Origin of the sequence: Paenibacillus sp. FSL P4-0113 (assembly GCF_038009305.1) — a bacterium.
GTDB classification, from domain to species: Bacteria; Bacillota; Bacilli; order Paenibacillales; family Paenibacillaceae; genus Paenibacillus; species Paenibacillus polymyxa_D.
This window is the reverse complement of sequence record NZ_JBBPAZ010000001.1, coordinates 3,353,871-3,584,556: the sequence shown is the minus strand read 5'-3', so window position 1 is coordinate 3,584,556 and position 230,686 is coordinate 3,353,871. Positions and strand designations below refer to the sequence as shown.

The window sequence follows — 230,686 nt, the reverse complement described above, 5'->3', positions numbered from 1 at the left end:
TATGTTAAAGGGGAATATGGGGGATTCATTACAGCATAAGCAGCCGGTAACGAAGGTCATTGGCAATTATGTATGGAACTCATTTATTATCGCTTTTTTTAGTCTTATTTTTAGCTGGTTGATTGCGGTTATTGCAGGGGTATTTTCAGCCAAGTTCCAATATTCGTTATTCGATAAGTTTGTCACATTATTCATTTTCTTGTGTATGTCGCTGCCTTCATTTTTTATTGGTCTATTGGTCATCAAAATATTTGCCCTGGAGTGGGGGGTTCTCCCGGTTGGGGGCATGACCACAGCAGGGATGGAGCCAGGCTCATGGGCTTATATGGTGGATGTTCTCAAGCATATGTTCCTGCCGACACTCGTACTTACGATGCTGAGCACAGGAAGTCTGACCCGGTATTTCCGTACAGGCATGTTGGAGGTCATTCGTCAGGATTATATTCGTACCGCACGCGCCAAAGGCTTGAAGGAACGGACAGTTATTTTCAAGCACGCACTGCGCAATGCACTGATCCCAGCCATCACACTACTCGGCTTCGAGCTTCCGGCCTTATTTGGTGGAGCGATGATTCTGGAGAAGGTATTTGTGTGGCCAGGTGTGGGTCAGGTTTATCTGGAGTCGATTAGTATGCGGGATTATCCGTTTATGTTGGGCTTCACGATTTTCTTAGCGTTACTTACGCTTATCGGTAATTTGCTCTCTGATGTATTGTATGGCATGGCAGATCCAAGAATTCGCTTGAAGTAGGAGGGATACTATTGTCCGCAGAAACAGTCACGATTGAAACGAATCAAAAGGCGGCGATCCGTCCTGAAGCGTCTCCATGGAGAATCGCCGTTCGCCGTTTTAACCAAAACCGTCTGGCTTTGGCTGGTCTCGTTATATTAATTCTGATGGTTGTCATTTGTAGTTTTGGACCGATGATTTCACCTTATCATTTAGATGATTACAGGCTAGCTGACAAAAACTTATCGCCTAATGCTAAGTACTGGCTCGGTACGGATAAGTTTGGTAGAGATATTTTGCTGCGAACAATGCTGGCTGGCCGTATTTCCTTGACGGTAGGGCTGGTCGCCACGTTTATTTCGGTCATGATCGGCGCAACGCTGGGTGCGCTGGCAGGGTTTTATCGTAAAGGCGTGGATACGGTTATTATGCGGATTGCCGATATTTTCATGGCACTCCCTACATTACCGCTACTTATTATTTTAGGTGCTGTTCTGTCGGATTTGAAGGTCGATCCGTCGAATCGCATTTATTTTCTGATGCTCATTATCGGGGTCCTGAGCTGGACTAGCTTGTCCCGTCTGGTCAGAGGGCAGATTCTTACGCTGCGTGAACAGGAGTTCATGCAGGCGACGGAAGCGCTAGGCTTGAGAGACCGTCGCAAAATATTCCGGCATTTGCTGCCGAACACGATTCCTACCATTATTGTTACGGCTACGCTTGGAGTAGCGGGTGCGATTATTACAGAATCTGCGCTCAGCTACTTGGGAATCGGTGTTGTGCCGCCCACACCTTCGTGGGGGAATATGATATCGGCTGCGAATAACCTAATTGACTTCCGCAAACGGCCTTGGATATGGGTTCCACCGGGAATGTGTATTCTCATTACAGTTGTAGCGATTAACCTGATTGGCGACGGTTTGCGTGACGCACTGGACCCTAAAATGAAGAAGTAGGAGACGAACGTTTATGAAAAATGCTTTGATTGAATTTCGTAACCTGAAAACCCACTTTCATACCTCTAGCGGAACTGTCAAAGCGGTCAATGACGTCAGTTTTAAAATTCGTGAGGGTGAAACGCTCTGTGTGGTAGGGGAATCTGGCTGCGGTAAGAGTGTAACAGCGATGACGATGATGCGGCTGATTGATTCTCCCCACACCTCAGACGGTGAAATCTGGTTTGAGGGCAAAAACCTCTTAACGCTTAATAAAGGTCAAATGCAGCAGATTCGCGGCAATGACATTTCGATTATTTTTCAGGAGCCCATGTCTTCTCTGAATCCCGTGCTTACGATTGGGGAACAGATCACGGAGCCATTGCTGATGCATACATTAATGAGTAAAAGAGAAGCACATGCTCGGGCAATTGAGCTGATTAATTTGGTGGGGATTTCACGATCGGAAGAAATATTTCATTCCTATCCTCATGAATTGAGTGGCGGTATGCGCCAGCGGATCATGATTGCCATCGCATTAAGCTGTAATCCGAAGCTATTGATTGCGGATGAACCAACAACGGCACTGGATGTTACGATTCAGGCGCAGATTCTGGATTTAATGCGGGATTTGAAGGATAAGCTTAAAACCTCCATTATGCTCATCACGCACGACTTAGGCGTTGTGGCAGAAATGGCTGACTATGTGGTCGTTATGTATGCTGGAAACGTCATTGAAGAGGCGCCTGTCATTGAGCTGTTTAAAAATCCGCAGCATCCATATACTCAAGGCTTACTAAAGGCGAAGCCCGTCATTAATCAGAAAATGGATCGACTGTATTCCATCCCAGGACAGGTTCCAAACCCGATTGAGTTGGGGGAAAATTGTCATTTTCATGATCGGTGCTCCCATTGTATGCAAATTTGCAAGGATCAGGCTCCTCCCTTGAATGAAAAGGAGAATGGTCATAAGGTTGCCTGCTGGCTATATGAGAAAGAAGGAGGGCAACGGATATGAGCGAGCCTTTGATTCAAGTGGAAGGGCTGAAAAAGTATTTCCCGATCACAGGCGGGATTTTTCAGCGTACTGTCGGACATGTGAAAGCAGTCGATGATGTATCCTTTAACATTCATAAGGGTGAATCCTTCGGTCTGGTAGGAGAATCGGGTTGCGGCAAAAGTACGATTGGACGAACAATTCTCAGATTGATGGATAAGACAGAGGGATCGGTACGATATAAAGGAGAAGACTTGCATGCGTTAAACAAAGAGCAGATTCGTGCGCTTCGTCCGAAGTTGCAAATCGTCTTTCAGGACCCTTTTAGCTCACTGAATCCGAGAATTAAGGTCGGTGAAGCCATTGGAGAGGCGTTGCTGGATCACGGGTTGATTGATCGTAGTGAGCTGCGGAAGAAGGTCAATGAAACGCTGAATATTTGCGGCCTGTCCTCGTATCATTATGATCGGTATCCGCATGAGTTCTCTGGCGGTCAGCGTCAGCGGATCGGGATTGCACGGGCTTTGATTTTGAATCCTGATTTTATTGTGGCTGACGAGCCGGTATCTGCTCTGGATGTGTCTATTCAGGCCCAGATCATTAACTTGTTAAGTGATTTGCAGCAGGAACGCCAATTGACCTATCTGTTCATCTCGCATGATCTAAGTGTAGTCGAGCATCTTTGTAGCCGGATTGGTGTGATGTATCTGGGTTCAATGGTAGAACTTTCCTCCAAGGAGGAACTGTTCAGTAATCCACTTCATCCGTACACGAAGGCGCTGCTATCGGCAGTACCGATTCCCGATCCCACGATTAAGAGACAACGGATTGTGTTGAAAGGAGACATCCCATCTCCGGCCAATCCGCCTTCAGGATGCAAGTTTCATACACGTTGTCCTATGGCAGAAGCACGTTGTAAAACAGAGATTCCGGTATACCGCGATGCGGGCGATCAGCATTTTGTAGCCTGTCACTTTGCCTAAAATATAATAATTAGGACAGCAAAATATCCGTCATCCTGAAGCAGAATTGACGGATATTTTGGCGTGGAATAAAAAAGGTAAAAAAATTGTATCTTTTTTTCGAAAAATTGCAGACAAAATGGATTTTTCATCGTCTAATAGAGTATGGAGGTTATTACGATGATGAAAAAACACTGGATACGTTGGGCTATTGTCGTCCCGTTACTTATTATATTGATTTTTATTACACTTGGACCCCGCCTGTTGATCGGAAAGCCGAATGTGGATGCAGAGGCAGCGGTGCTGATGGACATGCATACTGGGGAATTGCTGATGGATGTGAACGGTGATACACCTATGCCTTCCGCAAATATGTCCAAGCTCATGACCGAGCTATTGGTGCTGGAGGATATTCGGGCCGGACGGTTAGGTTGGAATGATGAAGTGCGAATTAGCCGTTACGCGAGTACGGTGGGTGGTGTAAATCTGTCTCTTCGGTATGGTGAAAGGATGACCGTATCCGAGTTGTTCCAGAGTATGGTTGTGTATTCAGCGAATGATGCCGCTGTCGCGTTAGCCGAGCGTTCAGCAGGGAATGAATCAGCTTTTGTGAAGCGTATGAATGGAAAAGCTGCTCAAATTGGGTTGTCATCCGATAGTCGCTTCAGCAATGCCTCTGGTGCAGGTCAGAGTGAATTGGGGCCGAATCACCCTGAGGATATTCAGGGAGAGACGAAAATGACAGCAAGCGACACGGCGAAGTTGGCCTCCTATTTGATTACGTCACACCCGGAGATTTTGAGAACGTCCAGTCGTACGCAGATGGAGTTGAAGGATAAAGGCATCTACATTAGTAATACGAACTGGATGCTGCCTTCCTTGGCTGGACCGTACTCTTATGCAGGAACAGACGGACTGAAAGCAGGGTACACAAGCGATGCTGGATACTGCTTCACGGGTACCGCTGAGCAGCATGGAAGACGGCTAGTTGCTGTGGTGCTGGGTGCTCCGAGCAAGGAAGAGCGTTTTGAGCAGACCCGGAGGTTGTTCGATTATGGTTTTGCCCTGTCGACTTCTTTTCCGGTGCGACTACAAAATTTGGCGAAACTGGCTCCACATTAAGGGAAAAATGACTTTGAAAGCTACATAGGATACGAATAAAAACATGAATTGGGGCTTTGACCGTGAGGTCGAGGCCCTTTTTGGTATGAATTCGAGGAGCTGACCACGCCATGACACTTTTGACAACAAGGTAGCAGACCTTTTATGCTTTGAGGGGAAGTTTTCGCTTCATGAGGGATCAATTCGGTTTAATGAAGAGATGGGATTTGTGACGGAAAGAAGGAAGGTACCGGTTATGGAGAGAAGACATAGGAGAAGGACCCGTGGAAAGACCAAAAAGAAAAAGAGGTTTACCGCTCTATATATTTCATGTATTGTTTTATTTTTGATTGCATTGGGAGGCTACCTGTTCCGCAAACAGCTGACACTGGTGGCTTTTGACTGGTTTGTATCACCGACGTTGGAAAGCAAGCTGGAGAAATCCTATCAGCCCCGACAATCCGGGGAACAGCAGCAGCAAGAGACAGTAGCTTACCGTAAGGAACCTTTTTCGGTACTGTTATTGGGTACGGATCAAAGACCCAATGAAAAGGCGCGTGGTCGCTCGGATACGGTTATGTATGCGGTAGTACGGCCCGCGGAATCGCGTGTGCTTCTGGTTTCTATTCCAAGGGATACGTACGTACAGATTGCCGGACATGATCCGAATCGCGATGGCGAGGATGATTTTGATAAGTTGGGGCATGCTTATGCGTTCGGAGGCGAAGATATGTCCATGGCTACAGTAGAGAAGTTGATGGAGCATAAGCCCGATTATTATGCTACGATTAATTTCCAGGGTATTCAGGATGCGGTGAATGCGGTGGGTGGAGTTGTGCTTCCAATCGACAAGCCCATTGAGAATAAGAATCCGCTGCATATCAAGTTCCGTATTGAGGCGGGCAAGCCGCTTTATAATGGTGAGGAAGCCATGTATTATGTTAGATATCGGGAAGATAGCGACTTCAACCGTACCAAACGGCAGCAAATTTTCCTGAACGCTATGGCGGATAAGCTGCTGAATATCAACGGAATTACCAAGATTCCAGAGTTGCTCGATATTATGGGAGCCAATTTCAAAACCGACATGGAACCTACTTTTATTACTGGGCTTGGCAAGCAGGCTATTTCACAGGGGAATCCGCAAATTTCAAGTTTTACGATTACGGGGGAAGGGTTCAAGAAGAAGGGCCTGTATTATGACCGGGCTAATGAACAGGAACTTGAATATGCCAGACTCATAATTGCCAACTGGCTAGATTCCGATACAACCCCGCAGACGCTGAGGCTTCCCGACAAGCAGGACATTCAGTGAATAATCAATTGATTTATATTTGATTTTGAGGGGGATTCGTTTCTCATGAATATCGCTTTTTTCTTGCTTCCCAAACAGGAAGTTGCTTGTGTAACGGCGGATGCTACTTTACGGCAAACGTTGGAACGGATGGAATATCACCGTTTTACAGCGGTTCCTATTTTAGATAAGGAAGGTAGATATACAGGTACGGTTACAGAAGGTGATCTGTTGTGGCATATGAAAGAGTCCGAGGGAAAAATCACCTTTGAAAACGCTTCTAAGTTTATGCTTAAGGACGTTCCGTTGCGGGTTACGATGAAGCCCGTGTCCATTGATGCTAACATGGAGGATTTAATCAATTTGGCTAAGGTACAGAACTTTGTGCCCGTTGTAGATGATATGGAACGGTTTATTGGCATTGTACGTCGGAGCCAGATTATTGAGTATTGTGAAAAATTTGTATCCAGGGAATCGCTTAATACTTCAAGCTAAAATAAGCAACAAAGCTGCTCCGAAAATAACAATTTACCCTATGGGGTAACAGTTATTTTCAGAATAGGATATGCTATAATGGAGAATAAAGCTTTTTCAGAGGGGTGTGACTCTTCATCATATGCCTAAAGAAATGGATGTAGTTAAACGAGCCAAGGTTATTGAATGGCTTAAAACAGAGGTGCTGGACCAAGTCTCCCGTTTGTTTAAGGCAATGTGGGAAGGCAGTACAGCCCGCATTGGTGATTGCTTGGCGAGCTTAGTGATGAGCAGTTATATTTTGGGGAGGCGCCTTGGAGTGTCTTACCGTGAATTGGATGATCTACTCATCGACAAGCTAAGAAAGCACAGAAAAGAAGGACACCAGCTGGAGGATTGGTATCAGGACATTTCCGCACTGGAAGAACATATGCGTAAGAGGTGAAAACGTTGAAATTCCGCTTGGCAACTGTAGCATGGAGCGTCATTTATTTGCTTCTGCTGCTGACTCTATTGACACCATTAAGAATCATTACCGTATTTTTGCTGATTGTGCCTGGCGCTGTATTGTTTTCATCGCTGCCTTTCAAAGGATTTCTGGTCCACGTCATACCGGTGCTGCTCATTATAGCGCTACTCGATGTGTATTCGCTGCTCCCTGCGATTTATTTTCTGATTCCTTCAATCATGATGGGACGGATATATAAAAAGGGAGGACCTGCTTTTCAGGCGTTGATGACCGGAATGGGCATTATTTTAGCCGAGTTGTTGGTTGTTCTGTTTATCGCCACGTATTCCTTTGGGTTTGATCTTGCACAGTATCTTCGTGATCAGGCTGCGATATCGGCAAGTATTGTACAGCAGGTTTTGAGTGCTAATCCGATGTTTTCAAACATGAATTGGACGGCAGAGGATACGCAGAAACTCGGCACAATGCTGATTGGAAAAATTCCGTATGTGCTGATCGTGACCTCGTTCATATTGGCAGTGATTACGCATGCTTTGGCACGTCCGGCATTGAGCAGTCTCGATGTACCAGTACGCAAAATGAAGCCTGCCCGCGAGTGGAGGCTACCGCGCGCGCTGATCTGGTATTATCTGCTGGCAATTGTAATTGAATGGATAGCAGGGTCTTCCGATAGCGGCTGGATTCAAATGGTCTCCATTAGTATGCTGCCGCTGATTCATGCATGTTTTATTATCCAGACAATTGGTTTTGTATACTTCTGGACGCATAGCCGTAAAATGAGCCCGGTGATTGCGTTGCTGCTGTCGCTCATCGTTCTGGTGTTCCAGCCGCTCCGCATTATAGGTATTATTGATTTGGCCTTTCCGCTGCGTGAAGCTATTACAAGATCAAAGAAATAGGGTGAACAGTCATGCCTAAATTTCTACAAAAACGCTGGCACGGCTATCAGACGGTCTGGGCGTTTTTGCTGCTGCTGGTCCTTGTCATATGTATTTCCATGTACAACTGGGAACTGGGTGTGATAGGACTGTTGCTGTCATTCTTGCTCGGCGGGCTGATGCTGAAGACGGAATTGGATTTTCGTCGGGAACTGAATCAATATATCAGCGGTCTTTCCTTCCGGATCAAGCGGGTGGAAGGGGAAGCGATTAGCACATTGCCGTTCGGCATCATTTTATACAGTGAAAATCGAACGGTAGAATGGCACAATCGGTTTGCCGGGGAGATGTTTGAGGAGCAATCGCTGATTGGTGAGTCTCTTCATGATTTGTTTCCTCAACTCGCAGGTGCCCTAAGCACCAAAAAGGAAACAAAGGAGCCTGCTCGTGAGCTGAAGGTGGAGCTACAGCATGATGAGCGTCATTATCAGTTTCTGATCGTGCCCGATGAGCGTCTGATATATTTGTATGAAGTAACGGATTTGGCGGTGCTACGCAAGCAGTATGAAAACGAGCGATTGGCGCTCGGTATCGTCATGCTCGATAATATGGACGAGGCTGCTCAGGGGATGGACGATCAGCAACGCACCGCGCTTATTGCGAAGGTGTCAAGCGAGATTACATCTTGGGCTAATCAGTACAATATTTATTTGCGCCGATTATCTTCTGAGCGTTATCTCATTATGCTGAATCATAAAGCGCTCCAGGAGCTGGAGCAAAGTCGATTCGTCATTCTGGATACCGTAAGGGAAATGACGGCGGATTTGAAAGTACCGATGACACTGAGTATTGGCTTGTCCTTCGGTGCAGAGAGCATCAAGGAGCTAGGCGAGCTGGCCCAATCCAGTCTGGATATGGCGCTTGGACGTGGGGGCGATCAGGCAGCAGTGAAGGCGGGACAACGCCTGTCCTTCTACGGAGGCAAGTCCAATGCTGTCGAGAAGCGTACCAGAGTGCGTGCCCGAGTGATTGCACATGCGTTGCGTGATCTGATGCAGGAGAGTGACCGCGTCCTGATCATGGGACACAAAATACCGGACATGGATGCGGTGGGAGCCGCCATCGGTGTGTGGAAGGCTGCGGCACTTTACAATGTAGAGGCACATATCGTACTCGATAAATCCAATCCGTCTATCGACCGAATGATGGAGCAGGTAAACAAGGATGAGAATCTATCGCAAGCGCTCTTGACGCCAGAGCAGTCGCTCCAGCTGATGACTGAGCACAGTCTGCTGGTCGTGGTGGACACGCACAAGGCCTCCATGACGATTGAGCCGCGTCTGGTGCAAACGGCCAGTCGGGTGGTGGTTGTCGACCATCATCGTCGGGGCGAGGAATTTATTAATGATTCGGTTCTGATCTACTTGGAGCCCTATGCGTCATCGGCCTGTGAGCTGGTGACCGAGCTGCTGCAATATATTCATGAGAAGGTCCAACTGACACCGCTGGAGGCAACATCACTGCTGGCAGGGATTACGGTGGATACCAAGCATTTTTCCCTGCATACAGGCTCGCGTACATTCGAGGCAGCCGGCTTTTTACGCCGTAGCGGAGCAGATACTGTTATGATCCAGCGCATGTTAAAAGAGGACCTGGATGAATATATTGCTAAGGCGGAAATTATTAAGCATGCTAAAATGATATATGGGCATATCGCAATTGCGGTAACTGAGCCCGGACAGAAAATACCGCAGCTCCTGATTGCTCAGGTGGCGGATTCATTACTCAATATGACGGATGTACTGGCCTCCTTTGTGGTCAGTGAACGTCCTGACGGCCTGGTGGGGATCAGCGCCCGTTCACTCGGACGCATGAACGTACAGGTCGTCATGGAACGGCTAGGCGGCGGAGGACATCTGACGAATGCAGCGGTTCAGCTGGATTGCCCGCTGGAGGAAGCTAAGCGCAGAGTGGTCGACGTGCTGGCCGAAATTGATGGGGAAGAGGGGTTATTTGAATGAGAGTGATATTCATTAAAGATATGAAGGGCCAAGGCAAGAAGGGGCAAATTAAGGAAGTGTCGGACGGTTATGCAGCGAATTTCCTGTTGCCGCGTGGTGTTGCCCGTCCAGCGACAGAAGGAAATATGAAGACGCTGGAAAACCAGAATGCTGCTGAGGAAAAGCGCAAGCAAGAGGAGAAGGAAGAGGCGCAAGCGCTCGGCAAAAAGCTGGAAGAGACAACAGTTCAGCTCAAGGCGAAGGCTGGTGAAGGTGGACGGCTGTTCGGCGCGATTACAAGCAAGCAAATCGCGGAGGCAGTAGCTAAAACTGGTATCAAGCTGGACAAACGCAAAATTGAGCTGGAAGAACCGATTCGTACGTTGGGCGTGACTCAAATGACCGTTAAGCTTCATCCTGAGGTCAAAGCTACGCTGAAAGTACAGGTGACTGAAGAATAATTATGGGCGGCGAATTTTTTGATCGGATTCCTCCGCAAAATCTGGAGGCTGAACAGGCGGTTATCGGGTCTATTTTGCTCCAGTCTGAAGCACTGATTACCGCAATGGAGCGGGTGCAGACCGAGGACTTTTATGATAAGGCTCATCAGATGATTTACGAAGCAATGATTGAGCTGGGTGAATCCGGACAGCCGATTGACTTGGTTACGCTGACCTCGAAAATTCAGGACAAGGGACAGCTAGAGGATATCGGTGGTGTCAGTTATCTGGCGAAGCTGGCTCACGGGGTGCCAACAGCGGCTAACGTAGATTACTATGCCCAGATCATTGAAGAAAAAGCGATGCTTCGTCGCTTGATTCGTGCAGCTACGCAGATTGTGAGCGAAGGCTATAGCAGTGGCGAGGATGTCGCTGGTATGCTGAGCGATGCTGAGCGCAAGATTATGGAGATATCTAACGGGCGCTCAGGTAGTGGTTTTATTGCCATCCGCGATGTCGTTATGGAAGTGTTTGACCGCGTTGAATTGCTGCATCAGAACAAGGGCAATACGACTGGGATTCCGTCCGGGTTTGTTGATTTGGACAAGATGACGGCGGGGTTCCAGCGCAATGACTTGATCATTGTGGCCGCCCGTCCATCCGTAGGTAAAACAGCGTTTGCTCTGAATATTGCGCAAAACGTTGCGGTTCGGGCAAAGGAGACAGTAGCCATCTTCAGTCTGGAGATGTCGGCCGCTCAGCTCGTGCAGCGGATGATTTGTGCCGAGGCCAATCTGGACGCGAACGTCATGCGGACAGGTGAGTTTAAAGGCGACGACGATTGGGCGAAGCTGACGATGGGCATTGCAGCCTTGTCAGAGGCGGAAATCTATATCGATGATACACCCGGCATCACTGTGGCGGATATCCGTGCCAAATGCCGCCGTCTCAAGGCGGAAAAGGGACTGGGTATGATCGTAATCGACTACTTGCAGCTTATTCACGGACGAGGCAAAGCAGGCGAGAACCGGCAGCAGGAGGTATCGGAAATTTCACGGACATTGAAACAAATCGCTCGTGAGCTTGAAGTGCCTGTAATTGCCCTCTCCCAGCTGAGCCGGGGTGTGGAGCAGCGTCAAGACAAGCGACCGATGATGAGTGACTTGCGGGAATCAGGTTCTATCGAGCAGGATGCTGATATCGTGGCGTTTCTGTACCGGGATGATTACTATAATCAGGAAACAGAAAAGAAGAATATTATTGAGATTATCATTGCCAAGCAGCGTAACGGCCCGGTCGGTACGGTAGAGTTGGTCTTTCTCAAAAATTATAATAAATTCGCTAATTACGAGCGTGCCCATTCGGATGCGTTCGCCGGATAACATATTAGTATCATTAAAAAAGGCTCTTTCGACGCGGATTTCGCGATCTCGAAAGGGTCCTTTTTTATAGAATTCACATATTTTCATATAAGGAATGAAACTCTCAATTACGAACAATACTATTTTCATGTAATATAATGTTCGCTTTTTATTTGACTTTAAAAAATGGTGCTGTTACACTTATAGTGCTGCTTCAACGCAGTGGGGAGAACATTACGCCCGGGGCTTTCCGAACCTACGGAATGTCTGCGACGGACGTTTTTTCCTGCTGTCCGAGAGCGCTCCATATCTGCTCGCTCAGGCGGTTGAAGTCGGATATGCGTAGTGTGTCAGCTCAAAATCAGAGTGTCTGTGGGCACTCCACGGAGGAATGAAACATGTCAACTGTAGTCGTTGTGGGAACACAATGGGGAGACGAAGGCAAAGGTAAAATCACGGACTATCTGGCGGAAAGCGCTGAAGTAGTGGCCCGTTACCAAGGCGGAAACAATGCTGGTCATACGATTCTCATTGACGGTAAAAAGTACAAGCTGAGCCTGATTCCATCCGGCGTTTTTTATGAAGATAAAAAGTGTGTTATTGGCAACGGCATGGTCGTAAATCCAGCCGCTCTTATTGAAGAAATTACTTACATTCATGATAATGGTTTTTCCACAAAAAATCTGGTTATTAGCGACCGTGCACATGTGATTATGCCGTACCATATGACGCTGGATGTGCTGGAAGAAGACCGCAAGGGTCCTAACAAAATTGGTACTACCCGTAAAGGGATCGGCCCTGCTTATATGGATAAAGCTGCACGTAACGGTATTCGTATTGCTGATTTGCTGGATGCAGAGGAATTCGAAAAGAAGCTGCGCCATCAAACGAAAGAAAAAAATCAAGTGATTGAGCAAGTATATGGCGGCGAGCCATTGGATGTAGAAGCAATACTAAAACAGTATCTGGAATATGCTGAATTTATCCGTCCTTATGTAGGAGATACATCTGTCGTGTTGAATGATGCAATTGACGCAAATCAAAAGGTACTGTTTGAAGGTGCGCAAGGCGTTATGCTTGATATCGACCAAGGTACGTATCCTTACGTTACGTCCTCCAACCCGTCGGCTGGCGGCGTATGTATTGGTTCCGGTGTGGGTCCATCCAAGATTCAACAAGTCATCGGTGTAGCTAAATCGTATACAACTCGTGTTGGCGATGGACCCTTCCCAACTGAGCTGAACGATGAAGTCGGCGATTACATTCGTGAAACAGGTCATGAGTACGGTACGGTTACAGGTCGTGCTCGTCGTGTAGGCTGGTTTGACAGCGTCGTTGTGCGCCATGCCCGTCGTGTCAGTGGATTAACGGGTCTTTCCCTGAACTCGCTGGACGTATTGACTGGCCTGAAAACGGTGAAAATTTGCACAGGTTACAAGTACCGCGGTGAGGTGATTACGCATTATCCGGCTAGCCTGAAAATGCTGGCGGAGTGCGAAGCGGTATATGAAGAAATGCCAGGTTGGAGCGAAGACATCACTGGCGTGAAAACGCTGGAGGAACTGCCTGAGACTACACGCAATTACGTACAACGCGTGTCTGATCTGACAGGTATCCCAATTGCTATTTTCTCGGTTGGGCGTAATCGTGATCAAACGAATCAGGTGCTTCCGATTTATTTGTAGGACAAGAATGATATAGCTATTAATACATGTTCAAAGAGAGAGGCTGTTAGCAGCCTCTCTCTTTTTTTATTCTGTGAAGTGTTAAATGGTATCTTTCCCTTTACATAATCTTATCTTCCTTGTCGATTTGTGATAACAAACCCTCTCTATAATCCAAATAGAAAAGAGATTTGGACGTCTAGACGTCTTGAGAGGGATGAATTATGAACTGGTATCTTCGCTCACTCGGCACACGCAAAATTGTTGAATTCATCGTGCTTATCATTTTCGTCATCTTTTTCCTGGGGCCTCTGACCAATCTCCTCCTCTTGGCGGTTTCAGGAAAATGGCAGTATCCTGCACCGCTCCCGCAGAGCTTGTCACTGGAATGGTGGAAGTTTGTACTTACCCAGGATGATGTAGTCAGCTCGATTTCCCTATCCTTCCTGATTGCGATTACCGTTACGGTCTGCTCCATTATCGTATGTATTCCTGCTGCTTATGCCTTTGCACGAATTTCTTTCCCGCTCAGTAAGTGGTTCCTTTTCTCATTCCTGCTTACGCATGCTTTTCCGAAAATGGGTTTGTATGTGTCCATTGCCGTGCTATTCTACCAATTCGGTTTGATGAACACTTTTGCAGGCATTGTGCTCATCCATATGGTAAACACACTCATGTATATGACCTGGATTCCATCCTCTGCCTTCCGCAGCGTACATCGCGCACAGGAGGAGTCGGCGCGGGATGCTGGAGCCGGACCCTTTCGGGTGTTTTGGAAAATCACCTTTCCTATGGCGCTGCCCGGCATTGTGGTCGCCTCCATCTTTACTTTTCTTGCTTCACTGGATGAAGCACAAGGGACACTCCTTGTCGGAACGCCGGACTATAAAACAATGCCAGTCATCATGTATTCCATCATTGCTGATTATCCGAGCACAACAGGTGCTGTTTTCTCAGTCATTCTAACCCTGCCAACGATCATTCTGCTATTGGCAGCCAAGCGTTTTGTAAGTGCCGATGTACTGGCAGGCGGATTTCAGGTGAAATAACGTAATTGGTCAAAAGAGGAGTTTGCAAAATCCTGAAAAAGGAGCCTAAGCTAATGCCCATTCAATTATCCATTCAAGAGTTAACCAAGCGCTTCAAGACAGGAGACGGAGTCAAAGGCATTTCACTTGACGTGATGAAGGGAGAGCTGGTGACACTGCTGGGACCTTCCGGCTGTGGTAAAACAACCGTGCTTCGCTCCATTGGCGGTTTTTTGGACCCGGACAGTGGCGACATTCAGATTCAGGGTAAAAGCGTACTCAAGCTGCCGCCCGAAAAACGTCCGACGGCTATGGTGTTCCAAAGCTATAATTTGTGGCCGCATATGACCGTGTATGACAACCTGGCTTTCGGGTTGAAGATTCGAAAGGTGAAGAAGACAGAAATTGACCGTCAGGTGAAGGAAGCGCTAGCGCTGGTTCGGCTAGAGAGCGCAGAGCGTAAAACGCCGGGACAGCTCTCGGGAGGTCAGCAGCAGCGGGTAGCACTCGCTCGGGCTTTGCTGCTAAAGCCTGATGTATTGCTGCTGGACGAGCCTTTTTCCGCGCTTGATGCCAAATTGCGCATGGAGATGAGAGAGGAGCTGCGTGATATTCAGACCCAGACAGGAATGACGATGGTGTTCGTCACCCATGATCAGGAGGAGGCGCTGTCCATTTCCGACCGAATCGTCGTTATGAATGCGGGCCGGATTGAGCAACTTTCTTCGCCGCAGGAGATTTATGACAAGCCACAGTCCCTTTTTGTAGCGGGTTTTATTGGCCGTATCAATTTATTAAAGGGGGTGAGCACAGGTCGCAGTGTCTCTGTGAGCGGAATACCGTTTGCACAAGAGCATGAATACACAGGTGAATCCATGGTTGGTGTAAGACCAGAGGATATTGTTCTGACGACGGAAGAAAATGGTTCTCTAGCCGGAACAATCAGACAAGTGATGATTCTAGGGCATTATGCGGAAGTTTCGCTGGATAGCGGTACCCATCATCTGAAAATGTTTGTGCCGCGTGAACGAGCGGCCGAGCTGCGCAGTGGAGAGCACATCAGATTCAGCTTCAGTAAAATAGTTACTTTTCCAGCAGCACAGTGAAGATTCACGATCAACCTCTATATCGCATCAATGTCCGTCACGAACGCATCATCTGATGATGCTGCGAACTTGTGCAACTATCTAAAGGAGGCAACAACGTGTTTGGGAAAAAGAATATGGGTCTGGTTTTGGCAGGGGTACTTAGTTTATCGTTGTTGGCTGGTTGTGGTAACGGCGGTAATGCCGCCACGGCTACAGGGGAAGCCAAGTCTACAAAAGCGGGGGCCGCTACGGGAACGACGGAAATTTCCTTGTACACTGGAGGGTCTCTGAACGTCAAAGAGCTGTGGGAAACGTTAATCAAGGACTTTGAAGCTAAAAATGATCACGTTAAGGTCAAACTGGTGTATTTGCCAGCAGGGACCGGAGGCGCATCTACACTGGATCGCCTGATTGCAGCCAAGAAAAGCGGGCAAACCGATACAGATATCGACCTGTACGAAGGCAGTCTGGATGACATCACCAAGGGGGTAGGCGAGAAACTGTGGGAAACGGTTGACGCTGCCAAGGTTCCAAATTTGAAGAATGTTGATGAAACATATCTCAAGCAAGTCAACAATCAGGCCATTCCATATCGTGCCTCTTCGGTTGTCCTTGCCTATAACAGTGCAAAAGTAGCGACGCCTCCGAAAACAGCCGACGAGCTGTACACGTGGATTCGCCAGCATCCAGGCAAGTTTGCTTATAACGATCCGTCTACGGGTGGGTCAGGCAGCTCGTTTGTGAACACGGTGATCTATAATTTCCTTCCGCCAGAGGCGATGAACAGTGATGATCCGGCAAATATGAAGAAATGGGATCAAGGCTTCTCACTGCTTAAGGAGCTGGGCCCTTCAATGTACCAAAAAGGAGTCTATCCTAAGAAGAACCAAGGCACGCTTGATATTTTGGCGAGTGGAGAGGTTGATATGGTTCCAGCCTGGTCTGATATGGCACTCGAGCAGCTGGCTAAAGGGCTGCTTCCGGACACGGTGAAGCTGACACAGATCGATCCTGCTTTTACAGGGGGACCCTCTTATCTGATGGTTCCTTCGCTCTCCTCCAAAAAAGAAGCCACTCAGGAATTCTTGAATTATATACTGACGCCTGAAGCGCAAACGGTGGTTATTAATAAAATGTACGGCTACCCGGGGATTAAGTGGAATCTGATGCCAACGGAGCTGCAGGAGAAATTCAACAGTGTATCTTCTGGATACCGCAGCTTTAACAGCGGAGAGCTTCAGCAGGAAATTTACAAACGCTGGCAAAGTGAAGTAGCGGGCGGTTGATCATGAGTTCATTGTCCAAAAGGGGGATGCTGGGGCTTGCCCTGGTCATCCCGTCTTTTCTCATTTTGCTGGTCGTCGTTATTATTCCGATTCTTTATGCCGTGAAGGAAAGCTTGATTGATCAATATGGAACGGGCTACGGGCTGGCCAACTATATTCGGCTGTTCACGGAACCTGCCATGCGTAGAAATATCATGTATACCATTAGTGTCACGCTAGTCTCGACGGCCCTTACTCTGGTCATCAGCTATGCTTTGGCGATTTATCTGAGATTCGGCAAAGGGGTTGTCGTGAAGTGGATAGGCCGGTTGTATTTTATTCCGATGTTTGTTCCCGGTGTAATTGCAACGTATGCGATCATTACCATGTATGGCAATCACGGTTGGGCTGCACGTCTTTTGCTGCCGCTTGGAATTGAAACGATCCCGAGGATTATTTATGACTACAAGGGTCTGGTGCTGGCTAATTTGTGGTTCAACATTCCGTTCGCAACCATGCTGCTCAGCTCGGCACTTGCCAGCATTCCAAACGCTGTCGTCGAAAGTGCCAGAGATGCTGGAGCCAGCACGATGCAGCTGTTTGGTCGCTTTATTTTACCCCTTTCCTATAAAACGATGTGGGTTGCGGTGACCTTCATTTTCATGGGAATCATGGGCAGCTTTACGGCTCCCTTCCTGATCGGTGCCAACTCACCACAAGTGTTGGGTGTTGCGATGCAGCAGGTGTTTTCCAGCTATCAGGAGACGCATACGGCCAGCGCAATGGCAGTATTTATGTTTTTACTGTGTTCTTTTATGGGCTACTTTTATATTCGGACAATGGTGAAGGATGCGGATGCCAGCTAGACTGCCGTCATACACTAAGGAGGTTACAGGGATGAATAGCCAAGCAGAGGTACAAATTACCGGGTTTAGTGGGCGAGTGTGGGAAAAGGATTTGCTGGATTGCGGTTATCGGATTGCCTTACACAAAGCGGAGGTTGAGCTCAGCCCGGGAAACGGGTTCCGGTTTAGGTTCTCCATGCCAGAAGACGGATACGCGGAGCTTGATCTGTTCGCCAGATCAGACAGTGACTGGGCTGCGACAGATCGAGAATCTGCCTTCGTACGCCTCTACCTGAATGAAGCCTATAATCAGGATGTCATTTTGTACTATGGCAGCAGTCAGGGAGTGTATACCCGTTTGTTGGGATACCTAAAAGAAGGCGATTACGAGGTCTATGCTGAATTCCGCGAACTGGAATCGGCTCCGCTTGTATCTCGAGCATGGATTGACGGGGTTGAACTGCGCTGCGTGGCTGATTCCTCTCCAAGATCACTGATTTATCGCCATACCCCGCTTTTATATGGCCGCAATCTGTCACATCCCTATGAGAATCGCTTTACGGATACACCACTTGTTTTGTTCTATTCCATAGAAGTGAACGAGGGGAAGACGGTCATCGAATACCAGATGATGTTCAGCCATGAAGATGAGGGAACGCCCGCGCCGCTGCTTATGAGCAAATGGGGAAGAACCACCGATATCGAATGGATGTACCGCGTCGAGCTAGATGCAGGGGGCAATGTTCTGGAAGCTGTTTTCCAGGGGGCACATCATATTACGACTGCGTTTAATGGCAGTTATGATCTGGGTGGCCATCCTGTTCTCCAATCCGCAACAACCAATGGAAACTTTAAGGATGACATTTCATCGGACTATCGTTTTATGCTGCCGCCTGCTTTCCAGTGGAAACCAGAGGAAGAGCCGCGTGAGGCGGTCATGAGCCGTTTTCCTTTTGCCTATCAGGTCACTGGGTGGGAGATGGAACGTCAGCAGGAGCTGGAAATGCCGTCACAAGCGTCTTCCATTGCACTTGCACACCAGCGTAGCTATGTGTTTATCCAGACTTCCAAACGTCCCTTACGGGATTCAGGCAGAGAATCGTCTCCAGGATTCAGGCCGGGCTTCAATCGGCGCGAGGAAGATGCATGCGTCGATATCCAGCTTCGTCTTCACGGCTCGGAGCAGTGGTATTCATCATGCCACCATGATCTGAGACTCGGGGAGTTTAGAGCCGCTTATGAGGGGGCAGAGTCACATTTTTCTACCACGGTCAAGCTATCTGGAGAGGCTGTGCTTGAGGATATAGCTGAAATTAGAGCCGTATTGCTGGAAGGCGGTGCGGACAGCATGGAAGTGGCTGGACTGTGTGCCTTTACGTTAAACGAGGATAATCTCCCGCAGTTTCCAGGTATTCATACAGACCGGGTGATTGAGCTGACGCGGCTTCAACCCGTAGGTGTTTTATGGACAGCCGACAAAGACGTGTCGGGTGATGAAGGACATCCTGTGAATGATATGGTGAAGCAAGTTGTGGATGAACCGTCCAGCCAGGATGGGCAGTCATGAGCAGGCTGCTGTATGTGGAGGGAACGGTCGATAGAACCTGCACCCAGAGCCATATTACGTACTCCTTCCATATTCCGCAGCCGACTGAAACGATTCGTATTCACTTCTCTTACACGCCCAAGTTATTGGAGGATCAAGAGCAAGCACGAGGAATCATTGAGGAAAGCATGTGCAAATACGGATACGACGAGTCGGGGCATTCATCCGATCTATGGAAGAAGTATATACCGCTACAAAATTTATTAACGCTGTCTGTCGATGATCCTGTCCGTCACCGGGGAAATGCGCACCGTCCCGAGATGCAGCAGGAGCATTGGCTCGGTTCGTCTGCGGCTTCGCCGGGGTTCCTTGCAGGAGATCATCCGGCGGGCATGTGGCGGATTACGGTCAGTCTGCATGCCGTTGTGACCGAGACGCTTGCCTACCAAATTCATGTATTGGGGGAGGAAGCAGCATATGCTTAAATGGATTCCAGCTGAGCTTCACACCCATACGCTTCACAGCGACGGCAAGCACACGCTGGAGGAGCTTGTTCAAAGCGCAGTGGATCTGGGACTTGAATGCATCGCTATGACGGATCACAACACGCAATCGGCACTTGCGGATCAGGAAGGGGTTCAGCGGCAGTTCGGTCTCCCGATCATTTCAGGGATGGAGTGGACGACCTTTTACGGGCATATGCTGACGCTTGGGGTTGACCGCTTTATCGACTGGCGTGTGCTGGGGCCAGATGACATTCATGAGGGGATTCGGCAGGTGCATGAGCAGGGAGGCATTGCAGGGATTGCCCATCCGTTCAGGATCGGAAGTCCGATCTGTACGGGGTGCTTTTGGGAGTACACGATTCAGGATTGGCACGAGGTGGATTATATAGAGGTCTGGTCAACGCTGATGCCATCTATTAAGCGGGATAGCCAGCGGGCGTTTGCCATGTGGACCGATTTGTTGAATCAGGGGTATCGCATCACTGCCGTAAGCGGTCGGGACTGGCATGTATCTAAACCGGATGATTCACTTCCGGCTGTTACATATCTGGGGGTTCATGATGAAGCAGAAGAGCGAGAAGGTTTAGAAGGCCGGGCAGTTGAGGCGATTCGCCACGGTTCAGTGTCAGTTACGATGGGACCGCTACTGACGATGTGGGCGCAGATTAAGGGCAGAGAACATCGTTATCACATCGGCGAATGTATAGAGCTGACTGTAGAGGATACACTATCTGTGACGGTTCAATTGAATGTAGAAGCAAGAGCAGCCCATTATAATCTCAAGCCTCAGAATCTTCGTCTTCTGCTGACAAGTAGTCAAGGCATATGCTCGGAGATTCAGATCCCTGCCCAAACAGGAGAATATACGCTGTCATTGCAAGACCCGCTAGGAAAGGGCTGGATACGAGCGGAGCTTTACGGCTGCATGGAAGACTGCGTGATGATGATTGCTTTTACGAATCCGATTTATATGGCTTAACACAATAGAAAGGCTGGGCTTCGGACGGTGTCAACAAAACAAGAGAACATAAAGCGGCGTATAGAAGAATATATGAAGGTTAATCAAATGGGTCCGGGGGATCGGCTGCCGTCGGAAACTGCACTTTCCCAATCGTTTCGTGTCTCGCGTACGACGCTACGGGGAGCTATTCGCCAACTGGAATCGGAAGGTAAGTTACTAGTAAAACACGGGAGTGGCACGTTTGCGACTTGCCCGCTACCAAGTATTCCAAGCTCGCTGGACCGCCTGTACAGCATCGGGGACATGATTCGTTCGGCAGGGCTACGGGAAGACGAGCAGCTGGAATCCATTCAGAGAATTTCGGTTTGTCCTCCTGATATTGCCGAACAGATGAGATTTTCCGAGCATGAGCCCATGATTGCTCTAGAGCGTACACGTACTGCCAACGGAGAGGCTGTAGCCCACTCTATAAACTGGATGCCAGAGAAATTAGCCGCTCCCATTTTGGAAGATGACTCTTTTTCAGGCTCGCTTTTTCAGAGTCTTGAGTTCAAGGCGGGGGTACGAATTGTTGGAGCCTATTCCGAGCTTACCGTTCCAAACTATGACGACGCACATATGACACGTCTGCTGAAGCATCCGCAGGCTACGGTATTACTATTGAAGCAGCTTCACTATGATGAAATGAACAGGCAGGTGCTGTATTCCCTGGATTATGTCCGCAGTGACATTTTTCGTTTCTGGGTGCGTCGTACACGCTAATTCAATTAGAATGTGGCATCTCCTATTGAATGGTGCTAGTTTTACATATTTCATGGGTTAAAAATCGTCATATCTCGTCAATACTGATCTATATGCACTTCATGATGATACACACATGGCAGGATGCGTATAAGGAGGTAACGGGATATGAGGTGGCTTGGATGGCTGCTTAAAAAAGGAATGACGGTCGTGTTGGTTAGCGCACTAACGCTGGCAGTGACAGGTGTAGTCGTTAATGCTTATGTTCAATCGCTGCTACGGCAGTTTAACATTCAGCTTGATCAACAGCCCATATGGGGATTGGGTTGGCTAAAAGGCAGCGCGGGCACTGACCAAAGCACAGACACGGGGAAGAACAAGACGACAGGAAGTGGCTCGGGAAGTGTAACACCGCCTGATGATGCGTTGCCTGTCATGGGACAGGGCTTAGAAGAAAGCGGAAGTGAGGCAGGTGGCGCAGCCAATGGCAAGGTATCTCAGAAGGGGGCTGTGTCGGCCGGAACATCAGGCAACGAGTCACGGAAGCAGGCAGAAGGTACAACTACACCCGAAACGAGTATTGAAGGCCATGATTTAGTGATTACGCCCGACCATTTGACAGAGAAGAAGAACAACTTACCGGCTGCACAGAAACAGGAAATTTTTGCAATTCTGATGAATAAGCTGCCGCCGGAGGAGATGCAGAAAATATCAGCCGCGATGGAAGGCGGTCTCACTGAGCAGGAGCTTCAGGATATTCAGCAGGTGCTTGCGAAGTATTTAACCAAAGAGGAATATAACAAGCTGATGGCTTTGCTTAAATAAGTATTTTACAAAAATCCAATAAGCGACTTCCAATGAACAAGATATAGAGCGAAATGGGTTAGTTTGTCTAGATGAATTCATGGGCAATGCTTATGCTCAAAATAGGACTGTAGAATCCGCGCCATGCGCGGATTTTTTTGCGTGTCAGGAAGTAATTGGGGTGTAGTTGAATTCTTTGTAAAGGCTATGTTAAAGTAAACAGTGTTGTGAAAAGGTTAAATTTTTGAAACCTTTTACGCAACTATGCAATGGTAGATAGCGACTAATATCATAGATGCTTGTGAATACAGGCTAGATTCATAGTGTGAAAGACCAATAATGAACGCATTTATATAGAGATAAGATATGCTGAAAAGGAGAGAGTCATGAAGGTTTTGAAGGAGCAGGATTCACCAGACAGCAGGAATGCAGCTTCCAACGTTGCAGACAAGTCTGCTGTAGAAACGGGGAAATTAGCAAAGTGGTGGAACGGTCGAAGAAAATGGCTGAGCTGGACGGCAGGCGGTGTGGTGATTGCAGGCAGTCTTATTTTTGCAAGTAATCAGTATGTCGGGGCTAACACAGTTCCTTATTATAAAGTGTATGTAAAGGGCGTCGAGGTCGGAAATATCTTGAATGAGCAACAACTTAAACAGCTATACGCAACGAAGAGCAAACAGTATAAGGATAAGTATCCCGGCGTGGATATGGTGCTCAATACGAACGCGGTAACGACAGATATTGAGAAGGCATATAAAGCGGATATTGACAGCGCAGCTACGCTGAAGAAGCTGGATGGTATGCTGACAGCGTATGCCAAAGGGGTAGAAGTGAAGGTCAACGGACAGACGGTTGGCATTGTAAAGGACAAGGCGACTGCACAGGCGGCTTTAAAGCAAGTGCAGAAGAAGTACACACCTGTGGGTGAGGGTACATCTTCAGGCATCAAGGGGCTGGTTCGCAAAACATCCGTGGGCAGCAGCCATGCGAGTGCTAGTACTAAAACCCCCAAAGCATGGCTGGAGTCTGCCAGTATCCGTGAGAAAATCGCGTACGAGCCTGTGAAAGCAGACCCGAACAAGGTGCTGACGGAGGCAGAAGCAGTCAAAGTGTTGACTGAGGGGCGTGAGGCTCCTATCACGTATACAGTGCAAGAAGGCGATTCTCTGTCGTCGATTGCAACTAAATTTAATATGACCGCTTGGGAGATTAAGCAGAACAATCCCGGCTTGCGTGAGCTGTATTTGCAAATTGGGGACGAATTGAAGCTTACTGCTCCGAAGGTTCCGGTTACGGTGCGAACAGTAGAGAAGGTCGTCGAACAGATTGCCATCGAGCCTGAGGTTGAGATTCGTCAGAGCGATGAACTGAAGGCAGGAGTTACCAAAGTGGTCAGACCGGGACAAGCAGGTCTTAAAGAGATGGACTATCGTTTGACCAAGGAGAACGGTGAGGTCGTGCAAGAGGAATGGCTCGGTCAAAAGGTGCTGCAGCCGTCTATTACTGAGGTGGTTCTTAGAGGAACGAAGGTTGTAGGAGAAGGCTCAGGACAGTTTGCTTGGCCGGTGTCCGGCGCATCGATGTCGAGTAGCTTTGGCGCACGTTGGGGACGTATGCATGAGGGTGTCGACTTGGTCGGTAGTGCTGACATTCACGCATCAGATGAAGGCGTGGTATCATTTGCAGGTCAGCAGAATGGATACGGCAATGTCATTATGATCGATCATGGCAACGGCTACCAAACCGTGTACGGGCATTTGAGCAGTATTGGCGTTCATGTAGGACAGGTGGTTCAGCAAGGCGAGTCGATCGGGGTCATGGGGAACACAGGGCGCTCGACCGGGACGCATCTGCATTTTGAAATTCGTAAAGATAATACGCCACGCAACCCAATGACGTATTTAAGATAGGTTGGATGTTTATAACGAGAGTTACATGATTTATGAGGATCAATGAGAAAGGCCATGTTTTTCTGCATGCTTAACAGTAGGTGCAGGCATGGTTTTTTTCTGCGTAAAGAAAAGGGTCTGAAGAAGTAATGGAATGACGCACGGGTATGATAGAATAGAATAAGCATCTTATAGGTACTGACAAACGAAAGTTATTATAGATGATGATCCGTGAAAAGAGGTGAACGCTGTATGCAAGGAACGATTCTGGTAGTGGATGATGAGCAGCCCATCGCTGATATTTTGAAATTTAATTTAGAAAAAGAGGGCTATCAGGTGATTTGCGCCTTCGATGGAATCAGCGCGGTGGATATTGCGGTCAAGCAGCAGCCTGATCTGATCCTGCTGGACCTGATGTTGCCGGGCATGGACGGCATGGACGTATGCCGCGAGGTGCGCGGACATCAGCTCCAGACGCCGATTATTATGCTGACCGCTAAGGACGGCGAAATCGACAAAGTGCTGGGGCTGGAGCTGGGCGCGGACGATTATGTAACAAAGCCGTTCAGCACGCGGGAATTGCTGGCACGAGTGAAGGCACAGATGCGCAGACAGCAACGCGGCGGGGCAGGCGCGTCGGAAAGCCGACCGCAGGAAGATAAGCAGGGGCTGCGTGTGGGCGACCTCTTTTTTGATACGGATATGTATACAGCTTACAAAAACGGAACACCGCTTGACCTGACGCACCGCGAATATGAGCTATTGCACTATATGGCGAAGAATGCTGGAAAGGTCATGACGCGAGAGCATTTACTCCAGGCGGTGTGGGGCTTCGAATACTACGGGGATGTGCGGACAGTGGATGTGACCATTCGGAGGTTGCGCGAGAAGATTGAGGAGAATCCGAGCAAGCCGGAGACCATCCTGACACGCCGTGGCCTTGGATATATCGTGAGCGGGGGCAAAGGTGGCCTGCGGGCATGAAATGGCTGTCTTTCTTTCGTACCATTCATGCAAAGCTGATTATTATTTATGTGCTACTTATCTTGGTGGCTATGCAGCTGATAGGGGTTTATTTTGTCAGCTCGATGAAGAACTCCCTCACGAGTAATTTTACGCAGGATTTGCAAGCACGGGCGGAGATGCTGTCCGTGCTGGCGGAGCAGGATCTGAGTGGCAGTGACGGCAAAATGGAAGAAGACAGCGTGGAAAGTCTGCGTGCACGCGTGAATAATTTATTTGATTTCAGCGGCGCGGAAATTCAGGTGCTGGATGCCAGCGGGAAAGTATTAATTACTTCTCAGGGTTCACACGCCGATTATGTTGGACGCAAAAATACGCAGACAGTGGTCAGCCGTGCACTCCAAGGTATCCGTGATAACGAGGAATACATGGTGGACGAAGATAATGTCCGCAAGAAGGTCGTCGCCAAACCTGTTATCAGCCAAGGTAAGATTGTCGGCGCGGTGTACATCGCCGCTTCGATGACCGAGCTGTACGATACGATGAAACGCATTAACAATGTGTTTCTCTCAGGTATGCTCATTGCGCTTGCGTTGACGGCTGTGCTGGGCGTGGTATTGGCCCATACGATTACGCACCCGATCAAGGTGATGACACGCCATGCAACAGAGGTTGCCGAGGGCAAATTTGACCAGCAGATGCCGGTATTTGGTGAAGATGAGATCGGCAGGCTCAGCGTGGCCTTTAACTATATGACAGGCCGTCTGCGTGAGGCGCTGTCCCAAAATGAAGAGGAGAAGGAGAAGCTCTCCTCCATCTTGACCAATATGAGCGACGGTGTGGTCGCTACTGATGACAATGGCCGGGTCATTCTGGTCAACCGTCGGGCCAGCGCCATGCTGGGCGTGAACGAGAACGAAATGACCGGCAGGCATATCGCGGTACTGCTGGGGATCGACCCGGAGGAAACCGAGGCCCTGTATAGCGGTTCTTCGGCCTCCACGCTCTTGCAGCTGGAGCCAGCTGGTCAGGATGAGCCCATCGTCATCCGTGTGACATTCACGCCGATTCATCGGCGGGAAATCGGCATTACGGGGACGATTGCCGTGCTCCAGGACGTGACGGAGCAGGAGGAGATGGAGACGACACGGCGGGAATTCGTAGCGAATGTATCCCATGAGCTGCGCACTCCGTTGACGACCATCCGCAGCTACGCTGAAGCGCTGGATGACGGCGCGATGGCTGAACCGCAGCTCGCAGAACGGTTCGTGGGCGTGATCCGCAACGAGACAGAGCGTATGATCCGGTTGGTTACGGATTTGCTGCATCTGTCACGACTTGATTCCAATGAGGCGCCTTTGCGGATGCAACCTGCGGATGTGATGGAGATGCTGGACGAAGTCGCAGATCGGTTTTCTTTTCAAATGAAGCAAAAACACATTCGCTCAGGGATGTTCGTAGAGCAGGGAATCGGTAAAGTCGTGATCGACCGGGACCAAATTGAGCAGGTGCTGGACAACCTGATGTCCAATGCGCTGAAATATACGCCAGATGGCGGAAGTATTCGGATCGAAGCTCGCCGCAACAGTGAGGGAATGCTGTCCATTTCGGTACAAGACACCGGAATTGGTATTCCCAAAAAAGACTTGGACCGGATTTTTGAACGGTTTTATCGTGTAGACAAGGCGAGATCGCGCAATATGGGCGGCACGGGACTGGGACTGTCGATTGCCCGGGAAATTGTAAAGGCACATGGGGGCCAGATTTTTCTGGAGTCGGAATACGGTCAGGGAACCTGCACGACCTTTACGCTACCCATGTCGAGTGAAGGGAGGGAAGCACAGTGAAGGAACGTTTGAAGTCCTGGACGCTTATTTTGCTGGTTGCTTCCAGCCTGGTACAGACTTATTTTTTGATTTACCGCCTTCCAGGCAGTGATTCTGTACTCACTTCAGAAACGAACTATGTCAAAACCGAAAGCATGGGGCAGGAGAAAAAGATTGAGAACCTCGTGTTTCCTGATAAAATGCTAATTCACCAAGGTGAGAAGAAACATACCGTTTTTTATCCGGGTGTTACTTTTTACGATTTAATTTATACACGGCTGGAAAGCCGAAGCTTTAACAACTTTCAACGTCGAAGTATTCAATCGGCGGACTGGGCACAGATTCGCAGCGAAAATGAAGGCATCGAATTATCCTTTTCAGGCGGAGTCCCGGTTTCATTACTGGAGCGGGTTATGCGTCTGACGCCGGATTCGGTGTTTCAGGGAGAGACGATTAACCGCATTTGGATCTATATAGACGAAAAGAATGCCAAGCCACATGCGCTCTTTTTCAGTGCAAGAGGCGATGTGGTGTATGAGGCGAACCAGTTCGATATGACGGTAGAGGACATCCGGCAGCATGTGAATTTCGGTAAAAATGCCCCGTTGTACGAGCTGGTGAATAATCAGTACTACATTCCCGTGGATGATCTGGAAACTACGCAGCCTGTAGTGTATGCTGGATTGTTTACGACAGAGCAAATGCAGCGGAATTTGTTTTTCGATCCGGGGATTACGCGTAATATTCAGGAGAAGGACGGCTCCCAAATTTATACGGATAGCAAACGTAGTCTGCAAATCAAGCAGGAGCAACGTTGGATGAGCTATACCGATCCGAGTGCGCCAGGAGCGGGTGGAAGCAGCCCGATTAGGGATGTGCTGGCCGCAGTTGATTTCGTGAATCAGCATGGCGGTTGGGATGCTTCGTATCAGCTGAAATTGAGAAGCAGTGATGAAAATCGTACATCTGTGATGTTTCAGCAGTATTATGGTGCTTATCCAGTGCTCGACACACCATCGTTCCGCTTTGGTACGATTTCGCTGCAAATCCAGCAGGAAACGGCTTCTGTCTATGAACGTTCGTTGCTGTATCTCAAGGGAGGAGAGCAATCCTCGAAGAAGGTTATGCTGCCGGGCGGCGAGCCCTTGAAGAAGCGACTGGAGACTGTAGGCAAAGGGAAGACGATTCGAGATCTGACTCCCGTATATCAACCGGAGCTGACCAATGATGGATTGAAGCTTGCTCCTGAATGGCGCGTTACGTTCGGTGACGGTTCTGTTGCAGAAATTCTTGCTGTTCCTGTAACGACAGCATCCAACACAACACAAACGAAGCCAGACCGGGAGACAAAGAGGTGACAGGAAGGGGGAACGGGAATGGATTGGAGCCGCGCCAAGAACGTATTGATCTGTACATTTTTGCTGCTCAATGTGGTATTGGGTTACCAATTGTGGCATGATGCGCAGGAAACGGCAGGACCGAGTCTGGATTTTACTTCATTGGATGAAAATACGCAGCGTTTAATGGAAGAGAAAAGTATTCAGGTGCTGGCTCCGATTCCCGGCGATACCCCGCAGCTGCCTAAACTTTCTTACACATACGTTCATAGTGGAGAAAAGGATGATCGTGTGCAGCTGGTGAAGCCAGTGGATAGCAAACTGGTATTCACCCATGATGCGCTAGTGGAGGCATTGGAGCCACAAATCAAGGATATCGATAACTTTCAGTACGATCCGCTGGATGTTCAGGAGGAATTGGCATCCGGACAAGCAGATGCTTTTGTACTTCATCCGCTGGTTCAGGGCAAATGGCCGCTATTTAATGTGAAGCTGGCCCTGTTTTATAGCAATCAAAAGATTACAGGGTATCGCAAAATTAAGGTCGAGCTCCAGCCTTCGGATGAGGCAAAGAAAATGCTGCCTGCGTCCAAAGCACTGGCAAGGCTGATCGACGGCTATTTGCCGCGTGATACGATTGTGAAGGATATCCGGCTCGGTTATTACGGACAGACCTTTAACTCCGATAGTCAGGTGGCTGCCCCCGTGTGGCGGTTTATGCTGGACAACGGAAAAGGTGTGTATTATGTGCAGATGAACGGAGACGTCATTAGTCCAAAGACAGAACATACAGAAGGGTCTTGAACAGATATGGGGATTTCATTTACCGTGCTGTCGAGCGGTTCGACCGGCAACGCTACCGTTGTGCGGAACGAAGACACGACATTGCTCATCGATGCGGGTCTCAGCGCGAAGCGTATTGACGAATTGCTGAAAGAACGCGATCTGAGCGGAGAAGAGTTGGATGGTATTTTGGTCACGCATGAGCATTCCGATCATGTTAAAGGACTAGGCGCCATGGCGCGTAAATATAATTTACCTATATATGCTAACGAGAAGACATGGTTTGCCATCAGCAATGCTGTTGGGCAAATTGCAGATGATAACCGTAGAATATTGGAGACAGGCGCAACGCGGGAATTTGAATCATTACGCGTGGAGTCTTTTGGTATATCCCATGATGCGGCCGAGCCTGTAGGATATAGCTTTTATGATGGGGCGGAGAAGCTGAGTGTAGCGACCGATCTTGGCTATGTCAGCGACAAAGTGAAACAGGCGATATCAGATGCGGATGTATTGGTGCTGGAGTCTAATCATGATGTGGAAATGCTGCGTATGGGTCGTTATCCGTGGAACATCAAGCGCCGTATTCTCAGCGATATCGGTCATTTATCTAATGAGATGGCGGGCGCGATTCTTAGCGAGCTGCTGACAGGACGGACGAAGCGAACGTATTTGGCACATTTGAGCCGCGACCACAATATGATGGAACTTGCGAAGCTGACTGTGCGTGGGGCGATGGAAGACCGCGGCTGTTTTTACAAGGACAGTGAGTTTCGATTGTGTGATACGTACTATGATCGTCCTACACCTTGGGATAAGGTAAGTGAGCCATAAAGCTGTCCAGCTCGGCGGCTTTGCGTTCTACCTCTTCACGGGTCACTACGCCTTTGTCCACCAGTAGTTCAATCAATGTACTTAGCGCCAGTGTATTGCGGTAATGCTCGTCTTTCAAATCCGCCAGCTTGGCAGCCATGCGAACTTCATCCATAGCCGAACGATGTGAATTCATCATATATTCCTCCTAAAAAATATTTTAGAAATGGCGTGCAATGAGCTTGGTTCTGCCTGTGGTTTTGCTAAGTGCTGTGATACAATAAAGCTAACAACGGAAAGCTTTCTGAAGGAAGGCTCTCATCGAAAGTATAGGCAGCTTTAAGCGGACGGGAACAGGCCAGAACGTCTCTATGAGACGATCATTTTGTAATAGAATAGAAGACTTGTTACTATTGTAGTCCATTGGTTTGGAAATCATTCCTCTTTTTTCCTCTATTCGGAGTCAGATTCGGCGTGTATGCTAATTTATGAGATTCGGTTGCTTAGGAAGGCACCATTTGTGGTGATTAATAAGTAGGCCGGAACGATTGGTTGCTGGATTCCGATGATAAGGGATATTCAATCCATTTGAGATGTTCAACGGAGCAGGTTCTCTGTAGCATAGGTTGGCGCAAGCCCGAATAGCCCTAATTTTTTAGTGAGTGTCGGTGCATGACAACGAAGGGGAGAGGATTAGCATGGGCTTGTTTGAGGACGATTTTTATTCAACGAAGGTATCCACACGTGCGGCTAAAAAAATGGCATTTAAGGCGCGCCGTGGAGGACGGGGACGTTGGCCACACAGGAAGCGTGGAGTAAGTCCGGTGCAAGCTGCTGTCATTAGCGGTGCAGTCAGTGCAGTGATTGCCGTGCTTCTGTTCAGCTTTATTACAGGTCTGCCCTCCACTACAGCGGTAACCGGAGCCAGTCACTATCCCTTGCGGCAAGCAGCGGGTGACCCGTATGACCGGATTGTGCAGGCGGCAGCCAAAGTGCGCCCAGCCGTCGTTAGCATCGTGAATCTGAAAGAGGAAGAGGGTAAAAGTACGGAACAATCCGCGCTTGGATCGGGTGTCATTTTCCGAGTGAGTTCGGGCAAAGCCTTCATTATGACGAATAACCATGTGGTCGAAGGATCAGATGATCTGGATATTGTAACGGTAGACGGTGTCAGAAAAGAGGCAAAGCTGATCGGCAAGGATCGCATTAGTGATATCGCGGTACTGGCAGTTGACGATAAAGGCATTAGCACAGTAGCGGATATCGGCGACTCCAGCAAACTTCGTCTGGGTGAAACGGTCATTGCTATTGGCAACCCGCTTGGCTTGGGAGATACGCTTACCTCCGGTATAGTAAGCTATACGAATCGCATCATTCCGATTTCCATTAATCAGGATGGGGTATATGACTGGGAGCAGCATGTCATCCAGACCGATGCGGCGATTAATGAGGGAAACAGCGGCGGCGCGCTGGTCGATCTGGACGGACGTGTGATTGGCATCAATACGATGAAAATCGCTGATACTGGTGTTGAGGGACTTGGTTTCGCTATTCCCGCCAATGAGGTAATGAAAACGGTGAATGAACTGGTTGAGGACGGCAAGATCACCCGCCCTTATCTGGGGGTATACACGGTCGATCTCAATAATGAATATGCACCGCTGGATGAAAATCAGCGCAAGGAGCTCAAGCTGCCGGACAGCGTGAAGAATGGAGCAGTCGTTCTGGAAGCCCACGGTCCTGCCAAAGAGGCTGGCTTGAAGCTGAACGATGTCATTACAGCGTTTGATAGCGAACCGATTAACTCTACGCTTGATTTGCGTCGCTACTTGTACGATAACAAGAAAATTGGCGATGAGCTGAAAGTTACTTTTTACCGGGCAGGCAAGGAAGAAACGATGACGTTAAAATTAACAGATAAGCCGGAAGGCTAAGGTATGATTATAGGCTTAACTATAAAAAGGCGTTCACCGGCTTAGTTCCGGGAACGCCTTTTTCGATCTTCTGCTGCGCCTTAGATTAAGATGTCGTTCCCGTTACACGGGTTCCGCTCTTAGTGATCTTGTATGTCACCACATCGCCGCTCCAGAAGTGGAACTTCAGCGTAACTTCACCATCTTTTACACTATTAAAAAATTCAGGCAATAGCTTGATCCCATTGGCATCATAGGCAGGGGAAAAGGTATTGCCAAATTCTTTATAAGGTGTCCAATCCTGTGGACCGGCATTACCACCATTCGTATACACGGCTTCCATCGTGGCAAGCTGGCTACCACGGAAGTCTGTTGGAATGGTAAAGGCTTGAGTAGTCCCTTCGACAGCACTTAATTTTGGGGTATCATACACGACGACTCTAAAATTCCAGTCTGCCCCCTTGTTAAACTTAGCGGTAATGGCGGCATTCTCCCCATATTTACCGGAAGTGGTCAGGCTGGTGAGCAAGCTGGCTTTGAAGGTTAATATGTCTCCGCTCAGCGTATAGTCGGTGCCCTGTGTTAGTTGCTTGCTGTTAGCACTGAGTGTGTTCAGCTGATTGCCGTTCAGGTTTAAGGTGACCTTGGTGTCCTGAGCAGAGGTGCCTTTCTTCAAGTGAATGAGGTCACAGTCTGCATTGGAGGAGCGTCCTTTTAGGCTGGACTTAATGACATTAAAGAGTTCAGGGTCAGACCATTTGTACGTTGTGCGATTAAAATGCTGGCCGTTATCCCAGAGTATGCCTGTTATTTTCTTCTCCTTCATATAATAGGTCAGGAACTCGAAGAATTTTAGCTTTTCGCCCTGTTCAATCACGCCTGTATGTTTATCGAAGCCGAGCAGGCCATATTCACCGACAATGACCGGAATCCCCTTGGCTACAAAGGTGTTATAGACGTTATCAAAGGTTTGGATGATATCGTTTTTAGTATCTTTATCAAAAGTAGTATGGCCTGCAATATTTACACTGAAAGGCCAATAACCATAATAGTGGACGGTGGCAATCAGGTTGGGATCGTTCAGCTTGGTTATCGTGTTGTACAGCTCATTGATTTTGGTCTGAGCAGGTGCGGTGTCCAAACCAGGCAGAACAAGGGGACGAGTGGCATTTTTACCGCCAGAAGCACGGACAATTTTGTGGAAGGATATATTCAGTTCCTGGAGCATCTGGTTCATTTTCGCTTCATCCGTAGTCCCTCCTTCGGAGAAACGAGGTTCGTTAATGCTTTCAAACATTAGCTTGTTAGGCTGATCTTTAAAGCGCGGGGCAATTTGTGTCCATAATGCGTTATAGCGAGCCAGCACCTCATCATGTTTGGGTTCCATACTGCTTACCCACGTCCATGAATCATGATGGACATTGATCATGACGTACAGATTGGCGTCCAGTGCCCAGCGAACAACCTCTTCCACACGGTTCATGTAGGCGGACTCAACGGTATAGGTTGGTGCGGCTCCAATGTGCTTATCCCAGGTGACGGGGATGCGTATGCTTTTGTACCCTTGGGCAGCAATTTGCTGAATCAACGCCTGAGTAATGCGCGGATTACCCCAGGCTGTCTCATCTGCCCCGACAGCATCCAGAGAATTTCCCAAATTCCATCCAGGCTGCATGGCTTCCACATACGATTGCAGGCTGCTCGCAGCCGCAGCTTGCGGTGCTTGTCCGTCAGATTCGGCAGCAGCGGCAACGGATGCGAACGTAGATAATAATAGGGTGATGGCAAGCGTCAACGACAGTAATGAAACGGGTCTTCGTTTTAACATAACAGGCCCCTTTACAAAGTTATTTTTGAAAGCGCTTTCCAATAAACACTACCACACTATTTGAATATGGAATACCTGTATAATTTATATAAAAATCATGTGTTAATTAGATATTTTAAATTTGTAAGCGTTATTATTGAAAAAATACAGAAATGAGTGTAGAATCTATGGCCCTACGTGGATTGTAGTATAGCATCGGATTTGTAAATACAAAAGAAAGAAGGAGATGAATATGAATAAGTGGGACACGGAAGAGGCCATTCGACGCTGGGATATGCATGCAGAAAACTTTACGGCCAAGTACACGGAGGAAGGGGATCGGTCTCGCGAAGTCCTGCTGAATCCGGCATTGCAAGCTTGTATGGAACCCCTTGAGGGCAAAAAAGTGCTGGATGCCGGCTGTGGCGAAGGCTATCTAAGCCGGAAAATGGCCAGGGCGGGTGCTTGGGTAGAGGCTGTCGATTACTCGACAGAGATGCTGAGGCTAGCCAAAGAGCGAACGCCGTCAACGTTGGGAATTACATATCACCATGGCAATCTGGAAAAGCTGGAGATGTTCGGGGACCAGAGCTTTGATCTGATCGTGTCCAATATGGTCATTCAGGACTTGGCTCATTATGAGCGGGCGATTGCCGAAATGCGGCGGTTATTAGTTCCGGGAGGCAGCTTTATTTTTTCTATTCTGCATCCGTGCTTTCTGACGCCGCAGAGTGGATGGGTGAAGGATGAGACAGGGAAAAAGCTGTATTGGAAAGTGGGTCAATATTTCAATGAAGGCCCATTGGAGCAAGCCATTCCTTATGATCAGGAAGAAAAGCTTTTGTATTTTCACCGTACGCTGGGCAGCTATGTACAAACCATTGTTGAGGCGGGCTTGTTGTTGGATGGGATGGTCGAACCGAAGCCGTCTGCTGACATGCTGGAGAAATTTCCCCATTTCCGTGAAGACCTGAACGTCAGTAATTTCCTCATTTTTAAGACCAAACGATAGGGATAGCGGGCAAGCCCTTTCCTTTCCGCGTCAAGTGTGGTAGAACAAAAGAAGGCAGTTTTGACACACCTACAACACGGAAAGCTTCAAACGGAAAGGGATGCAACTGGAATGTACGTGGTATGTAAAGAGCATGTGGAACTGGCAATTGATATGTTCGTCGATGAATACGAGGATGCACCGGATGTCGTCGATCTCAAGGAAACGAAATTTTCGGATTGGGACCCTCCAGTGAAGTGCAAGGAATGTGAGAAGAAAGCCGAGTTTTTGGTCGTCTAAAAAACAAGCACGGGCGTTTCGGGCAGAAACGTCCTTTTTGTATACCAGGACTTATTGCAAAAACACTCATACATAGAGCTATATTTATCCCTACCACGTACTGAGACAGGAGTGAACGATGGATGGACCCTTTACTGCATTCTTTATTTCGTCCGCTTCAAGTCAATGGAAGTGATTTGTCCACGTATTATATCGAACAAAAGCCGTCTGCCGCGCTGAAAGCTTACGTGGCCTGTTATTGGGAGTCCGGTCCGGCTAATAGGGTGGTAGAGGGGAATCTAGCAGCTTCGTACGAAGACACCGCTTTGTTAAGCCTGCCGCAGGAAGAAACCATGGAGCGGGTATTACCTGACGGCTGTACGGATATTCTATTAGAATACGATTCGGTGAATAAGCGTCAGGAACTCTCGTACTGCGGGACATTTACGCAACCATTTGTGTCTGCCAGACAAGCAGGGTCCGAGACACGTATTTTTGCGGTGCGATTTTTTCCGGGCGGGGCACATTATTTTCACGGGATGCCGACTCACTTGTTTACAGGCGGTAATTATCGCTTGGAAGATCTCTGGCCCGAAAGCATAGGGGTTATGAGTGAACGTATTTTTGAGGCGCAGGACTTTAATGAACGGGTGCGCATAATGGATAAGTATCTTAACCAGCTTCTGCTGCGCCAATGCACGAACGATTGTGACCTGATGAAAAACCTGCTGCATCGCATCTTCATGAGCGGTGGGAGTGTGGGGGTTAAGGAGCTTGCGGAGCGTGAGGCGATCAGTGAAAGGCAGCTTAACCGTAAGTTTGGGCAATGGATCGGAATCAGCCCCAAAAAGTTCAGCGAAGTCGTCCGCTTCCAGAGCGTTCTGCACAGTATCCAAAGCGGCGGGAGTCTGGATTGGACGGAGCTGGCATTGAAGCACAGCTTTTTCGATCAGGCGCATTTAATCCGCGATTTTCGCAGGTTTTATGGAGATTCTCCGCTTACTGCGGCTAAGGATTTACGGAAGTTGTCCGATTTTTACAATACACGCCCAGAGGCTTCGGCTATACTCAAAATATGAATAAGAATGGTAAAGGAGAGATGAGAATATGAGTGGAACGCTGCAAGTTCGAGGTCATTTACTGAATGAGCTGGAGACCGGAGTACGGACGGGGGAAGCCTTGATCCGTAAAATACGTCCAGAGGATTGGAGCTTTCGTCCACAGGACAATTTCCGCTCGCTGCTGGAGTTAGTACATCACTTTGTTCTTATTCCTGCTTCGGATCTTGCGATAATGCAGGAGAAGTCCGAGGGTGAAGTAGGAGAGATTGAAACCAGCCTGTCCGGGGTGGAAAATCCCGAGCGCTTGGCTGCGGCTTTCAGGGAAAACTTCGAGGCTTATAAGACTTACATTCTTTCGCTTAGCGAAGAAGATTATCTGAACCGTTCGACGAAGGCCTTTTATATGGAGCATGGACATTTGCAGGTTCAATGGCAGATTGAGATCTTGACCCATTTGTTCCATCATCGTTCGCAGATTTATAATTATCTGAAGCAACTGGGACATGAAGTGAGCTTTTTTATGTTGTATGCTTGAGTATCTTTTATAAAACGTTTGGAGGGCACCTGTGAGGTGCTCTTTTTTTGTTTTATTCAAGGCTTTTTAGGGTGGAATGGCTTAGTCGAACGCGCGTGAAACTTCTTTACTAACTCGTCTGAGAATGCCGATTTGCTCCTCATTCAATCTGCTGGTCAACGCAACAAACTCATCTATTGCCTCTTGCCGAATCGTTTCGTCTTTAGTCATATGTTCTTTGGAAAACATTAATTCACTGATAGACACGTTTAAGGCAGTTAACACTTTCTCCAAGGTATCAATCGAAAATTTTCTTTCGCCACGCTCTACTGATCCGATATATGCATCATCTAATCCTGAAAGTTCCGCAAGTTGTTGCTGTGTTAATCCCTTAGCCTTCCGAATTGCTCTAATTCTTTCTCCAACCGAATTCCGTAATTTTGTCATATTAACCACCTCATAACAAGCTTATGGAAGATGAAGTGTAGAAGTCAGGTAGAAAAAATTGTTCAATTCTTTTTTTGTTGTAACTCAACTAAACCAACAATATTTTTAGTTATAGTAGTAAGAATTTCGAGCTCTGTTGTTTCTCTTGAATTTATGAGTAACATAAGTTCATTTATGATCTGTTTTCGATCCGTATTTTCATCGAATTGAAAAAGTTCAAAGGCTGGAACGTTTAATGCTAGAATTATTTTTTCCAACGTCTCCAATGAAATATTTCGATCTCCACGTTCTACTCCACCAATATAACTGTAATGAAGTCCTGCGGCTTCTGCCAGTTGTTCCTGTGTCCATCCTTTAGCCTTTCTTAGCTCCCGTATCCGATTTCCAACACTTTTTGGTAAACTCATGTAATCACCTCCACTTAAGGTTAGAAGAGGAGAGAATATCGTTACAGACCATTTTATACAAAATAAATACAAACAAAACTGTACTTTTAAGTGCTTTTTATATTGACCTCCTTTTTTACTTTCTATACAATTGGTTATAAATGGAAATATAAGGAGGGGCTACTCTTGAGAACTTCTATCCTGAAATCACTCAAACCGGACATCATTGTTGAAATGTTAGAGATGGCTGTGGCTTTTGAAAATTGGAAAAAGGTGATGGAGACGGCGGATATTTTGTACCAGTGTGTACAGCGTATCTATGAAGAACGGCAGTATCATAAAGCAATGAAATTACCCATTCCGCATGTCAATTTAGAACGTCCGTTGGTATATTATTTTGGGCTTAGTCACCTGATGTGTGGAATGGCTCACCAGAACCAAGGTACATATGAGCAGGCAAGGGAGTGTATCTATAAGTATGCTGAGCTGGAGTGGATGGAGGATTTAAGGGAAGAAGACATTCAGGTTGTCGAGGAGTTCAGGTTTTTAGCCAAGACTAATTTATATGCAGTAGATATTCTGTCTGGAAATACAGAGCTTGTGGAGGAATATGTAGCCTTTTTGCAGGGGAATCCAGAGGAAATATTACCGGGGCTCAATACCATATTACAGGCAGCGCTTATATATCATTTGGATGTAGGAGATATTTTACATACGTTTGCAGAGCAGATTGATGAATTCGGGAGTTATGAAGACGCAGAGAACGTATCTTACTATTATAGCTATTGCTATAACTTGGCTTTGTACTATCGGAAGTACGATAGATTGCAGGATGCAGTAGGGCTTACTTTGCAGGCGATGCATTTAGCCAATCAGTCGGGTAACGACGGTCATTTTAAGAGATGTACGGCATTATTCGAATCACTGCGCGAGTTTGCGACAGCTAAACAAATCGGGGAATATCGACAGATTCTAATGCAGTGTCTTGATGAATACGAAACTGAGAGCATCTCATTGTGAAGAGCGTAAATGAATGATCGGCTATAAACTAAACAGGGAATAGGCTCGTAGTGGAGAGGAAATAGATAGGTAAGAGACGTTGCAGGTGCTAAAATAACTATGTAACAGGTATGTTTTTAAGTTAAGGATTGTAAATACGATTTTACATTATCATTCGACATAGATAGGGGTATGGAATTTGTTTATTCAGCTTATAGGTGTTGGCAAGTTAAAAGAGAAGTATTTGGTCATGGGAATTCAGGAATACGCCAAACGGCTAGGGCCATACATCAAGTTTCAAATGATCGAGGTAGCGGACGAAAAGGCTCCTGATACACTGAGCGGGGCGGAGGTTCGACAGGTCAAGGAGCGAGAGGGAGAGCGCATCCTTGCTCATGTGAAAAGCGAAGCACACGTCATTGTACTCGCCATCGACGGCAAACTGTGGAGCTCGGAAGAACTCGCAGAAGAATTGGACAAGCTCGGCACCTACGGTACAAGCCATGTTGTCTTCGTCATTGGAGGCAGTCATGGTCTCTCTGACGAAGTCCTCCGACGTGCCCAGCAGAAGCTGAGCTTTGGAAGGATGACCTTGCCACATCAGCTGATGCGATTGGTGCTTGTGGAGCAGATTTATCGGGCGGTGAAGATTAATCGGGGTGAACCTTACCACAAGTAGGGCAAGTTGTTTAGTTAATAAAATATATAACAAATTTGCAAGAGGTGTTTATACTATTATGTTGAATTAATATTTATATTACATTTTGGGGGTTAGCTCATTGTCATTTAATGCTACTGTATATCATGTTTTGGTTGCCTCGCCTTCTGATGTTTCAGAAGAGAGAAAACTCATTTCGGAAGTAATTCATACTTGGAATGAAAACAATGCTGCACATTATCAAGCCGTGTTACTTCCAGTTAAATGGGAAACGCATTCAATTCCGGAGCTTGGAAATAGACCCCAAGCAATCATTAATAAACAGTTGGTAGATCATTGCGACATCCTAGTAGGGGCATTTTGGACAAGACTTGGAACACATACTGGAGTATCAGAGTCAGGTTCTGCAGAAGAAATTGAAGAGTTTAGGGCTAAGGGAAGACCTGTAATGCTATATTTTTCTTCTGTACCAGTTATTCCAGATAGCTTGAATATTGATCAGTATGGAAAACTACAGACATATAAAAAGAAACTGCTACAAGAAGGTTTATTGGAAAGTTATTCATCACTCGAGGAATTTAGAGGAAAGCTAGAGCGTCAAATTACTGCATTAATAAGACACATTCATAAGGTTACAGATAGCAAGGAAGGACAGGAGAAATTAGCTATTGATACATCAAGGGATAAATTAAATAACTTTATTCGGCAAGTGGAACTTGAATGGGAAAGTGAAAGGGATATTTTCTCACATTCGACTAGTAATGGGAAGTACATATTGCAGTCATTGGCGGGGGGGTTAATCGATACATTAGCTGAACTCGAAGGGCAATTAGAAACAAATGCTGTGTTAAAAGTTAAAGAAATCATTAGAACATGTAAAATCCTTCAAAACCACCAAACCTTATTGGATGGTGGAAAATCATTCAAACAATTTTGGGATATTGGTGATTCTGTATTTGTAGAACTAAAGAATATTTTAAAATAAAACAAGATTTTTAATAGGCAAGGTGGGTAAATAGACCATTAAAGTAACTGTAAGAATTTAAGGGGTATCCATTAAATCAGGATACCCCCTTTATCATGTTTAAGTCATAGTCATGCTTAATTTACCAACTGGGATAGATTAAGAAGAAAAGTTAGCCCTGAATGACCTGCATTTGAACGGGGAATAACATTATGGTAATCCATGCCTGTTTCCAATGAAATCCCAGCTTTTATAAGTTCTAACTGTGTCGAACCAGGATTACCAATCGATAGATGAATTTTATCCTTAGGGTTTGGTGAAATTAAGTTTTTGAAGCGAGTCTCCCTATCCTTTACCATTTTGTGATTTATTTCAATTATTATCGGTCTTATGTGAACGTCTACAAAATCGTTCGATTCGATAATTACATCATCAATTGAAGTGCCAGGGGTTAGAGAATGTTTAAATTTTTGGGAGAATCTTAACATCTCTGCCCAAAATAAGGGTAAGTATTCCCTAAGGTTATATCTTGCTTGAAGTATTATTTCAGGCTCTACTGATTTGATGGGCGGTAAAACTAAATCAATAGATTTCATAGCTAGTAGTGAAGTAAGAAATTTACTAGGGTATTTGTCCGCCTGCATTTGCTGACGGATGTGATGTTTTCCAAAGATGGGTATCGCACCAGATTCTAATATATTTGTCGTTCTTTCTTGGTTTTCAAGAGTGACAGTCATAGAGTTTACGCTAACATTATATGTGTTTTTTTCCCCTGGGGCACCCTTTTTCACTAATTCAGCTTTTAAAACCTCATCATCAGGAAAGAAGTCTGATTTAATAATCTCACCAAATAACTTATAGTGGTGAATTGAAAATTTCATGACGGCTTGAAGATATTGATTAGCGGTATTTCGTTGTGTTGTTGATAAATGAGCAAATGGGTCGGTCGTATCATCGTGCATTGGCTCTATTACTATTTTATCATTGAAGTCGCGGGAATCAATAAATTTATATTTTTTTGAAAATTCAATAACATATTCAAGATGATTAGGAAGATAAACTTGATCGAAGAGTAAACACATAACTGTGAGAAGTCTCGGATTGTTAATGTAAAAACCCGACATATAAATTCCAGTAAATTTGGCGAACTGAGGCTTTACGTTGTTAATTTGATCCAAATGAATCACCTTTTTTATCCCTAATTATATCACAAATGAAAGAGTATTTAGCATTGAACTATCTTAAAAACTCACCGTTACAGACAGCGCGGTGAACCGTATCACAAGTAGGGCGAAATTTACTCTACTTTATTTAGACTTTATCAATGATACATATGGAGGGATGACCTTGAGATACAGCGAGTACATTCGCCTGAAAACAGGTAGATACCAATCTGTAGGGTATGAATAGGATAAAATGAGACGAGTCCTGCGGATGCGGCGCTTTTTGGTGTGAGTGAAGAAGAAGATTGGTCAGCGACTTATCACATATTAGGGAATAAGTGGGCGTGTTATACTTGACATTAACTTTGCTTAACATAGTACCGGAAGAGGTGGAAACATGTAAGTCTTAGCCGCAGAATACAATATTCGAATTATCCCAATAAAATATAACGCAGCCTGCTATACGTTCGATATGGCCGGTTGCCGGGATACGTATAGCATCGCTTGTGTTTACGATAAGGAGATTAACGGCGATGAACTTAACATGGGACTTGAAGAGCCTGTATTCCTCATTCCAGTCGGAGAAATATCAAAAGGATTATAAACATGCAGCAGAGCTTGCAGATGAACTTGGTGCGATGGCAAAGCTTCATTTACACACTCAAGAGAAGGCTAAGATTCTAACGGAAGATTTTCTTAGGCAATATAATGCATTCAGGAGCGTGTATCTGTGCTTATTCAGCTATGCAGAACTGGTATTCAGCATTGACAACGGGAATACAGAAGCAGCAAATCAGATGGATGTATTGGAAGAAATGGCCGCGGGTTCCGAAGAAGCTCTAGCAAGTTTCAGCAAATGGCTGGCAAGCATGAGTGGGGAAGAGCTTGATACTATTATTGGCTCGGGTGAGTATGTGGGTCGGCATGCTTTTTATTTGCGTCAGCTGCAGCAGCAGTCAAGGTATTTGCTCAGTGAAGAAGCCGAGGCAGTCATTGCCCGGATGCAGCTTACCGGCGCCAAAGCGTGGGAGAGGCTGTACATGAAGATACAGTCTACCTTGCGTGTAGAGGTGGAGATGAAAGGGGCAGCGCATCAGCTGTCTTTGACGGAGCTGCGCAATCTGGTGTACGACCATGATTCTCAGGTTAGGCAGGCGGCATATGAAGCGGAAGCCAAGGCTTGCCGCAGTGTTGCCGAACAGAGTGCAGCTTGTCTTAATGCGGTGTGTGGAGAGGCGATAGGAATCTATGAGCTAAGAGGGTACAAATCGCCGCTGCATAAAGTACTGGAGACCTCACGTATGGATCAGGAGACGCTGGAAGCAATGCTGCAAGCGATTAAGGAGAGCCTGCCTGCCTTTCATCAGTATTATCTTCACAAAGCAAAGCTTCTGGGCCACGCAGGACCGCTCCCTTTCCATGATATCTTTGCTCCGGTTGGCGAGGATTCTTCCGTCAAAATTAGCTACCCGGAGGCACAAGAGCTTATTGTTGCCGGGTTTAACTCGTTCAGTACAGAACTGGGTGCGTTCGCCCGCAAGGTGTTCATCTCCAGATGGATCGATGCGGAGTCACGGGCAGGAAAAGGGAACTTTGGCATGTGCATTGATATCGCACCAATCCAAGAGAGCCGGATTATAACCAGCTTCACCGGGAGCTATATGGATGTTGGTATACTGGCGCATGAGATTGGTCATGCCTACCATAGCAGCTGTCTTGCCGGAAAGACTATGGTCAATATAGATTATCCGATTCCGATTGCCGAGACGGCGTCGATCTTTTGTGAGGGTCTGATTAATCAAGAGTTACTGCTGAGTGCATCGGAAGGAGAAGTCTTGCCGATCCTGGAGCGGAGCCTCTCGGATGCCGGTTATTATATCATTGATTTCTATGCCCGTTATCTGTTTGAAAGCCAGCTTTATGAGCATAGGAAATCAGGCTCGCTAACGGTGGAAGAACTGAACAGCCTGATGCAGGATGCCATGTCTGCGGCCTATGGAAGCAGTATTGACCCCGATTCTATTCATTCTTACCAGTGGGTTAGCAAGGCTGGTTATTATATGACAGGCAATGAGTTTCTGAATTTCCCGTATTCGTTCGGGCTGTTGTTCTCTAAAGGGCTATTCGCGCAGTATAAGAAACGTGAAGGCGGATTCGCCGAGCAATTTCAAGCCTTCCTGGCCGCCAGCAGCACCACCATGGTTGCAGATGCCGGGCAGTTAATGGGTATCGATGTGCGTTCACCAGAGTTCTGGAGAGATGCGCTGGCCTTGATTGGGGAAGATATTCAGCGCTTCGTTGGGCGTTCTGAAAAATAATAACAACAGGAAATGACAAGCATTTAGTAAACCTGCACATGCACAATGTCATTAAGATTAACTCAAAGACAGAGCTGGAATAAGAGTGGAATACAATACACTGTTAAAAGCAGTGAAATCTTATATAATTGAATGGTACATTGATAAGCTCTCTAAGTTGGGGAGCTTTTCTTTTTGTCTTTAGATGACAGGGTGAGAGCTTTATAATAGTAATTACAGATGATAATGGGGGGAGACTCATGAATAAACGGCAAGATATCTTAAATGCTTGGATTACGATCGAGCAGTTATCCGAAGGTTCTATTAATAAAAAAGACAAATCGCTAAAGCTCATACATACAATGGAAGAGGATTGGAATCAGTTTTTTTCAGACTTTTTAATGAAGCAAAAAAAACAACAAGATGTATCAGATAAGTTCTTTAAGAAATCGGGCTTAGCATTATATTTCGATATTATCGATTTTCAAGAAGTTGTTGAACTATTGAGGGAGAAATACAAGATTGCTAAAACCTACGAGGAAGTTAGTAAATCTGACAAATTCACCTTCTCTATCTATTTTGATAACGAATTGAATTTTCTAGCAGACAAATTGTTTTATACAATGAGTGGTTATATCCGCCAACATGGTGAATTACCGAAAGATTTTTTGAAAGTTGAAAACATATTTAGAGAAGATTTGAACAGCAAATTTGAAGAAGGTTTTCATACCACCATCTCTGAGCTTTTTCATAAATATCAAATTTCCGCAGAAAATTTCCGCTATGCATTTGTGAAAAACCTGGATAACGGAGATGTAAATCTACATTCGTTCTTTATTGAAGATCTGAACAAAGCAAAGACAATCACTAATAAAAATTTGGATCGATATTTTAATGGCTTTCCGGGACATAGGCACAATCTGGATGGCAATAAAGAGTCCGTTCATTTTAACCCCCGAATTTTCGAGACAACTATTTTACAACCTAAGTTCTATCCGCTCGGGCGGTTCCCAAGTAATCCCGGTTTCGCGCTTTCCTTTATGCAGCAGGTTGCGGTGAATCTAGCTTTAAATGATAAAAATGATATTCGTAGTGTCAATGGCCCGCCAGGAACAGGGAAAACAACACTGTTAAAAGATATTTTTGCTGATTTAGTCGTACAACAGACAGCGGAAATTGTGCAGCTTTCTGATAAAAGGATTAAAGGGAGTCTGGTTTATTGGAAAGATTTTAAGCTTGGTGTTTTACCACATTCCATTTCAGATAAAAACATTGTTGTTGCAAGTTCAAACAATGGGGCGGTCCAAAATATTGTTAGGGAGTTACCAAAGAAAGAAACGATTGCGGGCGATTTTCAAAAGCTACTAGATGAAGCAGATTATTTTAAAGAGGTTTCCAATTCTAAATTAACCGGTGAAGGTTTTGGACAGAATCGCGAGATTAAAAGTGAGTTTTTACATGAGGAAAATTGGGGTGTGTTCTCGTTAGAGGGCGGCGCGTCAACAAACATGAACAAGTTACTTTTAACTATTGAAGCAATCGAAAAAGATTTAGAGGATCATGATCAAGCGAATACAGGTGAAAGTGTATATCAAGAATTCTCCCGTCTGTATGCTGAATTAAAAATCGAAAGAGATAAAATGCAAGACTATAGCGAGAATATGTATGCTCTTCGAAAATTAAAAACCAAGCATAAAGAGCAAATGTTTGCATTTGAACAAGAAGAAAAAAAGAAACGAACAGATTTAATCTCACAGGAAGAAGAAGCGAGACGTGAACTAGAAAGACTGGGACAAGAAATTGAAAATCTCCAAGAGGATTGGTCAAATGCTTCTGTTGAAATAGAAAACCTAATTGATCTACAAGCTCAAGCTAAAAGGAATTATGACGTAGTTACTTCTCAAAAGCCAAGTTTTTTGTGGCTTCAGAAAATATTTAATAAGGCAAAAGTTGAGCAGTACTTCAAAGATCTGAATAATGTGAACGATCATTTAAATGATCTATCTAAACAAAAAACGAAATGGTTAAATGACCGTAGGCGACTCGAAAATAGGTTAAGGGAAAATGTTGCGAAAAGTGAGTATGTCCAAAAACAAACTCAGGACACAAGAGCTAACTTCGATCGATGGATGGTCAAACAACAAAATGGTTTTAAAAAAGTGGAACAAGAAATTGTATTGTTAGAAAAACTCAAGTATCAAAGTGGCATTAAGGAACCAGATTTTTCACAATCGTATGATGAGCTGCAAAAGTCTAATCCATGGTTTACAGTGAAATTCCGTAAATTACAATCAGAGCTATTTATTCTAGCCTTAAAAGTTAGAAAGCAATTCCTGTATGAAAACAAAAGCAATTTAAAAGCCGCGATAAATATTTGGAATAAGCAGTCTGAATACTTGAGAAAAGAGAATGGACAGCAGCTAATTTCAGAATCATGGAGTTGGTTGAATTTCGCGATCCCCGTTGTCAGCACTACTTTTGCTAGTTTTGGTCGAATGTTTAAAAATCTTAATGAAGATTCAATAGGTAATCTGTTTATAGACGAGGCGGGCCAAGCACTGCCACAAGCTAGTGTTGGTGCCATTTTTAGAAGTAAAAAGGTTATGGTCGTTGGGGATCCATCACAAATAAAACCCGTAATGACGCTAGGTTCAAATGTTTTAACCTTAATTGGAAGACACTATGAAGTCGATGAGAAATTTGTTTCTGCTGATGCTTCTACTCAAACCATTGTGGATGCCACAAGTCAGTATGGTTTCCAAAAAAATGAGGATGAATGGATTGGCATACCCCTTTGGGTACACAGACGCTCGAACTATCCGATGTTTACGATTTCAAATGAAATTTCGTATGAGGGGTTGATGGTACAAGGTAAATCAGCAGATGAGGCACGAGGGAAATCACAATGGTATGATTCAACCGGTAAAGCAAATGACAAATTTGTTAAGGAACAAGCTGACTTATTGAAAAGAATGATTGATAAACGTTTGCAGGAAGATCCGGATTTAGCGGATGAAATCTATGTGATCACCCCATTTAGAAATGTGGCTTATAAGCTTGCCCAGGTTTTAGATGAAATTAAATTCACAAAACGAGAAAACGGGAAGACAACGAATATTGGTACAGTTCATACTTTTCAAGGGAAAGAAGCCAAAGTCGTCTACTTTGTTCTTGGAGCGGACTCTGATAGCAGTGGGGCAGCAAGATGGGCTGTCTCTGATCCCAATATGATGAATGTTGCAGCGACGCGAGCTAAAGAAGAATTTTATGTGATTGGCGATAAGAAATTGTATGCCTCACTCGGTAGTGAAGTGGCAAGTAAAACGATGTCAATTATTGACGACTATAACAATAATGAGGTCGGGAATGATGGTTAGGCGAAGTTCTCCAAGTTGGAGTAGATTCGAAGGGGAGATTTAATAGTATATTAATTATATTTTAATCTGGAGAAATCACTCAATATAAATGTAACTCGTTAAATTTATCCTCTGTTTATAAAAAAGACCCTCACTCAAAACCAACTCCTACCCACTCTCCCGATTTCTATGCTTTAATAAAATGAGCAGTATTAACAAGAAGCGTTGAAAGTGGGATTCTATGAAGCGACTAACGATTGGCCTGTTCGCCCATGTGGATGCAGGTAAGACAACTTTTGCGGAACAGCTGCTGTACCATACGAACAGTATCCGGTCGCGGGGGCGGGTGGATCATCAGGATGCGTTTCTGGACAGCCACGACATCGAGCGGGCAAGGGGCATTACGGTGTTCGCAGATCAGGCGGTAATAGAATATAAGGGAGATAGCTATTACATAATAGACACGCCCGGACACGTCGATTTCTCCCCGGAGATGGAGCGGGCGATTCAGGTCATTGATTATGCCATCCTGATTGTAAGCGCAGTTGAAGGTGTCCAGGGCCATACGGAAACGGTCTGGCAGCTGCTGCGTAAGCATCGGATTCCGACGTTCTTCTTTATCAACAAGACGGATCGGATCGGTGCGGATGCAGGCAGAACCGAGGCGGATATCCGTCAGCAGTTGACGGGGGAAGTATGCTGCATTACACAGAGCTTCGCTGACGGCATAGTTGGCGAGCCGCTGCGGGAGTGCATGGCGGAGCGGGACGAAGCCTTGCTGGAAGCGTTCCTAGAGGGGAGAGAGGATTCCGGCTTCTGGCTGGAGGCCCTGCAGAGGATGATAGCGGCGGGTCTTCTCTTCCCCTGTGCTTACGGCTCTGCGCTTCAGGATACAGGCGTCATTGAATTTCTGAATCAGCTGCATCTGCTGACGACAACCACTTATGACGAGAATGCTTCGTTCCAGGGGCGGGTTTATAAAATTCGGCACGATGCAGGCGGAGCGAGACTCACGTTCATTAAGGCGTTGGGTGGTCGGCTGAAGGTGAGAGAACAGCTTAGTTACGAGAGCGGCGGGGTTCAATATGACGAAAAAGTTACGCGGCTCTTCTTGTTTAACGGCCTTAAATCGCAGCCGGTGGAACAAGTGGAAGCTGGCGATTTGTTTGCGGTTGCCGGCTTGTCCGCCGCCGAGGCCGGACAAGGCCTGGGGTCGATATCAGACAAGTTAGCTTACGATTCGGAGCCGACGTTACAATCGAGGGTAGTATTCGACAATTCGATACATGTACAAAAAGTGCTCGGTGCTTTTCGCACGCTGGAGGCGGAGGAGCCGTCTCTGAACGTCGTTTGGGATGAGAAATTGCAGGAGATTTCTATCCGCGTCATGGGATTGATTCAGCTGGAAGTGCTGGAGCAGCTTGTTAGAGAGCGCTTTGGCTTTGCTATCTCTTTTGGACAACCGGAAATCTTGTATAAGGAAACGATTCAATCGGCTGTGAAAGGGTACGGCCACTTCGAACCGCTCAGGCATTATGCAGAAGTGCATTTGCTGATTGAACCGGGAGCAAGGGGCAACGGCATCATGTTCGATAGCAGATGTCATGCCGATGATCTGAATGTCAGCTATCAGAATTTGATTCGGAATCACCTCTATGAACGGGAGCATCACGGACTGCTGACCGGCATGCCGGTCACCGACGTGAACATTACGCTGCTGAGGGGCCGCGCGCACAAAGAACATACCCATGGCGGCGATTTTCGTGAGGCTGCCTTTCGAGCACTACGGCAGGGTCTGGAGAAGGCGGACAACGTGCTGCTGGAGCCCTTTTACGATTTTAAAATCAAGGTCGCTATCGATGAAATGGGCAGGGTGCTGTCCGATATTCAGCGTGCTTCAGGTACTTTTAATCCGCCGCAGACAACCGGAACGCAAGCGGTGGTCACGGGCAGGGTGCCTGTATCGACTTTCATGAACTACAGTGCCGAATTCGCATCCTTTACGCATGGACGAGGCAGTATCCGCTGCGTGTTCAGCGGCTACGACCGCTGCCATAATACGGAGGAAGTCATAGAGCGGATGGGCTACCGCAAAGAGGCAGACCCACTGTATACATCCTCCTCTATCTTTTGCGCCAAAGGGGCGGGTTACTCGGTGCCATGGGATGAGGCGGAAGCCAAGATGCACCTTGAATTAGAACCCTAATCGCACATATTTCCAGGATTCAGGTGAATAGTAGGAAGATTTAGGACGAACAATCCTTGTAATGGAAACAAGATGTATATTTTATAGGGCTAAGGGGCGATTGTCGTGAAACTGACGCAAGGAATAGAGGCGCTGGCGGCAGAAATTGCCGATGTGGCTAGGACATCCTTTCGCACTCTTTTTGAAAACGGCGAACGTTACTATTACTGCGCGCTATTTACTACTGGAGAGGGACATGCGCCAAGCATTTCCGCCTGGTCATGGGAGGCCTTGGAGAGGGAAGCGGCCAGGCAAGGAGACGAAAGCGACACGCCGGGATCAACGATTGCGGAACTCATCAAATGGTCCTATGCCGATTCACCCTATTGTTGTTTCAGGGATGAGGAGTTCGATGATGTTAAACAATTGTTTATGGAGCGTCCTTCCATTGCGGAGCTTGAAGCTGACGAATGGAATTGTGAATTTGATTCGAGGCTGAAGGCCATGGAGCTGGCGATGAAAATGCTCGATGATGAAGGCGTGTTTGCCTTGAATCAACCGCGAGAGGCTGTATGCGTCCTTGTCGAGGTCATGCCGCCGGATGAGATCAATACCGAAATCGCCCTGCGTTTGAACCGGGCGGAGTCTCCGGCTATGCAAGCATGGCTGGCGGAGGCAGCGGAGTAAGAGTATTCGCGTTTCTTGAGGGAGAGTTGTAAAATGCCTAATGAAAATCAAATGAATATTTTAGTTGAGAGAGCAAATTGTATTCTTTATTATGCCGAATCTGACCTATCGAAAGAGCATAGTGCAGGCTGGATCGGCGGGAATGCACCTAAATTCTTTGATGATCAATCAGACCTCATCCACAAAGGTAACCCAAAATATGTTTTTTACTTGAGCCTCGTCCATCCCTTTAAACCGGAGTGCATGATTTCGATCTTCATCCCTGAAAACTGTGAGGAGTATTTGGAAAACAACATTTATCCTAATTGCTCGATTAAGGTGATGGAGCATCCCATCTCGACTGAAAGCGTCAAAGATATGTTTACTAACCCGAGTCTTATAAAGCATGCAATCTCAGACGGAAAACTAAGCCGTGACGAAAAGTCGATGGATCAACCTTTTTTGATCAAAGTAGGCGGAAACCCGAGACTTATTCAAAATGAAGACTATTATTTTACGAAGCTGAAAGAGGAGTCATTCTCTTTTTTATTTCAGGTAGATGAAGATGGTTATCCCGAAACGTTGCTGCAAGAGGATTACAATTATCCTTTTGGTTTTGGGTCACTATATATTTTCGCCAAAATAGGGACGACTGAGATACAACATCCAGCAGCAGGTTTTTGGCAATTCTCTTGATTTAGCGTGGGAATCTTGGGCGGACTTGAACGGCGGTGAGCCCGCCAAACGATTTTTGGCGTGCGTATGTCCTATTCGCACAAGCAGGCAGCCCGCCCCTGGCGTAAACTGAATTATAATCAGTGAGCGAGGTGAACTTCCATGGCACAATCGAAGGAGATGCGTGCACGGGCTAAGAAATTTCAAGGCCGTCCGGTCTGTGTCACCCTGCACAGCGGAGAGACCTACGTCGGCTACATCACCGACGTTAATCGCGGCGGGTTGATACTTGCCAGTGCTGGGGCTCCTCCACGCGCTTCTTCCGGGAGGCAAAATTCCCAATCTCTCAAACGCAGAGCCAGTTCGCATGCCCCGGGCGTCCGTCTCGGCAACCGGAAAAGCGGCGCACGTAAACCGTCTGGCCGTTCGCGCTCCCGCAAGCCGGACGCCAAGGTGTCGGCATTCCTGCCGATGATGGGCTCGCTGTTAGGCGGCCTTGGCGGCTCCACTGCAGGCGCAGGAGGACTTGGCGGTATGCTCGGCGGCGGCTTGCGGCTGTTCGGCATGATCCAGAAATTTCTCCCGGTCGTGAAGATGGGCTACGGCATGATCAAGTCCATTCGCCCGTTTCTCGGCGCCGTTAAAGGCTTGATGCCCCCGGCCAGTCCGGCTACGCCGGATAACGAATAATCGTATATCTGTGAACTTTAAGCTCCCTTTGAGTGGTCAAAGGGGGCTAGTCCACAAACCATTATCACTACCACTGTCTAATCCAAATCGGTTTTAACTCGGAATAGCCCATTTCCTTTAGTAAATCCCAGGCATGATCCAGAACGTGAGGCTTCCCCTGGACCCAGAGTTCTTGTCGTTTTGCCATCAAGTATGAGATGATTTCAGCAATATGTTTGGGTTTACCTAGATGGATGACAGTTTCTATTTCATTATTTTGGGCTGAAATGTCATAAAAGGACCAAAAAGTATGAGGCTCTTCTTCAGGAGGATTCGCCTGAAAGATGAGCGTGATTTTGATGTTTTTATTCTCTTTCGGAGATAGGTTTAGGATGAAGCGAGACCCGCCTGAGTACCAATAAACGAAGGCATAACCGTCGACCGTAATATTTCTTAATTGGCTTTTCATTACTTTCTCCCTCACGATATGTTGTTTAAAATGAGCTGCGTTTGATGAGTCTCTAGATACATAACACTTTAAAGAGGTACGTCCCATAGAAAAAATAATAAAATTGCTGGATAAGCAAACAAAGGAAACCTGGCTATGGTCAACAGGAGGGTTCAAATATGTGGTTTGGCAAGAAAGAAACGCAACTGGATCGAATAAAAAACAAACTGAGCCAAGCTATGCGCAAAGACGCGGATTTCTCAGTGTTTGGATCATCCTCACATCAATATAGGGTTAAAGAGAAGCTTACAGCAAAAGAGCTGGCGGACTGGCAAGCCCACAATCAGGTCACACTTCCTGAGCCTTATGCGCTGTTTTTAACGAACATCGGCAATGGAGGCGCCGGACCCTATTATGGAATATATTCAATTGGAAAGGCAACTTCCTACACCGAGCGCCAAGCGCTCCTTGCAAAATCCGTTCTGCATCCCGGGATGACCAAAGAGGAATGGAACCATCTAATTGAGCCCCTGACCAAGGACGAGGATATTCCCGATGAGGAATACGACGACACCTGTAATAAGGTGTTGGGCGGCATGTTGTGCATAGGCACCCAAGGCTGCGAATACGACATGTATCTCGTACTTGAAGGGAAATATAGGGGGAGAATTGTGTACACCTCCGGTTTCCATCCCGATCATCCTTTTTTCTTTGTCTATGAAGACAGCTTTCTGGACTGGTACGAGCGCTGGCTGGATGAAATTATTCTGGATTATGATATCGGGTGGTTTGGCAGTCGAATGCCGGGTGATGAGAATGCGCTGATCCAGATTTATCAGAGCGCTCCAAACGAAGAAATCCAAGCCAAAGCGCTTGATGGAATGTTCAAGTTTAAGAAAGTCTCTCAGCTAACCCTTGCTTTTTTGAAAAAAATTGCGGAGCAAAGCCCCAAAAATCGGACCACAGCCATTTGGCTCATCTGCAAAGCTTCTTTTGACACGGGTAGAAAGTATACTCTGGAGCTGTTGCAATCGGATGAACATGAGGATTTTCTGCAAGCTTTACAGATTCTGCACGCTTCCAGTAAAACTGAGGATTTAACGGAGTTTATTCCAGTGATCTTGCAAAGGCTTGACCGGATTCACGACCCAGAAACGTTGCGTTATGCAGGGTATATCTTGGAAGATTACGGTGCGATTACGCTCCAGAACTTTGCGCCTTTCTTGTGTCACGCCGACCCGAAAATGCAAACCACTGCCATCTATGCCGCGCGCAGTTGCGAAAATAAGCTGGGAAGCTGGCAGATCATTGAACAGATGTTGATGGGGGGCGGCCCGCAGGTTCTGAATAACTTGATTTTATACTGGGGCATTATTCCACATGAGAAGCTGCTGTCTTACTATAAGGAGGTATGGCCGAAATACAAAAGCAATCCGAATTTCAGAGAAAAATTTATCGGTTGTTTGCGAGAACTGCATTTGCCAGATGATTATTTCGACAAAGACGAATCGTAATGAAGGCGTACATGAATTATCCATAAAATGTAAACTAAATCGGATTTACGAGGAAGCCGAAAAAATGCTAAAACGCTACTGACATCCCGTTGTCAGTAGCGTTTTTGTATATTAGGGGTATGCGAATATCGCAGTGCTTTGAGAGGGGCGACCTTTCTCAAAATCTTATTATAGAGGTGGAATTTATTTATGAAAGATATCAATTGGGAAGTGGATCCGGACCACAGCTCCGTCGAGTTTTCGGTGACGCATTTAATGATTAGTAGAATTAAAGGAGTATTCGAGCATTTCCAAGCGATCTTGAGTTTTGACCCCAACAATTTAAAAACCATGGGTATTCAGGCTTCCATAGATGCAAATAGTATTACAACTCGCCAATCGCAACGAGATGAACACCTGAAGAGTGACGACTTCCTTCATGCAGCCAAGTATCCAACCATTACGTTTCAAAGCACCAGCTGCGTCCTTGCTGGCGAAAGGCAATATGAACTTACGGGCAATCTAACTCTGCATGGAGTAACCAAACCCATCACTTTTCATACCTTTTTTGAAGGACTAAACAAAGACCCTCGTGGCCGGGAACGTGTAGGATTTCATTCAACAGCCAGTATTGACCGCAATGAATTTGGCTTGACATTCAACTCGCCTCTGGAAAAAGGCGGGGTTATCGTCGGAAATGAAGTGAGAATCGAGCTTTATATCGAGGCAATTAGAATAGAATAGCAGTCCTAAAGGCCATCCTTTTAGCGGGGTGGTCTTTAAACTTGCCGTTACAGGTAGGGCGGTGAACCGTATCACAAATAAGGGCGGAAATTTTGAAGCAAAACAGTTTTGTTTTCCATAAGCATGAATTAGAATGTGGACTAAATGCAAATGCTTCGATAGAATATCATTCTATATTGTTGTGTTTTTTATTAAGGCGGATTGGGGAGGTAATCATGGGAAATACGGATAAGTTTGAAATGATAGCTAATGTATATGACACTTCTGAAAGAATTCAAATTGCAAAGGCATCATCTGATGCCATTCGTGAGTATGTAGTTGACGCTAATAGTAAGAATGCTATTGATTTTGGGTGTGGAACAGGTCTTGTCGGAATGAGCTTGTTAAATGATTTTAATTCTATGCTTTTTCTGGATACTTCACAAAACATGATTAATCAAATAAAGCAAAAAATTACTGATCTTCACATTCAGAATGCAGATACATTATGTTTTGACTTTGAAAAGGAAGGTCTAACGGATTTACATGCGGACTATATTTTTATGGCTCAGGTTCTACTCCATATTCATGATGTTGAAATCGTTTTATCAAGGCTATTTGATGTTCTAAATGAAGGAGGACATTTACTAATCGTAGATTTTAATAAAAATGAAAAAGTAGTTTCAGATATAGTTCATAACGGATTTCATCAAGAAGAGCTGACTGACATTATGACTAAAATAGGATATAGAGATATTCAGTCCAAAACTTTTTTTAACGGAAGTAAAATATTCATGGGACAAGATGCATCTATGTTTATTCTTGATTCTCGAAAATAAACTTTTAGGCAGAAATCAGCTCTCCTTATAGTTAGCAGTTCTAAGGTACAACGAAATAAAAGGCCGTCCCTTATGAGACAGCCCATGCTTCTTGTACGGTTTTAAACTTATGATTCAATCTGTGCCTAGTAATGAATTAATTATGTTCAGGTGGCTTTTTTATAAACCAACCCAGCGCCAGAATAAGTATTGCCAGAATAAATTCAATCCAAAAAACCGTTTGTAGACCGGAAACCATGCTTTGTGTCTTCTCATGCATCGCAGTGGGATTGAGCGAATGGTGAAGATAACGATTGGCTCCAGACGACATGATGCCGACGAACAATGCGATGCCAATTCCCCCTGCAATCTGTTGGAGCGTATTATATATGGCTGTGCCATGAGGAACCAGGTGACGTGGAAGTTGATTCAATCCTGTCGTCTGAGCCGGCATGACGACGAATGACATGCCTAAGAATAAGAGGATATGATTGAACAGAACGGAGCCTTGTGTTGTATCACTGTCGATGCCGGTAAACAGCCACAACGATATGGCGAACGATCAGGAATAGCCCGGGCACAATGACGAGTCTCGGCCCGAATTTATCGAGTAATTTCCCCGATACCGGCATCAGCATTCCGTTCAAAATGCTACCCGGCATTAGAAGTAAGCCTGTCGCGAATGCTGTCAACTTCATCACATCCTGCATATAGAACGGCAGCAAAGTTGTTGTGGCGAATAGAACCATCGTCAGAATTACAATCAATACCGCAACCAGAGAAAAAGTGGAATGCCGGAATACGGAAAGATTGATCAACGGCTCTTTGATCTTAAGCTGGCGCCATACAAGCAAGAGCAAGAAAAGGCTACCTATTGCAATCGATCCGTAACCTTCTGGCTCAAGAGAGACACTTGTTTGGCTGAAGCCATAGGTGACGCAGCCGAAACCGACGGTTGACATCACAATGGATACAAGATCGACCCTTGGCTTGGTCAGTTCTGTCACGTTCTTTAAGTACACGAATGCATAAATCATCGAAAACAGTGCGACAGGAATCACCATGTAGAACAGCCATCGCCATTGAAAGGTATCGATAATTAAGCCAGACAAAGCCGGCCCGATGACAGGGGCGACCATGATGACCAGCCCCATGAGACCCATGGCGGCACCCCGACGTTCTGGAGGATAGAGAGCGAGAATCGTATTCATCATCGACGGGATCAATAATCCTGTCCCGCAAGCCTGAACAACCCTGCCCATCAGCAAGATTCCGAATCCCGGGGATACTGCACACAAGCAGGTACCGGCCAAAAATAACGCCATCGCAGACATAAACATCTGGCGAGTCGTGAACCATTGCTGTAGTAATGCGGTCACCGGCACCAGTACGCCGATCACGAGCATATATCCCGTCGATAACCATTGTATGGTCGAAGCAGCAACGCTAAATTCTCTCATCAACGCAGGAAACGCATGGGTAAGTAAATTTTCGTTAAGAAACGCGACAAATGTACCGATGAGTAGAGCGGTTAATATTGCCCCTCTCTTCATTCCTCTTGCATCTTGATCCTGATTGTCCATCTTCTACCTCCCGATTGTTCATTACGTTCCGTCCATTGTTTGTATATCGCTTAACCCGCAACGCCTTGAAGATCATTTTACGTGAAGTGGGATTAATTGGAAAAAGTGAAATTGCCCATCATACTCGGAAATTCATTCATATTTCGAAAGCATAAGGGGGGCTCCACCACGGTGTCGCTCATTCGCGCATTATTTCTTGACAAGATGAGGTTAGGGGATTATGATAACGTGCCGGTCAACTCTATAAGGCAAATAAAATCAAAAAGGCTGACTTTTCGTAGTGCCTTGGCACTGGAATCGTCAGCCTATCGTGCAGATTATCCTACACCATCACTTTCTAACAAAGAATAAAAATTATCACGGTCTTGGTCATCAAATTTGCCAAGTGTCCTTACCCTAACAAATTCATGTCCGCCATACATGTCTATTTCCTCACCGTACCTATTGTAGAGCGCGATCATATTGCCATCCTGATTCAACTCCAAGTACCCATAAATTTTGCTTCAGGAACTTCACCGTAAAAGAGCGTAAATTTGATTTTGATCACTCTGTGCGTGCAGATCCTCCCTTCCTGTCTTTCGTATTGGCTTTGAATATATATAGTATTCTCCATAAAATGTCAAGAGATAAGGTTTCTACGTATCTCTAAATGTTATTCAATTTATAATGACAAGCTCAATATATGGATAGTGTAAATTTCAAGCTTCTAAGTTTTTGGTGGGCAGTTTTTGTTTAGCCGTGCGATCGAAAATTGCCGTACACACAGTAACTACTGTTGTTTTTCCCCATTAGGTTCGCAGACCGCTTTCGCTTTGTGTCATATGACATTATGGCACTGGCGGATTTGACATCAAGAGCCGTAGGATACGATGACTACTTGTAAAGGATGTGGGCTCTTTGATGACAAGAACCGTCGTCAGCTTTATTCAAAATGGCTATTTCCTACTGCTTACTTTCGCTACCGGATTGTTTTACTTTTGCTTTTATCTGGTCGCTCTTACATTAGGCTTGAGTCTTTCGTTTACCGTCGCGGGCGTTCCTCTGATTACTCGCATTTTGCGAACTACAAACACCTTCCTGCAATTTGAACGCACACAGACCAAGATCTATACGGATATTACCACAGAGCTTTACGTTAAACCAATAAACACCGATGACTCTATCTGGCTTCAAGCAAGGAAGGAGCTGCTAAATCGGCGCAACTGGATCGCTATCGGCTGGCTGATGCTGAAGCTTCCGGTGGGGATTTTAAGCCTCATTAGTGCAGCCTTGCTTTATATAACTCCACTCGCAATGATTGCGGCCCCGCTCCTCTTTCCACTATTTAATTATTATTTTATGGGTGTACCTATAGATACTGTGATAAAATCCGTACTGGTTTCGGCCTCAGGAGTCATATTCACTATGGTGAGCTACAGGCTTGCGAACAGCTTCACGCGTATGCTAGGAGGCTACACCCGTCGTATGATCAAGAGTGTGAACCGGTAGCCGGAATGTCCCGGTCTGGATTTAAAAGTATTGTTGGATAATGATCTGCTCTATAATAGTTACGTAATGTCATACTGATAGTTCTTAGGGGTTGATGGTTTTGTTCGATATGGTAAAGCAGTGGTTCTGGTACGACTGGTTCATGCTTATGATCCGCTTGATTTGCAGTACTTCTCTCCTGCTCACTATCATAGAGCGGCAAGCTCATTTCACGCTGCCGCTTTGGGTTCTTGTGTTTTGGCAGCTTATTGCTTTTTCCGTTCCCTGGCTGTGCTTGCAGCTCAATTATAGATACTACCTGCTTACCGAGATTGTGATCCCGGGCGGGCTCTGCTTGTATTTAGTTTTGTTCTTTCCAGAAGCCTACCTCACATTCCTGGTATATGCATTTTTGATTGCCTCTAATAGCAAACAAAGAACATATCTTTGGTCAGGTCCTTTATCGATATTGCTCCTACCCGCTATAATTAAGCTGCTTGCAGAGCAGATTGATTTTTGGATTATGACCATTCAATTCGGGACGGCTTATGCATTCGGATTTTCCTTCCATTTATTGATGGTCAATCATCGTCAAAGTGAAATTATACGCGAGCAAAATGCGGTGCTGGAGCAGTACTTGTCCCAAATCGAGCGCATCACGCTGGCCGAAGAGCGGAATCGGCTCTCCAAAGAGCTCCATGATACCGTCGGTCATGCGTACACTTCCCTCATTATGGGGTTGGAAACCTTGCGCCCTGAGCTAGAGACGGATACAGGAACGAAACGGCTCGATTCCCTATTGAACCTGGCCCGGGAAAATATGGATGAAGTGAGAGGCTATGTGCATCAAATCGAATCGCCGCATGAAGAACTCCCACTGCTTCAGTCTTTGCGGAAGCTGGCAGAGGAGTTTCAGGAGCATGCTAAGGTGTCGGTTCGTTTCCAGGCCTTCGGGGAGGAATACCCTGTAACGAAGCAAGCGAAGATAGCGCTGTATCGCTGCTTGCAAGAATCATTGACGAATGCCGTGCGTCATGGACACTCGACGGAGATTACGGTTTCAGTGCAATTCGAGCCTCAGCAGACGAGGCTGGAAATTCAAGATAACGGCCGTGGGATGGAACATGGACGGGATGGTTTCGGCTTGAACGCCATGAAAGAGCGAGCGATGAATTTGCAAGGTCATGTTGGCGTCTATACCCAACCGGGCGAAGGCACCCTCGTTACCTGCACCCTGCCACGACAAACGGAGCTTAAGGATGATGTCATCCGTCTGTTGGTCGTCGATGACCAGCCTTTTATCCGTGAAAGTCTACGGATTCTTCTCGAGGAGCAGCAAGATTTGCAAGTCGTAGGGGTGGCAGAAGATGGCGAGCAAGCCATCGAACTGTGCAGACAGGTTCAGCCTCAGCTGGTGCTCATGGATTTGGACATGCCGAACCTGGACGGAATCTCCGCATCCCGTACCATAAAACAAACGTGGCCCCACATCCGCATCTTGATTCTCACCACGTTCGAAGATACTGGACAGGCTCTGGAAGCGCTGCGAAGCGGAGCGGACGGATACCTATTGAAGTCGATGAAGCCGGTAGAGCTTGCCGAAACAATACGTACGGTCTATCGCGGAGGCACGCTGATCGATCAGGAGATGTCGCACAAATTGTTTGCTCAGCTGGAAGCCGCCAAGAGCGGAGACGTTCCGTCGACAACCAAAGTGGCTGCGACCTATGATTTAACTTCACGGGAGCTTGAAATTTTACAGTTCGTGTCGAAAGGACTGCGATATAAAACCATTGCTTCCAAATTGTATTTATCCGATGGTACGGTTAGAAACTATGCGTCATCGGTCTATCTGAAGCTGGGGGTTCGCAACCGAGAGGAAGCAGTGCAAAAGGCCCGGGAGGCAGGGCTTTTGGAATAAACCTTACGGTTCGATGCGGATTTCCGTTGGATATGGAGGAAACTAAAAACAAGCGGCAGCATCAGCAGCCGCTTGTTTCTTATTGTACAAGAAAATCCCCAGTTTTGACGGGGGTTCAGGAAATCTTATATAAAGTACCATTATAGGAATTGGCAATTACAAAAAGGCAGATACCCCCCTTGTGAGGGAAGCCTGAGACCAATCGCGGTCGGCAGACTTTCGGTACGCCTCCTTAGGTGCCTGCTAGTACCGTGCCCTTATCGGTTGGCTTTTGCTTGCCCATAACATCCTCGAATGGGCGAGATGAGCCAAAAAGCGCGAGTCATGGGGAAATCCCCCCTGCACTCGCGCTTTTTTTCGTTAATCCCGAAGTAAGCACTGTCCTTTACGGTAGAAAATTTACTTAATCCTTTTGAATTAGTGACTGATTGGCAACGTATAGTAATTAAATGCTTGATCCAACAAGGCACTGGCTTCTTGACGCTTCAAAAGCTGTTTGGAGCGGAAGTCTATGGAGCCGTCTAAATTGATCTTGGTATTCGGGTCCATGATACCTTGGGAAACAAGAGCTGTGATGGCTTTAACTGCCCAAGCATCCGTTTCGCCACCCAATTTAACCTTAATTCCAGGCTCAACCTGTTTCAGGTTCTGGATCATTACCGCCGCCATTTGTCTAGTGATAGGAGAATTAGGCTGATAATTACGTAGTCCGGCCATCATCTGTTTTGTATTCGGTTCAATCATGAAAGGTTGTTTATACCACCCGTGGGCGCGCAGCAGCACTTCTGAGAATTCTCTCTGAGTCATCGTTCCTTTCGGATCGAAGAGGTGGGCTGATTTTCCGCTCATGACTTTCAAAGCATTAAGGTTGTTTATATATGGAATATATTTACTATCCGCAGGTACATCAGAAAATGGTGAATCAATGTTTATTTTTTGCGCATAAGCAACGAGGTCTGGGAGTTGCATGTAATACAAATATGCAATATGGCCTGCTTGATTTTTATTAAACGTCAATTTATTACCTGATTCATCTTCAAATAATAAAGGGTGGATCATTTTTAGTGTATGTTTGCCTGATGTTCCTGTCTCCATTATTAATTTCCCGTCCGAATACGAAACCTTCGTCCTTAAGGCAGCGATACGCGTGTTTTGGTATAATCCCACGTAGTCTTGGGCCTGCTGCTCACTTATTGTCGCGTAGGTTGACTTTGGAAGTTCTGATTTTCTCGGATAATAATGATTCATAAATTCTTCATACACGTCAAGACTCATCATGGAGTCGTTATTGTAGGACATGTACATTGCTGTATTCTTCTCAGGCAGAATAACAATCAAGGAAGAATGCCCTGTAACATTTCCTCCCTTTAGAATCACATGCTGATTATTCATCTTCTCTTTGAAGTAGCCTTCGAATCCAATTGTTGTGACCGGGAACTCCTTATCAGGGAATAATTGGTATGTGTGCATTTGCTCTATGCTCTTTGGACTCACTACTTCTTTACCTTTGTACTTGCCTTTGTTCAGGTGCATAATAAGGTACTTCGCCATGTCATCTGCTGTTGAGACGATACCGCCTTCAGGTTTTTCCGTTGGTTTAAACCCGTCCAAGGGTATCAGTTCGCCTGTTGGTCCATAGTGAGCAGCCATTCTGCTTAACAATTGGGGGGTAAACCGCACATTCGTCGAATTCATGCCTAACGGTTTGAAAATATTCTTTTCCATATATTTGGAATATGACATACCCGTTACGTTTGCTACAGCATATCCCGCTAGCATGAAACCAAAATTGTCATAAGTGTACGCTTCTCCTGGAGTCCTGACAACAGTTGGCATATTTGATGCAATGAACTTCTTCATCGGAAAATATTTGTCCGCGTATTCTGGATGCATTTCCATGGAAATATCTGGTTCATCAAATCCACTTGAATATGTAAGTAGATCAAACATCGTCAGTTTTTTTCCTGTTTTATTCGGAACCTTTATTCCTCCTAAATACTCTTGGATATCGCGTTTTAAATCCATTTTCCCCTTATCGACCAACTGCATAGCTGCCAATGCAGTGAATGACTTTGTAACAGAGCCGATTTGGAAAACGGTATTTTTATCAACAGGAATTTTTTTGCCCTTGTCGGCATACCCGTAACCTTTGCTTAGCATCACTTTCCCACCTGCAACGACCACAAAATTAGAACCAACTGTATTATACTTCTTCATCTTGTCCGCAAAAACGCCATCTGCAAAAGCTTCTAGTTCCTTAGCATCTCGCGGTCCCTCCAAGCTAGCCTTCTCAGATGCAACTGGTACGTTAACGGGTGCGGCAACTGATGCGCCGTTGGGTGCCATACACGCGGTAGTTACCGTAGCAGATAATAGTAGAACCGCGAGACTGGTGTGAATCATTTTTTTCATGAATGATTTCTCCTTGAAATGTATTTTTGCCTTATAGCGTCCGGCAAAACCAAGTATGGCAAAGGACTTGTCATACCAACAAGTTACATTTCGCCACCCACCATACCAAGTCACTCCAAAGTGTCATATGACAATTAGGCACTAGGTTTAAAGGGCGATGGGTCATTCAGAAAAAACGGAAATTCACCACAGTTACATATCCTTTTTTACCTCAGTTCTTCTTAACCGTCTCTCCTTCAATTAACACAGGCTGATAATAGGTGTGGTTACGTAGATCCTTTTTCCCTTGAAGTTTCTTAATAACCCAATCGGCGGCATCACGTCCCATTTGTTCCTGGGGGTGCGTTAATGTCGTTAGTTTGATGTTTGCATTCTTGGAAATATAGGAATTATCTTGACCAATAATGGATAAGTCTTCGGGCACAGATATCCCAAGTTGTCTGCATACATGTACAACTTCTAGTCCGACCTCGTCGTTATAGCAGACAATTGCGGTTAAATCGTCTCTTTGTTCGGTCAGGAATTTCTTCAAGTTGGTGGATAGGTCCTGCTTTGTCTCTGTATAGAATGAGAGCACTTGCTCTGGGTGAAACCGTAATTTGGCTTCTCCAAGCGCTTTGATATAGCCCTTCATTCGATACTTTCCTTGTAAATCGTCCATTTTGGCAATGATGCCAATCTGTGTGTGTCCGTTAGCGATCAATTCTTTGGTCGCCAGATAGCTGGATTGTACGTCATCGAGGCAGAAGTAAGGAACTTCCAACTCTTCATAATAGGCATTAATCATGATGAAGGGAACATCCTGTTCCTTGAACGTCAGATAATAAGCGATATTGGGATTATATAGATTGCTCTTCGTAGGCTCAATGATCAAACCATCCACACCAAAGGACAGCATCATCTCCAAGGCTTTCTTTTCCTGGGCGACATCATTATTGGTACTCGCTAATAGTAATGAATAATTATCTTCATTTAATCTGGCTTCAATCCCGCGAATTATCGAGGGGAAGATGTAATCAGAGATGTAGGTCGTGATGACTCCGATGGTTTTATTACTGGAGTTCCCACCAGTCTTTGAGCGAAATTGGTTACTGACATAGGTGCCAGATCCTTTTTCACTTCTTAAGAAACCTTCGTTGGATAGTTCCAAAATAGCCTTCCGAACCGTCTGGCGACTAACTTTATACTTATCCTGCAAAGCGAATTCCGTTGGAATTTGTTCTCCTACGCTGTATGCCCCTGAAAGAATATTGCTTTTTATATCCTCAAGGATGACCTGATACTTTGGTTTCACTTTATTCCTTCTTTCCAAGTTGTTCTAATACTAATTAATGCATCTATAATATTTGTATGTACATATTTTAGCATAATTATGAGTTTATTATAATCTATTGTCCTATCTGTATAAATACTAAAGTTAAAACTAGAAAAACACTCGGTTTGTCAAAGTATTTGTAAGTATAACTATGGTTTTGTGTTGACAAATGTACGCACAAAAAATATACTAAGGCTGTAAACAAAAGAAAGCGCCTTCTTTCAATTAATGCGATTATAACAGTTGTTCAGAGAGAGGAGTAACGTGAGCATGGATCAAGACACTAAACAAGCGATTACTAAGGGAGAAACCTCACTTGGTATTGAATTTGGATCCACACGTATCAAGGCAGTGCTGATTGATCATCGTTTTGAAACCATCGCATCTGGAAGCTATGAGTGGGAAAACCTCCTGGTAGATGGATATTGGACGTACAACTTAGAGAGTATTATTATGGGCCTGCAAGAGGCTTATCGTGAAATGAAGCAAGAGGTTGAGCAAAAATATGGAGTCACCCTTCGTACGGTTGGTTCTATAGGATTCTCTGCAATGATGCACGGCTATATGGCTTTTGACAGCAAGGGTGAGTTGCTTGTTCCGTTCCGGACTTGGCGGAATGCGACAACCGGGGCTGCAGCAAAAGCTTTAACTGATAAATTTCAATTCAACATTCCTGAGCGATGGAGTATTGCTCACTTGTATCAAGCGATATTGAACGAAGAGCAACATGTCCCTCATATTGATTTTATGACGACGTTGGCTGGATATATCCACTGGCTGCTGACTGGCGATAAGGCAATTGGTATCGGAGACGCTTCGGGGATTTTCCCAATTGATGAGACTACACATGATTATAACGAGTCGATGGTTAAGCAGTTTGATGAACTCATTGCAGCCAAAGGCTACGATTGGAAGTTACAAGACATTATTCCTAAAGTTCATATCTCAGGCGAGCAGGCAGGTGTACTAACCGCAGCGGGAGCGAAAATCTTAGATAAATCCGGAGACTTACAACCTGGTATTCCGCTTTGTCCTCCAGAAGGTGATGCGGGAACAGGAATGGTCGCTACGAATAGTGTGAGAAAACGTACTGGCAACGTGTCTGTGGGAACCTCGGTTTTTGCCATGATTGTATTAGAGAAGGACCTTTCAGCGGTATATCCGGAAATTGATCTGGTGACCACACCGAATGGTAATCCGGTCGGGATGGTTCATGCCAACAACTGTTCAAGTGATCTCAATGCTTGGCTGGGCTTGTTCCGTGAATTCTATGAGGCCATGGGGCACAAGGCGGATCCGAATCAATTGTTCAGTGTGTTGCTGAATAAGGCTTTGGAAGCGGATCCAGATGGCGGTGGTTTACTCAGCTATGGCTATTTGTCAGGGGAGAATATCACCGGAATAGAGAAAGGCAGACCGTTGTTTGTCCGCTCTCCTGAGAGCCGTTTCAATTTGGCCAATTTCATGCGGACTCATCTGTTCACTGCATTTGCTGCTTTGAAAATCGGAATGGATATTTTGACGAAGAAAGAATACGTCGCAATTGACAGCATTCTGGCTCACGGTGGTTTATTTAAAACCCCTATCGTCGGACAAAAGATTGTTGCGGCTGCTATGAATGTCCCGGTATCCGTGATGTCAACAGCTGGAGAAGGCGGAGCGTGGGGTATGGCTATTCTGGCTTCTTACATGATGAACAAGGATCAACAAGAAAGTCTGGAAGACTTCCTCGACCAAAAAGTATTTAGAGATGTTGAGGGACAAGAAATTCATCCTGACGGTTCCGATGTTAAGGGGTTCGAAACATTCTTAGAACGCTACACACAAGGCCTGGCGATTGAGCAGGCTGCTGTAGATAATCTAGTGGAAAACTGGAGGAATTGACGTGTTAGAGCAGCTGAAAGAAGAAGTATTTCAAGCCAATCTGGATTTGCCTAAACATGGACTCGTGAAATACACCTGGGGTAACGTAAGCGCTGTTGATCGTGAGCGTGGCTTATTCGTTATCAAACCGAGTGGTGTTAGTTATGACACGATGAAACCTAGCGATATGGTGGTTGTTGATTTTGACGGCAATGTTGTTGAAGGAGAGATGAGACCTTCATCGGATACACCGACTCATGCCGTACTTTACAAGCACTACGCAGAGATCGGCGGTATTGTGCATACGCATTCGACTTGGGCGACGATTTGGGCTCAAGCAGGCCTGGATGTACCTGTAATGGGGACTACTCATGCAGACACCTTCTATGGTTCTGTTCCCTGTGCTCGTTTCCTGACACAAGAGGAGATCGACCGTGGTTACGAAGCGGAAACCGGCCGTGTCATCATCGAAACTTTTGAGCAGCGCGGGCTGGATATTTTAGCAGTGCCAGGTGTCCTGCTTAAGGGTCACGCTCCCTTCACTTGGGGGAAAGATGCGAAATCCGCAGTTATGAATAGCGTCGTGTTGGAAGAAGTTTCGAAAATGAATTTATTCGCACGGGAATTGAATCATTTTGCTGAAGAATTGCCGCAGCGGATTCTAGATAAACACTATTTGCGCAAACATGGGAAAGACGCCTACTACGGGCAAAAGTAAGACCAACTAAACTAAAAATGAAGAAAAGAGGATGAATGATGTCAACAGTAGGTACAAAACAGTTCTGGTTTGTCGTAGGTTCACAACATCTGTATGGAGAAGAAGCATTAGCAGAAGTCAAAGCACACGCACAAGAAATGACCGATGCCCTAAATAAGAGCGGCGTTCTGCCTTATCCGCTTGTATTGCAAGATCTGGCGGTTAGTGCAGACAAAATCACCAGCCTTATGAAAGAAGTCAACTATCGTGATGAGGTTGCTGGTGTCATCACTTGGATGCATACCTTCTCACCTGCAAAAATGTGGATTCGCGGTACTAAATTGCTGCAAAAGCCGCTACTTCATTTGGCCACACAGTACAATGAAAGCATTCCTTGGGCTACAATTGACATGGACTTCATGAACCTCAATCAGGCAGCTCATGGTGACCGTGAATATGGGTTTATCAACGCCCGCTTGAAGAAACAGAATAAAGTGGTTGTAGGTTACTGGGAACGTGCAGAAGTGCAAAAACAAATCGCAGAGTGGATGGATGTAGCGGTTGCTTATAACGAAAGCTTCAATATCAAAGTCGCCCGCTTTGGCGACAACATGCGTAATGTTGGCGTTACGGAAGGTGATAAGGTCGAAGCCCAAATTCAATTTGGATGGACCGTTGACTACTTCGGAATTGGCGACCTCGTTCAGTACGTCAATGCTGTGAAAGAAGAAGAGATTGATGCTTTGTTTGCGGAATACTCTGAACTTTATGAATTCGATTATGGTACTTATAGCAAGGAAGCTTGGGAAGCCAGTGTAAGAGTGCAAGCAAGCTATGAAATTGCTATTAAACGATTCCTGGATCATGGCGGCTATACTGCCTTCACTACGAACTTCGAAGACCTCTATGGTATGAAACAGCTCCCTGGTCTTGCCGTTCAACGTTTGATGGCACAAGGATACGGATTTGCTGGTGAAGGAGATTGGAAGACTGCAGCGCTCGATCGCCTGCTTAAAGTCATGAGCCATAACCAATCCACTGGCTTTATGGAAGACTACACCTATGAATTAGCGGCTGGTCAGGAATCGATCCTTCAATCCCATATGCTTGAAGTTGACCCAACGTTGGCGAGCAACAAGCCTAAAGTCATCGTTTCTCCGTTAGGTATCGGCGATCGTGAAGATCCAGCCCGTCTGGTATTTGACGGCAAGGCAGGAGACGGTGTGGTTGTTTCTATGGCTGACTTTGGCACTCATTATAAACTGCTGATCAATGAGGTTACGGCATTTGAACCGACAGTTCCTGCTCCAAATCTTCCGGTAGCCCGTGTACTGTGGAACGTGAAGCCTAACTTCCAGGATGGAGTTAAGGCATGGATTGAGAACGGTGGCGGTCACCATACTGTGGTTTCCTTGAATCTAACCACAGACCAAATTGTGACTTATGCAAAACTGGTTAACCTGGAATACGTAATTATTAAATAACTAGAAGATAGCCATCTATAAAAGCATTGGGTCAGTCCTTAGGATCCAATGCTTTTTATTGGTTTTCTAAGGATGTCGAGATAAAGGAAAGGTTCCTAAGCTATCTGGCGATATAACGAGATAATTGGATTCTCCTTAAGGTAATCATTTAATTCATAAGGATGTGATACTATGGCGAATGTACCAGCTACGAAAACGAAATTGGTTATCGTCGAAGGCATACCTGGCTCTGGCAAATCCACATTATCTAGATACATACATGACATGTTAAATACACATCAAATAGAATCGGAACTATTTTTAGAAGGAAATTTACGGCATCCCGCTGATTATGAATCGGTTGCATGTATGCCGAACGAAGAACTTGATCGGCTCCGATCAATCTATTCCGAGGTGTTTCATTACATTGATCCGTTCGTATCTTTGAATGGCAACGACTCTTTAATCGCATATGCGCTTGCGCAGCAATCAGCCCAAAATAAAATTCCTTCTAGTTTGTATGAGGAAATCCAGCGTTATGAAATCTGCGATGGAGTACCCGTGGAAAAGTACTGCGAATTGATGATCCAACGTTGGAAGTCTTTTGTTAAAGATCAGCGAGAAAAGGAAAAGCTAATCATACTCGAATGCTGTTTTTTACAGAACCCAGGGTGTGCATTACTCGCCCGGCATGATGCTGGAAATGATCGATTTGTTCGGCATGTATTACAGATTGCGGAGCAAATTCAGGAGTTAAATCCAATTTTGTTCTATTTGAAGCAACCTGATGTGCGTGAGACGATTGAGCGAGTAAAAACGATGAGATCTCAAGAATGGTTAGATTTCACGATTTGGTACCATACAGAGCAAGATTATGGAAGGAAGAAGGGGCTTCATGGGTACGAGGGATATATTCAGTTCCTTGAATATCGACGAGAGCTAGAATTACAAATTATTGAGCAACTTCCTTTTCAATCGTTTGTTATGGATAACTCCGATTATGATTGGGTGAATCAACAACAGACTGTTTCGAATATCATGATGAAGTATTTATAAACCATGAAGCTCATTCGAGGAAACGTTAGTGCAATTAGAAAGGGCCTGTCCCGTAAAGATTGGCCCAAAAACTTGCCGTTACAGGCAGCCCTGTGACTCTCATGTTTTAAAAGTTCAGTAGAGAGAAGGTTATAAGCTATGAGTGATTATGGTCCAGATCTATTTAAAGGTACCGCTTGGTACTACTCTAGGTATCGACCTCCTTATCCTTCGTCGCTTATTCGGTTTTTAGTTAACAAGTTTTCTCTGAATGGGGAAGGTCGCTTGCTTGACTTAGGATGTGGAACGGGTCAGCTATCTCTAAGATTTAGTGATTGGTTTGAAGAAATAGTAGGTGTAGATACTGAATCAGAAATGCTAGATGAAGCAAACCGTTTGTCCAGTGATAAAAGGTTGGACAATGTTAAATGGGTACAAGGAAGGGCGGAAGAGCGCGTATGTGACTGGAGTGTCTTTCGCCTCGTTATAATTGCGAAAGCATTTCATTGGATGGATAGAGAGTCCATTCTTGACATTCTGTATAACAGTTCTGATACTAATGGTGGCGTAGCTATTATTGATAATACTGGGAAGCAGGAACCCTTACTTTGGCAACTCAAGGTCAACGAAGTAGTGAGACGTTGGCTAGGAGACGCAAGAAGAGCTGGTAATAGCACTTACACTCCCCCAAAGGAGAGGTATGAGGATATTGTAAGAAAATCTGGATTCAAAAATGTCCAAAGACATATTTTACCGAGTTATTCATATACATGGACTGTTGATTCGATCATTGGAAATCTGTACTCTACATCATTTGCTTCAAGACGCCTTTTTGGTGATAATTTAGTACGATTTGAAAATGATTTAACATCTGTTCTACTAGATATGGACTCCACGGGTGTGTTTACCGAAGAATTGTCAGTGTCTGTTATTACTGCTAGTAAGTGAAGCCCCCATAATACAGCGTGTTGAGATCCATTCTTATTATTTTGCAAAGAAAATTCTCACTTTTTAGCAGAAATGATTTATAATTATCAGATAATAGACAATATAATTTTTAAAAGATTATATTTTAGTTATAATAGAGACAGAAAAGATATGTTCCTGAGTGGAGCCTTGCTTCTTGTATCACCTAAGCAGGAGGGCCTGCTCTTTTTTGCAAATATAAGAGATAAGGAAGGTTTTTATGAATAGCATTCAGAAAAATACAGACGTTATCTTAATTGGTGCCGGAGTCATGAGCGCGACTCTGGGATCATTGCTAAAAGAGTTAGCACCAGAATGGGAAATTAAAGTGTTTGAGAAACTCGCAAACGCAGGAGAAGAAAGCTCTAACGAATGGAATAATGCAGGTACAGGCCATGCTGCACTGTGCGAACTGAACTATACATCCGAAAAAGCTGATGGATCTATAGATATTCGTAAAGCTGTAGACATTAATGAGCAGTTTCAGCTTTCAAGACAGTTTTGGTCTTTTCTTGTAAACAGCCATTTGATTCGTAATCCTCAGGACTTTATCAAGCCAATACCTCATATGAGTTTGGTAACAGGAGAGAAAAATGTATCTTTTTTGAAAAAAAGGTTTAAAGCGCTTTCAACTATTTCTCTATTTCAAGGCATGGAATTTTCCGACGACCCTGAAAAGCTGAAGGAATGGATTCCGCTAATTATGGAAGGCCGTACATTGAATGAACCAATCGCGGCAACCAAAATCGACTCTGGAACAGATGTCAACTTTGGTGCTTTAACACGCATGTTGTTTGAGCATTTAAAAAGTAAAAACGTTGAGATCAATTACAAGCATAGTGTAAAGGATATTAAACGTGCGAGCGACGGCTCGTGGAAAGTCAAAGTCCATAATCTGGATAACGGTAAAATCGAATACCATACTGCCAAATTTGTCTTTATCGGTGGTGGGGGTGGAAGTCTACCTTTGCTACAAAGAACCGGTATTCCTGAGTCCAAATATATCGGGGGATTCCCGGTAAGTGGACTATTTATGGTATGTAACAATCCTAAGGTTGTCGCCCAGCATCATGCGAAAGTATACGGTAAAGCTAAGGTTGGTGCTCCTCCCATGTCTGTTCCGCATCTGGATACAAGATATATCGGTAACCAAAAAGCACTGCTATTTGGACCGTTTGCCGGCTTCTCACCGAAGTTCTTGAAAACGGGCTCAAATTTGGATTTGATCGGATCTGTAAAACCCAATAATCTCATCACGATGTTGGCGGCAGGCGCAAAAGAGATGGCATTGACCAAATACCTGATTCAGCAAGTGATGTTATCGAATGAAAAGCGTCTGGAAGAATTACGCGAGTTTATTCCGAACGCCAAAATCGAGGACTGGGGGATCGTGGTAGCGGGTCAACGTGTGCAGGTGATCAAAGATACGGAGGGCGGTAAAGGAACACTTCAATTTGGTACAGAAGTGGTTAGTGCTGCTGATGGTTCGATAGCTGCACTGCTCGGCGCCTCTCCGGGTGCTTCTACTGCTGTTCACGTTATGCTGGAAGTATTGGAAAAATGCTTCCCACAACATATGGAAGAGTGGGAACCAAAAATAAAAGAAATGATTCCTTCTTATGGGGTGTCACTAGCGGAAAACCCAGAGCTTTACCAAGAAATTTATGACTCCACAACGGAGGTGCTCGGTCTGGGCGAAAGGGAACCGCTTCATCGTTAATTTTTACATGGCTAGTAACTCGATCATCCAAATATTTTTAATAAAAAGCACAGTAATCTTACGATATATTTTAGAGTCCAATAAGCAACAACACCAAGCGGTGGGAAGAAAATCCCCACCGCTAAAAATGTTTGTTTAACAAAACAAAGTTTTGCAATCCTTCTGCATTTTCGATGTCACATGGATGAACAGCTTCCATGGTAAAGCTTTATGTATGAATAGATAGGGGCGCACTCACAAGAGGAGGTGCCCCTATCTATTTATGTTATATTTGTGCGGTTGGACGGATCACGATTTCGTTCACATCAATGTCAGCCGGTTGTTCAATTGCGAATCCAATTGCGCGGGCTACCGCGTCTGGTGTCATGGCTAGTTTATCCCGGATGACGGCGAGTTGATCTCTTATAGCCGGGTCTGTTAAACTTTCGGTGAAATTTGTCTGCACAATACCTGGCGAAATGATGGTTACGCGCAGTTTATCACCAGCCTCCTGGCGCAACCCCTCTGAGATGGCGCGTACGGCAAACTTCGTACCAGAGTAGACCGACTGGTTCGGAACGGTCTTGTGTCCTGCAGTAGAAGCAGTGTTCACGAAATGTCCGAAACCCTGTTTGCGAAAGACAGGCAACGCTGCAGCAATGCCATACAAAACGCCTTTAATGTTGACGTCAATCATGTGCTCCCAATCTTCCACGCGCAGATCATCGAGAGGGGATATAGGCATAACGCCAGCGTTGCTGACGAGAACATCCAGCTTCCCGTATCGTTCGCAAGCCAAAGTAACGAGGTTGCATAGATCCTCGCGCCGTCTCACGTCAGTGCGTGCATAGACAGCTTCGCCACCCCTATTCGTAATACGTGTCGCCAGTGCTTCAAGGCGGTCCACCCCGCGCGCGCCAAGCACGACTTTTGCTCCACGCTCGGCAAGCAACAGTGCTGTTGCTTCTCCAATTCCGCTGCTTGCACCTGTAATCACGACGACTTTGTTCTCTATTCTTCCTTCCAAACTCATAGCCCCATCCTTCTTTCTTTGATCTATTTGCCTTAGGCCCTTTGTTGGCCTTGCAAGTAAATTTTAAGTAGAATTCAATTGAGACAGGTAGACCGATCAAGTCCAATTCTTGCCTAATCCTATTCGGCGTGCATATAATTAGCACATCAATATTAGCGTTCAACGGAAAGGAAGGTGAAGCATGAATGGTTTCGTCTCCTCCCCCCTCTGATATTTCTACGAATCTACAAGAACTGATTCGTCTGATTGATCAACGCGCGTCTTCGGACGGTACGTTTGTTTCGTCTGTGCCAGGACTTTATTTCAGACGTGCAAGCCATGTGTCCGAGCTGAATCATACGGTCCATATGCCCTCCCTGTACGTGGTTGCGCAAGGCTCAAAGACAGCAATGCTGGCTGGAGAAAACTATGTGTACGATCCAACAACCTACATGGTCACATCAGTTCAACTTCCCGTAACTGGTAAAATAACTCAAGCCTCGTCGGAGCTTCCTTATCTCAGTCTTCAATTATCCATTAGTCCAGACGCCATCCTGGACATTATCAAGAAGAGTCCTCCTCCATGTAACGTTAAGACTGGACGCGGCATACTGGTGAGCCAATTTGACCCTCTGCTGCTTGATGCGCTGCTTCGGCTTGTCAGACTTTCGGATACGCCTGCGGATATTCAGTTTCTTGCGCCGCTTATCACGCACGAGATCCTTTATCGTGTATTACAAGGTGAGCAGGGAGCTTTAATCAGGCAATTTGCCGTAGTTGGCAGCTATGCACATAGCATCTCCAAAGCGATCCATCTGATTACCCGCGATTACTCTAAGCCTCTTGTGATCGAGGAATTGGCGAAGGAAGTAAACATGAGCCCTTCTTCCTTACACAAGCACTTTAAAAAGGTAACGGCTATAAGTCCTCTGCAGTATCAGAAGGCCATTCGACTGCAGGCTGCACGCCGCTTACTGCTCTCGGAGGGATTGGAGGCCGCCACTGTAGGCTTTCGCGTTGGCTATGAGAGTCCTTCGCAGTTCAGCCGAGAATATGGACGCATGTTTGGACGGCCACCGATGAGTGATGTTAAACATTTGCGTAATTCTCTTAGTGTCTCAGTTGATTGAGAAGTTTATCGGGTGATCCGTGGAGGTTAATATGAAAACTTTCATTTACATGGTGAGACATGGCGAATCACCAAAGACGGAAGGAAATGAAAGAACAAGAGGTTTGACTGATAAAGGTAAGTCAGATGCTTTTCAAATAACTGAGTTATTGAGAGGAGAGGGGATCGAGGTTTTCGTTTCAAGTCCATATCAACGGGCAATCCTAACCATTCAAGAATTAGCTCAATGCTCAGGACAAGAAGTTTTAATACTCGAGGATTTTAAAGAAAGAATTTTTTTGAATGAAGACAACCGAATGCCTGATGATGAATTATTCCCTTTGTTAGATAAGTCATTTTCTGATCCCAACTTTGCTTTAACGGGAGGAGAGTCTAATGCAGTTTGTCAGAATCGAAGTATAACAGTCTTAAAGGAATTGCTAAAAATCTACCGAGGACGGAAAGTCGCATTAGGCACTCATGGAGCTGTAATGACTTTAATGATGGGGTATTATGACAAGCAGTACGATTTGGATTTTTTACTACACACATCCAAGCCAGACGTATACAGAATGGAATTCAATGATCAGGAATTAGTTGAGGTGAAAAGATTGTGGAACATGCCGTAATAGTTTGTGAGGAAAAGGTATAAGGACTATTCTCCAAAAAGAGACCACCCCTAAAAAAGGATGGTCTCTCTTCAAAGCTTTTCTTTTATAGCTATTGCGGTGAACCGTTAAGCAAATCCTCGGCTATTTTTACCAGGTCTTCCTTGGTCAGTGGACTGTCCTGGTTATCAGATATGTTGAAGTGTAACCGTCTTTTTTCATCAAGCCAGCCCAGTCGGTTTTTTCCGGCCTCCAAGGGATTGCTTGTTTTGCTTGCCCTGATGTAATAGGCCTTGGTTCCTTTAATTGTCAGTTGCTCAGCCGAATCCTGTTCATTTTGCATGATGGTTGTCTTTGTGACTTCAGGAGTGTATTTGGTGACGGTAATGTTTACATAGTCGTTTCCTCTCGCATACCGGGCAAAGGAGGTGTCTGACTTGTCCCAGCTCAGCTTTTGAATAAACAGATGTTCACCCTCCGGTGCAGCTTTGGCCTGTTGCATCAGTTTATCGGTTAAAGCTCGATATTCCTTTTTATCCATCATCCTAGGATATGCAGCGCCTGGATAGACGTATCCGAATTCAAACTGATAGCCATCTGGTAGATGAGTGGGGTTGCTGAATAATGGAGCCTCAGTTCGCTTGATTTCATCTTGTAAGCTGTTGAAACTTGAAAGTTCAGCTGGCTTGTACGCAAACAGGGCCGGATTAGATAGGTTGTTCTGATTCATAGAATCGTCCTTGACGTAATAGGCAGCATACTCTCCGGGCTGCAAGCGATCTTTCACTTTTTCGTTCCACTGTGCGTAGGTGGAGGTATACGTTTTCGAGGCGTCCGTTTCGGCAGGTGTTTTGGCGGTATTTAATACAACGTCGCCCTTACTGTTGCGGAATTCAAGATATTGCGAAGCGGCGTATCCGGTCACAGAAGCCCCTAACACAAAAAGTAAGACCATAATGGGAGCGGTAATGCGCGGTTGAAGACGCATTTTTACAATGAACCCCTTTTTGGGCGTCACCTTTTGGTAGACCTGTTCCATCACTTTGTCAGAAACGTCAAAAGCTTGGATTTTTAGGACACTTTCTGGTTCTGTCAGCTTGTCCATGTTTTTTAAGTCTTTGTCTTTTGGATCGGTGTATTTCAGATTTTGTTCCTGATTTCTGCCTTGTAATTCACGCATTTCGGGTCCTCCTTTATGGGTTCCATCATTTTTTTGAGCTTTGTTTTTGTTCTGCCGTATTTTTTCTTGATAGCTTCCTCGCTCTTGTTCATAATTTCCCCGATTTCTCCAAACGTTTTTTCTTCAAAAATGCGCAGCACCAATAGGTTTCGTTCTTCTGCATTCAGTTGGTCTAATGCCCGGCTCAGCGGTTCACTGAAAAGCTGACGTTCCAAAACCTGCGCAGCACTGTCTGAAGTCATATTAGTTGAGGTGAACAGGGTAATCTTAAATTTGCGCTGTAGATTCTTCCTGCGAATCAAGTTCAGGCAGTGATGATAGGCCATTTTATACAGCCAGGAGGAGAAGCCCATTGTCAGTTTGTACATGTTAATTTTTTCAAAAGCTTTGACCAAAATATCCTGTACGGCTTCTTCTGCCTCATGCTCACTTCCTAATAGCCGCCAGCAATACACAAATATCTGACGCTGATACTCCTTCACAATGTAGGCGTAATCCTGGATTTCGCCAGCTTGAACTCGTTTGATTTTGTATTCGATTTCCTCATTCAAAAATTTAGGCACCTCCTCTGATCAAAAAGAAAACTATACCTGTATAACAAATGAAGATGACCGAAAGGGACACCTTTTCTAAATTTTTTTAGTATTAAATCTACTCTCTAAGAGAGTACGATAAAGCAGAACAATTATCACCAACGGTGTTGATTTCATAGGGCTTGGATTTTTATTGTGGAAATAAATAGAATGATGAAGTATACCTATCAAAAATTTGAAAAGAGATTGTAAAAATATAAAAAGGAGATAAGAAATGAGGGTTTATGATAATAGGGGAGTCCAGATGGTGGTTGCACTTTTATATCCTGTTATAGCATTTGTTATATTAAGTAATAGTCATAGGATAGGTTCATGGACTATCCCGGCCATTATTGCAATTTTGTTTTGTCTGTTATGGAAAAATACTCTTTATGTAATCATCTCTAATGCCTTGATGTGGATTGTATCAGTACCTATGTGGTGGCTGCTAGTTGAACGTGTGAAAACAGACCAGGGCGCTGAAATTTTCATTTCGTCATTACCATTCATTATATTGTTATACATATTTGCTGTATTGCTACCCGAAATTTCAATTGTTCTATTTAGACATTACATTTTTAATAAGTTTAGACGTCGTAATAGTAAGTAATCTCTGAAACGATTCAGGAGTGCTTTTCCAAAACAACCTATGGATTAGGTAAAGTGGAAGGAATGAGAGATAAAATAAAATTAAGTTAAGTTAAGTCATTGATAAGGTGAAGATGACTATTGGTTTTATCCAAGAGAGCACACAATTTTCTTGCAAATTCAAAATGGAAAGATGAATTAAACGATCAAGAGGTAAACTCGGCAATCCCGCCCGTTAGCTAACGAAAACTATCGGCTGTACGGGCGGGGTTGCCTCACCTTCTTTTATGCAGCATACATCTACTTATTATTCCCTTTGCGTACCTTTAACAGCTTACCCTTTACGGTTGTATTCTTCATAATCTCAAGCACCAATGGACCCTTGCCATTCAGAATCTCGACATCTGTCACATTATCTAGAATCGTAATGATCCCGATATCATCTGCGTTGACTCCGTCAAGCTTAGCGATGGTCCCCACGAAGTCGACAGCTCTAAGTTTTTTCTTCTTACCGCCGTTAAAGTTCAGCTTCATAATCTGTTGGTTTAATTGCTCGCGCTTATCTTTTTTGAGTGCGGTTTTTACATGCAGTTTTTGCTCAAAATCTTCTCTACGGAGGTCAACAGCCTCTTCTGAGGGAGCCTTTACCTGCGGAATCGCGAATCCAATATATGCTTCGATATCAGCTAATCTTCGGCCATCCTTAGGAGTGATGAGGGAAATGGCCTTCCCCGTTTTGCCAGCACGTCCCGTACGTCCTGTGCGGTGAACATAGCTTTCCTTCTCAAGGGGAATATCGTAGTTAATGACATGGGTGATATTCGTGATATCAATTCCTCGTGCGGCAACATCTGTTGCAATCAAGTAACGAAATTGACCCCTTCTGAATGCATTCATTACCTCAAATCGCTCGTCTTGCTCCATGCCACCATGAATGCGATCACATGGATATTCAAGATCAGCCAATGCCCTGAATAATGTATCTACATTCTCCTGCGTACGACAGAAAATAATGCAGCTGTCAGGATTCTCAACAATGAGCAGATCTTGCAGTAGTGCCAGCTTGTCTGACTCCTTCACCTGAATAAGAGAGTGATCAATTGTAGCGGTCGTTATACCAGTCGCTTTAATCTCAATTCTAACAGGATCTTTCATATATTTACGTGACAGTGTGGCTACGTCCTCAGGGAAGGTAGCGGAGAATAACATGGTAACCCGATCACTAGGCAGCGCTTGAATAATCGACTGAACTTGCTCGATAAAGCCCATATTCAGCATCTCATCAGCTTCATCAATCACGAGATAGGCAATCCGATCTAACGGTAACGTCCCTCGTTCAATATGATCCAGTACACGTCCTGGCGTACCTACAGCCACATGCGTCCTTTGTTTTAACTCAGCCTTTTGGATATGAAAAGGATGTTTCCCATAAAGGGGTGTTGCTTTGATCCGCTTAAAGCGTCCAATATTCGTGATGTCTTCGGTGACCTGTAACGCGAGTTCACGGGTTGGCGTCAGGATTAAAGCTTGGGGCTTATTCTCATTCCAATCTACTAGCTCACAGATTGGAATGCCGTATGCTGCTGTTTTGCCGCTACCTGTTTGCGATTTGGCGACAAGATCCTTCTTTTCAAGCGCCACAGGAATGACTTCCGTCTGAATCTCTGTTGGCGTCTCATAGCCCAGGCTATTCAGCGCTCTTACAATTTCTTCACTTAATGCGTAATCTGTAAAATGCTTCTGACTCATTTTCAACCTCTTCTGCGCTGTATTTGAATACCATTACATATATAATGTCATCGTGTATCGAACTTATACTCATCTAGTATACTCTATATCCAGACAGCAAAGGGAGGCCATGAAGGCATGGGTATCAGCATGTTTCCATATCCGCATGCGTGAAAACATGTGTTACGAACAAAGGGCACCCAATCGGGTGCCCTTTGAACTGCCGTTAGCGCGGAAAATCGTATCAAAAGTATTGTTACGATGAAAAGTGAACCCAATCTCTCCCTTGGACAGCATCCATCTTTTTAAAGAAAATTTGAGCGCGTTTATTCTCGGTAGAAGTTATCCAGGCCATATGAGCATAGCCTTGATTTCGTGAGTATTTTTGACATTCTAAAAAAAGCTGTGTTTCTACTTCTGTATCTCTAAATGGTTCCAATACAAATAGATCGTTCATAACAGTGACTTTGTCTGCTTTCATCGTGCTAAAGGTAAAGAATAATGTAGCAAAGCCGATTAATTCTCCATTTTGTTCCGCCACAAATTGTATACCGCTTTGCTGCTCAAAAAGGGTGTGTATCAAATTATGGATTTTTTCGATAGGTGGCCTAGGGTTTTGATAAAAACCAACGATGTATTCATACATTAACTCGGTTAAACTGTTTAAATCATCAGGCTTAGCGTTCCTTATTAAAAATGACATTAGATGCACTCCCTTTTTTATTAGTTTTGAATTATTATACATAATAAAGCATATATATTCAAAACTGAATTCATTCCGAATTACTTAAGAAGTGTAAGTGTCACCTCTATCGTGTTATCAATAAATGATCGTTCTGGACGAGACTTTATCATTACGGTCAGTCCAATTAACGATACGACTAGCGCCTGTGATACAGCCTTCGCATTGAGCCCGATCTCAAGCTCACCTGATTGTATACCTCTTTCAATGGTTTCTTGAAATATAACCGCTAGGTACATTTGATGCTCCCTTGTAAGAATTTCAAACTTCTCATCATGGGGCGCAAGTTCAACCATTGTATTAATGCAAAAGCATCCTTTTCTAGGATTTTCCGCATATTCCTCATCGACCACACCTTCAAAGAAAGTCCGAAATGCTTCTTTTACAGATGGATTGCTTTGAAGTTTGGTTCGGATCAGAGAAGCACGGGACATCATGTATTTGCGCAGCGCAGCTTCGAACAATTCTTTTTTGCCTCCAAAAGTGGAATATATACTGGGTCGTTGAATTTCCATTCTGGAAGTTAAATCACTCAATGAGGTAGCTTCATATCCCTTCTCCCAAAATATTTGCATAGCTGCATCTAATACTTTATCTTCGTCAAATTCGCGGATTCGTCCCATAATCAATACCTCTCATTGTTCGTAATTTTATTCTTAATTCCATGACTCTGATCATAATTGTTAGGGGTCTTTATTTGCGTACCAGTTAGTATGTTATTATCTTATAATTAGCCCGTTATATTGTCAAATGCAGATTGGTTTATCGCACCAAGGAGATATCAGTATGAGGATAAATCAAAGATTTTTACTATATTTATTGACAGTACTCTTTTTAATGAGTTATATTTACTGGGAAAAATATTTTACCGATCGGTATGATATTTTACCGATATTTAATTAACATACAAAGAAAGCTATTAGAATAGGAGAGATGGACGATGGAGATAGGTATTACTTCGTTTGTAGAAACAAAGCCCGACGTTCAGACAGGTGAAGTGATAAGTCACGCACAGCGATTGCGCGAAGTTGTCGAGGAAATTATCCTTGCTGATCAAGTGGGGCTTGATGTGTTTGGTGTAGGTGAGCATCATCGGAAGGATTATTCTGCATCTTCACCAGCAGTTGTGCTGTCAGCGGCTGCAGCGCAGACGAAACGGATTCGGCTGACCAGTGCAGTGACAGTGCTTTCTTCAGCTGATCCCGTTCGCGTTTTTCAGGATTTTGCTACGCTGGATGGTATTTCGAATGGACGTGCGGAGATTATGGCGGGTCGAGGTTCCTTTATTGAATCTTTTCCACTGTTCGGCTATGACTTGGAAGACTATGATGAGCTGTTTGAACAACATTTGGAATTGCTCCTTAAAATACGGGAGTCCGAAAAAGTAACCTGGAAAGGCGGACATCGGCCAGCAATTAACAATTTGGGTGTGTATCCACGGCCGGTTCAGAATCCTTTACCCATATGGGTTGGCAGCGGGGGCAGGCAGGATTCTGCTATCCGGGCAGGTCTGTTAGGACTGCCCTTGATACTCGCGATCATTGGCGGGAATCCGGTAAATTTTGCACCACTTGTCCAGCTTTATAAGAAGGCAGCAGCGCACGCCGGTCATGAGGAATCAAAGCTTAGGGTTGGGTCGCACTCGATAGGATTTGTCGGAGAGAATAATGAGCAAGCTGCAGATACATATTTCCCTTCTACGATGGCAGGTATGAATAGATTGGGCAGGGAGCGGGGCTGGGCACATTATGATCGTTCTAGCTACGATGCCGCGCGCAGCTTTGAAGGTGCGCTGTATGTCGGCGATCCAGAGACTGTTGCCCAGAAGATCATTCACCTTCGCAAACATGTAGGTGTTACTCGCTTTATGTTGTATGTTCCGTTAAGCACGATGCCGCATGCCGAAGTGATGAGAGCCATTGAGCTGCTAGGAACAGAGGTAGCACCCCGAGTTCGGAAGGAAATAGCCAAGTGGGAAGCGGAGACGGAGAAAAGATTGTAAAAACCAAACATAGGAGTGATTTGCATGGATTTTGAAAATCGTTTATTACCAGAATTAAGGGCAGTAATCGCACAATTTCCTGGTTTTCAACTGGAAGAGAATTTAGAGCTGAGCAGAAGCTATTTGTCTAGTCCTCCTATTGAGCAGTCGGAGCACGTACGCACGACAAGCCGGATGATTCCGAGTGTAGCAGGCGAGATATTAGTCAAAATCTACGAACCTGCTCAGCGAACTGACGTTAGGCTTCCGGCCATGCTGTGGATTCACGGGGGAGGCTATGTGATGGGCCATCCTGATATGGACGATGCTTTGTGCGAACGCTTCGTGCAGGCGGCCAAATGCGTCGTCGTATCGGTCGATTACCGACTTGCTCCTGAGCATCCCTACCCGGCTGCCATCGATGACTGTTATGCCGCTTTGACGTGGATGACCGACGAAGCGGAGCTGCTGGGCATTGACTTAGATCGGGTCGCCATTGCAGGAGCAAGTGGGGGCGGCGGGCTGACCGCAGCACTTGCTTTAATGGCTCGTGACAAAGGTGGGCCAGCCCTCATTTTCCAAATGCCGCTGTATCCGATGATCGATGACCGCAGTATTACGGCGTCAAGTCATGAAATTACGGCCGATAACGCACCATGGAACCGGAAGAACAACTTGGCGGCCTGGAACATGTACTTAGGCAATCGTACCGAAGATAGCGAGGTGTCCCCATATGCGGTGCCGTCGAGAGCAGAAAGCTTGGCTGGCCTGCCGCCGGCTTATACGTGCGTAGGCCAGCTCGATCTATTCCGAGATGAGACGATCGAATATGTGGGACGCCTTGCCCAAGCGGGGGTGGACGTCGAATTCCATCTGTATCCCGGCACATTCCACAATTTTGAGGGAATAGTTCCACAAGCAGAAGTAAGCCAACGTGCTAGCCAAAGTTATGTAGACGCAATTGCAAGAGCCCTTAATCCTTAAACTATTAAATAGGCAGTCTCCAAAGTGATATGTTCCCAAAAGAGTAGGCAGGTTAAAACTTGCTACTGTAAGGGGAGCATATCACTTTTTGCATCAACCTTTTTTTGTCATTTCGGAGTTGTTTGGGATAAAGGAGCACCAGGTTTTCAGTCGCCCCGCAATGATGTAAAGTTTTTCGGGTAAAATCTTTACTTTTACATGTAGCAGATAATAACCTTACATTCTTATAATTGGAAATGTAAGCGATTTATTTAAGAGTAGGAATATTAAAAAACTATACGTATGAGGAGGAGATTGTATGTCGAAATTTAAAGTGGGCAAGTTGGTAAGCGGCTTGGCGTTGGCGGGTGTGTTGTTATCATCAGTTCTGATAAACCCGGCTAGTGCCAGTATGGCGAACGGTAGCAAATTCCTGGGGAATGTCATTGCGGGCAGTGTCCCTCCTAGTTACGGGACATACTGGAATCAAGTGACGCCGGAAAACTCGACTAAGTGGGAATCGGTTGAAGGCAACCGTAACAACATGAACTGGTCACAGGCCGATACCGCCTACAATTATGCCCGTAGCAATGGCTTCCCGTTCAAGTTCCATACGTTGGTATGGGGTGCCCAGGAGCCAGGTTGGGTTAGGGGGCTGTCGGCTGCTGATCAGAAAGCGGAAGTGACTCAGTGGATTAAAGCAGCAGGTCAACGCTATCCGAATGCGGAGTTTGTAGATGTGGTGAATGAGCCGCTGCATCAGAAGCCGTCCTATCGCAATGCCATTGGTGGTGACGGGTCGACCGGATGGGATTGGGTCATATGGTCGTTCCAACAGGCCAGACAAGCCTTCCCCAATGCTAAGCTGCTGATCAATGAATATGGAATTATCAATGATCCTTCGTTAACCGACCAATATGTCAATATTATTAATCAGCTCAAGAGCAGAGGCCTGATTGACGGAATTGGTATCCAATGCCACCAGTTTAGCATGGACACTGTTTCAGTTAACACGATGAACACTGTACTGAACAAGCTGGCGGCAACAGGATTGCCAATCTATGTGTCGGAGCTGGATATAACTGGCGACGACAACACCCAGCTTGCCAGATACAAGGAGAAATTTCCGGTATTATGGAAGCATTCTGCGGTGAAGGGAGTTACGCTCTGGGGGTATATCCAGGGACAAACTTGGAAGCCGAACACACATCTGCTGAACTCTAACGGCACGGAACGTCCCGCGCTCCAATGGCTGAGACAATATCTGCAAAGATAAGCTATGGGTGGCACTTAAACCCCAACAGATGCAAACTTTTGCCAAATGTCTGGGCTGGGTAGATGTTTATTTGAAGAAGTCTTGGCTGAAATGTTATACGCCCAAGGCTTCTTTTTATTTAGCTTAAACGAGGAGTGCCCTAATGAAGGGAAGGAACCACTTCATTAGGGCACTGGAGATTTACTACCACTATCGATCACTGCCAGTTTGTATGAAAGGACCCTGCTGCATCACTTCGTTCATAAGTATGGGCACCAAAATAATCCCTTTGTGCTTGCAAAAGGTTAGCATTTGAAATGCCTGTCCGGTAACTATCGAAATAAGTAAGTGAAGCACTTAAACATGGAAACGAAATACCAGAATTAATACCCTCACAGACTACTTTTCGCAATCCCAATTGATACTCTTTAACCTTTTCAGCAAAATACGGGGCGATTAAGAGATTAGCCAAATTCGGCTGTTCTTGATATGTTTCGCTTATTACATTTAAGAATTTGGCACGAATGATGCAACCACCACGGAAAATAAGGGCAATATCCTGTAAAGGTAAATTCCATCCGTAAAGCTCAGAAGTCATTTTATATTGTATAAATCCTTGCGCGTAGGCACAAATTTTACCCATATAAAAAGCTTGTCTAATGTACTCAATCCACACATTTTTATCTAAACTTCGCTGATCAATCTCTGGGCCTGTCAGGATATTTTCTGCATAAACTCGTTCTTCTTTTAAAGAGGAGATGTAACGGGCAAACAATGACTCTGTAATAATGGATGATGGGATTCCATGATCAATTGCTTGAATACTTGTCCATTTACCTGTGCCCTTTTGCCCTGTTTTATCCAGAATCACATCGATCAGAGGTAAGCCTGTTATTTCATCTTTTTTTCGTAAAATCTCTGCGGTAATTTCGATTAAATAACTTTTCAGTTCCCCTTGATTCCATGTTTCAAAGATGTCGGCAATTTCATTAACAGATAAACATAGCCTCTTTCTTAAAAATGTATAGACTTCTGCGATTAATTGCATATCTGCGTACTCAATTCCGTTATGTACCATTTTTACAAAGTGACCGGATCCTTTTGGACCCATATAAACACAGCAAGGGTCTCCGTCTACTTGGGCTGCTATTTTTGTTAGAATAGGAGATGCTTTTTCATATACGTCTTTATCTCCACCAGGCATGATCGAAGGTCCATGTAAAGCCCCAACTTCGCCGCCGGAAATACCGATTCCTAAATAACCGATTCCTTTTGACTTCAATTCATCATATCTACGTTCCGTATCTTTGTAATGGGAGTTACCACCGTCCATGATCACATCGCCTGCTTCAAGGAAGGGTACTAATGTACCTATTACCGAATCAACCGGTTTGCCCGCTGTTACCATAAGGAAAATTTTCCTTGGAGTTTTTAAGGAGCAGACAAAATCTTGAATTTCGTAGTAGGGATGGATGGAGTGACCTTCACTTTTTTTGACAAGATCGTCCGTTAAATCCCTCGTATAATTATAGACAGCGACTTGCTCGCCTTTACCAGCCATGTTTAAGGCGATATTACGGCCCATTACCCCTAAACCAATGACACCCATTGTGTTGGACATTTTTTCTGCTCCTTTTGTTTGAAATGAATAGGCCGTAGATCCTCACTTATAAACTTAGAAGATTCTAAGAAAAATAAGTGGGGGATCTACCGCCCGGGAATCGTGGTTTATACGAATAAACTTAGTACTAAAATAAATCCTAATCCGGCTACCGAAATGATGGTCTCAAGCAATGTCCATGTTGCAAATGTTTCTTTCATGCTTAAACCAAAATACTCTTTAAACATCCAGAAACCAGCATCGTTAACATGTGAAGCTATTAAACTACCCGCTCCCGTGGCGAGCACAACTAAAGCAAGATTAACGTCGGATTGTCCTAACATCGGTATAACTAAACCAGCGGTTGTTAAAGCTGCAACAGTTGCAGAACCTAAGGAAATACGTAAGATTGCAGCGATGATCCAGGCAAGTAAAATGGGTGATAATGTAGTTCCATTGAATAATTCAGCTACATAGTCGCCTACGCCGCCATTAATCAGTACTTGTTTGAAGGCTCCGCCGCCCCCAATGATTAAGAGCATCATCCCAATATGAGTAATAGCCGTTGTACAAGATGCCATTACATTTTTGATTGGGATTTTTCTTGCTATTCCCATGGTGTAGACAGCTACCAGTAAGGAAATTAACATGGAAGTTGATGCATCACCAATAAAACGGATCGCTGCTAGTAAACTATTATCTTCAAATCCCATTGTTTTTTGAAGCAAAGTTATAATCGTAGCAATAGACATTAAAATGACAGGAAGCATTGCAGTAAATACACTGATTCCAAATCCAGGAGTTTCCTCGGACTTAAATACTTTTTGTTCACCTAAAGAGGCAATATTACCAGTTTTCGTAAATGATGCAGGTACGAGTTTTTTGGCAAGCTTCGTAAATACAGGTCCAGCTAAGATAACGGTTGGAATGGCAATAATGAAACCGTAAAGTAAAACCTCACCAAGGTTCGCGCCATATTCACGGGCAATAACTGTCGGCCCTGGGTGTGGAGGTAAGAAACCGTGTGTTACGGATAAAGCTGCAATCATCGGAATACCGAGATGTAAGATAGAAACCTTTAATTGTTTTGAAATGGCAAATACGATTGGAATTAACAATACTAATCCTACCTCAAAAAATAGCGCCACACCGATAATGAATGAAGCAGCTACGACCGCCCATTGAATATTTTTTTCACCAAATTTGTCTACGAGGGTCATGGCAATTCGTTGAGCACCACCAGAATCAGCGATCAACTTACCTAACATCGCTCCAAGTCCAAAGATTAACGCTAAGTGACCAAGGGTTCCGCCTAATCCGGCTTCGATGGTTTTAACAATTTCTTCTAAAGGCATTCCAAGTGCTAAAGCGACGCCGAACGATACAATGATTAATGAAATAAAGGTGTTCAATTTGAAGCCCATGATTAAAACGAGTAATGCTAAAATTCCAATCGCTACGATAACTAATGGCATTGTAATTACCCCCTGCTTTTTATCTTTTTAGTGTTTAATTAAGCTTCTTTGATAATTGGAAATCCGTGTATAATCGTCTTCTAATACTCTGGATAGGTTAATGAAAATCGGCAGCAATTTCCTGTATTCCTTGGTTGCTTCTTCTTTTGGTGTATGTTTGTTGGTACTGCCAACCATTTCAGAGACGACTTCAAAGGACTGGATTTTTCCGGTGGCATACAAGCCTAAAATACAAGCTCCTAGACAAGAACTTTCGTAGCTTTCTGGAACGACGACTTCAGATGCGAATATATCGGACATCATTTGCCGCCAAACATCTGACCTCGCGAAGCCTCCAGTAGCTTGAATTCGGGTCACAGGACCGTCCATGCATTCAGTTAATGCCAAAAATACGGTGTACAAATTGTAAATGACTCCTTCTAGGGCTGCGCGAATCATATGTTCTTTCTTATGTGACATCGTCAAACCGAAGAATGAGCCACGTACGTCTGGATTCCATAAAGGCGCACGTTCACCAGCCAGGTATGGATGAAATAACAATCCGTCAGATCCTGGTCTTACACGTTCAGCAATCTTGGTTAGTACATCATATGGATCAATTCCTAGTCTTTTCGCTGTTTCTACTTCTGATGAGGCAAGTTCGTCACGGATCCAGCGAAGGACCATCCCGCCATTGTTCACCGGCCCCCCAATAACCCAGTGCTTTTCTGTTAAGGCATAACAAAATATTCTTCCCTTTTCGTCTGTTTGAGGCTTGTCTATAATGGTTCGAATGGCACCGCTTGTCCCAATTGTGACGGCAACCTCGCCTTTTCGTATCGCATTTACACCTAGATTAGAAAGGACTCCATCGCTAGCTCCAATAACAAATGATGTTTGTGGATCGATCCCCATCTTTTTTGCTAAATCTGAATCACAGTTGGTAAATATCTGGGTTGTTGGCACGAGCTCAGATAATTGAGAAGGGGTTATACCCGCAATTTTTAATGCTTCTTCATCCCAATCTAATTTTTCTAGATTCATCATGCCCATGGCAGAAGCTAGGGAATAATCCACTACATATTGATCAAAGAACTTTTTGAAAATATATTCTTTAATTCCGATATACTTTTTAACCTTGACAGCGGTTTCAGAAAGATCATTCACAATCCAAGCTATTTTTGTTAAGGGTGACATGGGGTGAATGGGTGTTCCTGTTCGTTTATAGACTTCATGGCCATTCAGCTCATCTTTTATTTTATGTGCCCATGCTTCACTTCGATTATCTGCCCAAGTGATACAAGACGTAAGTGGGAGGTCATGTTCATCCATCGCAATGACACTATGCATGGCACTGCTAAATGAAACAAACGATAGCTTTTTTTGTGAGTGATGTTTCATGATATTCGAAATGGCCTGTAGGACAGCCTGAAATATCTCTTCTGGATTTTGTTCAGCTGTCGCTATGTCCGGTGTATAAAGCGGGTATCCAATATTCTCTTGTTGGATGACTTCGCCCTTTTCGCTAAATAGAACGGCTTTCGTACTTGTGGTCCCGATATCTACACCCAACATATAGTTAGTCATTTGGTTGCACGACTCCTTTAGATAGCATTTGTTGTGACATCCATAGGTCTTCTACTTTACCTTGAACATCATCAAAGTTTTCATGTAAAGACTTGATCATGAGGTCTCTATCTTTTGCTTTGATTGCTTCAATATAAAGTTCGTGATTGTTTATAATCCGTGTAAAATCTTCATACTTTTCTTTGAAACGCATACGCATCGACAAAAGAATGAGACTTTCCATAACAGGCTTTAGATTATTCCAAATCATCAGAATATGAGAATGATTGACTGCACGAATAATCGTTTCATGGAATAAGACATCTTGATATGAAAACTCATCAGCATCACCATATTTAATGGCGACTTTCATCATTTCGAGTATTTTACTAAGTTCCTTCGCCAAATCATCAGTGTCCATCTTTACAAGACGTTCAAATACGAAGGATTCTATGAGCAGACGGACATCATAAATTTCTTCTATTTCTTTTTCTGATAAACCAATAACAACGGCTCCCATTCTTTCTAATCGAATGATATTTTCGGATGCCAGTATTTTTAACGCTTCACGAATGGGTGAGCGACTTACAGTGAAATCAGCAGCTAGTTTATTTTCAGATAATATGGTACCGCTTTCAATCCCGCCAGAAATAATGCGCATTCTAAGCTCGGAAGTTACGCGATCACCAGCTGAGGCTTTTAAAAGCCATTTGGAGGGATATAGGAATTCTGATTCGACCATCATTTCACCTTCTCAATTAATCAAGTATACTTGTATACAGGTATTATAATCTTAAATTTTAAATTTGCAAGCGTATTCATTAAATTTGTTTTGTAAGCCTGTTCGGACTTTTTTGTGCAAATGCACAATCAATTTCGTCTGTTCTTCAATATTTTTCACATACAGCAATCGATATAATGAAAGCGTAATCAAAAATTGCCCGGGGGGTTAGACAGATGGAAGGATTGACGATCAGTTGGATAGGGGCTCTGGCAGGGCTGGCTATTGCAATTATTCTGATATTAAGAAAGCTGAATCCGGTTTATGCTTTATTTTTGGGAGCTATTGTAGGCGCTTTATTGGGCGGAGCCAATCTGGAGCAGACGATCAGCGTGTTAATAAGCGGTACGCAAAGTGTGATGGGGACGGTCATTCGTGTGCTTGCCGCAGGTGTATTGGCAGGCGTAATGATGGAATCCGGGGCGGCGGAGACGATTGCGCAGGCTATTGTAAAGAAATTTGGCGGTAGTAAAGCGATACTCGCACTAGCCTTAGCGACGATGATTATTACGGCGGTAGGTGTATTTATTCCCGTTGCCGTGCTGATTGTGGCACCTATTGCATTGTCGGTCGGTAACAAAATGGGGATTTCCAAGCTGGCGCTCCTGTTGGCTTTGTCTGGAGGCGGAAAAGCGGGGAACATCATCTCTCCCAATCCTAATACGATTGCGGCGGCGCGCGGATTTAATCTGGATTTAAGCCACGTGATGTTGGCGGGCGTGGTTCCTGCGATATGCGGTTTAATCATGACTGTATTGGTGGCATCTATGTTGAAAACCAAAGGTGTGAAGGTGTCCGACCAGGATATTATGGACAGTGATGTCGATACATCGAAATATCCAGCGTTGGGACGGGCGATTGTAGCCCCGCTGGTAGCTGTTATTTTGCTGATGATTAACCCGATTGGTTCCATCTCCGGCATTGAAGCACTTTCGAGTTTCAAGGTGGATGCGATGTACATTTTGCCGATCGCCGGGATTGTGGGTATGCTGGCCATGGGACAAGGGCGCAATATCCTGAAGTATTCGGCCTCCGGTTTAAATAAAATGACAGCGACTGTGCTGATTTTGATCGGTGCAGGCGGGATTGCCGGTCTGATCTCTGCCTCCAACTTGTCTGCACAGGTGGTTGGCCTGATTGAAGCTTCGGGAGTTTCCGGTACATTTTTGGCACCGCTTGCAGGTATTCTGATGGCAGCCGCCACGGCGTCCACCTCGACGGGAGTTATTTTGGCGACAGGCTCGTTTGGGGAAGCCATTCTGAACATGGGGACGGCCCCGCTCGCCGCAGCTGTGATGGTGCATACAGGAGCTACAGTCATTGATTCCTTGCCGCAGGGCAACTATTTTCACGTCACGGCAGACAGCATGAAAATGAGCATTAAACAACGGATGGGATTGATTCCTTACGAAGCTATTGTGGGTGGGACGATGGCAATTGTAGCGACACTCATGTATGGATTTTTACTTTAATATTCACGATGGGGTGAGAAGATGAGAGAGAAAACATTTGTGCTGGCACCAGATTCTTTTAAAGAAAGCATGACGGCTAAAGAAGTGTGTATCGCGATGGAGAAAGGACTGCGCAAGGTCTATCCAGCAGCGAATTACGTCCACGTACCGATGGCGGACGGCGGTGAAGGAACGGTGCAGTCACTGGTGGATGCGACAGGCGGACAGGTTCGTTATATTGAGGTGACAGGACCACTTGGAGAACCTGTAACTGCTGCATACGGCTTGCTGGGAGACGGCACCACGGCGGCAATCGAGATGGCATCCGCCAGTGGAATCCATCTGGTTAACAAGGATAACAAGAACCCGTTAAAGACAACCACCTACGGTACAGGGGAGTTAATCCGTGAATGTCTGAACCAGGGAATTCGAAAAATTATCATCGGCATTGGCGGAAGCGCGACGAATGATGGCGGTACAGGCATGGCGGAAGCACTGGGCGCCAGATTTCTGGATGCAACAGGCAATACTCTTCCGCGCGGTGGCGGTAGTCTGGGCGAGCTGGCCAGTGTCGATATTTCATCACTGGATGGCCGGTTGCAGCAGGTACAACTGATTGTAGCCTGTGATGTGACAAATCCGCTGTGCGGAGAGCATGGGGCCTCTCAAGTATTCGGGCCACAAAAAGGGGCAACCCCGGAGATGGTGCAGCAATTGGATGCCAATCTTGCCCATTACGCCGATGTGGTGAAGCAGCAACTAGGCAAGGATGTGCGCGATCTCCCAGGCGCAGGCGCAGCAGGTGGATTGGGTGCGGGCTTATTGATTTTCACTCAAGCGGCGCTGCAAAAAGGCATTGAAATTGTGATTGAATACACCGGTTTAAAACAAAAGCTTGCCACGGCCGATATCGTTTTGACGGGGGAAGGCGGTATTGATTTTCAGACTAAATTCGGTAAAACTCCTTATGGAGTAGCTCAGGCGGCCAAACAGTCTGGCAAAAAGGTTATTGCGGTTGCAGGTTATATCGGGGAAGGGATCGACACGTTGTACAAGGAAGGAATAGATGCGGTGTTCGGCATCGTACCGGGAGCCTCGGAGCTCGGTAAGCTGCTGGCCGAAGGGCCGCAAAACGTAGAGCGTACGTGCGAGAATATCGCAAGAGTACTTCAATTCAGCGAGAAGTGAACCGAATAATACGAGCGCTCGCCTGTAATCCCGAGCTTAGCTAAAGCCGGATTGACTGAGAAATTGGGAGTGCGGCGAGCGGATACATGATATTTCTGGCGTATGGTCAGGGGCGTGAAACAGCTGTTCATTGATACAGTGCCAATAAGCCGTGCGTAAGCTCAAAAAGCTGAAGGAGATTCCGGGGATCTTTACCAGTTAAGGTATGGATGCGCTTCAGGCGGTATTGCAGCGTATTTCGGTGAATGTTTAATTCATCTGCCGTAAAGGAGACACTGCCGTTATGGTTAATAAAGCTTCGCAGCGTATCCAGCAAATCCACGGTATCCTCCAGCTTGCTCACCAGATAGATCGTGTTCGTCAGGTTCGTTTGACTCAATTTGACCAGAAATTCGACTTCCGCAAAAGAAATTTTTTGCACAGGCGGGCGCAAAGCCAGTAAAACATTCATAGCTGACTTGGCTTGCATATAAACATCCGCAATGTTGTGCTCTTGTCTGCTGACCGTAATCAGCACATCGGGATGGCTGCGCACAAGTGGCTCTAGCAGTTTGTCTGTCGGTTCCTGATTTTGTATTAGGACGAGATAACAATCTTCCTCCATACGAAAGGAGGGATGCTGCATGAATATATTGGACAACTCGGCTAAATGAGCTGGATCAGCAGGCAGATACTTTACATATACAGCCGAAGTTTTTAGAAGCAAATCAATGTGATATTGAGCTGCTTCTTTTTTTATTTTTTGCGTGTAGGCTCCCTGATGATTCAATAACATTTCCAGCACAGATTTTTTGCGATTGGCTTCATAGGCCAGATGCTCCAATGAGATGCGCTGTTCGATCAGGAGAGATACTGTAGTTTTAACAATATTGCAAAAAGGACGCACTTCATCAGGATTGCCTGAAATACCAATCACGCCAACTAACTCATGATGAATGACAATCGGTTCGTTGGTTCCCTTTTTCTCATAGTGGCCGTCCTGCCACACTTCAATCATTTTCCCGGTTTCGAGCGCCTGAACAGCGCCTTGGTGAATGGTTCCGATTCGTTCACTCTCGCCGCTGCCAATGATGATGCCTCGTTCATTCATTATATTGATATTGTATGGAATATCCTTCATCATTTTGTCTACGATGTCTTGGGCTTGTTTTTCGGAGAGCTGAAACAAATCCGGATTCCTCCTTTATCTATCGTGATATAGTGTACCTTAATGTACTACCTTTATGAAAGGGTTTCCAATTTATTGTGCATCTGAACAATATGATAAGGCAGGTCGCCGAGCATGTCAGTCCATTTTATCATAGATGTGAAGAATCGTTGTACGCAAAAAAACAGGGCTCTAAGGAGCACCTGCTTTTTGTGTCTATCCTTTTTATTGCCAGCCACGCTGACTAATGACGAACCTCGCGGAAGCTATAGATAATGTCGTGCAGTTCTTTCTTTAAACGGCCGTCTTTAGACGCTGGGGCATATCCTAGCACCTGGTAGTAATCCTTTTCGGTCTCTATAATCGCTACGTGGGTGATATATTTATCCACATCTTTTTTACCTTTAATCGCGAACTCAAGGGCAGGATATCCATGAATGGTTGTATTAGAGACAGGTCCTACACTGGACAGGTTCCACTCTTTGGTTAAGTTATTTTCAGCTTTCTTACCATACTGTTGGAGAGTTATATTGCCCAATTGCTTTTTCGAGTGGGATAGTACCACAACGGACTTTTGAATGTACGGATTAAATATCGCAATCTCTGCTTTTCCTTCACGGTCCGGATCTGTTGACCAGTCCAGTGGGGCTGTGATTTGAAATCGTCCATCTTTACTCACATAGCTTTGCTCTTTCTTGCTCACTGGAGCTTCAGGAGGCACGTAACTATTTGCCAGTATAAAAATAGCATTTACAAACGAGGCTCCCAAGATCACTATGGCGGTAAAAAATATAAACAGCGAACGTTTCATTGTCTTTTTGCTAATCGGCTCTAAATCCCGTACCTTTACAACATATGTACCTGCAGCTAAATCACCAATTCGTTGTCTAGATGCAGTTACTAACACGCTGATACCAGCAGGTATCCCACCCATTAGCAACGGATTGGTATCGATTAGCCTGAGCAGCGTACGAATGAGTGATTTAAGAAAACCAGGAGGCTTACCTTCCCCGTTAACCACCTTAATACGAAAGACGAACTTACCCAGCGTATAGCCTGTGTAACCTTCCAAAAGCAAATAATAGCTGAAGAAAGCAATAAGCAGAATACAACGGGATGCAATCGCTAAAGGCCAAAACCATCTATCCGTTATTTGAATGACAGAAATAAAGAAACAAATATACCCAAGATAAAAAAATATGCAATCAAAAACTGTTGCTCCCCACCGTCTAAACAGAGTAGAGTTCCCGTATGTTTTTGATAACGCCGCCATCCTGTTTGGATCTACCCCATAATTTTGACCATGCCGAATGTACATCTGTCTTGAAGATTCCTGCGGGTTGTGTGGTACGTGCTGTTCGTCCAAAAAATACACCTCTTCTTAATAATTAAAAACACACTCCTTATATTAACGGTCATTTTACAATCCATGTTTAGGAAAACATTCTATAAACAAAGAAATTATTATAAATATCCCTTCCTCTCATTTACTCTATAATTGGAAGAAGAAAGTAACGATAGACTCGGGAGGTATGGGTATGCAAGAAGAGCTGGCAAAAGCGAACAAGGCAGCAAGAGGTGAGAATGTGAAAGGTGAGTTTCCGGTTATAACGACCGAACGTCTCGTATTACGAAAAATGGTAGCGACGGACAGCAAGGACATGTTGGAATACTTTTCAGATGAGCAGGTTATGAAGTTTTATGGACTGAGCCCGTTTGAGTCTGAACAGGATGTACTGGATGAGATCAGTTGGTATGATCGGATTTTTGAGACAGATCAGGGAATACGCTGGGCTCTTCAAACGAATGAAGGTAAAATCATCGGTTCTTGCGGGTTTCATAACTGGGACCAACGTCATCACCGGGCAGAAATGGGCTATGAATTGTCCAGAGACTATTGGGGCCAAGGGTTAATGTTGGAGGTACTTGCAGCTGTAATCGACTATGGGTTTAATACCCTCTCATTGAACCGCATTCAGGCGCTAGTAGAGCCAGAGAATGCACAATCCTTGCGTTTGCTCGAAAAAGCAGGCTTTCGGCAGGAAGGGCTCCTCTCCCAATATGAATTTACGTCCGGGAAATATGATGATCTTTACATGTGCGCGTTGGTCAAATCAGAGTATATCAATCGTTCTCAGTAATGATAGATGTAGGTGAATCAAGCAGGGGAGCATGGATAGGAAGAAGGTTGATCATTGTACAACATGATCGACCTTCTTTTTGGATAAAGCAATAAAAAACCCCTTAAAGAAGGGGATTGGTGCTGGGTGTTGTAGGGTTACAATTCGTGTCGCTAAGATCAGGATTGGTAGAGAGGTCGCGATAATGGCTGAGCTTATATTTAATAATTTTTTGGGTCTCCATAAGTCTGGAGATTTCTTGTTGAATCTTCTGATTATGTTTTTCAAGTAAGGAGTGTCTAATCGGAATGGTGCTGTTGCCTTGCATCGAAAGTTCTCGATAATGCTTCATTTCCTCTATGGTCATTCCAGTGGCTTTTAATCGGGTTAGAAAGATAATCCCCAGAATCTGATCTCTACTGTAGAACCTGTGTCCGTTAGCCTTTCGTTCTGCATAAGGCAGCAAGCCAATTCGCTCGTAATAGCGTATGGTATCCTCTGTTAAACCTGTTAGTTCTGCAGCTTGACGAATAGAGGTTATCGTCTCCGGAATTTCCTGCAAAGTACCCCACTCCTTCACTGTAACGATTACCAAGGCACTTCTCCATTCGAGTCGAAAAATCCTCCTGACGGCCCGTCATTATTTAAAGCGGCTAAACGTACAACGACAGCAGCAGCCTGTTGTACCGAACCCGGTCCTGTAAAGCCGTTTAAGTCAGTGGCGGTAAAGCCAGGGTCAGCCGAATTAATTTTGAGAGGTGAGTCTTTGAATTCTTTGGCAAGGGTGACGGTGAACATATTAACCGCTGCTTTGCTGCTATTGTAGGCAAGCAAATTAAATTGTGCATGCTCATGCTCAGGATCGCTATTATAGGTTAACGAACCAAGGCCACTCGACAAATTAACGATTCTACCGCATGGAGATTCTTGCAATAAAGGCAGCATGGCTTGCGTCACCGCGACCAAACCGAAAAAGTTCGTTGCATACGTTTCTCTTAAATCGTCTAAAGAGAACTGACTTGGAGGAGTGGCTCCTCCCAAAGATATACCGGCATTGTTGATGAGTACATCAAGGGAACCGAATTCTTGTTTGATCTGTTGGACTGCGGAATCAATCGTACTGTGATTCGTCACGTCTAACAAAATCAATCGGGCTTTTACTCCCTCATTAGCCAACTTAGCCACCGCTTCCCGGCCGCTCTGCTCATTCCGTGAGCCAATCAGGATTGTATAACCCATACCCCCCAATTGTCTGGCTGTTTCATACCCGATGCCTTTGTTGGCCCCAGTAATAAGAACTGTTTTTCCAATGGTCATGAGTGATTCCTCTTTTCATTATTCTTGAATTTGGCGGCCACCATGCTTTAAATGTACTACTTGGAGTATACTTAAAGTCAACACAAAACCAGCAAAAATATAGCTCGAAATGCCGTGGACATTCTTTAACTTGGAAGATGGGAGAATGGAATGAATAAAAGGCAAATGGAAATTTTACGCATGTTGTTAACTGAACCGGACCGGTTGTGGTTAGCGCAGGATCTGGCGGATCTGACCGACTGCTCTGAAAAGACGATCCGCAACGATCTGAAAGTAATTGAAGATTATATCGTCAAGCATTCTGATGCCAATCTGGTGAGAAGGCCGGGACGCGGCATTTATCTGGAGATGGGTGAAGCGGATCAGAATGAATTGTTCCATCGACTGTATGCGGACGAGAGTACGGCCCAACATGAGTCGGATGAGGAAAGGGTACTGCATCTCGCCTATCGGCTCTTGATGAATGCCAAGCCTGTGACCATCCAGGATCTAGCTTCACAGTATTATGTGAACAAGACGGTAATTCGTAGAGATATGGAGAAGATTGATGGCTGGCTACACAGCTTTGATCTGGCCTTAATTACCAAGCAGCGCGTAGGCTTGACCATCCTAGGCTCTGAGAAAAATAAGCGCATCGCTTTGGCGCGGATGAACCAGCTGATTGACAGTCCTGAGTTAACAGGACAGTTGATGCGCAAACAGTTTGAATCGCACGAGATTACAACCATAAATCATGAATTAAAAGCATTGCAAAAACGCAATGAGCTCAGCTTTACTGACGAAGCTTTCGAAGCTCTAATGCTGCATATCCTCTTAATGGTCAAACGAACCAAGATGGGACAACCCATTTCCCTCTCCAAGCAGGACATTGCCTTTTTGCAGGAGAGACGCGAATTTACATGGGCTATGTCTTTTTTGCAGCAGTTGCAAAAGTTGTTTGCCGTGCCTTTTTCCAAGGAAGAGACAGCGTATTTAACTCTGCACCTGCTTAGCGGGAAGTTCCGTTACCAGCAGGAGGAAAGAACAGGAAAACAAGGTGAGCTGGCAGATAGCCACCCGCTTTTGCCTGAGTTGATTGAGCAGTTAGTCCGGCGGATGTCCGAGCTGAATATGATTGCCTTTTCCAAGGACAAGATGTTGCTGAAAGGGTTGAATGTCCATTTATATACGACCCTGAACCGTCTTCAATATGGGTTGACCGTGTCCAATCCTATGCTGGCCGAGATCAAGAAGATGTACCCCTACATGTTCGACCGAGTTATTATTACGCTGGAAGAGGTGGGGAGATGGGTCCGGCTATCATTCCCCGAGGAGGAAGCGGCGTATTTAACGCTGCATTTTCAGGCTTCTGTGGAGCGATTGCACCGGAAAGAGAGTCATCCCCAGAGAGCCATTATCGTGTGTCACATGGGCATCGGTATGTCCCAACTGCTGCGCACCAAGGTGGAACGTAAATTTCCGGCTGTACATGTGGAGACCACCCTTTCCAAAGCAGAAGTCCAGGACTATCTGGCAGCCCAGGAGGTGGATCTCGTCATTACCACTGTAGATCTCCCAGAGATGAACATTCCGCACATTCTCGTCTCTCCCTTGCTGGATGCCAAGGACGAACGTCGACTGGAGCAAGTGATCCGACGACTGGATGAGCCGGAACATAGGGCAGCAGAAGAATCGGTATTTTTTAAATATACAACACCTTTTTTGGTCTTTCCCCAGCAGGAAGTGCAGCATCCGGAACAATTGATCTCCAAGCTGGCGCAAATACTGGAGGACAAAGGATATGTGGAGCCCGGTTATGTGGACAGCGTACTGGCGCGAGAAAAAATGTCGGCTACGACGATTGGGGGAGGCATAGCCATCCCGCATGGCGGTTCTGAGTGGATAAGGCAGTCCTCTATTGTAATCGCTACCTTGAAGCAGCCGCTTACCTGGGGGACCGAGAAAGTAGAGCTTGTGTTCTTGCTTGCGGTTAAACAGGATGGGCGGGAAGAGATGCGCCAGTTATTCAAGGAATTGTCCCTGATCAGTGAGCAACCTGCTTTGGTTCATGCCTTATCTAAGGAGACCGATGCGATGAGATTATTAGGGAGAATGAAGGGATAAACTAAAATCAAAAGCTGTACTCTGGAGCAGGACTTATAGATAAGTCCTGCTTTTTGTCGGTATAATTCCGTTTTTCCGAAAGTTCCGGTAAAAAGTTCGTCCGATAACAGCAAGATAGGCGTTTATACTATCAATGTAAGCGGAAACAACAGAGAGAAGGGGAATGACTATGAAGATATTAGCGATTACCTCATGTCCTAACGGAATTGCACATACGTATATGGCAGCTGAGAATCTGCAAAAGGCAGCAGCAAAGCTGGGCATCGAAATGAAGGTCGAGACGCAAGGCTCCATTGGAGTTGAAAATCAACTGACCGAGCAGGATATCCGTGAGGCAGATGGCATTATTATTGCAGCGGATAAAACGGTGGTTAAAGACCGCTTCGTCGGTAAGAAACTGCTGGTCGTTGGCGTACAGGATGGCATTCGCCGTCCAGAAGAATTGATCCAGCGGGTGATGAAGGGGAATGTACCTGTGCACCAAGCAGAGTCACGTACTGCCGAAGGTAGCTCACAGGAGAACAAACCGAAACAAAATCCCATCTACCGACACTTGATGAACGGTGTGTCCTATATGGTACCCTTCATCGTCATTGGGGGATTGCTCATTGCCATTGCGTTGACGATTGGCGGTGAGAAGACACCAGGCGGTCTGGTTATACCGGACGGTTCATTTTGGAAGACGGTTCAGGATATCGGCTCAGCTTCGTTTACCTTTATGATACCGATCCTCGCCGGATTTATCGCAATGAGTATTGCGGATAGACCGGGGCTTGCACCGGGTATGGTTGGCGGATTCATTGCTGCGAACGGCAGTTTTTATGGAAGTGAGGCGGGGGCCGGATTTATCGGCGGGATTATCGCTGGTTTTCTGGCGGGTTATGTTGCACTGGGTATTCGGAAAATGAAGGTTGGGCGAGCGTTACAGCCGATCATGCCTATTATTATTATCCCTGTATTGGCATCGTTAATTGTTGGATTAATCTTTGTCTTTGTGATTGGTGCTCCAGTCGCACAATTGTTTGAAGCTTTAACGGGCTGGCTTGCAGGTATGCAAGGTACAAGTTCAATTCTACTAGCATTGATTCTAGGTGCGATGATCTCCTTTGATATGGGCGGCCCTGTGAACAAAGTTGCTTTCTTATTCGGTTCGGCCATGATCGGCGAAGGGAATTATGAAATTATGGGGCCAATCGCCGTTGCGATTTGTATTCCGCCGATTGGGATGGGACTTGCAGCGATGATCAACAAACGTAAATTTGCACCTGCGGAACGCGAGGCCGGGAAGGCAACATTCACGATGGGGTTGTTCGGGATTACCGAAGGTGCGATTCCATTCGCGGCGCAAGATCCACTGCGTGTTATTCCCAGTATTATGGTAGGGTCCATGGTCGGTTCTGTCATCGCCATGTTGGGAAATGTAGGTGATAAGGTAGCTCACGGTGGACCGATTGTAGCTGTACTTGGTGCAGTGGACCATGTGCTTATGTTCTTCATTGCCGTTATTGTCGGCGTAGCCGTATCGGTTGTCCTGGTGAGCTTGCTGAAAAAAGATATTGCAGCAACTGTAACTCCGGATGCTGCTGGGGAAGCGATGCCTGGACATTCTACCGCAGGAGCTGGACAATCTGCGATTACTACAACGGCCGTTGCGGAGTCATCAGTTTCAACAACTGTCACAAGTAACGGGCCAGCCGTGTCTTCGCAAGGCATTCACATTGAGAAACTGACGGATATTGTAACGATGGATCTGATTAATTTGGATCTGGAAGGAACGACACGAGATGCTGTGGTTGATGAAATGATCGGAGCACTTGAGAGAACTGGAGCTGTAAGCTCTGCCAGTGATTTCAAACAGGCGATATTAGCCAGAGAGGAAGAAGGATCAACAGGCATTGGAATGAATATTGCCATTCCTCATGGCAAATCGGAAGCTGTCCTGAAGCCAAGCGTGGTATTTGGCATCAAGCAAGGCGGTGTTGACTGGAATAGTGCAGACGGAAGTGAAGCAAAACTGATCTTTATGATTGCCGTACCGCGCAACAGCAAGGAAAATGCGCATCTGAAAGTGCTGCAAATGTTATCGCGTAAGCTGATGGACGATCATTTCAGAGAGGCGCTTCTGGCAGTTACTACGAAGGAAGAAGCATATCAATTGCTGGATCAGGTGCATTAATTCAATGCGATAAGAACCTAAAATAAAGAAAAGAGGCTCCCGAAGTTTCAGCCGGGAGCCTTTTTTTTGAGAAGGTCTTTGCGTGAGTCAGCGGCGTTCACCGCGTGATATAAGTATGATGCCGAGAAATACAAAGCCTGCACCAGCCAGATGAGCAAATGAGAAGGATTCACGGAGGATGATATAGGACAGCAGCAGTGTGCTGACGGGAATACAACCCGTGTATACAGCTGCTGTACTAGCCGGTACTCTTGATACACCCCTAAACCATAATACGTAGCCTAATGCGGTGACAAAGATACCATAATATAAGACTAGCCCAATCTCCCCTACACCAACGTGGTTAAAGTTGAACTGTTGGGCCTCCACAAAGGAACAAGCCAGGAACATGAGGAATGAAAAGAGTGTTATATACATGGTTCCAAGCAGGGAAGAGACATGGCTGGATAGCATCTTGCGTAACACTGTCAGTGCCGCTTCTCCGAACACAGCAGACAGAACAAGCAGCAGGCCAATGAACGAGGTTGCGTTAGGAGCATTGAACCAGAGCGCCGATATGTGAGGTGCTTGTAGTGCCAAAACACCGAGCAGTGAACAGGCAATCCCTAGTCCGGGGCGGAGCGTAATCTTTTCTCTCAGCAGCACATACGAAAGAAGTACAACAATAGCTGGGGTTAAGCTAGTTAAAATTCCGCTTTCGGAAGCAGAGGCGTAGGCCAGCCCGTACAGCATTAGGACACGGAAGAGAAACATGCCGACCAGTGCTTGAATGAACAGGATTAAGGCATCCCGTTTGCTGATCCTTAATGAATACTTCTTGATGAATACAATGGGTACCAAGAACAGAAGGGCAACAGCCAGACTGGCAGATTGCGATAAAAAAACAGGCAGCTGCATCACGACCAGTTTGCCGACTACCACAGAACTGCCGACAATGGAAGTGGCGATCACTAACTCCATGTAAGTCGAAAAGGTTGGTTTGTTCATTTTATCTCACCTCTTGTACAGATATTGATATATACTGTAGCAATAGAAACTGGGCACTTGTAGATCCAGTTGAAGAGGTTTTCGACAGTACCGCTTGGGGGGTAGCTATGTGGTTATCTATCGATAAGAATGTGACAGTTCCGATGCTGCGTCAGGTATATCAAGCAATACGGGACCGTATTTTAGCTGGAGAACTGAATGCAGGGTATAAACTTCCTTCGACCCGGGTGCTGGCCTTACAGTTGAACGTTTCCCGGAATGTTATCCTCGAAGCTTATGAAATGCTGCTAGCCGAAGGCTTAGCCATTGCGCGCTCAGGTTCAGGAACTTATGTAGCCGAAGGGGCCGTCCTTCCAGGTTATGTATCCGCACCGCCTATCGAGGCGTCTGCGTCTGCAGTGGAATCTGCATATTCAAATGAGATGTCAGTAATTTCCTTCCGGACAGGCCTTCCTGCATTGGAATTATTTCCGCGCAAATCATGGGCTGACTTGCTTCAGAGCGTATGCAAAGAGGCTCCTGATCTGGCACTAGGTTATGGCGATCCTGCTGGAGAGCCTGAGTTACGCAGGGAGCTAGCCGACTATTTGAGTCACACCAGAGGAGTGAAAGTCAGCCCGGAACATATTGTAATCACTAGCGGAGCAGTACAAGCGATTCAGCTTGTCACCCGTCTGTTACTGTCAGCTGGAGATGAAGCCCTGGTAGAGGAACCGACAAATGAAGATTTAAAAAGCATTCTGGCGGCCACAGGAGCCACACTGCGGAGTATGACTGTTGATGATTCGGGAGTTATAACAGCCGATCTGCCACAAAAGAAACACCCCAAACTGGCATATCTGACACCCTCGCACCAGTTCCCGCTGGGGGGTATCTTGCCGATCCAAAGGCGGATCGAGCTAATTCAGTATGCAGCCCGGACAGGATGTCTTCTGCTCGAAGATGATTATGACAGTGAGTTCCGGTATGACGGGGCGCCCGTCCACTCCTTGCAGAGTCTGGACCCAGAACGGGTGCTATATGTCGGGACGTTTAGCAAAATATTATTCCCCGCGCTGAGGATCGGCTATATTGTTCTTCCCTCGTCACGAGTCGCTGATTTTATCCGTTTAAAGCAACTGGCGGATTACCAGACGGCGAGCCTGGAGCAAATTGTGTTGAGTCGGTTTATCAGGAAGCGACTCCTTCATAAACATGTACATAAGATGAAGAAAGTGTATGCCAAGCGTCGTCAAGTCCTGCTTGATAGCCTTGAGCAGCATTTTACAGGGCAATATCGGGTGTGTGGCCGATCGGCGGGTTTACATTTGGTAGCAGAGTTTCAGTTCCCGTTCCGAGAGGATTTGCCGAAATGTCTCCATAGTCAAAATGTATTTGCGGCACAGCTTGAAGGGAACCGGCTGCTCATGGGCTATGGGCATCTAAAGGAAAATGAAATTCGTGAAGGGGTTCGCAGAATCAGGAACGCACTGCAACGGTAGTAAACGCGAAAGCAGCCTATCCTTAGGTGAGGATAGGCTGCCCTTTTCATAGCAAGATATTGTGTTCCATCATCACTATTCATACGAGGTTTGAGCCACGCGTACTAGCATATGGGCAAGCGCATGCTGCTGCTCCTTGTCCCCCGCTTTCCACAGCTCCTGGAGGAGCTTCTCCTCGCGATTTCGCGGTTCTTCTTTGGCTGCCAGATATCCAGCTATCTTCTCAGCTGCTTTTGCGATCAATTCTTCATTCAAACCAATATTTTGAGCCATTTCAATCTTGTCGCTCAAATAACTTTTGAATGAATCAAAGCTGCCCAGAATGTCATCCTTTTTGCTGTCGTCTATCCGATTTAATACGTCATCTACCTTGTTCAAGGCCACTTCGCCTTCCTTATTCACAGCATGATTATGCTCTGCCATTTCTAACGCCTCCTCAAGATCGTTTTCTAGGATAAGGACTGCTTACGGTACGGTAGTACTTACCCCGGCTAACCAAAATGAAACCGATGAGAAGCGGAGTATTGCGGAGGTAATCGCTACATAAAGTCAAAAAAATAACGGATCACGTGAAAAAAAACGGGCGAGGTGTAGGTCAAGCTATCCACCCGACTTAAGTAGCTTTTTTTCAAAGCATCGAACTTGTCATCATCGCCGATTAATAAATCCCGCTTTAGCACGGAAACCGTTAAGCTGCCGAAGAAACCGCTCAAGCTGATCAGCATGCCGAAAATAATTCCAAATTTCAGGTCAAACGGCGTCAGATAGGGATAGATGAAATAGGAAGCCGCTATAGTTACGGGAAAAGCGAGTGCAAAGCCTTCCCAAGTTATATTGGGATTGGACGTCGGGACGATTTTCCGCTTTCCGAAATAAAGTGATGCAAGATAGTGTACGACATCATTGAGCTGCGTTAGTACCACTAGAAAAAGTACAAGTTTCGCTCCGTATTGCGGCGTAGCAAACTGAAAATAGGCCAGATGACTCAACCCGAAAACCATTAGCATGAGTCCCCACTGGGTCGAGCTGACACTGCGCAGAAATCCAACCGTTCCTTTGTTGATCAATCGTGGGAGCGGTAGCAGTAAGAATACATAGATAGGAATAAAGACAATAAACATTCCGTACCACCCGATATAAATCCAGTAAAATTGTACGGGAATCGCCAAGTACGCCCATAGAAACAATCTGCGATCAGCTTTTCTGGATCTAATCATGGAAAAGTATTCTTTTAGCGCAAAAAAGGTGAGTGCCATCAGGGAAAGCAGTGAAACGATCGGATTGAAAAGAGTTGCCAAGCAAAAGATAAAGAACATACCCCACCATGTCTTGATGCGAAGCCCAATAGCTGCATAGTCTTTGTCTGGCTGTGTTTTGACTACTACTATGTAAATCAGATGGATGACCAATAAGGCTGTAAAAATAAGGATTAACGTAAATAGCGAACTGTCCATTACCACTCACCAACTTATCACGAAATAGGGTTCCATTAGGGTTCCTATGTTATTATGAAGGAATAATTCAAACTTGATAAGGGGAAATTTCGTAAATGGTAGCAGATCAATCCGTCTTTATCTTGCTTACGAATACGGGAACGTTTCTTACGAGAGTCATTAAAAGCTATACGAGAGCGCCATATAATCACGCCTCCATTTCCTTCAACCGGGAACTTTCGGAGTTATACAGCTTCGGGAGAAAGACCCCTAATAACCCTCTGGATGGTGGTTTCGTGAAAGAGGATATTAAGACAGGTACATACAGCAGATTTCCGAATACAACATGTGTTATCTACGAGCTTCAAGTAACCGACCGTGAAGTTGAAAAAATGAAGCGAGTTTTACATGTATTTATCCGAAGTCGTCAAAAATATATGTATAACTTACTGGGTTTGATTGGTATTGCACTCAAAGAACCAGTCGAGTTCAGCAATTCTTATTTTTGTTCGCAATTCGTTGCGGAAATTTTACAGCGATCCGGCATAAAAATATGGAACAAGCTGCCCGCTCTTGTTACGCCAGACGATTTTCGGCAAAGTGATCGATTCCATTTGATCTACGAGGGGAAATTGAGCGAGTATGATCCTCAAGCTTGAGGATCAGCACCGCATAACTTAGACCTATTCCGGCACAATTACCTCAATATGACGCGGTAAAATACCAAGGTCGATAGGCAAAGACGGCCCTTCCTCGCCATCTACATTCGTACTGATCGGTTCTGCGGAGCTGACACTTACATGCTTTGCGGTAAAGTAAATAATATCACTATGATCCTTCAGGTTACCTAAAAATAAGGATATGCTGGCCGTCACGGTGTTCAATATATTAAGGTTTTTGAAAATAAAGCAGTGAAGCAGACCATCGTCAACAGCCGCATCGGGCGCCAGTTTCTCGAAACCGCCGACTGAATTGGTTAAAGCAGCCAAAAAGAGTGGGGATTCACCTTCCCAGGTTTTGTCATCATAGCGGACGATAAGTGAGTGGGCAGGATGGCCGATAAGCTCTTTCATGCCTTCTTTGAAGTAGGCAAATGTGCCAAACATGGACTTATCGTCTGATGATACAGCTGATAGTGATTCAGCAAGCGAACCTGTGGCAACAACATTGGCAAACATTCGGCCGTTTAAGAGGCCCATATCTACGTTTTTCACGCGGGCAGAAGTCAGTATACGGATCGCCAGCTCGGGACTTAGCGGAATTTGCAAGGCACGGGCAAAATCATTGACTGTCCCAAGGGGGATGATCCCCAGTCTTGGGCGATGGTCTTGATCAATGAAACCGTTGATGGTTTCGTGAAGTGTGCCATCCCCGCCGATGGAAACGACTAGGTCACAAGCTTCCTCACACGCATTAACGCAAAAACGGGTGGCGTCCAGTTCCTTTGCCGTTTCTTTAACCGTAACAACGTATCCTTGATCACGTAGAATTTCTTCTACGTTTCTGACATGTTGGAGAGATTCCTCTTTGCCGGAAGAGGGATTTACAATGACCATAGCTTTTTTCATATACATGTTCCTTTCTCTGGGGAGAGTTTGTTGTACCAACTCTTACCCGAAAAGCAGACCTTTAGACTCTAGATTAGACATGCGTTATATTTTAGTTACTATATAAAAGTAAATACAATCTGAATGGAGGATTTCAAATGAAAATCGCATTAACAGGAGCAACGGGGCAATTGGGTTCCATCGTGGTAGATACGTTGCTTACATCTGTCTCCACAAACGATCTTATTGTTAGTGTAAGAAATCCAGAAAAAGCAGAGAACTTACGGTCTCGTGGCGTTGATGTTCGTCATGGCGACTTTGATAAACCGGAGACGCTGGATCAGGCGTTTGCTGGAGTAGACCGATTGCTGATTATATCCGCAGACGGGGATAATGATACTAGAATCCGTCAGCATAAAGCGGCTGTTGATGCTGCTGTACGTGCTGGAGTAGGCTTCATCGCCTATACTAGCGCCGCCAATGCCGCTGACAGTACTCTATTCCTTGCACCCGTACATCGCATCACGGAGGAGTTCATTCGCGAGTCAGGTATTCCTTACTCCTTCTTGCGTAATAATTGGTACCTGGAGAATGAGGCAGGCACGATCCAATCCGTACTCGCGGGGGCTCCTTGGCTTACCTCGGCAGGGACCGGTAAAGTAGGTTGGGCTACCCGCGCAGATTATGCGCAAGCAGCTGCAACCGTTTTGTCTGGCGAAGGGCATGAGAATACAATATATGAGCTCTCCGGTAAGCCGATTACCCAAGAAGAGTTTGCAGCGATACTGGCTGAGGTTCTAGGCAAAGATGTTCCTGTACAGCAGGTGGATGATGCTACGTATGCCGAGGTTATGCTCGGTGCGGGAGTCCCGGAAGGTGCAATCCCTATTGTGGTCGGTATTCAACAAGCGATTCGTGAAGGAGCCTTGGATGTCGTAAGCAGCGATTTTGAAAAGCTGTTGAAACGCTCCCTTACACCGCTTAGCCAAGGAATTAGTGAACTAATCAAGCAAATCCAAGCATAATAAACGTGCCGTAAAACGGATGCTGCCTACCTAGGCAACATCCGTTTTTAGTTATATGTTCACCTATGGACATTTTCAGCAGACAGAACGCTTACATATGAGGTGCAACAATACTCAGATTAGTTTCATCCATGAGTGGAATCGTGACGGATTATCCAATATACTTGTAGGGAACTCCAAGGAAGACTTGGAGCAAGCTTGGTCTATCCAGGGAAGCTTAGCACAGCAGTAGAATTTGAAAATGAATGGAGTACATAATACCATGTCTAATTTACCAAATTGTCCTGAATGTAATTCAGAGTACACTTATGAGGATCGCAGTCTTTTCATTTGTCCGGAATGCGCTCATGAGTGGTCTACCGAGTCAGAAGCGGTAAGCAGTGAAGACATTAAGATCGTCAAAGATGCGAATGGTAACATCCTACAGGATGGTGACTCTGTAACTGTCATTAAAGACCTTAAAGTGAAGGGAAGCTCATCCGTCTTAAAAATTGGCACCAAAGTAAAAAACATCCGTCTGGTGGATGGCGATCACGATATTGACTGCAAAATTGATGGTTTTGGAGCAATGAAGCTAAAATCGGAGTTTGTAAAAAAGAATTAAAATGTAAGAAAGGAGAAGCCGAGGGCTTCTCCTTTTTTTGTTTATAAGGGCGCTAACCATACGGTTCCTGTTCCCCTGTACACATTTACCAGCCCTTCGCCGGAAGCAGCCGAGCCCATTTTGGTTTTTCCAGATTTTTCGACGGTGAACTGTAAGGTATTGGACCACATGAGGGCAAAGTTACCATCCACCTTCAGCACATCATTTTGCAATTCTATAACGACCGCTTCCTCGGAAGGGATTGGCGCTTGAAGTGCCAGAACCCCTTTTCCGCGGGCGCTTAAATTAAATAACCCTTCTCCACCCAGTGCGGCAGAGGAAAGATTACTACGTGCAACGACGGATATGTCCAGCGTCGTGTCACAAGCCAAAAACAAGCCGTCTTCGATGGCAATATCATCATTGTCGACATCAATAAGCCAAATATATTGGTAGGTAGGCTCCAGCATAATGGTACCCGTGCCTTTATAGTGCGGTTTAATGGCACCTGTCCCTGTTACAGCGCCGGACACCAAGTTTCGCATTAAGCCTCCCACGCCTTTTACACCGGTAGTCATTTCCATGCTACCCACAGTATATTGCATGGCTCCCGCCTTCATCATAATCTCACTATTGTTGATTTCGATCATGAGTTGCTTGCGGCGCATGTTACTTTTGCTCATATAGTAATTGTCTTGCGCAGCCGCAACCGAGGTGCAGCTCAAATCTGTTATGTATTCCAGTACCGTAAATCCGCCTAATTGGTCAGTGATAGCAACATTGCTGTTATCCTTTAAATTATTAATAACAAAAGCCATAAATGTAAGTGCCTCCTTGTTGTATTCATGGTGTGGGGATGGGAAACTTCTTTGTTCCATACAATATTCGACAAAGAGACTTCTTTTCCTGCGGCGAATCTTGACACTTCCCTTGGCTGATTTTCAGACTCAGAAAAGGAGAGCTTGAAAAAGATGCGAAAAAGGTTCAATATAAAGATATCGGTTTTTAAAATGATTGGCTTCGAAAGCAGCCGAATGAGAATGAAACATGAAAATAGGGGGTAGAGCAAGTGGAGATAGGGATAAGCACGTTTGTAGAAACAACGCCGGATCCCCAAACGGGGGAGGTTATCAGTCACGCACAACGAATACGTGAAGTGGTCGAGGAGATTGTGCTTGCAGATCAGGTAGGGCTGGATGTGTACGGCGTCGGGGAGCATCATCGTAAAGATTATGCAGCATCTGCACCTGCTGTTATCCTCGCTGCTGCTGCTGCACAGACCCAACGGATTCGGTTAACCAGTGCAGTTACGGTACTTTCATCGGATGATCCCGTACGTGTGTTTCAGGATTTTGCTACACTGGACGGCATTTCGAATGGACGAGCTGAGATTATGGCAGGCCGGGGCTCTTTTATCGAATCGTTCCCGTTATTTGGGTATGATTTGGATAACTACGATGAGTTATTTGATGAAAAACTGGAGCTGTTATTGAAAATCCGAGAATCCGAGAAAGTCACCTGGAAGGGCGGACATCGGCCTGCAATTCACAATTTGGGCGTGTATCCGCGTCCAGTTCAAAATCCGTTGCCCGTATGGATTGGGAGTGGGGGGAATCAGGAATCTGTGGTTCGTGCAGGATTGCTCGGTTTGCCATTGGTTCTGGCGATTATCGGGGGTAGCCCTGTACAGTTTGCCCCGTTGGTGGAACTATATAAAAAAGCCGCGAGGCATGCCGGTCATGATGCATCGCTGCTTCCGGTTGCATCACACTCACATGGTTTTATCGCAGAGACTACTGAGCTGGCAGCGGATAAGTTCTTCCCTTCCACTCAGCAGAGCATGAATGTGCTTGGGCGTGAACGCGGTTGGGGCCCTTACACTCGCTCCAGCTTCGATGCCGCACGCAGCTTTGAAGGAGCGTTATATGTAGGTGATTCAGACACGGTTGCCAAGAAAATCATTCATCTCCGTAAACAGGTAGGCATTACACGTTTTCTGTTGCACGTGCCCGTCGGTACGATGCCGCATGACGATGTCATGAGAGCTATTGAGCTATTGGGAACAGAGGTAGCACCACGGGTTCGTGAAGAGATATCCAAGTGGGAATCCGAGAGTAAATAGGTGGATTGATCTCAGTAGACAAAGGAGAAAGGGGCAGACCATGAGCGATATGGCCGCTCCTTTCTTAACTCTAAAATAATCTATATATGAGCTGATCAGATCATTTTTTATTTTGTCCGTTTTTTATGCGTGATGCGCTTTTGCAACAGGGTTTTACCTTGTTTTAGTCTCTTAGGTTTAGCAGGGACTCTGCGCAGGATAGGTTTCTCTTGGATTGCCTTGGAAGGCAATGTCATGCGGAGTGTGGATGATGCAGGTTTTCTTTGACTGCTGCTTGTTACAAAGTTGATGGTGTAGTCCAAGACGAATGGACTAACTGCGATTCTCCGCAGTCCCACGCTTCTACAAGTGGTACAACCTGTATCCCAGCACCAATTGAAGGCATTCTCAGGAACTTGAGTGAAATATGAACCCCGCCATTCGCGTCCAAAATCATCTTCAGCGTAATAAAAGAACGTATTCCCTCCTGCGAAGCCGCTCCAAACCTGAATAGTCTGTCCAGGGTTAACACGGTACCAGCCTGCTTTAGAATAGTTAACAGGAGTACAGCTGAAGTCCGGATAGGCAAAGACCACAAAGATAGCCGCATTGGTACTGTTGCGAAAATTGAGACCCATTTGTCGTCACTTCTTTCCTCATATAGTAATCCTACAGAGTATTCTATGAGAGTTTTGAAAGAAGGGAACGGACACGAGTCTCTTAATCGCTAAAATTGAACCATTTGCTGATGTCTATTTTGTTATGTTCATTTATAGATCTCCATTCGTTTGATTCTGGTTGATAGGTATAATCTTTTTGCCAGGTCACGATGTTTTCTACGATTGCCCGTATGGAAGAGGCGATATAGGAGACTTCCTGATTCGTCATCATGGGATGGAGCGACAGACGCACCCAGCCCGGTTTTCGAGATAAGTCTCCTGCATCGATCAGGTCTGTCATTTGTTTAGACGTTTGGGGGTCGATGCCCAGCAAATAATGTCCGTAGGGGCCTGCACAAGAGCAGCCGCCCCGGACCTGAATACCAAACCGATCATTCAATAGTTTTACGATCAGGTTATAGTGAATAGGACCGACAACGAAAGAAACGATTCCCATTCGTTCTTGGCTGCTTCCTCCTAAAATGTGTAGTCCTGGTATGGTACTCAAGCTTTTTAGTAATAATGATGTCAGTTCCTTTTTTCGCTCCAACATGCGGTTGTATCCCATTTGTTCTTTCAGCCGAATGCAGAGCGCCGTTCGAACGGCCTGTATAAAGGCAGGGGTTCCTCCATCCTCACGGGCTTCAGTATTATCTTTATACTCGTATCCACCCCAAGGATTGGTCCAGCTAACTGTACCCCCTCCGGGCTGATCCGGAGCACAACTAAGGCATAGTCTCGAATCCATAATTAAAACGCCGCTTGTACCGGGACCCCCAAGAAATTTGTGGGGTGAAAATACAATCCCGTCCAGTTTCTCGAGAGGATCTGTGGGGTGCATGTTAATCTCGGCATAAGGTGCGCTTGCTGAAAAATCAATGAAACAAACGCCGCCATGTTCGTGCATTTTGCGAGATAGCTGGTAAATCGGTACTTCGAACCCTGTAACATTAGAGCAGGCGGTAAAGGCGCCGATTTTGACAGGGCGATGCCGGAATTGAAGCAGCAGTCGTTCGAGATGAGTTGGATCGACAATCCCGCCGGGACCCGGAGGAAGACATACAACGTCTCCAACGGTTTCTGCCCAGGAAATATGATTGGAATGATGCTCCATATGTGTAACGAAAATAACGGGGCGCTCTTTTTTGGCGATGGGGTAGAGGGGCTTTAATTTTTCATGTATTTTCAATCCTAATAGCCGCTGAAGCTTATTCACTGCACCTGTCATACCTGACCCGGCGAACAGGATGATATCACGTTCATTGGCATGAACGTGGCCCTTAATGATTTGTTTCGCTTCTTCATAGGCTTGGGTCATCAGAGTTCCTGTCAAATTAGACTCCGTATGCGTATTCGCCACAAAAGGGCCTAATTCATGAGCTATTTTCGACTCGATGGGTCCATACAGACGGCCACTGGCTGCCCAATCCGCATAAATCAGCTTTTTTTGCCCATATGGAGATTCAAAGGTCTGGTGATATCCGATTGTACTTTCGCGATACCTTTGGAAATAAGCCTCGTTAGAAGGCTGATACCTACAATTACTGCTTCCAATTCGAGCCATGAGCATACGGCGCCTCCCAAGTCGTTCTGTCTTCTTAGGGTACGTAAGTAGGTCCGAATGGGTTAAAAAAAATAGGCGAGTGTCATCATTTAGTCACAATAAAAGCCTCATCCAACAGCCGGATAAGGCGCAAGTCTATCCTATATAAACAACTGCATATCGGATTCGAGCGCATCTTTTAGATACGTTTTGGCCTCGATAATTTCCAGTTCAGGTATAAATTCTTCCGGTTTAAAACCCATAATATCCACCGATAGCTTACAGGCATAAAATTTGACGTTTTTCTTCCGGGCACCTTTTAGGAAGTGGATCAGCTTTGGGGCTTCATTGTCTTCCAACATTTCCGTTAGCATCAGTTTGCCCAGACCACTAAAATTCATATGGGACAGCGGTAAGGATTCAGGCCCTTTGGGCGTCATCAAGTCCATGAGTTTCTCGTAAATCGTCTTATCCTCAAGCGTCATCTTCTCGGGATCACGAACCAGTGATAATCCCCAGAACGCAAAAAACATCGTCACATCCACATCCAATTCCCGCGCTGTATTTGCCAGAATCAGTCCAGCCATTGCCTTATCATAATCGCCGCTGAACATAAGCAGATTCATCCTTTTATCCACAATTCCCGCCTCCATTACCAACAGATATATTCAGTATGGATTTGGAAATGAAAACTATGCATGGTTCACTGTGTTGTCTGAAGCCGCAAATTTTTCTCACGGCACAGTCGACAACTCAGCAAAAGATATCCTGTCTACAATATCAAAACCGTTTCCCTGTCCTCTTGGCTTCACAACTACAGTACCCAAGTTCGGAATCTCGCCCAAACCAATGCCTTGAGGGAAACTGTGAGCAATGATAACTTTGTTGGTCCCAGAAGGTGGAACTTTCTCTAACACAGAAGTCAGTTCGGCTAATGTACTTTCCTTCTCTGCTGCGGTTACATCACCACTTAGATTGTAAATTCTAACCCAGAAGGGATCTACATGAACATTTTCTGCTCCAAAAGCTAATTCTGCCGTTTCCCTTGTTCGACAAAAGGGACTTGCTATAACTGGGGTTTGAATGGGGATTTGTAAGCTCTTTATCCTTTCCCCAAAAAGTAAGGCTTGTCTTTTACCTTCCTCGGAAAGATTCCTTTGGAGTGAGCAATCGCCTAAGACGAGATTAGGTTGATCTTCTCCTAGCGTTGCTTCACCGTGCCTAACGAACAGAATGTATCCACCCTGACGAAGAGAACTTAGTAACTCTGGTTTAACTGGTCTAGCTTCCGCTGTATTTATAGCTGCTCCCACGATTTGTATCGGAGTCATAAGAAGTAAAGAAAGCATGCATGCATAAACTAACCTTTTCATCTTCGCATCTCTCCCCCTAAGAATACAATTTTGAGATATAGTATATGTATTGAGGGAAGAAAAAAACGGGGAATAGTATAAGTTACTGTTTCCATAGGCTAGGCGGTTGTAACCCTCTAACATTGAGTTTTTTACTATTTAACAATATGCTTCCAATCCTTTTCTGCGCTTTTTCTGCAGTTCCCTACCCAAAACATGACGCTACTTATGCAACGGTTCGCCGTTACCAATGTCATATCTACAAACCGTCCCATTCTGTATAATCTCAAGGGGAATTCAAGACACAAGCCTGAGATCGGGAGGATCATGAGAAAGTGAGTATAGAGAACAAATATAAAGCACTTGAACTGGAAAAGCCGGGCATCTACGAGCTGGAGGGACTGGAAGTCGGGGTCACCTCTAATTGCAACTTCAAGTGTGATTACTGCTGCGCATATCAGCGGAACGATGGGCAATGCATTAGCAGCAAAGAGGTCATTGATATTATTGATGACATTCCAACGTTAAAACGTGTGCGACTGTCCGGGGGAGAAGTGACCCTGAAGTATGAGGATTGTCTGGACATTGTGGCTCACTGTTCGAGCAAAGGAATCGCTACCCAGCTCAACACCAATGCCAGCTTGCTCAGCCCTGAACGAATTGAGAAACTGCGTGATGCAGGTCTTTCCAACATTCATATCTCCTTCAACTTCACGGATGCTGATAAATATGCAGCCTATTATCATGTTCATCCTCGCATGTATGAGAAAATTGTTCAAAATATCCGGTTATGTACCGAGGCCAAGCTGGAAACGGTGTTGGAGACGTTGCTGTTTGCGGAGACACAAAACAACATGCCAGCTATTAGCGAAATGGTATATGATCTCGGTGTGCGCATCCATGAAATCCAAAACAGCATTGTGATGGATCATACCAACTGGAACGCTATTTCCACCAAGGAAGCGCTCGTTCGTTCCGTTCATGACCTGATTGCACATAAAAAAGATGATACTGTATTGTATTTTACCTGCATGGATCGTTTTGCAGAAGCGCTGGGCTTTCAGGAGCAGCCGGGTGTGTATTTTTCCAATTGTGTTGATGGTAAAAAACAGCTCCATCTGCACGGGAACGGGGACATTCTGATCTGTGAGCTATGCCATCCTGTGGTCATCGGCAATATTTATGATGGAACATCCTTAAAGGATATTTACAAAAATAAACCGAAGCAGCTTCAGGAGTTTCTCGACAAACTGCCTTGTCCTGCATATGATGCGCTTTTTCCTGTAGGAAGCAAGTAGACATGATTTGAAATTGTGAAACTAAAGCATCTACCACCCTAACAGTCAGGGTGGTAGATATCCTTCATGTAACTCCATGAATCCTTTATCAATGATTTTAATGAAAGGGTTTACATGTTAAAATATAAAAATATAATTCTCTTATGAAAGAAGGAGTAGATATGAAATATAGAAATGTAGGCAACAGTGGTCTTAAAATTAGTGAAATCGGCTTGGGGAGCTGGTTGACGTACGGTACAGCCGCCGAGCAGGAAGCAGCTCATACCTGTATTGCCAAAGCCTTTGAACTCGGGATTAATTTCTTTGATACCGCGAACGCGTATAACCGGGGAGAAGGCGAAAAGGCTATGGGAGCTGCTTTGAAGTCCTATCGAAGAGATAGCTATGTATTATCTACCAAGGTGTACTTTCCTATGGATTCCGGTCCCAATGACAGGGGACTGTCACGCAAGCACATTATGGAGCAATGTGAAGCGAGTCTGAAGCGTCTGGGTACGGATTATATCGACATGTACTTTTGTCATCGTTATGATCCGGACACTCCTTTGGAAGAGACGCTGCGAGCGCTCGATGACCTTCAGGCTCAGGGTAAGATTCTGTACGCTGCTGTCAGCGAATGGAGTGCTGCCCAGCTCATGGATGCTTATGGGATTGGAAAAAGGCTGAATCTGCGCCCGCTGATTGCCAATCAGCCGATCTATAATATGTTCGAACGTTACATCGAGCATGAGGTACTTCCGGTATCCGGGCAGGTAGGCATCGGCCAAATTGTATTTTCGCCTCTGGCCCAAGGGGTCCTCACGGGGAAATACAAGCCTGGACAACCTTTACCGACGGGTAGCCGCGGGGCTGATGCCTCTGTCAATAATGTCATCAGCAGTTACATGAACGATACCGTTCTGAACTGTGTCCAGGAGCTGGATAAGCTGGCGAAGAATTTGGGTGTTACCCTGTCACAGCTCGCGCTTGCTTGGATTCTGAGAGAACCGGGTATCAGCGCTGCACTTATTGGGGCTACTAAACCGGCACAAATTGAGGAAAATGTAAAAGCAGTCGAAGTGACGCTGCAACCGGAGACATGCGCGGAAATTGAGCGGATTCTTAAGCAAGCAGAGGGTTTTGAACCTTTGCGTTAAGCATTCACACGAGCCTCTGTAGAGGCGAACCATTAACTAGCTCCAAGTATGGCATAAATTCCTGAACCCACACTAAATACAATCCCGCTCACTAGAACGAGGATTTGCTTCTTACTGAGATCCAGCGGATCAAAAAAGATGGGTAATAGCCATTTTAGGGTGATGACAGACCATAAGCCCTCCAGTAACCCTAGCATCAACACCTTTTGTCCCCAGTGAAACTTCATTTGCGGTGTTAGCGGACCTGCTAGCATCAAATCACCTGAGGCACGGATATTCCAGAAAACGATAACCATGAATACAACAAGGGTTAACAATGTGGACATAATATAGGCGATATCTTTTTTAGCCTTTTTCGTAAGTTTCGGCGATTTTTTAAACTCAGGCAAGCCAATCAGGAAAAAAACGATTCCCATAAAAATAGCTGCGCCTATAAAGGAACCGAGTATGATATTGGCCACGATGCCGATGCCATTGATGATTAATAATAAAATAAGCTCTCCCCCTTTGGGGTTACGATGATAGTTATTTTATTGTACATGTAGGAACGAAAATGCTCAAATATTTGGAAAAGCCCCAGCACTTTCGCCTGGGGCTTTTTTGCTTTTTGCCGATTATAATGCTGATTTAATGACCTTTTTATAATACAGGATGGATAGTATCCCGAAAATGGAATATAAGGCGGTGTACAGCACCATAACGATAATCATAGGCATCCAAATTTCGGTTCCAAACAAGAACCAGCCGGATTGGACGGCGAAATAGCTATGTGATAGGCCAATCACTAATGGAATGCCGAAGTTAAAGAGCTGTTTTATTTTAATGCCTCGAAGCAGGTCACTTTGGGTGAACCCTAACTTTCTTAACACCGTATAATTGGCTTTTTCATCTTCGCTCTCATCCATTTGCTTAAAGTAAAGGATACAGCCTGATGTAATGAGAAAGGTGAGTCCCAAAAAGCCAACTACAAACATGATCACTCCCATGTTCCGCTTCTGATTGCTGCTCATTTCAAGGCGGGATGTTTGTTGATCATTAAAATTCGCAGCTGCAAAGAGACGATTGGCTTCTTCAATCTGTTCTGCATTTATCATATCAATTCCAATATATAAGGATGATTTCTTTTGAATCTCAGGATTTACATCTTTCTTTAACCGCTCAAAGATGGTTTCGTCTACAATGACAGTGGGTACTCCCCCGGCTGCAAAATAGTAGGGAATGACATAATCCTTTTTTAGACCCACATATTGTTGAGGTATGACTTCTGTTTTCCCCTTCAAATCCAAGGGGCCAAAGTCTTTCAAGGACATGAATTTCTGTAACATATCATTATAGCCCGTTAAAACCGTTTGGCCTGGAGTTACATCCGTACCCTCCACAGATTGGTCGCTTACGACAGGCAGTGTCATGGAATCCGTACCATCATTTAATTGTTCCATAGGAGTCTCCATAATTTGCGCTGTCTTCACACTGACTTGAATCACTTCAATTTTCTTTTCACGATACTTTATATCATGCTCATGAAGTAACGCTTTGAATTTCTCCGCATCCGGTACATTCGTCATGGCAAAATGGGAAGGTACATTGTCCTCAGCTGCTTGATCCGCAGAATAATAGGCGATATAGCTTAAGGAAAGTAAACCGATGGCAAGTGCTGATACTGTCGTAATAATGGTCAACAACAAAGCATTGGACTTCATGCGGAACATAATGGATGAGAGAGATAGCACCTCATTAATGTTCAAATAGCCGCCTTTACTCTTTCTGATGATATTGGAAATAAAGCGGATAGATCCTTTATAAAAAAGGAGTGTTCCGATGATGACAGTGCCCAAAATAAACACCATAGCCATAAACAATTCATTTATGGATGTAAAGTCTCCACCAAATAATTTGGAGGAAACATAGTAACCTAAAGCGATGAGAGAGATGCCAATGATCCCGATGATCATCTCAAAGATCGATATTTTCTTGATTTTCCCTTCGGTGGTTGAGGTCACTCTGAACAAGGACAAAATACTTTGTCTTTTGATAAAAGAATAATTCATGAGCATGATCAGCAGGTAGATGACAACAAAAACGATGAGTGTTTGAGTCAGTGCTTGGTTAGAGAAATATAGAGTGGCAATGGCTTCGACGCCCGTCGTCTTAAATAAAATCATAATCACTAATTTGGAAAAGGAGAATCCAACCCCAATCCCAATGAAGAGGGAACTAAAGTATAAAATTAGGTTTTCAGCACTCAGGATGCGAAAAATTTTACTTTTAGTCATTCCGATCAATTGAAATAGGCCAATTTCTTTGCTTCGTCTTTTTATAAAAATATTATTGGCATACATAAGAAAAATGCAGACAATAGCGACCAGTAAAATGGAAGCTGCCCGTATGGAAGCTGCACCTTTAACAGACCCCTTCACTTCGTCCATGGAGGGATCGTACTGTAGTGTGACAAAAGCGAAATAGAGTGCAACACTGAAAATGAGGGCAAAAACATAAAGGTAATAATTTTTCAGGTTTTTTTTCAAATTTTTTAGAATGAGCAGATTAATGTTCATATTGGACCCCGCCTAAGACCCCTTGGGTTTTCATGATATCCTGGAAGAAGCTTTGTCTTTCCTGCTCGCCTTTGTGAAGCTGCGTATACATTTGCCCATCCTTAATAAAAATAACCCGACTGCAATGGCTGGCAGCGACAGGATCATGCGTGACCATAATAATGGTTGCTTTGCGTTTTTGGTTCAACTGGCCCAGCTTGTTTAATAAATCGGAAGCCGACTTGGAATCCAGTGCACCCGTAGGTTCATCGGCAAAAATAATACTGGGCTCATGAATAAACGCTCTGGCCGCTGATGTACGCTGTTTCTGTCCACCCGAAATTTCATTGGGATACTTATCTTTCAACTCATAAATCCCCAATTCTGTAGCCACTTCCTGAAATCTTCGGTTGGCTTCTTTCTTAGGCGTTTTGGTGATGGATAACGGTAAGAGGATGTTCTCCTTCACCGTTAGCGTATCCAGCAGATTATACTCCTGAAAAATAAAGCCTAAATGCTCTTTTCGAAATTCAGCCAGTTGCTTTTCTTTCATTTTCGTCATTTCGATATCATTGATTCTAATGGAACCTTGGCTCACTTTATCAATAGAGGAAAGAACATTCAGCAATGTGGTTTTACCTGAACCGGAGGCTCCCATAATACTGACAAATTCCCCTTCTTCAATAAGGATATCTATTCCCTTCAAAACCTCCTGCATATTGAACTTATTACCGTAGCTTTTACGGATTTTATGAGCTTCTAAAATGTTCACTTCGATGCACTCCTTATTGTTCTTGTAGCCTTATTATAAAAATAGAGCCGATGTTTTTCCTTTGATTGGGCGAACAATACATAAAAGCATGTGACATCTCTGTCACATGCTTACCACACTCACGAAATCATTTCGTTTGGGAAAAATTAAAGTGAAGGTTGTACCTACGTTCGGTTTGGAGTGCACATCTATATGTATGAGCAAGGTTTGTGCTGCCTTTTTCGTTAAATATAACCCCATACCCGTTGAAGTGTGATCAGAATGTTGGGTTGTGGAGGTAAAACCTTTCTCGAAGATACGCGGTATATCCTTCGGATCAATACCGCGTCCAAAGTCTTGAACCTCAAGCTGTATTCGATCCCTTTGTTCATAGCTGTGGATGATAATATCACTGGCATCGCTATATTTGATGGCATTGGTTAAGAGCTGTCTGATGATAAAAGCCAGCCATTTGGCATCACTCAGCACTTCCATGTGCTCAAGTTGGATGTCAAAACCGATCCCCTTTTGGATGCACCATGACTGTAATGCTTTGATCTCTTTAAAAACCAGAGATTTTAAATCCACTTGCTCGACATACAGATCATTTTCAATAAAAGATATTCGTTTGTGATGGAGCTGCTGATCCAGCAGTAAGTGAATTCGTAGCCATTCATAGGTTAACTGAGCTTTTAGGGACTTGTCGTCCAACCGCTCAATCATCAAATGCATGGTGGTCAAAGGTGTTTTTACCTCATGAATCCAGGATAATAGTTCATCTTTTTCATGTTCAAGTGTCAATTGATTTTGCGAGATGATCTGTTGTAACCGTTCGTTCTGGCCCGTGATTTTTTGTTCAATGATTTGCTCAAACGGACTCTCCGGTTCGCCTATACCCGTTAGTTCAAGAGAACTCTCCCATTTTTCTAGTGTGGTATAGAACTTGGTTTCCTTGGGATAACGAATGATTAAAAAAACCAAGAAAATCATCATAGATAAGAAGACGATATAAAGAATCGGCATTAACGGAATTGCTGCATCCACATAAGCAATGAACAGGATCAGGAATTGCTGACACACAAACAGTAGAATCCAGCTCCGCCTCTCTATAAGGTATTTTTTAATCATAGGCAGGTGCCTCTTCTGTAGCCATGTAGCCTTGCCCGACTTTCGTTTCAATGAAACGGCCCAAATCCAGCTCGTCCAATTTTTTGCGCAGGCGGTTCAAGTTGACGGTCAGGGTATTGTCGCTGACAAAACGTTCATCATCCCAGAGGCTTTTAATTAATTCCTCACGTGCAACAATTTTATTTTTTTGTTCGATCAGCAGCTTCAAAATAAAAATCTCGTTCTTGGTTAATTCGATGGAGCCAGTCTCATTGGCTACTACATTTTTTTCATAGTCGACCGTTGCGCCACACCATGTTTTAAGGGAGACAGGTTCTGTATTGTAATTATATACGCGGCGGAGTGTCGCCTGTAATTTGGCAATGAGTACATCAAAATGAAACGGTTTTTGGATAAAATCATCCGCTCCAAGCTGCATCGACATCACCATATCCGTAGGATGATCCCGTGAAGATAAGAAGAGGATGGGGACGTTAGAGTGGGATCGAATCATTCGACACCAATGAAACCCATCAAATTTCGGCAATTGAATATCTATCACGACCAGATCAGGCTTTATCGTTGTGAATTCCTGAATGACTTTATTAAAGTCCTGGATGCCATACACATCATAGTTCCATTGAGTTAACCGATCCTTCATTTCATGGAACAAAGTTTCATCATCTTCAATTAATAAGATTTTGAACAACGAATTCACCACTTTATATTTTTTTCAGGATTTTGCAAATTCCTCTTTTATAAAGTGTATAGCAAAAATTGTGTATATGCTACATGTGTGAATTCCACTTGATATTGCGATAATCTGCTGTTAATAGTTGAGGTTTATAGTGGGATTTAGATTGACTATCTCATATATATATTAAAGGATGGATGCAATGATGGGGATTCACACGTATTTTCGGTCGCTAAATGAGCTGGAAAGAATCATCCGTTGTCCGGGTAAGTTTAAATTCGAGGAACACAGCGTATCGGCACATTCTTGGAAAGTCGTACAATACGCCAAAACGCTGGCTGATATTGAAGAGAGAAATGGTGTCCGTATTGACTGGAAAAAGCTATACGAGATTACGAGCAGTCACGATTACGGGGAGATTTTTATTGGAGACATCAAAACGCCAGTTAAGCACTCCTCTAAGGAACTACGATTATTAATCCAACAGGTCGAAGAGGGTATGATTGAGTATTTTATTGAAGAGAATATTCCCGAGGATTTTAAGGCTATTTTTCGCAAACAGCTAAGGGAAGGTAAAGATGATTCTGTAGAAGGTTTAATCCTTGAAGTTGCGGACAAGATGGATCAGGTATACGAAGCATTTGCAGAACTTCAGCGGGGAAATACGGAAAAAGAATTTATAGTCATGTACCGTAATGCACTTGTAAAAATCAAGAATATTCAATTACACTGCGTTGAGTATTTTTTGGAGAATATCCTGCCCGATATGGTCAAGGAAGAAACGCCTTTATCCATTGATATCAAGAAGATTACGGAAGAAGCCTTAGCTTTGTAAGTGAATCTCCCTACCGTCCAGAAGCTACCGAAGCGCTTCTGTTCATACATAATAATTCTCGTTTCAAACCGAGACAATGCTTGACTTCAAGTTAACTTTAAGTAGTAACATACGGAATGTGACGTGGTGCTTAGGAAATACGATGACTATTCTGACAATTTAGGAGTGATAGAAATTGAAAAAGAAACAACTGGGTAACAGTGACCTTCAAGTATCTGCACTGGGTCTGGGCTGCATGGGAATGTCCGAATATTACGGTGAGTTGAATGAGCAGGAGTCGATCAAAACACTTCATCGTGCGCTGGAGCTAGGGATAAACTTTTGGGATACTGCCGATGTCTACGGTGTGGGGGAAAATGAAAAACTGATTAGCCAAGTCCTGCGGAGCCGCCGCGACGAAGTCGTATTAGCCACTAAATTTTCCATTATGCGTGGGGAAGATGGCGCATTTATGGGTGTAAGTGGCCGTCCCAAATACGTAAAAGAGGCATGTGATCGCAGCCTGCAAAGACTGGGTGTAGATGTGATTGATCTGTACTACCAGCATCGTGTTGATCCGAATGTGCCTATCGAGGAAACAGTTGGTGCGATGAGTGACTTGGTTCAAGCGGGAAAAGTCCGCTATTTGGGGCTGTCCGAAGCTTCTCCTGGGCTCATTCGACGCGCTCACAAGGTACATCCGATTACAGCGCTGCAAACGGAATACTCCTTATGGAGCCGAGAAGCAGAAGATGAAGTTATACCGGCGTGTAAGGAACTAGGCATCGAGTTTGTGGCCTACAGTCCACTTGGACGCGGCTTTTTGAGCGGACAAATTCAGAAGTTTGATGATTTTGCAGAAGATGATTTCCGTCGCTCTGTGCCACGTTTTCAACCTGAGAATTTCCAGAAAAATCTGGATCTCGTGCAGCATGTTAAGGACCTTGCCGCCCAAAAAGGGGTCAAACCTTCTCAACTGGCGTTGGCATGGCTGCTTGCGCAAGAGGGAATTGTACCGATTCCAGGAACCAAGCGGGTTACGTATTTAGAGGAAAATGCAGGATCCGTCGATGTTGTTTTATCCGCACAGGAAATGGAAGCTATTAACGCAATTATTCCAAAAGGAATGGCAGCGGGTCTTCGTTATCCTGCAGAACGGATGCCGAATTGGCAAGCCGAATAATTAAGATAACATGTTAATCCCAAAAGCCGCCCTTAACGCGTATCGACGTGAAAGGCGGCTTTGTGGGTTTACATATACTGCTAAGGATGTGCTTTTAAAATTCCCAAGGGACGTCCTACGGTCAGGAATGTACGACCGAAGTGAGCGTCCTATCTTTATAAAACAGGGGCTTGCAATGCAGTATTGATATTTTGTAGATCCATCGTAAGCTGCTCTTTTACGTTCCATGGGTGATACCAGCCACGTTCGATCATGTATGTTGAAATCTGCTCATGCATATCAATAGCCTCATCCAGTTGCTTCGTAAGAATTGCCTTAATTTCTGGAGTTCCCGCTTCTGTTACGGCCATAGCGTAATTTCTCACACCGCTTTTGGCCGCGTTCAGAAAATCGGCTGCAATGACTTGGTCCGTTAAGGTATGCAGTCCGGTCAAATGCTCCAACAGTGTATTCATGGCTTAACCTCCTGTGAGATGGCTTGATCTAAGAGGGTACCGAGTTCTTGTAATTGGCGGGTCGATAAGTCAACATCCTGCTGTAATATAGCTTTGAGAGTTGGATCAGAGATTAATGCTTGCATGGTTTTAGACTTGGTAAGACACACTGTTTTGAACGCTGACAATTCATGGACTTCAAGTGTTTCGTGCAGGCCATACACCATATGACGTTTACCTCCAATGCTCCAATATATAGTTAAGGTTTAAGTACAACTTTGATGCAATTGTCCTGTCTGGTATCAAAAATTTCATATCCACGTTTGGCGTCGCTTAACGGAATGACGTGTGTAACAACGTCTCCTGGGTCCACCTTTCCCGTATCAATCAGCTCATACATATATGGCATATAGTGAATAACGGGAGCCTGTCCCGTACGTAAATTAACATTTCGCTGAAAAATGTCTCCCAAAGGAAAACCGTTATATCGTCCGCCGTAGACTCCGGTAACTTGAATGGTGCCACCTTTGCGCACAGCCTGTGTAGCTATGACTAGTCCTCCTAAAGCTCCGCCGTGAAGCTTGAGACCGGAAGCGAGAGATTCCAGCGGAGACATTTTACCGCTCATGCCGGAGCAGTCAATAACTACGTCTGCGCCTCCTTTGGTTATCTCTTTGAGGTAGTTGCCGACGTTTTCTTGCGATTCTACATTAACAATTTCCACATGATTTGTACGCTTCGCATGTTGCAGACGATAATCCAGGTAGTCTGCCGCAATGACTCGTTTTGCCCCTTTGAACCAGGCGAACTTCTGGGCTAGCAGACCTACCGGTCCACAGCCAATAACAATGACAGTATCCCCCTTCTTTACTCCGGCATTATCGACGCTCCAAAATGCAGTAGTCATGGCATCAGCAATCAGGCAAAGCTTCTCGTCAGGATGTTCACAACTCTCCGGAATTTTGAAGTGAGTGAAGTTGGCAAAAGGCACACGTAAATATTCAGCTTGTCCACCCGGATATCCACCAGTTGTTCCTGAATAGCCGAAAAAACCGCCCATTTCTCCATGCTCATTAGAATGATCACATTGACTTTCCAATTGGTTTTTACAATAAAAGCATTCACCGCACGCTATGTTGAACGGAATGATCACGCGGTCTCCCTTTTTTAAGTTGGTTACGCCGCTGCCAACTTCCTCTACAACCCCCATCGGCTCATGACCAATTACATAATCTTCCTGTAGATTCGGAATCATTCCATGAATGAGATGCAGATCTGAACCACAAATAGCGGTTGTCGTCAGTCTGACAATCGCATCGTCGGCTTTTTGAATACTTGGGTCCGGAACCTCTTTAACCACAACGTTTTTGATACCTTGGTAGGTCACTGCTTTCATGCCTGGTTTCCTCCCATATGTTCGTCCGGCGTGCGATCAAACATACCCTTGCGGGTGGTATCGTCTGGGAACAGTTTCATTTTACTGATGTCCACCGTCTTGTTGGCTGATAGTTGATCCAATTGATACTGCTTTTGCAGATCATAGGGATGAAACCATTTTTTTCGTACCATAAGATCAGTAATTTCCTGATGAAGAGCGATGCCTTGATGCAGTTGATTGCGCAACAGAGTTCTGGCATCTGGAGAGACGGTTTCCGTCAAGGCTACGGCTGTATTTCGAACTCCTTCCTTGACGCGAATCAGAAAATCCATCGCTAAGGTCGTGTCTGCCATTTCTGGCATGTTTAATGAGTTTCTTGGATCCACATAATCCATTTTAGCGGACTGGGTCTGATCTAATGTCACATCATTCACCTCAATTTAAGATTGGTGTTGGTCGGAATTCTGGAACAGGTGCCTGAAACGGTGCTTTAACATACAATGCTTGCAAATCGGCAATAGCTTGTATAGATTGCTGAACATCTTTTTCCATTAAATCCTTTAGCTCTTGATCGAATACCAAGCCCTGCATTAATTTGGACTTGGCTAAGCATAACGTTTTAAAATTAAGCGCTTCGTGGATTTCTAAGGACTCATGCGCCGCTAATGTAGACTGTTGGTTTATCATCGGATCACCTTTCTTTTATGTTTCTCAAAGGTATGTTATCCAGCCTAACTAGGTTTATTCGAAAGGATCGTGCTATTCGGCTTCAACCTTGCCAAGTGCTTTTTTGGCCGGTCCTTCAATGACTTCGCCTTGATATGAAAAGCGAGAGCCATGACAAGGGCAATCCCATGTTCTTTCCGCTTCATTCCACTCGACTTCGCAACCCATATGGGTGCATGTCGTGTCCACTAGGTGCAATGCTCCTTGTGGGTCTCGGTATGCGCCTGCTCTTTTGCCGTTTACCCGGATGACCGACCCTTCGTCGTGTTCCAGTTCTTCGGCTTTTTTGTAGCTGATGTCTAACTTTCCAGCAATCAAATGTTTAGCCACATTTGCATTTTGAGTTACAAATGTTTTAATGTCGGGGTCCATATGAAACCTTGAAGGGGAGAAAAGATCCTGGTAGGGGCTTTCCTCTCTGGTAATCAGATTCGTATTTAATAAGGCTGCCGCTACACTTGTGGTCATCCCCCATTTTCTATAACCCGTAGCAACGAGGATGTTAGAGGTGTTGGATAGTTCCTGCCCAATATAAGGGAGCTTGTCTAGCGTATACAAGTCTTGGGCCGACCAGCGATAAACGATCTCCTTTAATCCAAATGTTTGCTCCGCGAACTTTTGTAAAGCTTCATAGTACTGGAAGGTACAGATTCCTTGTCCTGTTTTGTGACCTTCCCCACCGACGATAACCATTGGTTCTCCGTTTACCATTACGGAGCGAAGTGAACGTTTTGGGGTTTCTGCACTTAGATACATACCACCTGGATAGATTTTATCGGTTTTGACCGCGAGTACATAAGACCGCTCGGCATGCAATCGCGCAAAATAAAGACCGTTGGGATCATTGAATGGAAAATGTGAGGAGGATACGACATGGTTGCAGGTAATTTTCTTTCCGTCGCTGGTTGTAATGATGGCAGGGTTTCCTTTTTCCACATCTACAACGGTGGTTTGCTCATAAATTTCCCCGCCCTGACGGATGACTTGGTTTGCCAAATATCTTAAGAAAGGTACAGGATTAAACTGGGCCTGGTTTTTCATCTTAATAGCTGCTTTAGTTGAAAACGGCAGAGGCGTTTGTTCGACATAACTTCCCGGGATGCCAAGTTGCTCGTAAGCTTTATATTCGTCGTCGATTTTTCCAACGTACGTATCTTCACATGTATAAACGTAGGCATCTTCTTCTGTAAATTGACAATCAATATTAAACTCTTCTACCGTTTGTTTGATAAATTGAAGAGCGTTGTGGTTGGCTTCGTAATAGAGCCGGGTTTTTTCCTTGCCAAAATGGGAAATAAACTCGCTGTAGATCAAATCATGCTGTGCGGTAATTTTGGCGGTAGTATGACCGGTTGTCCCATGAAGTATCCGCCCTGCGTCGACGACGGCGACGTTTAATCCTTTTTTAGAAAGTAAATAAGCAGTGGTAATACCGGTAATCCCCGCACCTACAATGGCAACATCCACCTGAATATCCTCACTAAGTTTGGGGAAGTTAGGGATGTCAGTGGAAGCTAACCAATACGATTCGGGAAATTGCGGAAATGCGATACGAGATTTGCCTTGTGTCATTTTTACAAAAACCCCTTTGTATACAATTTATGTATATTGTTATCATTGTGGGGTTTTATATTCACTAAACGACTCTCTTTAGTATTTTTTTGATACAGGAGGGAGTGATGGAAAAGAAACAAAGCCGTCCTTAACGCGGATCGGCGCGAAAGGAGGCTTTGTGGGTTTAAATATGCAGCTAAGGACGTGGTTTAAAAATACCGAAAGGACGTCCTACGGGCAGAAATGTTCGGCCAAAATGTGCATTCAGAACGGCAGCTCCTGTACCGTACAGCGAGAGTAGACCAATGCCCATTTCAGCATAAGCGGCGATGGTATGGAACACCTCTGGGGCAACGCCGAATGCATCGAAGCTAAGGCCGAGGAATAGAAAATCAATCAACACAAAAATAAAAAATAGGACCTTGTGCGTCTCCATGGCTCCAATGGTCATGAAGAGCGTGAAGATGAGATAGCCGGCAAAGGCAAAGCCGAGCTGTTTGCCATCTACAGCAGATGCCAGCTCTGAGCCGAATACGCCCATTTTAATCATCCAGCTACTAGCTACGGCTAACCAGAAGAAGGCGTAAGCACCAAATGCCGTCATGCCAAAGGTATTGTTATGCTTTGCATCCTGAATGCAGGCAAACAGCTGTGCAAAGGCACCAAGGAAAATAGCCCAAGGGATAATAAAGCTCAAGCCTTCAGTGAGACCAAGCTTTTGGGATGAAGCTACAAGTGTTACAATAGCCAAGCCAAACAGGCCGATCGCACTCGGATCGGCCGTTATGATTTTTACGTTAGCATGAGATTCATTTTGCATGAAAAAATAGAAGCCTCCAATAATATTCAAATACGCGTCAATCTGCCGATGCCAGAATCACACTGACATATTGTAACGGAAACCGGCGTGCTCGCATAGTAGGGAATTCATAGATTTTCTATCTATTACGGTTGCCTGTATTAACGTTATTACGACCACCCTCGATACTGACTGAGGTAAAAGGAATACTTTCAGCTAGCTTTAATCCTGTTTTCAGCTTGACCGGGTACAATCAAGGCAATTTTCCCGGAGAGGATGCATAACTAATGAAAACGAAAAAGACCGTTTGGATTCCGGCAATCATCGCAGTTACGGTAGCAGCTCTGCTCGTCATCTACTATTACTACATGCCTTCGGTTTCCGGGGGCGGACCTGGCCTGCGACCGCCGGGAGGAGAGGTAAGCAATGTGGCAGGGCACATGGGCGGACGTCCCGGTGAAAAAGGAGGTGAAGGCAACGGGGAATTATTCAAGACTTTGGGTACTATCTCCGTGTTCCTTGGGGCTGCGACCTTCTCTTGGTTCTGGTTTAAGAAGAAGTTGAGATCGCCATCGATGTTGGTTAGAAAGACTGGGAAATTGTTACACTCCATGCATAAACTGCTGGGTTGGGCGACCTTGATCCTGATTGCCGTTCATGGTATTTATTTTTTGATTACCAAGCTTCAAGATAACAAAACCTATACTGGGATTGCGGGATTTGTCATTCTGCTGGCGATCGCCGGGTATGGCTTCTTCATTAACAAAGTTCGTAACAAGTGGATGCGGACTGTGCATCGTTTGCTCGGATTGCTTTGGGTTCCCGTGTTGCTGCTACATGCTGGCGGATCGGCGATTATGGCGGTCATCGCCAGCCTTGCAGTGGGGGTACTTGTCTGGGTACTGGAAAGAATCGTTGAGAAAACGACGAAGCCTGTTCCAGGGGACACTCCCTGATTATCTTGAATGGTGTTACCGCAGGATTTGTGATAATATTTACACCTATATAGAATGAGGAAGTGACATAGTGATCAATATAACAATTCCAACTCCGGATATCACGATTACCAAACAGGTTAACCCTGAGCTCAGCCATATTTACGGATTTACCGACTTTCACCTGATCCCTAGAGATAAGGCTGGCGTCTTTATGTTTTACAATGCGCAGGAGGAACTGCTGTTCGTTGGTAAAGCAAGAAAGCTAAGACCAAGAATCAAAAAGCATTTTGAAGATAACGTATCGCCGATCAAGGACAAGCGGAATGAGGTTGCGATTATCGAGGTTTGTATTGTAGAAGATGCGGTAGAGCGAGAAATTTATGAAACCTACATTATCAATTCACAAAAGGCTAAATATAACGTTGAAAAAGTATTTTTTAAGTAATGGAGTAACTTCCGCATGAAAAAAAGAGCAATAAGTCGCAGTGACTGTACTGCCCTTATTGCTTTTTTGTATTTCTGCATTTTAGATCCTTCCAGAGAGGGGCCATGGTATGAACAAAACAGATCGTTTGCTAGCGATCTTGCTAGAGTTGCAGCGTAAGGATATTTTACGAGCTGAGGATTTGGCAGCTATATTCGAAACGAGTGTGAGAACCATCTATCGGGATATTCAGGCTCTAAGCGAATCGGGCGTACCGATTGTAGGAGCACCGGGCATTGGATATTCCTTGATGGAGGGGTATTTCCTGCCCCCAGTGAGCTTTACCGCAGAAGAGGCTGTGGCGTTGCTAATCGGGACGGATTTTATCGAACAAAAATTTGATACAGACTACGGTATCAAGGCGCAAACCTCCCGCAGGAAGATTGAAGCCATTTTACCAGAGAGCGTCCGCAGGGAAGTTTCCCGGGTGCGTACAACCATGAGATTGCTCGCTGTGGGTGAAGGGGCAAACCATAGAGAGAAAACCTACTTGGAAACGCTGCGTCTTGCTGTATTGGAAAAACGAATGGTACGGTTTGGTTACTCCAAAAGAATGCCAGAGGCTGACGGGAATCGTCAAAGTGTGCGTGTGGTCGCTCCCTATGGTCTGGTATTGCTTCGTGGTTCGTGGGTATTAATCGGGCAATGTGAATTGCGGCAGCAGCTTCGCCATTTCCGTCTGTCACGTATGGACGAGCTTATGGTACTGGAGGACAGGTTTCATTTGCCTGTCGATTTTCATTTGCAGGATTATAAGCAAACCGATGACCGTCATGTGACTGTTCGCATACTAGCGCGTTCCGATATCGCAGATAAGGTGAAGGAAGCGAACAACTTTTATATGGAGGCTATAGAGGAGCGTGCAGATGGATTGCATATACTTTTCCGCGTTAGACAGCCGGAGGAATTACTGCAATGGATACTTGGATGGGGCGCGGATATGGTTGTGCTGGAGCCTGAGTCGCTCCGGGAGCTGATACGTGCGGAAGTGGAAAAAATGTTGAAATGCTACTGACATAATGCTGTCAGTAGCATTTTTGTATAGTAAAGCTACTTTAATAGAGAGGGGCAGTCACTAATATATGAATACAACCGAAACATTGCAGCGTTTTGAAGAAACGGCACAACACTATCTTCTTGAATTGGACAGCTTTAGCTTGGAGCAATTGCAGTACACACCGCAGGAGGACCAATGGTCGCTTGGACAAATGTATCTTCATTTGGTGAACTCTGCTCTGTATATGCACCTGAAGAACATTGATGTTTGTCTACAGCCTAATGGGGAGACAGGGGTTAAAACGGAGGCGGGTACGGCCGTTTTTAATCTAGGAGGGTTTCCGCCCATACGTATCCAAGTTCCACCATCTCCGCAGTATACTCCCCCACAACCGACGAGCAAAGAAGAAATTGTGGAGGGTTTAAATGCTGTGATCCGTAAAATGAGAGAGATTGAGCCGATCGTTGGGAAATCAACAGGGCTTTCTACCGTCTCTCATCCCAGATTCGGCGCGTTGAATGCTGGAGAGTGGTTTTCGCTCATCGAGATGCATTATCGTCATCATCTTTTGCAGAAGGAGCGCTTGAAGCACGCAATAGCCGATTAATCGTCTCCCGGCGTAGCCCGATAAACTGGCCGATTTCCTCCTGCGTCAGCACGTCCGTTAACGTGGCGGGTGCGATGTAGGAGTGGAACCAGCGTTGAAGCTTCCGAAGCTTTTCGGCAGGTGACACCTCGGTGAGCTGGTCAATTCGTTGCTGCATCATGCGCAACTTATCCTGTAGCTGTAAAGCGATAGCCCGACATTGAGTCGGGTCTTGCTCCAGCGCCTGATACCATTCTTTTTGTGACAGAACCTCAACCTCAGAGGTTACCAGCGCGACTGCTGTACCATAATAAGGATTGGGGCTGATCAGGGAGTGGTGCGGGATGATTTCATCGGGCACAATCACATTAACTAAAATTTGCGAGCCGTCTTCATGGACTCGGACAATTTTTAACAAGCCGCTCTTGAGGTGATATAAAGGGCCAGATTCTCCTTGTCGAAATAAGGTCTCACCTTTGTGTAACATCATGAACGTAATAACCTCCATTCCATGTATTCCAGCTTTTTAGATGAACCCGCCATTGACGCGGATTGTCTGCCCGGTAACCCACTGTGATTTGGCGCTGACCAGAAACTCAATCACATCAGCGATATCTTCCGGTTCGCCGAGCCGACCCATAGCATTCATTTTTTTCATGCCTTCGATTTGCTGCTCGGTTTTTCCAGCTTGGAAAAGCTCGGTGTTCACAGGACCGGGAGCCACGGCGTTGATCGTAATTTGTTTGCTTCCGAATTCCTTGGCTAACTGACGGGTAAATTGCTCCACTGCGCCCTTGGTACCTGCGTATACGCTATAGGTCGGGAACATTTGTCCGATCACGGATGTAGACAGGTTCACGATTCTTCCGTAGTTCTCCATATATTTCATGGCTTGCTGACAGGCAAAGAAGGTGCCCTTTACATTCAGTGCGAATTGTTTGTCAAAGTCAGCTTCGGTTACCTCAGCCAGAGGTTGGGTGATCATCAGCCCAGCGTTGTTAACCAGAATATCCACTTTACCGAATTCAGCAATCGTATTTGTAAATAATGCTTCAATATCACTCATTTTGCCCAGATCAGCGTGAAGTGCTATGGCTTTGCCGCCTTTTTGAATAATCCTCTCCACGACTTTTTGAGCTTTGTCCGGACTGCTGGCATAATTGATGACTACATTAGCGCCCAGATCAGCCAGTTGTTCGGCAATGGCACGTCCAATTCCTCTAGAGGACCCGGTGATAATTGCTGTTTTTCCGTCCAAATGCTTCATATGTGTTTGGACCTTCCTTCCATATCAATTTTAAGTGATTCCTTTTTCTAAAAGCATCCACACATCCGAAAACTCCCGATTAATCACGGGATTCTTCCATTCGTAAGCATGAGCAGGATGATGAAAACGGGCTGTGGCATAGAAAAGGGTACGCGCCAGTTGGGCTGGCTGATCCGATGTGATGTCTCCGCGTATAATGATATCAGCGAGCTGATCCACAATGTGGGCGATATGCTGGTCGATTAAATCAGCCGCTTGCTCGGTGACCCTCGTATACATCTCAAACATTTCCTCGTCGTCGCGGGCATAATACTGCTTAAGTTCGACCAAGGTCTGTATATATCGTTTTAAATGTGGCGTTCCCAGTATAGATGAATTCTGACAGACCTCCGTTAACGGGCCGATAATCTTTTCATTCAGCCATTTTTCGGTCACACCTTCAAGAAGCTCGGCTTTACTTTTAAAGTGTCGGTAAATGGTACCATGACTTACTCCCAATACTTTGGCAACATCGGTCACGGAGGTTTTGGCTATACCAAAACGCCTAAGTGTGTCTTCTGTAGCGATAAGAATCTGTTCCTTGGTTAGCACATCTGAGGATTTTTCCATAGAGACACGGTCAAGTGCCGTGTGAGTCACCTCCTTAAAGTCAGGATAACATAAAGGGTATCAAATGACAAATATACGTTTTTGTCATTTGATACCCTTTTTTTAAAGAATCCAAAGAAGTGAACAGAAATACTACAATAACGATTCGATGACGGGATCAATGGCCCAGGGCTCCGTTGTTACTTCAAATCTCCCTTGCACATGGCCATCGCGATCGACCAAGAATTTAGAAAAATTCCACTTGATACCGTCGCCAGCGTATATATCCGGATACTTATCCCGCAGGAAATCCTCCATCCATTGACCGTCTTTGGTCTGGATATCGAAGCCTTGAAACGGTGCCTGTTGGGTCAGATATTGAAATAAAGGATGAAGAGATAAGCCTCTTACATCCGTCTTCTCAAATAGTGGGAAGGTTACTCCATGGTTAATTTGGCAAATTCCCTGAACCTCCGAATTGCTACCCGGCTCTTTTTTATTGAATTGGTTACAAGGAAATGCAAGGATTTCAAAACCTTGTTCCCTCCGTTTTTCGTAGAGCTTTTGCAGATCAGTGAATTGACTGGAGAACCTACACATGCTGGCAGTGTTTACAATAAGGAGAATCTTACCTCTATAGTCTGAGAGTTCAATCGGTTCCCCATTAATTGAGGTTGCTTGAAAATCATAAATAGACATGTTAACGTTCCTCCTCACGTTATTTTTTAATACATCATATATCCAGAATTGTTATTGGTCTAATATATTATTGGAATCAACCTTATAGGTATTTGCAATAATCTTGTCATGTAAAGACACATTGTCCATCTCTCTCTTGAAACCAAAGAAGACTCGACTTGAGAAAGTGGGAGATTTGCCTCTTCATAGCAAACTGTGGCATTCGCCGTTACCAAGATAGAATATAGATGCATATTCATGTAGTGTGTGCAAAAACCCAACAGAATCGAGGGATATTCGTGCCCATTGGAAAGATGATTCAATACAAGGAAATGCGACAACATCCCATTTTACGTTCTCACTTGCCCGAAACCCGCTGGATCAGTAATGCAAGGACTTTACGGATGCTGGATACCTATCGCACAGTCTTCATCAAGCCTAATTATGGGAGTGGAGGGACTGGCATCATACGTGCGAAAAAGCTGGGGAGGAAATATGAGGTTCGTTGTGGCTCCAGTCGCAGAATCGTTAGATCTCACGCCGTAAGAAGAGCAGTTAGAACCTATCGAAGACCTCATCGCCGCTATTTGGTACAGCAAGGACTTAAGTTAGCCAAGTACAAAGGTTCGATTTTTGATGCCAGAGTGTATATGCAGAAGCCGGAATCGGAATGGGTCATTTCAGGAATAACCGGCCGTGTCGCTGCACCTCGAAAAGTCGTTACCAACTATCGGAAGGGAGGACATGCGGCGCCGTTGTCCAAAGTGCTTTTAAGGGTCTTTAAAAATGACAGAACAAAAATGAAAGAGATTCTGGACCAGGTCACCGAGCTTTCTAGAATCATTGCCGACACGATAGATAAAAATCATCCGGTTCGCGAGTTGGGCATCGATCTTGCTATTGAGAAGAGCGGCCAAATTTGGATTATCGAGGCCAATCCGCATCCCGGACATATGTTGTTCAGGCAGCTCCCCAATCACAAGATGATTCGCAACATCTTGAGAAACAAACGTCGTATACATCATTAGGATAAAGTTTGTGAAATCATTCATGGATAAGAAAAGGAGGAGAACGCCCAAGCCAAGGTGCGGGAGCGTTCTCCGTTTTTTTTGGTAAATGACTGACAGATTTAGGACGAAGCTTTTATGTTAAAATGTGTCCGCCATCCACATGAAGGACTGTTCCGGTCACAAACTGATTTTGAATCAAATAAAGTACGCCTCGTGCAACATCCTCCGCAAGTCCAACTCGCTTCACAGGGAGCTTATGCGCGACCGTATCATAGAATTGATTGCGTGTATTTTCAGGCATTTTGCTACGGGAAGGTGTGTCAATAATGCCGGGTGAGACGACATTCACGCGGATGGGAGCAAGCTCTAACGCCAAGGTTTGACCAAGATTCGAAACGGCTGCATTCACAGCACCGAGCGCAGAGGAGCCGATCATCGGCTTGTAAGCCACCACTCCTGAAAATAAGGTAATGGAACCCTCGGCTGAGAGTTGGGAAGCCCCGTATTTAGCTGCATAATACTGTCCCCAAAATTTGTTTTCGAATAGCTTGCGGGCTTGATCTGTCTCCGACTGAAGGAATGACCCACCTGATGTTTCTGCCGCGCTAACGATAAGATGATCATAGGGGCCGACTTTTTCGAAGAAAGATTTTACCTGCTGCTCATCTGACGTGTCCAGCACATGTATTACAGCACGAGGGCCCAGCATTTCCTTGGCCTTGTGCAATTTATCCTCCGAGCGGCTGGCGATTACCACTTCCGCTCCAAGCGAAATGACTTGCTTAGCTGTTTCTAAACCAATACCTGAGCTTCCACCAATAATGACAATCTTTTGGTTTTGCAAATGGATTCCCTCCTAGTATTCATCTGGATTTGTTAATCATGTAATACGGCTTGTAGATGTGTATCAAGATCAGCAATAAATTTGGGTATATTTGGATTTTTAATAACATCGTAGCATGCAAAGCTTTTCAAGGGCTTCATACCGAGAAATGTATGCGCAGAATGCAAATGACGGAGTGCAGCTTCTAGACTAGCCCCATTAAAAAATTGAGTTGGATCATTAAAGGCTTTTTCCGGAGCATTCCAAGTTGTGGAGAACATATATTTCTTGTCGGTTAATAAACCTCCGCTCCCATATTCATGAGCACCCGTGAAGAATATACCGTAAGCATAGACTTCATCCATATAAGTCTTTAATAATCCAGGAACGCTGAACCAGTAGATGGGGGTTTGGTAAATGACTACATCCGCCCATAAAAATTTTTCTTGTTCTTCGCTGAGGGTAAAGCCGTCTTGAACAGACGTTATTTTGATTTTGTTCTCTTCACTTAAGAGACGCACCATATTGTCTATCAATGTTTGGTTCAATTTCCCTTCAGACGAATCATATTTTTGATGACCGTTAATGATTAGTATATTTTTCATCTCTTCACCTCCTTGTATTAGAGAAAACGTTAGTTGCTACAGCGATATTGTATATGTAGTAGGTTTATTTAGGGAAGTAGTGATATTTAATTCATATAGTTTCCCTAAAGAAACTATTGTGATATCATTGGATTTAACAGATAATTTTTGGGGGAGTTCCTATGCACGACCAAGAACCTATTGAATTGACCAAAGGAATACCCGGCAAGCCGTGCCCTATTGCCCAAACACTTGATTTGATCGGAACGAAATGGACTTTTTTAATCATCCGTGACCTGCTTATCGAAGGAACACTGAGATTCAGCCAACTTCAGAAGTCCATGAAGGGGATTAGTCCCAAAACGCTTTCCCTACGCCTGAAAGAGCTTGAAGATAACGGTCTGTTAGAGAGAAAGGTATATGCCGAGGTTCCCCCGCGTGTTGAATATTCGTTAACGGAAAAAGGGAAGCGACTTGAAGGTGTTTTTATTGAGCTGAAGAGATTTGGCTTAGATTTAAAAGCAGATCGTTGAGGGATATGAACTGCAACATTCCAAGGTATCGTTGAGCTGAACGATGCCTATTTCTTATATTCTAAAAAAGAAAACGTTTGCCAAAAAGTTCACAGAAAGTTCACTTATGTGGAGGTTTCGACTATTTATATAATTACCAAGGTACACAGAAGGGATGATGGAATTGCCAACGACGAAGAAAGAAGATTTTTACTTTGGTTTCATGATGTGCTTGGGGATGGTCGTATTCATGACATTTTATAATCTATATACAAATGACTTGATTGGCACAATCTCTCTAAAAGTAATGGTTTTTCAATTTATTTTATGTTTTATCATTGCTTTCGTATTGGAACTATTTATTGTCGGTCCATTAGCAAAGAAAATAGCCTTCTCATTACCATACGATAAATCCAAAAAGGTATTTGTGATTCTGTCCCTTTCATGCTGTATGGTCATTGGAATGGTTCTCTGTATGTCACTTTATGGATTGGGGACAGCTTACTTTTTTAATGGTCTTTCGGGAGATTCATTATTTAAAAATTACTTATCTTTAGTTTTTAATAATTTTATTTTTGCTTTCCCTCTGCAGCTCTTAATTGTAGGGCCGCTTGTTCGGTACTTATTTGCTAAATTCGTGAAAGGTACACGAATTGCGGTATCTTTAAGCTAAAACGTAGTTTAACGACGGTATACGATAGCTCAAAAGCCGCCTTCTGTCTGAGAAGGCGGCTTGTTTTTACTCAGAATTCCCAGTATCTTTACAGCGTTTGTCCGCTGTCTACCGTAATAATCTGGCCTGTCATGGCTTCCTGTTCCAAAGCAGAGCAGATCATGCTGGCGATATCTTCGGGCGTGGAAATGCGCTGTAGGAGTAAATGAGGAGCCAATGTTTTCATTTGCTCTTCCCTGCCTGACCACCATCTTGTCGCTACAGCTCCCGGCACGATGCAATTGACGCGAATATCCGGCGCAAGTGCCCGTGCTAAAGATTTGGTCAGCCCGTGGACGGCCGCTTTGGATACCGCATAGGGAAGCGAAGAACCTAGCCCTGTTTGCCCTGCTATACTTCCCAGATTGACGATAGCTCCTTGTTTACTACGCTTCATAAAAGGAGCTACGGCTCTGGCACAGTAAAACATGCCTTTTACATTTACATCAAATAGATCATCCCATACCTCTTCCGTGGCTGCCTCCAGATCATCCATCGGAATGTGATGTGTAATGCTAGCGTTATTCACGAGTATATTAATCGTACCGAATTGCTGGACAATCTGGTCAACCATAGTTCGAACTTCCTGATCTCGGGAAACATCTGCCTGTAATGCGATAGCACGTCCGCCCTTTTCAAGGATCATACGTACAGTTTCCTCTGCATCGTTTTTAGAGCGGGAATAGTTTACGACTACCGTAGCTTTTCGATCTGCCAAGGCCATACACACGGCTCTCCCAATTCCTGTACCTCCACCTGTAACCAATGCTACTTTTTGATGTAAATCCATGTAAATTCGCTCCTTCTCCATCCAGTTCATTTGCGTCTGAAAAATAATAAGATCTGATATGTATCATTGTAGAGGAGGTATTGTATTCTGTATAATTGAATTAAATGAATTTACAATTCAATAAAATTGAATCAATTGTTTATACAGGAGTCTGATAATGGACATTAAAACACTCAAAACATTTCAAATGATTGTGAATTACGGAAGTTTTATGCGTGCAGCGGAAGAGTTGAATTATGCACAATCTACCGTGACGATGCAAATACAGAAGCTGGAGTCCGATATGGGAATTCAACTGATCGAACGGGGCAAGAAAATAAAGTTAACTGAAGCGGGCAGGATGTTTTACGAGCAAAGTCTACATATTGTAAAGGATATGGAGCAATTGCAGGAAAATATGGACAATCTGCAAAGAGGGACCGCAGGCGACATTCGTATAGGAGTGACCGAACCGACTGCCAGTTATCGACTACCAGGAATTCTAAAGCGTTTCTTAACCCATTATCCGAACATTCGGGTTTCTGTTGAGTTTGGAAATACCCCTACCTTAAGCGAGCGTATTCTCAAGGGGGATATTGACTTAGCGCTGTGTTCCACACCAGATTTGGGCACAGAGCTATATTTTGAGCCTTTATTTAGGGAGAAATTTGTAGTTTTAATGCCTGAAAATCACTCGCTTGCGGAAAAAGAAAACATTGGGCCGGAGGATTTACAGGGGCAGCGGTTGCTTATTACGTCGGCTACCTGTCCCTATCGTCGCAAACTTGAAATGGTCATGAAGGAATATGGAATAACCACGTTAAATACGATGGAAATTGGCAGCATGACGGCTCTGAAATTTTATGTGGAAAGCGATTTAGGGATTGCACTTGTGCCACAAATTCTGGTCAGTTCTGTCCCGGCAGGAACAACGGTGAGGGAATTAAGCGGCAGCCTGATTGATATGACCTTCGGCCTTTCTTGCAAAGCAACAGACTATCCGCTAAAGCCGGCAGGTTCAAGGCTATATTCTGTGTTGAAGCAGGAGCTTGGGGGATTGCATGCGACCATTAAGCTAGAGTAGCGAGTATGCAGGGAAGTGTGTTATCTGTCACCTTATGATGTAAAGGCAGTACAGCAGAAAACCGACTGCTGTGGGCAATCGGTTCATTGGTTTACTTTTTATTAATCGGAACCCATACCTCGCACCGGTAGTCTTCAGCATGTGAATCTCCCATAGTATACACTTCCAGTTCCGGGCCGCCTGAATGCTCATAATTGCTGGCAGGGAACCATTCTTGGAAAATTCTTTGCCATACCTTTTGGATCGAGTGAGGCATAGGGCCGATGGATGTAAACACTGCCCAGGTTGAAGCCGGAATGGTTCTGGATTCCAGCCCATTTGCGGTCGCTACATCCTCGCTGCCTTCTGCGGCAATTAGGTACGTGAATTTTTCTTCCCCATGCTTGAAATCCAAACAAATACCGAGTATATCGTCGCCTGTTCCCGAGGCATGAATCCGATCTGATGTACCATCCGCATTCAGTTCGTTCCAGAATTTTGGGATTTCTCGAAGATTATCGCCGTTCTTAGTGGTGACTTGAATGGACTTGCCAATGACCGTAAAGGCCGCTTTCTCTACAATTTTGTAATCCATTTCCTGATCTCCCTTCAACGATAGATGGAAGGTGATGCGTGGAAAGGCTTTCAGGTTCACCCCAGGGCTTCTGGCCTCAGTGGGAGAAATACCGTGTATCTTTCGGAACGCTTTAGAAAAAGATTCGGGGGAATCATATCCGTATTTGAACGCTACATCCAGCACCTTGGCGGAAGAAAGACTCAATTCCTGAGCAGCCAAGGTCAATCGACGTTTGCGCACATATTCTGCTACCGTGAAGCCAGTTAGCATATGAAACATTCGCTGAAAATGAAAAGGAGACGAATAGGCTGCCTTTGCAATTTCATCGATATCGAGTGGCTGCTGCATTCTCTCTTCCATCAGATCCAGTGCGTTCTTGATCCGAAGCAACCATTCCAACCGCATCACCTCCTTGGTTGTAATCATATCATTAGGAGTATCTGTAATCCTGTCTTTGCGTGCTCTTGTTGAACAGGAAAAACAATGTGCCTGCCCCCTTGTGTTCATAATTAAAATTTGGGACAATGAAAGAGGCGTTTAAATAGCGCAGATTGCTTAAACATGCTATGATGCAATGATCGTTGAGACGAGTCGTGATGGCTAGGGTTTATATATAGAAATACGAATTTGATTGTTTTGAAAAGAGGATCGAACATGAAAAAAGAATCCATTTATGGATTAACGCTAGATCAATTGACAGCATGGCTCATCGAGCATGGGCATAAGAAATCCCGGGCATTGCAGGTATGGGACGCATTGTATCGGAAGCGGGTTACTGATTTTGCAGCGATGGCAGATGTTCATGAAGATTGTACTTGCCTGTTGGCAGAGCACTTTTCCATTGAAACGCTTGAAGAACACGTGAAGCAACAGTCGGCAGATGGGACGGTCAAGTTCTTGTTCCGGCTTCAAGATGGTAATTTAATTGAGACGGTATTGATGCGGCATAAGTTTGGCTTATCCGTATGTGTGACTACACAGGTAGGATGTAATATTGGATGTAGCTTCTGTGCGAGCGGATTGTTGAAGAAGAGCCGCGACCTATCCAGTGGTGAGATTGTAGAGCAAATTATGAAGGTCCAGCTGTATCTGGATCAGGAACGCCCGGGCGACCAGGTCAGTCATGTTGTTGTGATGGGAATTGGCGAACCGTTTGATAACTTCGTGAACCTGTCCGATTTCATTCGGGTGATTAAGGATCACAAAGGGCTAGCGATTGGGCCGCGGCATATTACCGTTTCCACAAGCGGATTGGCTGATAAAATCATTGAATTTGCAGATTCAGACCTGCATGTCAATCTGGCGATCTCCCTCCACGCCCCGAATAATGAGATTCGTACTCGCATTATGAAGATCAACCGGGCGATTCCGATTGAGAAACTCATGCAGGCGATTGATTATTATTTGGACAAAACAAATCGTCGAATTACGCTGGAGTACATCTTGCTGAAGGATGTTAATGACGGTAAGGAGCATGCGCTCGAACTGGCTGAGCTGGTGGGCCATCGTCGTAATCTGGCCAATGTCAACCTCATTCCGTACAATCCAGTGGATGAGCATAGCCAATACCAGCGGAGTGAGTCGGAGTCGATTACGGGCTTCTATGATGTGCTGAAGAAACAAGGTATTAGCTGTAGTGTTCGGCTGGAGCATGGAGTCGATATTGACGCAGCCTGCGGACAGCTACGCAGCAAACAAATCCGCAAGGATGCCAAGGGTAGCCGCAATACGGAGCGCGAAGCCATTAGTTAAATACACAAGCGTACTCTCTAACAGGAGTACGCTTTTTTATATCACGAGCCGTAGGGCGAAACGTTACCCAGAAATGTGAAAATAGTCACGTAATAGTTGCTGCTTTTACGTTATAGTGAGTGGTTAGTGGAGGGGTTATATGGCTAACGTAATTTCGAATGTGGCGCTCGTTCCGGGCATTTATGTGATGAAAATAGAGGGAAAGTTTAAAGGGAACATGGGGCAGTTTTACATGCTGCGCAGCGGGACAGGTTACCCACTGCTGCCCAGACCCATCAGCATTTATGATATCGGGGAAGAGAGTATTTCCTTTTTGTATCGGGTTGTTGGAGAGGGGACAAATTTGTTTTCCCAATTACAGCCTGGTCAGGAAATTCAGTTAGAAGGACCTTTCGGAAACGGTTTTCCGCAGGTAGAGGGCAGTTTGGCTTTAATCGGCGGTGGCATGGGTACAGCTCCGTTGCTGTTGGCTGCAAAGTATTACCCGCATGCGCATGTTTATCTAGGGTTTGCACAGCAAGCCTTCGGGGTTGAAGCGTTCGAAGCTGTGGCGGCATCTGTACAGGTCAAGGTAGGGGGAAGTATCGTCGAACAGATCGATCCGACGCTCTATGCAAATATGTTTTCCTGCGGGCCAACTCCGATGTTACAAGCACTCGCTATAAAAACGGTGGATACGTCGTCCCGCTTATATATTTCAACTGAAAGACACATGGCCTGTGGTATTGGCGCATGTTTGGGCTGTACGATGCGTACCCGTGGAGGCAATCGGAGGGTATGTAAAGAAGGGCCTGTATTCCCGGTGGAGGAGGTGGAGTTCGATGATCTCCATGGCGTGTAATATTGCGGGTGTACCGTTCAAGAACCCGATCATCATGGCTTCCGGTACGTTTGGATTCGGACGGGAGTATGCGGAATTTTATTCTCCTGAATTATTGGGCGGCATCGTCGGCAAGGGACTAACCCTGCATCCGAAGGCTGGTAATACGGGATCACGAATACATGAGACAGCATCCGGCATGCTCAATAGTGTGGGGCTGGAGAATCCGGGTGTTGCCGCCTTTTTGAAGGATGAACTGGATGACATGACTCACTGGAACACGGCTGTTATTGCCAACGTGGGCGGTTCCAATCTGGAGGAATATGTTCAGGCCGTAGCGATGATTACGGAAAATGCACAAAAGCGTCGCACGATGAACCGCAGAGGCGTTGATATGCTGGAATTGAACATTTCATGTCCCAACGTGAAGCAGGGTGGAATGCAATTTGGTATCCAGACGGAGGTAGCGCGGGAGGTTGTGCGTCAGGTGCGCAATGTGACGGCACTTCCGTTGGTTGTCAAGCTGTCTCCCAACGCAGAGAATATCACGCAGATGGCGGTTATGTGCGAGGAAGAAGGCGCAGACGGAGTTTCGTTGATCAATACATTTTCTGCGATGAAAATTGATATACGTCGGCGTCGTAGTGTTTTTGCCAATACGTATGCGGGTCTTTCCGGCCCGGCAATTAAGCCGATTGCTTTGCGTATGGTTCACCAGGTGGCACAGGCGGTGTCGATTCCGGTGATCGGGATGGGCGGGATTAGCTCAGTGGAAGATATTATTGAATTCACCATGGCAGGTGCCGCTGCCATTCAGGTAGGAACGTACAATTTTGTCCATTTACATGCAGGGGCCGAGCTGGTACATGGCCTTGAACAATGGATGCAGCGGGAAAAGGTGCAGTCATTGGATGAGATACGGGGAATTTTGTGAATTTGGAACCATTTTGCATACACTAATTCATATAAAACCGGCTTGTCTTTAAAAGACAAGCCGGTTTTGTTTTTTATTTGACCAAACAGCAAACGCCATTAGTGGTTAATATCGCACTTGTTCAAGATGAACGAAATTTGATTTTCCAGCCGATGAATGGCTTCCTCGGACGCCTGGTCGTTTGCACCTTGTTCCTGAAGCGCAGCGAGTTCCTGCTTGAGCTGATGAAGGTCTTGTCCTGCATTAGCGCAGTTGTAATTGCTTTCGAGATTGTCAATCATCCGTGATCCTCCCTTTCGTTAGGTATACGTCCTTATTATGGAGATTTGATCTTTCCTTATTCAGCATAAAGTTTTATTTCAGGTAAAGGATCATGAGGCGCGTAAAGCTTGCAAAATAAAAAGGAAATTGTCAAACAATGTCGAATAAAAAGGGGTTATAGGGGAATAGATAGGCTCTTCTTCCCAATGGAGAGCTTGATATAGAAATTGGGTGATGGGGTTGCGGTCAAAAGGTAAGTCGAAACCGAGACGACAATTCAAAGTTTCGCTACAATTCATGATTATTATTTTGGTTGTTTTAGTTATCATTATTTCCTTAATTATATCCTTGCTTCTCATTCGTAATTTTGTGATTAACAAGCATTTTGATAATACGAAGGAAAAACTTTCGGGTGTTGCCAAGATGGTTGCCAGTGACAACGATGTTATTCGTAATGTCGAGCAGGGAATTCCTGTGAAGCAGATTCAAGACTACTCGCTTGGAGTCATGCATAACGTTAATGTGGATTTTGTTGTCATTCTGAACCACGATTTAATTCGGCTATCTCATCCAAATGCAACGATGGTTGGCAAACCGTTCTCTGATTTGAATGATGCCAGAAGAGCGCTATCGGGTCAGGGACATTTTTCTGAGAATATAGGTATTTTGGGCAAAGGTTACCGATATTTTACGCCGATATTTAATCAACAGCATGAGGTCATTGGCATTGTATGTGTAGGGCTGACCATGAGAACCCTAAATCATGATTTGATGCAGGCGCAGTATACCATTTTGGGGGGGCTGATGCTGGGGCTCTTTAGTGGAGTTCTGGGCGCGATCATTCTGGCTCAGAAAATCAAAACCATTTTATTTGGGCTTGAGCCGCAAGAGATAGCAACACGATTGCGCGAAAAAGAAATTATTGAAAATGAGGTCGCTGAAGGAATTATAGCCATTTCGGCTGACAAGAAAATTATGCTTATGAACAAAGAAGCTCAGGCCAAGTATCAACTGGCAAACCAAGAAATGAAGGCCCCGATTGGCGAGCAGCTAGATACCAACTTTTATAACGTGCTTTTCAAGAGAGTGTTCGATGATAAAAGGAAAATCAAGGATCGCTCATTTTATGTGAATGGTATAGAGGTCATTGCGACAGTAACCCCTATATATATTGAAAATGAGTTTTTTGGGGCAGTTGCAACGCTGCGCGACCAATCCGAGATGATCCATCTCAGCAACCAGTTAAGTGGTACAAAATATTATATTAACTCCCTTCGCGGACAGACCCATGAATTTATGAACAAAATGCACGTAATATCCGGGCTGATTGAAATGAGGAAATATGCGGAGGTCAGTCAATATATTCATCAGTTAAATCACCGGTATCAAGATGAGGTAGGCTTTTTGACGGAGAGAATTAAAGTACCAGCATTAGCAGGTTTTATTATGGGTAAAATCAACGAAGCACGCGAACAGAATATTTCGGTTCTTCTTGCAGAAAGCTGGGATGTCTCTAATGTGGAGATGCAGGATATCGTTCATGATGTCATACACATCCTGGGCAATTTTTTTGACAACGCCATAGATTCCATCTTACAAAAAAAAGAACCCGGCAAAATTGAGCTGAAATTGAACTATGAGTGTGAGGGAAATGTATTCATTTTGGAAGTGAAAGATAATGGGTTGGGGATTGATTTTGAGATGCAAAAAAGAATATTCGAGCATGGTTTTTCAACCAAAGGAGAAGACAGAGGCTACGGCTTGAATCTGGTTAAAACCATGGTGGAAAATCATCAAGGAATCATTGAGCTTGATAGCCAACCGGGTCTGGGAACAAGTATATATGTAGAGTTGCCCTGTACATTGGAGGTGACAAATAATGAAAGTTCTAATCGTTGAGGATGATCCGATGGTTGCTGAGCTCAATCAACAGTTTATCGAGCGCATGGACAATTTGGATGTTGTATGTAAGGCAGATACCGTCAAGAAAGCACAGGACTGTCTTCAAAAATGGTCACCGGATCTGGTATTACTGGACGTTTATTTACCTGGAAAAAGCGGATTAACTTTATTATCTCATATGCAGGAGCATCAATATCATGCTTCAGTTATTTTAATTACGGCTGCAAAAGATATTCAGACGGTGAAGGAAGCTGTTTTTTATGGTGTTGCAGACTATTTAATTAAACCCTTTACATTCGAACGCTTTAGACTGGCTGTTGAGAAAATCCAGCGTCTGGCCACGGTGATGGAGGAAGGGAACGGAATTAATCAAGCTGTTATTGACCATTATTTTAATAAAGAAGAGCACACGGGTGTGGAAAATAAAAAACCTGTTGAACATCCACCGCATAATGTATCGAAAAACCTGTCTAAAAATTTGTCCAAACTGACCATGACCACAATACTGAAGAGTATTCAAGAGCTGGACGGACCCTTCTCAGTTGAAACGTTAGCTAGAGAAGTGGACTTGTCCCGTATCACGGTCAAAAAATATATTCAGTTCCTGGTGGACGATGGCTTTCTCGTTGAATCGATAGAATACCACAAGGTTGGCAGACCGCTAATGCTCTATCAGTTGAATCCTGATATAAAAGAACCGCCATTTCCATTGTAATCTGGAAATAGCGGTTCTTTTTTTGTTCAACAAAGGTGCCGAGCTTCCTAATTATTTATTTCATAGAGAGGACAGGAAGTGGGACCAGGTTATCTGAAGAATGAGTTGTAACGATATCATGGAAGTTGTCATAGCTAGTTTCAATCATGTTGGATAACGCCGTAACGGTATTCGAGCCAGCATGAGGCGTTACCAAAACTCTTGGATACAGCTCCACAAGCTTCTGGATCGTTGGGTCCGGGAGCATTTGCCATGGTTCAAAGGCTTTGAAAAATAGTTCTTCCTCTTTAGGGAAGACATCTGTCCCAAATCCCTCCAAATGATTACTGAGTAAAGCGTCCAGAATGGCTTGGTTATCTTGTAATTCTCCACGTGAGGTATTGATGAGGATAGAGCCCTTTTTCATTTTTGCTAAAAAGCTGGCATTAATCATTTGGTCGTTCTGTCCCGGCAGATAAGGAACATGCACACTAACGACATCGCTCTCTGCCAGTAGTTCATCCAAGGTTGTGAATGGAATGACTTCCTTGGCTGCGTCGGATTGGTACACATCATAGCCGATAACAGAAGCTCCTAATCCTTTAAACAATTTGGCTTCCGTCAGACCAATGCGACCGACCCCGATAATCCCAACTTTACAATTGTGAATCTCTTTGCTGAATGTATGCTCATCCACAATAAAATTCTTGAAAGAGCTTTTGGTAGTCATATAAGCGGTGTGCCGGAACAGCATCATAGCCAAAGTTAAGGAGAGCTCGGCGATGGCATTCGGAGAGTAGGATGGCACGCGTGCCACCTTCATTCCGAATTCGCTGCAGGCATCCAAATCAATGTGGTTGATTCCGACTGTTCTGGTGAAAATATATTGAATGCCGTATTCATTGAATTTTGTGATATTTTCCCGATTGGCAGCACAGTTTCCTCTTAGCAAAACGGCATCGTGATGCTGCGCCAATTCTGCATTGCTGGTGGTTAACAACTCTTCTACCAGCGTTAGTTGGAAGTTATATTTATTGAGATCCTGGAAATAGGGTTTCTCATAAGAACGGACACCATAGCAAATGATTTTTAACATGTTGTTTACCCCCTGATTTAGAAAATTCCAATTTTATCAATGACATTGAGCGTAATGATCCACACTGGAATCATGACGACAGAAGTGATAGTTGATAGAAGTGATGCATTGGAAGTCAATATGGCTTCCTTATCAAAACTGATGGCATAGGCTGCGGCTACGGTAGCTGTAGGAGTAGCCATCATGATGACAATAGTAGCTAAAGCGACAGAATCAACTGACAGAATATGAGATACAGTCAACAAGGCCAGCAAGACGATGTTAACAATAGGTACAAGCCAAACCTTAACGATGCTGTAATACCAAGAGGTCTTATCCGTAGCTGCCGACTTGAAGCTGATCTCCCCCAATGTCGAGCCAATCGATAACCAGGCTAATGGAGAAGCTAGCCCAGCAAGGTAGGTCATGGGCTTGAACAGCCAGACAGCCGTTTGATCAATTCTTAGAAAGGCGAACTGCTGAATGGCCCCATCCTCTGTAGCTATACTCATCTGTGGCAAATAACCTTGAAACAACCAAACAAACAAGCCTAGAAACGTGGCGATAACAATGGGATTCATAAACATGGTTTTGAGATTTTTAAGCTCCATTTTCAGACCGCTCATTTTGATATAGCCATAGGAGTATAAGAAAATGCGGTACCCTATGTTAAAAATGGAGCTGTACATCACTCCGGTAGGGCCGTAAATGGCTCCGACAATTGGAATCCCGAAGAAAGTCGTAGAACCGAAAATGGTTAACACCCGCAAAACATCCTGTTTATCCTTGTTGTAGCTCAGGAAGAACGGTTTAGATATAAAGATGAGAATAATATAAATTAGAACTCCCCATATTAAAACATTCATTCCTTGTTTTAACATTGTAGGATTGATATCTTGCATGAAAGAATTAAAGGCTAGCGCTGGTAGAGCCACGGTTAGAACAACCTTGGATAACATCTTTCCTACTGCTGCGTTAAAAATCCCCTTCTTGCGGCAAAAGAAACCAAGAAGGATAATAAAAACGGTGGAAGCGATAGAACTGACAATTTTGTTATCTGTTAAGGTCGCGGTAATCATTTCTAGTAAAGACATAAATAAAACCCTCTCTTGTACCTTTTTTCACATATATGACGATGCAGAATGTGACGATGCAATGCCCTGATCTTTTGGCCAAAGTGTTGGTTTGCACCTTTATAGTAAAATGACTTTGTGAAAAAAAGAACAATATCTAATTAATTTAACTTATGAAACTAATTTAAAAAATTTATACGTTACATCAGATAGCAAATGAAACGAGAGGGGGCGTCTTCACTTCACAAAATGATTATTTCTTGGCTTTGTGAATGCTCATCAACATCCGTGCTATAATGTAAATCATTAAACCCTACTTGATTGGTGGGTTAAATAGAAAAGACGAGCAGGAGGGGCCGCATGAATCCGATACAACATATACTGAACGAATTTCAGCTGATCGTGCTGGATGGCGCAATGGCGACCGAGCTGGAGCGTCATGGACATGATCTGAACGATAGCTTATGGTCAGCTAAAATCCTCCATGAGCATCCGGAGTCGATCAAGCGTGTACATAGGGATTATTTTGAGGCTGGGGCAGACTGTGCGATTACTGCGAGCTATCAGGCTACCGTTGAAGGCTATGTTAAACGAGGCTTAAGCGAAGCTGAGGCGCTGGAACTGATTCAATTATCGGTGCGGATTGCTGTGCAGGCACGAGATGAGTTTTGGGCTGACGTGACGGCTACTGCAAGTCAGCGACATCGTCCCAAGCCGCTAGTTGCGGCCTCCGTCGGCCCTTACGGGGCGTTTTTGGCAGATGGATCAGAGTATCGCGGCGATTACAAGCTGAGCGAGGAACAGCTTGTGGAGTTTCACAGGCCGCGTATGAAAGCTCTGATTGAGGCGGGTGCAGATATTTTAGCTTGTGAAACGATACCCTGTCTGGTTGAAGCCAAGGCCATCGCCCGATTGCTGAAGGAATTCCCTGGTACGTATGCCTGGATCAGCTTTAGCGCAAAGGATGGGCAGCATATCAGCAATGGTGAGTCTGCCGCTGCATGTGCTGAGTGGCTGAATGGGCATGAGCAAGTGGCTGCTGTAGGAATCAATTGCACTTTGCCGAAATTCGTTCCATCGCTTATTCACGAAATACGCAGCCACACGGATAAGCCTGTGGTGGTATATCCCAATCTGGGAGAGGAATATGACCCGGTCACCAAGACATGGCACGGTAGCACTTGTACAGAGACGTTCGGACAAAGTGCCCGCCAATGGTATGAAGCGGGAGCTCGTCTGATTGGTGGTTGTTGCCGGACTCAGCCGCAGGATATTGAGGAAATAGCATCATGGACGAGAGATGTATAAACGAGGATAAGCGTAGCGTAGGGATAAAGGTTATCTATAAGAGGGTAACTCGATGACCCGAAAAAACAAGCAGGCTGAACCAAGTGGTGCTCCAGCAATGGAGCAGCTTGGTTCAGCCTGCTTCGTTAACTATCTGCGCCGATCCGGTCAGCTTTCTGCCAAACGTTCCAGCAGTGCGTCTCCATTGCGGCTCACCCGAATATGGGCAAAATGTGCGTTCTGTTCTACAGTACGTCCGGTTCCCTCAGGGATGAAATAATTCTCAATACCGTACACAATACGAGAACCATACCACTGTCCATTTAGAATGACCTCATGACTGGCAAGTTTTTCGCCATCTTGATAGAGGCGGTCTGCGACGTATACTCCTTGGTTATCTGGTGTGAGAACGACTTTGACCTTGCCTCGGCTCCATTCTTCCTCCTGAAGAGGGGTCTTGGAAGGAGGGGTAGATATGTCGTAATTCAGTGCCACATAATCGCCTTGTAGCAGGGAGCGCGGGTCTATAGGAGCCAGTTTGAGCTTAATGGAAGCCCCTGTGGCGAGCAGGGTTTCGCTTCTCACCGTCTGATACCCGATGATCCCCAGCTGTAGCACGATGACAATGGCAATGAGTAACGGGCTTAAGCGCATAAAGCTAAAGCTGCGGTGATCGGCATCGAATGCTGCTTTGCCGCTATGGGCCATTCGCCGATCCGCCCACCAGGTAATTCCGAGCGCAATGATCCCCAGTAACGCCAGCGTAAAAGATTTATACAGTAGCGTCCACAATAAATCATAGTATTTGAAGCCGATAAAAATAAACCAGAAGACAACACTCATGATGGCCTCCGATTTTTGTTTCAGACGGGCAAAGGCAAAGACCATCCCGGTAACGATAACAAAATAAAAAATGTTAATGAACATATAAGAGTGTGGAACGACATCCTCGAAGAACGTCGCCCAAAACAGGAACAGCAAGCTGAAAAATAATGAGCTATTCCGCAGATGTTCTTTTAACTCCGTCTTGGATATAAAGTAACTTACCCCATATAACACGGCATTGACGATGAAAAGAGAGAAGATGATGAACTTGTAGGTCCAGTTCCAACCATCCCACTCCTGATACTGCTGAAATAAAATGGTCGCCAGATTCAGGTTTACAAAGGTGTAGGCAAAAAACAACTGCCTTTTCCCCTTGGAGCGAAACCATCCAGCGATGGAAACGATCAGAAATAATACCGAAAGCAGCGACTGATCTGACCATAGAATGGCCGCCAAGCCTGTAATATAGCTGATGGTCAGCAGGGTATAACGTATGACCGAATCCAGCTTGGATTCCGGTATGACAATCATCAAAATCATAAGTAGCAATGACACAACCAACAGTACATATTCGGTGTGGTTTACATTCGTGCTAATCATAATCAATCCGATGAGAGATATACTTCCGATCAGCACTCCAACCACTTTGATTACACGGGATACGGTTTTGCTGATCCATTCACTGCCACGTTCCTCGGGAACGGTTGTTTCCACATCGGTTTTTACGATATCCCCGTTTTCCCCATTGAATATCTCCCCTGTTTCCGGTGGTGTTTTCCCCAAACGATTCAAATAACGGAAAAACCACACGTTACCGGTCAGCAGCAGCGCCACAAAAATCAAACCAAAAACAAAAAACAGAGATGAGTAGTAAGCTTCTGTCAGCTCTATAAATTTAAAGACAGCAAAAGCGGAGAGCGCCAATGCATTCAAGGTCAGTAGTGTTTTATTCAGCCGTACCTTGATAAATATATAAAATCCTAAAGCAATCACAGCGATATACGGTATATTCATGACCAGGCCATAGCCATCAAATGCAAAAGAATTAGTCATCGCTAACATGGCTATATGAAAAACAGTAAAGCTCATATATTGTAGTGGAGCAGAGTGTATACGATGAAGGAACGTCAATAGAAACAACACCAGATTGACCAGTGCGAACACTCCGGCAATGGACAACGATTCCAGCTCGCTATAAGACGGGCTTTGCATCGTAGGGTAAAAATAAAACCACAAACCAAGATGAATCAGTACATACGACAGCATATAAAAAGGATTGTAGCGAGTGATCCAACTAAGTAGCAGAGCCGGTACCGACCAAATGAAAAACAATCCGTAGCTGTCCGCATGGGAATTGTAAATTTGACCGAGCAATGCCACAGAAACGCCAAAGGCTATACAGCCAGCCACCAAAAACATATTAGACAGAAAAGCTTGTTGGCCGGGAACAGCACGTATCCGTGCAAATACAAAAGACAAGCCATAGAACAGAACAATAAGCGCAGCAGCCAGTACAATCTTGACTGTCCGATCCAGTCCGCCCCAATTGGAGGCGAAAAAATAAATAATTGCGGCAAGTATCAGAGAGATGCCCAGCAGATAGCCCGTACGTATCGCATTGAATCGCAGCATGGATTTCACGTACCTTTCCTGTTGGTTTGATGCTTATTATAACGTTGAAAGGTCTCAGAACCAAGTACAAATTAGGATCAGGTCATAAAAAAAGAGAGCCACTGTATACGGCGGCTCTCTTGAACGTTACTGGATTCCAGCTAGGCATTGACGGTACGAATCTCTTGCCGGGACTGATGTCGGAAGCGATACTCACGCGGCGGAATCCCTGCTGTTTTCTTAAATGCTTTGGAAAAGGTGGACATATCGGTATAGCCGATGGACTGGGCTATGATCGACAAATTGTAAGTTGTCTGCTCCAGTAATCTTTTGGCTTCGTTAATCTTAAGGTTTTGCAAATACTTGGCGGGAGAGATGAGGAAGGTGGAATGGAACTTACGTGAAAAATGTGCACGATCCACACCTACATGCTCGGCAATTTGCTCAATCGTAACACGGTCACAATAATGCATTTCAATGTAATCTTTCCCCTGCTGGAGCCAATAATCAGAGCATACAAAGTTGCGCAGCACGTCAGATGTGTTGCGGGATAACTCCTCGAAGATCTGGTGCAGTGTAATCAAGCGGGCCAGATCGCTGCCCTGTCTGCTGTTGTCGTGCGCGATGGAAAACAGGTTGGAGATAAGTCCGAGGATTTGCTCGCTCACGGCGTTAGCCATAAATGGCGTAGAGGGATTAATTCCGATCCGCTCCAGCAGTTCGAGGGATTTGGGTCCCTCAAAGGCAATCCATACCTTTTGCAACGGGTGCTCCTGATCGGTGTAATATTCATGGGCAAGATGCGGAAAAAAACAGAATAAATCAGACTTTTGGACACGGTACTTCTGTTGCTTATAAATAAACTCAGCCTGACCTTCAAGTACAAAAATCAAATAAAAATAAGGAACAGCCTTGGGACCGACATGGCAGCTTGTTTTCGAAATATCCATACCCAGTCTGACAGGCCAAATGGCGCTGGACTTTTCCAATTCGGTAGCTGTGAAATAATGGTCTTCCACGATGTCGAAGTGATCTTCATTTTTTGCTCTTTTCATAACTTGTCACCTCTCCTTTGGTGGAGATAAGGGAATTTTGATTTTATTGTATATAAAGGAAAGCACAATTACAAGTTAATTCATTGGAATTAAGGGTTATATAATTAAAACTACGTATGCCAAAGGCCCCATGGCCGGTTTGAGACGAGCCATGGAGCCTTTTAAGTTCTGTATTATGAGAGGAGATTAGCCTATATTTATACGTTCAAGATTCCTTCTTTTGGAGTAACGTTGAAGGCTTTGGCCAGATCGGCCAATTCCTGATCTGTAATCCGCTGCCGAATATCATGGTGGGCAATGAGCATATAGATTTGTGCTGCTTTTTCAATCGTCTCAATGAGGCCAAACGCTTCATCAATGGAGCTGCCCGTTCCGAAAATGCCATGATGAGGCCATAATACAGCGTGATGATCCTTCATTTTTTTAGCCGTTTCGCGGCCGATTTCGCTGGAACCCGGTACCATCCAAGGGATTACACCGATACCGTCTGGAAAGACGACAATACATTCGGTACACATTTCCCACAGCGTTTTGGTGAATTGGTTTTCGTCCAGACTATGAATGAAGGTCATGGCAATAACATGGGTGGCATGATTATGAATCACAACGCGATGGTTAGGATCGACCTTCAAGCGCTCAATGTGGCTCATAAAATGAGAAGGCAACTCACTGGTAGGCACTGCGCCATGTTTGAGGCCCCACAAGACTTCCAACTGCTCGCCATCCTGGGAGACACGAAGGACCCCTAAGTTAGCTTCTGAATCTGCAATTACATTTTTAAAATATTTTCCTGATCCGGTGACGATAAAATATTTACCAGCCAGTTCATTTACCGGGAAAGCAGGTTTAATCGTCCGAATGACCTGATGAATATCTATATATTTTGCAACCTCAGCTTCATCCAGAATATAGCTTACATTACCTCCATTGCGTTCATCCCAGCCGAATTTCCACATGTTTTGTGTAATTTCCGCCATCTCGCGGACAAATGGGATATCCAGTCCCGATTTTCGTTCTTTTTGATTCCCCAGTACAGTAGTCATGGATAATCTCTCCCTTTGGATGATATGAATATAAGCATTATCAGTACAGTAGTTAACGTTTCAGCAGTACCTGTTGTTCATAGTCTTTTACTTCGGCCAGCCATTCCTCACGAACAGGAACGCCGTTTTGAGCGCAATAGTAATCCCATATGGCACCAAACGGATACGATTTGAACTCTTCGACTAGAGCAAGACGAGTGGTGAAGTCCCGTTCCTCTTCCGCCTGCTTTAATGCTTCAATCGGTTCGAGCATAGCGCGAAGCAGCGCTTTGATCGTGTTGCGTGTTCCGATGACCCATGCTGCCACATGGTTGATACTGCCATCAAAGAAATCAAGACCGATATGGGTGCGGGAAAGCAATTCACCGCGAACCAGCTCACGGGCAATGTCTAGCAATTCGTCGTCCATTGTCACGACATGATCACTGTCCCAGCGAACTGGTCTGCTGACATGGAGCAATAATTGGTCGGTGAACATCAGCACAGAGGACAGTTTGTTCGAAATGACTTCGGTTGGATGGAAATGACCAGCATCGAGACAGATAGATTTACCCCGTGTCAGGGCGTAACCCATATAGAATTCATGCGAGCCCACGACATAGCTTTCCGAGCCAATGCCAAACAGCTTGCTTTCAACCGCATCGATGTTGTATTCTTCGCTGATTTTCTCGCTAAAAATCTCGTCCAGCGCATCACGCAGACGTTCTCTTGGAGCCAACCGATCAACCGGAGTATCTTTATAGCCATCCGGCATCCAGTGGTTTGTAACACAAGGCTGACCGAGTTCTTTGCCAAAATGCTCTGCAATCCTGCGTGATTTTTTGCAGTGGGTGATCCAAAAATCACGGATTTCCGAATCCTTATGGCTCAGTGTGAAGCCGTCTTCCGCTTTGGGATGGGAGAACAGGGTTGGATTAAAATCAAGCCCAAGCCCTTGCTGTTTAGCCCAGTCTACCCAGTTCTGAAAATGGCGTGGCTCCAGTTGATCCAGATCCACTTGTTCTGTGGTGTCCGCATAGATCGCATGCAGATTAACCTTGTGTTTACCGGGGATGAGCGATAGAGCCTTTTCTAAATCCTGACGCAACTCATGCGGCGTGCCGGCTCTGCCCGGGTAGCTGCCCGTTACCGCAATGCCCCCACTCAGCTGTTTGTCTTTGAATAGAAATCCCTGAACATCATCTCCCTGCCAGCAGTGCAGTGATATTTTGATTTGTGAAAGCTTCCGTAAGATGTCGTCTACTTGAATACCATGGCGGGCATACAGCTTTTTCGCTTCGTTATAACTGGCTTCAATGGCTTCGTTCATGGCTTTACTCCTTTATTGAGATATGTGAATAGTGGACATCGCTTGTCTCTTAAGGTGCTCCCAGCGATCCAGAAGTTCTTGCATGCCTTCCACCGATTGCGGCTCATATAGCCGAGTCGGAAAGGAGCGGGTGATGGTTCGGCCAGCAGCTTTGAGATCCTCAAGAACTCCAGAGCTAATTAATTGCACGACAATATTGCCGATGGCCGTAGATTCGGAAGGACCTGCCTGAACTTCAATTCCCAAGAGATCGGCTGTTAGCTGACATAGTAATTCGTTGTTAGCACCTCCGCCGACAATGTGCAATCTGGTAATCGTTTCGTCTGTTAGACGTTGCAGTTCGTGTAAGGCATCACGGTAGCTTAAGGCCAGACTGTCGAAAATACAGCGGGCGAGTGAGCCCGGCGTCCTGGGGATGGGCTGGCCTGTTTCTCCACAGAATCGCTGGATTTCAACAGTCATACTATCCGGGTTTAAGAAGGATGATTGGTTACAGAGGACGAGACTGACAAACGGTGTCTCTGCTGAAGCCAGTTCGGCCAATTCGGCAAAGCTATGTGCACAGCCCCCTTCTCTTCTGACCTCCTGAATCATCCACAATCCCATAATATTTTTCAGAAAACGGTACGTACCGTAAGCGCCCCACTCATTAGTGTAGTTCGCCTGCATGGCTGCCTTGGTATTCAAGGCTTCGGATCGTTCCATTCCCAGTAGTGACCACGTTCCGCTGCTAATATAAGCCCAAGATTCTTCCCGCTGTGACGGAACACCTGCAACAGCCGATGCAGTATCGTGAGTAGGCGCAAGAATGATCTGACAGTCCGGAAGATCATATTTATGAACAAGCTCCGGCAAAAGAGAACCCAGAACCCGCCCAGGTTCTGCGAGCTCTGAAAACTGATTACGTCGCAGTTGGAGCAGGGACAGCAGGTCTTCATCAAACTCTCGGGTGTTCACGTTGAGAAGCTGCATCGTGGACGCATTCGTCATTTCATTGATCATGATGCCTGTCAGGCGATAGTACAGATAATCGGGGACCATCAATATTTTATCCGCCTGGGCAAGCTGTTCCCGGTCATGGACGAACAGCTGATACAGGGTATTAAAGTTTAGTTCCTGAATGCCTGTTTTCTCATACACAGCCTCTCGACTGATGAGCTGGTGCAGCCTGTCGGGTGCGTGGAGGGTACGTGCATCCCGGTAAGCGTATACCTCATGAATGCGGTTACCTTTCTGATCAAGCAGCACGTAATCTACAGCCCATGTATCAATGCCGAGCGTACAGGAATGAATCCCCTTCTGTTTAGCTTTTTGCAAGCCCTGAATAATCTCATTTAATAGTTCGTCGATATTCCAGTAATCGTGTCCGTCTTTTTCGGTAAAGGAGTTGTTGAAACGGTGAAGCTCTTGCAAGTGTAGTTGGTCACCTTGCAGAGTTGCACCTACGAGCCTACCGCTTGAAGCTCCAATATCAACAGCAAGATAATTATTCATATCCAATCTCCTTGCATGGATAAAATACGGGCAGCCTGAAAGTCTGCCTTTTGTTTTCTTAACTAACTCCATACTACTTCCGTTTTTCTTTACAGTCAACAGAAACGGAAGTGAAATTTGTGGATTTATTTTTGTTTTTTAAAACTATAATTAAAATTGAATGTTGTTTTGTATGTATTTTTGTTTTTTAACATCTGTTTTCTACTATATATATACCTTCAACAAAGGTCGATTTGATTTTACGATATTCCAATTGTGGAAGGTTCTCCAAATGCTGCTGTCTGTATGAAAAATAGTCTTGAAACCGCCCGCCAGAGGGTGTAGTATACAAGATATCAATTTCATATGACTCGTATAATATTGGGGATATGGCCCAAAAGTTTCTACCGGACGACCACTGTAATCGTCCGACTATGAGTGATAGCGCATCGGCTTCGGATGAATGCGGGCATTTATTTGTGCGCCAATCCGTCAGGGATTATAACCCCAAGGACAGGCTTCACTTGAGAAACAACTCAAGGGAGCCTGTCCTTTTTTGGTTTTGGCAGGTTTTACTGTTCAGGATTTTGCAAAATCCTCACTATTTTAAAGTACAGAAGGAGCGATACTCGCATAATGAAAGTTTTGGAGGAACGTATTCGTCAAGAAGGACAAATTTTATCTGACACCGTATTAAAGGTAGATTCATTTTTGAATCATCAGGTAGATACAGCATTAGCATTAGAGATTGGTAAGGAGTTTGCACGCCTGTTCGGCAGTGCTCCGATCACCAAGGTGCTTACCATTGAAGCTAGTGGTATTCAATTTGCAATGGCTACTGCTATTGCCTTGGGGGTCCCGTTCATTTATGCGAAGAAAAAGAAGGCCATCACGCTGAATGAGCAGGTATACTTCGCAGAGGTTCATTCGTTCACTCGGCAGGAAACCTATCAGGTGAGCATTTCTCAAAAATATCTCGATGCCAGCGACCATGTGCTGATCGTAGATGATTTTTTGGCTACTGGTGCAGCATTGGTCGGACTTACGGATATTGTGAAGGAAGCAGGCGCGGAGCTGGCCGGGGTTGGTTGCGTAATTGAAAAGAGCTTTCAGGAAGGCCGGGGACTATTGGAGCAAAGAGGCATTGCTGTGCGCTCTCTTGCGCGGATCGCTTCCATGGCACCGGGCGAGGTCCATTTTATAGAGGAAGCTGGCACGGTGATTCCTCCCGTTAAGGAGAATGTGGGATGTTAAGTAAACAAAAATTATTTGCACTGGGCTTTCAGCATGTCATGGCAATGTACGCTGGAGCGATTGCTGTTCCTCTGATTGTAGGGGGAGCATTGCACCTGACGCCAGCCCAGATGGCCTATCTGGTGGCTGCCGATCTGTTCACTTGTGGGATTGCTACGTTATTGCAGATTATGGGCACACGTTTTTTTGGTAGTAGACTGCCTGTCATTTTAGGCTGTACGTTTACGGCAGTAGGCCCCATTATCGCGATTGCTTCGACCTCGAATTTGGCGACAGCGTACGGTGCCATTATTTTGTCTGGTATATTCGTGGTGCTTGCGGCACCGCTGTATGGCAAGCTGCTACGCTTTTTCCCGACGGTCGTTACGGGTTCGGTCGTTACGATTATCGGTCTATCTCTTATTCCGGTGGCGATGAACAATGTAGCAGGGGGCCAGGGCAGTTCAGACTTTGGACAGCCACGTAATTTGCTGTTGGCGCTGGTTACTTTGCTGGTTATTTTGCTTGTGAATCGGTTGGCAAAAGGCTTTATGCGCTCGATTTCCGTGCTCATCGGTCTGTTTGCAGGCACGGTGGTTGCTTATGCGATGGGAATGGTGCATTTTGCTCCCGTGGCCGATGCGTCATGGGTGAGTGTTGCGCAGCCGTTTTATTTTGGTAAGCCAGAGTTTAGCATTATGGCGGTATGTACAATGATTATTGTCAATATTGTCAGCATGGTCGAGTCTACGGGCGTTTATCTGGCAGTAGGCAAAGCGATTGATCAGAAGGTGGAGCAAAAGCAGATCGTCAATGGACTTCGTTCGGAAGGACTTGCGATTATGCTTGGGGGTATTTTTAACGCGTTTCCTTATACAGCTTTTTCGCAAAATGTTGGCCTGATCTCACTCACACGCGTCAAATCGCGGAACGTTATTTTTGCTGCGGGCGGTATCATGGTTGTTCTCGGTTTGCTGCCTAAGCTGGCTGCCTTAACGACAGTGATTCCTAACGCTGTGCTAGGCGGGGCGATGATCGTCATGTTCGGCTCGGTTGCTGCATCAGGCATGTCTATTTTGTCAGAAGTGGATCTGCGGAAGGAAAGCAATCTGCTGATCGCAGCATGCAGTATTGCTGTGGGCCTAGGCTCTGCCGTTCTGCCACAAATGTTCGACCAGCTGCCGAGCTTTGCCAAAATGCTGCTGCAAAATGGTATCGTTTCGGGCTCGATTACAGCGATTGTCTTGAACATCGTTTTGACGAGAAAACAAGGGGAATCGGTCAAAAGCGTGACGGTTCAGGAGGTTCCACAGAAGGTTTGATGATTAGAAATAAATAAAGATAGCCGGAGAGAGGACGTATGCCTCTTTTCCGGCTGTTTGGCATGGGGTTATCCAGATAGTATATCCCCTTGCTGTCTGGGGATATATAGATAAACTGCGGAATGAAATGGGTAGCTCTAATTTGGTGCGTTTTCCAGTTTACTTACTAGAAGAATTTGCTAGAGCAGCGGGCGATATCATGGTATAATTTACCTTATGGATTTTGAATAGTGGTGGATGTTTTCGGACCACGGTGCAGCTTCCCGAAAGGGGGTGAAGCCGATGGTCAACCTTGTGTCGTGCTACGATGTGTTGCGTTGGATGGTTACGTTACTAAGCCTGGCGTTTAGTATTCGTAAACTTTATCGCTGGCTACGTCGAAAATTTCGGAACAAGCGAAAACCCACCGCGTAATTAGGTTGGCCCCTAACGGTGGGTTTCGTTTGCATTGACATTTAGTTATGCAGCGCGCCGTGGTGGTGATCCACAGCCTTTCAAGTCCTAAGAGTCTTTGCCGTTGGCGCGGCGAAGACTCTTTTTAGTATACGGACACGGTGGTTTACTCTATACCTAATTTTAACACTTCAATTGCGTGCACGCAATTGGAGGTTATGTCTTGTTTCTACCTTATCGTTCAAATTTAAATTATTGTGCAGCCTTTATTGACAAGCCTGTGACAACAAAATAAGATCGTAATGAAAAGAAATAAAGGAAGAAAACAGGTGTGAGCCGGACAACTCTATGTATGGGGTTTCGTAGAGACGATGTACATAGTTGTTGAGCATGTTCACTTAAAAGGGAAGTTCGGTTGATTCCGACACGGGCCCGCCACTGTATACAGGCATCAGCAGGATACTGCTGGAGCTTTCAGAACAGCCACTGGAATTGTGAAGAACCGGGAAGGCCTGAAAGATACGCCTGGAGTCAGGAGACCTGCCTGTTTTGACATCACTGTCAGACCCACGGGATGCTGGGGAGGTGGTTAGGCGTGCTGCATACGGAATGTCTGAAACCGATCTGATCCCTTCTATGTTTTTGGAGTTGGCTTCGAGGTGAGTTCTGACATTTTATATTGAAGGCATTTCTGACTGCTAATTAAGTGGTCTGGAATGCTTTTTTCGCGTTTTGCGTTAGTTTTATGCGGTTTTACAAGATAGAGGGGGATTCATCGAATGATTAGCAATCGTAGCAGGCGTTCATGGTTGATATGTACAGGGGTGATGCTGCTGGCAGTTATGGCTCTTTCGGGATGTGCCAGCAATAGGACGTCGGATAGCTCCGGCAAGGGTGAAAACGCGTCAGCACAACAAACAGCGACAGATAAAAAGCTGGTAATGGCGTATACATGGAAACCGTCAGGCGTTGACCCGCATGGAGATAATAGCTGGGATGTGATGCGATCCGGTGCAGGTGAGACACTGGTACGTTTGAATGAAAAGCTGGAGCCTGTCGCTTGGCTGGCAAAGGAGTGGAAGCAGGATAGCCCTACAGTTTGGACGTTCAGCTTGCAGGATAAAGTCACTTTTCATAATGGAAAAGGTATGGATGCAGCAAGTGTAAAAGCGTCTTTGTTACGCTCTATTGAGAAAAGCCATCTGGCGAAGGATTTACTGAATGTGAAGTCCATTGATGTAAGCGGCCCGCTGGCCTTGAAGATCACGACAAACCAGCCGAATGCGGCGTTGGTGTCTAATCTAGCTGATCCATCGACGATTGTACTGGATGTGGCATCGATGAAAGATGAACAGAGTTACCCAGCGATGACAGGCGCCTTTAAAATCAAAGCGTTCAACAAGGACCAATCGTTGGTCGTAGAGCGTTATGACGGATACTGGGGCGAGAAGGCACGATTGGCTGAAGCGACGATGAAGTTCATTACGGACGGGAATTCGCGCCTGATGGCACTGCAATCCGGTGAGGTGGACGTAGCGACGGATATTCCGGTTGATAACGCAGAGGTACTGAAAAAGAACGACAGGCTACAAGTGCTGTCGGCTCCGTCCTTGCGCACCCATATGATCGTGTACAATATGGAATCGCCAGTATTCAAGGATGCGGCGAACCGTAAGGTGGTGGACAGCCTGATTCCACGCGCATCGATTGTGAGCGCCGTCATGAGGGGCTTCGGTACGGAGGCAAGCAGCCCGTTCCCGAGCATTCTTCCCTTCGGTAAAGTTGAGCGTAAAGCGCTGGACGGAACGGCAGAGCAACTGTTGACGAAGGATGGCTGGCAGAAGGACGCCCAAGGGACATGGACTAAGCAAGGCAAGCCGTTCGAGGTTACGCTGCTGACTTTCCCTCAGCGTCCGGAGCTCTCTGTGATGTCTGAGGTCATCCAAAGCCAATTGCTGAAAGAGGGAATCCAGGTCAAGATTCGCAAGGTGGAAAATATTGACGAGGCGTTGACCAAAAACGATTGGGATTTTGCTATGTACAGTATGCTTACTGCTCATACAGGAGAGCCGCAATATTTTATGGACATGTTTTATTCTTCGAAAAGCGAAGCCAATGTAAGCCGTTATAGTTCCAAACCGCTAGAGAGTATTCTTAACAGCTTGAAGCTGGCGAAGGATACAGCGCAGCGTAATGCTGTGACACTACAAGCGCTGGATATCATCAATACGGATTTGCCACAGTCGTTCATTGTGCATCCTGATAATGTGTTTGGCGTGAAAAAAGGGGTGGAGGGTTTTACACCCCATCCGATCGAGTATTACTACATTACAGCGCAATCCGATATTGCGGAATAACGAGCTGCGTATCCTATGATTCGTTTTATACTGGAACGTGTGGCGCAGCTGCTCATTATTGTATTCGTTGTATCCACGCTGACTTTTGTACTGATGCGGCTGGCCCCTGGAGACCCTGCTACCATTTTGCTCACCGCGCATAATATCCCTGCCTCTGAGGAGGCGTTGACGACGCTACGAAAGGAACTGGGCTTAAACGAACCGCTTCATATTCAATATGTGAACTGGCTGCGGGATGTGTTCACAGGGCATTGGGGCACTTCGTATGTATCCAAGGAGTCGGTGCTAGCCGAACTGTGGAACAGACTTCCTGCTACTGTGGAGCTAGCTGCTGCGGGCTTCGCCGTCATGACGGTGCTTACGCTGGGGCTGGGGCTGGCTGCCTCGCTAAAAATCAGCGGCCCACTGGATCGTCTGGGCAGGCTGTTCGCCCTGCTGGGATCGTCGATCCCCTCTTTTTGGTTTGGTTTTCTGTTGATCTATCTATTCTCCGTTCGCTTGGGCTGGCTCCCATCCATGGGAAGGGAGGGCTGGACACATCTAGTGCTCCCAGCGCTGACTCTTGGCGCAGGTTTGGGAGCTGTGCAAGCACGCGTACTGCGCGCTCAAATGCTGGAGCTGGGTGACCGGAATTTTGTGAAAGCAGCGAAGGCTCGAGGCTTTTCACGTTTGCATATCCTGTTTTTTGAGATATTTAGGCATGCGGTTCTGCCTATAATTACACTGCTAGGTACCAATCTATCATTTATGCTGGCAGGTAATGTGATTGTAGAGACCATTTTTTCATGGCCGGGGTTGGGCAAGTATTTTATAGATGCGATTACACAGCGAGATTATCCGGTGATTCAGGGGTATGTTATTTTTGCCGTATTTTTAATTGTAGGAGTTCAGTGTTTGGTGGATGTGGTCCAGACGGCGATAGATCCGAGGCTGCGTTTGCGTTAAGGAGGAAGCTGAAAATGAAAAAGATACGGCTTTCCTTTCAAGGGAGTTTGCTGGCAGGAGGCGTACTGTTTGGTCTGATCGTGCTGCTTGGGTTATTGGCTCCATGGGTCGCTCCTCATGATCCTCTCCAAGTGGACCTTTTGAACCGTCTGGCACCACCCAGCCGGAAATATCCTTTCGGTACGGATCATCTGGGCCGGGATGTGCTATCACGGCTAATTTACGGGATTCGGATGAGCGTGCTAATCGCATGTGCGATTACTGTAGCTACGTTGTGCTTCAGTCTGCCTATAGGGTTGCTTATTGGTTATGTGCGCGGACGCGTGGACCAGCTGGTTATGCGAGGAATCGACGGGGTACTGGCTTTTCCTGATATTATTTTAACGGTGGCGATTGTCGGTATTTTGGGTCCGGGTTTTGTTAACATGACCCTTGCCATTATTGCGGTACGGTGGGCGGGCTATGTCCGATATATCCGTAGTCTGGTTCAAAAAGCCTGTCAGGAGGACTACGTTCGGTATGCCCGTTTATCCGGCAATTCACACGTACGTATACTGAGCCGTTATGTATTGCCACAAGCGTTGCCGCAATTGTTGGTTTATGCGGTATGGGATATCGGACGCGTGGTGCTGATGATCGCTGGGCTGTCCTTTCTTGGACTGGGGGTACAGCCGCCTAAGCCAGAGTGGGGCGTGATGCTGCATGATGCCACCTCATATTTTCAGGTGGCTCCGCATGTCATGATTTTCCCAGGCTTGGCGATTATGCTATTCGTACTTGCCTGCCAGCTTTTGGGCGACCGCTTTTCGGAAAAGGAGGCGGCCAAATAGTGGAGGATCAAACAGCCCTTGGGGGCAAGGATACGATAGAACAAGTGGCAGGTCGAAAACCGTTGTTACACGTGGAACATTTGGAAATCTGCCGCACAGGCGCAGGAGCAAGCAGAAGTGGGAGCAAACCACTGCTGCGTGATGTGAGCTTTTCCATATATTCAGGGGAGATTGTGGCCCTGACCGGACCGAGCGGATGCGGCAAGAGCCTGACCGCTCACGCAATCGCAGGCATGCTGGAGCCAGGTATCGGTGTTACGCATGGGCGTATCTACTATAACGGGGAAGACATTCTCCCGTTCCAGGAACGGCGCTGGCAAAGGCTGCGCCGAGAGGATATTGCCCTGCTGATTCAACAATCGCTGAGCGGGTTGAATCCGATCCGGACTGTCCGCGCCCAGCTGATGGACACACTTAGACTGCACGGGCGGCGTTGGATGCCGCAAGACCAGATGGAGCTGGGGCACGCTGATGCTACCCCATCCCACACTGCATCACAGCAAGTCCATCCACTGAGCGTGCTGTCACGGATGCGGCAGGTGCTGAGCCGTGCCTCTGAAATAGCCAGAGGAGGCGCTACTCCAGTGCGGGAGGCCTATTTGCGCTCTCTGCTCTGCAAGGTAGGGTTTGCAGATCCTGAGCATATTTTGTCGTCGTATCCTTTTGAACTAAGCGGAGGCATGTGTCAAAGGGTGCTACTGGCTGCCATGCTAAGCTCCGGTCCGAGCCTCTTTATTGCCGACGAGCCTACTACGGCGCTGGATGTGATCAACCGCGACAAGGTCTTGGCATTGCTGCGACAGTTGAGAGAAGACTTTGATCTCACCATATTGTTGATCTCACATGATCGCCAGGGTATGAGTCGCATAGCAGATCGAGTGTTGGAGATGAGCCCGGAAGGAAGGATGCACCAGTGATGCTGGAATTGAAGAATGTGACCAAAGCATACCCTGTCCGCAAACGGAGAAAAGGTTGGTTCAGCACGCAAGATAGCGAACAGGCCGTGAAGAAGGTGAGTCTGGAGATACGACAAGGAGAATGTCTTGGACTGGTTGGAGAAAGTGGAAGTGGCAAAAGCACGCTGGCACAATGTATTCTGGGGCTGGAGTCGTTGACCTCAGGAGAGATTTGGCTGGATGAACAGCCCATTCACACCGGAAAGATGAAGGATGTTCAGCTGTACAAGCGAATCCAGTTGGTTGCACAGGATTCGTCCTCCTCGCTACATCCCCGTATGACCATTCGAGATATTTTAATGGAGCCAATCCACAACTATTTCCCTGAGCGAAAAGCGCAGGCGCTGGATATTTGTCTGTCTCTATTGGAATCGGTAGGATTAGAGGCTGACAGTCTGGAAAAATACCCAGCTCAGCTGAGTGGCGGGCAAAAGCAGCGGGTATGTATTGCCCGAGCTTTGGCGGTGGAGCCAAATATTATCTTGTTCGATGAATCGATCGCCAATCTGGATACGACAACGCAGTCTTCTGTATTGGACATGCTCAAGAGAATGCAGGTGGAACGTCAGTTGTCCTACCTATTTATCACTCACGATCTCCCATCTACTCGTCAGTTTTGTGACCGCGTTGCCGTCATGGTTCAGGGGGAGATTGTGGAAATATTTAAGGAATGGGATGAAGAATTGTTACAGCATGAGTACACGCGTACTCTATTTCAAACGTTGGCGAATTAAGCCATAAGTTTAGGATTTTTCAAAATCCTCATTTCACAAATTTAAAAGAAATAAGAGGGTTGCTTGTCGAATAGTGTTGACAAAATTGAGCGTGATACCTATTCTAAATATGATTATGATAATCATTATCACATATATAGAAAAGGGGAAATACATTGATGTCCGTTCGACACCGCAAGACTGCTACCCTTATGTTGGTGGCGCTCCTCTTATTATCCGTTGTTTTGGGCTGCGCAAAGCAGGAGAACACACCTGCATCCACCTCTACTGACGGAGCTGCCAATGAAAAGTCGATCACGCTATCGTGGCCGCGTGACATTGGCACGATGAATCCTCATGTATACAATCCTTCCCAACTTTTTGCACAATCCATGGTTTATGAGCCGTTAGTCAGCTACAAGCAAGGAGGCAAGCTGGAACCTGCTTTGGCTGAATCCTGGACTATTTCCAAGGACGGTAAGACATATACGTTTAAGCTGCGCAAAGATGTGAAATTTTCGGATGGGACGCTATTTAATGCGGCCATTGTCAAAAAGAACTTTGACGCTATCATGAAAAATGAGAAGACGCACAGCTGGCTTGGTATAGTAGGCGTTCTCGACAAAACTGAAGCCGTAGATGACAGCACCTTCCGAATGACGCTCAAAGAGCCATACTACCCTGTGCTTCAGGATTTGTCTGTCGTTCGCCCGTTCCGTTTTCTGGGTGAAGCCGGGTTCCCGGATGATGGAGATACGTCCAAAGGAATCAAGAAACCTGTAGGTACAGGACCTTGGATGCTGGATGAATACAAGCAAGATGAGTATGCAACCTTTAAGCGTAATCCGAACTATTGGGGTACTGCACCGAAGGTGGATAAAATTACGGTAAAAATCATTCCCGATGGCGAAACCCGTGTGATGGCCTTTGAAAAAGGCGACCTGGATCTGATTTATGGAGAGGGTGTCATTAGTCTGGATGCCTTCAAACAGCTTCGCGACACGAATCAGTATGTTACCACGCTGTCCGAGCCTGTCGGAACAAGAAGTCTGTTGCTCAACTCGTCCAATCCCAAGCTGGCAGACCTTCGGGTACGTCTGGCGCTCCAGCATGGCTTTAACAAGCAGGCAATGGTGGAAGGTGTGACTTCAGGGCTGGAGGAAAAAGCGGATACGGTTTTATCCAAAAACTATCCGTATACGAATGTAAACCTACAGCCTGTTGGCTATGATGTGGAAAAATCCAAAGCGTTGCTGGATGAGGCTGGCTGGAAGCTGCCCGCAGGCGGTACAGTACGGGAAAAAGACGGACAACAGCTGGATTTTGAGCTGATTTTTGATAAAACCGATCCAATCCAAAAGGCGATGGCTGAAACCATTCAGGCTGAATGGGGAGAACTGGGTGTCAAAGTGAACCTGACCGGACTGGAGCTGACGGTTCAAATTAAGCGCCTTAGATCCAACCAGTTTGATCTGTACTTCTGGTATAACTATGGTGCGCCTTATGATCCGCATTCCTTTATTAACGTCATTGCCAAGAAGAGCTTCGGAATTTCCGAGACGCTGAGCGCCCTTCCGATGAAGAAAGATCTGGATCAGCAAGTACACGAGGCGCTCTCATCGACAGATGAAACCAAGCGCCAAGAGCTGTATGCTTCGATTCTGAAGACGCTTCAGGAGCAATCTGCCATTGTGCCTATTTCGTATATTAAGAAAACGGCAGTGTATCAGAAAAAGATTACGAACTTTGTATTCCCGGCCAACCGGGATGAAAATCCGTTTGGTGGGCTTGAAATCGGGAAGTAGTTAAAACCGAAGGGTAACGTTCGTTTACAGGATAGGAGGACAACTTATGATCAGCTATATCGGGAAGCGAATGGTAGCGGTCATTCCTATTGTTCTCTTTGCCACCCTCGTTACCTTTGCACTGATTCATATTTCACCAGTTGATCCGGCCGAGGCCTATTTGACGGCTGCTCATATTTATCCTACCCCAGAGATTCTGGAGCAGAAAAGACATGAGTTCGGGCTGGATCAGCCTTTGCTGACGCAGTATATGCATACACTTCAAAGAATCAGTCAATTGGACTTTGGTACTTCGTATCTGACCAACAAGCCGGTATGGGATGAGGTCAAAGTTCGGCTGCCCGCCACTTTTGAATTGGCTGTGAGCAGTATGGTGCTATCTATTCTAGTGAGTATCCCGTTGGGCGTGCTAGCGGCGATGCGTAAAAATGGCTGGATCGACATGCTTAGTCGAGGAATTTCATATTTTGGGGCGTCTATTCCCCAGTTCTGGCTGGGATATTTGTTAATCTTCTTTTTCTCTGTCCGATTGGATTGGCTCCCTGTAGAGGGGCGAGGAACGTGGCAGCATCTGGTGCTGCCCACGTTAACCCTGTCGCTGGTTCTGATTGCTTTATATACGCGCCTGCTGCGTTCCAGTGTGTTGGAGCAGCTGCAGGAAACGTATGTGCAGTATGCCAGAACTAGAGGACTCCGTGAGCGGGTGATCATGCTCAAGCATGTACTGAAAATTGCCATTGCTCCACTGATTACAAGTATGGGTATGAACCTGGGCAAACTTTTGACCGGAACGATTATTGTGGAGCAGGTGTTTTCATGGCCCGGGTTTGGCCGTTATTTTGTGGAGGCGATTTTTAACCGGGATATTCCCGTCATACAATGCTATGTGTTTTTGGCGGCATGCCTGTTCATCGTATGCAATTTGCTCGTTGATCTGGTGCATTTGTATATGGACCCCCGAATTTCATCGAAGGGACGAGCAGAGCAGTGATGATAAGATTGCGTACAATGTTCAAAGGTCAAAAGGTAATCGTGGTCTGCTCTGTCGTACTGGCTGCTCTTTTTATTATTATGGCGCTAGCTCCTTGGCTGGCTCCCCATGATCCGGTTAAAGTCAGTTTACTGCACAAGCTGGAGGGACCTTCCAAAGAGTACTGGTTGGGAACTGATCATTTGGGTCGGTGCAATTTATCCCGGTTGCTGTATGGCGCACGGATTTCGCTAGGCTTTGCAACCTTAATTTTCCTGTCCTCGCTTAGCATCGGCGTTGTGGTCGGGTCGCTTGCGGGTTATGTGGGCGGCTGGGTCGATAGTGTGCTGATGCGGTTTTGTGAAGGTATTATGGCGTTTCCGAATTTGGTGCTTGTGCTGGGCATTGTCGGTATTTTTGGACCGGGCCTCATGCAGGTGCTGCTTGCATTAATGATGGTGCAGTGGGTGTATTATGCCAGAATGTGCCGCAATATGGTCGTCAGTCTGAAAGAACGGAATTTTATAGCTGCCGCAAGGATCAGCGGGTCCTCCTCAGGAGCCATTATCCGGCGGCATATTATTCCGAATGTGCTGCGGCCGATTGTGGTCATTGGTACGCTGGAAATGGGCTGGGCGATCATGGATATTTCCGCGTTGTCGTTCCTCGGTTTGGGCATCCAACCGCCGACTCCCGAATGGGGAGCGATGATTCATGAGGGAACGGGATACATCCGCAGCCATCCGGAATTAATGATCTATCCGGGGGTTATGATTCTGGTGGTGGTGATGGCCTTCAATATATTGGGGGAGGCGCTGTCAGACCGATACGGAATTGCCAAACGTCAGTAAAACAGGAGTGAGTTACAACGATGGACGACAGGGCGAAGGTGCTGGAGGTCAGCGACTTACAGGTGAAGCTCAAAACCGATGCAGGAGCGGTGTCTCTGCTGGAGCCAATTCATTTTGAGCTGAGAAGGGGACAAGTTCTGGGTCTTGTCGGCGAGAGTGGAAGCGGCAAAACCGTGACTTGTAAAGCGTTGCTCCAATTGCTGGATCGCCAGACGATGGACGTGGAAGGTAGTGTCCGTCTGAACGGGCGTGAGCTGAACGGAATGGCGGCCGAGGAGATGCGCCGTATTCGGGGCAAGGAAATCGCGTTTATTATGCAAAATCCGATGAGTGCCTTTACGCCAGTGTATACGATCGGAGCTCAGTTTATGGAAACGGTCCGCACGCACACCGGATTAACCAAACGACAGGCCCGTGATCTTGCCATAACGGCTCTGGAAAATATGAATTTGCCCGATCCAGCCAAGCTGATGAAGCGTTATTCATTTCAGTTGAGCGGAGGGATGCTGCAACGGGTCATGATCGCCATTTCCATGTGCCTGCGGCCAGCAGTGGTTATTGCCGATGAACCAACGACGGCGCTTGATGTGGTCAATCAGCTACAGGTGCTAAGAGAGCTGGATCGCTTGCGTACGGAATACAATACGTCCATTTTGCTGATCTCGCATGATCTGGGCGTCATTTCCCAATTGGCGGATGAAGTGGCTGTCATGCAGCAGGGTCGTATTGTTGAGCAGGCTGAGGTCCATCAGTTGTTCGATCACCCGCAGGATGAATATACGAAAATGCTGCTGCATGTCAGACCCAAGTTGTCTCTTCGGGGCATAAATCAGGTAGGTGGTTAGTCGCCTGTTCGACGGTCACACTTTCAAAAGGGGAGCGAATGCGCATGCTACAAGTGAAGGAAGTAACCCATAGCTATGGAAGGCGCAAATGGCTGGGCCGCTCTGAACCACGTCCCCCTGTGTTGGCTAACGTTTCGCTTACTATAGAGAGTGGATTTTGCCTGGGCTTACTTGGAACCAGTGGAGCTGGTAAAAGCACGCTGGGCAAGATTATTCTAGGGCTGGAGAAGCCGCAGGAGGGTCAGGTTCTGTTCCAGGGACAGGACATTTATAATGCGAGTCCCCAGGTCCTCAGGGGACTGCGACGGGATATGCAAGTCGTATTTCAGGACTGCCACTCTGCTGTAAACCCCCGAATGACCGCTGGGCAGATTATTGGGGAGCCTTTGGACAATTACGAACGGTTATCGGCGCAGGAACAAAAAAGAACAGTCGAAAGCCTACTGGAACGGGTTGGCCTCAAGCCAGAGGATCGGATTAAATATCCGCATCAGTTCAGTGGCGGACAATTGCAGCGGATCAACATTGCACGGGCGATTGCGCTTAAACCAAAGCTGATCGTGCTGGATGAGTCCGTCAGCAGTCTGGATATGGTTCACCAGATGCACATTTTAACCCTGCTGGGAGAACTGAAATCTTCGTTTGGATTGTCATATCTGTTCATCACGCATGATATTCGGGCGGCATACGCCGTCTGCGATGGCATTGCTGTGATGGAGCACGGGAGATTGATCGAGCGCTGTGATGAGAAGGATCAGATTTTGGACTCTGCTCATCCCGCTGTACGACGGTTGATCTCGTCCATTTTGCCAGAGCATCCAGCAGAACGTTTTCCGCTTCATGGATAACAGTGGACCCGCAAGGGTCCTTTTTTTGTGCAACATATAGCTAAATAATCAATATGAAATTTACTTGTTGTATTATTTGAATAACCCGTTATAATATAAAATCATAGTAAATTACTTGGATATTAAAAAGGGGATGTCATAATATGAAGAAATCTGCTTTGGTAGCAGCGATTGGCCTATCTCTTGTGTTATTAACGGGTGCTTTGAGTGGATGTTCCTCGAAGGATGTGGCATCGGGGGACAAGGTGATCTATGTAGGCACACAAAATGACTACCCACCGTTTGCCTTTACGAATGATAAAAATGAGCTGACCGGATACGATGTGGAAGTAGTCAAGGAGATCGACAAGAAGCTGGACGGGTATAAGATTGAATTTGTACCTTCGGGTTGGGATGCGATATTCCTTGCCCTGGATTCGAATAAAGTTCAGATGATTGCAGATGAAGTTGCCAAAAATCCTGAACGTGAGAAGAAGTATTTGTTCTCGGATGAGTCCTATTTCTCGGCTCAGTCGGTTATTATTGTGAAAAAGGGTAGAACGGATATTCATTCCCTCAAGGATTTGGAAGGCAAGAAGGTAGCAGCCTCGGTAGGCGACTCCTACACACAGTTGCTGGAACAGTATAATGCGAAGAACGGGAATAAAATTATTTTAAAATACAATGATACAGGCACTTCGTCCGATAACCTTCAAGACGTGCAAAATGGCCGAGTGGACGCTTATGTGAATGATCCGGTTATGGCGGCGGCAACGATCAAGAAGGAAGGTTTGCAGGTGGAAGCTGTGGGCGAGCCGGTGCAAAGCGATAACATTAATCTGGTGTTCAAAAAGGATAAGCAGGGCGAAGAGCTGAAAGCTAAAATCGACCCGATCATTAAAGAGTTAAAAACGGACGGAACACTGAAAAAATTGTCTGAACAGTGGACAGGTGGAGAATTTATTCCTCAGTAATAACAATGTAAAGGGTAAAGTGGGGTTCCTATGGAAAAGCTGTTTGATCTTGATTATATGCTGAAAAGCCTTCCCCAGATCGTCGAGTATCTCCCCGTGACCTTATGGATTGCGTTTGTGTCCATGCTGCTGGGTGGGATCATCGGGTTAGCTACGGCCTTAATCCGGATATACAAGGTGCCTGTCTTGGCACCGTTATCTACGTTGTATGTCTCGTACATTCGGGGAACACCGCTCATTGTGCAGCTGTTTCTCGTATATTACGGAATACCCAAGTTTTTGTATTATTTTCAGAGCGAATATGGGTTCTTACAGCAATTCAATGTCTATGTCATTCCGCCCGAACTGTTTGCGTTGCTCTCATTTTCATTGAACCTCGGGGGATACCTGTCGGAGACATTTCGGGCGGCGATTCATTCGGTCGATCGGGGACAATTTGAGGCTGCTAATTCCATCGGCATGAGCCAAACACAAATTATGCTCAAAATTGTACTGCCGCAGGCGTTGACGGTGGCTTTGCCCAATTTGGGAAACACGCTGATCAGTACAGTGAAGGATACGTCTTTTATTTTTATGATTGGTGTCGTCGATATGATGGGACAGGCTAAAATTATGGGCGCGCGGGCGTTGGCTTTTTTTGAGGTATATGTTGCGGTGTCTCTGATTTACTGGTTGGTGTGTATTATTATTGAGCGCGGGCTTGTCGTGCTGGAGAAGCGTATTCGAATTTACGAAAGAAGTGAGTAAGGGTATGATTCAACTTCATCAAATTCATAAGCATTTTGGACAGCATCACGTGTTGAAGGGCATAGACCTGACGGTGGGAAAGGGAGAAGTCGTAGTGATCCTGGGCCCAAGCGGATCGGGGAAGTCCACGCTGCTGCGCAGCATTAATTTTTTGGAACAGCCGACCAGTGGTGTCATTGAAATTGACGGTGTAAAGGTAGACGCGGCCAAGGCGGGAAAAAAGGATATTCTCGGACTACGGATGGCAACGGCCATGGTATTTCAGCAATATCAGTTGTTTAAAAATTTGAATGCACTCCATAATGTGATGATTGGTCTGACCAGTGTGAAAAAGCTGGATCGTAAGCAGGCGAGGGAGATCAGTGAAGGCATTCTGGAAAAGGTCGGGTTAAAGGATCGTATGACTTATTATCCTGCCCAGCTTTCGGGTGGACAGCAGCAGCGAGTTGCGATTGCCCGTGCTTTGGCACTAAATCCGCAGGTGTTGTTGTTCGATGAACCGACATCTTCACTTGATCCTGAACTGGTAGATGAAGTGCTGTCCGTGATTCAAAAGGTGGCGAGTGAAGGCAATACGATGATTATTGTCACGCATGAGCTTGGTTTTGCGAGAGATGTAGCGGATCGGGTTGTGCTGATGGAGCATGGCGTGATCGTGGAGCAGGGACCCGTGGAGCAGTTTTTCACCAATCCCAAGGAAGAACGGACACGGCAGTTTCTGGGCAAAGCGTTGGTACAGAGAGCGCCACAGGAGCAGCCTGTATCCCCATAAGAAGTACGTGGATAGCTTATAGGTATGTGCAGCGCTGTGGACTTATTGCACCTATGTAAAAAGCACGTTAGACAAGTCGCAGGAGGAAGGAAAGCCCGCGCTTGTTTGTCGTGCTTTTTTGGCCCCTCATATCTCCAATTCTTTTCCATTGCAAAGTAGCTTATCACACTTATTCATGATAAATTCTAAGAACAATACAGTGAAGATGTAATCGGGAAGGAACATTGGATATGAAAAAGGTTTTGTTCATTAATACCGGAGGGACCATTTCTTCCTCCTATCAGGAAAACGGCCTGACACCGACCCAATCGGCTGAAAATATTTTGGCGGAAATTCCGGAACTGAAGGAGATTTGCGAGATTGATGCCCATAATCTGATGAGCATTGATAGCACAAATACACAACCTGAGGATTGGGCTTCCATCGCCCGGATGGTACATCGTTCGCTCGATCAATACGACGGTATTGTCATTGCACACGGCACGGACACGATGGCTTATACAGCATCAGCCTTGAGCTTCATGTTGGGAACTGTAGACAAACCCGTCGTCGTGACAGGTTCGCAGGTTTCTATTTTGGCGGAGCACAGCGATTCCAAAAAAAATGTAATCGACTCATTCCTGACCGCATGTGGCGAGGTGGCGGGGGTTTTTGTCGTGTTTAACGGCAAAATTATCAACGGTAGCCGCAGTTCAAAAATCAGAACACGCAGCTATAATGCTTTTGAGAGTATTAACTATCCGTATATCGGACTCGTGGAGAACGGTAAGGTGATCTATACGGAGGGCGTATTTGCAAATCGCGGTACCGCTCGTCACCCATACAACGACGGGTATGTTTCCGAAGTATTTCTGCTCAGGCTGATTCCGGGTACGAATCCGGCGATCTTCGATGCCATTCAGGGCTTGGGCTATAAAGGTATCGTCATTGAGGGCTTTGGTATGGGCGGCGTCCCTTTTAAAGAAAGAAGCCTGATCAGTAAAATCGAGGAACTGATGAAGGACGGTATGAGTATTGTCGTGACTACTCAATGTCCTTATGAGGGCGGGGATTTGACGATTTACGAAGTGGGGCAAAAGGTACTGGAGAAGGGTGTTATTCCGGGGTATGACATGACAACGGAAGCGCTGGTGACGAAAATGATGTGGGCGTTGGGGCAGACGGACGACCCGGCAGGGGTAGCCAAGATTATGGCAACGAACTACGCGGACGAAGTTTCCTTGCCTGCGGATACAGCTTCCTTATAGGAAGCTGATTTCCGTAGATGAGGATTTTGCAAAAATACCGGGTTAACGCTGGGCTTGCCCCAGTCTGCTTTTAATCTCAATAGCCACTTTCAGCGCTTGTACAGCTGACTCCAGTGGAATCAGGCTTTCCGGATGTCCACCAAAGCATTCAAGTGCATGGTCCAAACTTTTTTCGTATGGATTGGCAGATTCGAGGTTGATTTTTTGCTGTCCTGATGCGGTATATTCATATAATGCGGTAGGTATAAGATCGTTTTCGTCGCTTTCATGAAATACCAGCTTGGCCTCTTCAAAATACGCCTCATAGGCCACTGTGAATGGGTAGCTTCCCGGCAAGTGGGATGAGGCCATGACTTCTGTGAATGTATCCCGATGCTGAAAGTAAGCCCGAATCTGTGCTTGTTCAGGATGAGTAACTTCTGTACCCCAGACTGTACAAGGATCACAGGGGCCTAATAGCCAGGTCAATAAATCCAGTTCATGAATCATGAACTGAGTAGGGATGGAGCTTAGTCCAAGATCCCCCCATAGAGGAGACGTTTCTCTTTTCAAAGATAAGGAAATGAGCTTCCCGTATTTCTGTTGGCGGTATGCTTCATACAGATAGGTATAGGCAGGGTCAAACTTAATGAACTGGTTGACCAGAATCTTTTTGTCATATTGCTTCTCAGCTTGTTGCATAAGAAGAGCGTCTTCGAGATCAAAGCAAACGGGTGTTTCACAAAATACATGCTTACCGTGCTTCAGCGCGTCCACCGCATATGACCTATGCAGGTGGGAAGGCAGGCATAGATCGACGATATCCACGTCTGGATCCAGCAGAATATCCTCTATATTTTGTGTGACTTCTACGTTTAGCTCCTCTTTCAGCTTTTGCAGCTTGGCTTCGTTCCTTCCAAATACCATGATTCTGTTTACCTTGGGATGGTTGTTTAACAGTGAGGCATGATACGCGCCGAATCCCGTCCCCAATATTCCAATATTCATCATCCATCACACCTCTTTACTTCTATGATACACACCTATTACTGCCAACAGGGTGTCAACAATCTTTGCATTATCTTTTCAATTCGGGTTAACCATCTATTGTGGAGGAATGATTGTGAGACTGCATCGTTTAATCGCGATTTTATTATGTATCGAATCTAGAGGGAGAATGAAAGCCAAGGAATTGGCGTTGGCACTGGAAACCTCTGTACGCTCCATCTACAGGGATATCGACCTCCTGGCTGAAGCCGGCGTTCCGATTGTTACCGCTTCCGGCCCGAAGGGCGGAATTTATTTAATGGAGGGTTATACGGCGAACCTGAAACAGTTGAATGGCGGGGATGTCATTCAGTTGTATTTAACAGGGATGGGCATTTATACAGGCGGGCCCACGGAATCGGGTTTGAAGTTAAAGAATGCTCTGCTCAAACTGGAACAGACGATGCCAGACTCGTATCAGTCCGATATTAAGAAAGCCAAAGCGCGGTTTTATTTTGATGATACGCCGTGGTGGACGGAACGTATAGCCATTCCTTGTCTTGAGTCCGTAAGAGCTGCGGTGTGGGGGTCCCATAAAATAAACATTCAATATGAAAAAGCTGACGGAATCTGTTCTTCCCGTCATGTGCATCCCTACGGACTTGTGGTGAAAAAAGGAGATTGGTACCTCATTGCCTTCTGTGAAGTTGGGCAGGAGGTTCGGACCTTTAAGTGTGAGCGAATCAAGGAGGTTCAACCATCTGCGGAAGTCTTTGAGGTTCCGGAGGATTTTTCGCTGGAGCATCATTGGATGAGACAAGAAACCGCGTTTAAGCAGCTTTGTGCAGAGAAAGAATACTATCCCGTTCTGATCCGAACGAATAAGAAGCAAGCGGAAATCATAGCGAAAAGGATGGAAATCATCCAGTCTGTACAGGAAGGCGCTCATTTCATTCTAACGGTCAACATGTATAGTTATGAAGCGGCCTGCCGCGATGCTATGGATTGGATTGGCAGGGTTGAAGTTGTGGAGCCTGTAATACTCCGACAGTTTGTGAAGGAAGAAATTAACCGACTCCAGAGGATATATGGATAAATCATTAAAAAAACACCTGCCTAGGGCAGATGCTTTTGCTTGTTAAGTCCAGGCCCAGAGAAATCCGTCACGATCCCAGGCGATTCTGCCACCATGAAGCTTGCGAAATGCTTTTTTGATTTCTTTTTCCAGAGATACATGACCATGCTCGCTTATAAACACATACTGCTCTCCATACTCAGAGCGTACATATGCAATTGCATCTTCTTGTTTCAGGGTGCCCACTTCACGGATCTGCGCGACCATCCATTGTGCAATTTCTTGTTCTGCTGTAGGGGTGTTGTCCATTTGTCGTATCCTTTCCTGCGTACCGATTGGGTGTAGCTGCTCGGCTCACCTCCCCGTAGTATACGGCAATTCGGAGAATTATTGAATTTTTTGATATAAATTTACTGGAGCGGTTGGCTAAGCGAGCTTTCTTTTGTATAATTAAGGGAATATTCACGGGAATTTTCTTTTTTTGTATTGTAATCATGCAAGTAATCCCTGGGGGTGCCTGGTTTGAAGGAAACAACCACAATTCGCGCAGAGCTGGAACAGTACATCAGACGAGAAGGAATTACGATTAGTAAGTTTGGGGAGAACACAGGTATTAATGCAGGAACGATCAGTGCCATTATTAACGGTAATCGTCCGATTGCGATGCTGCTGTTGGATAGGATTGGTGCAGGCATGGGGCTTGAAGAAGGGAGCCTCTATGAGTTATACATTGATGAATTTATACGGAATACGGCACCGAATTGGCGACGGGTTCGTCCCTTTTTGCATCGCTGTGCAGAGCTGAACAAACTGGATTGTATTAAGCAAGTCGTGGAGTTTATGATGGACTATCTCATATACGCCCCAGCTTTGTTTGAGACAGCAGAAGAATTATTCAGCGAAGGTAAGCTCGAGGCTGCTGCAATTATTTATAAAAATGTTTCGGAAAGTGAGAAGTACCAACATTCAGAGCGTCTGGCGCTCTGCCAATACCGTTTATTTACGATTGCCGTTGGTGATGACCAGGACGAAAATTTATGGGCAGCCACACATTTCGAAAGCTTTGTGGACCGACTGGGTGAAGCAGACCAACTGGATGCCTTAAGAGACTTGGCTAATACCTATGCCTCCTTGCGGCGTTGGGATAAAGTAGAATGGTATGCTGAAAAAATGGCTCAAAAAGCCAAGGTACAATACGAGCAAAAATACGGAAATACCAGAAGACCGGAGCGTGGCAAGGAACCTAAGGGTCCTTTGTTTATGTATATTGTATATTCTTACGTGCTGCGTGCCGGGGTGTGGGATGAGCGCGGGGATTATCAGAAGGCACTGGAATTTGTATCCCTATACTCTGATTTGAGCTGGGTGCAAGAGGATACGGAAGAAGCTCGGCGTTTGAAGGCCCTTTGTAGCAACTGGGCTGAGGCCAACGGGTATTTATACCAGTTGATGTCCGGCAGTCTGGATGTGATTCCACAGTATGTAGATTATTTGGAAAAAAACGAAGGCGAAATTCTCGTGGGGTTACATAAAATTATGGTAGCGGCCAACCGTTATGATTTTAATGTAGACCATGTACTGCAACGTTTTGAAAAACAAATTGAGGCATTTGCAGATCAGCATGTTAAGGTAGGCACTTATACGGAGCAAATGTCAGCAGATCTCTATGCACGATTTTTGGCAGAGATGGCTTGTTATGATCTCAACAAACACCGTTATACCAAAGGTATGAAATTCTTGCTTGAGAGCCTTTCTTATTCCGTCGTGCTGAATGGTAATCCTGTCACCATCAAATGTGTAGGATTATTTGAAAAGTATCGGCATACTGCCACTTCTCAGGACAAAGAGGAATATAAAAACTTACTTGGAGAGGTAGAGTACATCCATGATAAAAAAGATCGTTTTTTCTCTGCTCGCATTTAATGTTTTTATCCTGTTGAATTTTCCACCCGTTACCCCTCCTATGGAAGATCCTAGCGATGTCCACAGTCATGGGTTGGGGGGATGGGCGCTTTCATCCCTTGAACCATCTACTTGAAAAGGTCTGGATTGTCGTAACCCAAAAGGTATCCTCTTGTGAAAAGAGGATACCTTTTTTTGGTCATCCGATGCGCTTGAATGGACCGCTTGGCTCAAGGCTTGGATGATGGAGGTACAGCAGGTGGAAACCAGACATGACGCAGATCCACCCAGCCCTGACTGTTAAAAGATACGCCGCGCACAGAAGGGAGATAGGCCGTCTGAACGGGTTTTTCATATAAAATATGCAGCTGGTGCTCATCCATGAGCCGAGTTTCGATATGTTCAAATTGCTGCGCCCTAACAGTGTGATCGGCCTCCCGTGCAATTTCACGCAGCAGTCTTTCGATATCCACACGGCTATGAGGCTCAACATGTCCGGATACATTCAGATACAAGTCAAACAGGCGTAATTGCTCATCACGGTCACGAAAGAGAGAAAAGATGATTAAGTCTGACTCCATACGGATAGATGAGCTTTTGAATTCGTTCATAGATGCGGCCACGATGTTACAGGTATACCCACAGGATTCGAGCTGAGCCGCAACCCGGTCTGCGTCCGCTTTATACTCGGGAATGGTAGCAATTTGCAGTGCCGCCAGTGGTTCATAAGAATCGTTAGATGAATTTACTGCTGGAGGAAGGGAGCGATGATCCAGACATGCTACAATGCGGGCACGTATTTCTGGGTTACGCAGCGGTCCATCCTTGTGTGTATTACATGTGATAAATTTGCGTACCGAAGCCGCCGAGTGAATCTGGCTCCATGCGGTATCCGTATCTCCCGCCGATACGGGATTATGGATAATGTGAAAAGAAGAAGCGGTGTCTTCCGTATCCGACGATTCCAGCTTAGTCGCCCACGGGAGTTGGACAATTTCCACGCGGTCCAGATGAGCCCGGCCTTGAAAATAAGGTGCGAAAGCCTCCAGTGTACACAGGCTCTCGTTCATTTCCGTGACTTTGAATGCCCCTGTACCGACAGGGTGGATGCCAAAGGCGGCTTCACCCACCTGATTAAGCTCACGCGGCACAATCGCAGCCCGGCTGGTACACAGGAAGGATAGAAATAGCTCGTTTGGCTCCTTTAGTACGAAGCGTACCATCGTCGGACTTAACGCCTGGACGTGCTGAATTTGCCGGACGATAAAATGGTAAAGTCTCCTTCCCGGGGCCCGACTCAGTCGCTCAAAGGTATAGACGACGTCTTCAGCGGTGAGTATTTTTCCGTTATGAAACAGCACTTCTTTACGCAGGAAAAAAGTCCACTGTGTACGAGTGGTGTCCACCTCCCAAGCGTGCGCCAATCCCGGCAAAATCTCGCCGCTTTCGTTCGCCCGACGGGCCAGGCCATCAAAGACGTGGCTGGATACGAAGGACTCGGCAAGCCAGTTCAAGTACAACGGGTCCAGCGTATAAAGTTGCTGGCGAATAGGCAGACGTAGCGTGTCGATTTGCTGCTGATCACTTCGCACCTCCGCGTGGTGCCCAAAATAATTTAGCAGCCAGCCTTGCAAATGCTCTTGCATGGTGGAGGAGCGCGAATGAACTCGGATCTCATCCAGCGCGCGTTTGATATCATGGCGGTCTATGGCTTGCATCATGGATTGCACGGCAATGTCTTCCGGCTGAATAAGGAAGCGCAGACTGGAGCGGCGGCCTCTGCCTCGGCGGGGAGTCCATTGTATCCAGTCATGCTGCTCCATTTTCTGAATGATCATCAAGGCGTTGCGGTGAGTACAGTCAAAAATAGCTGCCAGCTCATCCAGCGTCGTCTCTATAGTATGGTTTTCGTCCTTGTCGTCAGCTGCGTGTGAGTGAAGTCGTAAAAATTGGGCATGGAGTTTCATTCAAGGTTGCTCCGTTTCCCCTATATTTGATTAAAAGCGTAGCCACTTTTATAAAATAGGAAATTTTGTTTGAATTAATTTCTCTTTATCTTCTTATTTTATCATCTACAATAAGGGTTATAAAGCATATTTGCGGAGGTATTTATCATGCATGACAAGATGAATGGAACGTCTTTGCCGAAAACGTCGTTTCTGTCTGCCTTTGCTGGCGCAATTGTGTTGGCGCTGGTTCATCAATATCTGTTCTTCGGACATGGGCTGGGCGTGTCTATGCCCATTTTTGTTATTGGGTTTTACGCCTATATGTATGCCTTTAATCGAGATCGTTTCCAGCTCAAATCATGGATAGGGCGTTTGCTGTTTGTGATCATTTTCATGCTGGCATTGACATACGTGCTGTTCAATAATCCGATCCTATATGTGTTAAATGCGCTGGCGATACCTGCTCTGATTAGCGTACATATGGTGCTGCTGTTCGGGGAGAAAAGGCATGGCTGGTCAGAACCCGGTATTATCGGTCAGGCGCTAAGCCATTGGTTTTATCAAAATTTTCGCCATATCGTGACTCCGTTTCGAATGTTTAAGACGGCAGCCTTTCGGAATGTAAAGGATGAGCGTAAGCGTGTATTGGGTAAAGTGATAATCGGTCTACTTATTGCCTTGCCGTTGCTACTCATTATTATATCTCTGCTGGCTTCGGCAGACGGGATGTTCGAAAAGTTGTTATCTGGCATACCCGAATGGATTGGCACATTGACCTTTGGGAGTGGTTTGCCGCGGCTGATCTGGATCTGCTTTTTCACCTTCTGTTTCTTCTGTTACTTGTGGGGATTTGTACAGCCTGCTCCGCGTAATACGCAGAGAGAAACTCAGTCATCAACAGTACCTTACCACGAGCCGGTTGCGATCAAGTTTGATCCTGTAATTACCGCTACGGTGCTGATTGTCATGAATTTGGTGTATGTTGTGTTCGTCGTGTTGCAGTTCGGATATTTGTTTGGTGCATGGGAAGGTGCTCTGCCCGAAGGAACCTCGTATGCCGAATATGCGAGAAGAGGATTCGGGGAGCTGGTTATGGTAACAGGTATCAACTTTGTGCTGATGATCAGTGTATTGAAGTGGACTGAATTTGGCTCAGGTATAGTGCAAAAAATGAACAGCGGCCTGCTGTACATACTCGTGGGTTGTTCGGGTGTGATGCTGTATTCGGGATATACCCGGCTGGTTATGTACGAAGAAGCATACGGCTATACGTACACCCGCTATTTGGTACACGCGTTTATGATTTTTCTGGGCTTGCTACTGCTTATTGCAGCAATGCGCATTCATTTCCGTCAACTGCCGTTGGCGAAATATTATATTGTACTCGCTCTGGTCGCCTATGTCGTCGTGAACTATGTGGGCATTGATATACGGATTGCTGAAAATAATCTCGAACGGTATCGCACGACATCGGTGATAGATAAGGAATATTTGAGTGAGCTATCGGCGGACGCGATTCCGCTGCTGATTGACTTTAGCCGTAAGGAACATGGAGCGCTGGATGAGTTTTTACAAGCCCGTTTGACGAGCATGACGAGAGAAGAATCGGCTTGGTCTGAATTCAATTGGGCAAAGTATCGAGCGCAACGAGAATTGCACAACTATATTTTGGAATGAGAGGTGTTTGGGAATGATCGGAACAGATACAGTGGAGGGTATGGTATTGGAGCTACAGGATGAGATGTCACAGTATCAGCATCAATTTGGTGTAAGACGAAACCATTTTCTTGCGGAGGCGATGTCCTACGGAATGAGTGAGGAGGAAGCTCGGTCTTATGCTATCCAGAGTATCGGTCCGGTCGTTCCCGTCGCCTATATGCCTACGTTGGCCCCGGGTAAAACCCGACCGCTCAGTCCGATGCTGGCAGCGCGGTACCGATATGCGGGGGATTGGAAGGACATCGACGAGCACCTGCTCCTGCCGGATGAGGTGCTGCGGATCGCAGGTACAGAGCAGTTTCGCAGCTGGATCAGCGATATGCGGAATTACTGGGTGGAATCGGCTCCATACCGATTCGGGGATGATCGTCTTTCGCTGCTGTCGGTTGCAAGCGAGGAAGAGGGTCACTTTTCCATGCTCGTCTGGAAGGAACCCGGTGAAGAGCCTGAAGTATGGACGTATGCTTTGCAGCATGAATACCGATTCAGTCATCTGCTCCATTGGTTCAAGTGGCTGAACGGGCGAAGTGAAGAATGAGAGGTACAGATGATAAAAAAGAATCGTAATTGGATCGTGCTATTTATCGGCATCGCTCTGATGGTGGGGGCAGCAGACTATTTAACACAAGCTAAGCCTACGACTACTCCTGAGCTTATCGTTCCAACCGTAATCAGTGAAGAAAGCCTTCAGTTAAGTGATGATTAGGCTTTTTCTTCTGCCCGCTCGTATCGTTGGATATTCGGGAGGGAGTCTCGCTTATTAAGGCAAAAAGCATGAACGTACCTATGATTCTCCTTTAGCGCGTAACTGTGCGCTTTGCTGGGAAGTTTCCCCCGGCAAGGCGCTGTATATTTTCTCCATGTTGAACACGGTTTTTTCCGGTTCTTTCCATGTGATGATAAATATTTCCTTATTTCAAGCATTTATGCCTATTTTTGAGCTACTGATATTTTTGAAATAAGGAGGTTGTTTTTTGGATCGCGTAGGAATGGTCAGGGACTTGGATAGCTTAGGTCGGATTGTCATCCCCGTGGATATAAGAAAGCGTCTGGGGATTGGCAAGCATACAGCGATGGAGTTTTGGATGACGGAGAGTGGTTTGATCATGCGACAATGCACGGGGAAAGTTTGTACCTTATGTGGCGAACCTCAACATCTTACATATTTTAAAAATGCTTGGATCTGTATCTCTTGTATGAATGAATTGAAAAATAAACGATAAAGCTGGCAATCGGATTATTTGGCATGTATGTTACAATAAAAGGGCGAGTGACCCACCACAAGTTTCTCGCCCGGTCGATTGCCTTCAAGCAATCGGCTTTTTTAATTTTGCATAGTATATCCGATTGTATTGATTAATCAGTTCGTCCAAGACCATAGATTGACGGAGTACATAGATATGCTCTAGTCCATATTTCGCTTGCAAATCATAGAGCCGCTGTCGATTTTTCTCCAATCGTTGTTGCAAAGTTTCTTCACTTCCCATCATACACCCCTCCTTAGGTGATACTTATTTTAGGATGCCATGTGTATTTATGGGAAAAGTGAAAGTACATGAGGAATATCTTTTCTAAAAATTAAAAACCAGCTTTAGGAGCTGTAAGACGATCTAATTGTACGGTTGCCCGTGACGATCCCGCTTACCGTGCCTGGATTTATGTCTGCTACCAGACCGAATGGGTAATGTTTAACCCAAGAGTTGAATATACGGGAGGTTTTATCCTATTTGATCATGGAAATACCTAGTTGGAACCGATGATTTGGGCTACCAATCCCATCAATCACTAAAGGAACATTCAGATTTTTTTGAATTAATATTTTTAAAGATTACTGATTATAACCCAAAGTACGACTACTCTTTTAAACTCAAATTATTATAAAAGGCTTGTTGCATCAAGCTTGGATGGAATTACCTGCATACGTTCAGACGGATAATAGAGCATAAAACAAGGTACATAAACATGTCATATATTTTGGTATTTTCATAGTTTTATAGTCAATGACATAAAGAGGTGTTACTGCTATAGTTTGGGATAAGGGGCGACTTAATCCTCTCCGCTCACCTTAGAACTACAACAATGAGTGTCTAATGAATAGAGGGACTCAAAGGGCTGTGTGCAAACCTCATGCATCTTAATGGGAGCACACCATAAAAGGAGGTGTTCATGTATGGAAAATTAGAGGTATGGGGCTAACTATAAACCTCAACGTTTTAAGAAATATATAGTTCAAATTTAATCTATAAAATCATTTTGTGAAAAAAGTAGATTATATTAAAATTTAGGGAGGATATAGAATGAAGAAGGGGAATATTCGCAAAGTTACGACTAAAAAAATTGTTACAATTGCTGCACTTACTATTTTATCATTACACAGTTCATTGTTTTTTTCTTTGCAAGCATCTGCTGCTACCACATCCTTATTGTCGTGGGATTTAGTTGATTCTACTAAGCACCTAGAATGGGGAGGAAATACAGCTTATCAAAATTCATTTAATGCAGGAGTAAATTCTTGGGAAAATTATAAGTTTGGTATTATTAGGCCAGACTATGTATCAACTATTGAAGATGTTACATTATCCGATTATTACGAAGTCAGTACAACTGCCGGTGTAACTTCTTCAGCGGGTACATTGAAATTCAATGAATATCGAATGAATACCTATAGCTCTAATCAAAAGCAAAATGTTGCTACTCATGAGCTTGGTCATGCTCTTGGATTGGGTCATAATACAAGTAGTGATGTAATGTATATGTATGTTACGTCTATAACAACGCTCAGCGCTAATGATAAAGCTTCATACGATCTCGCTTATAAAAAATACTAATTAAGGAGGTACAATCAATGATAATTAACATGAAGAAAAGTTTTATTTTCTTGTCTCTTTTCGCAATGATTTCCATGCTGGCTTCCGGTTGCTCCAATAGTAATGTAGACAAGAATATAACGAAGGCTGGCGAGGTTCCAACCAGTTATTTACATGCTTCATTTGATATAAATGTAGATAACCCTAAAGAGGTTGTAGGTTTTGCAGATTATGTATTTGTAGGATTTGTAGAAGAAATGACTGGAACTGATTATAAATTTCCTGTAACGAAAGAAACGGAAGATGGGCCAAAAGAATTGAAAAGTCCCTATACGAATTATTCCATTAAAGTGCTTGATAATATAAAAGGTAATCTAAAGAAAGATGTTTCCATTCCTCTTCAAAAGTCCGGGGGATTGAGTGAAGATAAGAGCACATATCTTTTATATGAAGATGACTTTCTTCCACAAAAAGGGAAGGCATACGTATTTACTGCTGCGACTCAGCCCGATGGTTCGTTGTTAGTATCAGGGCCAAATTCTAATATAGAAGTAAAAACAGATTTCTTTTCGAAAAACAGTATCCAGAAACTTAGTGAAGAGAGCATTGCTAATGAACTAACCAAAACAGATGAGTATAAAAAGTATCAGGATGCGTATAAAAACGAAATTGATAAAGATCGAAAAAGATTTACTTCCAAGTATGAAGCTTCTTAATATGAGCATTCTGCATAAATTTCCGGAGGGACTTCAATCGGATGATGCGAAACTCTGAATACCAATTTGTGATATAGATTTTTGTAAAGCAGTCTAAACCTCAAATATAGGGGATTTAGACTGCTTTAATCTAAAAACCTAATTCAGCTACCCGCCTTGAACCACCTTCAAAAGTAACGAAGGCAACAATTCTACAGGAGAACTAGAGGGCAATTTAACTGTAAGTCGATCAGGCTTATATAGATATTCTCGATAGAAAGCGCCCAAGGATTGAAGAGGGAAGCCCCGTTTCTCGAAGCAGTTCATTTGTTACCATAAAAGATCCTCTTCAATAAAAACAAAAGATTAGCTCAAATGAAAAAGCTAAAATGAATCATTTAGGACGCCTTCATTGGAAATCCAATCTCTTAGTTAAGACGCTTTATGTTATTCTTTGAAGATGCAATATAAAATTGGCGTGTAGTTCTCAATTATGGCCCGCTTACTAGCATTACTATTCACCATTATTTTTCTAAAAAGAGTAGGTTATAAATCCTATATAAAAAACCCAGCTCAAAAAGCCGGGCTTACATTATAAAGGATTTTTGTATGCTTATATAAATCCATCCGCAATAAAATAGATCTACTTACAAGAATGGTCTTAAAATTAATTAGCCACCATGTTGTTCCATAAGCTGTTGGGTAGGTAATTTTTCTTGGGGATGTATTGGGATGAACAATCCCCACACAAAGCTAGTTGCTAGAAGAATTATTCCTAGTTTTTTTTTCATCTTTATACACCTCATCAATCAGATTTTGGTAGGTTGCTATAGTTTCAGAAGATGCATGCTTTCTAAAACGTTCAAATACTCCTACGCACCTAATTATACATTCTTTACTTTTCAGCTTAGAAGATTTTTCTAGACTACTTAAAACAAAGTCTAAACCCACGCTATACATACCTTTACGTAAATAGTAATCAGCTAATTCATTTAGATAACGAGCAAAACGTTCTGAAATAAATTGTTTAGTATACACACGTTCATCTTTATGCTGTTCAGCTAATGTTTTGATCTCAATTTTGAATTTCTGTAATATATGATCCACATTAATATCAAATCGATTGGCTGCTTCTATTATATTTAATAAAGCAGGAAGCAATTCATCTTTTTTAGATTCAATATACGCTACATATTCAGGAAGTATACTTATATCTCCAGATAACAGCTTATTTACATAAGTATTAGCTTGTGCCCATTCTTTAAATCGGTTTATCCAATATTGAGTTTCCTTATCCTTCTCCCTCACCCAACTTAAATCGCTATAAGCGTAAGTATGTTGTAATGCCTGCTTATAATCCCCAGTCGCTTCACTAACACAAGCACGTAGTAAATGCGGAAGGGCGCGATAGAAGAATAACGGCATTTTGGATTTTTTTCTTGTTTCGCGTTTCTCATTCAATGAATATTGAATTTCGGCCTTACTCTCCAATACAGGTATCAGTTCCTCTAGTTTGTTAAATAATCGCAATGAACGGTATGTGTTGGCTAAATCTCTTAAGGCATCCAATTGATCTATGTCATCCAGACGTTCGATGAAAGGTTCAAACTGAGTAGCAGCCTGATGGTTTTTCTGTTGATCGTCTCCTTGCTTTGCCATAAAAATGCGGTACTGACAAAGGGCTAGTCGCTCGGAGTGCTGCTTTTTCTCACCAACGGCTACGCTCTCATAAAGACTGATGGACGCTGCAAACTTTCCTTGTTGGAAAAAGTCCTCAGCTATGGTAAACAGGGCATCGCCGTATGCCAGCTTTTCCATGAGCAGGTTAACGACCTGCTCAATGCAGTCCAACATGTTCAATTCTGCACAATGATAGAAAAGGGGCCTGACTCTACGTATGTTAGGGGTTGTTGCACTCAAAAATTCCTCAATATAATTCTTGTAAAAATGTCCTTTGGGGTGACCCAACGTGGCTGTAATACGATCTAATTGTTGAACGGAAAGTGTACGGTTGCCTGTGACGATCCCGCTTACTGTACCCGGGTTTATACCTGCCACCAGACCGAATTGAGTAATGTTTAACTCGTTCTGTTTCATGAAGTTTTCCAATTCTGCGCGTATCGTGGTTGTAGGTTCCAAGTGTAACAACCCCTTTAACGTAACATTTTATGTATTCCGTTAGATAGCGATCTATAAGGATATTTATTGGGACAATCCGATGCTAAAATATAAATCCATTCTGGGAGATATTATACCATCTTATGGATGTATTATATATACTTTTCTACTAATTACTTTTTTGTGAATTAGGATTATTTCCTTGCGTATTGCGTTGTTAAAGTAAGCCGGAAATCACCCTAATAGTTGAGAGGGAATGGAGGCCAACATCAATTGAATGTGGAGCCATTCAGATGTTCAAGCGACTCCGTTCATTTCCTCTACAACTTATATTCAGGGGGAATTTCAATGGCTAGAAGTGCAAGTACTTACGCATCTGTAATTGACGGTTTTAAGGTAGAAACGAACAAGAAGTATTCGCCAGTAGGTGGAACGAAATGTAATATTTTCGCTCAAGACGTGATGTCTGCGATGTCAGCACCCTTGCCAAGCGGCTTAGCCAATCAAATGGCTGATGCTTTACTGAATAAAAAAGCGCCGGGCTGGTACTCTGTAACCTTTCAGGATGCTCAAAAAAGAGCTAATCTCGGGTATCCTACGATCGGGATCAAAAAAGAGGATGGACATGGTCATGTAGTCGTTGTCAGACCGAAGGGTTCATCGATTACGATTTTGAAAGAAGTACAGGTTGCTCAGGCGGGGACCAAGAATTATAACAGTAACACCATTAACTATTCGTGGGTGGCAGCAGATCTGCCTGGAGTGAAATTCTACACACACGACTAATTATATTCGATATACTGGAAATTTAATGACCCCGGAAGCAGATCCACTCGATCTGTTTCCGGGGTCGTCTTTTTTATTTTGAAACGGAATGTTTAGATACAATGAAAGCTTTGCCTGGCTTGATAAAAGCAACAGCATAGCCATTGGAGAAGGAGGAGGATTCCGCTCTGTACTCAAGTTTAGTCAGCAGTTGCCCTTGACGATTGATGTAGCCAAATTTGCCGTCTGAGACGGATGATTGTGTTTGTTTACCGACTAAAGCAAAGCCTTCTTTGAACGGAGAGGTAACATCATATTTAAGTTGATATTTAATGACCAGCGTTCCGTTTTTATCAATAAATCCGATTTCGTTTTTTGCATTTTTCACACTCGCCAGGCCTTCACTAAAATTCTGAGCATCCGTAAATTTAAAGGGAATCACGACTTTCCCCTGTTTATTGATGAATCCCCATTTCCCCTTGGTATTTTGCACCGGGGCCAATCCCTCCGAGAAGTCTCCGCCAGATTTATATTGAAGAGGAATGACTTCTTTCCCTGCTGTATTGATATACCCGTAGAGCTCTTTGCTATTTTGAACAATAGCCAAGCCATCCGAGAAACCACGACTGTATTTGTATTTATAAGGAATCGCTAGTTGACCAGAGGCATTCACAAAACCGATCTTGCCAGTGTTGGGGGCGTAGGCAAGAGCCAGACCGTCCGTAAATATATATTCTGAATCCACATTTTCTTTAAAATGAGAAAGGATTTTTCCCGTTCGATCTATAATTGCATTTTCTTTGGTGTCTGCTATGGTGACCTTGGCTTTTCCTTCCGAAAAGAAATTGGCTTCGGTATATTGGCAAGGGATGACTAGTGTTCCTTTGGTGTTCATGTACCCATAGAGATTGGTTTTTGTATTTTTGACGACGGCTCGCTGCTCATGAAAATCGCCAACGGGTTTAAGCTCGGCGGGAAGTGAGAAAGCTTTTGCTCCTTTGGTATTGTAATACACAAGGTTTCCAGCAGATGTTTCAGCGGCCAATAAGCCATCATGAAAAGCACCATCGCTCAGCGGGCGAGCAATGTTGTAATCCAGAGCAGTTTTAGAAACTTCAATGGTTGTTGTGCTGGATGCGGCCCAGCCTGTTCCAATAACGGAGAGGCTAGTAACCAGAATCAATGCAGCTAATCCTAACTTTTTTAACATGCATAAGCTCCTTTATGAGTTGATTTGATTTTTTAACTTTGGGCTTCGGAAAATCTTACCCCCATACGTAAGGTCTTCCATAATATAGACGATAAAAATGTAGGAATGTTTCTTGATATTCTAAATTTTTCTAATTTTCAGCTATTACTGAGAGATTAAAGATAAGAGATCACGTTCATTTTCAAGAAAAAAAGTGGAGAAGTCGTGTCATTTTAAAAAAAGTCTATACATATAACCTAAATGTATAGACAAATCAAAAGACTGGATTTATAATTACGCTGTAAACGTTTTCTAGTACTTAACATCCAATAATACCTTGAAGGGAAGGAATAATCATGAAAAAAATTTTACTGGCGTGCAGCTCAGGTATGTCTACAAGTTTGCTGGTTACCAAGATGCAGGAATATGCTAAGTCCATTGGAGACGAGGCTGAAATTTGGGCAGTAGGTCAAGATCAGGCGGCAGAAGACATGGCTAAGGCTGACGCGGTATTGATTGGACCACAAATGAGTTTTCTGAAAGGACAACTGGAAAAGGAAGCAGCTCCATATGGTATTCACGTAGAAGTGATCGACATGATGGCCTACGGAATGGTTGACGGTAAGAAAGCCTATGAACAGGCCGTGAAGCTGGTGGAACGCAAAAATGGATAAAGTCAATATAGCTGAACTGACGGAAGAACAGATTAGTTTCCAACTTATTCTTCATAGTGGAAGCGCTCGCAGTAAAGTAATTCAGGCGCTGACTGAATACCGAAATGAAAATGTAGAAGGCGCGGACGAACTGCTCAAACAAGCCAAGCAGGATTTACGTGCTGCACATGATATCCATTTTCAAATGGTTAAGAAGGAAGCGGGAGGTACCCAAACTCCCTTCTCGCTCCTTCTGATGCATGCCGAGGATCATCTGATGTCCACGGTTACCATGAAAGACCTGGTTCTAGAATTGCTGGAGCTGTTCAAATCCAGAAATTTATAGCGAAACATATAAGTATGTGAAATTTAGGACATAAAAAGCTTGCAACCCTATTGATGCAAGTCACTTCGCGGGGAGGAATAGGCTTTGTTTGAGAAATTAAGCCGGATACTGATACCTATTGCCGGTAAACTGAACAACAACCGCTATCTTACTGTACTACGTGATGCATTTATGTTGTCATTTCCATTAACAGTTTTTGGCTCCATCATCGTCGTTATTATCAATCTGCCGTTTCTAAAAGGGTGGATGGGCGACGGCAATTATGCGACTTTTAACAGTCTGCTGAACATTGCGCCGAGTGCCACACTGAACATCATGACCTTATTCGTGGTTGTCGGGATCGGCTATTATTTATCCCGAAGTTATAAGGTCGAGCCCATATTCGGCGGCATGATCGCGTTGGTCAGCTTCTTGATGCTCACCCCGTTTGTGCTGACACAAGAAAGCGGTGCCACGATTGCTGGTGTCATTCCGTTGGATCGGATTGGGGCCAAAGGCATGTTCCTTGGCATGATCGTTGCTTTTATAGCTGGTGAAATTTACCGAAGAGTGACACAGCGGAACATTATTATCAAAATGCCTCCAGGCGTTCCGCCGGCAGTTGCCAAGTCATTTGCCGCTTTGCTTCCGGCATGTATTACATTGGGCATATTTTTGATCATTAATGTTGTAGTTACACTGACCCTTCATAATAACCTGCATGATCTGATTTATCATGCCGTACAGGCACCGCTGGTACATTTGGGCAGTGGCATTATCCCTACATTGATTGCTATTTTCTTTGTTCAGCTTTTATGGTTCTTTGGTCTTCATGGTCAAATCATTATCAACTCGGTTATGGAGCCGATCTGGAATACGCTGGCACTTGAAAACTATGAAGCATACTCCAAAGGAGCGGAACTGCCGCATATTATCACCAAGCAGTTTGTGGATATTTATACCGTAGGTATCGGTGGTACAGGTATGACACTGGCAGTCGTGCTCACGATTCTGATCTTCCTGAAGAGCAAGCAATTGAAGCAGGTCAGTAAGTTGGCCATTGGACCAGGTCTGTTCAATGTCAATGAACCCGTCATTTTCGGTTTGCCGATTGTGATGAATCCGCTTATTTTTGTCCCATGGGTCATTGCTCCAATGATCGTTACGCTGATTACTTACTTCGCGATGTCCACCGGGCTTGTACCACCGCCTAACGGAATACAGGTCCCTTGGACGATGCCGTTGTTCTTTAGTGGAATGATGGCTACGGGATCTCTAATGGGAGGCGTACTGCAGTTGTTTAATATGGCTGTCGTTTTTGTCATTTGGTTCCCATTCCTGAAATTTATTGATCGGATGAACGTTCGTAAAGAGCAGGAAGAGGAGCTTAACCAAGCAGCCATTGCAGGTAAGGATCAAACTGTTGGAATGTAATGTGAATAAGCTGCTGGATTAGCAGCTTATTCATGCAAAAGAGAGAGGAGTAGAGCTGTGAATCATACCGAAATGAAAGATAACGAGCAGCAAACCATTCAATACCGTTTTCCATCCGACTTCTGGTGGGGCTCATCGGCCTCGGCTACCCAGACAGAAGGAACCATGGAGGGAGACGGCAAAGGACCGAACATTTGGGATTATTGGTTTGAGCAGGAGCCGAACCGTTTTTATGACGGGGTTGGACCTGGCGAAACGTCCCGTTTCTATACCCGTTACAAAGAAGATATTGCACTCATGAAAGAGCTTGGTCACAACTCCTTCCGGTTCTCTATTTCCTGGTCGCGTCTGTTTCCAGCGGGAAGGGGTGCGATGAACCAGAAGGCGGTTGATTTCTATAATGCCGTCATTGCAGAGTTGCATCAGGCGGGGATTGAGCCATTTGTGAGTTTGTATCATTTTGATTTGCCGATGGCTTTACAGGAAAAAGGAGGATGGGTGAACCGGGAGACGGTCGAAGCTTACGTAGATTACGCTAACACTTGCTTTGGGCTATTCGGAGATCGTGTGGCCAAATGGTTTACGCATAATGAGCCGATTGTCCCAGTGGAAGGCGGCTATCTGTACGATTTCCATTATCCGAATGAAGTGGATTTCGGTAAAGCTGTACAGGTGGGATACCATACCCTGTTATCGAGCGCGAGTGCCATTAAGGCATACAAAGAGGGAGGCTACAAGGGCAAAATCGGAATTATTTTGAACCTGACGCCGACCTATCCGCGTAGTCAGCACCCGGCAGACGTGCAGGCTGCTGAAATATGCGATGCGTTCTTTAACCGTTCCTTTTTAGACCCATCTGTGACGGGAGAATTTAACCCTTTGCTCGTGGAACTGTTGCGCCAAGAGGGCTTTGTACCGCTGATGGAAGACGGGGACCGGGAGATTATACGTCAAGGCACGGTGGGCCTGCTGGGGATTAACTATTATCAGCCTCGCAGAGTCAAGGCTCGCGAAAGTCTGCCGAATCCAGATGCGCCTTTTGTGCCGGAACGATTCTTCGATTATTACGCTATGCCTGGCCGTAAGATGAATGAGATGCGGGGCTGGGAGATTTATGAGAAGGGCATTTACGACATTCTGACCAATGTCAGACTGAATTACGGCAACATTGAATGCTTCATTTCAGAAAATGGGATGGGTGTTCAAGGCGAGGAAAAATTCAGGGATGAGCACGGCATGATCCATGATGACTATCGCATTGATTTTATCCGTGAGCATCTCAAATGGGTTCAACGGGCCATCTTGGAGGGCTCCAATGTGAAAGGCTATCACTTATGGACGTTTATGGACAACTGGTCCTGGACGAATGCTTATAAGAATCGCTATGGTTTTGTGTCTGTCGATCTTCAGGACGGCGGCAAAAGATCCGTTAAACAGAGTGGGCACTGGTTCAAACAAGTGATCGAAAATAACGGATTCTAAGGTGGTGGGTGGTCCTCTGGACTGCCTTTTTTTTATCACCGTGCCAAGTTACTCTGTATACTGCTGGTGAGAAAGTATATTGTTCGGTATACTTACTTATACCGTAATACCTCGATGTCCCCGCCTGCAGAACCAAAAGAACCAGCGCTACCGATTTTTTTGGTAAAATGCTGACATAAAACAAATTTTAGTACAGGTGGTAGACAGATGAATAAATACGAACGGATTGCACAAGAGGTCAAGAAGCGTATTATAGATAAGACCTATAGCAGTGATGATCCGATTCCCGATGAAATTTCACTGGCCAGTGAGTTCCGGGTAAGTCGGATGACGATTAAGCGGGCATTGGATACGTTGGTGTCGGAAGGGCTGTTGAATCGTAAAAGAGGACACGGAACCTTTATCGTCAAATCGGTCTACAATGTCCCGGTTAATGTCGTTGTGAATGAAATGCTGGGGCTGACAAACGTACTGCGCGGGAAAGAAATCAAAAGTAAAATCATAGCGTTTGACGTTCAATTTCCATCTGAAGAGGTAGCGGCGCATCTATTTATTGATGCCAATTCTCCTGTGTATCATGTCGTCCGTCTGCGTATTGTAGAGGGCGAGCCCTATGTGATAGAGCGCACATACATGCCTACCAAGCTGATCAGCGGTATTACCGAGCAGGTGTTGCACGGCTCAGTGTACAAACATATTAAGGAGGAGCTGGGCCTTAATATTGTCAGTTCACATCGTACCATCCGCGCGTCCAAGTCGACTGAGCTAGATTGGGAGTATTTGGACTGTGGTGTGGATGATCCGGTTTTAGAAATTGAGCAGGTAGGTTATCTGGATACGGGTATACCGTTTGAATACTCATTCTCACGGCATCGGTATGATAAATTTGTGTTTACCACAGTAAATCGGATACGTTGAGCGAATGAGTACGAAACAGGTGGTAAAGCAAGCATGGCAGAAGAAGCCTATTTGATATGGGATTCTCCTGTCATGTTCTTTTTAATGAAGCAAGCTAATTGCCAAGCAATCTGACTTCATGCACTGTCGGGGTATACCAGTTGTTCGGATTATTGAATAGCACTGCATTTACAAGGTTGATTCGCACGTAGCGAGCTTGAAAATTGACTTTGTCACTGGTAAAACCATATGTGGTATTACCTGTGCGATCAATCGTGGAGTAGTTGACTCCATCCATGCTGTATTCAATTTTGTATTTGTAATACGCTTCAGATCCTTTGTACATAAACCATGAAATACCCACTTCGCGGATGGTCTTGGAACTGCCCAAATCGACCTGCCACCATGCAGGCCAGGATGCGGAAGTAGCCTTCCACGAGGTTTGGGCGTTGCCATCGTTCGCCAGTGAAGCTGGAGAACCGGATGCGGCTGAGCTAGCAGTCGCTGTTTTGCCCTGTGCATGATTCACAAGGGACGGTAGAATTACTGCGCCTGTCGCAGCATCCAGATCCCAGCTACTGTACCAGTTCAGGGTTGCTGTTTTGTTGGCGTCATTCAGAGTTAGTGGCAACCAGATGAATTTGTGGTCGCTCAGATTGAGCGGGTTCCAGCGGTCGCCCATATAGATGTAGCTGGTTCCCGCGCTACCCGTAATCGTGGCGATGGAGTGGATTTGCGATCCATAAGCCGCCGGATCACCGAAGGGCGATAGAGCAGACCAGCTTCCCGTCATGGAACTGGCGGTTGCGTAAGCGCCCTGATTCGGATACCAGCCGGATGCCTGCGAGGTGAACAGGTAGTAGGTGTTGTTCTTTTTCACAACAGCAGGAGCTTCGCGATAGCCATTTTCAAAAATCCAGCCAACAAACGACTGCACGCCCGTATAATCAGCTGTCAGCTTGAAGATCGCCATCGTATCGTTGGCGCCGCCATTTTTACGGGAAGCTGTAATAAGGTAGCCGCTACCGTCAGTATCCGTGAACACCGTCATATCACGAGATTCGTAATTCAGCGGGCGAAAGCTGCCTTGGTAGGCAAAATTTCCGTCGGGTGTATCGCTGGTAGCGACGGCTACACGACCTAGGGAGTAGTCCGTGCCATTTTCATAGTGCGCCCATAATACATATTTTCCGGTGGTTTTGTTGTAGATGACTTTGGGACGTTCGATTTTGCTCGAATTTAGCTCAGGGGCGGAACCTTTGGTGAGAATAGTGCTGCGGAAGGACCAATTTTTCAGATCGGTTGAGGTATACACGTTCACTTTTTCAAATTTCCAGTTTTCGGCGTGCTCGCCGTACCAATAATAAGTGGAACCTACTTTTAGGATATTACCGCTGTTCGCCTGAATGGGGTTACCTGCGGTGTCTTTCCAATCCGTTCCGTTCGTAATGGCCGTGCTTGCTGTTGCGCTCAGGGATAGTTCGGCATTGGCGACGTCCAAACCATTCAGCGCCTGGTTCACTTCGGTCCCGTAGGTTGCTTGCGTAACTCCTGTTGTATGGGCATGGGCTACGTCGGGTTGAAGACCCGCACTGGACACTGCGAACAGGATACAAATCCATGCGGCTAACCATTTGCTGCTGTGGATCCACTTCACGATATCATCTGCCTCCTTTAACACGAATAGGATGGGCCGTAACGGCTTGTCCGGCACCTCATCTTCGATTTTATCCCAATTGGAAGCGTTTACAAGTGGAATAAATTGAAGTCTTTAGAATGGTGAAACTGTTGTTAGGGGAAAGTGCGTTCGTTATATCGGAATTGTTTTTAAATGTGCGTTTTGTCATTGACATGTTCGAATAATTCAAATTTAAAGTGACTAGAATCACATAAACGGTTACTTTAGTTGGGTATACTTGCTTTAAATTGAGGATTAACAAATGGGGCATATGTTGATACACCCTTTGTTGATCTTATTTTGGAGAGAAGAGGGATACAAAGATGCTAAGTGAGCAAACCATTGCAACGATCAAATCGACTGTACCTGTTTTGGAGGTACATGGAACTACAATCACCAAGCGTTTTTACCAGATGATGTTTGAGGCCCATCCCGAGCTTCTCAATATATTCAATCACGCGAATCAGAAGCAAGGACGTCAACAAGGGGCGCTGGCCAATGCTGTATACGCAGCTGCACAGCACATTGACCGTCTGGAGGAAATTATTCCGGTGGTACGTCAGATTGCACATAAGCATCGCAGTTTGGGAATTAAGCCCGAGCATTATCCAATTGTCGGAAAATATCTGCTCGCTGCGATCAAAGACGTACTGGGAGATGCGGCTACAGACGAGATCATTGCCGCATGGGCTGAGGCCTATGGTGTGATCGCTAATGTATTTATAGACATGGAAGCTGAAATGTACAAGGAGGCTGGACAGCAGCAGGGAGGCTGGTCAGACTTTAAGAGCTTTGTTGTGCAGAAAAAGGTTAAGGAAAGCGACCAAATTACGTCCTTTTATTTGGTGCCGCAGGATGGACAGGTGCTGCCTGAATTCGAGCCTGGGCAATATATCAGCTTAAAAATGGAAATTCCGGGCGAACATAATACCCATATTCGTCAATACAGCCTTTCGGATGCACCGGGCCAATCCCACTACCGGATATCTGTAAAGCGCGAGGATGCCGTAGAGTCACGTCCGGCAGGTAAAGTATCCGTATATCTGCATGAGCAGGTACAAGAGGGCGATGTGCTTCAGGTATCTGCACCGGCGGGTGATTTTACGCTGGATCGGGCAGATCGCAGACCTGTCGTGCTGATCAGCGGCGGGGTCGGGCTAACCCCAATGGTCAGTATGCTGGCTTCCTTGGTGAAATCTGCTCCGCATCGGCCTGTCACCTTTGTCCACGCAGCAGTCAACGGAGATAACCATGCTCTGCGCAATGAGGTGGAAAAGCTGGTCGCCACACATGCACAGGCTGCAGTTCGTTGGTGTTACAGCAGACCAACGGAGCAAGATCGGCTGGCACAGGCTTTTCACAAGGAAGGTCGTTTGGATCTGGCCTGGTTGCAATCCGTGATACCGGAACGTAACGCACAATATTACTTTTGCGGCCCTGAGGGATTCATGCAATCGGTATACGGCCTGTTGAAGGAGTGGAATATCCCTGCTTCGGATATCCACTATGAATTCTTTGGCCCTGCCAGCGCTTGGGAAGCAGAAGCACAATGACACAATGAAACATCAAAAAGACGAAGGATATTTGTCCTTCGTCTTTTTTGCGATGATACAATGGGAAATCCTGCTCATGGGGTACTACTTTTCAAAGTGCACTCCTGTTTTCATAACAAGGGAGTACGCAAAAATTCCATACCTCGCGGCATATATGGACGTAAAGCCTCCGGAATACGGATCGAACCGTCCTCTTGCTGGTGATGCTCCAGCAACGGAATCAAAATCCGGGGCGAAGCAACCGCTGTGTTGTTGAGCGTGTAACAATATCGCAGCTTGCCGTCCGCATTACGGTAGCGGATGTTGGAACGACGCGCCTGAAAATCAAGCAGTTGCGACGACGAATGTGTCTCGCCGTAAGCTTGACGGCTAGGCATCCATGTCTCAATGTCCACCTGCTTGTAGGTTTTTTGCGCCATGTCGCCTGTACAGACAGCCATCTTACGGTAGGGCAGTTCCAGCAGTTGAAGCAGGTCCTCCGCATTGCGCGTAATCTCCTGAAACATCTGCTCTGAAGCGTCCAGGCTGGCTTCACAGATGATGACCTGCTCGACCTTGGCAAACTGGTGCACACGATACAGTCCGTGCACATCTCTTCCGGCCGAGCCGACCTCATTGCGGAAGCATACGGACACGGCTGCCAGCCGAATCGGGTCCGTAACATCCACGATCTCACCGCTGTAATACGAGACCAGCGGCACTTCCGAAGTGCCTACAAGCCACTGATCCTCTCCTGTGATGCGATACGTCTGATCCAGTCCGAGCGGGAAGAAACCAGTGCTGCGCATCGCCTCTGCACGTACCATCAGCGGAACATCCAGCAACTGAAATCCGCGTTCAGTCAGCAGATCCACCGCAAGCTGCTGCACAGCCCGATGCAATGCAACCCCTGCTCCCGTCAGATAGTAGTTACGGGTACCGGCTGTTTTGACACCCCGAGGGACATCGATAAGCTTGTGAAGCTCACCAAGCGCCATATGATCCTTTGGCTCAAATCCGAAGTTCGGAACCGTTCCAACCCTCTCCAGCTCTACATTATCCTCATCTGATCTCCCCCGTGGTGTATCTGGCGATACGATATTAGGCATCAGAAGCAAAAGCTGTTGAAACTGTTCTTCTACTTCCTGTTGCGGGGCCTCCAGAAGATCTAGCTGTCCGTTAATTTCTTTGACCTGATGCTTTGCTCCTTCGGCCTGCTCACTCTTACCAGCATGGATTAGCGCACCAATATCCTGACTACACTGATTTCGCTTCTGCCGAAGCTGTTCCACTTCCTGAAGCAGCTGTTTTCTCCGCTCATCCAGAGTCAACAGCTCTGCGACCGATACTTGTATTCCTTTGCCGTCTGCTGCCGTCTGAACCTGTTCTTGATGCTCTCTGATCCATTTGATATCCAACATGACACCGCACTCCTTTTCGGATAAAAATACAAAAAGCGCCCTCATCCATAAGGGACGAGGAGCGCTTTGATCTCGCGGTGCCACCCAAATTGACCGGACAGCATGACAGATGTCATGACTCTCCAATCCACTTTGCTCCGCTGTAACGGGCGGGTCCGGTTTACTTAGGTACATATCGCCATATCCTACGCTAACGTATGGTCCTTGGCGTAAACGCCTCCGAGTTGGATGCTCTTCACAGGCATAATATCGTTTGCTTTTTTGTTAGTATACTGATTTTCGGCAGGGTAATCAAGGGCATGACTCTGCAACACATCCATGCGGGTTTCATGTTTGCGAAGGGAAAAGGTAGGCTTTATTTCTTATGTATATTCGTCCTGCTTTTTTTGTGATGATGAAACTGGAAGAAAATTTAAGTAAAAGCACCAATTTAACGCTCAAAATAGGCTATAGTCTCTATAATGCCTTTTTAATTTCATGTAAAATGTAATGATTACCAAAATGGACAGCGATGGAGGAGAACATGGAGGATTTTAAAGATCGTTTACATACGATCCGCCAAGAACAGAACAAGCTGCTCAAGGAGTATCAAACATTAATCGCAGACTATGAAGCCTCAGATATCATTTTGGAGAATGAGGTTCTGCGAAAAAAGTTCGAGGATTATCAGGCTCGCTGCATTCACTTGGAAGAGCGAGTACGACATATTGAGCAGGAAAATGGAAAATTGCGCACTGCGCTGACGGAGCAAATGCTGAGCGAAAAGGCGAATATGATTCGCATTTCGCGTGAAAAGCTGGAGACCTATTTTGCTTCCAGAACCACAGAAGGGGAAAATCGGCTGACATCCTTTGAATATGGGGCTAAAAACCGAGTGGACCAGCTTATTCAGCAAACTACGCATGAGCTTAAAGAAGATCAGGACGAGATCGTCGCCCGATTACGACTGTTCTCAGAGGAGATACGAGACCGAATCATGGAGCAACGCAGGCGGTTTCAGGAGGCCGAGCGCAAATTGCTTCATCAGACGGCAAGCGAGTTCCAGCAGTTCGGAGAAGAAGAGATCAGCGAAGAAACGATGCAGAAGCGCATGAAGCAAAATCAGTTTGAAATGAAGTTAGGCTTGAACTGGATCAACAAGCTGGGGATTTTGCTCATTATATTGGGTGTAGGAGCCGCATTTAAATACTCATACTCGAACTGGTTTACAGGAAATATGAAGGGCGTTGCCTTCTTTCTGCTAGGAGCGCTGATGCTGGGCGGCGGCGAATGGCTGTACCGCAAGCAGAAGCAGACCTTTGCGCTCGGTATTTTGGGCGGCGGTATTTCTGTACTGTACGGATCGATTTTTTACAGCTACTTTTTGTTAGAAATCATAGGAATGTATACAGGCATAGGCTTGTCCGTACTCGTTACAGTGACCGCTGTGCTACTGTCATTAAGGTATGAATCCCGAACGATATGCTCTTTTGGTTTAGTAGGGGGATATCTTCCGCTCTTTTCCTATATGGCAGCGAACGGGCTGGAAGGGAACGCCGTGTATATCGCCATGGGCTATTTGTTCCTGTTAAACTTGCTGATTCTGCTTGTATCCTTCCGCAAACGGTGGGTCGTCGTGCAATATATCAGCTTTTTGCTTAATACGCCCTTGATGATTGTGCTGGCGTGGTTATCGGAAAGCGCCGTAGCGAGCATGCTGTATGCAGTCATTACATTTGCGATGTACCTCGGGATGACACTGTGGGTGCCGTTCCGTTTAAAAACAAAACTGTCATGGCTGGATTTCTCCCTATTGGCTCTGAATACAGTCGTGAGCTGTTCCGTTCTGTATTCTCTGTTCGGTGATGCAGGCCTGGATGATTATAAAGGCTTGTTGGCTCTCGTCTTTTGCTTGGTGTACGGGGGTCTGGGACAATGGGTCCGTCGATATATTCCAGAGGAGAAACAAACCAAAATATTATTTTATGCGACTTCGTTGACCTTTGCCATCCTTATGATTCCGTTCCAGTTTGGAGTTAGATGGTTATCCATGGGGTGGTTGATTGAAGCGGTTCTTCTTACATTATATGGCCACCGTTACCGGTTGAAGGAATTGGAACGAGCTGGCTGGGGCATTTTATTACTGTGTCTGGGCGCATTCTTTTTCGTCGATTTCCCTATATATCTGTTGTCAGGATTTGAGACGGATTATTTTGGACTCAAATATACGCTCATTACACTGGGAATGTTGGTCGTTACCGTCTTCTATGCGATTGAATTCAGCCGTCCGAATGCTTTCAAAAACAATCGGTTGTACGAAATGCATATCATGCAAGGATTTAAATATGTAGCTTTGGTGAACGTGTATTTCTACCTTTTGTATGAAGCCGGGCATTGGTATAACATCGTTGTATCCGACGAGTTTGCCCATTACACCTTGTACAAAGTATTGTTGTACACCTGCGTATCGCTGGTGTTGGCTTATTTCCTGCCTAAAGTGAAGCTGCTGTACGATCGGGTGATTAAATACTACAGCTTGGCGTTGTACGTCATAGGCTATGCGCTGGCACTGGTGGCCACCGTAGCGATTCCAACTTTGCATGAAAATTATGCGCAAAATACGGCTGCTGATTATGTGGCGTTGGTGGTACTTGCAGCCTTTAATGTGCTGGTATTCTTCAGCAGTAGGGATTTCCTGAACGCACTGATGATCCGACATTATAGAAGTAATGAGCTGTATCCGGTCATTATGGGTGTATATTTGCTGGGCATCATAACCGCCTTCCTCGGAGTTCAGTTCCGCCTGGGGGATGCTGGTCTTGTGTTCAGTCTGGTGTATTTACTGCTGGCCATTTTGTATATTGTATACGGCTTCCTCAAGCGAGTGGTCTACATTCGCAGATTTGGATTGGGCTTGACCTTGCTGTCGACAGGTAAGCTGCTGTTGTATGATCTGCATCTATTAACGACAGGAAGCACGATTGTAGCCTACTTCTCTTTTGGTGTTGTACTGTTGGCGATTTCGTATATTTATCAAAAAGTATCTAATCGCATGGGAGAGACCATAATAAAGAAGGATGTTGAAGAAAATATGTAGTTTTCTGTTGTATTTTGTAGATACCGAACATTATGAAAATAAATCCGGTAATAGTGAAAAATTATGCATGACCTTACATCCTACTTACGCTATAATGAGTAAAAATTATTTATGTACGCATGCTCATGTTTATGCGTAAGTAGAGAGAATGAGGGGGATATAATGAATTTGAGCAAGGGGCAGAATAGCCTGTCTGATAAAAATGAACGCTTCTCGTCAGCTGGATTTATATTGGCGGCGATCGGAAGTGCGGCAGGACTAGGTAATATTTGGAAATTTCCGTATATTACAGGACAATATGGCGGAGCTGCATTTTTCTTATTGTTTATTGTCTGCCTGTTGCTTGTTGGTTTGCCTGTACTTTTAGCAGAGCTTGCGCTTGGTCGTGCAGGTCGAGGAAGTGCTGCTTCTGCAATGGTAAAAGTAGGCGGTCATCCGATTTGGGGCAAGATGAGCATCATGTTTGTTATCGTGCCGTTTGTTATCTTGTCGTTCTATGCCATTGTAGGAGGCTGGACACTGCATTATGCCGTAGAGGCATTTAGCGGAAATCTGTTTTCAAATAATGATTTTGCTGGACAGTTCGCTTCTTTTTCCTCCGGCTATGCGCCGTTGGTTTGGCTGTTAGTTGTTTTTGCATTTACAGCAGTCGTGGTTACGCTTGGGGTATCGAACGGGATTGAAAAGTTTAATAAAATTTTGATTCCTGCCAAGGTCATCCTGCTGCTCGTGTTGATGATTAACGCTCTTATGCTGCCAGGCTCTGGTGCGGGCGTATCCTTCTTTCTGAATCCTGACTTCTCTAAGCTAAGTATAGAGTCTGCATTGGTTGCTTTGGGACATGCCTTCTTCTCACTCTCACTGGGGATGGGGATTATGATCACGTACGGTGCATATGTGGATCGCCGTCAATCCCTGGGTGGAGCCATGCTGGCCGTTGGTGGTGGAGATTTAATCTATGCGTTTATCGCAGGTATGATTATTTTCCCTACAACCTTCTCCTTCGGAATTAATCCAGCTCAAGGACCATCGCTGGTTTTCATTGCTTTACCGGCTGCATTCTCGGCAATGCCTTTTGGTGCATTCTTCGGCGGTTTGTTCTTCGTACTGCTGGCGGTTGCTGCGTTAGGTTCTATGGTATCCTTGCTGGAAGTTCCAGTAGCCTATGTCATGGAGCGTATGCGTTGGAGCCGGGTTCGCTCCGTTATCGTCGTATCGGTCCTGTGCTTGATGCTGGGCGTCCCTTCTGCATTGTCCATGGGGCTGGTGCCAGAGTTAAAAGTGGGGGATAAATCATTCTTTGATTTCGTAGATTTCACCGCGTCCAACATCTTCTTACCGTTAGGCGGTTTGTTGATTGTTATATTCACAGGTTACTACTGGAAGACTGCGGCTGAGCATGCGAACATCAAACCCTTCTGGTTCAATGTTTGGTTATTCGGTCTTCGGTATGTTGCACCGATCCTGATGTTGTTGGTCTTCCTTCATACCTCAGGTATCATCAAATTTTAAGAGAATAGAATCCGAATAAAGAGGCATTTTCTTCCTAAGGGAAGAGATGCCTTTTTTTGTATATCTATCAGTGGTTACCTAACTGTGGAAAGGAATGATATAATAAAAACATTGTCATTAATTTTAACTTCAATGAAATCATTACGATTATGAAGTTTTATATAATGAATGAAAAGGCTACAAGGCATCGCACAGACGATGTGCAGGAGAGGGAAAGGGCAGAAGAGCATTGAAACAGACAGGGAGCTTGAATTTGCAAGAAGGACGGCGGCTGAAATGAAGTCTAATCGGTTGTCGTCACAACGTCGTTATATGCCAGGTTTGGATGGTTTAAGAGCGCTGGCGGTCATCGCAGTCATTGTGTATCATCTGAATCCGGATTGGTTGCCGGGTGGTTTGTTGGGTGTAGGCGTGTTTTTTACGTTGTCGGGGTATCTGATTACAGATATTTTGGTTAGTCAGTGGGATACATATCATAGTTTTAAAATGAAAGATTTCTGGCTGCGTCGTGCCAGAAGGTTGCTGCCTGCCATGTTGACGGTTGTGGCTGTCATCGTCCTGTGCTCGTTGCTCTTCGATCCGTCACGGCTAACGGCCTTGCGCGGAGATGTTCCTGCAGCATTGGTGTATATGAGTAATTGGTGGTTTATTTTCCATCAGGTTTCGTATTTTGAAAGTTTCGGCCCCCCTTCTCCGCTTGGGCATCTGTGGTCACTGGCGGTGGAGGAGCAGTTTTATATCCTGTGGCCTTTACTGCTGGCGCTCGGGCTAAAATTCATGCCCAAGCGTATTGTGCTCGCAGGCTGGGTGACTTGTCTGGCGTTAATATCTGCGCTCCTGATGGCCGTGATTTACGTACCGGGAAGCGACCCGAGCCGGGTGTATTACGGCACGGATACGCGTGGATTTGCTTTACTAATTGGTGCAGCGCTGGCCTTGGTGTGGCCAAGCGGCAAGCTGAAAGAGCAAGCTTCTGCTAAGGCGCGTATGCTTCTGGACAGCATCGGTGCGATAAGCTTGCTACTGCTTTGTCACTGGGCGTGGGCCTCGAATGAATACGACCCATCTCTGTACCGGGGCGGCCTGCTGGGCATAGCCTTGGTCACTGCTATTGTGGTCGCAGCGTTGGCTCATCCGGTAAGCCACCTTGGTCGTCTCCTTGGAATCAAGCCGCTACGCTGGATTGGAGCCCGTTCCTACGGTCTGTATCTGTGGCATTTTCCGGTTATTACGCTAACGACGCCTCAAGTAGATACCGATGGCGTACATGTGACGCGTATCATTTTACAATTGCTAGCTACCGTATTGCTGGCGTCTCTCTCGTTTAAATATATCGAGGAGCCAATTCGCCATGGAGGATTCCGCCACTGGATTACAGAAATCCGTTCAGCGGTTCGTAGACAGGCGCGGTGGAGATGGATGCCTACAACTACAGCGGCTGTGCTTTTTGCAGGTATTCTCATGGGTACCGTCCACCTGTACGTGGCTTCTCCTGATGCAACGATTCAGGCGGCATCAAGTGATGAGAAGCCAGTCGCAAAGGCAAAGGCGATGCCGCCACTTCACGGAACGGTATCCGTGGCTTCCAAGGAGCCCCAAGCCACCAAGCTGCAAGGGTCCGGGGGCAGCAAGGCGCAGACCCCAGCCCCGTCTCAAGCCCAGACGCCTAAAAACACGGCGGTCCAGGCTGGTACTACGGATGATGTTACGAAACCGTCGGAACCTTCGGACAAACCCAAAGAAGATACGCCTATGACAGGTGATGGGTCGAGTGTGACCGCCATTGGAGACTCTGTCATGTTGGATGTACAGTCGTACCTTCAGGAATCCTTCCCGGGGGCTGTTGTAGATGGGCGGATCGGCCGTCAGATGGCGGAGGCACCTGCCGTACTGGAGCAGCTAAGACAGAACGGACAGCTAGGTAAGACAGTTATCATTGAGCTGGGCACGAATGGTGCTTTCACCAAAGATCAGTTGGCGAATTTGCTCGCCAGTCTGAAGGATACGAAGCGTATTATACTCGTGAATACCCGTGTGCCTCGGCCATGGGAGAGTATTGTGAACAAGCATCTTGCCGAAGCTGCATCCCAAGACCCACGAATTACAATGATTGACTGGTATGCAGCAAGCTCTGGTAAAAATTCATATTTCGAGCATGACGGAGTACATTTAAAACCTAAAGGTGCTAAAGCTTATGCGTCCTTGTTAGCTCAGGTCCTAACGAAACAATCGTAATAAACTGCAATGATACTCGTAATTATGCAAATGCAAGACAAGAAAGCCACCGGGAGTAGGTTGTCCTCTGGTTGAAGTGCATCCCTAAATTTTCACCGGCTTAAACCTAAGGGTTTTTCCAATGTCCATTCTAAGGTGTGTACATCCACCCTGATCCGGTGGTTTTTCTTATTTTAGTGTGGAGGTACATAAGCTAATGGAAAAGGGCTATTCACATAGTAGAACGAGTGAGCACCGCTTGAAGAGGAACAGAAGAAGGCTGATACTGATTGCTATTATATTATTTGTGGCAGGCTGCATTACTTTCATTGCGATAAAGGTTTCGGATAGTAAGCCACACGCGCCGACCCAGGAGCTTGCTAAAAAAACGGATTCCGGATCATCAAACGTTAAATCCAGCGCAGGGGCAAAGGGTAAAGCGGCCTCTCCAAAAAATGATCCCGATGTAGAAGACGGTGCCTTTGTTGAAAAATATTTAAATCAGCAAATGCTAGGACAAATGCCCGATGGAGCTGATGGTAAAAAAGTGGCCTACTTATCCTTTGATGACGGACCATCCGTGACGGTCACACCTCAGATATTAGATATTCTGAAAAAGCAGAAGGTCAAGGCAACTTTTTTTATTGTAGGTAAAGAAGCCAATGAAAATGAGCATACCAGGAATCTTATCAAAAGAATTGTCAAAGAGGGTCACGCGATAGGAAACCATACGTACTCACATAATTATAAATATTTATATCCGAACAGACGAGTAAGTACGGATCATGTTATGCAGGAGATCGAGAAGAACAATCAGGTTCTAAAAAGTATTCTGGGGCCAGAATTCTCCACCAGAATGATCCGCTTCCCTGGGGGGCACATGACATGGAACAGAAGAGATCCACAGGGAATGGCTGCTCTGGATAAGGTTTTAATTCAAAAGGATTACCATCAGGTGGACTGGAATGTATTAACGAAGGATGCAGAGGGAAGATCCAAGAAAGCACCGGCACTAATCAACCAGTTTATAAGGTCAGTCAAAGGTCGAGAAAAAGCAATCATACTCATGCATGACACCTATGGTAAAGAAGAAACAGCAAAAGCATTGCCGCAAATTATAGAATACCTGAAGAAACAGGGATATGAATTTAAGGTTATGAAGTAGGATATATAGGAGAAAAGGACGGGGCTGATCGCCACCGTCCTTTGTGCTATCTAAGAGTATATAGTCCGCATCGTTTAGATGCGCTCCGCTTCACCCATCGCCTGAATGAAAGCGCCAATACCTTTGGGATCGTTAGTTATAATCGGCTCACTGATATAGTAAGCGAAGGTACCGTCCCGACGATCTTTACCACCCAAACCGCTTACTTGCACCGTTTTGTTCAGATTCACGAGTCCTTCTTCAGTAATCGTGATAAATTCATTGATAATTCCCTTACGGATGATTTCTGCCTCTTGACGATATTGCCCTGGCAGATAGCCTTTGCGAACGCCCTTGGCAATAGCATAAAGAATCATGCAGGAAGCAGAGGCCTCCAGATAGTTGCCTTTCACATGGCCCAGGTTGAGCACTTGATAAAAGACTCCACTTTCTTTATCACGCACTTTCAGCAGGGCTTCCAGTGTTTCCGTCAGCATATCGATCAGGACAGGACGGTCTGCATGATCCTCTGGAATATAGTCCAGCACGTCAACGAGTGCCATAACGAACCAACCCATCGAGCGTCCCCAGAAATTTTTGGAACAGCCTGTTTCCGGGTTGCACCAATGCTGCTCACCCTTCTCATCCCAAGCATGGTAGAGCAGACCCGTTTCAGGATCACGCGTATGCTTGTAGCAAAGCTTGAATTGTAGGGTCACATCGTCAAACTCTGACGGATCTCCGAATTCGCGGATAAATTCAGCGTAGAACGGGGCACCCATGTACAAGCCGTCGAGCCAAATTTGATACGGATAAATTTGCTTATGCCAGAATGCGCCCTCGCTTGTGCGTGGGTGTTTTTCCAACTGACTGCGTAATTGGTAGGCTGCCTTTTTGTATCGTTCATCTCCTGTGGCACGATACAGAGAGAAGAGCAGCTTGCCGTTATTCACGTGGTCAATATTGTACTCATCTACTTTATAGCGCTGAATTACGCCATTATCGTCAACAAAATGATCCATATGTTTTTTTATAAATTCCATGTACTTGGGATCGCCTGTCAGTTCGCCAACCCATTCCAGACCTCTGTAAATCACGCCATGGTCATATTCCCATTTTTCGTAAAATTCCGGGCTCCGTTGTAGAACGGAATCGCTCATACGTACAGCCCAAGAATCTGTTTTTGTAGGACTGGTGGTTGGTTGTGATGTTGGATTTGCCATGATACAGTCACCTCTTTAGTAAATGATTAATCTGTAATTGTTATTGTTGTTACATAGATGGAGTGTGTGTCTTAGGGTCAACGGGTTTGTTCTTGAAGCCCACATTATTGTTACCCCAGCACCGATCGTAATGGAAACCTGTCAGCTGCTCGAACACTTTGCGAGCTTCCGGTTTAGCTGATTTCATGGAGCCACCGTTTTTGAGGCGGTCAATTTCGGCGATTAGCTTCTTGTGGCTGTCAATATCCAGCTTCATCACGACAGAAGCAATCATACCGATGATCGCGAGAACGATGGTACCGACCACGAGTACATAAAAGATGGCGTGCTGAGCAGCGACGGGCTGACTATCAGCCCCGGATACAAAGCCAAAGTGCTGTAACACCCAGCCGAGAATGAAGACGACAACGGCCCGCACCATTTTTCCGGCAAAAGTCATCATACCTGCATAAATTCCTTCCCGTCGACGGCCAGTCAACGCTTCATCCACATCGGCAAGGAACGTATATTGATTCCAAGGGATATAGTAGACGCCCCCTGTACCAAGTCCCATGAACAGTGTGATGACATATAGCCATACCATCGTATTAGAGGCTCCCGTTATATAGAGCAGGCCATAGCCTGCTACGCTAAAGCAAACGACAACGAGTGCAGCGATGAATGGCATACGGAATCCTTTACGCACACAGAATTGGATGAAGAAATAGGTAGAAATCAATTGAATGACAGAGTTAAAGCTATTCAGATTGGACACCATCTCCGAGCTTTGAAACAAGGAGAAGACAATAAAGTACGTAAAAGCAGAAGTAAACAGCCACTCAGCTGAAAAGCCGCCCAGGTACATCCCGAGATGATGACGGAACGTCTTGACCCGGAAGGTAGAGGAAATGTCGATAAACAACTTTTTCATCGAATCGATAAAGGAAAGCGGAGCTTCACCTTCCAGTTCCTTTTGCAGTTCCTCACTTGGACGTTCCCAGGAGTTTTTGTACAAGAATGCCATCGCAATCAGCAAAATAGCTGCAAAAACGAGACCGGTATAAAAGAAAGGCAATGGAGAGTCTTTGCCATACTCAGCAATAAAGCGACCAGGGATAAAGGCAGCGGCAAAATTGGCAATTTTGCCAAACATGGCCTTCCATCCAGTTAATCTGGAGCGTGCGCCGAAGTCGCGGGTCATCTCTGACGCTAGTGCTTCATACGGCACCATGACTGAGGTATACACCAGTTCAAACAGCACGTACGTACTCAGGTAATACCAGAAGCCCAACCCATCTACCCAAAGCATCGGATACACGAGCATCAGCGGGATACCCATCATGATGAAAAAGCGTCGTCTGCCGAATTTACGGCCCAAGCGGGTCCGGTGAAAGTTATCGCTGATAAAGCCCATGACCGGATTGCTGACTGCATCTATGATGCTAGCAACAGAGAAAATGGCCGCGGCCTGAACGGGAGACAGTCCGCAAAAGGTTGTATAAAAGTACATTAACCATGCACCGCTAATCGCAAGTGCGCCACTTCCCAGCATGTTACCGCTTCCATAGGCGAGTGTATGTTTCAGTGTGATTCTTCGTTCCATGATCTGTTCACCTCATATTTTGTCTGGTTATGAGGACAATCACCGGTCGCTATATTATGCAGAATTGTCTAAGTTGGTAGATGGGCCAGGGCGTCCTGATTAAGCTGGGCTTTTAACGTGCCCCTATATTTTTTCCGCTCGGAGTACCCGAGCCGATCAGATCGCTCCCTTTGGCCAGCTTAAGGAAATCACCTAGCTGGATGGAACCGTCTGCACCTCGAGTGATAGAAGGCGTGAGACTAACAAAGTCGTCTGCACTGACTACCAGACCTTTGGCATTCGTCGATTTTTTGTTTTTCCACCAAACGCTAGAGTTGTCTTGATCTGTACCGCTTGTTTTGTCACTGGCGCTTCCCTCAAAGGAAAGATTGTTAATGAACACGTGATCACCCTTGTCAAAAGCAAAATTACTTTGTCCATTGTCCCACGAGGTATTATTGGTCAACGTAATGCTGCCGGGGTTGCTATTGTAGGTGAAGCCGTGTTTTTTGTTCTGGAAAGCAATACTGTTTTTCACAATATGGTTGACTTTGATTTTGTCTCCACCCAGCTTAAAGCCATTGCCGTCGCTGTTCGCGGTGGACGTTCCATCTGCGGTCTGCCCGTTGTGGTGGGCCACACTGTTCAAGATGGTTACCTCACCGATAGGGCCTGTTTCTGTTTTGCTATACAAATCCCAACCATCGTCTACGTTGTACGCAGCCAAGCAGTTATCAAACACATTGCCTGATCCTACAGTCAATTTGGCCGCGAAGCCATCGGCATCCTCACCATTATCGGGATCAGCGTTATCATGAGAGTAAGAATTTAAAATCAAATTATTCGAAGGCCACTCACTAGTGGAAGCGTTAGGAGAGTAACGTCCAAGCTGAAGTCCAGTATCCCGGTTGTGGTGGGTTTCCACGTTTTCGATTCGGTTATTGCTACCGCCGATATAGATACCATTATCTCCGGCACCCTTTACTTCAAGGCCCTTTACCAGCCAAAAGTCTCCGTTAAGCTGAAGTCCACGATTGGCTGAACCAAAGGCTTGAGCAGAGAAATCAAGTACCGGCTTTTCACTACCGTAAGCGACCAGCCCTTTGAGTGAGCCGTTATTGCCGCTATTTTCACGCTGAATTGTAATCGTTGAGGAGTAGGTGTAGTTGCCACCGCGCAGGTAAATGGTTTTACCAGGAGCAATTTGTGTAAGAGCTGCTTCGAGCGTGGTAGGACTAGATATGGTGCCCGGATTGGACACGTTACCATTTGGCGCCACATACAAATCTCCTGCCGCCAACGTTGTGGAGACGGTGGTTGAGTCAGTTGTACTAACTGCCTCTTCTGTGAGTGCGGAAGAAGGGGTGTCGTTGGGTAACGTATCTGCGTAAGCGGTTCCAATAATACAAGAAGAGGCGAAAACAAAAGAAACACTGAGTCTTAGAGCGTTGAATCCGTTTTTTGGACGATCATTCCGTTTAAACATGTAAATTCCTCCTCATTTGAGTTCTTATTTTAAAAGAAGATAGCATCTATAAAAGTGGCTCATGCTGTCTTTCCAGTAAAAACAGGACACCTCCTGGGGTGACAGATTGATCTAACCTATGTCTAATACGCTCTAAGAAGTATATGCACAGTGTAATATATGTTAACGTTTGCATCAACAGTTTTTTACTGTTTTTTTAATGTTGTGAAAAAAAGTTCACACTTTTGTTTCAACTAAAAATGCACTTTTGTCAGACTGGGAAAATTTGATTATACTTAAACATTATACATATAATAGGAATGAAGACTGTGGGAAAGGGTGGTTTTAGCGCATGGAGAGTGGAAATCATTTGACAGATTCAACTGTCGAACAATTGCAGGAAAAGCAGCCAAGAGTGAAAAAGGAGATGATCGATTGGCTTAAGGCCATTATTGTAGCCATTGTGCTCGTGTTCATTATACGTTGGCTATTATTTGCGCCATTTATTGTTGAGGGAGCGTCCATGGAACCGAATTTCAAGACAGATGAACGAGTAGTCGTGAACAAGGTGATTTACGATTTTCGTGATCCCAAGCCGAGTGAGGTTGTTGTATTCCATGTGAGAAAGGAACAAAGAGACTTTATTAAGCGTGTTATTGGGGTGGCTGGCGATACGATTCGGTATCAAGGCGACAATCTTTATGTGAACGGTAAGAAAGTAGAGGAGTCATACATTCAGGGAGCTATTCAGGATGCGCACGCCAAGGGAGAACTATATAACAATGTGGACTTTCCAAATGGAACCATAACCGATTCCAAGGTACCTGAGGGGTATATTTTTGTGATGGGCGACCACCGCAATAATAGTAGGGATAGTCGTGCTATTGGCTTTGTTTCTATTAAAGATATTGTTGGCCGTGCGGATGTGATTTTTTGGCCGGTGGATAGCGCGCAATGGGTTAAGCATAAATAAGGCCAGAGTACAGGCATGGACATCACGAAGACAAGAGGACTTGCGTAAAGTTTACGCAAGTCCTCTTTGGGTCATCTGTAAGGGTGTAGTTGAATCAGCCTTTGACGGCTCCGGCAACAACGCCTTTGACAATGTATTTTTGCAGAAAAATAAATACGATAATCGAAGGCAGCACAGCCATTACCATCGCGGTCATGGCGTATTGCCAGTCGGATGTGTACTGTCCGACGAAGGTATAGGCGGCCAGCGTCAGTGTCTTAGTGCTGGGCGAGCCGTTAACCATGAGTAACGGAAGCAGAAAATCGTTCCAAATCCACATCACGTCGATAATGACAATGGTGGCGGTGACTGATTTCAGCAAGGGGAAAATTACGGAAAAGAAAAGCCGGAAGCCCGAGGCCCCATCGATTTTGGCGCTTTCGTCAATCTCGACCGGAATGCCCTTCACAAAGCCGTGATAGATAAACACGGCCAGCGGAGCGCCGAAGCCCCAATACAGCAAGCCAAGTCCCCAAGTGCTGTCTGCCAGATTTAAGTCTTTCGCTAGTCGCAAGACAGTGAGCATGATGGACTGAAACGGGATCAGCATCGGCATAATGCACAGCATGTAAATCACGGAGCTCCATTTGCTCTTGGTTCTTGCCAGCTTGTAGGCCGCGATGGAAGATATCAGTACGATACCTGCCAGTCCGACGACGGTAATAATGGTGTTATTCAGAAATAGGCGTGGATAGTCAATGAATTTCCATACATATACGTAATTATCCAGCGAAAGCTGCTTAGGCAGGGCAATGACGTCGGTCATGACCTCAGCGAAGCTTTTGAACGAATTGTTAATGGCGAGAAACAGCGGGTACAAAAATAACAGTGATAATACAATCATGCCCGCTTCTAGCAAAATACGTCCTGTACGGCTGCGTTGCATCAGGCTTCAACCTCCCTGCGTTTGAAAATAGACAATTGAATAATCGTAATGATCAGGACTGCAACGAATAAAATCAATGCTTTGGCTGTTCCGTAGCCATACAGATTGTTCTGGAACGTGTCCCGGTAAATATCATACGCAATGCTGTATGTCGTACCTCCCGGCCCACCGCCGGTCAGAGATAAAATGACGTCAAACACTTTGATTGAGTTGGTCAGTGCCATGAAGACTGAGATCGTAATGGAAGGTGCAAGCATCGGTAGAATAATACTGAAAAATCTCCGAATCGGCCCCGCGCCATCGACAATGGCAGCTTCTTTTAGATCCTCTGGCACAGATTGCAAGCCTGCAATATAAATGACCATGTAAAAGCCAATGGATTGCCAGATCGATACCGCCAAAATGGAAACAAACGCGAGCCCTTCCTCACCCAGCCAACTGAGCTGGAAGATGCCCCAGCCTGTACTGTGACCCAATGACTCAAAGCCTTGCATGAAGATAAATTTCCATATGAATCCAACAATTACAAGACTGAGGATATAAGGGATAAAGAAGGCCGCTCGCAACCAAGCCGAGCTTTTCAGCTTCATATCGAGAACGAGCGCCAGCAAAATGGCCAGCACATTCACCAATACAATGTACAAAATGGCATACTTGACGGTAAACCAGGCTGCATGTGCAAAATTGGCGTCTCCAAGCAAGATTTGCTTGAAGTTATCCAGACCTACAAATTTCGGATGTTTGGATATGCCGTTCCACTTGGTCAGGGAATAGCGTATCGTCATCAAAAACGGAATATAAAATGCAATCGTAATGCACAAGATTACGGGCAGTGTGAATAAACCGAATTCCAGTTTACTGCCCTTGTCGCCCCGGGTTCCCCTTTTTTTCAGCATAACGCACCTCTTTTTCTCAACATTTTCCGCTCTTACGTTCCAAGCTGTTTAAGATATAATGAAAGTATAGGATAGCTCTAGGGCCGGACCAATGGATTTAAGAAAACAGTTGAGGGTAAAAATGTGTACGCTTTCAAAAGGGGCGATTATCATGATGTCAGAGCGTGTAAGAACGTTTCTTCGCTCTATGTGGAGGAGAATCACGCAAAAATTAGTGAACAAGCTCATTCTACTTTTTACCTCGGTGATTATTCTGGTGGTGGGCTCACTCACAATTATTTCCTATCAGATGATTGAAAAGGAGTCGGTTAACCATAGCATCGCCAGCACGACCAATAATCTGTTGCTGGTCAATCAGAATTTGGAGGATTACTTGGAGGGAATGCAGCAGTTGGCTCTTCCGCAGCTACGTTACAACGATATTATGAACGCGATTGCCAATGAGAACTGGGACTATGCTTCGAGAATGGTCATTGAGAATTACTTGCGCAGCATGTTTTATTCGCGTACCGATCTGGAAGCGATCTATCTGTACGTGGCGGACCGACATCAATACTATGTGGTGACCAGGGAGACGTATAACATTACGGTGCGCAAAGGAATAAATACAGATATTCCCAAGCTTCCTTGGTATAAAGAGGCGATGGCCAGTACCACGAACGAATCATTTCAATCCTTTGTGGGGTCCCGCTCTGATATGGGCTATGTGGCGCCACAAGCCAGCTTTATGGCATACCATCGAGTGTTGAGGTCGATTGCATCCCGTCACCCGCAGGCGGTGCTGTCCTTTTATTACAATACGAGCACCGTGGATGAAATCATGCAGAACATTCCACTGGGCAAAGGGGACCAATTGATGCTAATGAGCCCTAAAGGGGTTCCCTTTTATGTGAACAGCTTTCCGCTATATGAGCGGATGCGTGATTCCGGAGTGTTGGCACAGATCGGCAAGGGAGGAAGCGGGCGAGTAACGTGGTCTGATCGCAGTGGCAATCAGGAGTATTTGGTCGTCTATGATGCTGGCGAAAAAGATGGGTGGCAGCTCATTAAGCCCATCCCATACCGCCAGATTTATGAAGCAGCTACGACAACACGGAATTGGAGCTATGCCATCGGGGCTTTATTTTTAGGCGTGTCTATTATATTAGTGACACTGACCTCGAACGCCATTACCCGACCTTTACATAAGCTGTCCACCCAGATGAAGCGGTTTAGCACCGGAGATTTTGGAGCAACAGCTCCTGTGAAGGGACATGACGAGATTGCATATTTGTCGCTGCATTTTAACGAAATGGTTCAAAGAACCGAAGAGCTTATTAATGAGCGCTATCGCATGAAGCTGGTCGAAAAGAACGCCATACTCAAGGCGTTGGAGGCTGAAATTAATCCTCATTTTCTGTACAATGCCCTGCAAGCCATATCCACACAGGCATTAAAGCGGGAGATGTTCGATATGGCGGATATGGTGGATGCGTTGGCCCAAACGTTACGGTATTCCATCAACGGCAAGGATATCGTAGCTGCCCGCGAGGAGCTCAAGCATATTGAACGATATATAGGTCTGCAAAAAGCAAGATTCGGGGTGAGACTGCGGGTCGAAGTGGTATGGGAGGAAATGCTGATGGAGCTGCCGATTCCAAGGTTATCTGTGCAGACGTTGGTGGAAAACGCTATCAAGCATGCGTTGGAAAAAGTATCAAGCGATATTCTGATCGTCATTTCAGCCGATTCGAGTTCTACAGATGCAAATGCCACAATTGCAGTCAGGGACAACGGGCCTGGATTTTCAGAGGACAAGCTGAGACTGGTGCTGGATTCATTCCATGAAAAATGGGAAGAACGGGAGAGTGAGCATATTGGTTTGAAAAATCTGAACACACGGTTGAAGCTTTTGTATGGAGATCAGGCAGGATTATTCATCCTTACGGATGAAACGGGAACGGAAATGAGAATGCAAATTCCCCGGGGAGGAAGTAGTCATGTATAACGTATTGATTATTGACGATGAAGAGCCGTTGCGCGAAGCCATTCGTATTATCGGGGACTGGGACCGTCTGGGGATCGAACATATTTATGAAGCGACGAATGGAAGATTGGGACTGGAGCTGCTGGGTCAGCACCCTATAGATGTGGTGATGGTCGATATGAAAATGCCTGAGCTGAACGGTATCGAATTTCTCCGTGCCATCGAGAAGGCATATCCCCATCTGTTGACGATTGTCATTAGCGGCTACAACGACTTTGAATTTACACGGCAGGCGATTCAATCCCGGGTGGTGGATTATCTGCTCAAGCCTATCAATCGTCAGGATCTGAACCAGGCACTGCGCAAAGCAGTGGACATTCTGGAAAGCCGAGAGCAAAGCAAAAACAAGTCCATTAGCCAGAACATTACGCTGAATATGTCACTGCCGAAGCTGAAAGAGAAGCTGTATTTGTCCATTTTGGACGGTAGCTTTAAAAAGCAGGCCAATACGGCGTTGCTCCCATTAATCGGAGCGGATCAGCCGGGGAATCGCTTTGGGGTGATCGTGCTGCGGCTGCTCAACAGGGATGTGATCCGCAGGACACGTTTTCATGGCGATGTCGATCTGATGGATTTTGCTGTAACGAATGTATTAGCGCAGACATCAGATGAACGGTTGAGTTGTTTTAGCTTCCCCCATCCGCGACGGGAGCGCGAGGTCATTTCGATCTGTACCCTGGCCCCAGGACATGAAGAACATATGTCCCTCCTACTGGCACAAGTGGCACAGAAGGCGGTTGTGAACCTGCATGGGCTGTTCAGTATGGTAGTAGCGGCCGGAGTGGGCAAGCTCTGTACAGACGTAGTGGAGCTGGCTTCTGCCTATAGGGATGCCAAAACGCTCATTCACAGCACGGATGTATTGAAGCTGGAAGGGGAATCTATTCTCCATACGGTGCCCCGGCAAATGGCTGCGTCAGAGGAAATGTCATGGACGGAGCAACTGTTGTCGATCCAAAAGGATGCTCAGACAGGTCAGGCAAACCGGGCAAAGGTACTGCTGGGTGATCTGCTGAAACAATTGGCAACAGGTCCTGTTTTCCGTTTACAAGATGCTGATCGATTGATGCGGGAGTTCCATTTTCTACTGAAAGAGGCAGCGATTGAGTTGGGTGCGTCTACATCAGCGTTGAATCAAGATGGAGCTTTGGAAGAACCGGAGCACATGGGGGAAAGCGATTTGTCTGCTGATTTTACGAGCTTTGTTCACTACGGTCAGAGATTGAATCGGATGCTGGAGCTTTACATTGCTGGGGTCCAACATGCTCAAGCGGGGAACCAGCCCTTTGACATAACGGACATCAAAAGGCACATCGACCGTTATTATTTTGAGGATATTAAAATTTCGTTCTTTGCTGAAACCTATTTTTTGAGTCGGGAATACTTGATGAAGCTGTTTAAGCAGCAGTTTGGTTACGGTATTCACGAATATGTACAGAAGGTTAGGATGGACAAGGCGAAAGAGCTACTGGGCGATTCTAGCCTGAAAATACAAGAAATCTCGGATATGCTCGGCTACAAAGATAAAAATTATTTCAGTAAGGCTTTTCGTAATTATTATCAGGTGTCACCGTCTGAGTATCGTGTGAGCTTGCAATAAACCACTTTTTTACCCTTAATGCTTCACTAATCTGCCTTTTTAAATTGGAGTATATTTTTTAGAATGATCGCATGGACGTTGATCACAAACAAATGGGGGAGTATCCATGTTAAAGAAGATGATGGCGTTATCCGGCAGTTTGCTTTTGACGGTCGGTTTGTTGAGCGGATGTGGGAGCAGCGGCGGCACGGATGCGTCGAAAGAAAGTGCTGGCGGCAAAGAAGATTTGAAAACGGTTACAATAAACATGTTCACAGCCTCACCAGAGTATACCGATGCTTTTAACGCGTATATCGAGGAGTATAAGAAGGTCAAACCTAACGTGAAGATCAATTTGGAGATCATGCAGGCAGACTACAACACGATTCTGAAGTCGAAAATAGCTTCAGGTAGTACACCGGATGTATTCCAAACGACGGCAGGAGGCGACATCGACACGTATGCGGATTATAGCGCTGATCTGACCAATGAGCCGCTAGCAGCAGCCATGACGGATGCTGTTCGAGCGAATATGAGTTCCAGTGACGGCAAAGTGCTCGGACTCCCGGTGAAGGGGAACCTGTTTTCGTTGATTTACAACAAAGATTTGCTTACCAAAGCTGGGATAACCTCCCCGCCAAAGACGATTGCAGAGATGCAGGATGCGGTCACCAAGCTGGAGGCGAAGGGCATTACTCCATTTGCGAACGCATATAAAGAGTGGTGGGTATGGAAGCACATCTTCATGCACTATGTAGATGCTGCTGCACAGGATGCAGGCGTGGAGTCGAAGCAGCTCGTTAGTGATTTTATCGCAGGTAAAGCAAAAATCAAGGACTACCCAGTGCTGTACAACAACTTCTTTAGCTTCATTGATTTGACGGTGAAACATGGCACAGATAAGCCGCTGGAACGGGACAGCAATGCGGGAGTAAGTGATTTTGCATCTGGAAAAGCTGCATTTATGACGGGTAAAGGTGCGTGGGATGAGGAAGCGATCAAGAAAATTAACCCTGATCTCAAGATTGGCATCATGGGGTATCCGGTGAGTGACAAAGCTGATCAATCGGTCATCATTACCGGTGCAGATCAGGCGCTGCGTATCAATAAGGATTCCGAAGTATCGAAGGAAACAATTGAATTCTTCAACTGGCTGTACACTTCGGAATACGGTAAGAATTGGTTCTCCCAGGTAGCGAAGGTGATTCCTCCAATTAAGGATGCACCGCTTCCTGATCTGGAAATGCCTAAGGAAATGGAAAGCATTTTGAAAACGTCGAAGTCCGGTGATCTGTCTGTTAACTACTCCTTGGATACATTCCATCAAAAATTTGGCGAGCTGATGCAGGCTTATATCAGCGGCAACATGAACAAGGATCAGGCAGTTGCAGAGATTGAAAAGGCATGGGTCCAATTAGGCTCAGCGCAATAAACCTGGTTTCGCAGGGGCGCCCGTAAGGGGCGCCTTTTGTGTTATGGCTAAGAGTCGGGAAAAATGCAGACAAAAAAATATTTAATAATATTTAAATATTTACTTGCAAAAAGTTATTAGGTTGTGGATAATAGATTGTGTGCAATACATCTACAACCTTACGATATACATAATGACTGCACGGTGCAAATACGAGGGATACCCCGGTTGGGGAATCTCTTTATTTCGTTTGGACTGTGCCGATTGTGCTTATAATAGACCGTGTAATTTGGAACGCATTTTTAGTTATGTGGTAGAGATGAAAAAGGAGATGAGCGTTTTGAAGACTTCGTTGTTTACACCGTATACAATCAAAGATTTGGAGTTAAAGAATCGTGTGGTCATGGCACCGATGTGCCAATACTCGGTCACAGCCAAGGATGGGATTCCGAATGATTGGCATCATGTTCACTACCTAAGCCGAGCAATTGGAGGCACGGGGCTGATTATTATAGAAATGACAGACGTGGAACCGGATGGACGAATTACCGATTATGATCTGGGTCTTTGGTCAGATGAACATATTCCGGCTTATAAGAAGCTGGTTGACGGTATTCATGCGCACGGGTCCAAGGTAGGCATTCAGATTGCTCACGCGGGCCGTAAAGCTGAGGATGCAGCAGAGCCGGTCGCTCCCTCGGCCATCGCATACCCGGATGCGAGTTATAAGCAGCCGCGCGCACTGACCACAGAGGAAGTCCGTGGCATGGTACAAAAATTCGCAGACGCCGCCCGGCGTGCGGTTCAAGCGGGCGTGGATACGATTGAGCTTCACGGTGCACATGGTTACTTGATTCACCAATTCCATTCGCCGGTTACAAACAAGCGTGATGACGTGTATGGTCAGGAGCTATCCCTTTTCGGCGTTGAAGTCATTCAGGCTGTGCGCAAGGAAATGCCTGCGGGTATGCCGTTAATCTTCCGCATCAGCGCGGTGGAATATGTAGATGGTGGATACGATGTGGATCATGCTATTGAGCTGAGCCGAGCATATCAGGCTGCAGGCGTAGACGTGATCCATGTCAGCTCGGGCGGAGAAGGACCGGCAGGCGCCAGAAAGCCAGGCAACTATCCGGGCTATCAAGTGCCGTTTGCTCGCCAAATCCGCGAGGCGCTGAACATCCCAGTCATCGCCGTTGGCGCACTGGATGAACCGGCCTTGGCGCAGTCTGTTATCGGCAATGAGGATGCCGATCTGGTCGCTGTGGGACGCGGATTGCTGCGTGATCCATATTGGGCTACTCATGCAGCGGTGGCACTGCGCGGCGAGAAGCCTTCCATACCTGAACAATATCAACGTGGCTACTGAGGCCTAAGTAATCCCACGTTGTTTATATATAAACAAGGCACCTGCAACGAAGTGTACGCTTCGTCAGGTGCCTGTTTTGTTTTTATCGGGATAATGATTGGCAAATGAATAAATGTGATGGTTTTTACATTTTGTGGATGATTCAATCTGTATAATAATTATATTTGGTGTGTATAGGAGGATGAAAGAAATGCAGTATGTTATTGAAACGAAAGGCCTCCGCAAACAGTTCGGGATGTCGGTAGCTGTAGACGATATTTCCTTACACGTGGAGCGTGGCAGTATCTACGGTTTCCTCGGTGAGAATGGGGCTGGCAAAACAACGACCATCCGCATGCTGATGAGGCTGATTGAGCCTACAAGTGGGGAGGTTTTTTTATTTGGCGAGCGGTTGGAGACGAATTATCCATCTATCTTTTCCAAAATTGGAACGATTATTGAAACACCAGGTTTATACGAAAACCTGAGTGCGCGTGATAATCTGAGAATATGCTGTAAGTACATGGGAATGAAGGATGATGGAAGAATAGAACGTACCTTAACCACGGTAGGTTTAGAGCATACCGGTAAAAAGAAGTTCAAAGATTATTCCCTAGGGATGAAGCAAAGATTGGGGATTGCGAGGGCGCTTGTTCATGACCCTGAGTTGCTCATATTGGATGAGCCAACAAACGGACTGGACCCATCTGGAATTAAGGAAATTCGTCAGCTATTGAAGCGGTTGTGCGAGGAAGACGGGAAAACAATTCTTATTTCCAGCCACATCTTGAGCGAAATTCAGCAGTTAGCTACACACATCGGGATTATACATAATGGAAAACTGTTAGCGGAAGATCGTTTGAGCCGGTTAGAGGAAGGCTTTGAGCAATATACAGATGTAAAGGTAGACGATGCAGAAGCAGTGCAAGCATTTCTGCAAGAGCACATGAAGCAGCTTCAATCTAATGTGATATCCCCACAACAACTAAGAATTCATAGTCCGATTGAAAATACATCTGCGTTAAATAAACAGTTAATAGATCATCAGTTTTCAGTTTATGAGATACACACCACAAAGCAGACGCTAGAGGAGTACTTTTTGACTCTCATTTCAGGAGAGGGTGGGCGACGTGATTAGAGCAGAGCTCATTAAGCTTAAAGGCTCTAAAGCCTTCTTGTTGAGTTTTATAATATTGCTGGCTGTTGTGTTGCTGGAATTCGTAACAAGCGCCGTTTTTTACCGATATTCAATTGATAAACGGGGTTGGACCTACTATTTTGAAGGCATAGTTCTTTTCGTTAATGTTGCAGCCGGATTTGTCAGTTATTACATTTTAACGGGTCATATTTTTGCGAGAGAGTACCAGGAAAACACGCACCTCTTTATGTTTACTACGCCTGTCACCAAGGCAAAATTTTATTTTAGTAAATTGATCATTATTTATGGATTTATTATTGTGTCGCTATTTATCGTTCTGTTTCTGTCTGCAGTATTAGGCATGCTTATTACAAATCGACCTTTAACGATGGCTATCTGGGTATACCAAATTCAGGTATTTTCTAAAATGTGTGTGATGCATGCTATGCTCATCCCGATCGCCTCTTTTTTTGCTATACGCTGGAAGAGCATCATGGTGGTTGTACTCGTAGTTTGTACTGTTATATTTTTAAATTTTATGTATAAAAGTGAATGGTATCCGTGGATTGTACCCTATCTTTTGTCACCCAATGAAGGAAGTGCGATCATATACGTCAATACTCTCATAGCGTGGTTGAGTTTATCAGTAACTTTTCTTCTTGGATTGTTTTTATCCCTATGGGCATATCAAAGAAGGGGCTAGATGGAGAGAGCTTTTCAAAGGAGGTTTGCTATGTTTGCCCTGTTTAAAGCAGAGTGCTTGAAGCTGAAAAGAACTAAGATTCTTTTGTTGAGTGTAATGATTTTAGTATTAACCATTGTGGTGGAATTTTATAGTTACACGGGTAGTCCCAAGTATTCGATAGATCGTGATGGTTGGAATGACTATTTTATGAGTATTGTTACTCTTATTAATTTCCTAACTGGGTATATGAGCTATTATATTTTGACTTGCTATATCTATGCGAGAGAATATCAAGAGAGGACCCATATGGCCCTGTTTACAAGCCCGGTTCGCCGGAGTCGTCTTTACTTCAGCAAGCTGCTTGTTATTTATATGTACATCGCTGTTAGCCTTTTGTTGGCATTTGCGCTATCTGCGCTATTGGGTATGTTAATTACGGACAGACCGCTAACCTTTGAAATCGTTATATATCAGCTTGGAATCTTCACTAAAATGATTATTATGCACGCTATGCTCATCCCGATCATCACGTTCTTCGCCATTCGCTGGAGAAAATTTGTGCCCGCCATTATGGGGATGTGTACCGTTATGTGTTTAAATTTTGTTTTGGTTAATACACCTGGAAATACCTTTTATCCATGGACCGTGCCGTTATTGTTTTCTCCACACGGCACACTGGGCAGAACATTTACGAATGTTCCTGGAGGAATCATCAGTATCTGCTTCATTTTTGTGCTGGGGCTTTTATTGGCGTTAAGAAGCTATACCCATATAGAGACACAGTAGAATGTGTAAGCAGCAAAGGACGATGAGTGTCCATATAAGATTGGCTGGATGAATCTGTAAAATGTTGTCGCTTAAGGACGGATTTACGTGCTATAATTCCAGTAACAACAGAATGGCTTAGGTGGGCGGTCGGCTAATCTCCCGGAAGGGAGGTGATGCCTGTGGAGGTTAAGGATGCTCTGACATTAATGATGTTCGGCACGCTATTAATAGCGTTGATCGGATTAATCGTTACGATTGTTATTGCGTTGAACCAAAACAAAAAGAAATAGACCGCCCTGCTCAAGGGGAAAACGGTCTATTTCTGTAGATCGCCTTTGAACAGCCGACCGCTCTTCAAAGCGGCTGTTGCCAAGAGTAGGGATGTTACCAGCATCCTTGCTCTTTTTTTAGTATATCCTTCTATAACTCATTTTAGCACATCTGAATAACCAATGTAACCGAATGGGACCGTTACTTGGTGAAAATTTTAACTTCCTTTGGAGCAAGAGTCACGGTAACCGAACCGTTGTTAATCTGAACGGAATCGTTGCCTAATTGGTTGGTCAGGCGAGTTCCGTTGGACAGATTATCGAAGTTGCCAATCGTGCGGGTTTGACTATTCCAGGAGTTGTTGATAAATACGATGGCCTCGTCACCGTTTTTAGAGCGCTGAAAACTGTAAAAGGAGTCGTCCACCCATTTTTCCTTTTGGCTGCCGTTTTGCAGAGCAGGGTGGTTGTTGCGCACATTGTTCAGCTTAGCGATGTACTGATACAGGTCATGGTTGGAGTTGAAAGCCATATTCTCCCGATTGCCGGGATCATCTCCGCCATTAAAGCCTTGCTCAGTACCTTGGTAGATGATTGGAATTCCGCGTGATGTCAGAGTAAAGCCCAAAGCAGTTTTGAGCTGTGGCCATTTGTCATAGTTAGCACCCGGCTTGCCGGAGGCGTCATTCAGGAAACGTTTTACATCATGATTGTCAATAAATACACCGTTGGTCTGGGCATCGCGATAGTAACGATCATCGGAGTAGCGTTCCTTGATTTTTCTCATGGATTGATCGTGTCCGAAGACATCCTTGATTGTATAATACATCGGAAAATCCAATGCGGCATCGAGATACCGGGTGTAATCCCCCACATAAGCAGGGTCGCCATGGAAAATTTCACCCATGGTGAAGGTATTGGCGGCTTGGTCAAAATCCTTTAGAAAACCCTTCGGTACATGCTTGGCGGTATCCAACCGCAGTCCGTCGATGCCTGTCTCATTCAGCAGCCATTTGATCCAGTTTTTAAGCTCGTTTGCGGTAGCGGGATTTTCATGATTTAGGTCATCCAGTCCTGCCACATCACCATTTTCAATTTTCCATTGGTTGTTGGAGTTGTAGTCCCCCCCTGTAATTTCACCATTGTGATGATACCAGTCTGCTTTGTCAAAAGGAGCTTTGGCGATGCCGTTCCCCGGTTGGAAATCACCTGTGTGATTCACGACGACGTCCAGCATCACAGCGATATTTTTGTCATGTGCCTTACCAACCAGCTCTTTGAACTTGTCCATTGTACCGAGATGCCCGTCTACCGCATAAAAATCATACGTATGATAGCCGTGGTAAGCGTATTCACTCTTTTGCATCGTTACCGGAGTAATCCAGATCGCGGTAAACCCCATATTTTTAATGTAGTCGAGTTTGTTAATAATACCTTGAAAATCGCCACCATGCCACTTGCGTTGATCGCTGTTGTTGGAATTGAAGCCACCGTAGTTATCGTTGGACGGATCTCCGTTGCTAAATCGGTCTGTCATGATAAAATAAATGCTTTGTTCGCTCCAGTCTACGTTGAGGGGAGTTGGCTTGGAAAGGGTACCCGGATCTATAGGAGTGAAGGCGCCTAAAGGCGCCTCCGTTTGAGCAGTTACTTCAACTCCGTTAACATTGGGTGTGTAGGTAGAAGTGCTTACGTTTAAGGTTACACCCGAAAGTTTTTCTGTTGGGATAGGTCCTGCCACTTCGTTGAGGTCGGTTGCGTAGGTAGAAGCCCCTACGCTGAGGACGCCCCCCGAAGGTGCCCCCGTTCGGATAGATCCTGCAGCCCCGTTCAAGCCGGGTGTGTAGGTAGAAGTTCCAGTGCTGAAAAGGTAGTTCTTCGAGTTATTGCTGTCCCAACTGTTATTGCCGTCATTAAAAGCAGCTTCCAATTGGGAGGCAGAACCGATATCAACGGTAATTTTGGCATAGCCGCTAATCTCGGCATCCTGCATTTTCACACCGGGTACGGCAGTCCAGTTTCCGTTAGCTGGGCGGTAGTGAATATAAGGCGAGTTAAAGCCTTTTTTGTAGTATACCGTTACCTTGTTAGTTGTACCGCCGCCATCCCCGGGAATCGTACCCGCTGGAGCGCCAGATGTGATCGTTCCCGCATTGCCGCTGTTACCGGGCGTGTACGTAGAAGTGCCCGTGCTGAAGGAGTAGTTTTTGGTGTTGTTGCTGTCCCAGTTGTTATTGCTGTCATTAAAAGCGGCTTCCAATTGGGAGGCGGAACCGATATCGACGGTAATTTTAGCATAGCCGCTAATTTCGGCATCCTGCATTTTCACACCTGGCGCTGCAGTCCAGCTTCCGCCAGCCGGACGGTAGTGAATGTAAGGTGAGTTAAAGCCTTTTTTGTAGTATATCGTTACTTTGTTGCCTGTACCGCCATTATTGTCAGGCTTGGCTTTGCTGATGATATATTGTTTGAATCCACTCAACTCACCGGTTGGTGAGCCATCATTGTTGACGAGATTGTTGATGCGCAATAACGTAAACCCGTGATAACCGAACTTCGTGATTTTCTCCTCGATTTTTTGGAAGCCGCTGCCGCCTGTCGGGAGTGCATTTTCACCATTCAGGCGAACACCCTTGGCATTCGCGATGGAGGAGACGGTATCAACCAGGGTGGACGGCAAGGAATAATTCGGTGCTGTGCCACTGTCACTCATCTCCAGGCAAGTAAATGTCAAGTCTAGATCGGCATCCTTGAATTTCTGAATGAGACGGTTGTAATCATAATATCCACCTGCTTGTTCTGTGCTGTGCGGCATAGCAGGATTGTTCATTTGCCAGTGCAGACCGGAAACTTTGGCCCCGATCCGGACACCAAACACAGAATCGAAGTTTTTGTGGGCCGCTGCTCCGATGACGCCCAGATGCTTCTCAAGTACACTTTGGTACCACGACAGAAAATCCTTTCCATATGTGGAATTATATCCGCCGTTCGTGTAAAATCCGTCCCCATCGGTCGGTGGATTGATTTGGCTAAGACTGCTCAGCTTGGTGCCCCAAGCAGCATTAATCTTGTCCAATGATCCGTACTTGTCATTCATAGCTGTGCGGAATGCATTTTTGGCTGTTTCAGTATAAGCTTGGAACTTGCCTCGTCCCGGGTAGCTCCACCCTGCTGCTGGATAGTAGGACGGATAGCGCAATTCCCCAGAAGGACCGCCGCTCAAATAAATTTTGGGAATGATACTTTTATATCCGGCAAAGTTTTCAGCGAATGAGGCATACAGCTCGTCATATTGTTTACCGGTTCCGCTCCACAATGGGGAGAGGGCTTCACTATTGGCATAGCCGCTTTCGTCCTTGAATTGCATTTCATCTGCACTGCCCTTGCTCGGCAGCCAGCTTGGCAGTGGGATGTTACAGTCATCTCCCACATTTCCTCCACACTTATGCGTAGAGATAATAGGAACCCACTTCAGTCCCGCTTCTTTCACGGCATTTGCATAGGTCTTGTAGTAGCTCCAATCGAACTGGTTATCTCCTGCGCTCTCCACATAGCCCCACCAGACGTCGGTAGTGATGGCATACACGCCATTGTTTTTCAACGTTTGTAGCTGCTTTTTAAAGGAACCCCAGTCATTGATTTTCGCCAGCGGTCCCATGACGGAAGCTTGAAAATCATCTGCAACCGCTGCGCTCGCCGTATTAGAGGGTGAGCCAATGAAGGCGGTCAGAGACAGCACAAGGCTTAGTAGAAGCATACACCCTTTTTTCCATAGACTTCGATACAAGGTCAAACCGATCATCCTCCCCAAAGCATAGTCTAATTCGACAACATTTTGTAAACGTCTACAAAAATAGTATAAAGCAAGCGGTTGCATAAAAAGAAGAATTTATTGCGCACTCAAGGTGGACAAATATGACATTTTACGTAAGCAACCGTGTGCCTAAAAGTCTACAGGCAAAAAAATAAGGCATAGGTCTGAGGAGACGCATGCCCTTTAGTGATGTGCGGATAGCCAAGCCAGTATAGGAGAAAATGAACCTAAGCGTATAAAAGTCTTGTTCCAGTCTGTATGGAAAGTATTGCCGAGACAGCCTGCTTAATAAATAGAGCGATCCTTCTGGTCGGCAATGCCGCTTTTACGGTAGAAATACGTATTGATCCGATCCCGCCATTCTTTGGCATGCTCAGCCTGATGCTCCAGCCGCTCCAACACCTGTTCATACATGGTATCATTCAGCTGCCCTCGTAGACTAACCCATGTGTCTCGAAGATGGGCCGCACGTTCTGCACCTTCAAAATGGGTATCATAAATGTGCTGTATGATAGTTTGGCCGGAATGGAGCAAGTGTGTATAAGGAACATGGTGAAAGAATAAGAGCAGCTCATCCGGACAGGTGTCCGTAGATTCATAGATATCGGCATGGGGAGCAAAATATTGTCCTGCATAGCCGGTCCCGGTTGCGGTCGTGCGATCTACTCCAATCCCTCGGCAATCAGCAAAATGGTAGGTTCCCCACTTGGAATATTCGTACCCGTCTACATCCGGCCCATAGTGGTGATCGGGACTGACCATCCAGCCGACCCCCAGAGGGGCGGTGTAGGATTCGTAGATATTCCATGAATCGAGCAGCATCTGCTTAATGGTAGAAATTAAATCTGTGTCGCCTTCGCTATTCCCTTGTCTGCCAAACGTCAGCCGAACCCACTCATCAGCGATTTCCTCCGCAGACAGCTCCGGGTCCCATGCCAGTCGACCATAGCCATAAAGATTGGACTGGGCGAGCAAATGTCCGGTCCAATTGGTGTCTGCACCAATATTGGATACAGCGGCTATTCCATAGTTGGTAGGTTTGGGAGAATGCAGGGCGCCACTCACAATACGCTTGATGGTGGAGCCTTTTCCTTGGGCGTAGGTATCAAAATCCAATACTTCCTTCCATTGCGGAACAAGGTAACATAGATGCTTCTGTTGGCCGGTGTACTCTTGCGCAATCTGAAATTCCAGCAGCACCTGAGTGGATTCCAGCCCACCGAACAGGGGGGAGACAGGCTCCCGCACCTGAAAATCCATGGGGCCATTTTTGATCTGTAAAATGACATTCTCCCGAAACAGCCCATCCAGTGGTTTAAAATGGTCAAAGGCTGCGCGGGCCCGATCCGTCTTGCGATCGCGCCAGTCCTGCTTGCAATTGTAGACAAAGCAGCGCCAAATCACACGTCCGCCATAGGGCTGCAACGCATCTGCCAGCATATTGGCTCCATCGGCGTGATGGCGCCCGTAGCTGAACGGTCCGGGCCGATTTTCGGAATCGGCTTTGACCACAAAACCACCCAGATCAGGAACGGCGGCGTAAACTTCCTGGGCTTTGGTCTGCCACCATTCAGCTACAGCTGGTTCCAAGGGATCGGCTGTAGTTAACCCGCCGAGCTGAATAGGACTGGCATAGTTAATGCTCAAGTAGATCTGTATGCCATAGGCGCGGAATACCGCAGCTACTTTGGCCACATCCGGTAGGAATTTATCTGTAATCAGCTCGGTTTCTACCTGATGGACATTCACATTGTTAATGGATAGCGCTTGAATGCCTACAGAAGCGAGTAGACGGGCATAGTCTCGCAGGCGCTCCATATTTGCAGTAAAGGCATTATTGTCGTAGAAAATGGACCCACCCGCATACCCGCGTTCAATACTACCATCCATGTTATCCCAGTGGTTGATCATACGGATGGGATTAGCTGGATTAGACAATAGGTCTAGAAGGGGAGCGTGCAATGATTCCTCGGCGGCGGGTTTCAGTTTGCCGTCTAATCCTCCTTGAAGGTAGCGCAGCAGATGAAAGACTCCATACAATACGCCTTTGGAGGTCTGCCCCGCGACTATAACGTACGGTCCTTTGAACTCATCGTTACTGTGCAAAGCTGAATATGCCGGATCTGGCATCTCTAGCCCGCGAATTCGGTAGCCTTCCGCGCCCACTTCTGCCTGTTCCGTCGCACTGAATCGTTCTGCGACCAAAGGATGCGTTGGGAACGTACCCAGCGCAATGAATGGCGCATTTACAGGAACGGTGCTGATTTTCGGCTGCTGTCCAAACATGGAGGTCAATCCGTGCTGAAGCTCACTCGCAGCCGATTGAAGCACTTCATCTGTCTCATGGACCACGATGACCCTGCACCAAGCGGGCAGCTTTTGTACCTTACTATTGCGGCTGTAATGCAGCCAAGCCGCATAGCCGCTTTCTTTTGGCATATCCATAAGCTTGCTCATATTGGAGCCTCCTTTTGGGCAGGTGAAGATGATCCTCAGACATGCTGTTTCTGATCCTGACTCATATGCTCTGGGAGAGTCAGACGGTTGCCGTTGCCTTCATACAGCCACAAAATAGCGGTAACTCCGCGCGGATAATATTTACTGCCATGGGCAATGCCCGAGAGTATCTGATCGCTCCAGCACCAATAGGATTCTTCAGGGTGAAGGAGCCATGAGACGTGGGCAGCGTCTGCGGCCTGCCCAGCTTCTTCCCAAGGCAGTTCCAGCAGCTCGCGGGCAATAAACTGTGACAGATAGATTTTGCTCAGCCAGGAGTTGTTACTGGTCGAGGACAGCTTCCAGCCTCCGTCTTCAAACAGACAAACTCCCGGTACCAGCACAGTTTCCAAATGACGCCGCAGTGCTTGGATATATCCACCGAACCGTCCATCAGACTTAAGCGCAGCCTCACATCCTGTAAAGTAAGGAAAGATCAGCCCCTCAATGGCAGGAATAATCTGCGAGTCATTACCTTCCTGAATAACTGCTGGAATATAGCCCTTGTCTGTCATATGTGCTGTGATCGCTGCTGCGCATTTGTCTGCCTGTAAGCCAGCCTCCTGTGAAAGGGAGTTAAGCCCTTTTGAGGCAAATATCTTTTCCAGAGCAACATATACCGCCCAGCATTTGCTGCCCAGATAGATGTTGTTGCGGGACTGACCCAGAGATACGTCCAGACTGTCGTAGGTCGTAATTTCCGCGCCTCCCCGGGTTCTAGAGCTGTCCAAGCCCATCAAGCCGTTTCGTTGTGCCGGGTCGGGGTGATCCCGTCGTAGCATGCTTTCGAAGCAGTCACACAAAACAGGTAGCATACGTGTCGTAAATGACTGATCCTGTGTCTGCTCGATATATACCGTGACGCAGCAAAGCCAGTTCACCAGTTCCTCGTGGCTCATGTAAGAGAAGCAGTCGTCAATCCCTGCCAGCTCATAACAGGAGTATCCCTGCCGGGAGAACACGTTGGCTACGCCCATATCATGGGTAAACGTGATACCACCGGGATAGGTCTGTTCCTCTCCCGGAAAGCGTACCTCATCCCGATAGCTGTACCTTTGGACAAACCACTCCAGCTCGTTGCGTACCGTCCATGGATTCAAAATCAATTCATAATAAAGCTGATCCGCCGTCAGATCGAGGGTATTCATCATCCGATACTCGCCTTCGTTCACAATCCAGATCGGTTCTCCGTCCGCTTGGTGACTCAGCAGTTGAGTACTGCCGTAGTAGCTGTGGATCGCCTGAGCGAGCATAAATTTCTGGTCCGGGCTCAGGTCTGCCGACTCCATCCAGCGATTAGCCTGAACACAGGCTGCAGTCAGGTCTGTAAAATGCTTCAACGCATAGTTTCCCACGTCCTCAATATCCTTGAACAGCTGGGTATAGTAATACGACGCTTCGATGCCTGTTGTCACAATGCCGCCGCGATAGAAGCATATGGCGAAGGCATATGTGCGCTTCTCACCTGCGGGAACGTCCATCAGGAGCGCACCCGTCGTGCCCAGGCCAAAGGATAAATTCTCGGCCATGGTCTCCCCAAGCAGCTTCTCCATTGCGAATCCGCTGGCAGGTACTGCTTCGCTGCTGTTGGTCACAATGGCTGTACTGCGCCCTTGGCCGATGCCTGTGAGTCTTTCCTCCAATGGGGTAGAATCCGTAGTGTCCCTGCGCGGATCTTCTCCTATAATGCGTATGCCGCTATACGGATCACTGCCCTGATAGCCGAAAAAAGCTCTTCGCGCTGCAGTCCCCTGCGTGTTATCGACGGTTAGCTCGGCGAATACCGCCGGAACCAACGCTGCTCGCAGTTCATCCATACCTGCAATTCCCGGCTCGGGTACCGGGCGAACAGGAGAGTACAGCCGGAACGTCAAATCGCCGGCCTGCCATGTATCCGTTCCTACTTTTAGCTCACGGGTAATGTCGGAATCAGCAAAGGCCATAAGCTGCGGTTCCGTTCGTTTACCCTTTTTCTCCACGTCGTAGCGGGCACTTTCATCCTGTGTGGATGCAAAGAAGGGAAGCGCCTCGTATGATTCGCCATCTCTGGATTGCAGCCCGATATATACATTTTCGTCGGCAGGCTTGCCCAGCTCCAAACCAAGTCCGCCGCGATTACCCTTAAACCCAAGTGTAAAGCTGGAAAAAGAACCGATAGGTGCATGCTGTGTGTTATAAAATATATTTTTCGACATATAATGAAACCCCTTTCATGATAAAGTTCAACTTTGATTAACTTCACTTAGAGCCTAGCATGTCATGTGGTGGGGAACCATTGTCAAATCGCTCAACTATTTATCCAAATCGCGCTGAAAGCGATATACTGGGGTATATCCATGTAAGTAAGCCAGGAGGGAAAACATGTCGTCACCACGTTTACCGAAGCGTCCCCATCATCCGGACCTTACAGCTGCCGGAGAGGAATTCTTTTTTCCCGATGTGCGGACCACAGTCAATCTGTTTGCCATTCATACACGAAGTGTGGGAAGAGAGTGGAGCTATCCGCCACACGAGCATCCTCAATATGAAATTAACATCGTGCTTGCGGGAGAACAGATCACGGTTGTGGATGGTCGCAGCTATACCCAGCGACAGGGTGATCTGGTGCTGCTGCGTCCGGGGATTGTTCACTCCAGTCATAGTAACGGAGAGGGATTTACGTATTTTTGTATGCA

The 230,686-nt window shown here is 45.6% G+C and carries 206 protein-coding genes, 2 pseudogenes and 2 riboswitches (2 of these 210 only partly in view); of the genes and pseudogenes, 131 read left to right on the top strand and 77 right to left on the bottom strand.

The window, feature by feature from the left end:
* The 28 genes from MKX46_RS15385 to MKX46_RS15250 form a co-directional block, all read left to right on the top strand.
* Positions 1-751, top strand: partial view of an ABC transporter permease gene (locus MKX46_RS15385; protein ID WP_250241375.1) — the 3' portion only. It extends 212 nt beyond the left edge of the window; only the last 751 of its 963 coding nucleotides appear in the window; its start codon lies off the left edge, out of view; the stop codon is at positions 749-751.
* Positions 752-762: 11 nt separating this feature from the next.
* Positions 763-1,686 carry an oligopeptide ABC transporter permease gene (gene opp4C, locus MKX46_RS15380; RefSeq protein WP_029518954.1) on the top strand — a complete coding sequence of 308 codons (924 nt, stop codon included), beginning with the start codon at positions 763-765 and terminating at the stop codon, positions 1,684-1,686.
* Positions 1,687-1,699: 13 nt separating this feature from the next.
* A complete protein-coding gene (locus tag MKX46_RS15375) occupies positions 1,700-2,683 on the top strand; it encodes an ABC transporter ATP-binding protein (protein WP_069012451.1) in 984 nt (327 codons plus the stop codon).
* Entirely contained in the window at positions 2,680-3,645 is a 966-nt protein-coding gene (locus tag MKX46_RS15370; protein ID WP_013312795.1) for an ABC transporter ATP-binding protein, read from the top strand. The genes MKX46_RS15375 and MKX46_RS15370 overlap by 4 nt, the downstream gene beginning before the upstream one ends.
* A gap of 159 nt (positions 3,646-3,804) precedes the next feature.
* Positions 3,805-4,746, top strand: coding sequence for a D-alanyl-D-alanine carboxypeptidase family protein (locus MKX46_RS15365; protein WP_069012452.1), 942 nt, complete (start codon positions 3,805-3,807; stop codon positions 4,744-4,746).
* Between the two features lie 235 nt (positions 4,747-4,981).
* Positions 4,982-6,040: an LCP family protein gene (locus tag MKX46_RS15360; RefSeq protein WP_069012453.1), complete on the top strand. Its 1,059-nt coding sequence runs from the start codon at positions 4,982-4,984 to the stop codon at positions 6,038-6,040.
* Between the two features lie 45 nt (positions 6,041-6,085).
* Positions 6,086-6,514 carry a CBS domain-containing protein gene (locus MKX46_RS15355; protein ID WP_013312792.1) on the top strand — a complete coding sequence of 143 codons (429 nt, stop codon included), beginning with the start codon at positions 6,086-6,088 and terminating at the stop codon, positions 6,512-6,514.
* Positions 6,515-6,635: 121 nt separating this feature from the next.
* Positions 6,636-6,938, top strand: a complete 303-nt coding sequence (locus MKX46_RS15350; protein WP_013312791.1) for a MazG-like family protein — start codon at positions 6,636-6,638, stop codon at positions 6,936-6,938.
* A 5-nt stretch (positions 6,939-6,943) separates the two neighbouring features.
* On the top strand, positions 6,944-7,861 hold the full coding sequence (locus tag MKX46_RS15345; RefSeq protein ID WP_341071438.1) for a DUF2232 domain-containing protein: 918 nt from the start codon (positions 6,944-6,946) through the stop codon (positions 7,859-7,861).
* A gap of 11 nt (positions 7,862-7,872) precedes the next feature.
* The gene (locus tag MKX46_RS15340; RefSeq protein WP_029518947.1) at positions 7,873-9,861 is read left to right on the top strand and encodes a DHH family phosphoesterase; all 1,989 of its coding nucleotides are present in this window, start codon (positions 7,873-7,875) and stop codon (positions 9,859-9,861) included.
* Entirely contained in the window at positions 9,858-10,301 is a 444-nt protein-coding gene (rplI, locus tag MKX46_RS15335; RefSeq protein ID WP_340957518.1) for a 50S ribosomal protein L9, read from the top strand. Before MKX46_RS15340 ends, rplI begins: the two co-directional genes overlap by 4 nt.
* Positions 10,302-10,303: 2 nt before the next feature.
* Positions 10,304-11,662 carry a replicative DNA helicase gene (gene dnaB / locus MKX46_RS15330; protein ID WP_013373892.1) on the top strand — a complete coding sequence of 453 codons (1,359 nt, stop codon included), beginning with the start codon at positions 10,304-10,306 and terminating at the stop codon, positions 11,660-11,662.
* Between the two features lie 377 nt (positions 11,663-12,039).
* A complete protein-coding gene (locus tag MKX46_RS15325; RefSeq protein ID WP_029518946.1) occupies positions 12,040-13,326 on the top strand; it encodes an adenylosuccinate synthase in 1,287 nt (428 codons plus the stop codon).
* Positions 13,327-13,529: 203 nt separating this feature from the next.
* Positions 13,530-14,354: an ABC transporter permease gene (locus MKX46_RS15320; RefSeq protein ID WP_069012367.1), complete on the top strand. Its 825-nt coding sequence runs from the start codon at positions 13,530-13,532 to the stop codon at positions 14,352-14,354.
* Between the two features lie 53 nt (positions 14,355-14,407).
* Complete coding sequence (locus tag MKX46_RS15315) at positions 14,408-15,439, top strand: ABC transporter ATP-binding protein (RefSeq protein ID WP_029518944.1); 1,032 nt, start codon at positions 14,408-14,410, stop codon at positions 15,437-15,439.
* Between the two features lie 98 nt (positions 15,440-15,537).
* Positions 15,538-16,707 (top strand): extracellular solute-binding protein, encoded by a 1,170-nt coding sequence (locus tag MKX46_RS15310; protein ID WP_025723151.1) that lies wholly within the window; start codon positions 15,538-15,540, stop codon positions 16,705-16,707.
* A 2-nt stretch (positions 16,708-16,709) separates the two neighbouring features.
* Positions 16,710-17,552 carry an ABC transporter permease gene (locus tag MKX46_RS15305; protein WP_029518942.1) on the top strand — a complete coding sequence of 281 codons (843 nt, stop codon included), beginning with the start codon at positions 16,710-16,712 and terminating at the stop codon, positions 17,550-17,552.
* Between the two features lie 31 nt (positions 17,553-17,583).
* Positions 17,584-19,098, top strand: a complete 1,515-nt coding sequence (locus tag MKX46_RS15300) for a hypothetical protein (RefSeq protein ID WP_069012366.1) — start codon at positions 17,584-17,586, stop codon at positions 19,096-19,098.
* On the top strand, positions 19,095-19,562 hold the full coding sequence (locus MKX46_RS15295; protein WP_069012365.1) for a hypothetical protein: 468 nt from the start codon (positions 19,095-19,097) through the stop codon (positions 19,560-19,562). Before MKX46_RS15300 ends, MKX46_RS15295 begins: the two co-directional genes overlap by 4 nt.
* Positions 19,555-20,562: a CehA/McbA family metallohydrolase gene (locus MKX46_RS15290; protein ID WP_341071437.1), complete on the top strand. Its 1,008-nt coding sequence runs from the start codon at positions 19,555-19,557 to the stop codon at positions 20,560-20,562. The genes MKX46_RS15295 and MKX46_RS15290 overlap by 8 nt, the downstream gene beginning before the upstream one ends.
* Before the next feature lie 27 nt (positions 20,563-20,589).
* Positions 20,590-21,306 carry a GntR family transcriptional regulator gene (locus MKX46_RS15285; RefSeq protein ID WP_029518938.1) on the top strand — a complete coding sequence of 239 codons (717 nt, stop codon included), beginning with the start codon at positions 20,590-20,592 and terminating at the stop codon, positions 21,304-21,306.
* A gap of 147 nt (positions 21,307-21,453) precedes the next feature.
* Positions 21,454-22,110 carry a hypothetical protein gene (locus MKX46_RS15280; RefSeq protein ID WP_069012363.1) on the top strand — a complete coding sequence of 219 codons (657 nt, stop codon included), beginning with the start codon at positions 21,454-21,456 and terminating at the stop codon, positions 22,108-22,110.
* Positions 22,111-22,475: 365 nt separating this feature from the next.
* Positions 22,476-23,999, top strand: coding sequence for a M23 family metallopeptidase (locus MKX46_RS15275; protein WP_318627806.1), 1,524 nt, complete (start codon positions 22,476-22,478; stop codon positions 23,997-23,999).
* A gap of 231 nt (positions 24,000-24,230) precedes the next feature.
* Entirely contained in the window at positions 24,231-24,962 is a 732-nt protein-coding gene (gene yycF, locus MKX46_RS15270) for a response regulator YycF (protein ID WP_025723159.1), read from the top strand.
* Complete coding sequence (walK, locus tag MKX46_RS15265; protein WP_029518931.1) at positions 24,959-26,788, top strand: cell wall metabolism sensor histidine kinase WalK; 1,830 nt, start codon at positions 24,959-24,961, stop codon at positions 26,786-26,788. Before yycF ends, walK begins: the two co-directional genes overlap by 4 nt.
* On the top strand, positions 26,785-28,125 hold the full coding sequence (locus MKX46_RS15260) for a YycH family regulatory protein (protein WP_341071436.1): 1,341 nt from the start codon (positions 26,785-26,787) through the stop codon (positions 28,123-28,125). Before walK ends, MKX46_RS15260 begins: the two co-directional genes overlap by 4 nt.
* An 18-nt stretch (positions 28,126-28,143) precedes the next feature.
* Complete coding sequence (gene yycI, locus MKX46_RS15255) at positions 28,144-28,908, top strand: two-component system regulatory protein YycI (RefSeq protein ID WP_029518929.1); 765 nt, start codon at positions 28,144-28,146, stop codon at positions 28,906-28,908.
* 6 nt (positions 28,909-28,914) lie between these two features.
* Positions 28,915-29,721: an MBL fold metallo-hydrolase gene (locus MKX46_RS15250; RefSeq protein WP_023991120.1), complete on the top strand. Its 807-nt coding sequence runs from the start codon at positions 28,915-28,917 to the stop codon at positions 29,719-29,721.
* On the opposite strand, the gene MKX46_RS15245 is transcribed toward MKX46_RS15250, so the two are convergent.
* Positions 29,690-29,896, bottom strand: a complete 207-nt coding sequence (locus MKX46_RS15245) for a hypothetical protein (protein WP_025723164.1) — start codon at positions 29,894-29,896, stop codon at positions 29,690-29,692. The genes MKX46_RS15250 and MKX46_RS15245 overlap by 32 nt on opposite strands.
* 502 nt (positions 29,897-30,398) lie before the next feature.
* On the opposite strand from MKX46_RS15245, the gene MKX46_RS15240 reads away from it, so the two are divergent.
* A complete protein-coding gene (locus MKX46_RS15240) occupies positions 30,399-31,634 on the top strand; it encodes a S1C family serine protease (protein WP_341071435.1) in 1,236 nt (411 codons plus the stop codon).
* An 85-nt stretch (positions 31,635-31,719) separates the two neighbouring features.
* Here the strand turns inward: MKX46_RS15240 and MKX46_RS15235 are convergent, their stop codons facing one another.
* Positions 31,720-33,441 (bottom strand): cellulase family glycosylhydrolase, encoded by a 1,722-nt coding sequence (locus tag MKX46_RS15235; RefSeq protein WP_341071434.1) that lies wholly within the window; start codon positions 33,439-33,441, stop codon positions 31,720-31,722.
* Between the two features lie 232 nt (positions 33,442-33,673).
* Between MKX46_RS15235 and MKX46_RS15230 the strand changes: the two genes are divergently transcribed.
* The 4 genes from MKX46_RS15230 (at position 33,674) to MKX46_RS15215 (ending at position 36,286) form a co-directional block, all read left to right on the top strand.
* On the top strand, positions 33,674-34,432 hold the full coding sequence (locus MKX46_RS15230; RefSeq protein WP_341071433.1) for a class I SAM-dependent methyltransferase: 759 nt from the start codon (positions 33,674-33,676) through the stop codon (positions 34,430-34,432).
* 111 nt (positions 34,433-34,543) lie between these two features.
* A complete protein-coding gene (locus tag MKX46_RS15225) occupies positions 34,544-34,711 on the top strand; it encodes a CxxH/CxxC protein (protein WP_013373879.1) in 168 nt (55 codons plus the stop codon).
* A gap of 122 nt (positions 34,712-34,833) precedes the next feature.
* Positions 34,834-35,769, top strand: coding sequence for an AraC family transcriptional regulator (locus tag MKX46_RS15220; RefSeq protein WP_341071432.1), 936 nt, complete (start codon positions 34,834-34,836; stop codon positions 35,767-35,769).
* A 28-nt stretch (positions 35,770-35,797) separates the two neighbouring features.
* Positions 35,798-36,286 carry a DinB family protein gene (locus MKX46_RS15215; RefSeq protein ID WP_341071431.1) on the top strand — a complete coding sequence of 163 codons (489 nt, stop codon included), beginning with the start codon at positions 35,798-35,800 and terminating at the stop codon, positions 36,284-36,286.
* Positions 36,287-36,367: 81 nt separating this feature from the next.
* On the opposite strand, the gene MKX46_RS15210 is transcribed toward MKX46_RS15215, so the two are convergent.
* Positions 36,368-36,712 carry a helix-turn-helix domain-containing protein gene (locus MKX46_RS15210; protein WP_341071430.1) on the bottom strand — a complete coding sequence of 115 codons (345 nt, stop codon included), beginning with the start codon at positions 36,710-36,712 and terminating at the stop codon, positions 36,368-36,370.
* A gap of 62 nt (positions 36,713-36,774) precedes the next feature.
* Positions 36,775-37,119: a helix-turn-helix domain-containing protein gene (locus MKX46_RS15205; protein ID WP_341071429.1), complete on the bottom strand. Its 345-nt coding sequence runs from the start codon at positions 37,117-37,119 to the stop codon at positions 36,775-36,777.
* Between the two features lie 165 nt (positions 37,120-37,284).
* On the opposite strand from MKX46_RS15205, the gene MKX46_RS15200 reads away from it, so the two are divergent.
* The 3 genes from MKX46_RS15200 to MKX46_RS15190 all read left to right on the top strand — a co-directional run bounded on the left by MKX46_RS15200 (position 37,285) and on the right by MKX46_RS15190 (position 39,740).
* The gene (locus tag MKX46_RS15200) at positions 37,285-38,118 is read left to right on the top strand and encodes a DNA-binding protein (protein ID WP_341071428.1); all 834 of its coding nucleotides are present in this window, start codon (positions 37,285-37,287) and stop codon (positions 38,116-38,118) included.
* A gap of 178 nt (positions 38,119-38,296) precedes the next feature.
* The gene (gene rlmH / locus MKX46_RS15195) at positions 38,297-38,776 is read left to right on the top strand and encodes a 23S rRNA (pseudouridine(1915)-N(3))-methyltransferase RlmH (protein WP_341071426.1); all 480 of its coding nucleotides are present in this window, start codon (positions 38,297-38,299) and stop codon (positions 38,774-38,776) included.
* Positions 38,777-38,876: 100 nt separating this feature from the next.
* Positions 38,877-39,740: a hypothetical protein gene (locus MKX46_RS15190; protein ID WP_340957494.1), complete on the top strand. Its 864-nt coding sequence runs from the start codon at positions 38,877-38,879 to the stop codon at positions 39,738-39,740.
* 116 nt (positions 39,741-39,856) lie between these two features.
* Here MKX46_RS15190 and MKX46_RS15185 read toward each other — a convergent pair whose 3' ends face one another.
* The gene (locus tag MKX46_RS15185) at positions 39,857-40,897 is read right to left on the bottom strand and encodes a hypothetical protein (RefSeq protein ID WP_340957492.1); all 1,041 of its coding nucleotides are present in this window, start codon (positions 40,895-40,897) and stop codon (positions 39,857-39,859) included.
* A gap of 518 nt (positions 40,898-41,415) precedes the next feature.
* Between MKX46_RS15185 and MKX46_RS15180 the strand changes: the two genes are divergently transcribed.
* The 6 genes from MKX46_RS15180 to MKX46_RS15155 all read left to right on the top strand — a co-directional run bounded on the left by MKX46_RS15180 (position 41,416) and on the right by MKX46_RS15155 (position 50,751).
* Positions 41,416-43,200: a M3 family oligoendopeptidase gene (locus MKX46_RS15180; RefSeq protein WP_341040351.1), complete on the top strand. Its 1,785-nt coding sequence runs from the start codon at positions 41,416-41,418 to the stop codon at positions 43,198-43,200.
* A 239-nt stretch (positions 43,201-43,439) separates the two neighbouring features.
* Positions 43,440-46,556 carry a DEAD/DEAH box helicase gene (locus MKX46_RS15175; protein WP_341071425.1) on the top strand — a complete coding sequence of 1,039 codons (3,117 nt, stop codon included), beginning with the start codon at positions 43,440-43,442 and terminating at the stop codon, positions 46,554-46,556.
* 220 nt (positions 46,557-46,776) lie between these two features.
* Positions 46,777-48,741, top strand: a complete 1,965-nt coding sequence (locus tag MKX46_RS15170; RefSeq protein ID WP_340957487.1) for a translation factor GTPase family protein — start codon at positions 46,777-46,779, stop codon at positions 48,739-48,741.
* Between the two features lie 105 nt (positions 48,742-48,846).
* A complete protein-coding gene (locus tag MKX46_RS15165) occupies positions 48,847-49,407 on the top strand; it encodes a DUF4303 domain-containing protein (protein WP_340933765.1) in 561 nt (186 codons plus the stop codon).
* Between the two features lie 33 nt (positions 49,408-49,440).
* Complete coding sequence (locus MKX46_RS15160; RefSeq protein ID WP_318627790.1) at positions 49,441-50,082, top strand: hypothetical protein; 642 nt, start codon at positions 49,441-49,443, stop codon at positions 50,080-50,082.
* A 141-nt stretch (positions 50,083-50,223) separates the two neighbouring features.
* Positions 50,224-50,751, top strand: coding sequence for a hypothetical protein (locus MKX46_RS15155; RefSeq protein ID WP_069012336.1), 528 nt, complete (start codon positions 50,224-50,226; stop codon positions 50,749-50,751).
* A gap of 67 nt (positions 50,752-50,818) precedes the next feature.
* Here the strand turns inward: MKX46_RS15155 and MKX46_RS15150 are convergent, their stop codons facing one another.
* Complete coding sequence (locus MKX46_RS15150; protein WP_069012335.1) at positions 50,819-51,199, bottom strand: hypothetical protein; 381 nt, start codon at positions 51,197-51,199, stop codon at positions 50,819-50,821.
* 158 nt (positions 51,200-51,357) lie between these two features.
* Here MKX46_RS15150 and MKX46_RS15145 point away from each other — a divergent pair, with 158 nt between their 5' ends.
* From MKX46_RS15145 to MKX46_RS15135, 3 genes are all read left to right on the top strand, one after another.
* Positions 51,358-52,692 (top strand): SMI1/KNR4 family protein, encoded by a 1,335-nt coding sequence (locus tag MKX46_RS15145; protein WP_341071424.1) that lies wholly within the window; start codon positions 51,358-51,360, stop codon positions 52,690-52,692.
* A gap of 189 nt (positions 52,693-52,881) precedes the next feature.
* The gene (locus MKX46_RS15140; RefSeq protein WP_029518903.1) at positions 52,882-53,415 is read left to right on the top strand and encodes a YceI family protein; all 534 of its coding nucleotides are present in this window, start codon (positions 52,882-52,884) and stop codon (positions 53,413-53,415) included.
* A 215-nt stretch (positions 53,416-53,630) separates the two neighbouring features.
* Entirely contained in the window at positions 53,631-54,233 is a 603-nt protein-coding gene (locus MKX46_RS15135; protein ID WP_029518902.1) for a class I SAM-dependent methyltransferase, read from the top strand.
* Between the two features lie 136 nt (positions 54,234-54,369).
* Here the strand turns inward: MKX46_RS15135 and MKX46_RS15130 are convergent.
* Together MKX46_RS15130 and MKX46_RS15125 are read right to left on the bottom strand one after the other, a co-directional pair.
* Positions 54,370-55,795 (bottom strand): annotated as a pseudogene (locus tag MKX46_RS15130) (MDR family MFS transporter).
* Positions 55,796-56,112: 317 nt separating this feature from the next.
* Positions 56,113-56,408, bottom strand: a pseudogene (locus MKX46_RS15125) (hypothetical protein).
* 287 nt (positions 56,409-56,695) lie between these two features.
* Here MKX46_RS15125 and MKX46_RS15120 point away from each other — a divergent pair.
* Entirely contained in the window at positions 56,696-57,283 is a 588-nt protein-coding gene (locus tag MKX46_RS15120) for a sensor domain-containing protein (RefSeq protein ID WP_029518899.1), read from the top strand.
* A gap of 100 nt (positions 57,284-57,383) precedes the next feature.
* Complete coding sequence (locus MKX46_RS15115; protein ID WP_209950104.1) at positions 57,384-59,183, top strand: helix-turn-helix transcriptional regulator; 1,800 nt, start codon at positions 57,384-57,386, stop codon at positions 59,181-59,183.
* Positions 59,184-59,600: 417 nt separating this feature from the next.
* Here MKX46_RS15115 and MKX46_RS15110 read toward each other — a convergent pair whose 3' ends face one another.
* Both MKX46_RS15110 and MKX46_RS15105 read right to left on the bottom strand, forming a co-directional pair.
* Positions 59,601-61,595, bottom strand: a complete 1,995-nt coding sequence (locus MKX46_RS15110; protein ID WP_029518897.1) for a serine hydrolase — start codon at positions 61,593-61,595, stop codon at positions 59,601-59,603.
* A 211-nt stretch (positions 61,596-61,806) separates the two neighbouring features.
* Positions 61,807-62,889: a GntR family transcriptional regulator gene (locus MKX46_RS15105; RefSeq protein WP_341071423.1), complete on the bottom strand. Its 1,083-nt coding sequence runs from the start codon at positions 62,887-62,889 to the stop codon at positions 61,807-61,809.
* Positions 62,890-63,180: 291 nt separating this feature from the next.
* Between MKX46_RS15105 and MKX46_RS15100 the strand changes: the two genes are divergently transcribed.
* From MKX46_RS15100 to MKX46_RS15075, 6 genes are all read left to right on the top strand, one after another.
* Positions 63,181-64,794: a xylulokinase gene (locus MKX46_RS15100; RefSeq protein WP_341071421.1), complete on the top strand. Its 1,614-nt coding sequence runs from the start codon at positions 63,181-63,183 to the stop codon at positions 64,792-64,794.
* A gap of 1 nt (position 64,795) precedes the next feature.
* The gene (locus MKX46_RS15095) at positions 64,796-65,491 is read left to right on the top strand and encodes an L-ribulose-5-phosphate 4-epimerase (RefSeq protein ID WP_013373853.1); all 696 of its coding nucleotides are present in this window, start codon (positions 64,796-64,798) and stop codon (positions 65,489-65,491) included.
* Between the two features lie 38 nt (positions 65,492-65,529).
* Complete coding sequence (araA, locus tag MKX46_RS15090) at positions 65,530-66,954, top strand: L-arabinose isomerase (RefSeq protein ID WP_029518894.1); 1,425 nt, start codon at positions 65,530-65,532, stop codon at positions 66,952-66,954.
* A 171-nt stretch (positions 66,955-67,125) separates the two neighbouring features.
* On the top strand, positions 67,126-67,989 hold the full coding sequence (locus MKX46_RS15085) for a hypothetical protein (RefSeq protein WP_341071418.1): 864 nt from the start codon (positions 67,126-67,128) through the stop codon (positions 67,987-67,989).
* Positions 67,990-68,127: 138 nt separating this feature from the next.
* Complete coding sequence (locus MKX46_RS15080; protein ID WP_341071417.1) at positions 68,128-68,916, top strand: class I SAM-dependent methyltransferase; 789 nt, start codon at positions 68,128-68,130, stop codon at positions 68,914-68,916.
* A 238-nt stretch (positions 68,917-69,154) separates the two neighbouring features.
* The gene (locus MKX46_RS15075; RefSeq protein ID WP_029518891.1) at positions 69,155-70,654 is read left to right on the top strand and encodes a malate:quinone oxidoreductase; all 1,500 of its coding nucleotides are present in this window, start codon (positions 69,155-69,157) and stop codon (positions 70,652-70,654) included.
* Positions 70,655-70,919: 265 nt separating this feature from the next.
* Here MKX46_RS15075 and MKX46_RS15070 read toward each other — a convergent pair whose 3' ends face one another.
* Complete coding sequence (locus MKX46_RS15070) at positions 70,920-71,666, bottom strand: SDR family oxidoreductase (protein ID WP_049817054.1); 747 nt, start codon at positions 71,664-71,666, stop codon at positions 70,920-70,922.
* 185 nt (positions 71,667-71,851) lie between these two features.
* Here MKX46_RS15070 and MKX46_RS15065 point away from each other — a divergent pair, with 185 nt between their 5' ends.
* The gene (locus tag MKX46_RS15065; protein ID WP_029518889.1) at positions 71,852-72,775 is read left to right on the top strand and encodes an AraC family transcriptional regulator; all 924 of its coding nucleotides are present in this window, start codon (positions 71,852-71,854) and stop codon (positions 72,773-72,775) included.
* 31 nt (positions 72,776-72,806) lie between these two features.
* Positions 72,807-73,382, top strand: a complete 576-nt coding sequence (locus MKX46_RS15060; protein WP_341071415.1) for a histidine phosphatase family protein — start codon at positions 72,807-72,809, stop codon at positions 73,380-73,382.
* 91 nt (positions 73,383-73,473) lie between these two features.
* Here MKX46_RS15060 and MKX46_RS15055 read toward each other — a convergent pair whose 3' ends face one another.
* The 5 genes from MKX46_RS15055 to MKX46_RS15035 all read right to left on the bottom strand — a co-directional run bounded on the left by MKX46_RS15055 (position 73,474) and on the right by MKX46_RS15035 (position 78,794).
* Positions 73,474-74,541, bottom strand: coding sequence for a DUF4367 domain-containing protein (locus MKX46_RS15055; RefSeq protein WP_341071414.1), 1,068 nt, complete (start codon positions 74,539-74,541; stop codon positions 73,474-73,476).
* On the bottom strand, positions 74,502-75,092 hold the full coding sequence (locus MKX46_RS15050) for an RNA polymerase sigma factor (protein ID WP_340933745.1): 591 nt from the start codon (positions 75,090-75,092) through the stop codon (positions 74,502-74,504). The genes MKX46_RS15055 and MKX46_RS15050 overlap by 40 nt, the downstream gene beginning before the upstream one ends.
* A 909-nt stretch (positions 75,093-76,001) precedes the next feature.
* A complete protein-coding gene (locus tag MKX46_RS15045; RefSeq protein WP_029518884.1) occupies positions 76,002-77,450 on the bottom strand; it encodes a DEAD/DEAH box helicase in 1,449 nt (482 codons plus the stop codon).
* A gap of 235 nt (positions 77,451-77,685) precedes the next feature.
* On the bottom strand, positions 77,686-78,132 hold the full coding sequence (locus tag MKX46_RS15040; RefSeq protein ID WP_029518883.1) for a GNAT family N-acetyltransferase: 447 nt from the start codon (positions 78,130-78,132) through the stop codon (positions 77,686-77,688).
* Between the two features lie 80 nt (positions 78,133-78,212).
* Positions 78,213-78,794, bottom strand: a complete 582-nt coding sequence (locus MKX46_RS15035) for a TetR/AcrR family transcriptional regulator (protein ID WP_029518882.1) — start codon at positions 78,792-78,794, stop codon at positions 78,213-78,215.
* Positions 78,795-79,111: 317 nt separating this feature from the next.
* Between MKX46_RS15035 and MKX46_RS15030 the strand changes: the two genes are divergently transcribed.
* The 3 genes from MKX46_RS15030 (at position 79,112) to MKX46_RS15020 (ending at position 82,391) form a co-directional block, all read left to right on the top strand.
* Positions 79,112-80,173: an LLM class flavin-dependent oxidoreductase gene (locus MKX46_RS15030; RefSeq protein WP_029518881.1), complete on the top strand. Its 1,062-nt coding sequence runs from the start codon at positions 79,112-79,114 to the stop codon at positions 80,171-80,173.
* Positions 80,174-80,197: 24 nt separating this feature from the next.
* Positions 80,198-81,136: an alpha/beta hydrolase gene (locus tag MKX46_RS15025; RefSeq protein WP_341071412.1), complete on the top strand. Its 939-nt coding sequence runs from the start codon at positions 80,198-80,200 to the stop codon at positions 81,134-81,136.
* A gap of 298 nt (positions 81,137-81,434) precedes the next feature.
* Positions 81,435-82,391 (top strand): endo-1,4-beta-xylanase, encoded by a 957-nt coding sequence (locus tag MKX46_RS15020; protein WP_318627778.1) that lies wholly within the window; start codon positions 81,435-81,437, stop codon positions 82,389-82,391.
* Positions 82,392-82,587: 196 nt separating this feature from the next.
* Here MKX46_RS15020 and gnd read toward each other — a convergent pair whose 3' ends face one another.
* The 4 genes from gnd to MKX46_RS15000 form a co-directional block, all read right to left on the bottom strand.
* Positions 82,588-83,991: a decarboxylating NADP(+)-dependent phosphogluconate dehydrogenase gene (gene gnd, locus MKX46_RS15015; RefSeq protein ID WP_340957464.1), complete on the bottom strand. Its 1,404-nt coding sequence runs from the start codon at positions 83,989-83,991 to the stop codon at positions 82,588-82,590.
* A gap of 107 nt (positions 83,992-84,098) precedes the next feature.
* Positions 84,099-85,445: a GntP family permease gene (locus tag MKX46_RS15010; RefSeq protein WP_029518877.1), complete on the bottom strand. Its 1,347-nt coding sequence runs from the start codon at positions 85,443-85,445 to the stop codon at positions 84,099-84,101.
* Positions 85,446-85,472: 27 nt separating this feature from the next.
* Positions 85,473-87,011, bottom strand: a complete 1,539-nt coding sequence (gntK, locus tag MKX46_RS15005) for a gluconokinase (RefSeq protein ID WP_318627776.1) — start codon at positions 87,009-87,011, stop codon at positions 85,473-85,475.
* Entirely contained in the window at positions 87,004-87,735 is a 732-nt protein-coding gene (locus MKX46_RS15000) for a GntR family transcriptional regulator (protein WP_029518875.1), read from the bottom strand. Before MKX46_RS15000 ends, gntK begins: the two co-directional genes overlap by 8 nt.
* A gap of 212 nt (positions 87,736-87,947) precedes the next feature.
* Between MKX46_RS15000 and MKX46_RS14995 the strand changes: the two genes are divergently transcribed.
* Positions 87,948-89,243, top strand: a complete 1,296-nt coding sequence (locus MKX46_RS14995) for a GntP family permease (RefSeq protein WP_025719225.1) — start codon at positions 87,948-87,950, stop codon at positions 89,241-89,243.
* Positions 89,244-89,264: 21 nt separating this feature from the next.
* Positions 89,265-90,410, top strand: coding sequence for a glycerate kinase family protein (locus tag MKX46_RS14990; RefSeq protein WP_029518874.1), 1,146 nt, complete (start codon positions 89,265-89,267; stop codon positions 90,408-90,410).
* A gap of 127 nt (positions 90,411-90,537) precedes the next feature.
* On the opposite strand, the gene MKX46_RS14985 is transcribed toward MKX46_RS14990, so the two are convergent.
* A complete protein-coding gene (locus MKX46_RS14985) occupies positions 90,538-91,578 on the bottom strand; it encodes a CdaR family transcriptional regulator (protein WP_029518873.1) in 1,041 nt (346 codons plus the stop codon).
* A gap of 223 nt (positions 91,579-91,801) precedes the next feature.
* On the bottom strand, positions 91,802-92,932 hold the full coding sequence (locus MKX46_RS14980) for an RDD family protein (protein WP_239645251.1): 1,131 nt from the start codon (positions 92,930-92,932) through the stop codon (positions 91,802-91,804).
* Positions 92,933-93,143: 211 nt separating this feature from the next.
* On the opposite strand from MKX46_RS14980, the gene MKX46_RS14975 reads away from it, so the two are divergent.
* Positions 93,144-93,698, top strand: coding sequence for a GNAT family N-acetyltransferase (locus tag MKX46_RS14975; RefSeq protein ID WP_340887125.1), 555 nt, complete (start codon positions 93,144-93,146; stop codon positions 93,696-93,698).
* Positions 93,699-93,801: 103 nt separating this feature from the next.
* On the opposite strand, the gene MKX46_RS14970 is transcribed toward MKX46_RS14975, so the two are convergent.
* Together MKX46_RS14970 and MKX46_RS14965 are read right to left on the bottom strand one after the other, a co-directional pair.
* On the bottom strand, positions 93,802-94,272 hold the full coding sequence (locus MKX46_RS14970; RefSeq protein ID WP_239645250.1) for a MerR family transcriptional regulator: 471 nt from the start codon (positions 94,270-94,272) through the stop codon (positions 93,802-93,804).
* Entirely contained in the window at positions 94,266-94,994 is a 729-nt protein-coding gene (locus MKX46_RS14965; protein WP_341071411.1) for an SDR family oxidoreductase, read from the bottom strand. Before MKX46_RS14965 ends, MKX46_RS14970 begins: the two co-directional genes overlap by 7 nt.
* Positions 94,995-95,144: 150 nt before the next feature.
* On the opposite strand from MKX46_RS14965, the gene MKX46_RS14960 reads away from it, so the two are divergent.
* Both MKX46_RS14960 and MKX46_RS14955 read left to right on the top strand, forming a co-directional pair.
* Complete coding sequence (locus MKX46_RS14960) at positions 95,145-97,097, top strand: BglG family transcription antiterminator (protein ID WP_029518868.1); 1,953 nt, start codon at positions 95,145-95,147, stop codon at positions 97,095-97,097.
* Between the two features lie 169 nt (positions 97,098-97,266).
* Positions 97,267-99,273 (top strand): PTS fructose transporter subunit IIABC, encoded by a 2,007-nt coding sequence (locus MKX46_RS14955; RefSeq protein WP_029518867.1) that lies wholly within the window; start codon positions 97,267-97,269, stop codon positions 99,271-99,273.
* Between the two features lie 87 nt (positions 99,274-99,360).
* Here MKX46_RS14955 and MKX46_RS14950 read toward each other — a convergent pair whose 3' ends face one another.
* Positions 99,361-100,260: a DMT family transporter gene (locus MKX46_RS14950; protein WP_029518866.1), complete on the bottom strand. Its 900-nt coding sequence runs from the start codon at positions 100,258-100,260 to the stop codon at positions 99,361-99,363.
* A 107-nt stretch (positions 100,261-100,367) separates the two neighbouring features.
* Here MKX46_RS14950 and pdxR point away from each other — a divergent pair, with 107 nt between their 5' ends.
* Entirely contained in the window at positions 100,368-101,741 is a 1,374-nt protein-coding gene (gene pdxR, locus MKX46_RS14945; protein WP_029518865.1) for a MocR-like pyridoxine biosynthesis transcription factor PdxR, read from the top strand.
* 75 nt (positions 101,742-101,816) lie between these two features.
* Here pdxR and MKX46_RS14940 read toward each other — a convergent pair whose 3' ends face one another.
* Both MKX46_RS14940 and MKX46_RS14935 read right to left on the bottom strand, forming a co-directional pair.
* A complete protein-coding gene (locus MKX46_RS14940) occupies positions 101,817-102,164 on the bottom strand; it encodes a DUF3243 domain-containing protein (protein ID WP_029518864.1) in 348 nt (115 codons plus the stop codon).
* Between the two features lie 116 nt (positions 102,165-102,280).
* Positions 102,281-103,195: a phosphatidate cytidylyltransferase gene (locus MKX46_RS14935; RefSeq protein WP_029518863.1), complete on the bottom strand. Its 915-nt coding sequence runs from the start codon at positions 103,193-103,195 to the stop codon at positions 102,281-102,283.
* A gap of 95 nt (positions 103,196-103,290) precedes the next feature.
* Between MKX46_RS14935 and MKX46_RS14930 the strand changes: the two genes are divergently transcribed.
* Entirely contained in the window at positions 103,291-103,833 is a 543-nt protein-coding gene (locus tag MKX46_RS14930; RefSeq protein WP_023991046.1) for a hypothetical protein, read from the top strand.
* A 24-nt stretch (positions 103,834-103,857) separates the two neighbouring features.
* Here the strand turns inward: MKX46_RS14930 and MKX46_RS14925 are convergent, their stop codons facing one another.
* Positions 103,858-104,742 carry a diacylglycerol/lipid kinase family protein gene (locus MKX46_RS14925; protein WP_049817066.1) on the bottom strand — a complete coding sequence of 295 codons (885 nt, stop codon included), beginning with the start codon at positions 104,740-104,742 and terminating at the stop codon, positions 103,858-103,860.
* A 137-nt stretch (positions 104,743-104,879) separates the two neighbouring features.
* Between MKX46_RS14925 and MKX46_RS14920 the strand changes: the two genes are divergently transcribed.
* Positions 104,880-105,746, top strand: coding sequence for an SDR family oxidoreductase (locus MKX46_RS14920; protein ID WP_029518862.1), 867 nt, complete (start codon positions 104,880-104,882; stop codon positions 105,744-105,746).
* 262 nt (positions 105,747-106,008) lie between these two features.
* Positions 106,009-106,350, top strand: a complete 342-nt coding sequence (locus tag MKX46_RS14915; RefSeq protein WP_029518861.1) for a zinc ribbon domain-containing protein YjdM — start codon at positions 106,009-106,011, stop codon at positions 106,348-106,350.
* Positions 106,351-106,391: 41 nt separating this feature from the next.
* Here MKX46_RS14915 and MKX46_RS14910 read toward each other — a convergent pair whose 3' ends face one another.
* Complete coding sequence (locus MKX46_RS14910) at positions 106,392-107,147, bottom strand: AIM24 family protein (protein WP_029518860.1); 756 nt, start codon at positions 107,145-107,147, stop codon at positions 106,392-106,394.
* Positions 107,148-107,398: 251 nt separating this feature from the next.
* Between MKX46_RS14910 and MKX46_RS14905 the strand changes: the two genes are divergently transcribed.
* Positions 107,399-108,451 carry an LLM class flavin-dependent oxidoreductase gene (locus tag MKX46_RS14905; RefSeq protein ID WP_069012299.1) on the top strand — a complete coding sequence of 351 codons (1,053 nt, stop codon included), beginning with the start codon at positions 107,399-107,401 and terminating at the stop codon, positions 108,449-108,451.
* Between the two features lie 107 nt (positions 108,452-108,558).
* On the opposite strand, the gene MKX46_RS14900 is transcribed toward MKX46_RS14905, so the two are convergent.
* The 4 genes from MKX46_RS14900 to MKX46_RS14885 form a co-directional block, all read right to left on the bottom strand.
* Positions 108,559-109,068, bottom strand: a complete 510-nt coding sequence (locus MKX46_RS14900) for a DUF1036 domain-containing protein (protein ID WP_029518858.1) — start codon at positions 109,066-109,068, stop codon at positions 108,559-108,561.
* Between the two features lie 82 nt (positions 109,069-109,150).
* Positions 109,151-110,659, bottom strand: coding sequence for an aminotransferase class V-fold PLP-dependent enzyme (locus MKX46_RS14895; RefSeq protein ID WP_341071410.1), 1,509 nt, complete (start codon positions 110,657-110,659; stop codon positions 109,151-109,153).
* Between the two features lie 134 nt (positions 110,660-110,793).
* Positions 110,794-111,270, bottom strand: coding sequence for a DsrE/DsrF/DrsH-like family protein (locus MKX46_RS14890; protein WP_029518856.1), 477 nt, complete (start codon positions 111,268-111,270; stop codon positions 110,794-110,796).
* Between the two features lie 96 nt (positions 111,271-111,366).
* Complete coding sequence (locus tag MKX46_RS14885; protein ID WP_340933724.1) at positions 111,367-112,005, bottom strand: histidine phosphatase family protein; 639 nt, start codon at positions 112,003-112,005, stop codon at positions 111,367-111,369.
* Between the two features lie 314 nt (positions 112,006-112,319).
* Between MKX46_RS14885 and MKX46_RS14880 the strand changes: the two genes are divergently transcribed.
* Entirely contained in the window at positions 112,320-113,282 is a 963-nt protein-coding gene (locus MKX46_RS14880) for a radical SAM protein (RefSeq protein ID WP_069012296.1), read from the top strand.
* A 161-nt stretch (positions 113,283-113,443) separates the two neighbouring features.
* Complete coding sequence (locus MKX46_RS14875) at positions 113,444-114,418, top strand: aldo/keto reductase family protein (RefSeq protein ID WP_029518853.1); 975 nt, start codon at positions 113,444-113,446, stop codon at positions 114,416-114,418.
* A gap of 32 nt (positions 114,419-114,450) precedes the next feature.
* Here MKX46_RS14875 and MKX46_RS14870 read toward each other — a convergent pair whose 3' ends face one another.
* From MKX46_RS14870 to MKX46_RS14850, 5 genes are all read right to left on the bottom strand, one after another.
* A complete protein-coding gene (locus MKX46_RS14870; protein WP_069012294.1) occupies positions 114,451-114,834 on the bottom strand; it encodes a hypothetical protein in 384 nt (127 codons plus the stop codon).
* A 198-nt stretch (positions 114,835-115,032) separates the two neighbouring features.
* The gene (locus MKX46_RS14865; protein WP_029518851.1) at positions 115,033-116,973 is read right to left on the bottom strand and encodes an ABC transporter permease; all 1,941 of its coding nucleotides are present in this window, start codon (positions 116,971-116,973) and stop codon (positions 115,033-115,035) included.
* Positions 116,963-117,724 carry an ABC transporter ATP-binding protein gene (locus tag MKX46_RS14860; protein ID WP_069012292.1) on the bottom strand — a complete coding sequence of 254 codons (762 nt, stop codon included), beginning with the start codon at positions 117,722-117,724 and terminating at the stop codon, positions 116,963-116,965. Before MKX46_RS14860 ends, MKX46_RS14865 begins: the two co-directional genes overlap by 11 nt.
* A gap of 102 nt (positions 117,725-117,826) precedes the next feature.
* Positions 117,827-118,831 carry a sensor histidine kinase gene (locus tag MKX46_RS14855; RefSeq protein ID WP_029518849.1) on the bottom strand — a complete coding sequence of 335 codons (1,005 nt, stop codon included), beginning with the start codon at positions 118,829-118,831 and terminating at the stop codon, positions 117,827-117,829.
* Positions 118,824-119,519, bottom strand: a complete 696-nt coding sequence (locus MKX46_RS14850) for a response regulator transcription factor (protein WP_029518848.1) — start codon at positions 119,517-119,519, stop codon at positions 118,824-118,826. Before MKX46_RS14850 ends, MKX46_RS14855 begins: the two co-directional genes overlap by 8 nt.
* A gap of 190 nt (positions 119,520-119,709) precedes the next feature.
* Here MKX46_RS14850 and MKX46_RS14845 point away from each other — a divergent pair, with 190 nt between their 5' ends.
* Together MKX46_RS14845 and MKX46_RS14840 are read left to right on the top strand one after the other, a co-directional pair.
* Positions 119,710-120,339 carry a YfbR-like 5'-deoxynucleotidase gene (locus MKX46_RS14845; RefSeq protein WP_209947909.1) on the top strand — a complete coding sequence of 210 codons (630 nt, stop codon included), beginning with the start codon at positions 119,710-119,712 and terminating at the stop codon, positions 120,337-120,339.
* Between the two features lie 175 nt (positions 120,340-120,514).
* Entirely contained in the window at positions 120,515-121,501 is a 987-nt protein-coding gene (locus MKX46_RS14840) for an aldo/keto reductase (RefSeq protein ID WP_341071409.1), read from the top strand.
* 155 nt (positions 121,502-121,656) lie between these two features.
* Here the strand turns inward: MKX46_RS14840 and MKX46_RS14835 are convergent, their stop codons facing one another.
* The 7 genes from MKX46_RS14835 to MKX46_RS14805 form a co-directional block, all read right to left on the bottom strand.
* Positions 121,657-121,956, bottom strand: a complete 300-nt coding sequence (locus MKX46_RS14835) for a spore coat protein (RefSeq protein WP_029518845.1) — start codon at positions 121,954-121,956, stop codon at positions 121,657-121,659.
* Complete coding sequence (locus MKX46_RS14830; RefSeq protein WP_029518844.1) at positions 121,953-122,162, bottom strand: hypothetical protein; 210 nt, start codon at positions 122,160-122,162, stop codon at positions 121,953-121,955. The genes MKX46_RS14835 and MKX46_RS14830 overlap by 4 nt, the downstream gene beginning before the upstream one ends.
* A gap of 32 nt (positions 122,163-122,194) precedes the next feature.
* Positions 122,195-123,331 (bottom strand): zinc-dependent alcohol dehydrogenase, encoded by a 1,137-nt coding sequence (locus MKX46_RS14825; protein ID WP_029518843.1) that lies wholly within the window; start codon positions 123,329-123,331, stop codon positions 122,195-122,197.
* Positions 123,328-123,708 carry a spore coat protein gene (locus tag MKX46_RS14820; protein WP_209947911.1) on the bottom strand — a complete coding sequence of 127 codons (381 nt, stop codon included), beginning with the start codon at positions 123,706-123,708 and terminating at the stop codon, positions 123,328-123,330. The genes MKX46_RS14825 and MKX46_RS14820 overlap by 4 nt, the downstream gene beginning before the upstream one ends.
* 40 nt (positions 123,709-123,748) lie before the next feature.
* On the bottom strand, positions 123,749-124,000 hold the full coding sequence (locus MKX46_RS14815) for a hypothetical protein (protein ID WP_039271973.1): 252 nt from the start codon (positions 123,998-124,000) through the stop codon (positions 123,749-123,751).
* A 72-nt stretch (positions 124,001-124,072) separates the two neighbouring features.
* Positions 124,073-125,611 carry an FAD-dependent oxidoreductase gene (locus MKX46_RS14810; protein ID WP_165145585.1) on the bottom strand — a complete coding sequence of 513 codons (1,539 nt, stop codon included), beginning with the start codon at positions 125,609-125,611 and terminating at the stop codon, positions 124,073-124,075.
* Positions 125,612-125,789: 178 nt separating this feature from the next.
* The gene (locus MKX46_RS14805; RefSeq protein ID WP_274483251.1) at positions 125,790-126,413 is read right to left on the bottom strand and encodes an acetate uptake transporter; all 624 of its coding nucleotides are present in this window, start codon (positions 126,411-126,413) and stop codon (positions 125,790-125,792) included.
* A gap of 266 nt (positions 126,414-126,679) precedes the next feature.
* On the opposite strand from MKX46_RS14805, the gene MKX46_RS14800 reads away from it, so the two are divergent.
* From MKX46_RS14800 to MKX46_RS14785, 4 genes are all read left to right on the top strand, one after another.
* The gene (locus MKX46_RS14800; RefSeq protein ID WP_340933717.1) at positions 126,680-127,348 is read left to right on the top strand and encodes a hypothetical protein; all 669 of its coding nucleotides are present in this window, start codon (positions 126,680-126,682) and stop codon (positions 127,346-127,348) included.
* Between the two features lie 70 nt (positions 127,349-127,418).
* Positions 127,419-127,775, top strand: a complete 357-nt coding sequence (locus MKX46_RS14795) for a nucleotide excision repair endonuclease (RefSeq protein ID WP_039271971.1) — start codon at positions 127,419-127,421, stop codon at positions 127,773-127,775.
* Between the two features lie 109 nt (positions 127,776-127,884).
* Positions 127,885-128,829: a helix-turn-helix transcriptional regulator gene (locus tag MKX46_RS14790; protein ID WP_340933716.1), complete on the top strand. Its 945-nt coding sequence runs from the start codon at positions 127,885-127,887 to the stop codon at positions 128,827-128,829.
* A gap of 67 nt (positions 128,830-128,896) precedes the next feature.
* A complete protein-coding gene (locus MKX46_RS14785; protein ID WP_080658672.1) occupies positions 128,897-129,418 on the top strand; it encodes a DinB family protein in 522 nt (173 codons plus the stop codon).
* Here MKX46_RS14785 and MKX46_RS14780 read toward each other — a convergent pair.
* From MKX46_RS14780 to MKX46_RS14765, 4 genes are all read right to left on the bottom strand, one after another.
* The gene (locus tag MKX46_RS14780) at positions 129,351-129,887 is read right to left on the bottom strand and encodes a Crp/Fnr family transcriptional regulator (RefSeq protein ID WP_029518835.1); all 537 of its coding nucleotides are present in this window, start codon (positions 129,885-129,887) and stop codon (positions 129,351-129,353) included. The genes MKX46_RS14785 and MKX46_RS14780 overlap by 68 nt on opposite strands.
* A 36-nt stretch (positions 129,888-129,923) precedes the next feature.
* Positions 129,924-130,664 carry an SDR family oxidoreductase gene (locus MKX46_RS14775; protein ID WP_029518834.1) on the bottom strand — a complete coding sequence of 247 codons (741 nt, stop codon included), beginning with the start codon at positions 130,662-130,664 and terminating at the stop codon, positions 129,924-129,926.
* Positions 130,665-130,694: 30 nt separating this feature from the next.
* The gene (locus tag MKX46_RS14770) at positions 130,695-131,273 is read right to left on the bottom strand and encodes a TetR/AcrR family transcriptional regulator (protein ID WP_029518833.1); all 579 of its coding nucleotides are present in this window, start codon (positions 131,271-131,273) and stop codon (positions 130,695-130,697) included.
* A 132-nt stretch (positions 131,274-131,405) separates the two neighbouring features.
* Positions 131,406-131,951: a glutathione peroxidase gene (locus MKX46_RS14765; protein ID WP_069012289.1), complete on the bottom strand. Its 546-nt coding sequence runs from the start codon at positions 131,949-131,951 to the stop codon at positions 131,406-131,408.
* Between the two features lie 278 nt (positions 131,952-132,229).
* Between MKX46_RS14765 and MKX46_RS14760 the strand changes: the two genes are divergently transcribed.
* Positions 132,230-132,958: a YheC/YheD family protein gene (locus MKX46_RS14760; RefSeq protein ID WP_029518831.1), complete on the top strand. Its 729-nt coding sequence runs from the start codon at positions 132,230-132,232 to the stop codon at positions 132,956-132,958.
* A gap of 115 nt (positions 132,959-133,073) precedes the next feature.
* Here MKX46_RS14760 and MKX46_RS14755 read toward each other — a convergent pair whose 3' ends face one another.
* Both MKX46_RS14755 and MKX46_RS14750 read right to left on the bottom strand, forming a co-directional pair.
* The gene (locus tag MKX46_RS14755; protein WP_069012288.1) at positions 133,074-133,784 is read right to left on the bottom strand and encodes an SDR family oxidoreductase; all 711 of its coding nucleotides are present in this window, start codon (positions 133,782-133,784) and stop codon (positions 133,074-133,076) included.
* A gap of 32 nt (positions 133,785-133,816) precedes the next feature.
* Entirely contained in the window at positions 133,817-134,368 is a 552-nt protein-coding gene (locus tag MKX46_RS14750) for an NAD(P)H-dependent oxidoreductase (protein WP_341071408.1), read from the bottom strand.
* 161 nt (positions 134,369-134,529) lie between these two features.
* Here MKX46_RS14750 and MKX46_RS14745 point away from each other — a divergent pair, with 161 nt between their 5' ends.
* Together MKX46_RS14745 and MKX46_RS14740 are read left to right on the top strand one after the other, a co-directional pair.
* Positions 134,530-134,880 (top strand): winged helix-turn-helix transcriptional regulator, encoded by a 351-nt coding sequence (locus MKX46_RS14745; RefSeq protein ID WP_340886866.1) that lies wholly within the window; start codon positions 134,530-134,532, stop codon positions 134,878-134,880.
* A gap of 163 nt (positions 134,881-135,043) precedes the next feature.
* Complete coding sequence (locus tag MKX46_RS14740; protein ID WP_340887124.1) at positions 135,044-135,532, top strand: hypothetical protein; 489 nt, start codon at positions 135,044-135,046, stop codon at positions 135,530-135,532.
* Positions 135,533-135,620: 88 nt separating this feature from the next.
* Here MKX46_RS14740 and MKX46_RS14735 read toward each other — a convergent pair whose 3' ends face one another.
* Complete coding sequence (locus tag MKX46_RS14735) at positions 135,621-136,361, bottom strand: SDR family NAD(P)-dependent oxidoreductase (protein WP_029518825.1); 741 nt, start codon at positions 136,359-136,361, stop codon at positions 135,621-135,623.
* Between the two features lie 157 nt (positions 136,362-136,518).
* On the opposite strand from MKX46_RS14735, the gene MKX46_RS14730 reads away from it, so the two are divergent.
* Entirely contained in the window at positions 136,519-137,424 is a 906-nt protein-coding gene (locus MKX46_RS14730) for a LysR family transcriptional regulator (RefSeq protein WP_341071406.1), read from the top strand.
* Positions 137,425-137,515: 91 nt separating this feature from the next.
* Here the strand turns inward: MKX46_RS14730 and MKX46_RS14725 are convergent, their stop codons facing one another.
* Complete coding sequence (locus MKX46_RS14725; protein ID WP_341071405.1) at positions 137,516-138,385, bottom strand: AraC family transcriptional regulator; 870 nt, start codon at positions 138,383-138,385, stop codon at positions 137,516-137,518.
* A gap of 249 nt (positions 138,386-138,634) precedes the next feature.
* Here MKX46_RS14725 and rlmN point away from each other — a divergent pair, with 249 nt between their 5' ends.
* From rlmN to MKX46_RS14710, 3 genes are all read left to right on the top strand, one after another.
* Entirely contained in the window at positions 138,635-139,732 is a 1,098-nt protein-coding gene (gene rlmN, locus MKX46_RS14720; protein ID WP_341071404.1) for a 23S rRNA (adenine(2503)-C(2))-methyltransferase RlmN, read from the top strand.
* A 139-nt stretch (positions 139,733-139,871) separates the two neighbouring features.
* A complete protein-coding gene (locus MKX46_RS14715) occupies positions 139,872-140,573 on the top strand; it encodes a dihydroorotate dehydrogenase electron transfer subunit (protein WP_029518821.1) in 702 nt (233 codons plus the stop codon).
* A complete protein-coding gene (locus tag MKX46_RS14710) occupies positions 140,554-141,486 on the top strand; it encodes a dihydroorotate dehydrogenase (protein WP_025719854.1) in 933 nt (310 codons plus the stop codon). The genes MKX46_RS14715 and MKX46_RS14710 overlap by 20 nt, the downstream gene beginning before the upstream one ends.
* A 98-nt stretch (positions 141,487-141,584) precedes the next feature.
* Here MKX46_RS14710 and MKX46_RS14705 read toward each other — a convergent pair whose 3' ends face one another.
* A complete protein-coding gene (locus MKX46_RS14705; RefSeq protein WP_013312637.1) occupies positions 141,585-141,767 on the bottom strand; it encodes a hypothetical protein in 183 nt (60 codons plus the stop codon).
* A gap of 214 nt (positions 141,768-141,981) precedes the next feature.
* Between MKX46_RS14705 and MKX46_RS14700 the strand changes: the two genes are divergently transcribed.
* Both MKX46_RS14700 and MKX46_RS14695 read left to right on the top strand, forming a co-directional pair.
* The gene (locus MKX46_RS14700) at positions 141,982-143,646 is read left to right on the top strand and encodes an ATP-binding protein (RefSeq protein ID WP_341071403.1); all 1,665 of its coding nucleotides are present in this window, start codon (positions 141,982-141,984) and stop codon (positions 143,644-143,646) included.
* Complete coding sequence (locus MKX46_RS14695) at positions 143,627-144,364, top strand: response regulator (protein WP_069012284.1); 738 nt, start codon at positions 143,627-143,629, stop codon at positions 144,362-144,364. The genes MKX46_RS14700 and MKX46_RS14695 overlap by 20 nt, the downstream gene beginning before the upstream one ends.
* Before the next feature lie 55 nt (positions 144,365-144,419).
* On the opposite strand, the gene MKX46_RS14690 is transcribed toward MKX46_RS14695, so the two are convergent.
* Together MKX46_RS14690 and MKX46_RS14685 are read right to left on the bottom strand one after the other, a co-directional pair.
* The gene (locus MKX46_RS14690; protein ID WP_341071402.1) at positions 144,420-145,439 is read right to left on the bottom strand and encodes a 2-hydroxyacid dehydrogenase; all 1,020 of its coding nucleotides are present in this window, start codon (positions 145,437-145,439) and stop codon (positions 144,420-144,422) included.
* A gap of 17 nt (positions 145,440-145,456) precedes the next feature.
* Complete coding sequence (locus MKX46_RS14685) at positions 145,457-146,512, bottom strand: AEC family transporter (RefSeq protein WP_340933700.1); 1,056 nt, start codon at positions 146,510-146,512, stop codon at positions 145,457-145,459.
* A gap of 339 nt (positions 146,513-146,851) precedes the next feature.
* On the opposite strand from MKX46_RS14685, the gene mmuM reads away from it, so the two are divergent.
* On the top strand, positions 146,852-147,799 hold the full coding sequence (mmuM, locus tag MKX46_RS14680) for a homocysteine S-methyltransferase (RefSeq protein ID WP_029518816.1): 948 nt from the start codon (positions 146,852-146,854) through the stop codon (positions 147,797-147,799).
* Between the two features lie 147 nt (positions 147,800-147,946).
* Here the strand turns inward: mmuM and MKX46_RS14675 are convergent, their stop codons facing one another.
* From MKX46_RS14675 to rhaB, 5 genes are all read right to left on the bottom strand, one after another.
* On the bottom strand, positions 147,947-150,235 hold the full coding sequence (locus MKX46_RS14675; protein WP_341071909.1) for a GDYXXLXY domain-containing protein: 2,289 nt from the start codon (positions 150,233-150,235) through the stop codon (positions 147,947-147,949).
* A gap of 140 nt (positions 150,236-150,375) precedes the next feature.
* On the bottom strand, positions 150,376-151,269 hold the full coding sequence (locus MKX46_RS14670; RefSeq protein ID WP_340933697.1) for an AraC family transcriptional regulator: 894 nt from the start codon (positions 151,267-151,269) through the stop codon (positions 150,376-150,378).
* Between the two features lie 197 nt (positions 151,270-151,466).
* A complete protein-coding gene (gene rhaD, locus MKX46_RS14665; protein WP_340933695.1) occupies positions 151,467-152,312 on the bottom strand; it encodes a rhamnulose-1-phosphate aldolase in 846 nt (281 codons plus the stop codon).
* A 52-nt stretch (positions 152,313-152,364) separates the two neighbouring features.
* The gene (rhaA, locus tag MKX46_RS14660; protein ID WP_318627754.1) at positions 152,365-153,621 is read right to left on the bottom strand and encodes an L-rhamnose isomerase; all 1,257 of its coding nucleotides are present in this window, start codon (positions 153,619-153,621) and stop codon (positions 152,365-152,367) included.
* A 12-nt stretch (positions 153,622-153,633) separates the two neighbouring features.
* Positions 153,634-155,115, bottom strand: a complete 1,482-nt coding sequence (gene rhaB, locus MKX46_RS14655) for a rhamnulokinase (RefSeq protein ID WP_318627753.1) — start codon at positions 155,113-155,115, stop codon at positions 153,634-153,636.
* A 330-nt stretch (positions 155,116-155,445) separates the two neighbouring features.
* Positions 155,446-155,549, top strand: a riboswitch (purine riboswitch).
* A 181-nt stretch (positions 155,550-155,730) separates the two neighbouring features.
* On the opposite strand from rhaB, the gene MKX46_RS14650 reads away from it, so the two are divergent.
* The 16 genes from MKX46_RS14650 (at position 155,731) to MKX46_RS14575 (ending at position 172,881) form a co-directional block, all read left to right on the top strand.
* Positions 155,731-156,348, top strand: a complete 618-nt coding sequence (locus MKX46_RS14650) for a xanthine phosphoribosyltransferase (RefSeq protein ID WP_318627752.1) — start codon at positions 155,731-155,733, stop codon at positions 156,346-156,348.
* Positions 156,342-157,649 (top strand): nucleobase:cation symporter-2 family protein, encoded by a 1,308-nt coding sequence (locus MKX46_RS14645; protein ID WP_341071401.1) that lies wholly within the window; start codon positions 156,342-156,344, stop codon positions 157,647-157,649. The genes MKX46_RS14650 and MKX46_RS14645 overlap by 7 nt, the downstream gene beginning before the upstream one ends.
* Positions 157,650-158,406: 757 nt before the next feature.
* A riboswitch (cobalamin riboswitch) is annotated at positions 158,407-158,604 on the top strand.
* Between the two features lie 217 nt (positions 158,605-158,821).
* Positions 158,822-160,399: an ABC transporter substrate-binding protein gene (locus MKX46_RS14640; protein WP_341071400.1), complete on the top strand. Its 1,578-nt coding sequence runs from the start codon at positions 158,822-158,824 to the stop codon at positions 160,397-160,399.
* 15 nt (positions 160,400-160,414) lie between these two features.
* Entirely contained in the window at positions 160,415-161,344 is a 930-nt protein-coding gene (gene nikB, locus MKX46_RS14635) for a nickel ABC transporter permease (RefSeq protein ID WP_209947567.1), read from the top strand.
* A gap of 14 nt (positions 161,345-161,358) precedes the next feature.
* Complete coding sequence (locus MKX46_RS14630) at positions 161,359-162,174, top strand: ABC transporter permease (protein WP_340886842.1); 816 nt, start codon at positions 161,359-161,361, stop codon at positions 162,172-162,174.
* Positions 162,174-163,091, top strand: a complete 918-nt coding sequence (locus MKX46_RS14625; RefSeq protein WP_340933688.1) for an ABC transporter ATP-binding protein — start codon at positions 162,174-162,176, stop codon at positions 163,089-163,091. The genes MKX46_RS14630 and MKX46_RS14625 overlap by 1 nt, the downstream gene beginning before the upstream one ends.
* Positions 163,088-163,864: an ABC transporter ATP-binding protein gene (locus MKX46_RS14620; protein WP_341071399.1), complete on the top strand. Its 777-nt coding sequence runs from the start codon at positions 163,088-163,090 to the stop codon at positions 163,862-163,864. The genes MKX46_RS14625 and MKX46_RS14620 overlap by 4 nt, the downstream gene beginning before the upstream one ends.
* 158 nt (positions 163,865-164,022) lie before the next feature.
* The gene (gene nikA / locus MKX46_RS14615) at positions 164,023-165,648 is read left to right on the top strand and encodes a nickel ABC transporter substrate-binding protein (RefSeq protein WP_069012270.1); all 1,626 of its coding nucleotides are present in this window, start codon (positions 164,023-164,025) and stop codon (positions 165,646-165,648) included.
* Between the two features lie 46 nt (positions 165,649-165,694).
* The gene (nikB, locus tag MKX46_RS14610) at positions 165,695-166,639 is read left to right on the top strand and encodes a nickel ABC transporter permease subunit NikB (RefSeq protein WP_069012269.1); all 945 of its coding nucleotides are present in this window, start codon (positions 165,695-165,697) and stop codon (positions 166,637-166,639) included.
* Complete coding sequence (gene nikC, locus MKX46_RS14605) at positions 166,639-167,469, top strand: nickel ABC transporter permease subunit NikC (RefSeq protein ID WP_080658671.1); 831 nt, start codon at positions 166,639-166,641, stop codon at positions 167,467-167,469. The genes nikB (MKX46_RS14610) and nikC overlap by 1 nt, the downstream gene beginning before the upstream one ends.
* Before the next feature lie 20 nt (positions 167,470-167,489).
* On the top strand, positions 167,490-168,314 hold the full coding sequence (locus MKX46_RS14600) for an ABC transporter ATP-binding protein (RefSeq protein WP_069012267.1): 825 nt from the start codon (positions 167,490-167,492) through the stop codon (positions 168,312-168,314).
* Positions 168,315-168,352: 38 nt separating this feature from the next.
* The gene (nikE, locus tag MKX46_RS14595) at positions 168,353-169,162 is read left to right on the top strand and encodes a nickel import ATP-binding protein NikE (protein ID WP_341040312.1); all 810 of its coding nucleotides are present in this window, start codon (positions 168,353-168,355) and stop codon (positions 169,160-169,162) included.
* 143 nt (positions 169,163-169,305) lie between these two features.
* A complete protein-coding gene (locus MKX46_RS14590) occupies positions 169,306-170,115 on the top strand; it encodes a transporter substrate-binding domain-containing protein (protein ID WP_069012265.1) in 810 nt (269 codons plus the stop codon).
* Positions 170,116-170,145: 30 nt separating this feature from the next.
* Positions 170,146-170,862, top strand: a complete 717-nt coding sequence (locus MKX46_RS14585) for an amino acid ABC transporter permease (RefSeq protein ID WP_013312615.1) — start codon at positions 170,146-170,148, stop codon at positions 170,860-170,862.
* A gap of 4 nt (positions 170,863-170,866) precedes the next feature.
* Entirely contained in the window at positions 170,867-171,634 is a 768-nt protein-coding gene (locus MKX46_RS14580; protein ID WP_029518797.1) for an amino acid ABC transporter ATP-binding protein, read from the top strand.
* Between the two features lie 230 nt (positions 171,635-171,864).
* Positions 171,865-172,881 (top strand): asparaginase, encoded by a 1,017-nt coding sequence (locus tag MKX46_RS14575; RefSeq protein WP_341071398.1) that lies wholly within the window; start codon positions 171,865-171,867, stop codon positions 172,879-172,881.
* A 42-nt stretch (positions 172,882-172,923) separates the two neighbouring features.
* Here the strand turns inward: MKX46_RS14575 and MKX46_RS14570 are convergent, their stop codons facing one another.
* Complete coding sequence (locus tag MKX46_RS14570) at positions 172,924-173,871, bottom strand: Gfo/Idh/MocA family protein (protein ID WP_318627742.1); 948 nt, start codon at positions 173,869-173,871, stop codon at positions 172,924-172,926.
* A gap of 112 nt (positions 173,872-173,983) precedes the next feature.
* Here MKX46_RS14570 and MKX46_RS14565 point away from each other — a divergent pair, with 112 nt between their 5' ends.
* On the top strand, positions 173,984-174,943 hold the full coding sequence (locus MKX46_RS14565; RefSeq protein ID WP_341071397.1) for a helix-turn-helix transcriptional regulator: 960 nt from the start codon (positions 173,984-173,986) through the stop codon (positions 174,941-174,943).
* Positions 174,944-174,985: 42 nt separating this feature from the next.
* Here the strand turns inward: MKX46_RS14565 and MKX46_RS14560 are convergent, their stop codons facing one another.
* Positions 174,986-175,231: a DUF6953 family protein gene (locus MKX46_RS14560; RefSeq protein ID WP_069012262.1), complete on the bottom strand. Its 246-nt coding sequence runs from the start codon at positions 175,229-175,231 to the stop codon at positions 174,986-174,988.
* A 213-nt stretch (positions 175,232-175,444) separates the two neighbouring features.
* Between MKX46_RS14560 and MKX46_RS14555 the strand changes: the two genes are divergently transcribed.
* On the top strand, positions 175,445-176,845 hold the full coding sequence (locus MKX46_RS14555) for a transcriptional regulator (RefSeq protein ID WP_069012261.1): 1,401 nt from the start codon (positions 175,445-175,447) through the stop codon (positions 176,843-176,845).
* A 209-nt stretch (positions 176,846-177,054) separates the two neighbouring features.
* On the opposite strand, the gene MKX46_RS14550 is transcribed toward MKX46_RS14555, so the two are convergent.
* Positions 177,055-178,791, bottom strand: a complete 1,737-nt coding sequence (locus MKX46_RS14550) for an ABC transporter substrate-binding protein (RefSeq protein ID WP_341071396.1) — start codon at positions 178,789-178,791, stop codon at positions 177,055-177,057.
* Positions 178,792-178,938: 147 nt separating this feature from the next.
* On the opposite strand from MKX46_RS14550, the gene MKX46_RS14545 reads away from it, so the two are divergent.
* From MKX46_RS14545 to MKX46_RS14530, 4 genes are all read left to right on the top strand, one after another.
* Positions 178,939-180,450 (top strand): DUF4153 domain-containing protein, encoded by a 1,512-nt coding sequence (locus MKX46_RS14545; protein ID WP_029518789.1) that lies wholly within the window; start codon positions 178,939-178,941, stop codon positions 180,448-180,450.
* Positions 180,451-180,463: 13 nt separating this feature from the next.
* Positions 180,464-181,030: a hypothetical protein gene (locus MKX46_RS14540; protein WP_029518788.1), complete on the top strand. Its 567-nt coding sequence runs from the start codon at positions 180,464-180,466 to the stop codon at positions 181,028-181,030.
* A 9-nt stretch (positions 181,031-181,039) separates the two neighbouring features.
* Positions 181,040-181,198 (top strand): hypothetical protein, encoded by a 159-nt coding sequence (locus MKX46_RS14535; protein ID WP_176715748.1) that lies wholly within the window; start codon positions 181,040-181,042, stop codon positions 181,196-181,198.
* A 268-nt stretch (positions 181,199-181,466) separates the two neighbouring features.
* Positions 181,467-181,715, top strand: coding sequence for an AbrB/MazE/SpoVT family DNA-binding domain-containing protein (locus tag MKX46_RS14530; protein WP_209947591.1), 249 nt, complete (start codon positions 181,467-181,469; stop codon positions 181,713-181,715).
* Between the two features lie 84 nt (positions 181,716-181,799).
* On the opposite strand, the gene MKX46_RS14525 is transcribed toward MKX46_RS14530, so the two are convergent.
* A complete protein-coding gene (locus tag MKX46_RS14525) occupies positions 181,800-181,979 on the bottom strand; it encodes an aspartyl-phosphate phosphatase Spo0E family protein (RefSeq protein WP_209947593.1) in 180 nt (59 codons plus the stop codon).
* Between the two features lie 810 nt (positions 181,980-182,789).
* Between MKX46_RS14525 and MKX46_RS14520 the strand changes: the two genes are divergently transcribed.
* A complete protein-coding gene (locus MKX46_RS14520; protein WP_341071395.1) occupies positions 182,790-183,320 on the top strand; it encodes a matrixin family metalloprotease in 531 nt (176 codons plus the stop codon).
* Positions 183,321-183,337: 17 nt separating this feature from the next.
* Positions 183,338-184,015 (top strand): cell surface protein, encoded by a 678-nt coding sequence (locus MKX46_RS14515; RefSeq protein WP_209947597.1) that lies wholly within the window; start codon positions 183,338-183,340, stop codon positions 184,013-184,015.
* 732 nt (positions 184,016-184,747) lie between these two features.
* Here MKX46_RS14515 and MKX46_RS14510 read toward each other — a convergent pair.
* Positions 184,748-186,133, bottom strand: a complete 1,386-nt coding sequence (locus MKX46_RS14510) for a transcriptional regulator (protein WP_209947599.1) — start codon at positions 186,131-186,133, stop codon at positions 184,748-184,750.
* A gap of 327 nt (positions 186,134-186,460) precedes the next feature.
* Between MKX46_RS14510 and MKX46_RS14505 the strand changes: the two genes are divergently transcribed.
* Positions 186,461-186,898, top strand: a complete 438-nt coding sequence (locus tag MKX46_RS14505) for a hypothetical protein (protein ID WP_165145680.1) — start codon at positions 186,461-186,463, stop codon at positions 186,896-186,898.
* 73 nt (positions 186,899-186,971) lie between these two features.
* On the opposite strand, the gene MKX46_RS14500 is transcribed toward MKX46_RS14505, so the two are convergent.
* Positions 186,972-188,087, bottom strand: coding sequence for a WG repeat-containing protein (locus tag MKX46_RS14500; RefSeq protein ID WP_029518774.1), 1,116 nt, complete (start codon positions 188,085-188,087; stop codon positions 186,972-186,974).
* Positions 188,088-188,422: 335 nt separating this feature from the next.
* On the opposite strand from MKX46_RS14500, the gene MKX46_RS14495 reads away from it, so the two are divergent.
* From MKX46_RS14495 to MKX46_RS14475, 5 genes are all read left to right on the top strand, one after another.
* On the top strand, positions 188,423-188,740 hold the full coding sequence (locus MKX46_RS14495) for a PTS sugar transporter subunit IIB (protein WP_029518773.1): 318 nt from the start codon (positions 188,423-188,425) through the stop codon (positions 188,738-188,740).
* A complete protein-coding gene (locus MKX46_RS14490) occupies positions 188,733-189,065 on the top strand; it encodes a PTS lactose/cellobiose transporter subunit IIA (protein WP_013312602.1) in 333 nt (110 codons plus the stop codon). Before MKX46_RS14495 ends, MKX46_RS14490 begins: the two co-directional genes overlap by 8 nt.
* Positions 189,066-189,149: 84 nt before the next feature.
* On the top strand, positions 189,150-190,478 hold the full coding sequence (gene celB / locus MKX46_RS14485) for a PTS cellobiose transporter subunit IIC (protein ID WP_029518772.1): 1,329 nt from the start codon (positions 189,150-189,152) through the stop codon (positions 190,476-190,478).
* Positions 190,479-190,550: 72 nt separating this feature from the next.
* On the top strand, positions 190,551-191,960 hold the full coding sequence (locus MKX46_RS14480) for a glycoside hydrolase family 1 protein (RefSeq protein ID WP_341071908.1): 1,410 nt from the start codon (positions 190,551-190,553) through the stop codon (positions 191,958-191,960).
* 207 nt (positions 191,961-192,167) lie between these two features.
* Positions 192,168-192,878 (top strand): GntR family transcriptional regulator, encoded by a 711-nt coding sequence (locus tag MKX46_RS14475; protein ID WP_029518770.1) that lies wholly within the window; start codon positions 192,168-192,170, stop codon positions 192,876-192,878.
* Between the two features lie 94 nt (positions 192,879-192,972).
* Here the strand turns inward: MKX46_RS14475 and MKX46_RS14470 are convergent, their stop codons facing one another.
* On the bottom strand, positions 192,973-194,514 hold the full coding sequence (locus tag MKX46_RS14470) for a family 43 glycosylhydrolase (protein WP_341071394.1): 1,542 nt from the start codon (positions 194,512-194,514) through the stop codon (positions 192,973-192,975).
* A gap of 344 nt (positions 194,515-194,858) precedes the next feature.
* Between MKX46_RS14470 and hmpA the strand changes: the two genes are divergently transcribed.
* A complete protein-coding gene (hmpA, locus tag MKX46_RS14465) occupies positions 194,859-196,088 on the top strand; it encodes an NO-inducible flavohemoprotein (protein ID WP_069012254.1) in 1,230 nt (409 codons plus the stop codon).
* 110 nt (positions 196,089-196,198) lie between these two features.
* Here hmpA and serS read toward each other — a convergent pair whose 3' ends face one another.
* On the bottom strand, positions 196,199-197,488 hold the full coding sequence (gene serS, locus MKX46_RS14460; RefSeq protein WP_069012253.1) for a serine--tRNA ligase: 1,290 nt from the start codon (positions 197,486-197,488) through the stop codon (positions 196,199-196,201).
* 523 nt (positions 197,489-198,011) lie between these two features.
* Between serS and MKX46_RS14455 the strand changes: the two genes are divergently transcribed.
* From MKX46_RS14455 to MKX46_RS14440, 4 genes are all read left to right on the top strand, one after another.
* Positions 198,012-200,564, top strand: coding sequence for a DUF2339 domain-containing protein (locus tag MKX46_RS14455; protein WP_341071393.1), 2,553 nt, complete (start codon positions 198,012-198,014; stop codon positions 200,562-200,564).
* 162 nt (positions 200,565-200,726) lie between these two features.
* On the top strand, positions 200,727-202,076 hold the full coding sequence (locus MKX46_RS14450; protein ID WP_013312591.1) for a sodium-dependent transporter: 1,350 nt from the start codon (positions 200,727-200,729) through the stop codon (positions 202,074-202,076).
* Positions 202,077-202,244: 168 nt separating this feature from the next.
* Complete coding sequence (locus tag MKX46_RS14445; RefSeq protein ID WP_341071392.1) at positions 202,245-204,311, top strand: acyltransferase family protein; 2,067 nt, start codon at positions 202,245-202,247, stop codon at positions 204,309-204,311.
* A 196-nt stretch (positions 204,312-204,507) separates the two neighbouring features.
* Positions 204,508-205,455, top strand: a complete 948-nt coding sequence (locus MKX46_RS14440) for a polysaccharide deacetylase family protein (protein ID WP_341071390.1) — start codon at positions 204,508-204,510, stop codon at positions 205,453-205,455.
* A gap of 74 nt (positions 205,456-205,529) precedes the next feature.
* On the opposite strand, the gene MKX46_RS14435 is transcribed toward MKX46_RS14440, so the two are convergent.
* The 3 genes from MKX46_RS14435 to MKX46_RS14425 all read right to left on the bottom strand — a co-directional run bounded on the left by MKX46_RS14435 (position 205,530) and on the right by MKX46_RS14425 (position 209,704).
* Positions 205,530-206,657, bottom strand: a complete 1,128-nt coding sequence (locus MKX46_RS14435; RefSeq protein ID WP_341071389.1) for a glycoside hydrolase family 88/105 protein — start codon at positions 206,655-206,657, stop codon at positions 205,530-205,532.
* A 49-nt stretch (positions 206,658-206,706) separates the two neighbouring features.
* The gene (locus MKX46_RS14430; RefSeq protein ID WP_341071388.1) at positions 206,707-208,239 is read right to left on the bottom strand and encodes an MFS transporter; all 1,533 of its coding nucleotides are present in this window, start codon (positions 208,237-208,239) and stop codon (positions 206,707-206,709) included.
* Between the two features lie 112 nt (positions 208,240-208,351).
* Positions 208,352-209,704 carry a right-handed parallel beta-helix repeat-containing protein gene (locus MKX46_RS14425; protein WP_165145725.1) on the bottom strand — a complete coding sequence of 451 codons (1,353 nt, stop codon included), beginning with the start codon at positions 209,702-209,704 and terminating at the stop codon, positions 208,352-208,354.
* Positions 209,705-210,035: 331 nt separating this feature from the next.
* Between MKX46_RS14425 and lepB the strand changes: the two genes are divergently transcribed.
* Positions 210,036-210,656 (top strand): signal peptidase I, encoded by a 621-nt coding sequence (gene lepB, locus MKX46_RS14420; protein WP_029518758.1) that lies wholly within the window; start codon positions 210,036-210,038, stop codon positions 210,654-210,656.
* A gap of 94 nt (positions 210,657-210,750) precedes the next feature.
* Here lepB and MKX46_RS14415 read toward each other — a convergent pair whose 3' ends face one another.
* On the bottom strand, positions 210,751-211,581 hold the full coding sequence (locus MKX46_RS14415; protein ID WP_039271872.1) for a carbohydrate ABC transporter permease: 831 nt from the start codon (positions 211,579-211,581) through the stop codon (positions 210,751-210,753).
* Positions 211,581-212,477: a carbohydrate ABC transporter permease gene (locus MKX46_RS14410; protein ID WP_029518756.1), complete on the bottom strand. Its 897-nt coding sequence runs from the start codon at positions 212,475-212,477 to the stop codon at positions 211,581-211,583. The genes MKX46_RS14415 and MKX46_RS14410 overlap by 1 nt, the downstream gene beginning before the upstream one ends.
* 121 nt (positions 212,478-212,598) lie before the next feature.
* On the opposite strand from MKX46_RS14410, the gene MKX46_RS14405 reads away from it, so the two are divergent.
* From MKX46_RS14405 to MKX46_RS14370, 8 genes are all read left to right on the top strand, one after another.
* Complete coding sequence (locus MKX46_RS14405; RefSeq protein WP_209947917.1) at positions 212,599-214,464, top strand: cache domain-containing sensor histidine kinase; 1,866 nt, start codon at positions 212,599-212,601, stop codon at positions 214,462-214,464.
* On the top strand, positions 214,457-216,103 hold the full coding sequence (locus tag MKX46_RS14400) for a response regulator (RefSeq protein WP_209947613.1): 1,647 nt from the start codon (positions 214,457-214,459) through the stop codon (positions 216,101-216,103). Before MKX46_RS14405 ends, MKX46_RS14400 begins: the two co-directional genes overlap by 8 nt.
* 106 nt (positions 216,104-216,209) lie before the next feature.
* Positions 216,210-217,514 (top strand): ABC transporter substrate-binding protein, encoded by a 1,305-nt coding sequence (locus MKX46_RS14395; RefSeq protein WP_039271867.1) that lies wholly within the window; start codon positions 216,210-216,212, stop codon positions 217,512-217,514.
* Positions 217,515-217,833: 319 nt separating this feature from the next.
* A complete protein-coding gene (locus tag MKX46_RS14390) occupies positions 217,834-218,862 on the top strand; it encodes an NADH:flavin oxidoreductase/NADH oxidase (protein ID WP_185156344.1) in 1,029 nt (342 codons plus the stop codon).
* A gap of 190 nt (positions 218,863-219,052) precedes the next feature.
* A complete protein-coding gene (locus tag MKX46_RS14385) occupies positions 219,053-219,979 on the top strand; it encodes an ABC transporter ATP-binding protein (RefSeq protein WP_341071386.1) in 927 nt (308 codons plus the stop codon).
* Complete coding sequence (locus MKX46_RS14380) at positions 219,972-220,682, top strand: ABC transporter permease (RefSeq protein WP_340933652.1); 711 nt, start codon at positions 219,972-219,974, stop codon at positions 220,680-220,682. Before MKX46_RS14385 ends, MKX46_RS14380 begins: the two co-directional genes overlap by 8 nt.
* Before the next feature lie 30 nt (positions 220,683-220,712).
* Positions 220,713-221,450, top strand: a complete 738-nt coding sequence (locus tag MKX46_RS14375; RefSeq protein WP_209947617.1) for an ABC transporter permease — start codon at positions 220,713-220,715, stop codon at positions 221,448-221,450.
* Between the two features lie 161 nt (positions 221,451-221,611).
* Positions 221,612-221,722, top strand: coding sequence for a putative holin-like toxin (locus MKX46_RS14370; RefSeq protein WP_341071385.1), 111 nt, complete (start codon positions 221,612-221,614; stop codon positions 221,720-221,722).
* A 181-nt stretch (positions 221,723-221,903) separates the two neighbouring features.
* Here MKX46_RS14370 and MKX46_RS14365 read toward each other — a convergent pair whose 3' ends face one another.
* From MKX46_RS14365 to MKX46_RS14355, 3 genes are all read right to left on the bottom strand, one after another.
* Positions 221,904-225,494 (bottom strand): family 14 glycosylhydrolase, encoded by a 3,591-nt coding sequence (locus tag MKX46_RS14365; protein WP_341071383.1) that lies wholly within the window; start codon positions 225,492-225,494, stop codon positions 221,904-221,906.
* 306 nt (positions 225,495-225,800) lie between these two features.
* A complete protein-coding gene (locus MKX46_RS14360) occupies positions 225,801-227,972 on the bottom strand; it encodes an alpha-glucuronidase family glycosyl hydrolase (RefSeq protein WP_341071382.1) in 2,172 nt (723 codons plus the stop codon).
* A gap of 35 nt (positions 227,973-228,007) precedes the next feature.
* Positions 228,008-230,206 carry a glycoside hydrolase family 52 protein gene (locus MKX46_RS14355; RefSeq protein WP_209947623.1) on the bottom strand — a complete coding sequence of 733 codons (2,199 nt, stop codon included), beginning with the start codon at positions 230,204-230,206 and terminating at the stop codon, positions 228,008-228,010.
* Between the two features lie 166 nt (positions 230,207-230,372).
* On the opposite strand from MKX46_RS14355, the gene MKX46_RS14350 reads away from it, so the two are divergent.
* Positions 230,373-230,686 carry the 5' portion of an AraC family transcriptional regulator gene (locus tag MKX46_RS14350; RefSeq protein ID WP_341071381.1) on the top strand. 631 nt of this gene lie beyond the right edge of the window, so the window shows 314 of its 945 coding nt (coding positions 1-314); its start codon is at positions 230,373-230,375; its stop codon lies beyond the right edge, outside the window.

Bases quoted from the DNA above. Each gene is read 5' to 3' on its own strand.
- MKX46_RS15375 (WP_069012451.1), top strand. From the start codon at position 1,700: ATGAAAAATGCTTTGATTGAATTTCGTAACCTGAAAACCCACTTTCAT.
- MKX46_RS15370 (WP_013312795.1), top strand. From the start codon at position 2,680: ATGAGCGAGCCTTTGATTCAAGTGGAAGGGCTGAAAAAGTATTTCCCG.
- MKX46_RS15365 (WP_069012452.1), top strand. From the start codon at position 3,805: ATGATGAAAAAACACTGGATACGTTGGGCTATTGTCGTCCCGTTACTT.
- MKX46_RS15360 (WP_069012453.1), top strand. From the start codon at position 4,982: ATGGAGAGAAGACATAGGAGAAGGACCCGTGGAAAGACCAAAAAGAAA.
- MKX46_RS15355 (WP_013312792.1), top strand. From the start codon at position 6,086: ATGAATATCGCTTTTTTCTTGCTTCCCAAACAGGAAGTTGCTTGTGTA.
- MKX46_RS15350 (WP_013312791.1), top strand. From the start codon at position 6,636: ATGCCTAAAGAAATGGATGTAGTTAAACGAGCCAAGGTTATTGAATGG.
- MKX46_RS15340 (WP_029518947.1), top strand. From the start codon at position 7,873: ATGCCTAAATTTCTACAAAAACGCTGGCACGGCTATCAGACGGTCTGG.
- rplI (WP_340957518.1), top strand. From the start codon at position 9,858: ATGAGAGTGATATTCATTAAAGATATGAAGGGCCAAGGCAAGAAGGGG.
- dnaB (WP_013373892.1), top strand. From the start codon at position 10,304: ATGGGCGGCGAATTTTTTGATCGGATTCCTCCGCAAAATCTGGAGGCT.
- MKX46_RS15325 (WP_029518946.1), top strand. From the start codon at position 12,040: ATGTCAACTGTAGTCGTTGTGGGAACACAATGGGGAGACGAAGGCAAA.
- MKX46_RS15320 (WP_069012367.1), top strand. From the start codon at position 13,530: ATGAACTGGTATCTTCGCTCACTCGGCACACGCAAAATTGTTGAATTC.
- MKX46_RS15315 (WP_029518944.1), top strand. From the start codon at position 14,408: ATGCCCATTCAATTATCCATTCAAGAGTTAACCAAGCGCTTCAAGACA.
- MKX46_RS15305 (WP_029518942.1), top strand. From the start codon at position 16,710: ATGAGTTCATTGTCCAAAAGGGGGATGCTGGGGCTTGCCCTGGTCATC.
- MKX46_RS15300 (WP_069012366.1), top strand. From the start codon at position 17,584: ATGAATAGCCAAGCAGAGGTACAAATTACCGGGTTTAGTGGGCGAGTG.
- MKX46_RS15295 (WP_069012365.1), top strand. From the start codon at position 19,095: ATGAGCAGGCTGCTGTATGTGGAGGGAACGGTCGATAGAACCTGCACC.
- MKX46_RS15290 (WP_341071437.1), top strand. From the start codon at position 19,555: ATGCTTAAATGGATTCCAGCTGAGCTTCACACCCATACGCTTCACAGC.
- MKX46_RS15280 (WP_069012363.1), top strand. From the start codon at position 21,454: ATGAGGTGGCTTGGATGGCTGCTTAAAAAAGGAATGACGGTCGTGTTG.
- MKX46_RS15275 (WP_318627806.1), top strand. From the start codon at position 22,476: ATGAAGGTTTTGAAGGAGCAGGATTCACCAGACAGCAGGAATGCAGCT.
- yycF (WP_025723159.1), top strand. From the start codon at position 24,231: ATGCAAGGAACGATTCTGGTAGTGGATGATGAGCAGCCCATCGCTGAT.
- walK (WP_029518931.1), top strand. From the start codon at position 24,959: ATGAAATGGCTGTCTTTCTTTCGTACCATTCATGCAAAGCTGATTATT.
- yycI (WP_029518929.1), top strand. From the start codon at position 28,144: ATGGATTGGAGCCGCGCCAAGAACGTATTGATCTGTACATTTTTGCTG.
- MKX46_RS15250 (WP_023991120.1), top strand. From the start codon at position 28,915: ATGGGGATTTCATTTACCGTGCTGTCGAGCGGTTCGACCGGCAACGCT.
- MKX46_RS15245 (WP_025723164.1), bottom strand. From the start codon at position 29,896: ATGAATTCACATCGTTCGGCTATGGATGAAGTTCGCATGGCTGCCAAG.
- MKX46_RS15240 (WP_341071435.1), top strand. From the start codon at position 30,399: ATGGGCTTGTTTGAGGACGATTTTTATTCAACGAAGGTATCCACACGT.
- MKX46_RS15235 (WP_341071434.1), bottom strand. From the start codon at position 33,441: ATGTTAAAACGAAGACCCGTTTCATTACTGTCGTTGACGCTTGCCATC.
- MKX46_RS15230 (WP_341071433.1), top strand. From the start codon at position 33,674: ATGAATAAGTGGGACACGGAAGAGGCCATTCGACGCTGGGATATGCAT.
- MKX46_RS15225 (WP_013373879.1), top strand. From the start codon at position 34,544: ATGTACGTGGTATGTAAAGAGCATGTGGAACTGGCAATTGATATGTTC.
- MKX46_RS15220 (WP_341071432.1), top strand. From the start codon at position 34,834: ATGGACCCTTTACTGCATTCTTTATTTCGTCCGCTTCAAGTCAATGGA.
- MKX46_RS15215 (WP_341071431.1), top strand. From the start codon at position 35,798: ATGAGTGGAACGCTGCAAGTTCGAGGTCATTTACTGAATGAGCTGGAG.
- MKX46_RS15210 (WP_341071430.1), bottom strand. From the start codon at position 36,712: ATGACAAAATTACGGAATTCGGTTGGAGAAAGAATTAGAGCAATTCGG.
- MKX46_RS15205 (WP_341071429.1), bottom strand. From the start codon at position 37,119: ATGAGTTTACCAAAAAGTGTTGGAAATCGGATACGGGAGCTAAGAAAG.
- MKX46_RS15180 (WP_341040351.1), top strand. From the start codon at position 41,416: ATGAACTTAACATGGGACTTGAAGAGCCTGTATTCCTCATTCCAGTCG.
- MKX46_RS15175 (WP_341071425.1), top strand. From the start codon at position 43,440: ATGAATAAACGGCAAGATATCTTAAATGCTTGGATTACGATCGAGCAG.
- MKX46_RS15170 (WP_340957487.1), top strand. From the start codon at position 46,777: ATGAAGCGACTAACGATTGGCCTGTTCGCCCATGTGGATGCAGGTAAG.
- MKX46_RS15160 (WP_318627790.1), top strand. From the start codon at position 49,441: ATGCCTAATGAAAATCAAATGAATATTTTAGTTGAGAGAGCAAATTGT.
- MKX46_RS15155 (WP_069012336.1), top strand. From the start codon at position 50,224: ATGGCACAATCGAAGGAGATGCGTGCACGGGCTAAGAAATTTCAAGGC.
- MKX46_RS15150 (WP_069012335.1), bottom strand. From the start codon at position 51,199: ATGAAAAGCCAATTAAGAAATATTACGGTCGACGGTTATGCCTTCGTT.
- MKX46_RS15145 (WP_341071424.1), top strand. From the start codon at position 51,358: ATGTGGTTTGGCAAGAAAGAAACGCAACTGGATCGAATAAAAAACAAA.
- MKX46_RS15140 (WP_029518903.1), top strand. From the start codon at position 52,882: ATGAAAGATATCAATTGGGAAGTGGATCCGGACCACAGCTCCGTCGAG.
- MKX46_RS15135 (WP_029518902.1), top strand. From the start codon at position 53,631: ATGGGAAATACGGATAAGTTTGAAATGATAGCTAATGTATATGACACT.
- MKX46_RS15120 (WP_029518899.1), top strand. From the start codon at position 56,696: ATGACAAGAACCGTCGTCAGCTTTATTCAAAATGGCTATTTCCTACTG.
- MKX46_RS15110 (WP_029518897.1), bottom strand. From the start codon at position 61,595: ATGAAAAAAATGATTCACACCAGTCTCGCGGTTCTACTATTATCTGCT.
- MKX46_RS15100 (WP_341071421.1), top strand. From the start codon at position 63,181: ATGGATCAAGACACTAAACAAGCGATTACTAAGGGAGAAACCTCACTT.
- araA (WP_029518894.1), top strand. From the start codon at position 65,530: ATGTCAACAGTAGGTACAAAACAGTTCTGGTTTGTCGTAGGTTCACAA.
- MKX46_RS15085 (WP_341071418.1), top strand. From the start codon at position 67,126: ATGGCGAATGTACCAGCTACGAAAACGAAATTGGTTATCGTCGAAGGC.
- MKX46_RS15080 (WP_341071417.1), top strand. From the start codon at position 68,128: ATGAGTGATTATGGTCCAGATCTATTTAAAGGTACCGCTTGGTACTAC.
- MKX46_RS15075 (WP_029518891.1), top strand. From the start codon at position 69,155: ATGAATAGCATTCAGAAAAATACAGACGTTATCTTAATTGGTGCCGGA.
- MKX46_RS15070 (WP_049817054.1), bottom strand. From the start codon at position 71,666: ATGAGTTTGGAAGGAAGAATAGAGAACAAAGTCGTCGTGATTACAGGT.
- MKX46_RS15065 (WP_029518889.1), top strand. From the start codon at position 71,852: ATGGTTTCGTCTCCTCCCCCCTCTGATATTTCTACGAATCTACAAGAA.
- MKX46_RS15060 (WP_341071415.1), top strand. From the start codon at position 72,807: ATGAAAACTTTCATTTACATGGTGAGACATGGCGAATCACCAAAGACG.
- MKX46_RS15055 (WP_341071414.1), bottom strand. From the start codon at position 74,541: ATGCGTGAATTACAAGGCAGAAATCAGGAACAAAATCTGAAATACACC.
- MKX46_RS15045 (WP_029518884.1), bottom strand. From the start codon at position 77,450: ATGAGTCAGAAGCATTTTACAGATTACGCATTAAGTGAAGAAATTGTA.
- MKX46_RS15040 (WP_029518883.1), bottom strand. From the start codon at position 78,132: ATGTCATTTTTAATAAGGAACGCTAAGCCTGATGATTTAAACAGTTTA.
- MKX46_RS15035 (WP_029518882.1), bottom strand. From the start codon at position 78,794: ATGGGACGAATCCGCGAATTTGACGAAGATAAAGTATTAGATGCAGCT.
- MKX46_RS15030 (WP_029518881.1), top strand. From the start codon at position 79,112: ATGGAGATAGGTATTACTTCGTTTGTAGAAACAAAGCCCGACGTTCAG.
- MKX46_RS15025 (WP_341071412.1), top strand. From the start codon at position 80,198: ATGGATTTTGAAAATCGTTTATTACCAGAATTAAGGGCAGTAATCGCA.
- MKX46_RS15020 (WP_318627778.1), top strand. From the start codon at position 81,435: ATGTCGAAATTTAAAGTGGGCAAGTTGGTAAGCGGCTTGGCGTTGGCG.
- gnd (WP_340957464.1), bottom strand. From the start codon at position 83,991: ATGTCCAACACAATGGGTGTCATTGGTTTAGGGGTAATGGGCCGTAAT.
- MKX46_RS15010 (WP_029518877.1), bottom strand. From the start codon at position 85,445: ATGCCATTAGTTATCGTAGCGATTGGAATTTTAGCATTACTCGTTTTA.
- gntK (WP_318627776.1), bottom strand. From the start codon at position 87,011: ATGACTAACTATATGTTGGGTGTAGATATCGGGACCACAAGTACGAAA.
- MKX46_RS15000 (WP_029518875.1), bottom strand. From the start codon at position 87,735: ATGATGGTCGAATCAGAATTCCTATATCCCTCCAAATGGCTTTTAAAA.
- MKX46_RS14995 (WP_025719225.1), top strand. From the start codon at position 87,948: ATGGAAGGATTGACGATCAGTTGGATAGGGGCTCTGGCAGGGCTGGCT.
- MKX46_RS14990 (WP_029518874.1), top strand. From the start codon at position 89,265: ATGAGAGAGAAAACATTTGTGCTGGCACCAGATTCTTTTAAAGAAAGC.
- MKX46_RS14965 (WP_341071411.1), bottom strand. From the start codon at position 94,994: ATGACCATTGGAAAAACAGTTCTTATTACTGGGGCCAACAAAGGCATC.
- MKX46_RS14960 (WP_029518868.1), top strand. From the start codon at position 95,145: ATGAATAAAAGGCAAATGGAAATTTTACGCATGTTGTTAACTGAACCG.
- MKX46_RS14955 (WP_029518867.1), top strand. From the start codon at position 97,267: ATGAAGATATTAGCGATTACCTCATGTCCTAACGGAATTGCACATACG.
- MKX46_RS14950 (WP_029518866.1), bottom strand. From the start codon at position 100,260: ATGAACAAACCAACCTTTTCGACTTACATGGAGTTAGTGATCGCCACT.
- pdxR (WP_029518865.1), top strand. From the start codon at position 100,368: ATGTGGTTATCTATCGATAAGAATGTGACAGTTCCGATGCTGCGTCAG.
- MKX46_RS14940 (WP_029518864.1), bottom strand. From the start codon at position 102,164: ATGGCAGAGCATAATCATGCTGTGAATAAGGAAGGCGAAGTGGCCTTG.
- MKX46_RS14935 (WP_029518863.1), bottom strand. From the start codon at position 103,195: ATGGACAGTTCGCTATTTACGTTAATCCTTATTTTTACAGCCTTATTG.
- MKX46_RS14930 (WP_023991046.1), top strand. From the start codon at position 103,291: ATGGTAGCAGATCAATCCGTCTTTATCTTGCTTACGAATACGGGAACG.
- MKX46_RS14925 (WP_049817066.1), bottom strand. From the start codon at position 104,742: ATGAAAAAAGCTATGGTCATTGTAAATCCCTCTTCCGGCAAAGAGGAA.
- MKX46_RS14920 (WP_029518862.1), top strand. From the start codon at position 104,880: ATGAAAATCGCATTAACAGGAGCAACGGGGCAATTGGGTTCCATCGTG.
- MKX46_RS14915 (WP_029518861.1), top strand. From the start codon at position 106,009: ATGTCTAATTTACCAAATTGTCCTGAATGTAATTCAGAGTACACTTAT.
- MKX46_RS14910 (WP_029518860.1), bottom strand. From the start codon at position 107,147: ATGGCTTTTGTTATTAATAATTTAAAGGATAACAGCAATGTTGCTATC.
- MKX46_RS14900 (WP_029518858.1), bottom strand. From the start codon at position 109,068: ATGGGTCTCAATTTTCGCAACAGTACCAATGCGGCTATCTTTGTGGTC.
- MKX46_RS14895 (WP_341071410.1), bottom strand. From the start codon at position 110,659: ATGCTCATGGCTCGAATTGGAAGCAGTAATTGTAGGTATCAGCCTTCT.
- MKX46_RS14885 (WP_340933724.1), bottom strand. From the start codon at position 112,005: ATGAAAAGGTTAGTTTATGCATGCATGCTTTCTTTACTTCTTATGACT.
- MKX46_RS14875 (WP_029518853.1), top strand. From the start codon at position 113,444: ATGAAATATAGAAATGTAGGCAACAGTGGTCTTAAAATTAGTGAAATC.
- MKX46_RS14870 (WP_069012294.1), bottom strand. From the start codon at position 114,834: ATGGGAATCGTTTTTTTCCTGATTGGCTTGCCTGAGTTTAAAAAATCG.
- MKX46_RS14865 (WP_029518851.1), bottom strand. From the start codon at position 116,973: ATGAACATTAATCTGCTCATTCTAAAAAATTTGAAAAAAAACCTGAAA.
- MKX46_RS14855 (WP_029518849.1), bottom strand. From the start codon at position 118,831: ATGATTAAAAAATACCTTATAGAGAGGCGGAGCTGGATTCTACTGTTT.
- MKX46_RS14845 (WP_209947909.1), top strand. From the start codon at position 119,710: ATGGGGATTCACACGTATTTTCGGTCGCTAAATGAGCTGGAAAGAATC.
- MKX46_RS14835 (WP_029518845.1), bottom strand. From the start codon at position 121,956: ATGAATACACTGTTGGAGCATTTGACCGGACTGCATACCTTAACGGAC.
- MKX46_RS14830 (WP_029518844.1), bottom strand. From the start codon at position 122,162: ATGGTGTATGGCCTGCACGAAACACTTGAAGTCCATGAATTGTCAGCG.
- MKX46_RS14825 (WP_029518843.1), bottom strand. From the start codon at position 123,331: ATGAAAGCAGTGACCTACCAAGGTATCAAAAACGTTGTGGTTAAAGAG.
- MKX46_RS14820 (WP_209947911.1), bottom strand. From the start codon at position 123,708: ATGGATTATGTGGATCCAAGAAACTCATTAAACATGCCAGAAATGGCA.
- MKX46_RS14815 (WP_039271973.1), bottom strand. From the start codon at position 124,000: ATGATAAACCAACAGTCTACATTAGCGGCGCATGAGTCCTTAGAAATC.
- MKX46_RS14810 (WP_165145585.1), bottom strand. From the start codon at position 125,611: ATGACACAAGGCAAATCTCGTATCGCATTTCCGCAATTTCCCGAATCG.
- MKX46_RS14805 (WP_274483251.1), bottom strand. From the start codon at position 126,413: ATGCAAAATGAATCTCATGCTAACGTAAAAATCATAACGGCCGATCCG.
- MKX46_RS14800 (WP_340933717.1), top strand. From the start codon at position 126,680: ATGAAAACGAAAAAGACCGTTTGGATTCCGGCAATCATCGCAGTTACG.
- MKX46_RS14790 (WP_340933716.1), top strand. From the start codon at position 127,885: ATGAACAAAACAGATCGTTTGCTAGCGATCTTGCTAGAGTTGCAGCGT.
- MKX46_RS14785 (WP_080658672.1), top strand. From the start codon at position 128,897: ATGAATACAACCGAAACATTGCAGCGTTTTGAAGAAACGGCACAACAC.
- MKX46_RS14780 (WP_029518835.1), bottom strand. From the start codon at position 129,887: ATGATGTTACACAAAGGTGAGACCTTATTTCGACAAGGAGAATCTGGC.
- MKX46_RS14775 (WP_029518834.1), bottom strand. From the start codon at position 130,664: ATGAAGCATTTGGACGGAAAAACAGCAATTATCACCGGGTCCTCTAGA.
- MKX46_RS14770 (WP_029518833.1), bottom strand. From the start codon at position 131,273: ATGGAAAAATCCTCAGATGTGCTAACCAAGGAACAGATTCTTATCGCT.
- MKX46_RS14765 (WP_069012289.1), bottom strand. From the start codon at position 131,951: ATGTCTATTTATGATTTTCAAGCAACCTCAATTAATGGGGAACCGATT.
- MKX46_RS14750 (WP_341071408.1), bottom strand. From the start codon at position 134,368: ATGAAAAATATACTAATCATTAACGGTCATCAAAAATATGATTCGTCT.
- MKX46_RS14745 (WP_340886866.1), top strand. From the start codon at position 134,530: ATGCACGACCAAGAACCTATTGAATTGACCAAAGGAATACCCGGCAAG.
- MKX46_RS14735 (WP_029518825.1), bottom strand. From the start codon at position 136,361: ATGGATTTACATCAAAAAGTAGCATTGGTTACAGGTGGAGGTACAGGA.
- MKX46_RS14730 (WP_341071406.1), top strand. From the start codon at position 136,519: ATGGACATTAAAACACTCAAAACATTTCAAATGATTGTGAATTACGGA.
- MKX46_RS14725 (WP_341071405.1), bottom strand. From the start codon at position 138,385: ATGCGGTTGGAATGGTTGCTTCGGATCAAGAACGCACTGGATCTGATG.
- rlmN (WP_341071404.1), top strand. From the start codon at position 138,635: ATGAAAAAAGAATCCATTTATGGATTAACGCTAGATCAATTGACAGCA.
- MKX46_RS14715 (WP_029518821.1), top strand. From the start codon at position 139,872: ATGGCTAACGTAATTTCGAATGTGGCGCTCGTTCCGGGCATTTATGTG.
- MKX46_RS14710 (WP_025719854.1), top strand. From the start codon at position 140,554: ATGATCTCCATGGCGTGTAATATTGCGGGTGTACCGTTCAAGAACCCG.
- MKX46_RS14705 (WP_013312637.1), bottom strand. From the start codon at position 141,767: ATGATTGACAATCTCGAAAGCAATTACAACTGCGCTAATGCAGGACAA.
- MKX46_RS14700 (WP_341071403.1), top strand. From the start codon at position 141,982: ATGGGGTTGCGGTCAAAAGGTAAGTCGAAACCGAGACGACAATTCAAA.
- MKX46_RS14695 (WP_069012284.1), top strand. From the start codon at position 143,627: ATGAAAGTTCTAATCGTTGAGGATGATCCGATGGTTGCTGAGCTCAAT.
- MKX46_RS14690 (WP_341071402.1), bottom strand. From the start codon at position 145,439: ATGTTAAAAATCATTTGCTATGGTGTCCGTTCTTATGAGAAACCCTAT.
- MKX46_RS14685 (WP_340933700.1), bottom strand. From the start codon at position 146,512: ATGTCTTTACTAGAAATGATTACCGCGACCTTAACAGATAACAAAATT.
- mmuM (WP_029518816.1), top strand. From the start codon at position 146,852: ATGAATCCGATACAACATATACTGAACGAATTTCAGCTGATCGTGCTG.
- MKX46_RS14675 (WP_341071909.1), bottom strand. From the start codon at position 150,235: ATGCTGCGATTCAATGCGATACGTACGGGCTATCTGCTGGGCATCTCT.
- MKX46_RS14670 (WP_340933697.1), bottom strand. From the start codon at position 151,269: ATGAAAAGAGCAAAAAATGAAGATCACTTCGACATCGTGGAAGACCAT.
- rhaD (WP_340933695.1), bottom strand. From the start codon at position 152,312: ATGACTACTGTACTGGGGAATCAAAAAGAACGAAAATCGGGACTGGAT.
- rhaA (WP_318627754.1), bottom strand. From the start codon at position 153,621: ATGAACGAAGCCATTGAAGCCAGTTATAACGAAGCGAAAAAGCTGTAT.
- rhaB (WP_318627753.1), bottom strand. From the start codon at position 155,115: ATGAATAATTATCTTGCTGTTGATATTGGAGCTTCAAGCGGTAGGCTC.
- MKX46_RS14650 (WP_318627752.1), top strand. From the start codon at position 155,731: ATGAAAGTTTTGGAGGAACGTATTCGTCAAGAAGGACAAATTTTATCT.
- MKX46_RS14645 (WP_341071401.1), top strand. From the start codon at position 156,342: ATGTTAAGTAAACAAAAATTATTTGCACTGGGCTTTCAGCATGTCATG.
- MKX46_RS14640 (WP_341071400.1), top strand. From the start codon at position 158,822: ATGATTAGCAATCGTAGCAGGCGTTCATGGTTGATATGTACAGGGGTG.
- nikB (WP_209947567.1), top strand. From the start codon at position 160,415: ATGATTCGTTTTATACTGGAACGTGTGGCGCAGCTGCTCATTATTGTA.
- MKX46_RS14630 (WP_340886842.1), top strand. From the start codon at position 161,359: ATGAAAAAGATACGGCTTTCCTTTCAAGGGAGTTTGCTGGCAGGAGGC.
- nikA (WP_069012270.1), top strand. From the start codon at position 164,023: ATGTCCGTTCGACACCGCAAGACTGCTACCCTTATGTTGGTGGCGCTC.
- nikB (WP_069012269.1), top strand. From the start codon at position 165,695: ATGATCAGCTATATCGGGAAGCGAATGGTAGCGGTCATTCCTATTGTT.
- nikC (WP_080658671.1), top strand. From the start codon at position 166,639: ATGATAAGATTGCGTACAATGTTCAAAGGTCAAAAGGTAATCGTGGTC.
- MKX46_RS14600 (WP_069012267.1), top strand. From the start codon at position 167,490: ATGGACGACAGGGCGAAGGTGCTGGAGGTCAGCGACTTACAGGTGAAG.
- nikE (WP_341040312.1), top strand. From the start codon at position 168,353: ATGCGCATGCTACAAGTGAAGGAAGTAACCCATAGCTATGGAAGGCGC.
- MKX46_RS14590 (WP_069012265.1), top strand. From the start codon at position 169,306: ATGAAGAAATCTGCTTTGGTAGCAGCGATTGGCCTATCTCTTGTGTTA.
- MKX46_RS14585 (WP_013312615.1), top strand. From the start codon at position 170,146: ATGGAAAAGCTGTTTGATCTTGATTATATGCTGAAAAGCCTTCCCCAG.
- MKX46_RS14580 (WP_029518797.1), top strand. From the start codon at position 170,867: ATGATTCAACTTCATCAAATTCATAAGCATTTTGGACAGCATCACGTG.
- MKX46_RS14575 (WP_341071398.1), top strand. From the start codon at position 171,865: ATGAAAAAGGTTTTGTTCATTAATACCGGAGGGACCATTTCTTCCTCC.
- MKX46_RS14570 (WP_318627742.1), bottom strand. From the start codon at position 173,871: ATGATGAATATTGGAATATTGGGGACGGGATTCGGCGCGTATCATGCC.
- MKX46_RS14560 (WP_069012262.1), bottom strand. From the start codon at position 175,231: ATGGACAACACCCCTACAGCAGAACAAGAAATTGCACAATGGATGGTC.
- MKX46_RS14550 (WP_341071396.1), bottom strand. From the start codon at position 178,791: ATGAAACTCCATGCCCAATTTTTACGACTTCACTCACACGCAGCTGAC.
- MKX46_RS14545 (WP_029518789.1), top strand. From the start codon at position 178,939: ATGCATGACAAGATGAATGGAACGTCTTTGCCGAAAACGTCGTTTCTG.
- MKX46_RS14540 (WP_029518788.1), top strand. From the start codon at position 180,464: ATGATCGGAACAGATACAGTGGAGGGTATGGTATTGGAGCTACAGGAT.
- MKX46_RS14535 (WP_176715748.1), top strand. From the start codon at position 181,040: ATGATAAAAAAGAATCGTAATTGGATCGTGCTATTTATCGGCATCGCT.
- MKX46_RS14525 (WP_209947593.1), bottom strand. From the start codon at position 181,979: ATGGGAAGTGAAGAAACTTTGCAACAACGATTGGAGAAAAATCGACAG.
- MKX46_RS14520 (WP_341071395.1), top strand. From the start codon at position 182,790: ATGAAGAAGGGGAATATTCGCAAAGTTACGACTAAAAAAATTGTTACA.
- MKX46_RS14515 (WP_209947597.1), top strand. From the start codon at position 183,338: ATGATAATTAACATGAAGAAAAGTTTTATTTTCTTGTCTCTTTTCGCA.
- MKX46_RS14505 (WP_165145680.1), top strand. From the start codon at position 186,461: ATGGCTAGAAGTGCAAGTACTTACGCATCTGTAATTGACGGTTTTAAG.
- MKX46_RS14500 (WP_029518774.1), bottom strand. From the start codon at position 188,087: ATGTTAAAAAAGTTAGGATTAGCTGCATTGATTCTGGTTACTAGCCTC.
- MKX46_RS14495 (WP_029518773.1), top strand. From the start codon at position 188,423: ATGAAAAAAATTTTACTGGCGTGCAGCTCAGGTATGTCTACAAGTTTG.
- MKX46_RS14490 (WP_013312602.1), top strand. From the start codon at position 188,733: ATGGATAAAGTCAATATAGCTGAACTGACGGAAGAACAGATTAGTTTC.
- MKX46_RS14480 (WP_341071908.1), top strand. From the start codon at position 190,551: ATGAAAGATAACGAGCAGCAAACCATTCAATACCGTTTTCCATCCGAC.
- MKX46_RS14475 (WP_029518770.1), top strand. From the start codon at position 192,168: ATGAATAAATACGAACGGATTGCACAAGAGGTCAAGAAGCGTATTATA.
- hmpA (WP_069012254.1), top strand. From the start codon at position 194,859: ATGCTAAGTGAGCAAACCATTGCAACGATCAAATCGACTGTACCTGTT.
- serS (WP_069012253.1), bottom strand. From the start codon at position 197,488: ATGTTGGATATCAAATGGATCAGAGAGCATCAAGAACAGGTTCAGACG.
- MKX46_RS14455 (WP_341071393.1), top strand. From the start codon at position 198,012: ATGGAGGATTTTAAAGATCGTTTACATACGATCCGCCAAGAACAGAAC.
- MKX46_RS14450 (WP_013312591.1), top strand. From the start codon at position 200,727: ATGAATTTGAGCAAGGGGCAGAATAGCCTGTCTGATAAAAATGAACGC.
- MKX46_RS14445 (WP_341071392.1), top strand. From the start codon at position 202,245: ATGAAAAGGCTACAAGGCATCGCACAGACGATGTGCAGGAGAGGGAAA.
- MKX46_RS14440 (WP_341071390.1), top strand. From the start codon at position 204,508: ATGGAAAAGGGCTATTCACATAGTAGAACGAGTGAGCACCGCTTGAAG.
- MKX46_RS14435 (WP_341071389.1), bottom strand. From the start codon at position 206,657: ATGGCAAATCCAACATCACAACCAACCACCAGTCCTACAAAAACAGAT.
- MKX46_RS14430 (WP_341071388.1), bottom strand. From the start codon at position 208,239: ATGGAACGAAGAATCACACTGAAACATACACTCGCCTATGGAAGCGGT.
- MKX46_RS14425 (WP_165145725.1), bottom strand. From the start codon at position 209,704: ATGTTTAAACGGAATGATCGTCCAAAAAACGGATTCAACGCTCTAAGA.
- lepB (WP_029518758.1), top strand. From the start codon at position 210,036: ATGGAGAGTGGAAATCATTTGACAGATTCAACTGTCGAACAATTGCAG.
- MKX46_RS14415 (WP_039271872.1), bottom strand. From the start codon at position 211,581: ATGCAACGCAGCCGTACAGGACGTATTTTGCTAGAAGCGGGCATGATT.
- MKX46_RS14410 (WP_029518756.1), bottom strand. From the start codon at position 212,477: ATGCTGAAAAAAAGGGGAACCCGGGGCGACAAGGGCAGTAAACTGGAA.
- MKX46_RS14405 (WP_209947917.1), top strand. From the start codon at position 212,599: ATGTGTACGCTTTCAAAAGGGGCGATTATCATGATGTCAGAGCGTGTA.
- MKX46_RS14400 (WP_209947613.1), top strand. From the start codon at position 214,457: ATGTATAACGTATTGATTATTGACGATGAAGAGCCGTTGCGCGAAGCC.
- MKX46_RS14395 (WP_039271867.1), top strand. From the start codon at position 216,210: ATGTTAAAGAAGATGATGGCGTTATCCGGCAGTTTGCTTTTGACGGTC.
- MKX46_RS14385 (WP_341071386.1), top strand. From the start codon at position 219,053: ATGCAGTATGTTATTGAAACGAAAGGCCTCCGCAAACAGTTCGGGATG.
- MKX46_RS14375 (WP_209947617.1), top strand. From the start codon at position 220,713: ATGTTTGCCCTGTTTAAAGCAGAGTGCTTGAAGCTGAAAAGAACTAAG.
- MKX46_RS14360 (WP_341071382.1), bottom strand. From the start codon at position 227,972: ATGAGCAAGCTTATGGATATGCCAAAAGAAAGCGGCTATGCGGCTTGG.
- MKX46_RS14355 (WP_209947623.1), bottom strand. From the start codon at position 230,206: ATGTCGAAAAATATATTTTATAACACACAGCATGCACCTATCGGTTCT.